The organism is Enterobacter sp. HK169 (genome assembly GCF_001719105.1).
GTDB lineage: Bacteria > Pseudomonadota > Gammaproteobacteria > Enterobacterales > Enterobacteriaceae > Enterobacter > Enterobacter asburiae_B.
The window spans coordinates 3,185,288-3,415,196 of sequence record NZ_CP017087.1 but is presented as its reverse complement, the minus strand read 5'-3'; the positions used below and the strand labels follow the sequence as shown (position 1 = coordinate 3,415,196).

Genomic DNA, 229,909 nt, shown 5'->3' with positions numbered 1-229,909 from the left:
CGGCCGCGTGCTGAGCAGGTCCAGGTAATCCCGGTCGGTACGCGCCCCGCCGCGCAGGATAACGTTCGTGCCGCCAATCAATACCGGCTCACCCGGCGAAACGCGGGCAATAAGGACCTGACGCCCCTTCTTTGGCGGCGGGCGAAGATCGAAATCAATGGTGGGTTCGTAATACCCCAGCGCTTTCAGCCCTTCACGGATGGCGTCATCCACGCGCGCGCGAAAACGCCGGTCCGGCGTCACCTCATCACTCTGGATGGTCGACAACTGCGCACGCACGTTTTTTTCCAGCGCCCCGGATAACCCCTCAACCTGCAAACGGACATTCGCCGCGCTGGCAATCCCGCTTGTCAGCAACACACTGACTAAACATAACTGGCGGATTTTTGTCACGTTTTCTCCTGAATATCCCTGTTTCCACCCTGGAAGCAAATGAAGTACCGCTCCGCGGCAAAATACGGCCTGTTGGCCAAAAACCCAAATCACGGGTTGAAAACGGGTGTAACACCCAAATATTTCTTATGATTAAATCTAGACTCATTCAGCGCATTTATTGTGTTCAATTAAACGCTTCGTGACAACCTTAACCGAAACATCGCACCCCGGGAGGCCCCATCGTGAGTTTATTCGACAAAAAGCATCTGGTTTCACAAACTGATGCATTACCGGGACGCAACACCCCTATGCCTGTGGCGACCTTACACGCCGTCAATAACCATTCCATGACCAACGTGCCGGAGGGAATGGAAATCGCCCTGTTCGCCATGGGCTGCTTCTGGGGCGTTGAGCGCCTCTTCTGGCAGCTGCCCGGCGTTTACAGCACGGCGGCTGGCTACACGGGCGGCTACACGCCGAATCCGACCTATCGCGAAGTCTGCTCCGGCGAAACCGGGCATGCGGAAGCGGTACGCGTGGTCTATGACCCTGCAGTCATCAGCTACGAGCAACTCCTGCAGGTCTTCTGGGAAAACCACGACCCGGCGCAGGGCATGCGTCAGGGCAACGACCACGGCACACAGTACCGTTCGGCCATTTATCCGCTCACGCCCGAGCAAGATGCCGCCGCACGCGCCAGCCTTGAGCGTTTCCAGCAGGCCATGCGTGAAGCGGGCGATACGCGCGAGGTGACGACGGAAATCACCACCGCGAAACCGTTCTACTATGCCGAGGACGATCACCAGCAGTATCTGCATAAAAACCCGTACGGCTACTGCGGTATCGGGGGCATCGGCGTCTGCCTGCCGCCACAGCTGGCCTGATTATCAGCCGTTAAATCGTCGCCCGTACCGGACAGCGCCACGCTGTCCGGTCTTTTTTATGCCAAATTGTGACCTCTGGCAGATTTACATCTCTTTACGCTATACTACCCGCTGAAATAATCGGCTCAACGCTACGAGCTGATTTTCAATGTGTTTTCACACAAATGGTATCAACTCCCCTTCTGAGGATCTGGCGAGAAGCCGGATAAACTATGTTAAACAGTATTTTAGTAATACTTTGTCTGATTGCCGTCAGCGCGTTTTTCTCGATATCTGAGATCTCGCTGGCCGCGTCCCGTAAAATCAAACTGAAGCTGCTTGCCGATGAAGGCAACATCAATGCTACCCGCATCCTGAAAATGCAGGAAAACCCCGGGATGTTCTTCACCGTGGTGCAGATTGGCCTCAACGCGGTCGCCATTCTCGGCGGTATCGTGGGTGATGCGGCGTTTTCCCCGGCGTTTTATAGTCTGTTTGTTAAGTACATGTCCGTTGAACTGGCCGAACAGCTGAGCTTTATCCTCTCCTTCTCGCTGGTAACCGGCCTGTTCATCCTCTTTGCAGACCTGACCCCGAAACGCATCGGTATGATTGCGCCAGAAGCTGTGGCTTTGCGTATCATCAACCCGATGCGCTTCTGTCTGTACGTGTTTCGTCCGCTGGTGTGGTTCTTCAACGGCCTGGCGAACGTCATTTTCCGCATCTTTAAGCTGCCGATGGTGCGTAAAGACGACATCACCTCTGACGACATTTATGCGGTGGTGGAAGCCGGCGCGCTGGCCGGGGTGCTGCGCAAGCAGGAGCACGAGCTGATTGAGAACGTGTTCGAGCTGGAATCCCGTACCGTGCCGTCTTCCATGACGGGCCGTGAAAACATTATCTGGTTCGATTTGCATGAAGATGAGCAGAGCCTGAAGAACAAAGTAGCGCAGCATCCGCACTCTAAGTTCCTGGTCTGTAATGAAGATATCGACCACATCATCGGTTACGTCGACTCCAAAGACCTGCTGAACCGCGTGCTGGCAAACCAGAGCCTGGCGCTCAACAGCGGCGTGCAGATCCGCAATACCCTGATTGTGCCGGACACCCTGACGCTCTCAGAAGCGCTGGAAAGTTTCAAAACCGCCGGGGAAGACTTCGCGGTTATCATGAACGAATACGCGCTGGTGGTGGGTATTATCACCCTGAACGACGTGATGACCACGCTGATGGGCGACCTGGTTGGCCAGGGGCTGGAAGAGCAGATTGTTCAGCGTGACGATAATTCGTGGCTGATTGATGGCGGCACACCGATTGAAGACGTGATGCGCGTGCTGGATATCGACGAGTTCCCGCAGTCCGGCAACTACGAGACCATCGGCGGCTTTATGATGTTTATGCTGCGTAAGATCCCGAAACGTACCGACTCGGTGAAGTTCTCCGGCTACAAGTTTGAAGTGGTGGATATTGATAACTACCGCATCGACCAGCTGCTGGTGACGCGCATCGATAACAAACCGACCGTACTGGTACCGAAGCTGCCGGACGCGGAAGAGAAGGTGTCGGCGTAAAGTACCAGCCTCTACAAACATCAACGGCTCCCATTGGGAGCCGTTTTTTTAACTACTGCATAGCACGTTGGTTAAGCCATCTCAGTCTGCAGACGCATAACCTGACGGTTGACTTCGGACATCACAGACAGGTGCTGTTTGTCCTTCACTTTTGGGACAAGGATCTTGCCCTTATCAAACTCAAAAGCGCCAACATCCTTGATGTACAACCGTCCACGGAACAGGATCTTCACGTACTTCGCCACCTGAAGCGGGTTGTAGCGTTGGAAAATTTTCATTCTTGTATCTCCTGCGAATCATACGCTCTTGCGGTGCCACAATCGGCCCGACTGTCCTGAGCGCAAATTTTAATGCCCAATGACTATAGACCAGAACTACGGTGTTACCCAGTGTGCATAAGTTTATTTACCGTTTGATTACAATTATTCAGAATAATCTTTGCAAAGCGTGACCGGGCGCAGTATAAGCCGTCGTTTTTTCATGGATATGTGCGTTCGCCCGCAAACTGGCATCGGGATTGCGGGAAAACCCCATTGATCGCACTTATGATTAAAAGCGCAAGACCAAGTGGTCGGATCACCTGCAAACAATAAGGAAACGCCATGACCCTACGTAATATCCTTGCAGCAGCCTGCCTGCTGCTGCCCCTGTGGGCTTCCGCTCACAACATTGAAAAAGGACAACGTGTACCGCCAGTCGGCATTGCTGACCGGGGAGAATTGATTCTCGACAATGATAAGTTTAGCTACAAACCCTGGAATAGCGCGCAGCTCGCGGGCAAAGTGAGAGTTGTACAACATATTGCCGGTCGTACATCCGCAAAAGAGAAAAATGCTACCCTGGTGGAAGCAATTAAGGCCGCAAAGTTCCCTCACGACCGCTACCAGACGACCACCATTGTCAACACCGACGACGCCATTCCGGGCTCCGGGATGTTTGTGCGCTCAAGCCTTGAGAGCAATAAAAAGCTCTACCCGTGGTCGCAGTTTATCGTCGACAGCAACGGCGTAACCCGTAAGGCCTGGCAGCTGGAAGAAGAGAGCTCCGCGATTATCGTGCTGGATAAAGAGGGCCGCGTACAGTGGGCGAAAGACGGCGCGTTAACCCAGGAAGAGGTGCAGCAGGTTGTCGACCTGCTGCATAAGCTGCTGGCTCAGTAAATAGAGACGCGGAAGCCGGGGTTGAGGAAGGATTCGCGCGGGGTATAGTCCAGCGGCTTGCCCTGCCAGTCGTGAACGTGCGCCCCGGCGGCCGCGGCAACGGCATGACCTGCCGCGGTATCCCAGACGTTGGTTGGCCCAAAGCGAGGGTAGAGCTGCGCATGGCCTTCCGCCACCAGGCAGAATTTCAGCGATGAGCCAATCGAGGTGGTCTGGTGTTCACCCAGCTGCTGCAGGTACTCCTGCAGCTCGCTGTCGCTGTGCGAGCGGCTAATCACCACCAGCGGTGGACGCGCATCGCGCACCTGGATCTGCTTGCGCACGCCGCACTCTTCCTTCCACGCCTTCCCTTCTGCAGCGCTGTACATCACCTTCATTACCGGCGCGTAGACCACGCCCAGCACCGCTTTGCCCTTCTCAATCAGGGCGATATTGACGGTGAATTCACCGTTGCGCTTGATGAACTCTTTTGTCCCGTCCAGCGGATCGACCAGCCAGTAACGCTGCCAGTGCTGGCGCTCGTCCCAGCTTTGCGGCGCTTCTTCTGACAGAACGGGGATATCCGGCGTTAAAGCCTGTAATCCTTTCAGGATCACCTTATGCGCCGCGATATCCGCCGCCGTGACCGGAGAGTCGTCGGCTTTGCTGACCACCTCCATAGGTTTACTGCCGTCATACACCTGCATAATGGCATCTCCCGCATCCCGTGCGAGCTGACAAATTTTATCTAGCATTTTCCACCTCTTTGTTAACGCAGTGAGGTTAACTCTTTGTTTTAGTTATATCGTAATGTGAACAATTCCGCTATCTGTGAAGCAATTCCGGTTTCAGGTTACTTTTTTCTGTCAGGATTCACATTTCTGTAAGCAACAAGCTATAGATACATACTCTTTTGTGCTCTGCATCGAAAAAAGGACTCCTCTGATGATTAAGTTTAGTGCAACGCTTCTGGCGACGCTGATTGCAGCAAGCGTACAGGCGGCGACGGTAGATCTGCGTATTCTGGAAACGACCGATCTGCACAGCAACATGATGGACTTCGATTACTACAAAGATACCCCGACGGAAAAATTCGGCCTGGTACGCACGGCAAGCCTGATCGATGCGGCGCGTGGCGAAGTGAAAAACAGCGTGCTGGTCGACAATGGCGATCTCATTCAGGGCAGTCCTCTCGGGGATTACATGGCGACCAGGGGGCTGAAAAAAGGCGAGATCCATCCTGTTTATAAAGCGATGAACACCCTGGACTATACCGTCGGCAACCTCGGCAACCACGAATTCAACTACGGTCTAAAATACCTGCATGACGCCCTGGCCGGTGCGAAATTCCCGTACGTTAACGCCAATATCATCGACGTTAAGACGCAAAAGCCGCTCTTTACCCCTTACCTGATTAAAGAGACAAACGTCGTCGACCAGGACGGTAAAAAACAGACGCTGAAAATCGGCTATATCGGTTTTGTGCCGCCGCAGATCATGACGTGGGATAAGGCCAACCTCGACGGCAAAGTGACCGTTAACGACATCACCGAAACCGCGCGGAAATACGTGCCGGAAATGCGCGAAAAAGGCGCCGATCTGGTGGTCGTTGTCGCCCACTCGGGTCTCTCCGCCGATCCGTATCAGGCCATGGCAGAAAACTCCGTTTACTATCTGAGTGAAGTCCCGGGCGTCGACGCGATCCTGTTCGGCCACGCCCACGCGGTCTTCCCGGGCAAAGATTTCGCCAGCATCAAAGGAGCGGACATTGAGAAAGGGACGCTCAACGGCGTGCCTTCGGTGATGCCGGGCATGTGGGGCGACCATCTTGGCGTGGTGGATCTGGTGCTGAATAACGACGGCGGCAGCTGGAAGGTGACGCAGTCAAAAGCCGAAGCGCGCCCGATTTACGACGCTGCGGCTAAAAAATCTCTGGCGGCGGAAGATAAAAAACTGGTCGACGTGCTGAAGCACGATCACGACGCCACGCGCGAATTCGTCAGCAAGCCGATCGGCAAATCCGCCGATAACATGTACAGCTTCCTGGCGCTGGTGCAGGACGACCCGACCGTTCAGGTCGTCAACATGGCGCAGAAAGCCTATGCGGAACACTTTGTGCAGGGCGATCCGGATCTGGCAAAACTGCCGGTTCTGTCAGCGGCTGCGCCATTCAAGGTGGGCGGGCGTAAGAACGACCCGGCAAGCTATGTTGAAGTCGAAAAGGGCCAGCTGACCTTCCGTAACGCCGCCGATCTCTATCTCTACCCGAACACGCTGGTGGTGGTAAAAGCGACGGGCCAGGAGGTGAAAGAGTGGCTGGAGTGCTCTGCCGGACAGTTTAACCAGATTGACCCGCACAGCAGTAAGCCGCAGTCGCTGATTAACTGGGACGGCTTCCGTACCTATAACTTCGACGTGATCGACGGCGTGAACTACCAGATTGACGTCACCCAGCCGGCGAAATATGACGGCGAGTGTCAGGCGATCAACCCGCAGGCGGAGCGCATCAAAAACCTGACCTTCAACGGCAAGGCGATCGACCCGAATGCCACCTTCCTGGTCGTGACCAATAACTACCGCGCCTACGGCGGTAAGTTTGCCGGTACGGGAGATAGCCACATCGCCTTTGCCTCGCCGGATGAGAACCGCTCGGTGCTGGCGGCGTGGATCAGCGCGGAGTCGAAGAAGGCGGGCGAAATTCATCCGGCGGTGGACAACAACTGGCGTCTCGCGCCGATCCACAGCGATACGAAACTGGATATCCGCTTTGAAACGTCGCCATCCGATAAAGCAGCCGCGTTTATCAAGGATAAAGCCCAGTATCCGATGAAGAAGGTCGCAACGGATGATATCGGGTTCGCGATTTATCAGGTGGATTTGAGCAAGTAAAAACAAAACGGCAACATACGTTGCCGTTTTTCGTGTTTGTTCCCTCTCCCTATGGGAGAGGGGTCCTCAGTAATTTTCCAACTCGAAGCGATGAATATTTCTTCAGAAAAATTAATGAATTGCAGCGATGCCCTGGTCCGGTTGTAAATCGCCGAAGCGTTTCCGCAAGGCCGGGGCGAGGCGCAAGGATGCGCCGAGAGGGCGTGGCCTGCAGGGATGCAGGCTCATGCCCGACCCGATAGCCTGAAGGAATAAGCTGAGGACAAAATTGCCGGGAGCAATTTTGGACAGCGCCTGAGCTGGCCCTGAAAGGGTGAGCCCCAGGGATGGGGCGAGCAATCCGCGAAGCGGCGATTTACCGCCGGGAGCCCGGGTCGCCAGGGCGGCGGCGATTGAGCCGCCCTGGCACATTCACAGGCCATGTCGTTACAGAGAAGCAAGGAACATAAAGTGAACGGAATGACCACCAGAGTTATATGTTCCCCCCTCACCCCAGCCCTCTCCCTCAAGGGAGAGGGGGTCGCCCACGCAGGCATTAGGTCAGGGTGAAGACATCAGGCCGCACGATCGTCCCGATTCGCCATCACCTTCGGCGTATTCACCTCAATCCAGTCCGCCAGCGCGGCGACTTTCTCGCTGACCTCAATCCCCATCGGCGTCAGGCTATACTCTACGTGCGGCGGCACCACCGGATACGACACGCGATCGACAAACCCGTCCTGCTCCAGCGCCTGGAGTGACTGGGACAGCATCTTTTCGCTCACCCCGCCCATTTTACGACGCAGATCGCTAAAGCGATGCGTTCCCTGGCGCAGGGCCAGCAGAATCAGGACACCCCAGCGGCTGGTCACGTGTTTGAGCACCTCGCGTGAAGGGCACTGTTCCGCGAAAAGATTGCCATCGCGCATTTGTTCGCTGAGCGTCAGTATCGTTGTTTTCATACTTACCTTTTTGTACGTACTTACTAAAAGTTAGCTATGGTGCTAGTGTGCCACAACACCAGACAAACACGAAGGAGATTCATCATGATCGCGATTACCGGCGCTACCGGCCAGCTTGGCCATCTCGTTATCGAACAGCTGTTGAAAACCGTACCGGCCAGCCAGATTGTGGCCATCGTACGTAACCCGGCGAAAGCGCAGGCCTTAAGCCAGCAGGGAATTGTCGTTCGCCAGGCGGACTACACGGATGAAGCCGCATTCACCGCCGCGCTGAGCGGCGTGGATAAGCTGCTGCTGATCTCTTCCAGCGAAGTCGGCCAGCGCGCAACCCAGCACCAGAACGTGATTAACGCCGCCAAAACGGCAGGCGTGAAATTTATCGCCTACACCAGCCTGCTGCATGCGGACAACTCCCCGCTGGGTCTGCACGTTGAACACGTTGCCACTGAAAAAGCGCTGGCGGCGTCCGGCATCCCTTATGCCCTGCTGCGCAATGGCTGGTATACCGAAAACTACCTGGCGAGCGCGCCGCCTGCGCTGGAACACGGCGTGTTTATTGGTGCGGCAGGCGAAGGCAAAATTGCCTCTGCCACCCGTGCCGACTATGCCGCGGCGGCCGCCAAAGTGATCGCAGAAGAGGGCCACGCGGGCAAGGTCTACGAACTGGCGGGCGACCACGGCTGGACGCTGAGCGAACTGGCGGCTGAACTCAGCAAACAGAGCGGGAAGCCGGTAACCTACCAGAATCTCAGTGAAGCGGATTTTGCCGCCGCGCTGAAAAGCGTCGGTCTGCCTGCCGGGCTGGCAGATATGCTGGCGGACTCCGATGTGGGTGCGTCCAAAGGGGGACTCTTTGACGATAGCCATACGCTGAGCAAGCTGATCGGGCGCGCAACGACCCCGCTGGCGCAGAGCATTAAAGCCATTCTTTAACGGTGTCACCGTTCTTTCCTGCGGCCGGGTGATTTCCCTTACCCGGCCCGCTCATATTTATTAATAATAAAATCAGATATAACGATTAAAAGTCCGGGTATTCTTTATCCGTCGCGTACGTTATCGGTTTTTCAAATCCGGGAATGGTGATGCCATTCATATCAATCTTAATATCTTCCTCATTTATCCCCTGCTGGCCGAAACGATAAATGACATTGAGTTCACCCTGCGAGGCCGCCTCGTCGTAGGCGTTAGCCTGACGTCGCACCTGGCGGTTACGCTGCTGATAATTCGCAAACACCGTTTCCCCATAGCGTTTGCGCAACCATTGATGGGTAAGCTTTGGCGAGTAAACCACCCCCGTGGCATTATTACCGCCAAAGCCTTTTGAATTAATAAAGGCGATTTGTCCCTGGCCTTCCTCTAATTTGCAGTCCTGAAGAGGAATGGTTAAGCGCGCATTGTTCACCTGCGGCGCGATGTGGGACACGCTTTTAATTCCCGGCAAAATACCATAGCGGAAGACGCCGAGGCAGCCGATAAGCTGGTCGCCGCTGGCGGGGCCCAGGGAGTGACCGAGGTACGATTTCACCGCCGTCACCGGCCAGTCGCGAATCGAAAAAGCTTGCGCAACGCGGTCAAAAATATCGGCCTCGGAGACGCAATTCTTCGGCGTGCTTGAGCCGTGCGCCTGAATAAACGATCCCTTCTGCACCGTCTCTATCCCGGCCATCGATACCGCAGAGGCTACGGCTTTCGCCATGGTGATGTAATTCCCCGGCCCCGGTGACGCAATAGAGCGTTTAAAGCCGTCAGCGTTGATGAAGACATTCCCCACCGAACCGTGGATCTCTGCGCCAAGCTGCAGCGCCAGCTCGTCGTCCATTAACACGACATACTGGCTGGATTCTGCGATAACAAAACCGCAGCTGTTGCCAAACGGGCGGCTGCTGTTGCGCCAGTCGGCCGTTTCCGTTTCATCAATGTGCTTAAGCTTGCTCTCCGTTGCCAGGGCGCCCATGGCATCGAATCCTTCAATCACTTCTGAGGTGACCGGCGCTTCGGCGCTGCCAACGACGGCTACGCGAATGCGCCCCGCTTTGATATCCTCAACTGCCGCATTCAGGTTATACAGAAACGTGGCACACGCCCCCAGCGTGGCGCTGGTATGACCGACGCTACCCAGCACATACGCATTGAGGAAATCGGCGCACATGCTGTTCAGGCCCAGCGGGCACTGTTTGGCGCTGACGCGATGGCCTTTCAGGCGCGACTGCAGCATCCCGCCAAAGCCATAATCGTCGAGCTGCCCCATGATATTGCCCGAATAGACGCCGAGCTGATCCGGCGTGATTTTGGCCTGTACCTCTCGCCACGGGATCCCCAGCGCGTTGATGGCGTCTGACGCTCCGACAATCGCCATTTGTAACGCCCGCGGATGGAACTGCGAATTGTAATGGTCGCCCGGACGGAATCCCTGCGGCAACAGCCCTGCAGCCTGAACCTCCGTGCGCAGCAACGCCTCAATTTTGCAGTCCATCTCTCCCTGAACGGTAATACGGACACGCCGATCCGCTAATTCCTCAACGTGCCATCCCGCCGGTAAGGGTTGAGGTAATTGCCTGGCAGATATATTAAAACTGAATCCCTCTTCGCCTGAAGCCATATTCAATTTTGCATGGCCGGCAATAGCATCGACATCAAAGTAGTCGCGCGTAATATTTCTGATAAGGGTTCCCTCAAGCACCTCGTCTTTTATCCTCGCGGCGGCCTGAGCAGGTGTAAATCTTTTACCGGAAATGTCGCAATACCCACCTTCATCATATTTAAGGACGCCCATCAGGTTGGCTAACGATAATAACGTATCCTGCCGTTCCTCTTCCGATAATGACTCAATAATCATTCGACGAAATGCATGATATGAAGAACTACGCCCAGCTGGACCATAGCCGCCAAAAGCCGTTATTACGGGTAATTTCACCATAATTTATTCTCTCGTGGTCGTGGATTTATTTTATTAAGCAAGTGCGATAATTTCAGATATTAGTTTACAAATTACCAACAAAAGCTAATATGAAAATCCAGCCAAAACGCTGACTTTTTTGGCCACGGCAACGATGAGCTACCAAAAATAATAGTCAAAACAGGTATTAATCAAAAATGACAAATACACAAATAGGATTTGTGTTATGTGAACGCATGCTAAGTTCCGGTCTCAGTCTTCCGATTGAAATGTGGAAAGCGGCAGCCAGTAGCTATTTAGCTGAGCAAAAAACAACATCCCACGCAGGCACGCACAAACCGGAGAAGTCACCCTTCAGGCTCTGTCGCCCGGAGAATATTCTGAAGGTGAATACCATTGGCATAAACAGCGAGCCCATCCTGACGCACAGTGGTTTTAGCATTACCGCCGATACCACCCTTGCCGCAGACAGGCATTATGACGTGATCTATCTTCCTGCCCTGTGGCGCAACCCTCGCGCAGTGGTCAGACAACAGCCTGAACTTCTGCAATGGCTGACCGAGCAGGCCGCGCGAGGAACCCGCATCGCCGCCGTCGGAACGGGCTGCTGTTTTTTGGCAGAGTCGGGATTGCTCAACGGAAAGCCCGCCACCACCCACTGGCACTACTTCAAACAATTCTCGCGTGACTACCCCAGCGTAAAATTACAGACAAAGCATTTTCTCACTCAGGCCGATAATATTTTCTGCGCCGCAAGCGTTAAGGCCCTGTCCGATCTGACGATTCATTTTATTGAAACGATATACGGGAAACGTGTAGCCACACATACTCAACGGACATTTTTCCATGAAATTCGTAGCCAGTTTGAACGTCAGTGTTACAGTGAAGAAAACAAACCCCATCCGGATGAAGATATTGTTCAAATTCAAATCTGGATAAAAGCCAACTGCGCCTCGGATATATCCATGCAGAATCTTGCAGATATGGCTGGCATGAGTTTGCGCAACTTTAATCGCCGCTTTAAAAATGCCACCGACATGTCCCCACTGCAGTATTTATTAACCGCCAGAATTGAATCCGCCATGACAATGCTGCAATCCACCAATCTGTGTATTCAGGAGATTGCAAATGCGGTTGGATATCAGGATATTGCGCACTTTAATCGCCAGTTTAAGCATAAAACAACGGTTTCACCGGGGGATTACCGTAAGACCGTCCGGGCAAAGATGTTTAGTGCATAAATTCCGGTCATCTCTGATAATGAAAAGATGACCACGAGGAGGCTCAACGTGCAAGGCGTACCTGAACAGTTTAATGATGAAAGAGACAGCGCGCGCTTTCGCCATCTGGCGCAGTTGCCGGGTCTGGAGCTTTATCACGCGCATATTTCTGACTACGCCTTTGAGCCTCACACTCATGAAGCCTTCGGGATCGGCACGATTGAAACAGGTGCCGAACGCTTTCGCTATCGCGGTACCCAGCATCTCGCGGCGGAAAAATCCGTCGTCACCATGAACCCGGACGAGATCCATACCGGCGAATCCGCCACCGAAGGCGGCTGGCGCTACCGGATGGTCTATATCGAACCCGATCTGCTGGAAGAGGTGACCGGCCTCCGGCACTGGTGGTTTAGCGATGTCACGCGTCATGACCCGCTGCGCTCGCAGCAAATCGGCAGGCTGATTTACGGATTGTGGCATACGGACGAGCCGCTTGCGCAAAAAGGATTACTGCTGGATCTGATTGAGACCTTCCAGCCGCTGGCCCATCACGCGCCGGTGATTCAGGAAGGCGCGCACCGCTTCGAACGCGTGCGCGAGTACCTGCACGACAACTACATGCACTCCCTGACTCTGGACGAGCTGGCCAGCGTCGTTTCGCTCAGCCCGTACCACTTCCAGCGCCAGTTCAAAGCCCATTTTCACGTTACGCCGCACCAGATGCTGATGGCCATTCGCCTCTGGCGCGCTAAAGCGTTCCTCACCCACGGCATGCCCGCCGCCGAAGTGGCAGCCGCGACCGGGCTGACCGACCAGTCCCATTTAACCCGCGCGTTTACCCGCCGCTACGGCATTACGCCCGTGCGCTACCAGAAGCAGGTCACCCGGCGCTAATGCGCAATCTCATACAATACGCGCGCATTTTCCCCTCCTACACTGCATGCAGCGTAAATACCTGTGGATGGAAAAATGATTAGTGGAGTGTTGTATGCCCTGCTGGCCGGGATGATGTGGGGGCTTATTTTTGTCGGCCCGCTGATCGTGCCCGAGTATCCGGCAATACTGCAGTCGACCGGACGCTATCTGGCGCTCGGGCTGATTGCTCTGCCCCTGGCGTGGCTGGGACGCGCGCGCTTGCGTCAGCTCAGCCGTCAGGACTGGGGCACCGCGCTGGCGCTGACCATGATGGGCAATCTTATCTACTACGTTTGCCTTGCGAGTGCCATTCAGCGTACCGGTGCGCCGGTATCTACCATGATTATCGGCACGCTGCCGGTCGTCATCCCCGTCTTTGCTAACCGGCTCTACAGCCACCGCGATGGCAAACTGGCGTGGTCAAAAATGGCGCCGGCGCTGGTATGCACCGCCGTGGGGCTGGTATGCGTCAATATTGCCGAGCTGCGTCACGGGCAGGCGGATGTTGACCTGTGGCGTTACGGCTCTGGCATTGTGCTGGCGTTCATTTCCGTGGCGTGCTGGGCATGGTATGCCCTGCGCAACGCGCGCTGGCTGCGGGAGAACCCGGACAAGCACCCGATGATGTGGGCGACGGCGCAGGCGCTGGTTACGCTGCCCGTCTCGCTGGTGGGCTATGCCGGCGCGTGCATCTGGTTAGGCCATCAACAGCCAGACTTCGCCCAACCCTTCGGGCCAAGACCGTGGGTGTTTATCGGCCTGATGGTTGCGATTGCGGTGCTGTGCTCATGGGTGGGCGCGCTGTGCTGGAATATTGCCAGCCAGAAGCTGCCGACGGTCATTTTAGGGCCGCTGATTGTCTTCGAAACCCTGGCCGGACTGCTTTATACCTTCCTGATGCGCCAGAGCTTGCCGCCGCTATTCACGGCCTGCGGCATCGCGCTGCTGGTGGTAGGAGTGGTGATGGCGGTAAGAGCGAAGCCGGAAAAACCGAGGGTCGTTCCGGCGTCGGAGGTGTGATTTTTGCCGGGTGGCGGCTCCGCCTTACCCGGCCTACAAGAAGCCGTTTCGTAGGCCGGGTAAGCGCCAGCGCCACCCGGCATGATGTTAAAACGTTTCCCAGTTCCCTTCAGACGCCGCCGCTGCGGGCTGCGCTTTAGGTACATAGGTTTTCACCGGCGCCGCTTTGACCGCCTGGTTGCGGGTGATTTTGAACACCGCCACCGCTTCGTTCAGGCGTGCAGCCTGATCTTCCAGCGCCGCCGCCGCGGCCGCAGACTCCTCTACCAGCGAGGCGTTCTGCTGGGTCACGCGGTCCATCTCGGCTACCGCCTGGCCCACCTGGTCAATACCGCGGCTCTGCTCGTCAGAGGCCGAGGCAATTTCACCCATGATGTCGGTGACGCGGGTGACCGCATTAACGATCTCTGCCATCGTCTCCCCGGCTTCGTTGACCAGCTGGGAGCCCGCGTTCACGCGCTCGCCGGAATCATCGATCAGCGCTTTGATCTCTTTCGCCGCCTGGGCGCTGCGCTGGGCGAGAGTACGCACTTCCCCTGCCACCACCGCAAAACCACGGCCCTGCTCGCCCGCGCGCGCCGCTTCAACCGCCGCGTTCAGCGCCAGAATGTTAGTCTGGAAGGCAATACCGTCGATCACGTTAGTAATTTGCGCGATTTTACTGGAACTGGTGGCGATTTCGTCCATTGTACGCACCACGCCTTCCACCACGTTACCGCCCTTCTTCGCCGTTGAGGAGGCGTCCAGCGCCAGACGGGAAGCCTGACGCGCGTTATCGGCGTTCTGCTTCACGGTTGCCGTCAGCTGTTCCATGCTGGCTGCCGTCTCTTCCAGAGACGCGGCCTGCTGCTCGGTACGGGAAGAGAGGTCGTTGCTGCCGGCAGAAATTTCACCGGCACCGGTGTAGATGGTATCCGCACCTTCACGCACCACGCCCACGGTGTTCGCCAGCGAGGCCTGCATCTCCTGAACGTTGCGCGCCAGGATAGCCATTTCGTTCTTACCTTCAGCCTGAATCGGCTGGGTTAAATCCCCCGCCGCAATGGCGCGAATATGGTTAATCACCTCTTCCAGAGGCAGCAGCAGCACGCGGCGCATGGCTACCCAGCTGGAAATAATCACCACAATCACCAGCAGCATAACCGCAGAGAGGATCCACAGGATGCGCTTGTAGTCGCTTTCATTGTCCTGGATGCCTTTATCGGTAAGCGTTGCCTGCGCTTCGCGCCATTCACGGTAAACCGCCTGCATCGCGGTCTGCTTTTGCTCCGCATTCTGCTTGAACATGTCTTCCAGATTGCCCTGGCTCAGCAGGACGTTCATTTGCGTCAGCGTTGCAGAGTAAATGCGGTACTGCTCTTCAAGCCGGTTAGCCAGGTTCTCGTCCAGGCCCGGCGTATTTGGCAGGGCATAGTATTTATCGTAATGGACCTGCGCATCGGCGAGCAGATTTTTCGCCGTGTTGACCAGCTCATTAAGCTGCCCACCGTTAATCTGAGAGGCCATGCTGCTTTGCAGACGCAGCATCCCGCGGTTCAGCGTCACGCGCGCCTGGTTCAGGCTGATCCACGCATCGGTAAACTCCGCCACGTTCTTGCTGGAGAGCTGCGACACGGTGAAGTTGTCTTTATCGTTATTCAGCGCGTTGATAAAGATACCCGCGGAAATCACTTGCATGATGCCGAGCACAAGCAGCACCGAAATCAGAAGGGTAATGACTTTTATACGTTTAAACATGCGTTGCCTTTGTTATATGCAGGTTTGTCTGACGTGGATATATCGGCAGGCGCGGCGGGTTGTTTACTGTTTCTACACCTTTAAAAAGTTTCTAAACCACTTTCCTAAGTCCATTCAGAGAGTTAAACGGGGTATTTTTTTGTGATCTGCATCTCACTTTCCCCCTTCCCTCTAAAGGGTTATAGCGCTGGCTTAAAGATGCATCTAATATGCATCTTATATTATTAATGACGAGGTAACTGCTATGGCCTTTCGCGACCAACCCCTTGGCGAGCTGGCGCTCTCCATTCCTCGCGCTTCTGCGCTGTTCCGTAAATACGATATGGATTACTGCTGCGGCGGTAAGCAAACCCTGGCGCGTGCGGCCTCACGCAAGGAACTGGACGTTGAGGTGATTGAAGCAGAGCTGGCGCAGCTGGCCGGGCAGCCCGTCGACAAAGACTGGCGAACCGCCCCGCTCGCTGAAATCATCGACCATATCATCGTGCGATACCATGACCGTCACCGTGAACAGCTGCCGGAACTGATCCTGCAGGCGACCAAAGTCGAGCGCGTACATGCCGACAAACCTTCCGTACCGCGCGGTCTGGCGAAATACCTGACCCTGCTGCATGAAGAGCTTTCCAGCCACATGATGAAAGAAGAGCAGATCCTCTTCCCGATGATTAAACAGGGAATGGGAAGCCAGGCGATGGGGCCTATCAGCGTGATGGAAAGCGAGCACGATGATGCGGGTGAGCTGCTGGAAGTGATCAAACACACCACCCACAACGTCACGCCGCCGCCAGAAGCGTGCACAACGTGGAAAGCGATGTACAACGGCATTAACGAGATGATTGACGACCTGATGGAACACATCAGTCTTGAGAACAACGTTCTGTTCCCGCGGGCATTAGCTGGGGAATAAAAAAGGCCGCTGCGGCCTAATGCCCTCACCCCGGCCCTCTCCCACGGGGAGAGGGTGCAAAAACTAAAAACGGCAACCGAAGTTGCCGTTTTGCTTTTACCTTACGCCTGCCATACGTTTCTTACCGATAAACACCCAGCCCAGCCCCAGCGCGATAAACCACAGCGGCGTGACGATGAGTGCCTGACGGGTATCATCTTCCAGCGTCAGCAGAACCAGCACGAAGACGAAGAACGCCATGCACACCCAGCACATCAGCTTGCCCAGCGGCATCTTGTAGATCGATTTTTCATGCAGGTGCGGGCGCTGCTTGCGGTACACCAGGTATGAACAGAGGATGATGGTCCAGACGAACATAAACAGGATCGCAGAGACCGTGGTGATCATGGTGAACGCGCCAATCACGCTTGGGTTCACGTAGAGCATCACCACGCCGCCCAGCAGGCACATGCAGGAGAAGGTCAACCCTTTTGCCGGTACCGCGCGCTTCGACAGCTTGGCGAACGCGCTCGGCGCCACGCCTTCCTGCGCCAGACCAAACAGCATACGGCTGGTGGAGAATACGCCGCTGTTGGCAGACGAGGCAGCAGAGGTCAGCACCACGAAGTTAATCAGGCTCGCGGCAGCAGGCAGGCCTACCAGCACGAACAGCTCAACGAACGGGCTCTTGGTTGGCACCACGGAGCTCCACGGCGTCACGGACATAATGACGATCAGCGCGAAGACGTAGAACATGATGATACGCAGCGGAATAGAGTTAATCGCGCGCGGGAGAGACTTCTCGGGATCTTTGGTCTCCGCTGCCGTCGTGCCCACCAGCTCAATGCCCACGAAAGCAAAAACCGCGATCTGGAAGCCGGCAAAGAAGCCGCTAATGCCTTTCGGGAACCAGCCGCCGTCATTCCACAGATGGGTAAACGACGCCTGAACGCCCGTTGGCGACTGGAAGTGGGTGAGCACCATCACCAGACCCACGACGATAAGCCCGACAATCGCCACGATTTTGATCATCGCGAACCAGAACTCCATCTCACCGAACATTTTAACGGTGGCGAGGTTAAGACTCAGCAGCAGAACAATGACCGCCAGCGAGGCGACCCAGTCCGACAGCCCCGGGAACCAGAACTGCGCGTAGGCGGTAATCGCCACGACGTCCGCCATACCGGTAACGACCCAGCAGAACCAGTAGGTCCAGCCGGTGAAATAGCCCGCCCACGGCCCGAGCAGGTCAGAAGCGAAGTCGCTAAAGGATTTGTATTCGAGGTTCGAGAGCAGCAGTTCACCCATTGCACGCATCACGAAGAAGAGCATAAAACCGATGATCATATAAACGAATATGATCGACGGCCCAGCGAGACTGATGGTCTTGCCTGACCCCATAAACAGCCCGGTACCGATGGCACCCCCAATCGCAATGAGCTGAATATGACGGTTAGTGAGATTGCGCCGTAGCGACTGTTCAGACGACGCCTCTTCGTCGGCGACGACTTTGACCTGATCTACCATGTGATATTTTCCTGTTTATGCCTGTCTGTGTTGTTAAGGCTCTTCTGGCCTTTAAATACGTCAAAAGATGACGTTCCCTTGTAAGGGCTAATCGATATTAGGTAAGAATCGGCGGGATGAATACTATGATTTAGATATTATGTTAATAATATGTTGAAAGTGAGTGTCATATCACTCATACAGCGCGAAACAGCTCACAAAAATACACGCAACAGTTTCGTTTGCAAGATAAAATATTGATTACGTCGTAACTATAGGTTTTAACACTATTTCCTCTCCCCAACCGGGAAGAGGAAATAAGAAAAGTCGATTACAGAATTTCCAGCAGCTCGACTTCAAAGACCAGGGTGCTGAATGGCGGAATGGACGCGCCAGCGCCGCGCTCGCCGTAGGCCAGGTTATGCGGGATAGTCAGTTCCCATTTGGAACCGACCGGCATCAGGGTCAGAGCTTCGATCCAGCCTGCGATCACGCCGTTGACCGGGAATTCAGCCGGTTCGCCGCGCGCCACGGAGCTGTCGAAGACGGTACCGTCGATCAGCTTACCGGTGTAATGCACGCGAACGTGGTCGGTACGCGCCGGGATTGCGCCGTCGCCCTGATTGATCACGCGGAACTGCAGACCAGACTCGGTGCTGTTCACGCCTTCACGCTCGCGGTTCTCTTCCAGATATTTCACACCTTCGGCTGCCATCTCTTCGAAGCGCGCGCGACGCACGGCGTCAGCACGTTCGTGGATTTCACGCAGCGCACGGTGCACAACGTCTACCGGAACGGCAGGCTGTTTGCCTTCCAGCGCGTCAGCGATACCCGCCACCAGCGCTTCTGGTAACAGACCTTCCAGGCCGGATTCGCTCAGCTGCTGTCCTACCTGCAAGCCGATACCGTAACTTGCCTGCGCTTCGATAGTGTCAAAAGTCGGGGTGGTCATGGGTTTTCCTTCCATCACATTTAAAGTAGCGGGCAGCATATCAGCCATGCCCTTATGGGTAAAACTTTGTCTGAAGTTAAGGTGACAAACCGCGACGAAACAGAAACAATAGAGATAACCAGGATTAATCCCGAACTGATGTCACGGATGTCGGGTTTACTACGCCGTTCAGGCAGTTAGCAAACTATACTTCGGGACACAGGATAAAAAATACGCGGAGCAGGAGGAGTGCCATGCCCGGGCGATTTGAACTGAAACCTACCCTGGCGAAAATCTGGCAGGCGCCGGACAATTTTCGCATCATGGACCCGCTGCCTCCTCTGCATCGCAGAGGGATCATCATTGGCGCGCTGATGGTGATCGTGGGCTTCCTGCTTCCTTCCGGGGGCGATGATGTCGATACCGCACCCGTCACCCGCAATGCCCAACTGGACATTCAGTCGCAGACGCGGCCTCAGCCTGACGCACAGCCGATGCAGACGCAGCTCGTCACCCCGTCTAACGATCCGGGTCAGGTCGCGCCGGTTGAGCCAGAGCCCATTCAGGATGAACAGCCGCAGGATCAAGCCGCCGCCCCGTCTCAGCCTCAGGCGCAACAGCCTACCGGTATTGAGCAACAGTGGCGTTCCTATCGCGTAGAGCCGGGCAAAACCCTGGCGCAGCTGTTCCGCGACCACAACCTGCCGCCAACCGACGTGTATGCCATGGCGAAGGTGGAAGGTGCGGGTAAACCGCTCAGTAACCTGCAGAATGGTCAGATGGTACAGATTCGCCAGAATGCCAGCGGGGTAGTGACAGGGTTAACGATTGATACGGGAAGTGGACAACAGGTACTGTTTACCCGCCAGCCAGACGGCAGTTTCATCAGGGCGCGTTAAGACCCGGATCTGTAAAAAGCAAAACGCCGGCACAAGGCCGGCGTTTCAACGTGAGCAGAGTAAAAAATTACTCAGCTACAACGTTAACAACCAGTTTAGCGAACACTTCGCTGTGAACCTGGAAGTCAACTTCGTGCTCACCAGTGGTACGCAGAACGCCGTTCGGCAGACGAACTTCGCTCTTAGCCACTTTAACGCCTGCTGCAGAAACTGCATCAGCGATATCGCGGGTACCGATGGAACCGAACAGTTTACCTTCGTCGCCTGATTTAGACGCGATGGTAACGGTGCCCAGTGCGTTGATTGCTTCAGCGCGAGCGTTAGCAGCCGCCAGAACGTCAGCCAGTTTGGCTTCCAGTTCAGCGCGACGTGCTTCGAAAAACTCTACGTTTTTCTTGGTAGCTGGAACAGCTTTACCCTGTGGAACCAGGAAGTTACGTGCGTAACCCGCTTTAACGTTAACCTGATCACCCAGGCTGCCCAGGTTTGCTACTTTATCAAGCAGAATAACTTGCATTACCTTATCCTCTTAAAGTCGTATTAATGGACCGTGCCCGATTACTGATGACGATCAGTGTACGGCAGCAGGGACAGGTAGCGAGCGCGTTTGATAGCGCGAGCCAGCTGACGCTGGTATTTTGCACGAGTACCGGTGATACGGCTTGGGACAATCTTACCGCTTTCGGTGATGTAGTTTTTCAGCGTTGCGATATCTTTATAGTCGATCTCTTGAACGCCTTCCGCGGTGAAACGGCAGAACTTGCGACGACGGAAATAACGTGCCATATGGCTAGTCTCCAGAATCTATCAAATCAATCTGCTCGGCATGCAGAACCATTTTGCTCAGGCCGTTCTTTGCCTTGTGGCAAGAGATGAACCCCTGAACGATTACTGCGCTACCGACCGTTAAACTGTGAGTAATGGCCTGGTTTTCGTGTCCGCTAATAATAACGGGCATTTGGCACCACGCCTGCCGGTGAAACCCGGCTTCCTCTTGCACAGAACGATGCTCAAGCACGAACTGGCAATGCGGAATTCCTGATGGACTGACCTTTCGAAGGGGAGCCCTGCATACGATGCCGGACAACGCCAGACGGTTGGTCATCAGAAATTACTCTTCAGAATCCCCAGCATCAGAATCATCTGCGGTTTCGTTTGCGAAATCATCGCGACGCTCACGGCGCTCGTCTTTCGCTTTAACCATCGGAGATGCTTCGGTAACTGCGTTTTTGGTACGCATAACCATGCTGCGGATAACGGCATCGTTGAAGCGGAAGGTAGTTTCCAGCTCATCGATCACTTCCTGCGGCGCTTCAACGTTCATCAGAACGTAGTGTGCTTTGTGCAGTTTGTTGATCGGGTAAGCCAGCTGACGGCGGCCCCAGTCTTCCAGACGGTGGATCGTACCTTCTGCACCAGTGATGGCAGCAGAGTAACGCTCGATCATACCCGGAACCTGTTCGCTCTGGTCAGGATGGACCATAAAAACGATTTCGTAATGACGCATCGAATTGCTCCTTACGGATTATTCAGCCTCCTGTCTGGGTCAGCCGAGGCCCGGGGAGGCAAGGAACGTGTTAAAGGTCGGCTGAAAAATTGACGCGTCATAATACTTGCGCGCCCCTGGAAACTCAAGCTGATTGCACAAATAATTCGCACAAAGCGCGAAGCGGGTCTAAGTGGGTGATTTAAAATTGGTCACACCCGGAAGCGTTGTTTTTTTGAACAACTGCATCAGAAATGGTCACGCATCCCCGCCGGATGAGTGATTACACTTTAATCAGAGATCGCCTGAATTAAAGAAGGAGCATCCCCCCTCTCGCAGCACGTAGTCGTGGAGCGCATATCATGAAAAAAATCGCATTAGCCATAATGGCTGCGCTTTTGCTCAGTGCAAACGCGATGGCAGCCATCAAGATAGACAGCCGACAGGCCAGAAACATGGATGATGTGCAAAGCTTGGGCGTAATTTACATCAATCATAATTTCGCCACGGAAAGTGAAGCAGATCAGGCACTAAATGAAGAAACCGATGCGCAGGGCGCAACCTATTACCACGTGATGTTAACGCGTGAGCCCGGCAGCAACGGCAACATGCACGCCAGTGCAGATATTTACCGATAACGCTTTAACGCTAGCACCAGGAAAGCCAACAACGAGAACATAGCCATAGTTGACGTTGCCCCCTGCCCGGGGGCTTTTTTTGTGAATGGCTCCGGAATACCACCGGTCAAATAGCCCCTCAAAGATCCTCCACAAGCGGGAAGATAAGGACATCCAAGTCCTGCGCGTTTACAGGTGCTGGCGGAAAAACGCCACCGTGGCGTCCAGCGCCGTTGGCGTAATGCGGTGGCGGACGCCCGGTTCCCACAGGCAGGTCAGATTACCGTCCAGCCCTTCATTCATTAACGCCTGCTGCAGACGGAAGGTTCCCTCGGGCGGGACCACATCATCCGCGTCACCGTGCCACAGCAGCAGCGGGCGATCGGCCACGCGCGGTAATGCCCGGGTCACTTCCCACTCTGCCAGCGTCGCGGTCATTTCCGTTAAATCCTGAGGGGGGAAAAGGGTCTTCGCCAGCGAAGTAAAATAACCCGAGCCCATCAGACAGGCGACAGACTTCACTTCAGGATGATGCGTCATAATCCCCAGCGCCGTCATACCGCCCATCGATGCCCCGGCTACCGCCAGACGATTGTCGGCCACCAGCCCTGCCCCATAAAGCGCATCGCGCAGCCCGGCAAACTCGGTCAGACTCCCGTGCAGAATCTGCCAGAACTGACCCAGCCGCGCCTGTTCATTACCCGTAAAGCGTGCGCCGTGGTCGGGTGCATCTGGCATCACCACGCGAAAACCCGCCTGCGCCAGCGCTACCGCAAAATAACTGTAAACCAGCTTCGATGAGGTAAACCCGTGATAAAAAACGACAACAGGCAGCGGTTTATCACGTTTACCCGCCGGCATCGCGTGTAAAATTTCATGGTCGCCGAGGTGGCGTATTTCAATTTCAATCATTGTCGACCCTGTGCGAATCTATGATTCATAATGTTGAGAACTGGGTTACGCTTTCGCGTCATTTTCATTCGAAATATACGTCCCAGATAACACTTCGGGAACATTCCCCCAAAACTAAATTCACAGCCAACTACACTATGGCTATCAGGAAACGAGATATGGTTATGCGCAGGTTTGCTGCTTTATTGCTGGTGTTTCTGCTGAGTGGCTGTAGCGCGCTGCAGGGAACGCCGCAACCCGCTCCACCGGTCGCCGATCATCCACAGGAGATTCGTCGTAATCAGACGGAAGGATTACAACGAATGGGCACCATCTCCGCGCTGGTTCGCGGCTCTCCGGATGACGCAGAATCGGCAATAAAAGCACAGGCCGTCGCCGCCAAAGCAGATTATTACGTCATCATTATGATCGACGAAACCATCATAACGGGACAGTGGTATTCACAGGCCATTTTGTACCGCAAATAATGGTTTTCCTTTGAACGAGATTTACACTGCTTTGCGTCCATAGACATTTTCCTGTCCACAATAAACTCCACGCCCGCATCAATGGAAGGGAGTTTATTAGCGAAGGATTGCCCGGCGGATACCGGATATATGTGAAATGGAGCTGACGATGAAACGAACTCTTGCTTTGACCTCACTGTTGCTCTCAGCAGGCCTGCTGAGCACCACCGCGCAGTCAGCAGAATTCGCCAGTGCTGATTGTGTGACTGGCCTGAATGAAATTGGCCAGATCTCCGTGAATAATATCTCGGGGAGCCCGCAAGACGTTGAACGTGTCGTGGCATTAAAGGCCGATGAGCAGGGCGCTTCATGGTATCGCATCATCCAGATGCAGGAAGATAACCATATCGATCGCTGGCGGGTACAGGCCATTCTCTACGTGTAAACTCCCTCCTGATAAAAGCCACTTATTTTTAGTGGCTTTTCGTTTTTGCAAATTTTTTATCTTATATAAAACCAATAAAGAACAATTGAATAACATTTTGTTACATTAAAACAGTAAACGTAATCTCCGCTCTGCCGTTGAAGAACCATAACTTTTCAATGATGAGCAATTTATGATCAACTTTTTCCGCCGTGCGGGCCTGGGGTCGAAACTCTCGCTGCTGACTGGCGTCAGTGTCGCCACGCTGTTTCTGTTATTCACTTTTCTGCTCAGCCAAAAAGCCAGCCAGCAGCTTGAAGCCCTTGCGGTCGAAGATCTGCATAATCAGTCCACCGGCATGGTCGACATGGTGCAGATGTTTAATACCAGCCTGAGTGAAGAGGTTGAGAGCTATACCCGTCTGTTTACCACCTTTTTACCGCAGCCCCTGAACATTGATACTTCCCAACCCCAGACGATTAACGGGCTCAGCGTTCCGCTTCTGAAAGGCGGAGAAACCGGGCTGCATGAAAACAACACGCTCTCGGACGAGTTCCTGAACCGTACGGGAGCCATTTCGACGCTGTTTGTACGCAGCGGTAACGACTTTGTTCGCGTAGCCACTTCCCTGCGCAAAGAGAATGGCGATCGGGCAATGGGTACCGTTCTGGATAACGCCAGCCCGGCCTTTGCCGCCGTCAACAAAGGTGAAGTGTACCGCGGCCTGGCGCTGCTGTTCGGCAAACGCTACATCACCCAGTACCAGCCCGTTAAAAACGCCGAAGGGCAGGTCATTGCGATTGTCTTTGTCGGGGTGGACATCACCCACTCCTGGAACGTCATGCGCGAGAAAATCCTCAACCGCCGCCTGGGCGAGAGCGGTCACTTCTTCGTGCTGGATCGCAGCAACGGCAAAACGCGCGGGCAATACCTGTTCCACGCCAGCGAAGAGGGAAAACAGCCGAAGTGGGACGGCGCAACACAGCAACAGCTTCTGGGTGACAAACCCGGCACGCTGGAGCGTACAAGCGACGACGGCCGGACGCTGAAAATGGCCTATACCCCGCTGCCGGGCTGGAACTGGACTATCGTGGGCGAAGTGGATAAATCGGTGCTGCTCTCAAGCGTTACCGCCATGCGCGATCGCTTCCTGCTGGCCGGCGTGGCCTTATCCATCCTTTTTGCTGGCCTGTTCGTGGTCATTATTCGCCGCGTGCTGACCCGACCGCTGCGCAACGTGATCCATCTTGCCCGTCAATATGCCGCAGGGGATCTCCGTTCCACCCTGCCCGTGACGCGTCAGGACGAAGTCGGCCAGCTGATCGATGCCATCAACGGCATCGGCGGCGGCCTGCAAAAAATTGTCCTGCAGGTCCGTGAGGCTGCAGGCGAGATCCATTTGGGCACCAACGCGCTGGCCGCCGACACTGGCGAGATTTCAGAGCAGATCAACAAGCAGGCCAGCAGCGTGGAGGAGACGTCCGCCAGCATGGAGCAGCTGGCCGCCACCGTGCAGCAAAATGCCGCCAACATGGAGCAAACGCAGCAGCTGGTGGGTGAAACATCGCTCGCGGTCCATCAGGGCGGCGAGACGGTCACCCACGCGGTGTCGACCATGGACGACATTCGCGAAGCGTCAAAACGCATCGAAGACATCACGCGCGTGATCGAATCCATCGCTTTCCAGACCAATATTCTGGCGCTGAACGCGGCAGTGGAAGCGGCCCGCGCAGGCGAGCACGGTAAAGGGTTTGCGGTAGTCGCGCAGGAAGTTCGCGCCCTGGCGGGACGCAGCGCTAACGCGGTGAAGGAGATTGAACAGCTGATTGGCGATACGCTCAGAAAAGTGAGTGAGGGTCATGCGCTGTCTGAACGGACGCGCCTGGCGATGGACGACATCATCATTCATATCGATAACATCAGCCAGCTGGTCACCGAGATTAACCATGCCTCACGCGAGCAGTCCGCCGGGATCGGCCAGGTGAACCTCGCCATGACCCATATTGGCGAAGCGTCGCATATCAATGCCGATCGCATCTCACGCAGCGAACAAACGGCTCAAACGCTGCGCGAGAAGGGTTCACACCTGACTCAGCTGGTGAGCCTGTTCCAGCTAAAAGGCTAACCAACTCTGCCCGTCGCACGCAGCAGCAGGTCGCTTTGCACCTGCTCGCTCATCAGCGTGCCGCCACGGGTATCCAGCATCATGCGGCACCACGCCTGCGCCACCGGGGGCGATGCGTGCCGCAGCATCTGGCTTCCGGCACCCAGCAAGAAAAGCTGCTGCGCGATCTCCCGCCCCTGTGCCTCCTGCGGTTTACGCAGTTTTTGCTGAAGCTGTCGCCAGCTGCGGTCGAAGTGTCTGTCCTGCCCTTTCACCTGCGCAAACTCGTCGGCAAGCAGGTCGTGAATACCCGGCTGCTTCGCCAGCACGCGCAGAACGTCCAGGCACATAATATTTCCTGACCCTTCCCAGATGCTGTTCACCGGCATCTCGCGGTACAGGCGGGGAAGTTCGCTCTCTTCGCAATATCCATTCCCACCCAGCACCTCCATCGCCTCAGCGACAAACGGGATGCCCGCTTTACAGACGCTAAATTTCGCCGCCGGGGTAAACAGCCGCGCCCAGGCGGCCTCTTGCGGATCGGCACGCTTGTCCCACGCCCGGGCCAGGCGGAACAGCAGCGCCGTTTGCCCCTCCAGCACCAGCGCCATCCGGCTTAATACCTCGCGCATTAAAGGCTGATCGATGAGGTTTTTGCCGAAGGTCTGACGCTGGTGGGCATGGTACAGCGCCACCGAGAGCGCCCGACGCATCAGTCCGTGGCTGCCCAGCGCGCAGTCAAAGCGCGTCAGACCGCCCATTTTGAGGATCTGCCGTACCCCTTCGCCCTCTTCCCCCAACAGCCAGCCGGAGGCATCGAGAAACTCCGCCTCGCTGCTGGCGTTGGAGCGGTTCCCGAGCTTGTCCTTAAGGCGCTCCAGACGCACGGCGTTGCGCTGTCCGTCAGGCAAAAAGCGCGGCACAAAAAAGCAGGATAGCCCGCCCTTCGCCTGGGCCAGCACCAGGTGCGCATCGCTTTGCGGGACGGAGAAAAACCATTTATGCCCCACCAGCCTGTAGCTGCCGTCGCTGCATTTTTCCGCTTTGGTGGTGTTGCTGAGCACGTCCGAGCCGCCCTGCTTTTCCGTCATCCCCATGCCAATCAGCAGGCCGCGCTTTTGCGCGCCAGGGGCAAGGTGCGGATCATAGCGATCGCTGAGCAGCGGCGTCAGCCAGTCGTGAAATAGTTTGGGGAGCGCCTGCTGCAGCAGCGGCGTGGCGGCGAACGTCATGGTGACCGGGCAAAGCGTGCCTGCCTCTACCTGAGCATGAAGCACAAAGCGTGCGGCCCGAGCGACAAACGACCCTTTCCGCGCCTCCTCTTCCCACGCCAGGTTATGCACGCGGTTGGCGCAAAGCCCCTGCATCAGCAGATGCCATGCCGGATGAAAACGCACGTCGTCCAGCCGCTCTCCGGTGGCGTCATAGCGTAACAGCTCGGGCGGGTTGACGTTTGCCAGACGACCCAGCTCCAGCGACTCCGCGGTGCCTAACTGCTGTCCGATGCTGGCGAGCAGCTCAATATCCCACTCGGCCCCTTCACGCGCGACCGCATCGCGCAGGGCGCAGTCCGAGAGGAAAAGGTTGCTGTTGGAAAGCGGTGCAGGTTGATTGAAAACGGTATGGGTCTGCCAGTGCATGCTGTCTCCCTCCTTCAGTGGCAATGACGATAAGTATGGACAGACCGCGCGCACGCTGCATGGGAGGGGAGTCACACGTTCACGATCCCGCTGATATCATTCGTGAAATAGCTCACAGAACATAAGAATAAACTATTTCATGACTTCGCTTTTGTTGAATAATTTATTCTTACCCTTTTCAGTGAGGATCGTTATGCAACCGGACGCGCACAAGCGAGCATTAATTGCAGGCTCCATTGGTAACTTTATCGAGTGGTATGAGTTTGCGGTCTACGGTTTTCTGGCGACCGTCATTGCGAAAAACTTCTTCCAGCTTGAAGGAGAGGCGGGGCTGACCAGCCTGATCCTCACCTACGCCTCGTTTGCCATCGCCTTCTTCTTCCGCCCGCTGGGTGCGGTGGTGTTTGGCCGCATCGGCGACCGGATTGGCCGTAAACCGACGCTCATCATCGTGCTGGTGCTGATGACGCTCGCTACCGCCGCCATCGGCATTGTGCCGGTCTACGCCAGCATCGGGATTGCCGCGCCGCTGATTATTACGCTGCTGCGCATCCTGCAGGGGCTGTTCGCGGGCGGCGAGTACGGCGGCGCGGTCTCGCTGATGACGGAGTTCGCCCCGCGCGGCAAGCGTGGGCTCTATGGCGCGTGGCAGTCCTTTACCGTGGCGCTGGGGCTGCTGGCGGGCGCAGGCATCGTGGCGCTGCTCTCCACCCTTCTCACGCCTGAAGCCCTGCACGACTGGGGCTGGCGCATTCCGTTCTTCCTGGCGCTGCCCATGGGCGTTGTGGCGCTGTGGCTTCGCGTCAGCATGGAGGAGACGCCCAGCTTTGTGCAACAGCAGGATAAACCGGCTGTCGCTCAGGCGGATACTGCCGCCACGCTCCGGGCCATCGTGATGGGAATCGGGCGCGTCATGGTCTGGTCTGCGGCGGGGTATACCTACCTGGTGATTATGCCGACCTATCTGCAGTCGGCGCTGCACACCGGGTTTAACCAGGCGCTGCTGATAGCGGTGATTTCGAATATTGGTTTTGCGCTGACCATCATTCCGTCGGGGATCCTGAGCGACCGGATCGGCCGCCGTACGGTAATGATTCTCGCCACCGCGCTGCTGCTGATCCTCGCCCTGCCGCTGCTGAAAATCCTGCAGGCGGAGTCGAGTACGCTGGCGGTGAAGGCTGTTGTGGTGCTGATTGCGGGCGGTCTGGTGGGCATGCTGGCGGGTCCGGGCCCGGCGATGCTGTCTGAGATGTTCCCGACGCGCGTGCGCTATACGGGGCTGGGGCTGGCCTACTCGTTGTCGAACGCGATTTTCTCGGGATGCGCAGGGTTAATTATTACCGGGCTGATTAAGCAGACGGGCAACCTGGATATTCCGGCGTATTACGTGATGGCGACGGCGGTAGTGAGTATTTTCGCGCTGATGACGCTGAGGAAGGACGACCATTTGCGGTCGCTAGAGGAGTGAGGTTGTCACCGTCAGGTGCCCTCACCCCGCCCCTCTCCCACAGGGAGACGGAGAATACACAAAAGGCCGTCCTGCGGACGGCCTTGCTGTTTATTCTCCGCGCTGACGCACCGCTTCAAACAGGCAGATGCCCGTCGCAACGGAAACGTTCAGGGACGACACGCTGCCCGCCATCGGGATGCTAATCAGCTCGTCGCAGTGCTCGCGGGTGAGACGACGCATGCCTTCGCCTTCCGCACCCATCACCAGCGCCAGACGGCCGGTCATTTTGCTCTGGTACAGAGTATGATCCGCTTCACCGGCGGTACCGACGATCCAGATATTCTCTTCCTGCAGCAGACGCATAGTGCGCGCCAGGTTAGTCACGCGGATCAGCGGAACGTTTTCCGCCGCGCCGCAGGCCACCTTCTTCGCCGTCGCGTTCAGCTGCGCGGAGCGATCTTTCGGCACGATCACCGCATGCACGCCCGCCGCATCGGCGCTGCGCAGGCACGCGCCGAGGTTGTGCGGATCGGTAACGCCGTCGAGGATCAGGAAGAACGGGTTATCCAGCTCGGCAATCAGATCCGGCAGATCGTTTTCCTGATACTGACGACCCGGCTTCACGCGGGCAATGATCCCCTGGTGGACCGCGCCTTCGCTTTTCTCATCCAGGAACTGGCGATTCGCCAGCTGGATCACCACGCCCTGCGCTTCCAGGGCGTGGATCAGCGGCATCAGACGCTTATCTTCACGCCCTTTCAGAATAAACACTTCCTGAAAACGCTCCGGTGCGCGCTCGAGAAGGGCCTGCACCGCGTGGATGCCGTAAATCATTTCACTCATTGATGGTTCTCGTAATAAGTATTTCCCCTCCCCCGCTGGGGAGAGGGTCAGGTTGAGGGGAGAATTTACTCCGCCTGCTTTTTCTTGGCCGCGCGCTTCGCTTTGGTGGCGGCAGCGATTTTCTGCGTTTTCGCGGAAGGTTTTTTCGCTGAACGGGCCTCTTTCTTCGCCGCCTTCGGCTTCTGTTTCTTCTCGCCGCGGAACGCGCTGTCCGGCTCGAAGTTTACCTTCTTGCCCGCCTGACGACGTTTACCGCCGCCCGGTTTACCGTTACCGGTTTTTTTCGCCCTTTCACGCTCGGTTTTACCGACGTTACGCGGCGCGCGCTCGCTGGAGATCAGGCTGAAGTCGATCTTACGGTCGTCCATATTCACGGCTTCGACCTTCACTTCCACACGGTCGCCCAGACGGTAGGTCTGGCCGCCAGATTCGCCAATCAGGCGCTGGCCGACCTGGTCGAAGCGGTAGTAGTCGTTATCCAGGCTGGATACGTGCACCAGACCGTCGATGAACAGCTCGTCCAGACGAACGAAGAAACCAAAGCCGGTCACGCTGGCAATCACGCCTTTAAAGACGTTACCCACCTGATCGAGCATAAAGTCACACTTCAGCCAGTCCGCCACGTCGCGTGTCGCTTCATCGGCACGACGTTCGGCCATGGAGCAATGCTGACCCAGCTGCAGCATCTCTTCCATCGAATAGTGGTAGCCACCGGTTTCGGTGGTGTTCCCTTTATGGCCCTGCTCCTGCGCCAGCAGATACTTGATCGCACGGTGCAGAGAGAGGTCAGGATAACGACGGATCGGCGACGTAAAGTGGGCGTAAGACTGCAGCGCCAGGCCAAAGTGTCCGCGGTTTTCCGGATCGTAAATCGCCTGCTTCATAGAGCGCAACAGCATCGTCTGCAGCATTTCTGCGTCAGGACGGTCGCCAATGGACTCCAGCAGCTCAGCGTAATCGCGCGGCTCTGGCTTGTTGCCTCCGGGCAGTTCCAGACCCAGTTCAGCCAGCACGGAGCGGAACGACGTAATGGCTTCCGTGGTCGGCTTATCGTGAATACGGAACAGCGCTGGCTCTTTGGCTTTCTCGACGAAACGTGCCGCCGAGATATTCGCCAGGATCATACACTCTTCGATCAGCTTGTGCGCGTCGTTACGCTGGGTCTGCTCGATACGCTCAATGCGGCGTTCGGCGTTGAAAATGAATTTCGCCTCTTCACTCTCAAACGAGATCCCGCCGCGCTCTTCGCGCGCCTGATCCAGCGTTTTGTAGAGGTTATGCAGCTCTTCGATATGTTTGACCAGCGGCGCGTACTGTTCGCGCAGATCCTGGTCGCCCTGCAGCATATGCCAGACCTTGGTATAGGTCAGACGCGCGTGCGAGCTCATCACCGCTTCGTAGAACTTGTAGCCGGTTAAGCGCCCTTTGGTGGAGATGGTCATCTCGCAAACCATACAGAGGCGGTCAACCTGCGGGTTCAGGGAGCACAGGCCGTTAGACAGCACTTCCGGCAGCATCGGCACGACCTGGGACGGGAAGTAGACCGACGTACCGCGGCTGCGGGCTTCGTTATCCAGCGGGGTGTGCGGACGGACGTAATAGCTTACGTCAGCGATAGCGACCCACAGGCGCCAGCCACCGCCGCGTTTTTTCTCACAGTATACGGCGTCATCGAAGTCGCGGGCGTCTTCGCCATCAATAGTGACCAGCGGCAGGGAGCGCAGATCCACGCGGCCCACTTTGGATTCTTCCGGCACTTCTTCGCGCAGGCTTTCGATCTGCTCTTCAACCGCTTTCGGCCAGATGTACGGAATTTCATGGGTGCGCAATGCCATATCAACGGCCATCGTGGTGCCCATGTTGTCGCCAAGCACTTCGACGATTTTACCTACCGCTTTGGTGCGACGGGTTGGGCGCTGGGTGAGTTCCACCACCACCACAAAGCCCATGCGGGCGCCCATCACCTCTTCAGGTGGGATCAGAATGTCGAAGCTCAGACGGCTGTCGTCCGGCACCACGAAGCCTACGCCCGCGTCGGTAAAGTAGCGGCCGACGATCTGGCTGGTTTTTGGCACCAGAACGCGTACCACGCGCGCTTCGCGGCGGCCTTTACGGTCAGCGCCCAGCGGCTGCGCCAGGATCTGGTCGCCGTGGATGCACATTTTCATCTGTTCAGATGAGAGGTACAGATCGTCCTTACGGCCTTCCACGCGCAGGAAGCCGAAGCCATCGCGGTGACCAATGACGGTCCCTTTCAGCAGATCGAGGCGTTCTGGCAGCGCGTAGCACTGGCGGCGGGTAAAGACCAGCTGCCCGTCACGCTCCATCGCGCGCAGGCGGCGGCGAAGGGCTTCAATTTGCTCTTCACCTTCAATGTTTAATTCAACGGCAAGTTCTTCACGATTGGCGGGTTTTTCGCGTTTTGTTAAGTGTTCAATGATGAACTCGCGGCTGGGAATAGGATTCGCGTATTTTTCGGCTTCGCGTTCCTGGAAAGGATCATGTGACATGTCGGTTCCTCCGTTGTCAGCTCCGGTGGAAATTTTCTTCATTCCACCAGCAATAATTTATAAAGCGGTTGATTCTCTTCAACCAAATCGGCCAGCGTGTAGTTATCCAGTTCCATGAGAAAACTTTGCACGGCCTTTGAAAGCGCCTTTTTCAGGCGGCAAGCGGGCGTGATGTGGCAGAACTCGCTGCTGCAGTTCACCAGAGAAAGCGGCTCCAGTTCACGTACCACATCGCCAACACGAATACTCTGTGCCGGTTTACCGAGACGGATCCCACCATTCTTCCCGCGGACGGCAGCAACGTATCCGGCACGACTAAGTTGATTGATTATTTTGACCATATGATTACGGGATACGCCGTAGACCTCTGTGACTTCAGAGATACTGGTCATCTTCCCCTCGGGTAACGACGCCATGTAAATCAGCGCACGTAAGCCGTAATCGGTGAAACTTGTTAACTGCACATCAACCTCAGGAAAAAGGGAAAACGCGGTCAAACCGCAGAGATATTCATTAATGATGATAAACCAGCCAGATAGTGAGCGGCTAATTTATTTGACAGACGGGGCGAAAAAGCGGAGATCCTGGAGCGGTCGCCGGATGGCGCTACGCTTATCCGGCCTACGGGTCTCCCCGCAGGCCAGCAGTCACGAAGATTATGCGTCGAACGGGTCGCGCAGGATCATCGTTTCAGTACGATCCGGGCCGGTAGAAATAATATCGATCGGCACTTCGGTCAGTTCTTCAATACGCTTGATGTAATCCAGCGCCGCCTGCGGCAGGCCACTACGCTCTTTCACACCGAAAGTGGTCTCAGACCAGCCCGGCATGGTTTCGTAGATTGGCTCAATGCCTTCCCAGTCGTCAGCAGCCAGCGGAGTGGTGGTCACTTCGCGGCCATCTGGCATACGGTAGCCTACGCAGATTTTCACTTCTTTCAGGCCGTCCAGTACGTCCAGCTTGGTCAGGCAGAAGCCAGACAGGGAGTTGATCTGCACTGCGCGACGCACTGCAACCGCATCCAGCCAGCCGGTACGACGACGACGACCTGTGGTCGCGCCAAACTCGTTACCCTGCTTGCACAGGAACTCGCCGGTTTCATCAAACAGCTCGGTCGGGAATGGACCCGCACCCACGCGAGTGGAGTACGCTTTGATGATGCCCAGTACGTAATCCACATAACGTGGACCCAGGCCAGAGCCGGTCGCCACGCCACCTGCTGTGGTGTTAGAGGACGTTACGTACGGATAGGTACCGTGGTCGATGTCCAGCAGCGTACCCTGCGCACCTTCGAACATGACGAAATCGCCACGCTTGCGCGCCTGGTCCAGCAGATCGGACACATCAACAACCATACCGGTCAGAATGTCAGCGATCGCCATGACGTCATCCAGCACTTTCTGGTAGTCAACAGCGTCAGCTTTGTAGAAGTTCACCAGCTGGAAGTTGTGATATTCCATCACTTCTTTCAGTTTTTCAGCGAAGGTTGCTTTGTCGAAGAGGTCGCCCACGCGCAGACCGCGACGTGCAACTTTATCTTCGTAAGCCGGACCGATACCACGACCGGTGGTGCCGATCGCTTTCGCGCCGCGCGCTTTCTCACGCGCTACGTCCAGCGCCACGTGATAATCCAGGATCAGCGGGCAGGCTTCGGAGAGCAGCAGACGCTCACGAACAGGGATACCACGGTCTTCCAGACCTTTCATCTCTTTCATCAGCGCAGCAGGAGACAGCACAACGCCGTTACCGATGATGCTGGTGACGTTATCACGAAGAATGCCTGATGGAATAAGATGGAGGACGGTTTTTTCACCGTTGATTACGAGAGTATGGCCTGCGTTGTGACCGCCCTGGTAGCGTACAACATATTTAGCCCGTTCAGTCAGAAGATCAACAATCTTCCCTTTACCTTCGTCACCCCATTGGGTGCCCAGTACGACGACGTTGTTACCCATTTTTTTCAAAATCACCGTTTGCTTAAAAATGGATTCTACCATCGCTTTTTCAGATATACAGCACTTTTTGACCTCAAAATACGCCGATTGCGTCTACTTTTTGATCAGCCAATCGTTTTCCTCAACATGTAGTAGATCACGATGCCCGCAACCACAAGACCGCCGCCAAAACGACGCAAAATATTATCCGGCAGCTGGCTCATCGTGGCGATCATTCGGCGCCAGGCACGCGGATAAAGCATCGGTCCAAGACCTTCCAGCACCAGGACCAAAGCCAGTGCGAGCCAGATCGTTGAATTCATTTTTATTCCTTATAAAAGAAAACCACCGCTCCGTTGGGAGCGGTGGTTTGAATACTCAAACGGACCTGAGTTTATCGCGTTGCGTTAGTCGGCGTCTTCATATAACGGAAGAAATCGCTGTCCGGGCTGAGCACCATCACATCCTGGTTGCTCTGGAAGCTATTCTCGTAAGCGCGCAGGCTACGGATAAAGGCGTAGAAGTCAGGATCCTGGCTGAAGGCATCCGCGAACAGCTTCGCCGCTTCGGCATCGCCTTCACCGCGCAGGATACGGCCCTGGCGCTCAGATTCCGCCAGCGTCTTGGTGACTTCGTAGTCCGCTGCAGCACGCAGCTTCTCAGCCTCTTCCTGGCCCTGTGAACGGTGACGACGGGCTACCGCTTCACGCTCGGCGCGCATACGGTTGTAAATCGCCTCGGACACTTCAACTGGCAGGTTGATCTGCTTGATACGCACGTCAACCACTTCGATACCCAGCGCAGCCATACTGTTCGGGTTGATCACCGGCACTTTACCGTTGGTCTCCGCCTGAACGCGTTCAGCCGCTTTGGCAATCGCATCATCTGCTGCCGGCGTTGAAACTTCATCTTCAGTGCCCGCTGTACCGGAGTTCAGCGCATCGCGAACTTCCAGGGTCAGACGACCACGGGAGTCGGTCACGATGTCTTTCACATCCAGACGACCAATCTCGGAACGCAGACGGTCAGAGAACTTACGTTTCAGCAGCACTTCTGCCTGAGAAACGTCGCCGCCGCCCGTTGCCAGGAAGTAACGGCTGAAATCGCTGATGCGCCATTTGATATAGGAATCAACGATCAGGTCTTTCTTCTCTTTGGTCACGAAACGGTCGGCCTGGTTATCCATGGTCTGGATACGCGCATCAAGCGTTTTCACGGACTGAATAAACGGTACCTTGAAGTGCAGACCCGGCTCGTAAATCACCGGGCGTTTGTCGCCATCACGCACGACGCTGCTGAACTGGAACTTAATCCCACGCTCGCCTTCTTTCACCACAAAGATCGAGGTATAAAGCGCGACCAGTACGATGACGATGATCGCAATAACTGACTTACGCATCCTTATTCCCCCTGACGCTGGTAGTCGTTACGCTGCGCGTTAGCACGGCGTTGGTCCATAATGTCACCATCGTTCGAAGAAGGCGTTGTGTTCGTGCTGGCGCTGCCTGTTGAGGCTGGCGGCAGACGCAGCAGGTTGTTCGCGCCGCTGGTGTCGCCTTTCGCTGCTGGCGCAGAACTGCCTTTCAGCATCTGATCCAGCGGCAGAACCATCAGGTTTCCGCCTTTGTTGTCGTTAACCAACACTTTGCGGGTATGGCTCAGCACTTTTTCCATGGTCTCGATATAGAGACGCTCACGGGTAATTTCCGGTGCCGCTTTATATTCCGGCAGGATCTTCGCAAAGCGGGCCACTTCACCCTGAGCTTCCAGGATGGTCTGCGTTTTATACGCGCGCGCTTCTTCCAGAATACGCTGCGCCTGACCGTTAGCGCGTGGCTGAACTTCGTTGGTGTACGCTTCTGCTTCACGGATGTACTGCTGTTCGTTTTCACGGGCAGCAATCGCATCGTCAAATGCGGCTTTCACCTCTTCCGGAGGACGCGCAGCCTGGAAGTTGACGTCCAGCAGGGTAATACCCATGTTGTACGGACGAATGGTCTCTTCCAGCTCGCGCTGGGTATCGCTACGAATAACGGTACGACCTTCGGTCAGAATACGGTCCATGGTGTATTTACCGATCACACCGCGCAGGGCGCTGTCGGTCGCCTGACGCAGGCTGTCATCGGCGCTGGTCACGCTAAACAGATAACGCTCAGGATCGGTCACGCGGTACTGCACGTTCATCTCAACGCGCACCACGTTTTCGTCAGAGGTCAGCATCACGCCAGAGGCGGCCAGTTCACGGACGGATTCCACGTTTACCGCGGTCACGTCATCAATGAAGGTCGGCTTCCAGTTCAGACCCGGCTCAACCAGATGGCTGAACTTACCGAAACGGGTGACTACGCCGCGTTCTGCTTCTTTAATGGTGTAGAACCCGCTGGCTGCCCAGATGATGACTACCGCAGCGGCCACGATGCCCACTACGCGGCCACCCATTGGCGGGCGCGAGCTCTGAGTGGAATTGCCACCCGAGCCAGAACCTTTTCCTCCGCCAAGGCCACCAAGCTTCTTGCTCAGTTTGCGGAAGATATCATCCAGATCCGGCGGCCCCTGCTCGCGACCACCTTTGTTGCCATTTCCCTCAGAGTTGCCGCCAGGTTTGCTGCTTCCCCACGGGTCGCGGTCTTGTCCGTTATTACCGGGCTGATTCCACGCCATGTATATGCTCCATATTTGTTATGCAAGGGCGAATTATTCAGGCATCCCCTTTCTGATCAGACGATATAGTCGACCAGCGCAGGTTCTTGTTTACAGAGGCGACGCCAGTCAACGATCGGCATACGCACCTGCATCCCCACGCTGCCGTCATCCTCCATCCACTCTTTTTCTATCGCCTGAAGCTGATAAAACCGGCTGCGCAGCCTGCCTTCCTGTGGCGGCAGTCGCAGCGTGTGCTGAGCTACCTCACCGGAAAGACGTTCTGTCAAAGCCTGGAAAAGCAGTGGCACACCAATACCGGTCTGGGCAGAAAGCCAGACCCGAATCGGTTTGTTTTCTTCATCTCTGTCGATACGCGGTTCGAAATCGTCCAGCATATCGATCTTATTCATGACCAACAGCGTTGGGATCTCGTGGGCGTCGATCTCTTCGAGCACCACGTTCACCGCGTCGATGTTCTCCTGCACGCGCACGTCTGCCGCATCAATCACGTGCAGCAGCAGAGTCGCCTGTCGCGTCTCCTGCAGGGTGGCTTTAAACGCCGCCACCAGGTCATGCGGCAGGTGGCGGATAAACCCTACGGTATCCGCCAGCACCGTTTCACCGACGTCTGCAACGTCAATACGGCGCAGCGTAGGGTCCAGGGTCGCAAACAGCTGGTCTGCGGCATACACCTGGGCCTCGGTTATCTGGTTAAACAGGGTGGATTTACCGGCGTTGGTATAGCCCACCAGCGACACCGTCGGGATATCGGCTTTGGTTCGCGCCCGACGCCCCTGTTCGCGCTGTTTCTCTACACGTTCCAGACGTGAAAGGATCTGGGTAATTCGGCCACGCAGCAAACGACGGTCGGTTTCGAGCTGGGTTTCACCCGGGCCGCGCAAACCAATCCCGCCTTTTTGTCTTTCAAGGTGTGTCCAGCCACGCACCAGACGCGTTGCCAGATGGCGCAGCTGCGCCAGCTCAACCTGCAGTTTCCCTTCGTGGGTACGTGCACGCTGAGCAAAAATATCTAAAATCAAACCCGTGCGATCGATAACACGGCATTCGCAAAGGGCTTCCAGGTTGCGCTCCTGGGCTGGAGACAGCGCATGATCAAACAACACGACTGACGCGCCGGTTGCTTTTACGGCATCCGCAATTTCGACTGCTTTACCTTCACCAACAAAATACTTTGGGTGCGGCGCTTTACGGCTACCGGTAATCACCTGCATTGCTTCGACACCGGCGGAAGAGACCAGAGATTCAAACTCCTGGAGGTCTTCCATATCTTTGTCTTGCGAAAAATAGATGTGTACCAGCACCGCCTGCTCACCGGCATCATAACGGTCAAACAAGCGTAAACCTCTCTAAAAAGATCAGCGGGGAACGCAGGATCCCTGGCTCCCCGTGTGGATAACAGTGCGAAACCTTATTCGGTCTCGTCGCTGTCCTGCGCCGGCGTTGAAGAACCCTGCGCGCTGCTGCCATGATGGTAGTTACTACCAGTGCCGCCGCCAGCGTTATTGCTGTGATGAGATACCGGACGGGACGGAACAACAGTAGAAATAGCGTGCTTGTAGACCATCTGACTGACCGTGTTTTTCAACAGAATCACAAACTGATCGAAAGACTCAATCTGACCTTGCAGCTTAATACCATTCACCAAATAAATAGAAACTGGAACACGTTCCCGACGCAATGCGTTCAGGAACGGATCTTGTAAAGATTGCCCCTTAGCCATTCTATCTTTTCCTTATATGCTTGTTTTGTACTTAGAACCTTGCGATTCTGAAAAATTGCGCACGATACGTCTCAATTGTACACATTCAGTGAGCGATATCACCAACAACCTCAATCACTTCGTTTAACGCCTGTTGCGGTTTTTCACTGTCTAACCAGTGAACCCCCTCCCAACCGCGCAACCAGGTGATCTGGCGCTTCGCTAACTGTCTCGTGGCGCAAACACCTCTATAAACCATTTCATCGTATGAAATCTCACCTTCAAGATACGACCACATCTGGCGATATCCCACACAACGAATGGAAGGCATGTCCGTATGCAAATCTCCACGGGCAAATAGCGCCCGCACTTCTGCTTCAAAATCTGAAGCTAACATCTGATGAAAACGCTGCTCAATTCGCTGATGGAGCAGTTCACGGCTCGCCGGGGCGATGGCGAACTGATGCACCTGATACGGCAGAGCGTCTCCTGACGTTTGCGTCAGTTCCGTTAAAGTTTTACCCGAAATGAAAAAAACTTCCAGTGCCCGGGAAAGCCTTTGCGGATCATTTGGATGGATCCGTGCTGCAGCAACCGGGTCAATCTCCGCCAGTTGCTGATGCAAAACGTCCCAACCTTGCTCTGCCGCCTGCTGCTCAATTTTCGCTCTTATTTCCGGATCCGCGGATGGCAGAGGTGACAACCCTTCCAGCAACGCCTTGAAATAGAGCATGGTTCCGCCAACCAACAGCGGTATACGTCCCGCCGCCGTTATCTCGGCCATCTCGGCTAAGGCATCCCGGCGGAAATCCGCTGCGGAGTACGCCTGAGCCGGGTCGAGAATATCCAGCAAACGGTGCGGTGCCGCACGCAACTCTTCTGCGTCAGGCTTCGCCGTGCCGATGTCCATCCCCCGGTAGATGAGGGCGGAGTCGACGCTAATCAACTCTACAGGCAAAACTTTACGCAACTCAATGGCTAGCGCCGTTTTGCCGGAGGCCGTTGGGCCCATTAAAAAAATTGCCTTAGGCAGGCTCGCCTTACTTGCGTCAATCATGTTTCAGGGCGTTCATCGCCGTTTGTAAATCAACAGGTTGTAATAACCCACCCGGCGGCGTTTTCACCAGATGCGGACAGAGGCGTTCCACCTCCGCCAGCACGCTAATGGCCTGCGCCATACTCCACGGCGCGTGTTCGCTTGCCAGATGGCGGGCGATCCACTGCGCGGTGTTGGCGGCATCAAACGACGTTTGCTGCGCCAGGTAGCCTATCAGTTCAGGAATCAAGTTTTGTAAATTTTGTTGGCGTAAGGGTAAAGGCACTGCACGAATTGTCACATGTTGTGGTTCGAGCACGGTTTCAATACCCATTTGCGCCAGCTGCGGCTCTGCGCGCTGCAATACCCTCATTTCATCAGGGGATATTTTCAGGCGAACCGGAATCAACAGCGGCTGCGCGCAGGCTGCATTTTCGCCTGGCGTAAGCTGCATCTGCTTGAGCCAGCGTTCGGCGACTGGCAGGGCCAGAAGCATCAGTTTGCCGTCACGCTCAAGCAGCGCCATATCCGGTGCGATAATCGTCAGCACCCGGCCAAAACTCTGGCTATGGCCGTCCAGAGAAGGCTGAGCGGGCGGAATGTGCTCTTTTCGCTCCACGGCGGGCGTTTCCAGCAGCTTGCGGTACAACGCTCCCTGCTGCTTCTGATAGCCCGGCTGGGCATTCGGGTAGTTCGCGCCCGTTGGACGCGGTGCGCTCCCGGCCTGGGAGAAACGCGGAGCTTCCGGTTCACGCGCGACGGCAGGCTCAGCAAAATGGTTGCGCCCTGCCGCTACACGGTTTTCAGGCAGCGGACGCGGCGCAGGGGCGTCCTTCTCCAGCGGCAGAGTTGGCGCTGCCTGCTGCTGTAACACGGCGGCCACGCCCTGATAAATGAAGTCGTGAACCAGACGCGACTGGTGGAAACGCACCTCATGCTTGGCAGGATGAACGTTTACATCCACCTGATGGGGGTCGATTTCCAGATAAAGGACGAAAGCTGGCTGCTGATCGGCCCCGAGTTTGTCTTCGCAGGCCTGGCGAATCGCGTGATTGATGAGACGATCGCGCATCATGCGCCCGTTCACGTAGCAATACTGAATTTCAGAGAACGCAGCACTGCTCGCGTTTGGATCGGCAACCCAGCCGCGTAAAGCCAGATCGCCGTGCTGCCACTCAATGGCCAGAGCCTGTTCCAGAAACGGCGTCCCGCAGATAGCGCCCAGGCGACGCTCTTTCTGTCCACCTTCCGCCACCGCGCGGTACTGGCGCATCACCTTACCGTTATGGCTAAGGTTGATGGCGACATCGAATCGGGCGAGCGCGATACGGCGAATGATCTCGTCGATATGGCCGAACTCGGTCTTCTCGGTACGCATAAACTTGCGTCGGGCGGGGGTGTTGTAGAACAGATCCAGGACTTCCAGCGTCGTGCCGACAGGGTGCGCCGCGGGTTTGACCGTCACATCCATATCGCGCCCTTCGGCGTAAGCCTGCCAGGCTTCCTGCTGTTCAGCGGTACGGGAGGTCAGCGTTAAGCGCGAAACCGAGCTGATACTGGCCAGCGCTTCGCCGCGAAAACCGAGGCTAATAATCGCTTCCAGATCGTCCAGAGAGGCGATTTTACTGGTGGCGTGACGAGCCAGCGCCAGCGCCAGCTCCTCTTTTTTAATGCCACAGCCGTTGTCGCGAATGCGGATAAGCTTCGCGCCACCGCGTTCGATATCAATATCGATGCGGGTTGCGCCCGCATCGAGGCTGTTTTCCACCAGCTCCTTCACCACCGACGCAGGGCGTTCCACCACCTCACCGGCGGCGATTTGGTTCGCGAGCTGCGGCGGTAGAACCTGAATCGGCATGAATGCTCCTTAGTTGGTCGCGGTCATCTCACCCGGCAGCGCTGCGCTGGCCGTCTGTGCTGAGCCGCTCTGCGGCGCAGACTGCAGAGGATGCGCCTCAAAATATTTACGTAAACCGTTATAAATCGCTTCGGCAATTTGCTGCTGGTAACTGTCGCTTCCTAACAGACGCTCTTCACCGTTGTTACTGATAAAGCCCGTCTCTACAAGGATGGACGGAATATCCGGGGAGCGCAGAACACCGAGGCTGGCATGTTCCGGACGGCGCTTATGCAGCACGCCAACGCTTTGCAGCTGGTTCAATACGTTAGTGGCGACATCATACCCGACGCGCTGCGAATGACCGAACTGTAAATCCAGCACCGCCTGGCTGAGGTACGGATCGGACTGGCTGTTCGCCAGCACGTCGCCCGCGCCGCCTAACAGTTCAGACTGCTTCTCGTGCTCTTCCAGCCAGTTGGCCATTTCGCTGTTAGCGCGACGGTTCGACAGCACCCAAACCGAGGCGCCGGTGGCGCTACGATTCGGTGCGGCGTCCGCATGAATAGAGACCAGGAAGTTCGCGTTTTGCTTACGCGCCACGTCCGAGCGTCCCATTACGGAGATAAAGTAGTCCCCGTCGCGGGTCAACACGCCTTTAAACATGGGGTCGTCATTGAGTAGCGAACGCAGTTTACGCGCGATAGCGATAGTGACGTTTTTCTCTCGCGTGCCGCCAGGGCCAATCGCCCCCGGGTCTTCCCCGCCGTGGCCCGCATCAATGGCGATAATCACTTTGTCACCGCTGACCGTCGCGCGTCGCGCGCTGGCCGCCGGACGCGTCACCGTATTGCTGCTGGTTGCCGCAGTAATGCGATCGTTCTGCGATTTAAACGGATTACGCGCAGGTTCAGAAGGACGCGGCGTATACACAGGTTCTTCCACGCGCTTCGCTACGACCGGCGGCGGTGGAGGCGGTGGCGGCGCGTCGGCATTGATGGTAAACACCACCGTATAGTTCGCCCCGTTTTGCTGCTTCACCGCCTTCGTTTTGCCCTTTTCGGTCAGATCAACCACCAGGCGTAACGACTGGCTATCCTGCGGTGTTCCCGAACGGATACTTTTCACCAGGTTGTTACCGCTGAACCGCAGCGGTAGCCCCTGGATCACGCCTGTTTGTTTGATATCCAGCGCCACGCTGTGGCTGTCTGGCTGTGAGAACGCATATTCAGGGTCGCCCATAAAGCTGAACGTGATCCGGGCCTGGCTTTCGCCGTTTGATACCTGAATATCTGAGAGGTTTGCCGCCCCGGCCTGCGCGCACAGCAGCACGGTGGCAGCCAACAACCAACCTTTAACGCGATTTATCATCCCGTCATCCCTACGCTTAACCGGCCAGTCGCGCCAGTAAGGAACTGCCTGATGAGGAAACAGCACTGATGCGTGCCTCACGCCCTTGTGCCTGGTAATCTAAGTGAATTTCGACATCCGGGTCAGGCAGCACACCCGCACCTTGTTGCGGCCACTCCACCAGGCAAATGGCGTCGTTGGCAAAATAATCACGGATCCCCATAAATTCCAGCTCCTCAGGATCCGCAAGGCGGTATAAATCGAAGTGGTACACCATGAGATTTTCAAGGGTGTACGGTTCAACCAGCGTGTAGGTTGGGCTTTTCACATTCCCGTTATGCCCTAACGCCTGCAAAAAACCCCGGCTGAAGGTGGTTTTACCCGCACCTAAATCACCATACAGATAAATGACGGTTGCCCCCTGACAGGCCTGCGCCACGCGCTTGCCGAGTTCTAAAGTGGCTTGTTCATCAGGTAAAGGAATCGCTCGATTAGTCATTTTCTACGTCAATCACATCCGGGTTAACAACACGCCGCAGCGTGCAAAAAAGATCGGTGGCCAGCATGCCGCGTGTACCGTAACGCGCGGCCAGTTTATCCGCCGCGACACCGTGGGCCACGCAGCCCGCGCAGGCTGCATCATAAAGGGGAAGTTTCTGTCCAAGCAATGCGCCAATGATGCCGGAAAGCACATCGCCCATGCCGCCGCTTGCCATGCCCGCATTTCCGGCATCAATAATGCCCTGCGTCTCGTCACTGGCGACAACGGTTCCTGCCCCTTTCAAAACAGCAACACCTCCGTAACGTTTTACCAGACGCTGAGCAGAAAGTAAGCGATCGCTTTCAATTTCTGCCACGCTGCAGTTAAGCAGGCGCGCGGCTTCGCCGGGGTGTGGCGTCAGAATGCGATTGTGACGCTTATCGGGGTTTATTGCCAGAAGGTTAAGCGCGTCGGCATCCCACAGCATCGGTTTACGAAAATTCTCGACCTTTTGCAGGGCCTGTTTACCCCATGCCTGCTGCCCAAGCCCGGGGCCGATCGCCACCACATCCGCCCATTCCAGGCTTTCTTCAAGCGACTGAGGCGTAAGCTCATGGACCATCAGCTCCGGTCGGGCCGTAACGATCGGCGCAATATTCTCAATGCGAGTGAGTACTCGCACTAATCCGGCACCGCTGCGCAGAGCCGCCTCGCCGGTCATGCGAATTGCACCTGCCGTACCATGATCGCCGCCAATAATCACCAGCCTGCCGTGATCGCCCTTATGGGACGTCTGCCGGCGCGGCGGGAGCCACGCCGCAAGCTGCGAAGCATCAAAACGCGCGAGGTGCGTTTCCTGCCCGGACAGCCAGCTCTCCAGCCCCAGCGCATGGTGGTGCAGCACGCCAACAACGTCTCGTGCTTTACCGGTCAGTAGCCCCGGCTTGAGGGCGATGAAGGTTACCGTATGTGCAGCCTGAATCACCGCTCCCGGCGTCGCGCCGGTTTGTGCGATCAGGCCTGAGGGAATATCCAGGGCAACGACCGGCGCGGAATGTCCGTTAGCGTGTTCAATAAGGGCGGCAATGTTCTCGCGAGGCGCACTGCGTAGCCCGGTACCCAGCAGACCATCAACAATCAGATCCACCTCTTCCGGCCAGACGATATCAGGCGCATGAATCACACCGCCTGCGTTAAGCCACGCCTCCCGGGCCGCGCTGGCCTCTTCCGGCAGCGGTTTATCGCTCTCCAGGGCCAGCAACGTCACGCGGATACCTGCCGCAACCGCCAAACGGGCGACAACGTAGCCGTCGCCGCCGTTATTGCCGTGACCGCACAGAATCAGCCAGTGGGCGGCATGAGGGTACGCGCTGCGGGCAACGTTAAACGCCGCCTCACCCGCGCGCAGCATCAGTTCATAAAGGGTAATCCCGAGGCTGTCTGCGGCCTCTTTTTCGGCGCGCCGGAGGTCATCCGCATGCCAGATGGAATGTGGTATACTTGCGGGGTTTTTCTTCACCGTATGGTCCGTCATGTCACAGCCCCTCGATCTCAATGAATTAGCGCAAAAAATTAAACAGTGGGGTGCTGAGCTTGGCTTCCAGAAGGTGGGCATTACCGATACCGACCTCTCCGCCAGCGAGCCGAAACTGCAGGCCTGGCTGGACAAACAATACCACGGCGAAATGGAGTGGATGGCGCGTCATGGCATGATGCGCGCCCGCCCTCACGAGCTTTTGCCGGGCACATTACGCGTCATCAGCGTGCGCATGAATTATCTGCCCGCCAACGCGGCCTTTGCGCGCACGCTAAAAAATCCCTCTCTGGGTTACGTCAGCCGGTACGCTCTGGGCCGTGATTACCATAAGCTCTTGCGTAACCGTTTAAAAAAACTCGGGGAAACTATTCAGCAGCACTGTGTTTCGCTGAATTTTAGACCCTTTGTCGATTCTGCGCCTATTCTTGAGCGCCCGATCGCCGAAAAAGCCGGGCTTGGCTGGACAGGTAAGCACTCACTTATCCTCAGCCGCGACGCCGGATCGTTTTTCTTCCTGGGTGAACTGCTGATTGATTTACCATTGCCGGTAGACGGCCCGGTAGAGGAAGGCTGCGGACGCTGCGTGGCCTGCATGACCATCTGTCCGACGGGTGCCATCGTCGAGCCTTACACCGTTGATGCGCGCCGCTGCATCTCCTACCTCACTATCGAACTGGAAGGGGCCATTCCAGAGGAATTTCGACCACTTATCGGCAACCGCATCTACGGCTGCGACGACTGCCAGCTGATCTGCCCGTGGAACCGCTATTCGCAGCTCACGGACGAAGAGGATTTCAGCCCGCGTAAGGCGCTGCATGCGCCGCAGCTGGTTGAGTTATTCGCCTGGACCGAAGCCTGGTTCCTGAAAGTGACGGAAGGTTCGGCCATTCGCCGTATCGGTCATCTGCGCTGGCTGCGTAATGTTGCCGTCGCGCTGGGTAATGCCCCGTGGGATGAAGCGAATATTCGGGCGCTTGAAAGCCGTAAAGGTGAGCACCCACTTCTTGATGAACACATAGAATGGGCGATTGCGCAGCAAATAGAGAAGCGTAATGCCTGCACGATCGAGGTGCAGCTACCGAAGAAACAGCGTCTGGTGCGGGTGATTGAAAAAGGGCTTACGCGGGATGCCTGAACTATTCACAGCCTGTGAATAAAATTACAAACTCAAGCGCCATCTGGGCTGGAGAAGAGGTCAAGTGATCTCAATAACATTTTGAAATGAAAATTTATTTACTAAATACAGCGCGTTACAAAGATATTATTCACCCTGCTAAGCTTTAACCCTGTTACGGTTAAGCGTAGTTTCTGTGGATAACTCTGTTCACAAGAGTATTTCAGAGACAATAGAAAACGTCCCCAACGACTCTTTTCGCTGTGGATATTTTAGAGATTAAGAAGAATTTGGAGCGGGAAACGAGACTCGAACTCGCGACCCCGACCTTGGCAAGGTCGTGCTCTACCAACTGAGCTATTCCCGCTTGGGTGGTCCGTGCTTTAGAAGCACTTTCAAATTTTGGAGCGGGAAACGAGACTCGAACTCGCGACCCCGACCTTGGCAAGGTCGTGCTCTACCAACTGAGCTATTCCCGCTTGGGTGGTCCGTGCTTAGGAAGCACTTTTCAAATTTTGGAGCGGGAAACGAGACTCGAACTCGCGACCCCGACCTTGGCAAGGTCGTGCTCTACCAACTGAGCTATTCCCGCAAATCTGCACTGCTTTTGTTGCTGTCGTAACGTGTAATTCTCTGTCGTTACGGGAGGCGCATTATACGAGAAATCCTTTTAGCTGCAACCCCCCTAAAAGCGATTTTTTCGAAATTAAGTTCAAATGCTTAATTAATCGGCAAGCTGAACAATTTAACGACAAAAACCCGGCCACGCAAGGCGCCGGATCGCAAAATCACAGCTTAATAAAGTTTTCGCGGTAGTAGGAAAGCTCCGCCACGGACTCACGGATATCGTCCATCGCCTGGTGAGTCCCCTGCTTTTTGAAGCCGTCGAGGATTTCAGGCTTCCAGCGACGCGCCAGCTCTTTCAGGGTGCTGACATCCAGATAACGGTAGTGGAAATATGACTCCAGCTCCGGCATGTACTTAAACAGGAAACGGCGATCCTGGCCGATACTATTCCCACAGATAGGCGATTTGCCTGCCGGAACCCACTGTTTCAGGAACTCAAGCGTCGCCAGCTCCGCCTCGCGATCGCCGAACGTGCTCGCCTTCACGCGCTCCACCAGGCCACTGCCGGTGTGGGTGCGCACGTTCCATTCATCCATCAAAGCCAGCTGCTCGTCGGACTGATGCACCGCAAACGTTGGCCCTTCAGCCAGGATATTCAGGTTAGCGTCCGTCACCAGCGTTGCAATTTCAATGATGCGATCGCGCTCGGGATCCAGCCCGGTCATTTCGAGATCGATCCAAATCAGGTTGTTTTCATCCGCGCTCATGTTATTTTCCACCCTTCTCGCATAACCGGCAGTAGCAGGTTAACTAGTATTAATTAGAGTGTATCATAGAGGTTTTGCCCCTTACGGGCGACCAGGAGCCAGCGCGATTGAGTAAAAATAAACTCTCCAAAGGGCAGCAGCGCCGCGTAAACGCCAACCACCAGCGCCGTCTTAAAACCACTTCGGAGAAGCCGGATTATGACGACAACCTGTTTGGTGAAGCGACAGAAGGCGTAGTCATCAGCCGTTTCGGTATGCATGCCGATGTCGAATCCGCCGACGGGGATATTCACCGTTGCAATATCCGTCGCACCATCCGTTCACTGGTTACCGGCGATCGCGTGGTCTGGAGACCGGGTAAAGAGGCGGCGGAAGGCGTTACGGTAAAAGGTATCGTTGAAGCGGTTCATGAGCGCACGTCCGTGTTAACCCGTCCCGATTTCTACGACGGGGTCAAACCCATTGCCGCCAACATTAACCAGATTGTTATCGTATCGGCGATTTTGCCCGAACTTTCGCTCAACATTATCGACCGATACCTCGTCGCCTGCGAAACGCTGCAGGTTGAACCGATTATCGTGTTGAACAAAATCGATCTGCTGGATGACGACGGCATGGCCTTCGTGAATGAGCAGATGGATATCTATCGCAAGATTGGTTACCGCGTGCTGATGGTCTCCAGCCACACCAAAGATGGCCTTAAACCGCTGGAAGAGGCGCTGACCGACCGCATCAGCATCTTTGCGGGCCAGTCCGGCGTAGGTAAATCGAGCCTGCTGAACAACCTGCTCGGCCTCCAGCAAGAGATCCTGACCAACGATGTGTCCAACGTCTCTGGCCTGGGCCAGCACACCACTACCGCCTCGCGTCTGTATCATTTCCCGCACGGCGGCGACGTGATCGACTCCCCGGGCGTGCGTGAGTTCGGTTTGTGGCACCTTGAGCCGGAACAAATCTTTAACGGATTTGTCGAATTCCATGATTATTTAGGCGCCTGTAAATACCGCGACTGTAAGCACGATAACGACCCTGGCTGCGCTATCCGTGAAGCAGTTGAGAAAGGCGAGATCGCGGAAACCCGCTTCGAGAATTACCACCGCATTCTTGAGAGCATGGAAGACGTAAAAACGCGTAAAAACTTTTCTGATTCTGATAACTGACAACTAAGCTAAGCATCGCTAAAATCGTCCCCTTTTTTCAGGTTCCGGCGGCTTAACGCCGGATCAGGAACGACAAAACAATGGCCTGGAGGCTACCTTGTTAAACGCATTTAAACTTTCGCTTCAATACATTCTGCCAAAACTGTGGCTCACTCGCCTGGCGGGCTGGGGCGCAAGCAAACGCGCGGGCTGGCTGACCAAACTGGTCATTGACCTTTTCGTAAAATATTACAAGGTCGACATGAAAGAGGCGCAGAAGCCGGATACCGCCAGCTACCGCACCTTCAACGAGTTCTTCGTACGCCCGCTGCGTGACGAAGTGCGCCCGCTGAACACCGACCCTAACGTCCTGGTGATGCCGGCAGACGGCGTGATCAGCCAGTTGGGTGATATCGAAGACGACAAAATCCTGCAGGCGAAGGGCCATAACTACAGTCTGGAAGCGCTGCTGGCGGGTAACTACCTGATGGCGGATCTGTTCCGTAACGGTACCTTTGCCACCACCTATCTTTCACCGCGCGACTACCATCGCGTGCACATGCCGTGTAACGGTATCCTGCGTGAAATGATTTACGTCCCGGGCGACCTGTTCTCCGTAAACCACCTGACCGCGCAGAACGTGCCGAACCTGTTTGCCCGTAACGAGCGCGTCATCTGTCTGTTCGATACTGAATTTGGCCCTATGGCGCAGATTCTGGTGGGTGCGACCATCGTAGGCAGCATCGAAACCGTCTGGGCGGGCACCATCACCCCACCGCGCGAAGGCGTGATCAAACGCTGGACCTGGCCTGCCGGTGAAGCGGAAGGCTCGGTGGCCCTGCTGAAAGGTCAGGAGATGGGTCGCTTCAAGCTGGGCTCTACCGTAATCAACCTGTTTGCGCCGGGCAAAGTGAAGCTGGCTGAACAGCTCGAAAGCCTGTCGGTCACCAAACTGGGCCAGCCGCTGGCGGTCTCTACCGAAACCTTCGTTACGCCGGATGCAGAACCAGCGCCGCTACCGCAGGAAGAGATCAACGCCGAGCACGACGCCAGCCCGCTGGTTGACGACAAAAAAGACGAAGGCTAACAACAGAAGGATCGCTGACGTGCGCCCGATTATCGTTCTACTGATGGCCTGGTGCCTCAGCATGGGGGCGTACGCAGCGACAGCCCCCGACGCCAAACAGATAACCCAGGAACTGGAGCAGGCAAAAGCGGCTAAACCTGCTCAGCCAGAGACCGTCGAGTCGCTCCAGGCTGCCCTGAACGCGCTTGAGGAGCGAAAAGGCTCTCTTGAGCGCGCTCAGCAGTATCAGCAGGTTATCGACAATTTCCCCAAACTCTCGCAGACGCTGCGCGCGCAGCTCAATAATTTGCGTGACGAACCGCGCGATGTGCCAGCAGGCATGACCTCCGACGCCCTGAACCAGGAGATCCTGCAGGTCAGCAGCCAGCTTCTGGAAAAGAGCCGCCTTGCCCAGCAGGAGCAGGAGCGAGCGCGTGAAATTGCCGACTCCCTCAGCCAGCTTCCGCAGCAGCAAACCGATGCCCGCCGCCAGCTTAATGAAGTTGAGCGTCGCGTGGGTACGCAAAGCGGCAATACGCCACAGGCTCAGGCTCAAAATCTGGGCCTGCAGGCAGAATCTGCTCGCCTGAAGGCCCTTGTCGATGAGCTGGAGCTGGCGCAGCTTTCCGCCAATAACCGCCAGGAGCTGTCGCGGATGCGCTCTGAACTCGCTCAGAAGCAGAGCGAGCAGCTGGATGCGTATCTCCAGGCCCTGCGCAATCAGCTTAACAGCCAGCGTCAGCGCGAAGCCGAGCGTGCCCTTGAAAGCACCGAACTGCTGGCGGAAAACAGCGAAAACCTGCCTGCCGGTATCAACGAACAATTCAGGGTCAACCGCGAGCTTTCTGCCGCGCTGAATCAGCAGGCGCAGCGCATGGATCTGGTTGCATCCCAGCAGCGTCAGGCCACCAATCAAACCCTGCAGGTTCGCCAGGCGCTCAACACCCTGCGCGAGCAGTCCCAGTGGCTCGGGTCATCAAACCTGCTGGGCGAAGCGTTGCGCGCCCAGGTCGCGCGCCTGCCTGAAATGCCGAAGCCGCAACAGCTGGATACCGAGATGGCCCAGCTGCGCGTTCAGCGACTGCACTTTGAAGATCTTCTCAATAAACAGCCGCAAATCCGCCAGATCCGTCAGGCTGACGGCCAGCCCCTGACCAGCGAGCAAAACCGCATTCTGGAAGCCCAGCTGCGTACCCAGCGTGAGCTGCTGAACTCCCTGCTCCAGGGCGGGGATACGCTGATTCTGGAGCTGACCAAGCTAAAAGTCTCCAATAGCCAGCTGGAAGATGCGCTGAAAGAGGTGAACGAGGCTACGCACCGTTATCTCTTCTGGACGTCCGACGTGCGTCCGATGACCTTCTCGTGGCCGATTGAGATTGTCCAGGACCTGCGCCGCCTGATTTCGCTGGACACCGTCAGCCAGCTGGGACAGGCCAGCGTGATGATGTTTACCAGCAAAGAGACCATTTTCCCGCTGCTCGGGGCGTTGATTCTGGTGGGCTTCAGCATTTACTCGCGCAGACATTTCACCCGCTTCCTGGAGCGTTCCAGCTCCCGGGTCGGGAAAGTCACCCAGGATCACTTCTGGCTGACGTTGCGCACCGTATTCTGGTCGATTCTTGTCGCCTCTCCGCTGCCGGTGCTGTGGATGACGCTGGGGTATGGCCTGCGGGAAGCCTGGCCCTATCCGCTCGCGGTCGCGATTGGCGATGGCGTCACCGCCACGGTGCCGCTGCTGTGGGTGGTCATGATTTGCGCCACCTTCGCGCGCCCCAATGGCCTGTTTATCACCCACTTTGGCTGGCCGCGTAATCGCGTTGCGCGCGCCATGCGTTACTACCTGATGAGCATCGGGCTGATTGTGCCGCTGATTATGGCGCTGATCATGTTCGATAATCTCAACGACCGGGAATTCTCAGGCTCGCTGGGCCGCCTCTGCTTTATGCTGATATGCGGGGCGCTGGCCATCGTCACGCTCAGCCTGAAACGCGCGGGTATTCCGCTCTATCTCGATAAATCCGGCAGCGGCGAAAACATGTTCAACCGGCTGCTCTGGAACCTGCTGCTTAGCGCGCCGCTGTTTGCGATGCTGGCAGCCGCAGTGGGCTATCTGGCAACCGCGCAGGCGCTGCTGGCGCGACTGGAAACATCGGTGGCCATCTGGTTCCTGCTGCTGGTGGTGTACCACGTGATCCGCCGCTGGATGCTGATCCAGCGCCGCCGTCTGGCCTTCGATCGTGCCAAGCATCGCCGGGCGGAGATCCTCGCCCAGCGCGCGCGGGGTGAAGAAGAGCCAAACCACGTCAACAGTACGGAAGGCACAACGGAAGCGGACGAAGTCGAACTGGATCTGGATGCCATCAGTACCCAGTCCCTGCGCCTGGTTCGTTCCATCCTGATGCTGATTGCCCTCCTGTCGGTGATCTTCCTGTGGTCAGAGATCCACTCCGCATTTGGCTTCCTGGAGAACATCTCGCTCTGGGACGTGACGTCTACGGTGCAGGGCGTGGAAAGCCTGGAGCCGATTACCTTAGGGGCGGTGCTGATTGCCATTCTGGTGCTGATCATCACCACGCAGCTGGTGCGCAACTTCCCGGCGCTGCTGGAGCTGGCGCTGCTGCAGCATCTGGATTTAACGCCGGGGACGGGCTATGCGATTACGACCATTACCAAATATCTGATCATGCTGTTTGGCGGGCTGGTTGGCTTCTCGATGATCGGTATTGAGTGGTCGAAGCTGCAGTGGCTAGTGGCGGCCCTTGGTGTAGGGTTAGGTTTTGGTTTACAGGAGATCTTCGCCAACTTCATCTCTGGCCTGATCATTCTGTTCGAAAAACCGATCCGTATTGGCGATACCGTAACGATTCGCGATCTGACCGGCAGCATCACGAAGATCAACACCCGTGCGACGACGATCAGCGACTGGGATCGGAAAGAGATCATCGTGCCAAACAAGGCGTTTATTACCGAGCAGTTCATCAACTGGTCGCTGTCAGACTCCGTTACCCGCGTGGTGCTGACGGTACCGGCGCCGTCGGACGCCAACAGCGAAGAGGTCACCCAGATCCTCTACACTGCCGCTGAGCGCTGTTCGCTGGTAATCGACAACCCGGCGCCGGAAGTATTCCTTGTGGATTTACAGCAGGGGATCCAGATTTTCGAGCTGCGCATCTACGCCGCCGAAATGGGACACCGTATGCCGCTGCGCCATGAGATCCACCAGCTGATTCTGGCGGGCTTCCGCGAGCACGGTATTGATATGCCGTTCCCACCGTTCCAGATGCGTCTCGAAAGCCTGGACGGGCGTAAAACGGGAAGAACGCTGACGTCAGCGGCGCGTACGCGCCCGGCGGGAAGTTTGTAAGGTAAGCGGGGCAACCCTCTCCCACGGGAGAGGGTAAACTGCCGTCAGGCGCGATCTACGGTAAACGCAATCACATCGCCAAGCTGCTCTGCGCCCAGGGCCAGCATCACCAGACGGTCAACACCCAGCGCCACGCCGGAGCAATCCGGCAGACCTGCTTTTAATGCTTCAAGCAAATTCACATCAATAGGCTGCTGCGGCAGACCGCGCGCGGCGCGCTTGCGGTTATCCTGCTCGAAGCGCTGCTGCTGCTCGCGGGCATCCGTCAGTTCGTGGAAGCCGTTCGCCAGCTCGATGCCTTTGTAATAGACCTCAAAACGCTCTGCGACACGATGATCTTCGGTACTGATCTGCGCCAGCGACGCCTGGCTTGCCGGGAAGTGGTAGACAAAGGTCGGACGATCCTTGCCAATCTGTGGTTCTACGCCGAAGGTGAACAGCAGCTGCAGCAGCGTGTCGCGATCCTCTTCGGTATCCGCCACGTTGCTCAGATCCAGTTTTGCCGCCGCTTCGCGCAGCTGGGTTTTGTCCGCCGACAGCGGATCGATTTCCAGATGGCGCTGGAAAGCCTGCTGATAGGAGAGCGTTTCGGCTTCTGAGCAGTCCAGGACCTGCTGCAGCAGATCGTCCACCTCATTCATCAGGCGGTACATATCATAATGCGGGCGGTACCACTCCAGCATGGTGAATTCCGGGTTGTGGTGACGCCCCATCTCTTCATTACGGAAGCTGCGGCACAGCTGATACACCGGGCCACACCCCGCCGCCAGCAGGCGTTTCATGTGGTATTCCGGGCTGGTCATCAGATACAAATTCATGCCCTGAGAGTGGCCGGGGCCAACAAAACGGGTTTCAAACGGCACCAGATGAATATCCGTTACCGTTGCCTGACTCATGCACGGCGTTTCCACCTCCAGGACTCCGCGGTCGGCAAAGAAACGGCGGATCTCCGCCATAATTGCAGCGCGTTTTAACAGATTAGGGATGGATGCGCTCGGCTGCCAGGTGGCCGTTTCGCTCATGAGTTGTTCTCCGATTTCAGACAAGGGCACGAAGTCTACTCGTTAGCAGGGGCAGAGACAAATTTTGCGCAGTAAAAAAGGGCATTTCATTTAGGTGAACTTTTTCGTGACGTATTTCATCAATCTTCATGATAAATCGCCGTACAGAACAGCAAAAAAATCGAACACGTCAAATTTCCCTGACATCTACACGGTTATACTGTTTTACCCATAAAGGAGCAGTGGAAACGCTTTCGCAATCGTCCTTTTGGACGGGTGAACTACCTTTAGTTTGTCGCGTTGCGAAATAACAAAAATCTGGAGGAATGTCGTGCAAACTTTTCAAGCCGATCTTGCCGTAATAGGCGCTGGCGGGGCTGGATTACGTGCTGCGATTGCTGCAGCACAAGCTAATCCCAACGCTAAAATCGCATTGATTTCAAAAGTCTATCCAATGCGTAGTCACACAGTGGCAGCAGAAGGAGGATCCGCCGCCGTTGCGCAGGATCATGACAGCTTTGAATACCATTTCCACGACACGGTTGCAGGGGGCGACTGGCTTTGCGAGCAGGATGTCGTTGACTACTTTGTGCATCATTGTCCAACGGAAATGACCCAGCTTGAACAGTGGGGATGTCCGTGGAGCCGCCGCCCGGACGGCAGCGTCAACGTTCGCCGCTTTGGCGGAATGAAGATTGAACGCACCTGGTTCGCCGCCGATAAAACCGGCTTCCACATGCTGCACACCCTGTTCCAGACCTCCCTTCAGTTCCCACAAATTCAGCGCTTCGATGAACATTTCGTTCTCGACATTCTGGTTGATGACGGACAGGCGCGTGGCCTGGTGGCGATGAATATGATGGAAGGCACGCTTGTCCAGATCCGCGCCAACGCGGTAGTGATGGCGACGGGCGGTGCGGGTCGCGTTTATCGTTATAACACCAACGGCGGCATCGTCACCGGTGACGGCATGGGCATGGCGCTCGGTCACGGCGTACCGCTGCGCGATATGGAGTTCGTCCAGTATCACCCAACCGGCCTGCCGGGCTCCGGCATTCTGATGACGGAAGGCTGCCGCGGTGAAGGCGGTATTCTGGTCAATAAAAACGGCTACCGCTATCTGCAGGATTACGGCATGGGCCCGGAAACCCCGCTCGGCGAGCCGAAGAACAAATACATGGAACTCGGCCCGCGTGACAAAGTCTCTCAGGCCTTCTGGCACGAGTGGCGCAAAGGCAACACCATCTCCACGCCGCGCGGCGATGTGGTCTATCTCGACCTGCGTCACCTTGGCGAGAAGAAACTGCTGGAACGTCTGCCGTTCATCTGCGAGCTGGCGAAAGCTTACGTCGGCGTCGACCCGGTGAAAGAGCCGATTCCGGTGCGTCCTACCGCGCACTACACCATGGGCGGGATCGAAACCGACCAGCAGTGCGAAACCCGTATTAAAGGCCTGTTCGCCGTCGGCGAGTGTTCCTCCGTGGGTCTGCACGGCGCCAACCGTCTCGGGTCTAACTCGCTGGCAGAGCTGGTCGTCTTTGGCCGCATGGCGGGCGAGCGCGCGATGGAGCGGGCAGCTACCGCAGGTGAAGCCAACGGTGCCGCGCTGGATGCGCAGGTTGCAGACGTTGAAAAACGCCTGAAAGATCTGGTGAACCAGGAGGGGAACGAGAACTGGTCTAAGATCCGCGACGAGATGGGCCTGTCGATGGAAGAAGGCTGCGGTATTTACCGTACGCCAGAGCTGATGCAAAAAACCGTCGATAAGCTGGCGGAACTGCAGGAGCGCTTCAAGCGCGTGCGCATCACCGATACCTCCAGCGTATTTAACACCGACCTGCTCTACACCATCGAGCTGGGCCACGGTCTGAACGTCGCGGAATGTATGGCGCACTCTGCGCTGGCGCGTAAAGAGTCGCGTGGGGCCCACCAGCGTCTGGACGAAGGCTGTACCGAACGTGACGACGTCAATTTCCTGAAACACACTCTCGCCTGGCGCGATGCAGATGGCACCACACGTCTGGACTACAGCGACGTGAAAATCACCACGCTGCCGCCGGCTAAACGCGTGTACGGTGCAGAAGCAGAAGCCGCCGAGAAGAAGGAGAAGGCGAATGGCTGAGATGCAAAAAATGAAGGTTGAAGTGGTGCGCTACAATCCGGAAGTGGACGCCGCACCGCACAGCGCTTTCTATGAAGTACCTTATGACGAGCAAACCTCCCTGCTGGATGCGCTCGGCTATATCAAAGATAACCTGGCGCCAGACCTGAGCTACCGCTGGTCCTGCCGCATGGCAATCTGCGGCTCCTGCGGCATGATGGTCAACAAGGTGCCGAAGCTGGCCTGTAAGACCTTCCTGCGCGAGTACACCAAAGGCATTAAGGTCGAAGCGCTGGGCAACTTCCCGATTGAACGCGATCTGGTGGTCGATATGACCCACTTTATCGAAAGCCTGGAAGCCATTAAGCCGTACATCATCGGTAATCCGCGCACGCCGGATCAGGGGCCAAATACCCAGACGCCGGCTCAGATGGCGAAATACCATCAGTTCTCCGGCTGCATCAACTGCGGCCTGTGCTACGCAGCCTGTCCACAGTTTGGCCTGAACAAGGAGTTCATCGGCCCGGCCGCCATTACCCTGGCACACCGCTATAACGAAGACAGCCGCGACCACGGCAAAAAAGAACGTATGGCGCAGCTTAACAGCCAGAACGGCGTCTGGAGCTGTACCTTTGTGGGTTACTGCTCCGAAGTGTGTCCGAAGCACGTCGACCCGGCCGCCGCAATTCAGCAGGGTAAAGTGGAAAGCTCGAAAGACTTTCTTATCGCTACCCTGAAACCACGCTAAGGAGTGCATGATGACGACTAAACGCAAAGCCTATGTGCGGCCTGTGCCGTCCACCTGGTGGAAAAACCTGCCGTTTTATCGCTTCTACATGCTGCGTGAAGGCACGGCGGTACCGGCGGTCTGGTTCAGCCTTGAGCTGATGTACGGCGTTTTTGCCCTCAAGCATGGCCCGGAAGCCTGGGCCAGCTTTGTCGGTTTTCTGCAAAACCCGATCATTGTTGTTCTGAACCTGATCGTACTCGCGGCCGCGCTGCTTCATACCAAAACCTGGTTTGAGCTGGCGCCAAAAGCGGCGAACATCATCATAAAAGACGAGAAAATGGGGCCAGAGCCGGTGATTAAAGGGCTCTGGGCAGTGACGATTCTGGTCACTGTGGTCATTCTGTTTGTCGCACTGTTCTGGTAAGGAGACACCTGTGATCAATCCAAATCCAAAACGTTCTGACGAGCCGGTCTTCTGGGGCCTGTTTGGCGCAGGCGGCATGTGGAGTGCCATCATCGCCCCCGTCATCATTCTGCTGGTCGGCATTATGCTGCCGCTGGGGCTGTTCCCGGGCGATGCGCTGAGCTACGAGCGCGTGCTGGCGTTTGCGAGCAGCTTTATCGGCCGCGTGTTCATCTTCCTGATGATCGTCCTGCCGCTGTGGTGTGGCCTGCACCGTATTCACCATGCGATGCATGACCTGAAAATCCATGTACCGAGCGGGAAATGGGTGTTCTACGGTCTGGCGACCATCCTGACCGTGGTGACGCTGATTGCCGTGGTCACCATCTGACGCTTCTGGCCCGCCATCCGGCGGGCCTTTTATTTCTGCATCTTCCCCACCAGCCACTGGGCAAACTCGCGCATTGCGGGCGTTTCTGTCCGTGACTGTAGTCTTGTCAGCCAGTAGCTGCCGAGGTCAATCTGCGTTGCAAACGGCTGCACGATGCGTTCGCTGCTGAGTAAATGGGTAAACATGTCGACAGGCGCAATGGCAATCCCTGTGCCTGCCTGCGCGGCTTCCAGCATGGTCACGGACGAATCAAACACCATCACCCGGTGCGTCGGCGAGGGAGGATGTTCACCCGCTGCCTGCATCCACGCAGCCCACTCGTCGCGCCGGTAGGAGCGCAGCAGGGTAAACTTCAGGATATCTGCCGGGCTTTTTAGACAGGAGGCAATGTCGGGTGTACAGAGCGCAGACAGCGGCGCAGGGCAAAGGAATTCAGCATCGGTTCCATGCCACGCGCCGCCACCGTAGCGAATGGCGTAATCAAGCCCTTCGGCCGCCGGGTCGACGCGATTGTTATGGGTGGAAAGCTGAAGATCAATATGCGGATAGCAGCGGCGAAAGTCCGCAAGCAGCGAGAATAAAACTCCCGTGGCAAAAGTCCCTACCACACCTATTTTGAGCTTCTCCTGAGCGCGCTGGCTGGCAAAGCGATCCAGCATTCCGGCGATGCGATCGAACGAGTCATTCAGTACCGGCAGCAAATTCTCGCCTTCGGTGGTCAACATCAGCCCACGCGAAACGCGGACAAACAGCTGGCAATTAAGGTGCTGCTCCAGCGCCTTTACGTGCTGGCTAATCGCGGAATGGGTGACGTTCAGCTCGATAGCGGCATGCGTAAAACTGAGATGCCTGGCGGCTGCTTCAAACGCCCGCAGGGAATTAAGAGGGAGATAGCTGCGCGTCATGGTCTCGTCCGTTAGAAAAATTAACAGCTAATGCTAAATTTAACCGTTTGTCAGCCATAGTCAAATCCAACAGACTACAGCGGTCTGACGGGCCCGGACACTCCCTTGAACTGCTATTACGGAAGATAACTGATGATGACTAAATCCCTTTGCTGCGCCCTGCTGCTCAGCACCTCCTGCTCGGTATTGGCTGCCCCGATGTCAGAAAAACAGCTGGCTGAGGTGGTGGAACGTACCGTTACGCCGCTGATGAAAGCGCAGGCCATTCCGGGTATGGCGGTGGCGGTGATTTATCAGGGTCAGCCGCACTACTTTACCTTCGGTAAAGCCGATGTTGCGGCGAACAAACCTGTCACCCCACAAACCTTATTCGAGCTGGGTTCTATAAGTAAAACCTTCACCGGCGTACTCGGCGGCGATGCCATTGCTCGCGGTGAAATATCGCTGGGCGATCCGGTGACAAAATACTGGCCTGAGCTGACAGGCAAGCAGTGGCAGGGGATCCGAATGCTGGATCTGGCAACCTATACCGCAGGTGGTTTGCCGTTACAGGTACCGGATGAGGTCACGGATAACGCCTCTCTGCTGCGCTTTTATCAAAACTGGCAGCCGCAGTGGAAGCCGGGCACCACGCGTCTTTATGCCAACGCCAGCATCGGTCTTTTTGGCGCGCTGGCGGTCAAACCTTCCGGCATGAGCTATGAGCAGGCCATAACGACGCGGGTCTTTAAGCCGCTCAAGCTGGACCATACATGGATTAACGTTCCGAAAGCGGAAGAGGCGCATTACGCCTGGGGATACCGCGACGGTAAGGCGGTACACGTTTCGCCAGGCATGCTGGACGCTGAAGCCTATGGCGTAAAAACCAACGTGCAGGATATGGCAAGCTGGGTAATGGTCAACATGAAGCCGGACTCGCTTCAGGATAGTTCACTCAGGAAAGGCATTACCCTGGCGCAGTCTCGCTACTGGCGCGTGGGTGCCATGTATCAGGGTTTAGGCTGGGAAATGCTTAACTGGCCGGTCGATGCAAAAACCGTGGTTGAAGGTAGCGACAATAAGGTGGCGCTGGCACCGCTGCCTGCGAGAGAAGTGAATCCACCGGCGCCCCCGGTCAACGCATCCTGGGTCCATAAAACCGGCTCTACCGGCGGGTTTGGCAGCTACGTGGCATTTATTCCTGAAAAGCAGCTCGGCATTGTGATGCTGGCGAATAAAAGCTATCCGAACCCGGCACGCGTTGAGGCGGCATACCGTATCCTCGACGCGCTGCAGTAAAACATTGCCGGGTGGCGCTAACGCTTACCCGGCCTACAAAATCCACGGGGTGACCCCCCGGCGAAACACACCGCACAAAAACCACATTTTCCTTGCCGTCATCTACACTTAACAAAAAACAGTAAGGAAACTCCTATGCGCATTCTGCCTGTTATCGCCGCGGTGACAGCCGCGTTTTTAGTGGTTGCCTGCAGTTCCCCTACCCCACCTCCAGGCGTTACCGTCGTCTCGCCTTTTGATGCACAACGCTTCCTTGGAACATGGTATGAAATCGCGCGCCTCGACCATCGGTTTGAGCAGGGCTTAGAGAAGGTCACTGCGAATTACAGCCCGATGGATGATGGCGGTATTCAGGTGATCAACCGGGGCTATAATCCCGATCGGGAGATGTGGCAGCAGTCGATTGGGAAAGCGTACTTCACGGGCGACCCGCGACGGGCCGCGCTCAAAGTCTCTTTCTTCGGCCCGTTTTATGGCGGCTATAACGTGATCGCGCTCGACAGAGAGTACCGTCACGCGCTGGTGTGCGGGCCGGATCGCGACTATTTGTGGATACTTTCCCGCACGCCAACTATTTCGTCAGAAATGAAACAGCAAATGCTGGACGTCGCGACCCGGCAAGGGTTTGATGTGTCAAAACTCATCTGGGTAAAACAGCCCCATTAATGGGTGCTGAGCTTCAGCCCAACGATGCCGGCCACAATCAAGGCGAGGCTGGCGATACGCGCCAGACTCGCTGACTCTCCCAGCAGCAGAATGCCGGTGATGGCGGCCCCCACCGCACCAATGCCCGTCCAGACGGCATAAGCCGTTCCCACAGGCAGCGAGCGCATCGCCCAGGATAACAGGACAATACTCACGATCATTGCGGTGACGGTTATGACGCTGGGCGTCAGGCGGGTAAATCCGTGGGTGTACTTGAGACCAATTGCCCATACCACTTCGAGCAGGCCAGCAATAAAAAGAATGATCCAGGACATTTCAGGCTCCTTAACTTAATTCAAGTTGGGGCCGTCCCCGGTGAAAGAAACGCTTACGGGTCGTCCCGTAAGGCAGAGATTACGCCCCATATTGTGGTTAGCGTGCTATTTTTTTTCAATCATTTTTTGCTGAACACGTTAAGGCAAGAAATAGCCGCAGTATGGCGCGTAGTTCCGGCATTTAGCACTCATCCGACTTCTCTATGATGATGTGCTTTCTGATGGCAGGAAGCCAAACCACTAGCCGACTGCGAATAAAATATGTTCAAAATTCTTTTGATTGACCGTTGTCACTTCACCCGCACGGGGTTTGAAGCATGGCTCAATCATTCCGGTTTGTTCCCGGGACACTACGTTGTGACCGGGCTAAATAATCTGTTCCTTGCCAGGGAGCACATTCTGCAATGGAAACCCACGCTGGTCATCGCCGACCTGTACGGCTTCAGGCAGGATATTCATCATTTTCAGCAGCTCTCGTCCTTGCTTAACGCCAGTGAACGATTACCGTTTATTATGCTGCAATCGGGAGAGGACCGCGGTATGACCGACTGGCTCGGACAGTTCCCGGTGTGGTCGTCGCTGTTGAAAAACGCCAGTCTCGAAGAAGTGGCAACGACTATCAACGACGCATTAAACTCGCGCGCCAGCGCTGAAAGGCCAACGGCAGCCGCCCCCTTGCTGACCCGGCAGGAAGAGAAAGTGCTGACATTGTGGATGGACGGGGCAAGCAATCAAAAAATTGCCGCTCACCTGAGTATCAATGGAAAAACGGTCTATACCTACAAACGCAATATCCGCATGAAACTGCATATGGATACGCGTTTTTCTCCGTTCTTATCCCTGCAGGAATCAGAAAGCTGACGGTACGAAACCCGCTGGTCTCGTACCGTATGTTAATTACTGCTGAGCTTTAGTTGCCGCACCAGAGATTGCGCTACCACCTTCAGAAATATCCTGACCGACGCCACGCGTGGTATTACAGGCCGTTAACACTGAAGAAAGTACCAGGACTGAAAAGATCGCTGCAATTGTCTTCTTAACCATAATATCTTCCTTTTATAGCCAAAGTTGTTTTGTGTATAGCAACTTAAGAATAGACAAGATCCCGCCGGTTGACGGAAAAGGAAGCATTTTTAGGAAAATTAGACGAACTTAGCTGGCGGCGTGAGAAATGATATGACCGAGATCCTGGATATCTTGTCCCATTCCACGGGTGGTGTTACAGCCGGAAAGCAATGCACTGGAAAGCGCTAACAGAAGCAGAATTTTAACGGTACGTTTCATCATCCCTGCCTGCAAAAATCAGGCGCAGCGGGCGCTGCGCCTTCAATCATGACGTAAATTACTTCACGCGGGATACGTATTCGCCGGAGCGGGTATCCACTTTGATCACTTCGCCAGTCTGTACGAACAGTGGAACTTTAACCACTGCGCCGGTAGACAGTTTGGCTGGTTTACCGCCGGTACCTGCGGTATCACCTTTCAGACCTGGATCGGTTTCAACGATTTCCAGTTCTACGAAGTTTGGTGGGGTCACAGCGATAGGCTGGCCGTTCCACAGGGTCACGATGCACTCAGCCTGATCCAGCAGCCATTTAGCGCTGTCACCTACCGCTTTCTCATCAGCAGACAGCTGTTCGAAAGTGGAGTTGTTCATGAAATGATAGAACTCACCGTCGTTGTACAGATAGGTCAGGTTCATATCAACAACATCAGCGCCTTCAGCGGAGTCAGTAGACTTGAAGGTTTTCTCAACACGGGTACCGGTCAGCAGACGGCGCAGCTTAACGCGTGCGAATGCCTGGCCTTTACCTGGTTTAACGAATTCGCTGGCTTCAACCGCGTACGGTTCGCCGTCCATCATGATTTTAAGACCAGCACGAAAATCGTTGCTATAGTACGTTGCCATAAGGCCCTCTAAATTTGTTAACTGGTAGCTAAGCCACAAAATGGCGCATATTGTAACCCTAAACACCCCGTCCAGAGAAGATTGGTTATCGCAACTTGCCGATGTAATCACCAGTCCTGATGAATTGCTGCGTCTTTTAGACCTCGATCAGCACCCAGAGTTGCTTGCAGGCCGCGAGGCAAAACGCCTTTTCGCCCTGCGCGTTCCCCGTGCATTTGTGGCGCGGATGGAGAAAGGCAACCCCGACGATCCACTTTTAAAACAAACGCTTACTTCGCAGGATGAGTTTGTCACCGCACCGGGATACAGCACCGATCCGCTGGAAGAGCAGAACAGCGTGGTGCCGGGTTTACTGCACAAGTATCTCAACCGCGCCCTGCTGCTGGTAAAAGGCGGTTGCGCGGTAAATTGTCGTTATTGCTTCCGTCGGCACTTCCCGTATGCCGAAAACCAGGGCAATAAACGCAACTGGCAGGTCGCGCTGGACTATATCGCCGCCCATCCGGAGCTGGATGAGATTATTTTTTCCGGCGGTGACCCGCTGATGGCAAAAGATCATGAGCTGGACTGGCTGTTGACTCAGCTTGAAGCCATCCCGCACGTTAAGCGCCTGCGTATTCACAGCCGTTTACCGATTGTCATTCCGGCACGTGTCACTGACGGACTGGTGTCACGCCTGGAGCAGTCAAGATTGCAGGTGCTGCTGGTGAATCATATTAACCATGCGAATGAAATTGACGATGACTTTCGCGCGGCGATGGCGCGTCTGCGTAAAGCGGGCGTGACGCTGCTGAACCAGAGCGTGCTGCTGCGCGGCGTCAATGACAGCGCCCGCGTGCTGGCTGATCTGAGCAATGCCCTGTTTGATGCGGGCGTGATGCCCTATTACCTGCACGTGCTGGATCGCGTTCAGGGCGCGGCCCATTTCATGGTGACGGATGAAGAAGCCCGGCAGATTATGCGCGAACTGTTAACGCTGGTTTCAGGCTATATGGTGCCGAAGCTGGCACGCGAGATTGGCGGAGAGCCGAGCAAGACGCCGCTGGATTTGCAGCTGCGGCAGCACTAGTTTCCCCGCACCCTAACCCTCTCCCACAGGGAGAGGGAAAAAGGCAATCAGTTCGGGCACTTGTAGACCTGGCCGTTCATCTGGCTGGCGGTCGGCACGAAGCTGGACAGCATACTCTGCGTTGGGCTGCTCACGCCGTAAATCACGTTACCGCCCATTGCCGCAGCCTGGTTACGCAGGGCATTCGCCGCACCGCGCATCGAGCCGCCTTCTTCGCCATGCTGCCCTGACATCCAGTTACTTTGCTCACCGGTTGCCGTGCCTAACAGCTGGCATTCACTGCCAGGCTTATCTTCCACAAAGCGAACGCCCTGGCCCGCTGCCGACAGCTCATTGCTGGAGCTACAACCCGCCAGCAGCAATGCTGCCCCTACAATCCCTGCACAGACTTTTACGCGCATGTTATTCCTCGTTTTCAATAAGCTGGACAGTAGTTGTCCGTGTGTAAATCTTATACCTAAAAGATGACCAAAAGAAAAACCCCGAGCATTTCTGCCCGGGGGTTTTTCACATTCTACGACGTAGAGCGCACGATTACATCATGCCGCCCATACCGCCCATGCCGCCCATGCCAGCAGCACCTAAGTCTGGTGCATCGCCTTTAGGCATATCGGTGACCATGCACTCGGTGGTGATCATCAGGCCAGCGACAGATGCCGCGTACTGCAGAGCAGAACGGGTCACTTTCGTTGGATCCAGGATACCGAAGTCGATCATGTTGCCGTATTCTTCAGTTGCTGCGTTATAACCGTAGTTACCTTCGCCCGCTTTCACGTTGTTCGCAACCACAGATGGCTCTTCACCGGCGTTAGAAACGATCTGACGCAGAGGAGCTTCCATTGCGCGCAGCGCAACTTTAATACCCACGTTCTGATCTTCGTTCTGTGCGGTCAGGCCTGCCAGTTTAGCGGCAACACGCACCAGCGCAACACCACCACCAGCAACCACGCCTTCTTCTACCGCAGCACGGGTCGCGTGCAGGGCATCGTCAACGCGTGCTTTTTTCTCTTTCATTTCAACTTCGGTCGCTGCACCGACTTTGATTACCGCAACGCCGCCTGCCAGTTTCGCTACGCGCTCCTGCAGTTTTTCACGGTCGTAATCGGAAGTCGCTTCTTCGATCTGCTTACGGATCTGACCAACGCGGCCCTGAATAGCAGCTTCTTCACCCACGCCATCGATGATGGTGGTGGTGTCTTTGTTGATCACAACGCGTTTCGCCTGGCCCAGGTCTTCCAGGGTCGCTTTTTCCAGTTCCATACCGATCTCTTCAGAGATTACGGTACCGCCGGTCAGGGTAGCGATATCCTGCAGCATCGCTTTACGGCGATCGCCGAAGCCAGGTGCTTTAACCGCAGCCACTTTCACGATGCCGCGCATGGTGTTAACCACCAGGGTCGCCAGCGCTTCGCCTTCAACGTCTTCAGCGATGATCACCAGCGGCTTGCCTGCTTTCGCAACGGCTTCCAGCACTGGCAGCATTTCGCGGATGTTGGAGATTTTCTTGTCAGCCAGCAGGATGAACGGGCTTTCCAGTTCAACAGCGCCAGTCTCTGGCTTGTTGATGAAGTATGGGGACAGGTAACCGCGGTCGAACTGCATACCTTCAACCACGTCCAGTTCGTCTTCCAGACCGGTACCGTCTTCAACGGTGATCACGCCTTCTTTACCGACTTTGTCCATCGCTTCAGCGATCAGTTTACCTACGGTTTCGTCGGAGTTAGCGGAGATAGTACCAACCTGAGCAATGGCTTTAGAGTCAGAGCACGGTACGGACAGCGCTTTCAGCTCTTCAACAGCGGAGGCGACAGCTTTGTCGATACCACGTTTCAGATCCATTGGGTTCATGCCCGCAGCAACGGCTTTCAGACCTTCGGTGATGATTGCCTGCGCCAGTACGGTCGCGGTGGTGGTACCGTCACCAGCAGCGTCGTTCGCTTTAGAGGCAACTTCTTTCACCATCTGCGCACCCATGTTTTCGAACTTGTCTTCCAGCTCAATTTCACGTGCTACAGAAACACCATCTTTAGTGATGGTTGGCGCGCCGAAGGATTTATCCAGCACTACGTTGCGGCCTTTCGGGCCCAGAGTCACTTTAACTGCATCTGCCAGTACGTTTACGCCGCGGAGCATTTTTACACGAGCGTCGTTACCGAATTTTACGTCTTTAGCTGCCATGTTCTTATTTCCTCAAATTCTCGTGCGTAAATTACGCTTCAACAATTGCCAGAATGTCGCTCTCGGACATGATCAACACTTCTTCATTGTCGATCTTCTCGGATTTCACGCCGTAGCCATCGTTGAAAATTACGATGTCACCAACTTTAACGTCCAGTGGCTGCACAGTTCCGTTTTCCAGGATGCGGCCCTTACCGACAGCGATGATTTCGCCACGCGTTGATTTGGCTGCTGCAGAACCGGTCAGAACGATGCCGCCAGCAGACTTGGTTTCAACTTCTTTACGTTTGACGATCACACGATCATGTAACGGACGAATACTCATTGATAGCTCTCCTTTGAGAAAGTCATTATCAGTTATGGATGACGCCGGCCCGCATGCGGTTTTCCGACTAGTGCCCTGAGAGATGGGGATAGCTTTTTCCCCCTTCAAGGGGGAGTCGAAAAAAAAATTTGCGAAAGTGTTACCATCGCCTCTCTTTTGGTACTGGCAGGGCGATGTCAATGAGTGGACTCAAGCAGGAGCTGGGGCTGGCGCAGGGCGTCGGACTGCTCTCAACCTCCTTGTTAGGTACGGGCGTGTTTGCCGTACCCGCACTGGCGGCGCTGGTGGCTGGAAATAACAGCCTATGGGCGTGGCCTGCGCTGATTGTATTAGTTTTCCCGATAGCCATTGTATTCGCCATCCTGGGGCGGCATTTCCCCAGCGCGGGCGGCGTGGCGCACTTTGTCGGACTGGCCTTTGGCCCGCGGCTGCAGCGTGTTACCGGCTGGCTGTTTCTCTCCGTCATTCCGGTTGGCCTTCCTGCGGCGTTGCATATTGCGACCGGCTTTGGTCAGGCGCTGTTTGGCTGGCATAACGAGCAGTTATTGCTGGCCGAGCTGGGTACGCTGGCGATCGTCTGGTGGGTGGGCTCTCGCGGCGCCAGCTCCAGCGCCAACCTGCAGACGCTGGTTGCGGTGCTGATTGTCGCGCTCGTTGTCGCAATCTGGTGGGCGGGCGATATCACAATAAAGGAAATTCCCTTCCCGCCGCTGACCGACGTCGACCATTCCCAGCTTTTCGCCGCGCTCTCCGTCATGTTCTGGTGTTTTGTCGGCCTGGAAGCCTTTGCCCATCTGGCCTCTGAATTTAAGCAGCCTGAACGCGATTTCCCCCGCGCGCTGATGATAGGCCTGCTGCTTGCTGGCACGGTCTATTGGGCGTGTACCGTGCTGGTCTTACACTTCCACGCGTTCGGAGCGGATCTCGCCGCCGCGGCATCGCTGCCGGGTATCGTGGTGGAACTGTTCGGCATGAAGGCGCTATGGATCGCCTGCGTCATCGGCTATCTCGCCTGTTTTGCCAGCCTGAATATTTATATCCAGAGCTTTGCCAGGCTGGTGTGGTCGCAGGCGCTCGACAAACCAGAGAATCGCCTCGCGCGCCTGTCTAAACGCCAGCTTCCGCTGAATGCCCTGAATGCCGTACTGGGCTGCTGCGTGGTGAGCACGCTGTGTATTTACGCACTGAAGATCAATCTGGACGCGCTGATCGTCTACGCCAACGGCATTTTCATCATGATCTACCTGCTGTGCATGCTGGCGGGATGTCGTTTGCTGAAAGGTCGCTATAAAGCTCTGGCGGTCGTCGGGGGTTTGCTTTGCCTGCTGTTGCTGGCGATGGTGGGATGGAAGAGTCTGTACGCGATTGTCATGCTGGCAGGGCTGTGGGCGTTTTTGCCGAAGCGCGGTGCGCTACCGGAAGCCCGGTAGGCGAAACGCCACCGGGCAACAAAATCACCGATCGTCTTTATGGTCTAAACGGTCGTGCTGTTCATCCTTACGCTGATACTCCCCTTCAAAGGTATCGCCCGGCCCTGTGCTGAATCCGCCCCCCGGCATACGGCTAAAGCGCAGATGCGGCAGCAGCTTCATGGTCAGGTGTTTTTGCACCGGCGGCAGAAGCAGCAGAAGGCCAAGGAAGTCAGTGAAGAACCCCGGCAGGATCAGCAGCAGCCCCGCAATAATCAACGACACGCTTTTGATCATCTCTTCCGCCGGACTTTCCCCTGCGGCCATCTTCTGCTGCATTATCAGGAAATTTTTGAAACCCTGATTACGCACCAGCGACATGCCGATGACGGAGGTGAAAATCACCAGAATCAGCGTCAGCAGGACGCCCAGCACATGGGCAACCTGGATGAAAATGGAAATCTCAATGTAAACATAGAGAAAGAAAGCAATAAACGGTATCCAGCGCACTGGCATCTCCTGTGTGGCAGAGGCCATCGGGCCCCTGTCTGAATGTGTTCGCGACGCGCGTTTGTATGAAATGGTGACGGTTAGCGAAAATTCAATCAGTTTGCACGGATATTTTTTTTGGAAATTATAAAGCGGTGACCCATTTCACAGATTAATAATTATCATGGAATCGGCTCGATAATAAGTGATCCAGCTTACGGCAATTCGCTATCATCAGCATATGATCTCGAACATCTGGCTGATTGAGGGAATAATCGTCGGCCAGAAAATATTCAAAACCACATAAATACTGTGTGTTTAGTACAATCCATCGGCAGCTTGAAAAGAAGGTTCACATGTTAAACAACATTCGTATCGAAGAAGACTTGTTGGGTACCAGGGAAGTTCCAGCGGATGCCTACTACGGTGTCCACACTCTGAGAGCGATTGAAAACTTCTACATCAGCAACAGCAAAATCAGCGACATTCCTGAGTTTGTCCGTGGCATGGTGATGGTGAAGAAAGCCGCAGCACTGGCCAACAAAGAGCTGCAAACCATTCCTAAAAGCGCGGCAAATGCGATTATCGCGGCCTGCGATGAAGTGCTGAACAACGGCAAATGCATGGACCAGTTCCCGGTTGACGTCTATCAGGGCGGCGCGGGCACCTCCGTCAACATGAATACTAACGAAGTACTGGCAAACATTGGCCTGGAGCTGATGGGTCACCAGAAAGGTGAATACCAGTACCTGAACCCGAACGACCACGTTAACAAATGCCAGTCCACCAATGACGCCTACCCTACCGGCTTCCGTATCGCGGTGTATGCCTCTGTAGTGAAACTGGTAGATGCGATCAACCAGCTGGGTGATGGCTTCCAGCGTAAAGCGGTTGAGTTCCAGGACATCCTGAAAATGGGTCGTACCCAGCTGCAGGACGCGGTGCCGATGACGCTCGGCCAGGAATTCCACGCGTTTAACGTGCTGCTTAACGAAGAGACCAAAAACCTGCTGCGCACCTCCGAGCTGCTGCTGGAAGTGAACCTGGGCGCAACCGCCATCGGTACGCGTCTGAACACCCCGGACGGCTATCAGCAGCTGGCGGTACAGAAGCTGGCTGAAGTCTCTAACCTGCCGGTTGTGCCTGCAGAAGACCTGATTGAAGCCACCTCCGACTGCGGCGCCTACGTCATGGTACACAGCGCCCTGAAACGTCTGGCGGTAAAACTGTCCAAAATCTGTAACGACCTGCGTCTGCTCTCTTCCGGTCCGCGCGCTGGCCTGAATGAAATTAACCTGCCAGAGCTGCAGGCAGGCTCGTCCATCATGCCAGCCAAGGTGAACCCGGTGGTGCCAGAAGTGGTGAACCAGGTTTGCTTCAAAGTCATCGGTAACGATACGACCGTGACCATGGCCTCTGAAGCGGGTCAGCTGCAGCTGAACGTGATGGAGCCAGTGATTGGCCAGGCGATGTTCGAATCCATCCACATTCTGACGAACGCCTGCTACAACCTGCTGGAAAAATGCATTAACGGCATCACGGCGAATAAAGAAGTCTGTGAAGGTTATGTTTACAACTCCATCGGGATCGTCACCTACCTCAACCCGTTCATCGGTCACCACAACGGTGATATCGTCGGTAAGATTTGCGCCGAAACCGGTAAGAGCGTACGTGAAGTGGTGCTGGAGCGCGGGCTGTTGACCGAAGCCGAGCTGGACGATATCTTCTCGGCCCAGAACCTGATGCACCCGGCATATAAAGCGAAACGATATACCGATGAAAGCGAACAGTAACCGTTCTGGCTAGGCTTCTTAAGGCACGTCACTTGTGACGTGCCTTTTTTCTTTTTAGGCGTTACCTAAATACAACAATTCAATATCAACTTGTTAATAAGCAAGGCAGGTCCTTATGTTTGGAGCAGAACTCGTCATCGTCTTGTTGGCGATTTATTTGGGAGCAAGACTCGGGGGTATCGGCATCGGTTTTGCCGGCGGTCTCGGGGTGCTCGTTCTTACCCTTATCTTTCAGATTAAACCCGGCGCAATCCCGTTCGACGTTATCGAAATCATCATGGCCGTTATTGCCGCTATCGCCGCCATGCAGGTGGCAGGCGGTATGGACTACCTGGTAAGCCTGGCGGAGCGTATGCTGCGCCGCCATCCAAAATACATCACCTTCCTTGCCCCGCTGGTGACCTGGTTTATGACCATTCTCGCCGGTACGGGCCACACCGCCTTCTCTACGCTGCCGGTGATTACCGAAGTGGCGAAAGAGCAGGGTATCCGTCCGTCTCGTCCGCTCTCTATTGCCGTCGTCGCGTCCCAGATTGCGATTACCGCCTCACCGATTTCCGCTGCGGTGGTCTTCTTCGCCGGTATTCTGGAGCCGATGGGCGTGAGCTACCTGACGCTGCTGGCGATCTGTATCCCGGTGACGCTGATCGCGGTGATGATTACTGCCGTGCTGTGTAACTTCCTCGGCGCTGAACTGAAAGACGATCCGGTTTACCAGGAACGCCTCGCCAAGGGTGAAGTGAGACTGCGCGGCAGCCAGGTCTTCGAGCTGAAGCCGCACGCAAAGCGCTCCGTGCTGCTGTTCCTGATCGGTATTGTCGCGGTGATGTTCTACGCGACCGCCATCAGCGACACCGTGGGCCTGATCCAGAACCCTGTCCTGCCGCGTAACGAAGCGATTGTAGTGTTTATGCTGACCATCGCGACGCTGATTAGCATCACCTGTAAAATCGACACCAGCGAAGTGCTGAACGCCAGCACCTTTAAATCCGGTATGAGCGCCTGCGTATGCGTACTGGGCGTGGCGTGGCTCGGTGATACCTTCGTGAAAGCGCACATCAGCGACATTCAGACCATCGCTGGCGACCTGCTGCACAACTACCCGTGGCTGCTGGCGGTGGTGCTGTTCTTTGCCGCTACCCTGCTTTACTCCCAGGCGGCGACCACCAAAGCGCTGATGCCTGCGGCACTGATGCTGGGCGTGACGCCACTGACGGCGATTGCCTCTTTCGCGGCGGTTTCTGCCCTGTTCGTTCTGCCAACCTACCCAACCCTGCTGGCGGCGGTGGAGATGGACGACACCGGCTCAACCCGTATCGGTAAGTATGTGTTTAACCACGCGTTCCTGATCCCGGGCGTGGTCGCCATTTCACTTTGCGTGATCCTCGGCTTTATCATTGGCGGCGTGGTGCTGTAAACGGTGAGTGGTTGTAAAAATAGTTAAAAACGGGCCGCACTGCGGCCCGTTTCATTAATGACCAACCGCCTTGCGTGATATAGTGAAGCCTTTCGTGATGAGGAGGTCGACTTGTGAACACGCCTGATGCTGTTGTCGTACTGTGTACCGCCCCTGATGAAGCCTCTGCCCAGGATCTCGCCGCCAAAGTGCTGGCCGAAAAACTGGCTGCCTGCGTGACGCTCCTCCCTGGTGCCACCTCCCTTTATTACTGGGAAGGCAAGCTGGAGCAAGAGTACGAAGTCCAGATGTTGCTCAAAACCAATCTGGCGAATCAGCAGGCTCTCCTGGATTGCCTCAAATCTCATCATCCTTACCAAACCCCGGAGCTGCTGGTATTGCCAGTGGTTCATGGCGATAACGACTATCTCTCATGGCTCAACGCTTCCTTACGCTGATCCTGCTGCTGTGCAGCACGTCAGCTTTTGCCGGGTTGTTTGACGCGCCCGGCCGTTCGAACTTTATTCCTGCCGACCAGGCGTTTGTTTTCGATTTTCAGCAGAACCAGCACGATCTGACGCTCACCTGGCAGGTGAAAGAGGGCTATTACCTCTATCGCAAGCAGGTGAGTATTACCCCTGCCCAGGCAAACGTGGCCGCATTACAATTGCCCGCTGGCGAGTGGCACGAGGACGAGTTCTACGGCAAGAGTGAAATCTACCGCCAGCGCTTAAGCGTGCCCGTGACGGTGAATCAGGCCGATAAAGGCGCGACGCTGACGGTGACCTATCAGGGATGCGCGGACGCGGGATTCTGCTATCCACCGGAAACGAAAGTCGTGCCGCTTAGCGAAGTGAAAGCGTCTGCTGCTGTAACGCCGGTCCCTGCGGTTGAGAAAACCAACGACCGCGCTGACCTTCCGTTCTCAGCGCTGTGGGCGTTACTGATTGGTATCGGCATTGCCTTTACGCCGTGCGTGTTGCCGATGTATCCGCTCATCTCTGGCATCGTGCTGGGCGGCAAACAGCGTCTTTCTACCGCCCGCGCCCTGCTGCTGGCTTTTATATACGTGCAAGGAATGGCGCTAACCTACACGGCGCTTGGCCTTGTGGTTGCCGCTGCCGGGTTACAGTTCCAGGCGGCACTCCAGCACCCTTATGTTCTCATTGGCCTGTCAGCGGTGTTTATCCTTTTGGCGCTGTCAATGTTTGGCCTGTTCACGCTACAGCTGCCCTCTTCGCTGCAAACGCGCTTAACGCTGATGAGCAACCGTCAGCAGGGCGGCTCCGCAGGCGGCGTGTTTGCGATGGGTGCCATTGCCGGGCTGATTTGCTCTCCCTGCACTACCGCACCGCTGAGCGCTATCCTGCTGTACATCGCCCAGAGCGGTAACATGTGGCTCGGCGGGGGTACGCTGTACCTCTACGCGCTCGGCATGGGCCTGCCGCTGATTCTGGTCACGGTTTTCGGCAATCGACTTCTGCCGAAGAGCGGCCCGTGGATGGAGACGGTGAAAACCGCATTTGGTTTTGTCATCCTCGCGCTGCCGGTGTTCCTTCTTGAGCGTATCATCGGCGACGCCTGGGGTCTGCGCCTGTGGGCGATACTCGGCGTATCATTCTTTGCCTGGGCGTTTATCGTCAGCCTGGGGGCGAAGAAGCCATGGATGCGCCTGGTGCAAATCCTGCTGCTGGCTGCCGCGCTGGTGAGCGTACGCCCTCTCCAGGACTGGGCGTTCGGCACACCGGTGAGTCAGACCCAGGCGCATCTGAACTTTACCCAGATAAAAAACGTGGATGAACTTAACAGCGCACTGGCAGAGGCGAAAGACAAACCGGTGATGCTCGATCTCTATGCCGACTGGTGTGTCGCCTGCAAAGAGTTTGAAAAATATACTTTTAGCGATCCACAGGTGCAAAGCGCCCTGAAAGAGACCGTTTTGCTCCAGGCTAACGTGACCGCCAATAATGCGCAGGATAAGGCTCTGCTGAAGCAGCTTAACGTGCTCGGGCTGCCAACCATTCTGTTCTTCAATCAACAGGGCCAGGAGCAGCCAGAACAGCGTGTAACCGGGTTTATGGATGCTGCGGCATTTAGCGCGCATTTGCGCAATCGCCAACCGTAAACAACACTTTAAGCGGGACAAACCGTTGGGAATAGCGGAGGAGATAACCGTGCAACGTGAAGACGTACTGGGACAAGCCCTGCAACTACTTGAGATTCAAGGGATCGCCAGCACCACGCTTGAGATGGTAGCCGACCGTATCGATTATCCCCTGGATGAACTTAAGCGCTTCTGGCCGGATAAAGAGGCGCTACTCTATGATGCCCTGCGCTATCTCAGCCAGCAGGTTGATGTCTGGCGCAGACAACTGATGCTGAATGAAGAACTGACCGCGGAGCAAAAGCTGCTGGCGCGCTATACCGCGCTGACGGAATGCGTCAGCAACAACCGCTACCCGGGTTGTCTGTTCATCGCCGCCTGCACTTATTTTCCTGACCCTGGCCATCCTATTCATCAGTTGGCGGATCAGCAAAAACGGGCGGCGCATGACTTTACCCACGAGCTGCTGACCACGCTGGAAGTCGATGACCCTGCGATGGTGGCTAAACAGATGGAGCTGGTGCTGGAAGGTTGCCTCAGCCGCATGCTGGTGAACCGTAGCCAGGCCGATGTGGATACGGCGCACCGCCTGGCGGAAGATATTCTACGCTTTGCCCAATGTAGAATGGGTGGAGCGCTGACCTAAGCCAGCATGCCCGCCCAGGCGGAGACGAGCAGACACAGCGCCATCAGACGCTGAAACCGCACCATCGCCACGGTGGTGCGAAAAATTCGGTTCACCGCTTTACCCAACCACGCCCAGCACATCAAACAGGCTATCGAGATCAGCAGAAACCATAGCGCCATTAGCGCATTATCCCGCAATACATGGTCGCCAGCAGGGGCAAACAGGCTGACGACGGCCAGCGCCATCATCCAGATTTTGGGGTTCACGATCTGCAGCAGCGCCGCCGCCCGAGCGGTGAATCGAATACGGTACTCAGCGGAGAGACGGGCAGCCGGGGCGCGAAACAGCTGCCAGCTCATCCCGCTTAGCCACAGCACGCCTGCCCAGCTCATTATCTGACGTATCAGAGGATACTGACGCAGCACTTCCCCCGCGCCCGCGCCTGATACCAGCACAATCGCACTGGCCGCGATACATCCGCCCAGAATAGCAGGTACGGTATTTTTTACGCCAAAGTGCTGGCTGTTCGTCAGCACGAGAATATTGGTCGGCCCCGGCGTAATGGAGGCGACAAATGCGAACAACAGAAAGGGTATCAAACTCACGGGTGGCTCCTTTTTATTAGAGCCATGAATGTGCCGTTATTTTTTGGAAACGTCTGGAAGGTTTGTGCACAACCGTCGGTAGTGTGCAGGAGAGATACGGTAAGCACGCTGAAACCAACGTCCCAGATGGCTTTGATCGGCAAAACCCACTGCGGCAGCCACATCAACGGGCTGGTCCCCACGCGCCAGCAGCTGTCGGGCCTTTGCCAGACGAAGCTGAATAAGCCATGCGTGTGGCGCCAGGTTGAACTCGCGCTTAAAACAGCGCGTCAGGGTAAAGCGATCCGTTCCCGTCTCGCGCGCAAGGTCTGACAGCCCTACGTTCTCGCCGATATGAGCAAAGAGATAGTCGCGCGCACGGTGCGCCACGGCAGCGCTTTGTAACTGCGACGGCAGTTTTTTACGCCAGTGGCAGTGGGCGGTGATCCGGGAGAGCAGATTATCCATTGTGCTCTGCTGAACGATTTTCATCTCGTCATTATGCAGGGTGGAAAATGTCTCACCGATAGCACGCACCAGCTGCGGCTCCCGCGTCAACGTTTGGGCAAAGTGGAGTGAATAACTCCCGGGAGTAGATTCGTAAAGCCCTTGTAGCGCACGGGTAAGCCAGCGCTCATCCAGATAGAAGGTCAAATAGGTAAAGCCGCCCTCTACAGGCGCATCACCGTCGTGGATCTCGCCAGGTTCGAGGAGAAATGCGTCGCCCGGCTGGCTACGATGACGCTCACGGCGGCAGTGAAACTGCTGCGTGCCGGAGAGGGTTATCCCTACCAGATAGCTATCGTGCCAGTGCGGATCAAAGGCATGACCTTCGAAATGCGCTTTAATCGTCTCAATACCCGTATCTGCATGCTGACGCAGTTCAAGCCAGTCATTCGCCATACTGTCCTCCTCTTGCTATCAGCATTGCCGTATTACGCTGGTTGTGTCTGGAAGATTTGTGCATTTTCACGGCGAAAGCGGACAGACTGCCGCAAACTTAAGCAATTGAACAGCTTTTCCCGAAATAATGTTGACGATCGAGCGTGATTGCGGTTTAATGCGCTCCGTTGCCCGGATAGCTCAGTCGGTAGAGCAGGGGATTGAAAATCCCCGTGTCCTTGGTTCGATTCCGAGTCCGGGCACCACTATTTAAAGAACCCAGCCTATGGCTGGGTTTTTGCTTTTCTGCGTTTATACATCCCTTCTTTGTATTCTTATTTCTCTTTGTCGTGGGATCGTGCGGTCTGCGTTGCCGGATGGTGGCTTTGCCTTATCCGGCCTACTAAGCGCCATCGGGCTTTTCTGCGCGCACAAAGCAAAAAACCCCGCACCTTACGGTACGGGGTTCTTCTAATTGATGCCTGGCAGTTCCCTACTCTCACATGGGGAGACCCCACACTACCATCGGCGCTACGGCGTTTCACTTCTGAGTTCGGCATGGGGTCAGGTGGGACCACCGCGCTAAAGCCGCCAGGCAAATTCTGTTAATCTGTATCAGGCTGAAAATCGTGTCTGTCTCTTCGCCGAAACAGCTTCGGCGTTGTAAGGTTAAGCCTCACGGTTCATTAGTATCGGTTAGCTCAACGCATCGCTGCGCTTACACACCCGACCTATCAACGTCGTAGTCTTCAACGTTCCTTCAGGACCCTTAAAGGGTCAGGGAGAACTCATCTCGGGGCAAGTTTCGTGCTTAGATGCTTTCAGCACTTATCTTTTCCGCATTTAGCTACCGGGCAGTGCCATTGGCATGACAACCCGAACACCAGTGATGCGTCCACTCCGGTCCTCTCGTACTAGGAGCAGCCCCCCTCAATTCTCCAGCGCCCACGGCAGATAGGGACCGAACTGTCTCACGACGTTCTAAACCCAGCTCGCGTACCACTTTAAATGGCGAACAGCCATACCCTTGGGACCTACTTCAGCCCCAGGATGTGATGAGCCGACATCGAGGTGCCAAACACCGCCGTCGATATGAACTCTTGGGCGGTATCAGCCTGTTATCCCCGGAGTACCTTTTATCCGTTGAGCGATGGCCCTTCCATTCAGAACCACCGGATCACTATGACCTGCTTTCGCACCTGCTCGAGCCGTCACTCTCGCAGTCAAGCTAGCTTATGCCATTGCACTAACCTCCTGATGTCCGACCAGGATTAGCTAACCTTCGTGCTCCTCCGTTACTCTTTGGGAGGAGACCGCCCCAGTCAAACTACCCACCAGACACTGTCCGCAACCCGGATTACGGGTCTACGTTAGAACACCAGCCATTAAAGGGTGGTATTTCAAGGTCGGCTCCACGCAGACTGGCGTCCACGCTTCAAAGCCTCCCACCTATCCTACACATCAAGGACCAGTGTTCAGTGTCAAGCTATAGTAAAGGTTCACGGGGTCTTTCCGTCTTGCCGCGGGTACACTGCATCTTCACAGCGAGTTCAATTTCACTGAGTCTCGGGTGGAGACAGCCTGGCCATCATTACGCCATTCGTGCAGGTCGGAACTTACCCGACAAGGAATTTCGCTACCTTAGGACCGTTATAGTTACGGCCGCCGTTTACCGGGGCTTCGATCAAGAGCTTCGCGTTGCCGCTAACCCCATCAATTAACCTTCCGGCACCGGGCAGGCGTCACACCGTATACGTCCACTTTCGTGTTTGCACAGTGCTGTGTTTTTAATAAACAGTTGCAGCCAGCTGGTATCTTCGACTGATTTCAGCTCCACCCGCAGGGGCTTCACCTACATATCAGCGTGCCTTCTCCCGAAGTTACGGCACCATTTTGCCTAGTTCCTTCACCCGAGTTCTCTCAAGCGCCTTGGTATTCTCTACCTGACCACCTGTGTCGGTTTGGGGTACGATTTGATGTTACCTGATGCTTAGAGGCTTTTCCTGGAAGCAGGGCATTTGTTACTTCAGCACCGTAGTGCCTCGTCATCACACCTCAGCGTTAATAAGGTACCGGATTTACCTGGAACCTCCGCCTACATGCTTAAACCGGGACAACCGTCGCCCGGCTAACATAGCCTTCTCCGTCCCCCCTTCGCAGTAACACCAAGTACAGGAATATTAACCTGTTTCCCATCGACTACGCCTTTCGGCCTCGCCTTAGGGGTCGACTCACCCTGCCCCGATTAACGTTGGACAGGAACCCTTGGTCTTCCGGCGAGCGGGCTTTTCACCCGCTTTATCGTTACTTATGTCAGCATTCGCACTTCTGATACCTCCAGCATGCCTCACAGCACACCTTCAACGGCTTACAGAACGCTCCCCTACCCAACAACGCATAAGCGTCGCTGCCGCAGCTTCGGTGCATGGTTTAGCCCCGTTACATCTTCCGCGCAGGCCGACTCGACCAGTGAGCTATTACGCTTTCTTTAAATGATGGCTGCTTCTAAGCCAACATCCTGGCTGTCTGTGCCTTCCCACATCGTTTCCCACTTAACCATGACTTTGGGACCTTAGCTGGCGGTCTGGGTTGTTTCCCTCTTCACGACGGACGTTAGCACCCGCCGTGTGTCTCCCGTGATAACATTCTTCGGTATTCGTAGTTTGCATCGGGTTGGTAAGCCGGGATGGCCCCCTAGCCGAAACAGTGCTCTACCCCCGAAGATGAGTTCACGAGGCGCTACCTAAATAGCTTTCGGGGAGAACCAGCTATCTCCCGGTTTGATTGGCCTTTCACCCCCAGCCACAAGTCATCCGCTAATTTTTCAACATTAGTCGGTTCGGTCCTCCAGTTAGTGTTACCCAACCTTCAACCTGCCCATGGCTAGATCACCGGGTTTCGGGTCTATACCCTGCAACTTAACGCCCAGTTAAGACTCGGTTTCCCTTCGGCTCCCCTATACGGTTAACCTTGCTACAGAATATAAGTCGCTGACCCATTATACAAAAGGTACGCAGTCACACCACGAAGGTGCTCCCACTGCTTGTACGTACACGGTTTCAGGTTCTTTTTCACTCCCCTCGCCGGGGTTCTTTTCGCCTTTCCCTCACGGTACTGGTTCACTATCGGTCAGTCAGGAGTATTTAGCCTTGGAGGATGGTCCCCCCATATTCAGACAGGATACCACGTGTCCCGCCCTACTCTTCGAGTTCACAACCTGTGTGCTTTCGTGTACGGGACTGTCACCCTGTACCGTGCGACTTTCCAGACGCTTCCACTAACACACAAGCTGATTCAGACTCTGGGCTGCTCCCCGTTCGCTCGCCGCTACTGGGGGAATCTCGGTTGATTTCTTTTCCTCGGGGTACTTAGATGTTTCAGTTCCCCCGGTTCGCCTCGTTAACCTATGTATTCAGTTAACGATAGTGCAACGAATTGCACTGGGTTTCCCCATTCGGACATCGCCGGGTCAAAGGTTCATATCACCTCGCCGGCGCTTTTCGCAGATTAGCACGTCCTTCATCGCCTCTGACTGCCAGGGCATCCACCGTGTACGCTTAGTCGCTTAACCTCACAACCCGAAGATGTTTCACTTCTGATTGCGAAAATTTGAGAGACTCGAACACACATAACATGTGTGTCGTTTCAATTTTCAGCTTGATCCAGATTTTTAAAGAGCAAAACTTCTTAATGCACTCAAAAGTACATTCAGAAGTTCATCATTCATCAGACAATCTGTGTGAGCACTACAAAGGCAGGTTCTTTAAGGTAAGGAGGTGATCCAACCGCAGGTTCCCCTACGGTTACCTTGTTACGACTTCACCCCAGTCATGAATCACAAAGTGGTAAGCGCCCTCCCGAAGGTTAAGCTACCTACTTCTTTTGCAACCCACTCCCATGGTGTGACGGGCGGTGTGTACAAGGCCCGGGAACGTATTCACCGTAGCATTCTGATCTACGATTACTAGCGATTCCGACTTCATGGAGTCGAGTTGCAGACTCCAATCCGGACTACGACGCACTTTATGAGGTCCGCTTGCTCTCGCGAGGTCGCTTCTCTTTGTATGCGCCATTGTAGCACGTGTGTAGCCCTACTCGTAAGGGCCATGATGACTTGACGTCATCCCCACCTTCCTCCAGTTTATCACTGGCAGTCTCCTTTGAGTTCCCGGCCTAACCGCTGGCAACAAAGGATAAGGGTTGCGCTCGTTGCGGGACTTAACCCAACATTTCACAACACGAGCTGACGACAGCCATGCAGCACCTGTCTCAGAGTTCCCGAAGGCACCAATCCATCTCTGGAAAGTTCTCTGGATGTCAAGAGTAGGTAAGGTTCTTCGCGTTGCATCGAATTAAACCACATGCTCCACCGCTTGTGCGGGCCCCCGTCAATTCATTTGAGTTTTAACCTTGCGGCCGTACTCCCCAGGCGGTCGACTTAACGCGTTAGCTCCGGAAGCCACGCCTCAAGGGCACAACCTCCAAGTCGACATCGTTTACGGCGTGGACTACCAGGGTATCTAATCCTGTTTGCTCCCCACGCTTTCGCACCTGAGCGTCAGTCTTTGTCCAGGGGGCCGCCTTCGCCACCGGTATTCCTCCAGATCTCTACGCATTTCACCGCTACACCTGGAATTCTACCCCCCTCTACAAGACTCTAGCCTGCCAGTTTCGAATGCAGTTCCCAGGTTGAGCCCGGGGATTTCACATCCGACTTGACAGACCGCCTGCGTGCGCTTTACGCCCAGTAATTCCGATTAACGCTTGCACCCTCCGTATTACCGCGGCTGCTGGCACGGAGTTAGCCGGTGCTTCTTCTGCGGGTAACGTCAATCGACAAGGTTATTAACCTTATCGCCTTCCTCCCCGCTGAAAGTACTTTACAACCCGAAGGCCTTCTTCATACACGCGGCATGGCTGCATCAGGCTTGCGCCCATTGTGCAATATTCCCCACTGCTGCCTCCCGTAGGAGTCTGGACCGTGTCTCAGTTCCAGTGTGGCTGGTCATCCTCTCAGACCAGCTAGGGATCGTCGCCTAGGTGAGCCGTTACCCCACCTACTAGCTAATCCCATCTGGGCACATCTGATGGCAAGAGGCCCGAAGGTCCCCCTCTTTGGTCTTGCGACGTTATGCGGTATTAGCTACCGTTTCCAGTAGTTATCCCCCTCCATCAGGCAGTTTCCCAGACATTACTCACCCGTCCGCCGCTCGCCGGCAAAGTAGCAAGCTACTTTCCGCTGCCGCTCGACTTGCATGTGTTAGGCCTGCCGCCAGCGTTCAATCTGAGCCATGATCAAACTCTTCAATTTAAGTTTGATGCTCGTGAATTAAACTTCGTAATGAATTACGTATGTTCACTCAGAGACTTGGTATTCATTTATTGTCCGAAGACATTAAGAATCCATGTCACTTTGAGTGCCCACACAGATTGTCTGATAAATTGTTAAAGAGCAGTGCAACGCGGCTTTCGCTCACCGTTGCGAGGTGGCGTATATTACGCTTTCCTCTTTCAGAGTCAACCCGTTATTTCAGGATTTTTCTCTTCAACCGAACCGCTTGTTGTGTGAAGTGATTCACATCCGCCGTGTCGATGGAGGCGCATTATAGGGAGTTCTCGGCTGGCCGCAACCGCTAAATGACAGAAAAATGACTGACTGCTGCATTCCACAGCAAAACCCCGCCTTATACCCTTTTATGCACAAAGTTATCCACAATCATGAGCGGTTCGCGATGCGATCCTACGAATTGAGCGGGAAGATCAACTATACTAGCGGCAAATAATCTCCCCTGTGCAGGCCCCCCTCATGACCACACAACGCCTCGCCCGCGACTGGCGTCTCCCTACCGCAGGTTTGATGCTGCTGGCAATCCTCTTTGCGGGTTTTACCCTGCATGCGCACTGGAACGCCTTTATCCAGTGGTGTCTCGCCACGCAAATTACGCTGCACCGCTATCTGGTGATGTATCTGCTGCAGCTTAATAACCATCAGTACAGCGGCGGATTATGGCTGTTAACGGGGGCTTTCCTTTATGGTGTTCTCCACGCCATTGGCCCCGGACACGGAAAGTTCATCGTGACGACCTATCTGACCACCAATAAGGAAAGCGAGCTGGCCGCCCGGGTCGTCCCCTTCCTGGGTAGCCTGATGCAGGGCGTCAGCGCCATTCTGTTTGTCTTTATTCTGGCGGTAGGGTTTAACCTCGCCTCAGGGGATATCAGTACCAGCCGCTGGTACGTGGAAAAGATAAGCGCTGTGCTTATTGGCGCATTCGGTGCATTCGTTATTTACCAGGCGCTGAAGAGCCTGCGCCCGCGCAGGATGACTATCTCCGCCATCAAGCCGCTTCATCAGCATGATGAACACTGTGGCTGCGGCCACCACGGCGTGGGGGTAAACCTGACACAAGGCGACTGGAAAACGCGCCTGGGCGTCATTCTGGCGATTGGCGCACGCCCGTGCAGCGGGGCGATCATGATTCTGATGTTTTCGAACGCGCTGGGCATTGTCACTTGGGGAGTGGCTGCGGTCATGACCATGTCTTTGGGCACCGCACTTTCTATTGTGGGGCTTTCCCTGGCTGTACGTTACGCCCGCGAGCGCACGGTGACCTGGTTCGGAGAAAGCGCCTCATTGAGATGGCTGGTACCGGCAGTCAAAATAGCCGGAGGGATAGTCCTGATCCTGTTTGCGACGGTGCTGTTCCTGACGGTGATCCCCGTCAGCGCCAATGGCGACTACATCGCTGCCGGATGTTAATAAAAGAAAACCCGCCGTTGGCGGGTTTCTTTATTACTCGTTGATGCGTGGATGCTGGTCCACCAGTCGGGAGCGTTTTTTCTGCAGCTCTTCAATCTCTGCGTCAATATCCTCAATCTTCTGCTCTACGTTATCGTAGTGCTCGCGCAGGATCTCTTTCGCTTCCTGGATGTCAGACGCCGCAGGCGTTGCGCCTTTCAGAGGGCGATTCGCCGTCTCCTTCATGGTAAGACCGGTAATCAAACCAATCACCGCAATCACCATCAGGTAATAAGCAGGCATCATCAGGTTCTGCGTGCTCTCGACCAGCGAGGCGGCAAGCGTCGGGGTCAGACCGGCAATCAGCACCGAGATGTTAAAGGCCGCGGCCAGCGCGCTGTAGCGAATATGCGTCGGGAACATCGCGGGCAACGTGGAGGCCATCACCCCGATAAAGCAGTTAAGGATCACCGCCAGCATCAGCAGACCAGCAAAAATCAGCCCCAGCACATCACTGTTAATCAGAATGAATGCCGGAATTGCCAGAGCAAACAGCGCAACGCTTCCCAGGATAATGAACGGTCGACGACCAAAACGGTCACTCAACAGGCCCATAATCGGCTGGACAAACAGCATACCCACCATGATGGCGATAATAATCAGCACACCGTGATCTTCCGAGTAGTGCAGGTTATGCGACAGATAGCTCGGCATGTAGGTCAACAGCATGTAGTAGGTCACGTTGGTCGAAATCACCAGACCAATACAGGTCAGCAGGCTGCGCCAGTGCTTAGTGGCAATCTCTTTGAACGACACCTTCGGACCATCCTGCAGCCCTTCGCGGTCACCCTGTTCCAGTTTTTCGACGTGCTGCTGGAAAGCAGGCGTCTCTTCCAGCGCATGACGCAGGTAAAGACCAATAATCCCCAGCGGCAATGCCAGGAAGAACGGGATACGCCAGCCCCAGTCGAGGAAGTTATCTTCACCCACCACGGTTGAAATCAGTACGACTACGCCCGCGCCCATGACAAACCCGGCAATCGAGCCGAAGTCCAGCCAGCTCCCCATAAATCCGCGCTTACGGTCCGGGGAATATTCGGCAACGAAGATCGAGGCACCGGTATATTCACCGCCTACGGAGAAGCCCTGCGCCATCTTACAAATCAGCAGCAGAATCGGTGCCCAAATGCCGATGGTGGCGTAAGACGGTATAAGGCCGATACAGAATGTACTGATCGACATAATGACGATGGTGATGGCCAGGATCTTCTGACGACCATATTTATCGCCGAGCATACCGAAGAACAGACCGCCCAGCGGGCGAATCAGGAAGGGAACGGAGAACGTACCCAGTGCGGCGATCATCTGCAGGCTGGGATCGGCCCCGGGGAAAAACACTTTACCTAACGCATAGGCCACAAAGCCGTAGACACCAAAATCGAACCATTCCATCGCATTACCGAGCGAGGCTGCGGTAATGGCTTTACGCAGCTTTGCGTCATCAATAATGGTGACGTCGCGAAGCGTGATGGGTTTAATCTTTTTCCTTCTCAGCATAGCTATCCTCGTTGACTCGGCCCTGTCTGTTTCACAGTCCAGTTAGCGTTCTGTGAACCATGGGATCCGCTCCATGCGAATCGCCTTATTCAAGCGTAGCAGGTTTACTTACATTGACGTTTTACGTCGATACAACCGAACCTGTTGACGCCTGCCTGGGCAGTTAATGACCTTTTTACCCTACCAGCGTTTATATTTGTGATCAACTTCACACATATTTTCGTGTCTGGTCAACTCAGGCAAATTTTTGTCAAGGAGTGCCAATAAGTACTTCCTTACCCCACCTAAAGAACATCCTCCCGCACGTCATTATTTCTTTCGTAACAGAAAAACAAACCACGTTAATTCACATCAGGTTTACATAAATTTTCATCAGCAGGAACCGGCCTCAAGTTTTACATTGAATATGTGATAAAGATAACTAAAACGATGTTTTATTTTCATTGAATCAATGTTCCAATGATCGCATCATAAATCCGAATTCAGCGTTTTACGTGTTTAAGGAAAAGGTTAATTGAGAGCACGCATTTAATTTTGTTGCAGGGCTTTCGAAAAAACACCACAAGCAATACGAGCAATCAATTGAATTTATTGACTAATTTTTAACACCTATCCCCCGTACTGCGGGATCCGATGTGAGGTTTGTCTATGAAGATTAAAGCCACGATAGAACGTATACCCGGCGGCATGATGCTGGTTCCGCTGGTACTAGGCGCGATCCTGAATACCTTTGCTCCCAATACCGGAGCTTATTTTGGCGGTTTCACAAAAGGCATGATAACAGGCACGGTTCCCATTCTTGCCGTCTGGTTTTTTTGTATCGGCGCATCCATTAATTTACGGGCAACGGGGACAGTATTACGGAAATCCGGCACGCTGGTGATCACCAAAATAGCGGTAGCCTGGGCGGTGGCAATGATATGCGCGATGTTCATTCCGGAGAATGGAATTCAGACCGGGTTCTTTGCGGGTTTATCGGTCCTGGCGATTGTCTCGGCGATGGATATGACCAACGGCGGATTGTACGCCAGCCTGATGAACCAGTACGGAACGAAAGAAGAGTCCGGCGCATTTGTGTTGATGTCTCTGGAGTCCGGCCCATTGATGACGATGCTGATCCTGGGGTCTGCTGGCCTGGCCTCGTTTGAACCGCACCACTTTGTCGGCGCGATCCTGCCCTTCCTGGTCGGTTTCGCCCTTGGCAATCTCGACCGCGATCTGCGTGATTTCTTCAGCAAAGCCACGCCGGTGTTGATCCCGTTCTTCGGTTTCGCACTGGGGAACACCATCAACCTGAAGGTCATTCTCGATACCGGCCTGCTGGGCATTGTGCTGGGTGTCGCCGTGATCGTCATCACCGGTATTCCGCTGATTATTGCCGACCGCATAATCGGAGGAGGAAACGGCACGGCCGGCGTCGCCGCCTCTTCAGCCGCCGGTGCTGCAGTCGCAAACCCGGTGATTATCGCCCAAATTAACCCGGCCTTCGAACCGGTCGCCGCTTCAGCAACGGCGCTGGTTGCCGCGAGCGTGATCGTCACCGCGATTCTGGTCCCCATCATCACGGCGCTGTATGCGAAACGCTACGGGAATATGCAAGAGACTCTGCCTGAACCGAAGCCGATAGAAATGAATCATTAACACACTGCACCGTTCCCTCTCCCAATGGGGAGAGGGGGAGAGATTTAGCCAAAAATCTCTTCCACCATCCCGTCCACCAGCCGTTTTGCCGAACAGAGTCTCGGCATGCCCAGCGCGACGGTCTGCCAGTTTTGCGTCACTGACCAGCTCACCGGATGTTGATCCGCCTGACACCAGTCCCCCAGCCAGCCCAGCATGTCTTTATGATCGATTAAACCCGGAGAGGCCGGCGTTGTCAGCCACTGGTGATAGAAATGGCGGGTCGTGGGTGACGCATTGATGCCCTGTGCCAGATAGTTAGACGCCATGCTGCGCAGGTTATCCTTAAGCATTGCCGCCACATCTTCATTCGCGAGGCGGCATGCGTCACCAAATGCCCCCCAGCGCAGCTCTTCCAGGACGATAAAACAGCGCCCGGCCAGCGACCAGCCATCATAATGCCCGGCCCGCCAGCGGGTAAAAATCTGCTCGCTATGCTCACCCGCCTGCACCGTCAGCCCGCGCTGGGTTAGCGCCTTCTCTTTATAGGCGGCGCGTTGGGTAAAATGAGAAGCGAGTTCAGCGTACTGCTGCATCAGACCGGGGGACTGCTGGGCGCGCGGGTGCGTCTGCTGGCGCAAAGCAATCAGTTTCTCTGCCATCAGCGTCAGCGCGAGATGACCCGGGTCAAGCATGCCGGCCAGTTTTTCCGCCAGCCCCAGGCGCAGCGCCGCATTTTCATTAAGCATACCCGCCATCGCCCAGGGGCGCAGCCGGGTATGCGTCATGATTTCCTGAGTCAAACGCTCACGAAACTGAAGCTGTTGTGGTCCCAGATGAGGATGACGCGCCGCGTCCACTCCCTGAACCAGATCGACCATAAATTTTGGATTAATACACTCCAGCGTTCGCCCGGGGCCGTCCAGTAGTGGTGTTGTCATGGTTGCTCTGCCGCGAATAGAGTTTGAATATCATCGCGTAACAGTCGGGTATCTTCCTGTATCCACGCCGCAGTCGTAATACTTTGCTTCAACAGCTGGCAGAGCGCTCGGGTTGAATGCTCATTCTGTTGACGCACTGCGAGGCTATCACGCAAGCTTTCCTGTAACCCGGTCAGGCACAGCGAGAATTCTGCAAAGAACGTCGCCATTCCTGCCGTAACAGAGACATCGACCTGCGCGGACAAAGCTTTACGTATTTGTTCACAAAACAGCTCAATATGTTGCTTAAATTTGTCATGTAGCTGCGCAATATCGATAACATAGCGCGTGCGCGTTTCCACATACTCATCCCAGCCCCAGCCCGGATTATTGAGCCAGCGAGAGACCGTTTCTCGCATGCTGCTCCCGCCTGATGACGGGCCTGCCTGGCTGTCATCCTGCGCTATCGCATCGTTAAACAGCGCCCGCGTATTGAAGTTGAGCTGGTGAGCCTGAAACGCCGGGAAACTGATTCGCGCCCGAAAACCCGCATGGCTCAGATGCTCTTTAATACGCGTTTCGATGGGGCGCATGGCTTCGTTCAGGGAACGCGCCAGCGTAGATTCAAGCTGGTCGAAGCGTAACGCCAGCTCCCGGCAGATTTTCGTCTGTGCATCCAGCATCACCAATTCGCAGGAGGAGCGAATTTTACTCAGCGCGATCTGCGCCTGCCCTTCATCGTCCAGAACCAGCTGCTTCAGCTCGTCACCGTGAGGGTTCTGCCGATCGATGCCTGCTAAATCAAGAATATGCTGAGCGCTGAACACCTCGCCAATCGCCTGGTTAAGCGCGGTTTTTTGCGCTCCCATAAAGTCCGCGGTGGCGTTCAGCGCCTCCTCAACTTCATGTTTCACCTCATCGCTCACCACGCTCTGACGCGTCTGGAGAAGCGCCATGTCCTCTTCCAGACGTGCGATATTCAGTTCCAGCGCCTCAAAGGCAACCGTCAGCCCCTGATAGCGGAAGTCGAGGTACTCCCGGGCATTTTGTGCGTAGTTGAGCAGCTTATGCGAGGCCGAACGCAGCGCGTAAAGCGAGGCATTGGCATAGGCGGCGTAAATCAGTTTGCGTATCGGTTGTTCGAAAAGCGAATCTTCCCAGAGCAAATCGGCAGCATGACGAATATGGTCGATATCGTCCAGGTCCGCCGTACGCCAGCGTCGCCCAAGCGCCGCTTCGGCAAAGTCCTGCACCCAGGGTTGCTCCTGATGATCCGGCAGTTGTCCGTGGGTACTCATCTCGTAGCGAGCGCGGTTCGCCAGATAGGCCCACATGGACGAAACGGGGTAGATCTGGCCAGGCGAAATATTGCCTTTCATTAAGGTGCCGGAGATCATCGCCCGGATCTGCTCTTCATCGTCGCTATTGCGATCTTTCTGATCGAATTTATTGACCAGCGCATACAGCGGCACGGATTTTCCCGCCGCGGAAATGGCCTGGCGGACTTCTTCATCAGAGATGGATTTAAGCTGGGTATAATCCATCACGGCCAGCACCGCCGACGCGCGGGACAACTGCTCGCTGAGCATTTTTTGCAGGTGCGGCTGTCCGGCCTCATTCGGCCCGGGCGTATCGAGCAGCGTCAGCTGTCCGAGGTGAGCATCCAGACCCGCAAGATGCACGAACTCCACTTCAATCACCGGAATATGTTCGATAGCCGCATACTCAGAGAACGGAAACTCTACCCCTAACGCCTGGGAAAGTCTTACCAGGTCGTTGAGGCTTTTCAGACAATGAAATATCGGCTGCGCGCCCAGGTGATGCTTCTCAAAAGCCTCTCCTTTTTCAATGCGCTCCAGCAGCGTATTCATGTCTTTATCAATTTCCAGATGCTGGGCGAGCTTTCCTCGATCGTAATCGCATAGCTTTTTCTGAAGCAGTTGGATCAATTCATCAATGGGCGAGGCATGTGAGAAATGCAGCACCGGCTCCTTCTGACCCGGCGTGTGGCGAATCAGGGTAGGAAGCGCCGTCATCGGACGATTGCGGTTCGGCAACACTTCGGTCCCCACAATCGCATTAATGGTGGTCGATTTCCCCGCTTTCATAGTGCCAACAATAGCCAGGACCATTTCCAGCCGGGTTATTTTTCGTAATTCATTATTCAGCATCGCCTGCTGCGCTTCGACACCGCGCGCGCTAAAATGCAAAGGTAAAACGTTGTTCTTTTCACCCGTAATAGCAGCCGCGGTGCTCTCCAGCATCGCAGTCGGCATTGATTTCAACGTATCAAGGTTTTGCCGGGCGAGCTGTAGCAAACGCTCAGCTTCCTGGCTTAATTCAAAAATGGTCTGTGTGTGCATGATAAAAGCCTTTCCTTAACGCAAATTTATTACTTTTATTAAGCCACTGGTATTAATTATGTTGTTCAGGCTTATATGATCACGTGTGGAAAACATGTCCGCCGAAATATAACTGATTGATGATAATCAGAAATAATTCGCTATCCTTGCATGGCGTGTATAGCTCCCCTCCTGGCCTGACGGCCAAAGGAAAAAAGCGTAGCCCAATTTTAAGAAACTTCAGGATATATCATCATTATTTACCCACCTAAAAAGAGAGGTAATACGCCCCTGCCAAAAGATATGGATGGCAGCGAAGTCAGGAGATAAATAACAATGTGTCGCTTCACCTTATCCGAAATGAAGGAGCGTAGCAATTTGCTGCAATAAAATATTCGATATATTTAGCGTCATTTCTTCCCAACGTGTTAATGAGGTAAGCATCGCTTAACTGACTGACAGGAAGTGTCACTCCCGATACGCTTTTTGCATTTTTTTAATTCACAATGTCACCGACAAACGTGTGGATTTGCGCTATACTTGCCGCCTTTTTCGGCACGCTGCCGTCATTTAGCTGGCACTTTCCAGCGCGTTTACACTTTTTGAGGATACCGATATGTCACTCCCACACTGCCCAAAATGCAATTCTGAATACACCTATGAAGATAATGGCATGTTCATCTGCCCGGAATGCGCTCACGAATGGAATGATGCCGAACCATCACACGATGCTGATGCACTTGTCGTAAAAGATGCAAACGGCAATTTGCTGGCGGACGGCGACAGCGTAACCGTGATTAAAGATCTGAAAGTGAAAGGCAGTTCTTCCATGCTGAAGATCGGCACCAAAGTGAAGAATATCCGTCTGGTTGAAGGCGATCATAATATCGACTGCAAAATTGACGGCTTCGGTCCGATGAAGCTGAAATCAGAGTTCGTGAAAAAGAACTGATTTACCCGCCCGGTGGCGCTTCGCTTACCGGGTTTTCGGGAACTACACTTAACGGGCTTTTCTTACGTGAGGTAAAGATTATGCCGTTAAGTCCCTACATCTCTTTTGCCGGCAACTGTGCAGAAGCCACTTCTTTCTACCAGCAAGCCGTCGGCGCAGAGCTTCTCTATAAAATCACCTTCGGCGAAATGCCAAAAAGCGATAACAGCGAAGAAGGCTGTCCGTCCGGTATGCAATTTCCGGATTCGGCTATCGCTCACTCCAACGTCCGCATTGCGGGCAGCGATATCATGATGAGCGACGGGATGCCGCCGGGCAGCAACGCGCAGTACGCGGGCTTCACGCTGGTTCTCGACACCCAGGACGTTAATGAAGGCAAACGCTGGTTCGACAACCTCGCCGCGGGCGGGAATATCGACATGGCCTGGCAGGAAACCTTCTGGGCACACGGTTTCGGTAAAGTCACCGATAAATACGGCGTGCCGTGGATGATTAACGTCGTTAAGCAGCAGCAAACGTCTTAGGCCGGATAAGCGCAGCGCAGCCGGCAACAGCGCCCGGTGGCGCTGCGCTGACCGGGCCTACGGTGACTGTCATCGCTTTCACTTCAACTCTTCAAACTCCCGCAACCCAGACTTAACCCAAATGTCACATTGATGCGCCAGCATGAGGCCACATTTATCGTGAGGCCCAGCACATGCAAACCGTCATCCGCGTCGAGAAACTGAGCAAGACCTTCCATCACAATAAGGCTCTGCATGCCGTTGATCTGACCGTCCAGCAGGGCGAAATGGTGGCGCTGCTGGGGCCATCCGGTTCCGGTAAATCCACCCTTCTGCGTCATTTAAGCGGTCTTATCACCTGCGATAAAACGCCGGAAAGCCACGTCGAGCTGCTGGGCAATACCGTGCAGCGCGCGGGGCGTCTCGCCAGCGATATCCGCAAGAGCCGCGCCCAGACGGGCTACATCTTCCAGCAGTTCAACCTGGTGAACCGCCTGACGGTGCTGGAGAACGTGCTGATTGGCGCGCTCGGCAGCACCCCGTTCTGGCGCACCTGTCTGCGCTGGTTCTCTCCTTCACAGAAGCAGGAAGCCTTGCAGGCCCTGACCCGCGTCGGCATGGCGCATTTTGCCCACCAGCGCGTCTCCACCCTGTCCGGTGGGCAACAGCAGCGCGTGGCGATTGCGCGCGCGCTGATGCAGAAAGCGCAAATCATTCTTGCAGACGAACCCATTGCCTCGCTGGACCCGGAGTCCGCCCGCATCGTGATGGAAACCCTGCGCGACATTAACCAGAACGACGGCATCACCGTGGTGGTCACGCTGCATCAGGTGGATTACGCCCTGCGCTACTGCGAACGCATTGTCGCCCTGCGTCAGGGACATGTGTTCTTTGATGGCGCGAGCCATCAGTTTGATAACGAACGTTTTGACCATCTCTACCGCAGCATTAACCGCGTCGAAGAGAACGCGCAGGCTGCTTAATTAAACCCGATCCGAGGAAAGTACATGAGCTACAAAGCCGTTGCCGCGCTGGCCTTTACCAGCATGTTCAGCCTCAGCACCCTGTTAAGCCCGGCGTATGCACAAGAGCAGGAAAAAGCGCTGAACTTCGGCATTATTTCGACGGAATCACAGCAGAACCTGAAGCCTCAGTGGGAACCGTTCCTGAAAGATATGGAAAATAAGCTGGGGATCAAAGTGAACGCCTTCTTCGCCCCGGACTACGCGGGCATCATCCAGGGGATGCGCTTTAATAAAGTGGACATCGCCTGGTACGGCAACCTCTCCGCCATGGAAGCGGTGGACCGCGCGAACGGCCAGGTGTTTGCCCAGACCGTCGCGGCAGATGGCTCCCCGGGCTACTGGAGCGTGCTGATCGTCAACAAAGACAGCCCGATCAACAACCTCAACGACATGCTCGCCAAACGCAAAGAGCTGACCTTCGGCAACGGCGACCCGAACTCGACCTCCGGCTACCTTGTCCCCGGCTACTACGTCTTCGCCAAAAACAACGCCTCCGCCAGCGACTTCAAACGCACGGTGAACGCCAGCCACGAAACCAACGCTCTGGCCGTCGCCAACAAGCAGGTGGACGTTGCTACCAACAACACCGAGAACCTCGACAAGCTGAAAACTTCCGCGCCGGACAAGCTGAAGGAAATCAAAGTCATCTGGAAATCGCCGCTGATCCCGGGCGACCCGATCGTGTGGCGTAAAAACCTGTCCGAGAGCACCAAGGACAAGGTGTACGACTTCTTCATGACCTATGGCAAAACGCCGGAAGAGAAAGCGGTCCTGGCGCGTCTGGGCTGGGCACCGTTCCGCCCGTCAAGCGACCTGCAGCTGGTCCCGATTCGCCAGCTGGCGCTGTTTAAAGAGATGCAGGGCGTGAAGGACAACAAAGGGCTGAAGGACGAGGAGAAGACCAGCAAAGTGGCCGCAATTGAAGCGCAGCTGGAAGACCTCGACCGCCTGACCGCCGCGCTCGGTGCGATGACGAGCGTGAATAAAGCGGTGCAGTAACTCAAGTTCCCTCTCCCTTGAGGGAGAGGGTTAGGGTGAGGGGGAAATGCGCACGCTGATGCCCTCACCCCGGCCCTCTCCCACAGGGAGAGGGAGAACAGATTAAGGAGCCAACATGCAAACCATCACCCTCCCGCCGCCGAAGCGCAGCTGGTTCTCGCTCATAAGCTGGGCCATCCTGCTGGCGGTGCTGGTTATCTCCTGGAAGGGCGCGGAAATGGATCCGCTGCTGCTCTTCAAAGACGCGGGCAACATGGCGACCTTCGCCGCCGACTTCTTCCCGCCGGACTTCAGCCAGTGGCAGGACTATCTCAGCGAAATGGCGGTCACCCTGCAAATCGCCGTCTGGGGCACCGCCCTTGCCGTCGTTCTCTCCATTCCCTTTGGCCTGATGAGCGCCGAAAACATCGTGCCGTGGTGGGTGTATCAGCCGATGCGTCGCCTGATGGACGCCTGTCGCGCCATCAACGAGATGGTCTTTGCGATGCTGTTCGTGGTCGCCGTTGGCCTGGGTCCGTTCGCCGGCGTGATGGCGCTGTTCATCCACACCACCGGCGTGCTCTCCAAGCTGCTCTCCGAAGCGGTCGAAGCCATCGAGCCCGGCCCGGTGGAAGGCATCCGCGCAACGGGCGCCAACAAAATCGAAGAGATCCTGTACGGCGTCCTGCCGCAGGTTATGCCGCTCCTGATCTCCTACTCCCTGTACCGCTTTGAGTCCAACGTCCGCTCCGCGACGGTAGTCGGCATGGTGGGCGCAGGCGGGATTGGCGTCACCCTGTGGGAAGCGATTCGCGGTTTTCAGTTCCAGCAAACCTGCGCCCTGATGGTGCTCATCATCGTCACCGTCAGCCTGCTGGATTTCCTCTCTCAACGTTTGCGTAAGCACTTCATCTGAGAAGCGAGGCTTTGTTTTCTATGCACTTATCCAGACATCCGACCAGTTACCCGACCCGCTGGCAAGAGATTGCCGCAAAGCTCGAAGTGGAGCTGCGCACGCACTACCGCTGCGGGGACTACCTGCCCGCCGAGCAGCAGCTTGCCGACCGCTATGAGGTGAACCGCCACACCCTGCGTCGCGCCATTGACCAGCTGGTCGAACGCGGCTGGGTCCAGCGCCGCCAGGGCGTGGGCGTGCTGGTGCTGATGCGCCCGTTCGACTACCCGCTGAACGCCCAGGCGCGCTTTAGCCAGAACCTGCTGGATCAGGGCAGCCACCCAACCAGCGAAAAGCTGCTCTCGGTATTGCGCCCGGCCTCCAGCCACGTGGCGGACGCGCTGGGTATTCAGGAAGGTGACGACGTCATTCACCTGCGCACCCTGCGTCGCGTTAACGGCGTGGCGGTATGCCAGATAGACCACTACTTTGCGGACCTCGCCCTCTGGCCCGTGCTCCAGCATTTCTCCAGCGGCTCGCTGCATGATTTTCTTCAGGATGCGACCGGCATTGCGCTCAAGCGCACCCAGACCCGCATCAGCGCCCGTCGCGCGCAGGCGAAAGAGAGCAAGGTGCTCGAAATCCCCAATATGGCCCCGCTGCTCTGCGTGCGCACCCTCAACCACCGTGACGGCGAGATCAACGCGACGGAATACTCCGTCAGCCTGACCCGCGCCGACATGATCGAATTCACCATGGAGCATTGAATGCACTTCGATACCGCCACCCGACAGCGCTGGATGCGCGTGCTGGCCCACAGCCAGCCTGCTGCGCTGGCTGCCCGCATGAACGCGCTCAGCCTGACGCCAGACTACGACACCCTTCGCGCACCGGAGATCGGCCTCGTTCAGATCCAGGCGCGCATGGGCGGCACCGGCGAGCGCTTTTTCGCCGGAGATGCCACCCTCACCCGCGCGGCAATCCGCCTGAACAGCGGCACGCTGGGCTACAGCTACGTGCTGGGGCGCGACAAAGCGCACGCCGAGCGCTGCGCGGTGATCGACGCGCTTTTACAGGAACAACCCTATTTCCAGACGTTAATGGAAACCCTTATTGCCCCGCTGGAAGCCGACCGCGCCGCGCGCATTGCCGCACGTCAGGCCGAAGTGAATACCAGCCGGGTCGACTTCTTTACGCTCGTTCGCGGAGACAACGCATGACGCTTCAACCTGCTTTTACCCTGGCCGTCCAGGATGCCCAACACAGTTTTCGTCGCCTGCTGAAAGCGATGAGCGAGCCGGGCGTGATCGTCTCGCTGCACCAGCTCTCCCAGGGCTGGCTGCCGCTGAACCTGGCGACCACCAGCGTGCTGCTGACGCTTGCCGACAACGACACCCCGGTGTGGCTCTCGGGCGCGCTGTCGAACGATATCGCCAGCCAGAACCTGCGTTTTCACACCAGCGCTCCGCTGGTCGATCAGCCCCAGCAGGCGGTTTTTGCCGTGGCCGATGAACAAATCAGCCATGAACAGCTCAACGCCCTGAGCGAAGGCAGCGCCGTCGCCCCGGAGACCAGCGCCACGCTGATCCTGCAGGTCTCCAGCCTGAGCGGCGGCCGCATGCTGCGCCTCACGGGGGCAGGCATCGCCGACGAGCGCATGGTCGCGCCGCAGCTGCCGGAGTGCATCATTCACGAGCTGACCGAGCGCCCGCACCCGTTCCCGCTGGGCATTGACCTGATCCTGACCTGCGGCGAGCGCCTGCTGGCAATCCCGCGGACCACCCACGTGGAGGTGTGCTGATGTACGTTGCCGTCAAAGGGGGCGAGAAGGCCATCGCCGCCGCCCATGCGCTACAGGCGCACAGACGACGGGGCGATGAACGGCTTCCCGAGCTGAGCGTCGCCCAGATTGAACAGCAGCTAAACCTCGCCGTCGACCGCGTGATGACCGAAGGCGGCATCGCCGACCGCGAGCTGGCGGCGCTGGCCCTGAAGCAGGCCAGCGGCGACAGCGTGGAAGCCATCTTCCTGCTGCGCGCCTACCGCACCACGCTCGCGAAACTGGCAGTCAGCGAGCCGGTGAATACGGCGGAGATGCGCCTGGAACGCCGCATTTCTGCCGTTTATAAAGACGTTCCCGGCGGCCAGCTGCTTGGCCCCACCTACGACTACACCCACCGCCTGCTGGATTTCACCCTGCTGGCGAACGGCGAATCGCCGCAGCTCAGCACCTCCGACGCCGAACAGGAACCGTCTCCGCACGTCTTCAGCCTGCTGGCAAAACAGGGCCTGGCGAAGATGGAAGAAGATTCAGGCGCGCAGCCGGATGACATCACCCGCACGCCGCCGGTTTACCCGTGCTCGCGCTCGTCCCGCCTGCAGCAGCTGATGCGCGGCGACGAAGGCTATCTGCTGGCGCTGGCCTACTCCACCCAGCGCGGCTACGGGCGCAACCACCCGTTTGCGGCCGAAATTCGCAGCGGCTACATCGACGTCGAGATCGTACCGGAAGAGCTGGGTTTTGCGGTGAACGTCGGCGAACTGCTGATGACCGAGTGTGAAATGGTGAACGGTTTCGTCGCCCCGGAAGACGAAGACCCGCACTTTACCCGCGGCTACGGGCTGGTATTCGGCCTCGGCGAGCGCAAGGCCATGGCAATGGCGCTGGTCGACCGCGCCCTGCAGGCACCGGACTACGGCGAGCACGTTGCAGGCCCGGCGCAGGACGAAGAGTTCGTGCTGGCCCACGCGGATAACGTTGAGGCCGCTGGCTTCGTCTCGCACCTCAAGCTGCCGCACTACGTCGATTTCCAGGCCGAACTGGAACTGCTGAAACGCCTGCAACGGGAGCGCAAAAATGGCTAACTTAAGCGGCTACAACTTTGCCTATCTGGATGAGCAAACCAAACGCATGATCCGCCGCGCCATCTTAAAAGCGGTGGCCATACCGGGCTATCAGGTGCCGTTCGGCGGCCGCGAAATGCCGATGCCCTACGGCTGGGGCACGGGCGGTATTCAGATCACCGCCAGCGTGATCGGCGAGGCGGACGTGCTGAAGGTCATCGATCAGGGCGCCGACGACACCACCAACGCCGTGTCGATCCGCAGCTTCTTCCAGCGCGTCACCGGCGTCAATACCACCGAAAAAACCGAAGACGCAACGCTGATCCAGACCCGTCACCGCATCCCGGAAACCCCGCTCACTGAAGATCAGATTTTGATTTTCCAGGTGCCGATCCCGGAGCCGCTGCGTTTTATCGAGCCGCGCGAAACGGAAACCCGCACCATGCACGCGCTGGAAGAGTACGGCGTCATGCAGGTCAAGCTCTATGAAGACATCGCCCGCTTTGGCCATATCGCCACCACCTACGCCTATCCGGTGAAGGTGAACGGGCGCTACGTGATGGACCCGTCGCCGATCCCGAAATTCGATAACCCGAAGATGGACATGATGCCCGCCCTGCAGCTGTTCGGCGCCGGGCGCGAAAAGCGCATCTACGCCGTCCCGCCTTACACCCGCGTGGAAAGCCTGGATTTCGACGATCACCCGTTTACGGTGCAGGAGTGGGACGAGCCGTGCGCCATCTGCGGATCCAAACACACCTATCTGGACGAAGTGGTGCTGGACGATACGGGCAAACGGATGTTTGTCTGCTCCGACACCGATTACTGCCGCCAACAGAGCGAGGCGAACGGCCAATGAAACCGCTGCTTTCGGTTAATAACCTGACTCACCTGTATGCGCCGGGCAAAGGCTTTAGCGACGTGTCGTTCGAGCTGTGGCCGGGCGAGGTGCTGGGGATCGTCGGCGAGTCCGGCTCCGGCAAAACCACCCTGCTGAAGTCCATCTCCGCGCGCCTGACGCCGCAGAACGGCGACATTTTGTATGAGGGCGCCTCGCTGTACGGCATGAGCGAGGCCGGGCGCCGCCGCCTGCTGCGCACCGAGTGGGGCGTGGTACATCAGCACCCGATGGACGGCCTGCGCCGTCAGGTCTCTGCCGGGGGCAACATCGGCGAACGCCTGATGGCTACCGGCGCGCGCCACTACGGCAACATCCGCGCTACCGCCCAGCACTGGCTGGAGGAAGTGGAAATCCCCGCCTCGCGCATCGACGACCTGCCGACGACCTTCTCCGGCGGGATGCAGCAGCGCCTGCAGATTGCCCGCAACCTGGTCACCCATCCGAAGCTGGTGTTTATGGATGAACCCACCGGCGGGCTGGACGTCTCCGTGCAGGCGCGCCTGCTCGACCTGCTGCGCGGTCTGGTGGTGGAGCTGAACCTCGCGGTGGTGATTGTCACCCACGATCTGGGCGTTGCGCGCCTGCTTGCAGACCGTCTGCTGGTGATGAAGCAGGGCCAGGTGGTGGAAAGTGGGTTAACCGACCGGGTGCTCGACGATCCACACCATCCGTACACTCAGCTGCTGGTGTCGTCCGTATTGCAGAATTAAGAGGCCAACATGATCCACGTACAAAACGTAAGTAAGACCTTTGTGCTCCACCAGCAAAACGGCGTGCGCCTGCCGGTGCTGCAAAATGCCTCGTTAGAGGTCAGCAGCGGCGAATGCGTGGTGCTGCACGGCCATTCCGGCAGCGGAAAATCCACCCTGCTACGCTCCCTGTACGCCAACTATCTGCCGGATGAAGGCCACATTCACATTCGCCACAACGATGAATGGGTCGATCTGGTGCAGGCCCCCGCGCGCAAAGTGCTGGAAGTGCGCCGCACGACGATCGGCTGGGTGAGCCAGTTTCTGCGGGTGATCCCGCGGATCTCCGCCCTGGACGTAGTGATGCAGCCGCTGCTGGATCTCGGCGTGCCGCGAGAAGCCTGCGCCGCCAAAGCCGCCAGCCTGCTGACGCGCCTCAACGTGCCTGAACGCCTGTGGCACCTTGCCCCGTCGACCTTTTCCGGCGGCGAGCAGCAGCGCGTCAATATCGCCCGCGGGTTTGTCGTCGACTACCCGATTTTACTTCTGGATGAACCCACCGCCTCGCTCGACGGCAAAAACAGCGCCGCCGTGGTGGAACTGATCGAACAGGCCAAAGCGCGCGGCGCGGCGATCGTCGGGATCTTCCACGACGACGCCGTACGCAGCCGCGTGGCGGACAGATTGCACCCGATGGGGACAAACGCATGATTATCAATAACGTCAGGCTGGTGCTGGAAAATGAAGTGGTTAATGGCTCGGTTGAAGTTCATGAAGGCGTTATTCGCGCCTTTGCCGAAACCCAAAGCCGTACCCCTGAAGCGATGGACGGTGAAGGCGGCTGGCTGCTGCCGGGGCTGATTGAGCTGCATACCGATAATCTGGACAAATTTTTCACCCCGCGCCCGAAGGTCGACTGGCCCGCCCATTCGGCGATGAGCAGCCACGACGCGCTGATGGTCGCCAGCGGCATTACCACCGTGCTGGACGCGGTGGCGATTGGCGACGTGCGCGACGGCGGCGATCGACTGGAGAATCTGGAGAAGATGATCAACGCCGTGGAAGAGACGCAAAAGCGCGGCCTCAACCGCGCCGAGCACCGTCTGCACCTGCGCTGCGAGCTGCCGCACCACACCACCCTGCCGCTGTTTGAAAAGCTGGTCGGGCGCGAGCCGGTCTCGCTGGTCTCCCTGATGGACCATTCGCCGGGGCAGCGCCAGTTCGCCAACATTGAAAAGTATCGCGAATACTATCAGGGCAAATATTCTCTCAGCGATGCGGAGATGGCGCGCTACGAGGAAGAGCAGCTGGCGCTTGCCGCCCAGTGGTCGCAGCCAAACCGTCTCAGGATTGCCGCGATGTGTCGTGACCGCAATATCGCGCTGGCCAGCCATGACGACGCCACGCACGATCACGTGCGCGAATCCCATCAGCTTGGCAGCGTGATCGCCGAATTTCCCACCACGTTTGAAGCGGCTGAAGCCTCCCGCAGGCACGGCATGAACGTGCTGATGGGCGCACCGAACATCGTGCGCGGCGGATCGCACTCCGGCAACGTCGCGGCAAGCAGGCTTGCCTCCCTGGGTCTGCTGGATATCCTCTCATCCGACTACTATCCCGCCAGCCTGCTGGATGCGGCGTTCCGGGTGGCCGACGACGAGAGCAACAGCTTTACGCTGCCGCAGGCGATTCGCCTGGTGACGAAAAACCCGGCCTCGGCGCTTAATCTTCAGGATCGCGGGGAAATCGCCGAGGGTAAACGCGCGGATCTGGTGCTGGCCCACCGCAAGGGCGAGCACGTTCACATCGACCACGTCTGGCGTCAGGGAAAAAGGGTGTTCTGATGGGAAGGCTCATCTGGTTAATGGGGCCCTCGGGTTCCGGTAAAGACAGCCTGCTGTCCGCCTTACGGCAGCGGGAACATCCGCAGCTGCTGGTCGCACACCGCTATATTACCCGCGCGGCCAATGCCGGGAGTGAAAACCATATCGCCCTGAGCGAGCAGGAGTTTTTCATCCGTGCCGGGCAAAACCTGCTGGCGCTGAGCTGGCACGCCAACGGTTATTACTATGGCGTGGGCATCGAGACCGATCTGTGGCTGCATGCGGGCTTCGACGTGCTGGTTAACGGCTCGCGTGCGCATCTGCCGCAAGCGCGCGCCCGCTATGAGGCGGCTCTGCTGCCGGTCTGCCTGCAGGTTTCGCCGGACGTCCTGCGCAGCCGGTTGCAGAGTCGGGGGCGTGAATCAGCCCGTGAGATCGATCAGCGGCTTGAGCGTGCGGCCCGCTATGCCCCGTCCGACTGCCACATCCTCAATAACGACGGAAGTTTGCTACAGTCAGTCGAGACCTTTTTATCGCTTATCCGTCAGAAGGAGAAACAGCATGCCTGACTGCCAGCTTCGCCCCGCCACCGCCGACGATGCGCAGAGTGTTTACGCCCTGATCTGCGAGCTCAAGCAGGCAGAGTTCGATCGCCAGGCGTTCCACGCCGGGTTTCTTGCCAATCTGCAGGATCGCAACATGCGCTACCAGCTTGCGGAGAGAGAGGGACAGGTCATCGGCATGATCGGGCTGCACATGCAGTTTCACCTGCACCATGCGCGCTGGATCGGCGAGATCCAGGAGCTGGTGGTGATGCCGCAGGCGCGAGGGTTAAAGGTCGGAAGTCAGCTGCTGGCCTGGGCGGAAGAGGTAGCGCGACAGGGTGGCGCTGAACTGACCGAACTTTCCACCAGCGTGAAGCGCACCGACGCGCACCGTTTTTACGTTCGTGAAGGATACACGCAGAGCCATTTCCGATTCACCAAACCGCTGTAGAGGTGCGCTATGAGTCTGACCATCACGTTGACGGGAACGGGTGGCGCCCAGCTGGTGCCGGTCTTTGGCTGCGACTGCGCGGCGTGTCGCCGGGCGCGCCTGCAGGATAACTATCGCCGTCGCCCGTGCAGCGCGGTGGTGAAATTCAACGATGCCGTCACCCTGCTGGATGCCGGTATTCCGCACCTGATGGACGATTGGCCGGCGGGCAGCTTCCAGCAGTTATTGCTCACCCATTACCATATGGATCACGTTCAGGGGCTGTTCCCCCTGCGCTGGGGCGTGGGGGCGACGATCCCGGTTTACGGTCCGCCGGACGACGCCGGATGCGACGACCTGTTTAAGCACCCCGGCATTCTGGATTTCAGCCACACGGTCGAACCGTTTGTGATGTTTGAGCTTCAGGGTTTACGGGTCACGCCGCTGCCGCTCAACCATTCAAAACTGACCTTCGGGTATTTGCTGGAATCGGCCCACAGCCGCGTGGCCTGGCTCTCCGACACCGCCGGACTGCCGGAGAAAACGGTGAAGTTCCTGCTCAACAACCAGCCGCAGGCAATAATTATCGACTGCAGCCATGAGCCGCGCGAGGAAACGCCGCGAAACCATTGCGACTTAAATACCGTGATTGCGTTAAACGAAGCGATTGGCTGCCCGCAGGTGATCCTGACGCACATCAGCCATCAGTTTGACGTGTGGATGATGGATAACCCGCTGCCGCAGGGCATAGAAGCGGGCTATGACGGGATGATGCTGGTGCTGGATTAGGTTTTCTCCCTCTCCTGTGGGAGAGGGCAACAGGCCGCACTTAGCCTCGATCGTAATCGTCTTCTAACCTGCGCTCATCCTCTTCCAGACGACGTCTGTCGTCATCCAGCTGACGCTGACGTTCATCTAAACGACGGCGTCTGTCTTCAAGCTGCCGACGACGATCGTCGTATTGTCGACTGTCGATTTGACGGCTGCGGTCATAACGATCGTCGTCGTCATTGCTGCGGCTGCTGCTGGGGTTATAGGCATCGTTGATCGCCTGCTGAATGTTGCCAATAGCATCATCAACAATATCGGCATGAGCCAGTTGGCTGGTGAGTGACAGCAGACCGAATAACAGAGCAGTTGAGTAACGTTTCATAAGGCCAGACTCGCAGGTGAACTGGCCTTACGATAATGAACGGCGGGAAGCCGGGGTAGCGGAGGAATCTCAAATTACCATAACCTTGCGCAGCGCCTGCGCCAGCTGCACCCGCGTAAACGGCTTACGCAGTAGCGGGACGTCCGGCAGCTGAGGGTTATGCGCGGGCCGTAGATCCTGGCCGCTGATCAGCAGCACCGGAAGCTGCGGATAATGGCTGCGCACATGGTTAATCACTTCGGCCCCGCTGAGGCTGCCGGGCAGCATCAGGTCGCTGATAAACATGCCAATATCCGGTGACGCCGCCAGCATATTCAGCGCCTGCTCGCCGTTGTCCGCTTCCAGCGTCAGGTAGCCGAGCTGATGCAGCTGTTCGCACAGGGTCTGACGGACATCCGCCTCATCTTCCAGCACCAGAACCAGCCGCTCGCTATCCACGGAGTCGGTGGCTGACAACGCTTCATCATCTGCAGCGGCGGGCAGCACCGAGCGCGGGAGGTGAAGCCGAACGGTCGTTCCCTGCCCCGGCGCGCTTTCAATTTCCACGCGGCCGCCGGACTGACGCACAAAGCCGTAGACCATCGACAGGCCTAATCCGCTCCCGCTTCCGGTCTGCTTGGTGGTGAAGAACGGTTCAAAGACCCGGGATTTCACCTCCTGCGACATGCCGCTGCCGCGGTCAATCACCTCCAGCGCCACCATATCCTGCCTGCGCCCGTCGCTGCGGGTGACGCGCTGATTCCAGGTCCGGATTTTAATCACCCCGCCTTGCCCTTCCATCGCATCGCGCGCGTTCATCACCAGGTTGATGATGGCGTTTTCCAGCTGGCTAACGTCAATCCACGCGGGCCACGCCGGGGTTTGCGCTTCAATCTCCAGGGTCAGGGTAGCAGGCAGGGAGTGGCGCATCAGCTCCCGGAGGTTCTCCAGCAGCGGCAGCATCTCTACCGCATGCGGCGTCAGGGACTGCTTGCGGGAAAACGCCAGCAGGCGCTGCGTCAGTAAGGCACCCCGCTCGGCCGCCTTCAGCGCCCGGGTAATGCGCGGCGCGTCTTTTGATTCGGGGTCGGTGAGCTCAAGGCTGCCGATGATTACCGCCAGCAGGTTGTTAAAATCATGCGCCAGCCCGCCGGTCAGCTGTCCGACCGCCTTCATCTTCTGGCTGTGCAGCAGCGCCTCTTCCAGCCCCTGACGCTCAACGCGGTCGATCTCCATCTGCGTGGTTTTCTCTTTCAGCAGGCGCGTGGTGTGCTCAAGCGAGGCGGTATTGCGGGCAAAAACGTTAAACGCGCGCGCCAGCTCGCCCAGCTCATCGCGCCGCTGGAGGGCGGGAACGGAGACATCCTGTTCGCCGTGAGCAAGGCGCGACATCGCCCGGGAAATCGCCGTCAGGTTAGAGGCCAGATTGCGGTAGATATACCAGCAGGCGCACCCGGTGATGATCAGCGCCAGCACGGCGAAGAAGCTGATAAACACGCTGATGGACTGCAGCTCGTGATGGCTCTGGGCCGTGCGAAGCCGGGAAGCCTGCGCCACCTGCCCGACGTACTGATTAATGTCGCTGTTGAGGATCGCCACCAGCGCCTTGATGTGGAACATATACCAGCTTATCGCCAGATCGCTCTCTTCCAGCTGCTTCGACAGCGGGGCGAGCTTGCCTAACTCGGCATTAAAATCAGGCAGAACCCCCTTCACGACCGGCTGTACGGCACTCCGGGGCAGCGCTGCGGCCACGGCGTCCAGCTGCTGAACGGTCGCGCGCGGCGAAGGGGTGTCGATGGCGGCGGCGATCAGCCGGTCCATCTCCATCAGCTGCTGCGCATCCGGCACGTTGCTGTCGTAACGGCGGTTGATGTCCTGCAGATGACGCAGGTAGCTCTGGCTTTGATACAGCGAGCTCAGCAGAGCGTTACGCTCCAGATGGCGCCGCTGGCCGCGCTCAAGCATCTCCGTCACGCTCTGCTGTAGCTCATTGCTTCGTTGAATAATACGCGCCACCAGCGTCGGCTCCTGCTGCGCCAGCGGCGCTTCCGCAAGCTGTTCCAGCGAGCGGCGCAGCGCCATTTGCGTCTGCTTCAGGCGCTCGGCTTCGCCTTTATATTCCAGCGCCCCGACGACCTGCGAAAGCCGCACCGCCGCCGTCGCCACGTTGGCGGTATCGCGGGCCAGGTTCATGCTGCCGGTCATATCGTCCAGCGTTTGCTGCTGAACCTGCTCCTGGATTTGACTGGCGTGACGAAAGCCGAGCACCGCCACGCCGCTCACCATCAGCGTCACGGCGACCACCAGCAGATTAAAAATCAGCAGGCGGCCTCGGGCGCTGGCGAAAAAGGGCGGGCGGCGTGATGGCATGGGTTTGGGCTCCTGAGCGGTTTGGTGTCCCCTCACCCTAACCCTCTCCCCAAAGGGGCGAGGGAATGATTTGCTCCCTCTCCCTTTCAGGGAGAGGGCCGGGGTGAGGGTAGTTCAATACTGTGATCTACATTAGCTATTCATAACTATGACAAATATGAACAGCTTCTGACATTTTGCATTTACGCACCTGTGATGAAGTGCAGATATCGGCATTCGCAGGAGATCCGCCATGAGCAGAACCCCGGTATTAGAGATGCGCAGCATTGCCAAAACGTTTGGCAGTTTCCACGCGCTCAAGGGTGTGGATTTGACGGTCTTTCCCGGAGAGATCCACGCGCTGATGGGCGAAAACGGCGCGGGAAAAAGCACGCTGATGAAAATCCTCGCGGGAGCCTATACCGCCACCAGCGGTGAGATCCTGATCGACGGTCAGCCGTTTCACATTAAAGGGCCGAAAGATGCGCTGGCCGCAGGCATTACCCTGATTTATCAGGAGATGCAGCTCGCGCCCAACCTGACCGTTGCCGAAAATATTTTTCTTGGCAGCGAGCTGTCGCGCGGCGGGATGGTGCAGCGCAAAGAGATGGCCGCCCAGGCGCAGGCGGTGATTGAGCGCCTCGGCGCACAGTTCAATGCCACCGACCTGGTGATGAAGCTGACCATCGCCGAGCAGCAGCAGGTGGAAATCGCCCGCGCGCTGCACCGCAACAGCCGCATTCTGGTGATGGATGAGCCCACCGCCGCCCTCTCCTCGCGGGAAACGCATCGCCTGTTTGAACTGATTTTGCGCCTGCGCGATGAAGGGATGGCGATCATCTATATCAGCCACCGCATGGCGGAAGTGTATGAACTCTCTGATCGCGTCAGCGTTCTGCGCGACGGGCAGTACGTCGGCAGCCTGACGCGCGACAAGCTAAACGCCTCCGAGCTGGTGCGCATGATGGTGGGCCGCCCGTTAAGCGATCTGTTCAACAAAGAGCGTGATATTCCCCTCGGCAGCCCGCGCCTCAACGTCCACCACCTCACCGACGGTAAAAAGGTACAGCCGTGCAGCCTGCAGGTCCGTTCCGGCGAAATCGTCGGGCTGGCGGGCCTGGTGGGGGCCGGACGCTCCGAGCTGGCGCAGCTGATTTTCGGCGTGCGTAAAGCCACCGGCGGCATGATTGAGGTCGACGGCGAGCCGGTGGTGATCCACTCCCCGCGTGCGGCCATCGAAAACGGCATCGGTTTTCTCACCGAGAACCGCAAGGAGCAGGGGCTGTTTCTGGAGCTGGCGGCGCAGGAGAACATCACCATGGCGACGCTGGAGCGCGACGCGACCTTCGGTATGTTAAACCGCAAAAAAGCGCAGGCCATTTCCGATGACGCCATTGCCCTGCTTAACATCCGCGTGCCCCATTCGCAGGTTCGGGCGGGCGGGCTGTCCGGCGGCAATCAGCAAAAGCTGCTGATCTCCCGCTGGGTGGCCATCGGTCCGCGCATTCTGATTCTGGACGAACCCACGCGCGGCGTGGACGTCGGCGCGAAAAGCGAGATCTACCGCATCATGAACCAGATGGCGCGCAAAGGGGTGGCGATTTTAATGATCTCCAGCGAGCTGCCGGAAGTGGTGGGCATGAGCGACCGGGTGTACGTGATGCGGGAAGGCAGCATTGCGGGTGAACTCCACGGGCGCGACATCTCTCAGGAAAACATTATGACGCTGGCAACCGGCGTGAACGACACTCATCATCAGGCGGTGCAATCATGACAACTCCAACCCATCCGCAGCAGGTGGCGAAATCCGCCTCCGCCAAAAAAATGCTGATGAGCGATCTGATGCAAACGGTCGGCATCCTGCCGATTCTTATCCTGATTGTGGCGGTATTTGGCTTTATCGCCCCGAACTTCTTCACCGAGAGCAACCTGCTCAACATTACCCGTCAGGCGTCGATCAACATCGTGCTGGCGGCGGGAATGACCTTCATCATTTTAACCGGCGGGATTGACCTCTCCGTGGGCTCGATTCTGGGCACCACGGCGGTAGCGGCGATGGTGGTCTCGCTTATCCCTGAATTTGCGATGCTCTCCATTCCGGCAGCGCTGATGCTCGGCATGGTGCTGGGTCTGTTCAACGGCGCGCTGGTGGCCTTTGCCGGGCTGCCGCCCTTCATCGTGACGCTCGGCACCTATACGGCGCTGCGCGGCGCGGCGTATCTGCTGGCGGACGGCACGACGGTCATTAACTCCAACATCAGCTTCGAGTGGATCGGCAATAACTACCTCGGCCCGATCCCGTGGCTGGTTGTCATTGCCCTTGCGGTGATTGCGGTGTGCTGGTTCATCCTGCGCCGCACCACGCTCGGCGTCCACATCTACGCGGTGGGCGGCAACATGCAGGCGGCGCGACTGACCGGCATCAAGGTCTGGCTGGTGCTGCTGTTTGTCTACGGCATGAGCGGCCTGCTCTCCGGGCTCGGCGGCGTGATGAGCGCCTCGCGCCTCTACAGCGCCAACGGCAACCTCGGCACGGGCTACGAGCTGGATGCGATTGCGGCGGTGATCCTCGGCGGCACCAGCTTCGTCGGCGGGATCGGCACGATCACCGGCACGCTGGTCGGCGCATTAATCATCGCCACCCTCAACAACGGCATGACGCTGATGGGCGTCTCCTACTTCTGGCAGCTGGTGATCAAAGGGGCGGTGATCATCATAGCGGTGCTGATCGACAAATACCGTACCCGACACCATCAAAGTGCATAACAACAAAACCCTACAGCTTCGAGGAAAACAACATGCGTTTGAAACCGTTAGTGACCGCGCTCTGTGCTGGCGCGCTGCTTGCCGCAACGCCGTTTGCGCAGGCAAAAGATCTGAAGTCCATCGGCGTGACGGTGGGCGACCTGGCCAACCCGTTCTTTGTGCAGATCACCAAAGGTGCCGAGCTGGAAGCGCGCAAGCTGGCTGGCGATAACGTCAAGGTGACGCTGGTCTCCAGCGGTTACGATCTGGGCCAGCAGGTGGCGCAGATCGATAACTTCATCGCCGCGAAGGTGGACATGATCATCCTCAACGCCGCGGATTCCAAAGGGATCGGACCGGCGGTGAAGCGCGCGAAGGACGCCGGGATCGTGGTCGTTGCGGTTGACGTGGCGGCGGAAGGGGCGGATGCGACCATCACCTCCGATAACACCCAGGCGGGCGAAATGGCCTGTAAGTACATTACCGATCGCCTGAAAGGCAAAGGCAACGTGGTGATCATCAACGGACCGCCGGTCTCTGCGGTGCAAAACCGCGTGGAAGGCTGCCAGACGGAATTCAAAAAACATCCGGATATCAAGGTGCTCTCGGATAACCAAAACGCCAAGGGCAGTCGTGAAGGCGGTCTGGAAGTCATGACCTCCCTGCTGGCGGCCAATCCGAAGATCGACGGCGTGTTTGCGATTAACGATCCGACGGCGATCGGTGCCGATCTGGCCGCGAAGCAGGCTCAGCGCAACGAGTTCTTTATCGTCGGCGTGGATGGCAGCCCGGACGGTGAGGAAGCGCTGAAGCGCGAAAACTCGCTGTTTGTCGCGACCCCGGCGCAGGATCCGCAGGTGATGGCGGCAAAAGCGGTGGAGATCGGCTATGACATTCTACAGGGCAAACCTGCGCCGAAAGCGCCGGTGCTGATCCCGGTGACGATGATCGATAAAAAGAACGTCGGGACCTATAAGGGGTGGACGGTTAAGTAACCTCGTTGCGGCCTGATGCCCTCACCCTAACCCTCTCCCACAGGGAGAGGGAACTTATTTCCCCCTCTCCTTGAGGGAGAGGGCCGGGGTGAGGGGATGGCATAAAATTCAAGGAGTCCCCATGAAACGCTCCGACATCAATGAAATTCTCGGCCACACGCGACAGTTTTTTTCCATGCACGACGTGCACCTCCCGCCTTTTGCCAGCTTTCCGCCAACGAAATGGCAGCAGCTTGACCAGGCCGCATGGCAGGAAGTGTTCGACCTCAAGCTCGGCTGGGACGTGACGGCGTTCGGCGGCAACAGCTTTGCCGCTGAGGGCCTGACGCTGTTTACCCTGCGCAACGGCTCGCCCAACGGCGTGCCTTATGAAAAGTGCTATGCCGAAAAAATTATGCACGTGCGCGACGGCCAGGTGACGCCGATGCATTTTCACTGGCGCAAGCGGGAAGACATCATCAACCGGGGCGGCGGGAATCTGATTATTGAGTTATGGAATGCCGGGGCGCATGAAGAGACGGAAAACACCGACGTGACGGTCACCGTCGACGGCTGCCGTCAGACCCACGCGCCCGGAAGCCAGCTGCGCCTCACGCCAGGGGAAAGCATCTGCCTGACACCCACTCTGTACCACAGCTTCTGGGGCGAACGCGGCTTCGGCGACGTGCTGGTTGGGGAGGTGTCATCGGTAAACGACGACGAGCACGACAACCACTTTTTGCAGCCCGTTGCCCGCTATAACAACATCGAAGAAGACGAACCGGCGCTGCTGGTGCTGTGCAACGAGTACAACCTGTTCCGGATATAAGGAGTAAATGATGCCATTGATCTCTCTTGCCGACGGTCTGGAGCACGCCAGGGCGCATCGCTACGCGCTGGGCGCGTTTAACGTGCTCGACTCCCACTTCCTGCGCGCGCTGTTCGCCGCCGCGAAGCAGGAACGCTCGCCGTTTATCATCAACATCGCCGAAGTGCATTTTAAGTACGTCTCCCTGGATTCGCTTGTCGAAGCGGTTAAGTTCGAAGCCGCCCGTCACGATATTCCCGTGGTGCTCAACCTCGACCACGGCCTGCATTTCGAGGCGGTGGTGCGCGCCCTGCGCTTAGGGTTCAGCTCGGTAATGTTCGATGGCTCTACGCTGAGCTATGAGGAGAACATTCGCCAGACGCGGGAGGTGGTGAAGATGTGCCACGCGGTCGGCGTGTCGGTGGAGGCGGAGCTGGGCGCGGTCGGTGGCGATGAAGGCGGCGCGCTGTACGGTCATGCGGATGAAGCGTTCTTTACCGATCCGCAGCTGGCGCGCGAATTTGTCGATTCAACCGGCATTGACGCGCTGGCGGTTGCCATCGGCAACGCGCACGGCAAATACAAAGGCGAGCCGAAACTCGATTTCCCACGCCTGGACGCCATTCGCCAGCAGACGGGGCTGCCGCTGGTTTTACACGGCGGCTCCGGGATTAGCGATGCCGACTTCCGCCGCGCCATCGAGCTCGGCATTCATAAAATTAACTTCTACACCGGCATGTCGCAGGCCGCACTCGCCGCCGTTGAGCAGCGCATGGCGAACCGCCAGCCGCTGTACGATGAATTTGCCGAGCTGTTGCTGGGGATAGAAGAGGCGATTGCCGATACGGTCGCCGAACAGATGCGCATCTTCGGCAGCGCGGGGCAGGCATAATGGAACGCAAAGGCATCATCGCCGCAGGCAACATGCTGGTGGATCACGTCCACCAGATCGTGCAGTGGCCGGAGCGCGGCTGGCTGGCGGAAATCACCCACAGCGAACGCTCAACCGGCGGCGCGCCGCTCAACGTGCTGCTGACGCTGGCGAAAATGCACGTTGGCCTGCCGCTGCAGGCGGTGGGGCTGATTGGCGAAGATGCCGACGGGGATTACATTCTGGCGATGCTGGACCAGTACCACGTCAACCGCCAGCGCGTCCAGCGCACCACCTTTGCACCAACCTCCATGTCGCAGGTGATGACCGATCCCAGCGGACAGCGCACCTTTTTCCACTCGCCGGGCGCCAACCGCCTGCTGGATCTTCCCGCCTTCGATCGCTTAGACGGATCGATGAAGATCTTCCATCTCGGCTACCTGCTGCTGCTCGACAGCCTGGATATGCCCGATGACGAGTTTGGCACCCGCAGCGCGCGCCTGCTGGCGCAGATGCGCGACCAGGGGTATGAAACGTCGCTCGATCTGGTTTCCCGCAAGGGCGACCCGCGCTATCAGCCGCTGGTGCTCCCAGCCCTGCGCCACCTTGATTATCTGGTGATTAACGAGCTGGAAGCCGGGGAGTTTAGCGGACTGGAGATGCGCGACGCCGACGATGCGCTGAATATCGCCCATATCGCCGATGCCGCGACGCAGCTGCTGGCGGCAGGCGTGCGTCAGCGGGTGGTGATCCACTGTCCGGAAGGCGCATGGGGCGAAGCGCCGGGTGAGCAAGGTCGCTGGATCCCCTCATGGTTACTGGAGCAGAAAGAGATTGTCGGCAGCGTTGGCGCGGGCGATGCGTTTTGCGCGGGGTTTTTATACGGCTGCCATGAATCGCTCCCGCTCACGGAGAGCATTTATCTGGCACACGCCTGCGCGCGGGCCAGCCTGCTGGCCGCCAACGCGATTGACGGCGCGAAAACGCTGGCCGAGCTGCAGCTGTTTATCAAAGAGAATACCTAGGCCGCTTTCTCGCTATGGGAAACGTCGGTGGCAAACACATAGCCCAGCCCACGGATGGTTTTGATGAGCGCAGGCTGATGCGGGTTAGCCTCTATCTTCCGGCGCAGGCGCATGATCAACACGTCAATCGTGCGGTCGAACACGTCCGCGCTTTCGCTGTGGGTCAGCTCAAGCAGCCGGTCACGGCTCAGCACCCGACGGGCATTTTGCGTGAGCGCCAGCAGCAAGCCGTACTCGCCCTGGGTTAAGGGGACAGGGTTACGCTGCGGATCGCTCAGTTCACAGCGGGTGGTATCGAGCGTCCATCCGTTAAAAGCAATGCCCGCGACGGGCGCTGCGGGAACTTCCGCCGCCAGCACGCCGGTACGGCGCAATACCGCTTTTACGCGGGCGACCACCACGCGCGGGTTGAAAGGTTTGCCGATATAATCGTCAGCCCCCATCTCCAGCCCCACCACCACGTCTGACTCACTGCCCAGCCCGGTTAACATGATCACCGGCAGCGCTGGGCGCTGCTTTTGCAGCTGCAGCAAAACCTGTAAGCCGTTGATATCCGGCAGCATCATATCCAGCAGCACCAGCGCGATATTCGGCTCCTGCTGTACCTGCCGCAGTGCATCCTGGCCGTTATGGCAGACAAGCACACTAAAGACGTGCTCGCTCAGCACGTCCTGAAGCAGTTCGCAGACTGCCGTATCGTCATCAACCACCAGGATCGCCGGTTTCATCGTATGCTTCCGTCAGGGGATTATGTTAAGTCTGAACCATTCTGCCGTCGGCTCCAGTCAAATGGTTTTTTCAGTGACGGAAATTCAACCCATGTCACATCCGCTGCCCTGTCGACACGTCAATTTTGACGATTGGCTGCTTTTTGTCAGGGTTTTCACCGCGAAGGGACCGTAAAGTCAGGGTATACCCATACAAAAAACATGGCATAGAAGCTGCATAGTGGGTGCGAATGATTCGATTAACTGGAGCAGACTGATGAAAAAAGTCGTCACGGTTTGCCCTTATTGTGCCTCAGGTTGCAAGATCCACCTGGTGGTCGATAACGGCAAAATCGTCCGGGCGGAGGCCGCACAGGGGAAAACCAACCAGGGCACGCTATGCCTGAAAGGTTACTACGGCTGGGATTTTATTAACGATACCCAAATCCTCACCCCGCGCCTGAAAATCCCTATGATCCGCCGCGAGCGCGGCGGCAAGCTGGAAGCCGTCTCCTGGAGCGAGGCGCTGGATTACGTCGCCACGCGTCTGAGCGCCATCAAGGCCAAGTATGGCCCGGATGCGATTCAGACCACCGGCTCTTCACGCGGGACCGGGAATGAAACCAACTATGTGATGCAAAAATTCGCGCGCGCCGTTATTGGAACCAATAACGTCGACTGCTGCGCTCGCGTTTGACACGGCCCATCGGTTGCAGGTCTGCACCAGTCGGTCGGTAACGGCGCAATGAGTAATGCCATCAACGAGATAGATAACACCGATCTCGTCTTCATCTTTGGTTATAACCCGGCGGATTCTCACCCTATCGTCGCGAACCACGTTATTCGCGCTAAGCAGAACGGGGCGAAAATCATCGTCTGCGATCCGCGCAAAATTGAAACCGCGCGCATTGCGGATATGCACATCGCGTTGAAAAACGGCTCGAACATCGCGCTGTTGAACGCAATGGGGCACGTCATTATTGAGGAGAACCTGTACGACCAGGCGTTTGTCGCGACCCGTACGGAAGGTTTTGAAGAGTATCGGAAAATTGTCGAAGGCTATACGCCAGAGTCGGTGGAAACAATCACCGGCGTCAGCGCGCAGGAGATCCGCCAGGCGGCACGGATGTATGCCGGGGCGAAAACCGCCGCCATCCTGTGGGGAATGGGCGTGACCCAGTTCTATCAGGGCGTGGAAACCGTGCGTTCTCTGACGAGCCTCGCGATGCTGACCGGCAATCTGGGTAAAGCGCACGTCGGCGTCAACCCGGTACGTGGTCAGAATAACGTCCAGGGCGCCTGCGATATGGGCGCGCTGCCGGACACCTACCCGGGCTACCAGTACGTGAAGTTCCCGGAAAACCGCGCTAAGTTCGCGAAGGCCTGGGGCGTGGAAAGCCTGCCGGAACACACCGGGTATCGCATCAGCGAGCTGCCGCACCGCGCGGCGCACGGCGAAGTGCGTGCGGCCTACATCATGGGTGAAGATCCGCTCCAGACCGACGCCGAGCTGTCTGCTGTGCGCAAAGGGTTTGAGGATCTGGAGCTGGTGATTGTCCAGGATATCTTCATGACCAAAACCGCGGCGGCGGCGGATGTGATTCTACCGTCAACCTCCTGGGGCGAGCATGAAGGCGTCTACACGGCGGCGGACCGCGGCTTCCAGCGCTTCTTTAAGGCGGTCGAGCCGAAGTGGGACCTGAAAACGGACTGGCAGATCATCAGCGAAATCGCCACCCGCATGGGCTACCCGATGCACTACAACAACACTCAGGAGATCTGGGACGAGCTGCGCAATCTGTGCCCGGACTTCTACGGGGCAACCTACGAAAAAATGGGTGAGCTGGGATACATCCAGTGGCCGTGTCGCGATGAGTCCGAAGCCGATCAGGGGACGTCATACCTCTTTAAAGAGAAGTTCGACACCCCGAACGGGCTGGCGCAGTTCTTCACCTGCGACTGGGTCGCGCCAATCGATAAGCTCACCGACGAGTATCCGATGGTGCTCTCCACCGTGCGTGAAGTGGGCCACTATTCCTGTCGTTCGATGACCGGCAACTGCGCCGCGCTGGCGGCGCTGGCGGACGAACCGGGCTACGCGCAAATCAACACTGCCGACGCAGAGCGCCTCGGCATTGAGGATGAAGCGCTGGTGTGGGTGAACTCGCGCAAAGGCCGGATCATTACCCGTGCGCAGGTCAGCGATCGTCCGAACAAAGGGGCGGTCTATATGACCTACCAGTGGTGGATTGGCGCCTGTAACGAGCTGGTGACGGAGAACTTAAGTCCGATAACCAAAACGCCGGAGTATAAATACTGCGCCGTACGCGTGGAGCCGATTGCGGATCAGCACGCTGCGGAACAGTATGTCATCGACGAATATAACAAGCTGAAAGCCCGACTGCGCGAAAGCGCAATGGGCTGAAGCCGTTAATTAATCAGTGAATAAAGGGAGTGAGATATTCACTCCCTTTTTATTTCCGATTAACTCATCAAATATATGAATTATTATTCTGGAAAGCGGCTCGCAGAAATAATGTAATTTTCGCGAAAAAGAATTACATCTTTGCATTTTAATTCAGAGGGATAAGATGTGCGGCGGGTGCTTAAGACTTTCTGTCTTGAGCATTGTTGAGGGACAGAAAGTAGAAAGCCCCGGGAAATTTTCATTTACCCGAGGCTACTCTCCCTCAACTCCGACAAGTTGAGAGTAGCCTCTTATTCTTTTTTTGACAAGGAGTAAAAGGCATGACGCCATTAAAAACTGCGTTAGGCATCGTCTTTATTATTTGCCTGACGATAGTGATCTTTACCTTTATTACTCGAGGTAAGTTATGCGAGTTTTCAATAAAGGGTGAACATCAGGAGGTGGCGGCAAAATTAGCCTGTAACGCAGGCTAACCTCTACGGGCGGAACCACTGTTCCGCCCGGCTTGCAGGATGCTGAGGTCTTAATGCACCCATTTTTTTCTTCTGTCGCCGCGATTATACTGCGCGGCGTGTACCCCGATGATAAGAACCCATGAAACATATTTTTCTGTTGTTGTTACTTTTTACATCGCTTGTCCGTGCCGACGAGATTGGCAGTCAGTACAAAGAACAGGCTGAAGCGGGTGACGCCCGTGCCCAGTATTATTTGGCCGATACATACTTTAGCTCCGGTGACAGCAAGCAGGCCGCGCTGTGGGCCGAGAAAGCCGCTAAAGGTGGCGATGTCGACGCCATGGGGCTGCTCTCTCAAATCCTCTTTACCCAGGGAAATTATGCGCAAGCTAAGGCACTGGCGCAGCAGGCAACCATCGCGGGCAGCAAACGCGGCGCGATCATGCTGGCGCGCGTGCTGGTCAACACTCAGGCAGGTAAAACTGACTATCCTCAGGCCATCAAACTGCTGCAAACGGCGGCCGAAGATATCGATAACGACTCTGCGGTAGATGCGCAAATGCTGCTGGGGCTGATTTATGCCAACGGCGTTGAAGTGGTCCAGGACGACGTACAGGCCGCCTCGTGGTTCAAGCGGAGCTCGGCACTTTCACGCACGGGCTACGCCGAGTACTGGGCAGGGATGTTGTTCAGGCAGGGTGAGAAAGGCTTTATCACGCCCAATAAACAGAAAGCGCTGTACTGGTTGAACCTGAGCTGCACTGAAGGGTTTGATACGGGATGCGAAGAGTTTGATGCGCTGAGCGGAGAGTAAAGCATTGCCCGGTGGCGCTGCGCTTATCGGGCCTACGGCTTGTGTAGGCCGGGTAAGGCGAAGCCGCCACCCGGCTTTTAACATTACTGGTCAGCCGTCTTATCAAAACGACCCAGCACCTCGCGTTCATACGCCAGCGCTTTTTTACGATCGAATTTGTGTTCCCACTTGGCGATAACCAGCACCGCCAGGGCATTCCCCACCACGTTCAGCGCGGTACGCGCCATGTCGAGGATACGGTCGACACCGGCGATAAACGCCAGACCTTCCAGCGGAATACCGACGCTGCCAAGCGTCGCCAGCAGCACCACGAAGGAGACGCCCGGAACGCCTGCAATACCTTTGGACGTCACCATCAGCGTCAGCACCAGCACGATCTCCTGCCACAGCGACAGGTCAATGCCGTACAGCTGCGCAATAAAGATAGCGGCGATGCTCTGGTACAGCGTCGAACCGTCCAGGTTAAAGGAATAGCCGGTCGGTACCACGAAGCTGGTAATAGAGGCAGGCGCGCCGTAGGCTTCCATCTTCTCAATGATGCGCGGCAGCACGCTCTCAGAACTTGCCGTGGAGTACGCCAGAATCAGCTCATCTTTCAGGATGCGAATCAGGATCCAGATGCTCAGCCCGCACAGGCGCGCCACGATCCCCAGCACCACCAGCGCGAAGAACAAAATGGCGAAGTGCACCAGGAGCACCAGCTTCGCCAGCGGCCACAGGGAGGCAAAACCGAAGTTCGCCACGGTGACGGCGATAAGCGCAAACACCCCTACCGGCGCGTAACGCATCACCATGTGGGTCACTTTAAACATGGTTTCGGAGATAGAGCGGAACACGGTCACCAGCGGCTCACGGTGCGTCGCCGGCAGGGAAGAGAGCCCCAGACCAAACAGCACCGAGAAGAAGATGATAGGCAGCATCTCGCCCTTCGCCATCGACGCCACGATGTTGGTCGGCACCAGCGACAGGATAGTGCCCATCAGGCCATGCGCATGGCTCTGCACGTCAGCGGTCGTACTTTGGTATTTCGAAATATCCACCGTTGCCAGCTGCGACATATCGATCCCGGACCCCGGCTGGAACACGTTCGCCAGCGTGATACCGAGGATAATCGCAACCGTAGTGATCACTTCGAAATAGATAATGGTTTTCGCACCAATACGGCCTAACTGTTTCGCATCGCCGACGCCCGCAATACCGACCACCAGCGTCGAGATCACAATCGGCACCACAATCATCTTGATCAGATGAATAAAGATATCCCCTGCCGGTGAAAGCAAGTTCGCAATCAGCCATTCGCGGCTGTCGCTATGATAGTGGAGGTAACTGCCCAGCAAGATGCCCAGCACAAGGGCGATTAAGATCTGCCAGGCAAGGCTGACTTTAACGTTTTTCATAGAAACTGACTTCCTCAATGAAGCGCCTTGTTCACTCAAACTGCATGAACAGGGAGACATACTGAAAGGGTATGAATTGTGTTGCGTTGGTTTATGGGATTTTTTAACGCGGCGTATGAGTATCATTTGCGCGACCTGTTGCGCAAGCCTTAAAGAACGACGCGTTTCACTCACAAAAGCGACGATGACGGGAGTTTGTTCTAATTCTGATAAATAACCTTTTGTTATAAAAACGCTTTTTTAAACATAAATGTGAATAATCGTCAGCATCAATTATTTTCCTTCAAAGTTTCATTCGCTCAATTTTCATACTCTTCAAACAATGCGTGATCTGTAGCCCAAATAATAAACAAAGCTTGTAAAGCCCCTACAATTAACGTTTTTGCGACATATTATTAACATCTTACAAGGAGAAAAAAAGCCATGAGCCAAATACATAAACACGACATTCCCGCAAATATTGCGGACCGTTGCCTGATCACCCCGGAGCAGTACCACGAGAATTATCAGCAATCTATCACCGCCCCGGACACCTTCTGGGGTGAGCAGGGCCATATCCTTGACTGGATCAAACCTTATCAGAAGGTGAAGAACACCTCCTTTGCGCCCGGCAATGTCTCCATTAAATGGTATGAAGATGGCACCCTGAACCTGGCGGCGAACTGCCTCGATCGTCACCTCGCCGAGCGCGGGAATGAGACGGCCATCATCTGGGAAGGTGATGACGCTTCGCAAAGCAAACATATTACGTACAAAGAGCTGCACCGCGACGTGTGCCGCTTCGCCAACGTCCTGCTGGAAAAGGGCATTAAAAAAGGCGATGTAGTCGCTATTTATATGCCGATGGTGCCGGAAGCTGCGGTGGCCATGCTGGCCTGCGCGCGTATCGGCGCGATCCACTCGGTCATTTTCGGCGGGTTCTCGCCAGAGGCGGTAGCGGGCCGCATTGTCGATTCCAGTTCAAAACTGGTGATCACCGCCGATGAAGGCGTGCGCGCCGGACGCGGTATCCCACTGAAGAAAAACGTCGACGAAGCGCTGAAAAACCCGAACGTCAAAACGGTCAGTAACGTCATCGTCCTTAAGCGTACCGGCGGCAAAATCGACTGGACCGAGGGGCGCGACCTGTGGTGGAGCGACCTGATTGAGAACGCGAGCGACCAGCAACAGCCGGAAGAGATGAACGCAGAAGATCCGCTGTTCATTCTTTATACCTCCGGCTCCACCGGTAAGCCGAAAGGCGTCCTGCACACCACCGGCGGCTATCTGGTCTATGCGGCCACCACCTTCAAATACGTCTTCGACTACCATCCGGGCGACATCTACTGGTGTACCGCCGACGTGGGCTGGGTTACCGGACACAGCTACCTGCTGTACGGACCGCTGGCCTGTGGCGCAACAACGCTGATGTTTGAGGGCGTACCAAACTGGCCGACCCCGGCGCGTATGTGTCAGGTGGTCGACAAACACCAGGTCAACATTCTCTACACCGCGCCAACGGCGATCCGCGCACTGATGGCGGAAGGCGATAAAGCCATCGAAGGCACTGACCGCTCTTCATTGCGCATCCTCGGTTCCGTGGGTGAGCCAATCAACCCGGAAGCCTGGGAGTGGTACTGGAAGAAAATCGGCAACGAGAAATGCCCGGTGATGGACACCTGGTGGCAGACCGAAACCGGCGGCTTCATGATCACTCCGATGCCGGGCGCCACGCAGCTGAAGGCCGGTTCCGCAACCCGTCCGTTCTTCGGCGTGCAGCCTGCGCTGGTGGATAACGAAGGCAACCCGCTGGAAGGCGCCACCGAAGGCAACCTGGTGATCACAGACTCCTGGCCGGGTCAGGCGCGTACCCTGTTCGGCGATCACGATCGCTTCGAGCAGACCTACTTCTCGACCTTTAAAAACATGTACTTCAGCGGCGACGGCGCGCGTCGTGACGAAGACGGCTATTACTGGATAACCGGGCGCGTGGACGACGTGCTGAACGTCTCCGGCCACCGTCTGGGCACCGCTGAGATTGAATCGGCGCTGGTGTCGCATCCGAAGATTGCCGAAGCGGCGGTTGTGGGCATTCCGCACAACATCAAAGGCCAGGCGATTTACGCCTATGTCACCCTGAACCACGGCGAAGAGCCGTCGCCTGAGCTCTACGCTGAGGTGCGAAACTGGGTGCGTAAAGAGATTGGCCCGCTGGCGACGCCGGACGTGCTGCACTGGACCGACTCTCTGCCGAAAACCCGTTCCGGCAAAATTATGCGTCGTATCTTGCGCAAAATCGCGGCTGGAGACACCAGCAACCTCGGTGATACCTCAACGCTCGCGGATCCTGGCGTGGTGGAAAAACTGCTCGAAGAGAAGCAGGCCATCGCGATGCCTTCCTAGTGTTTTCTCCCTCTCCCTGTGGGAGAGGGCTGGGGTGAGGGCATCAGACCGCACCTTCCTCCCCTCACCCTAACCCTCTCCCCAAAAGGGGGAGGGGACTAAAAACAAACCTACCTTACCTTTGGAGACTCTGTGATGAATAACGATATTTGTCAGCAGATAGAGAATAGTGCGCACTACAGGGAGCTCGTCGATAAGCGGCAACGGTTTGCCTTCATCCTTTCCATCATCATGCTGGTTATCTACGTCGGCTTTATTCTGCTGATCGCCTTTGCCCCGCACTGGCTGGGCACCCCGCTGCACGAGGGAACCAGCGTGACGCGCGGTATTCCGATTGGCATTGGCGTGATTGTGATTTCATTCCTGCTGACCGGCGTCTACGTCTGGCGCGCGAACGGTGAATTCGATCGACTTAATAAAGCGGTACTGCAAGAGGTAAAAGCATCATGAAGAGAGTTCTGACGGCGCTCGCCGCCACGCTTCCCTTTGCCGCCCACGCGGCGGATGCCATTACCGGCGAGGTCCAGCGCCAGCCAACCAACTGGCAGGCCATTGTGATGTTCCTGATTTTCGTCCTGCTGACGCTGTACATCACCTACTGGGCGTCGAAACGCGTGCGCTCCCGTAACGATTACTACACCGCTGGCGGCAACATTACCGGCTTCCAGAACGGGCTGGCGATTGCGGGTGACTTTATGTCCGCCGCCTCTTTCCTCGGGATCTCCGCGCTGGTGTACACCTCCGGCTATGACGGCCTGATTTATTCCCTCGGCTTCCTCGTCGGCTGGCCGATCATCCTGTTCCTGATTGCCGAACGCCTGCGTAACCTGGGCCGCTATACCTTCGCTGACGTGGCCTCCTATCGCCTGAAGCAGGGGCCGATTCGCACCCTCTCCGCCTGCGGTTCGCTGGTGGTGGTGGCGCTGTACCTGATTGCGCAGATGGTCGGCGCGGGTAAATTGATCGAACTGCTGTTCGGCCTGAACTACCACGTCGCGGTGGTGCTGGTTGGCGTGCTGATGGTGATGTACGTGCTGTTCGGCGGCATGCTGGCAACCACCTGGGTGCAGATCATCAAAGCCGTCCTGCTGCTGTTCGGCGCCAGCTTTATGGCCTTTATGGTGATGAAGCACGTCGGGTTCAGCTTCAATAACCTGTTCACCGAAGCGATGGCGGTCCACCCGAAAGGGGAAGCGATCATGAGCCCGGGCGGGCTGGTGAAAGACCCGATATCCGCGCTCTCGCTCGGTCTCGGCCTGATGTTCGGTACCGCGGGCCTGCCGCATATCCTGATGCGCTTCTTCACCGTGAGCGATGCGCGTGAAGCGCGCAAGAGCGTCTTCTACGCCACCGGTTTCATGGGTTACTTCTATATCCTGACCTTTATCATCGGCTTTGGCGCGATCATGCTGGTGGGGGCGAACCCGGCGTTTAAAGACGCGGCGGGCGCGCTGATTGGCGGTAACAACATGGCGGCGGTGCATCTGGCGGACGCGGTGGGCGGTAACCTGTTCCTCGGCTTTATCTCCGCCGTGGCCTTCGCCACCATTCTTGCGGTGGTTGCAGGGCTGACGCTCGCCGGCGCGTCTGCGGTGTCGCATGACCTCTACGCCAACGTTATCCGCAAAGGCGCGAGCGAGCGCGACGAGCTGAAGGTCTCGAAAATCACCGTGCTGGTGCTGGGCGTCGTGGCGATTCTGTTAGGCATTCTGTTCGAGAAGCAGAACATCGCCTTTATGGTGGGGCTGGCCTTCTCGATTGCGGCAAGCTGTAACTTCCCGATCATCCTGCTCTCCATGTACTGGTCGAAGCTGACCACGCGCGGCGCGATGATTGGCGGCTGGCTGGGGCTGCTGACGGCGGTGATCCTGATGATTCTGGGCCCGACCATCTGGGTGCAGATCCTCGGTCACGCAAGCGCTATCTTCCCGTATGAATACCCGGCGCTGTTCTCGATCGCCGTGGCGTTTATCGGCATCTGGTTCTTCTCGGCCACCGACAATTCGCCGGAGGGTAACCTGGAGCGTGAGAAATTCCGCGCCCAGTTTATCCGTTCTCAAACCGGCCTGGGCGTTGAGCAGGGCCGCGCGCACTAAGCCTTTCTCCCCGGTCATTCTGGCCGGGGAGCTTAAAACATCACCCACGCCACCAGCGGCGCAATCAGCACCATCACTACGCCTGAGAGCATCATTACCAGGCTTGCGACAACGCCCTCCTGCTGCCCCAGCTCATACGAACGTGCCGTGCCCGCCCCGTGCGACGCCGCGCCAAACCCCGCGCCTTTCGCCATCCCTTCCCGGATCGACAAGCGCAGGAACAACATATCGCCGACCGCCATACCGAACACACCCGTCACGACAACAAACAGCGCCACCAGATCCGGCTGCCCGCCGAGCGGTTTAGCGGCCGCCAGCGCAAACGGCGTGGTTACCGAACGCACCGCCAGGCTGCGCTGAATTTCATCGGGCAGCGTAAACAGCCGCGCCAGCCAGACGGAGCTGCACACCGCGACCACCGTGGCGGTGATCACGCCCGCGCTGAGCGACATCCAGTGGCGTTTGATAATCGCCAGGTTGTCGTAAACGGGGACGGCAAAAGCGATGGTCGCCGGGCCGAGCAGCCACAGCAGCCAGTGGGATTCGCCAATGTAGTTTTGCCAGGAGATGTGGCCGAAGACCAGCATCAGCACCAGCAGGATCGGCGTGAAGACCAGCGGCATCAGCGGCAGGGCGTGAAAGCGGCGATACAGCCGCTTGTTGGCAAAGTAGATCGCCAGCGTCGCAATCAGGCACAGGACGCTGATCTGAAAATTAGTCATGTTTGTGCCTGCTGATTTCAAAGCGATACACTTTATCCACCACCCAGGCGGTTGCGCCCAGCACCATCAGCGTACTCAGCGCGATAACCGCAAAGATTCGCCAGCCGTCCACCATCAGCAGCTGCGCATAGTTCACCACCGCCACCACCGCCGGAACAAAGAACAGCAGCATCTCCGCCAGCAGCCAGCGCGCCCCGGCGCGCACCCAGTTAAGGGGGATCACGCGGCACAGAATAAGCGTCAGCATCAGCAGCATCCCGACAAGATTGGCGGGCAGCGGCAGATGCAGCCAGCCGACAAGATATTCCGCGAAAACAAACAGTCCCGCGTAGAGCAGTACCTGCACCGGGACCTGGAGTCGTTGCACAACGGCAGGCGTAACACGGCTTAACGCCACGGCCATGGGGGTTTTCCTCAAAAATGAGACGAGGCGCCAGTATAGAGAGCGCACGGTATGGACTGAAATGAATTAAAATCATCAAAGGTATAGTTTCGAGGAATAATCATGGACATAAGAACGCTGCGCTATTTTGTCGAAGTGGTTCGTCAGCAAAGTTTTACCCGCGCAGCGGAGAAGTTGTTTGTTACCCAGCCCACCATCAGCAAGATGCTGAAAAACCTCGAAGATGAACTGAACTGTACCCTGCTGATCCGCGACGGGCGCAAGCTGTTGCTGACCGACACCGGACGCGTGGTATTCGAACGCGGGCTGGCGATTCTGGCGGAGTTTCGCCAGCTGGAAGCAGAGCTGGGCGATATCAATCATCTGAAGAAAGGTGTGCTTCGCCTCGGCATTCCGCCCATGGTGGGGATGATGATGGCCGGGCCGATTAGCCTGTTTCGCCAGCGTTATCCCGGCGTTGAGCTGAAGATTTCGGAGTTTGGTGGGTTAACCGTCCAGCAGGCCGTCACCAACGGCGAGCTCGACGTGGCAATGACCGCCCTCCCCGTTGAGGAAGAGAGCGGTCTGGCGACGCTTCCGCTCTTTAGCCACCCGCTGTGCGTGCTGGTTCCCCGCTCCGGCGACTGGCTGAAGTTGGACTCGGTGAGACCTGAACTGCTCGGCGAGCACCCTCTGCTGATCTACAACGAAGACTTCGCCCTCAGCCGCCAGCTAATGACGCTGTTTAACCAGCATAACGTCAAGCCGCGCATAGCGGTGCGCAGCGGACAGTGGGATTTCCTGGCGGCGATGGTGCAGGCCGGCGTGGGGATTGCCATCCTGCCGCAGCCTATCTGCGAGCGTCTGGATAAAAACACGCTGCGCTGGATCCCGCTGGAGAGCGACCTGCACTGGCAGCTGGGGATGATCTGGCGCGAAGGGGTGTATTTATCGCAGAGCGCGCAGGCGTGGCTGCAGTGTTGTGAGGGGTTTTGGGTGCCCTCACCCTAACCCTCTCCCACAGGGCTGAGGAATCCCCAGTAATTTTTTGCCTGAAGCGATGAACACTTCTTCTGCAAAATTAATGGCTTACAGCGACGCCCTGGTCCGGCTGTAAATCGCCGAAGCGTTTCCGTAAGGCCGGGGCGAGGCGCAGGGATGCGCCGAGAGGGCGTGGCCTGCAGGGATGCAGGCTCATGCCCGACCCGATAGCCTGAAGGAATAAGCTGAGGGCACCGCGAAGCGGCGATTTACCGCCGGGAGCCCGGGTCGCCAGGGTGGTGGCGATTGAGCCACCCTGGCACGTTCACCGGTCATGTCGTTACAGAGTAGCAAGGAACATAAAGTGAACGGAATGACCTCCACAGCCGTATGTTCCCCCTCACCCCAGCCCTCTCCCTCAAGGGAGAGGGGGTCGTCCGTGCAGGCATTATTTTGTGGGAAACCCTCAGCCCACAAGGAGAGGGAACCGATCGAGCACGCAGGCCCGGTAAGCGCAGCGCCACCGGGCAAAAGCGCGCTACTGATTCTCTATCAACAGCGCTTCCAGCAGGTCCAGATCGTGCAGCAGCTTTTGCAGCGTTTCGTTGCTGATCTGGCGCGTGGCGCGCAGATGGTACAGCTCGGCGCGCTCTGAGCGCAGCGCCGCCAGGCGGAACCGACGCTCCAGGTTTTCCTCCTGCAGCGAGCTTTCCACGTCGTTACGCCCGTCCGCGCGGCGGCGCAGGTTACCAATCACGCGGGAACTGACTTCCGTCAGCAGCTGATTGTCGATGTTCTCTTCCGCATCCGCGGCCAGACGCTCTTCCATTTTCTGAATCGCGACAATTGCCACTTCGGCGGTAGCCGCCCGGGCAATACGCTCCTCTTTATGCTGCTGGGTCGAATCACCGGCATCAATATGCTGGAGTAAAATCGGCAGCATAATCACGCCGACAAACAGGGAGAACAGAATCACGCCCGCCGCCAGGAAGACCAGCTCGTAGCGCGCCGGGAAGACGTCGCCCGTGGGCAGCAGCAGCGGAATGGAGAGCACACCGGCAAGGGTGATCGCCCCGCGTACGCCCGCAAAAGAGGCGATCAGCAGCTCACGCGTTGTCCACGAGCCGAACTCCATCGGCTTTTTCTTCAGGAAACGTACGCTGAAGTTTTTCATCGTCCACAGCCAGCCGAAACGCACCAGCATCAGCGCCATGTAGATCAGCACGATGTCGGTAAACAGCATCCAGACCTCAACGTTCGGATCGGCTTCCGCCGCCACCAGCGAGGATTCCATAATGCCCGGCAGCTGCAGGCCCAACAGCAGGAACACCATGCCGTTAAAGACAAATTCCAGCATGGCCCAGGTGCTGTTGGCACGCAGGCGCATGGCCAGCGGCGCGCGACGCATTACGCCGGAACGGGTGATGGTCATCCCTGCCGCAACCGCAGCCAGAATGCCCGACACGCCGATATGTTCGGCAATCAGATAAGAGGCAAACGGCAGCAGGAACAGCAGTACGATCTGCGTTGCGGGTTCATCGCCGCCCCAGCGGCTGAGGAAGCGCAATGAGCGGCCGTACAGCCAGCTCACCACGAAGCCCGCCAGAATACCGCCAATCGCCACCTTGAAGAATTCCAGGGTTGCGCCGCCGATGGTAAAGACCATCGTGCCCATCGCAACGGCCACGGCAAACTTCAGGGCGACCAGGCCGGAGGCGTCGTTCATCAGCGCCTCACCCTGTAAAATCCCCATGATTTTCTTCGGAATACGGCCTTCACCCACAATGCCGGACAACGCCACGGCATCGGTTGGCGACAGCACGGCGGCCAGCGCAAAAGCCGGTATTAATGGAATACCCGGTACCGCCCAGTAGATCAGAAAACCAATCCCGACGACGGTGACCACCACCAGCGCCAGCGCCAGGCCGAAGATCTCGCGCCCGTGCTCAAGGAATTCGCGGGTGGGCGTTTTCCAGCCATCGGCAAACAGCAGCGGCGGAATAAACAGCACGAGGAACAGTTCGGGGTCAAATTCCACGTGTAGGCCAAACGTCGGCCACGCCAGCAGCGCGCCGATGGCAATTTGCATTAATGGCAGGGGGACCTGAAAGGGCAGTACGCGTGTAACCACCCCGGATAGCGAGACCACAAGGGTCATGATGAGTATTGTGAAGAAGATTTCCATGCGTTCCCTGTTTGCTGTGTTGCTTATGTACTCCGGAAGGCGTCGTGCCTTTTATTCTATCTTCTCCAGAGTAACGCAAAAGGCAACAGGATGAGTCCTGAAAATAAAAACGGGCGGCCTGAGCCACCCGTTTTCGCATCAATGGACAACTTAGATTGCCCAGCCGCCCGCGTAGAACGCTACCAGCGCAACGGCGATAATCACGGTGCCGACGTTCAGCTTGCGCCATTCACCGGAGACCAGACGACCAATCACCAGCGACGCGAAGCCGATCATAATGCCGGTCACGATGTTACAGGTCAGGACGATGAAGACCGCGGTAATCAGGCCAGACATCGCGTCAACGAAATCCGCAAAGTCGATTTTCGCCACGTTGCTCAGCATCAGCAGGCCAACGTACATCAGCGCTGGCGCGGTCGCATACGCCGGAACCAGATAGGAGAGCGGAGAGAGGAACAGGATCAGCATGAACAGCACGCCGACGGTGATCGCCGTCAGGCCGGTTTTACCGCCTGCCGCCGTACCCGCTGCGGACTCGATGTAGACCGCCGCAGGCGCCGCGCCCACCAGGCCAGAGAAGACGCTGCTCAGGGAGTCAGTGGTCAGCGCTTTGCCGCCGTCAATAATCTGACCGTCTTTATCCAGCAGGTTCGCCTGACCGGCCACCGCACGAATGGTACCGGTCGCGTCAAACACGGCGGTCATGACCAGCGCCAGCACGCTTGGCAGGATCACCGGGTTCAGCGCGCCAACGATATCCAGGCTGCCAATCAGGGAGTTGCCTTTGTCATCGCTCAGCGACGGCATGGCGAAGATACCGGAGAAGTGTACGGTTGGATCGAAAATCAGGCCGACAATAGAAACGCCGATAATGGTCAGCAGAATGCCGCCAGGCACCTTCAGTTTTTCCAGACCGATAATCACCGCCAGACCGATCAGCGACATGATCACCGGGAAGCTGGCGAAGTGGCCCAGCGCTACAGGCAGACCGTCCAGCGGGTTCTTAATGACCAGACCGACGCCGTTGGCGGCGATCAGCAACAGGAACAGGCCGATACCGATGCCGGTACCGTGCGCCACGCCCTGCGGCAGGTTGCGCAAAATCCAGCTACGGATGCCGGTCGCTGAAATCACGGTAAACAGCACACCCATCAGGAACACGGCACCCAGCGCAACCGGTACGCTGATGTGCTGACCCAGCACCAGGCTAAACGCGGTAAACGCGGTCAAAGAAATGGCGCAACCAATCGCCAGCGGCAGGTTCGCCCACAGACCCATCACGATGGAGCCCACGCCGGCCACAAGACAGGTCGCCACAAAGACAGCCGCTGGCGGGAAGCCTGCTTTGCCCAGCATGCCCGGCACAACGATGACGGAATAAACCATCGCCAGAAACGTTGTCAAACCGGCAACAATTTCCTGGCGCACGGTGCTGCCGCGGGCCGAAATTTTAAACATGGCGTCAAGTGAACCGCCAGTACGCGCAGATGGCGTAGACATAGAAAACATCCCCTGAGAGTTTTTTAGGAAGTCCGTAAGCGAGGTGGAGACGCCACTGCCAGCTGAACGTCAAATCCTTGTGTTGCGTTTGTGACGAAAGGGCGTCACAAAAAAAGCAAACGTTTAGCTCCGCGCTTACAAACGGGTGGTCAAATTAAGGCAAACGATTATCTAGCGTAATCCCCGCCCTTTTCAACTGAACTTTATCGTTTTTCGCTAAAATTCCCTTATGACGCTGAAGAAATAAACAGAGGATGCGCAAACGTTATCGTCTATGCGCAATTTGTTTACATTTCAGTCCTCGCCCGGGATAGATAATGGGCCCCCCTGTTCCAGGGTTCTTTGCCAGCCTGGGGTGTTCTCAACTTTTGTCTTCCACGCCAGAATATGCGGCAGATTAGCGATACCGCCTCGCGCCAGCAGGGCAAAGATCGGGAAGCTCATCTGGATATCGGCCATGCTGAGCGAATCCCCGGCAAACCAGCTGTTTTCGGCAAGATGTGACTCAATAAAGCGCGCATGGGTCTCCAGCTGACGGTTGAGATACGCTTTCTGCACCCCCTGCCCCAGCGCTTTGCCCAGGGTTCTGATACCAAAAGGCACCGGCGGCTTGCCGAGGCTGTTGAAGACCAGCTTCATTAACAGCAGCGGCATCAGCGATCCTTCGGCGTAATGCAGCCAGAAGCGGTATTGCACCTTATGCGCCGGATCTAAAGGCTTAAGGCGTGACTCGGGATCGTACGTTTCCTGCAGGTACTCCAGGATGGCGCCCGACTCCGCAAGGATCAGTCCGTTATCTTCGATAACCGGCGATTTGCCCAACGGATGCACCTTTTTAAGAGCCTCCGGCGCCAGCATATTCTTTTCGCGCTGGTAGTGGACGATCTCATAAGGCAGGCCGAGTTCTTCCAGCGCCCAGATCGCGCGGTGCGAGCGCGACTGGTTAAGGTGGTGTACCGTGAGCATGGTTTTCTCCTGTTATTCATACTTTTTAACTATAGAAAATTGAACAACACCGCGAAAAAAATTCGTCTAAAAAACGGTCGGTGAGGCTGGCGAAAAAACGGGTCTTGCATAGAATTAAAGTGTCAGCACAATCCGGAACCTCCCCAACCAGCTCGACACTGAGGGGTGCTGATGTCGGGGGAAACCCTCCCGTGAACCAGCGGGATAGAGTGAAAGACAAAGACCGGGAAAAACTAAAGCGCCCTTATGTGGCGCTTTAGTTCTTTATTATGCTTTTTGCCGGCCGCACAATCTCAATCCTCTTCCAGCAGCCGCGCCCCCGTCCCCTGCTCGCCCAGCCTGTCGCCGGGGTTACGCAACGGACAATCGCTACGCGACAGGCAGCCGCAGCCGATGCAGCCATCCAGCTCGTCACGCAGCGCGACCAGCGTATGAATACGCCTGTCCAGCTCTTCACGCCACTGGGACGACAGCTCTTTCCACTCTTTCGGGCTAAGCGTATGCCCTTCCGGCAGCACGCCAAACGCCTCGCCGATCGTGGCCAGGGGAATTCCGATTCGTTGCGCAATTTTGATAATCGCCACGTAGCGGAGCACGTCGCGGGTATAGCGACGCTGGTTGCCCCCGTTGCGGATGCTTTTAATTAACCCTTTGCTTTCATAGAAGTGGAGCGCGGATACCGCAACGCCACTTCGCTTCGCCACTTCACCGGGGGTTAACAGCGCTTTAATGCGCGGCAATCTCTTTTCCATAAAACCTCTTTACCTCAAGTTAACTTGAGGAATTATACTCGCCCGCAGAGAAAACGACGAATTAACCGAGATAGTTGTATCTACAGAGGGGCAACCTTATGTCGCATCAGCAGATTATTCAGACGCTTATTGAATGGATTGATGAACATATCGACCAACCGTTGAACATTGATGTGGTCGCTAAAAAGTCGGGCTATTCGAAATGGTATTTACAGAGAATGTTCCGCACGGTCATGCATCAAACGCTGGGCGAGTACATTCGCCAGCGCAGACTGCTGCTGGCGGCGCAGGCGCTACGCTCAACGCAGCGGCCCATTTTTGATATCGCGATGGACCTTGGCTATGTGTCGCAACAAACCTTTTCCCGCGTGTTTCGCCGCGAGTTTGACCGCACGCCGAGCGACTATCGCCACCAGTTGAATTAATCACCCTCAGTGCAAAGGTTGCTGCTGCCAGGTCATAAATTCCTGGGGCGGCATCGCTTTCGCGAAGTGCCATCCCTGACAAAACTGGACGCCGCGCTTCAACAGCCAGCTTACCTGCTCTGCCGTCTCTACCCCTTCCGCAATGGTTTTCAGCCGCAGGCTTTGCGCCATCTCGATAATATGCTCGGCGATCAGGTGGCTGGTACTGTTGGTCGTTAAGGTATCGATAAACGATTTATCGATTTTCAGAATATCCACGTTCAGCGAGTAGAGGTTGTGCAGGTTCGAGTAGCCGGTACCGAAATCATCGATCGCGACTTCATAACCCGCCTGACGGAAAGCCTGAATCACCGGCGTGGTTTTTGGCACATCGATAAAACCGCGTTCCGTCACTTCTATTTTGATTTGCTGCGCACGGACGGCGTAGTGGCGGGCCTTGTCGGAAATCATGGCGATCAGCCGCGAGGAGTGGAAATCCGTGGCCGACAGGTTAATCGAAATATAGAGATGCGGATGCTCGGCCAGGAAATGGCCCAGATCGTTGAACACCTCCTCAACGACATAGTCCGTAATCCGCTCGCTCATTCCCTCATTTTCCGCCAGCGGGATAAACTCAGCCGGGCTCATCACCTGCCCGTTAAAGCCAGGCCAGCGTAACAGCGCCTCCGCGCCCACACACTGATTATTCTTAATATCAATAATCGGCTGATAGTGGACGCAAAGCTGTCGTTTGTTCAGCGCCCGGTGCAGTAAGCGCCCCGGCGAATTAAGCTCACGATGGGTACGCGACCATACCAGCAAAATAATAATGCTGCAGATCATGCCCAGCGGCAGCGTCAACGTCGCCTGGTGATAAAGCGTTTCATAAAAGCGTTTATTCGATGTCGACACAATGGCCGCAATCGGTCTTTTGGGAGATGTTACGATCGTATAAAAGCGGTTATCTTTTTGAAATACCGATTCCTTATCCCGAATCATCGAATTTAATAAAGAAACATTGGCTTTCTGGCTGACGGAAAAGAAAGCATTGGTTACCGTGTCGTACACACCCCAGGAGAGAGAATGATCCGCGGACATGACTTCGCTGTATGAAAGCGGATTGACGACCACCACATAATTTCCGCGCTGCATATATGTCATTTTATAGCCAGTATAAAATGGGGTATCGCGATAATAATAGATAGCGACGTCAGGTTTGCGCGTGTAATTAGCGACAGGAATGGCGTAGGGGTGATCCGGTGTAAAAACGGTCGAACAAAGAAAATTCTGACCTTCAGCGTAAATTAAATCGGCGACAAACAGGCGGCCACGAACAACGTTCAGCATATATTGACGGTGTCCCGGCGTGCAAAGCTCGCCCTGATATTTTACCGCCTCGTCCCTGGCCAGCTCAACCTGTTGAATAACCAGCTCTGTTTTGTCTAAAGCCAGTTCAGCAAATGTGCGTAGCTGGGCGCTTGTTTCAGACACGGCACGCAGTTGGGCAAACCATAGCGCAAGCATCACCGGCAGCATAACTACCATGATGATCCCTACCACCCTGAGCATTTTGCGCCGCGCGCTACGATTCATTTCCCGCCCTATATCCCTGCATGTTGTACGCCTGTAGTACTTAAGGCCGGATGCTTTGTTAAACAGGTGATTACGTTGCATGAATCATGCGAAGTTAGCAACTGACTTTTAGTATTAAAAATCTTAAATTTCGTTATGCCGATAATATTTTCCCGTAAGTTAAACTGTAAGTATTCGTTCCGTTTCAATTAAGGAAAATAATTATCCAGCCCGTCAGGCAGACGGGAAGATAACACAACAGACAATCGTTGATTAAGCCAAACGTCTGACAGCATGAAAAAAGTACAACTTCATCATGACGTTTTATGCTATTTGCTCTGGGGTATTGTGTCCGTTGATTTATAAATAGTCAGCCTTCACCACAATATTTTCAGGATTGGGTGAGAATAACGCCCCTCTTATAAAAACTGAATTTGCGCTATCCCCACTTGCCCGAAGCGCGTTTTCGGCACGCTGTGGCTCCGCCTCCTCGTGCGCCGAAGGCAGGACCAGCCCGCGCAATCGCCTTTTCTGAGGAATAAAATCCTCTTTTTTGATCGTTCAGATGCTGGCGAATAAATCAACAAATGTGATATAGTTCACACATATTTTGTAACGAGAAACACCGTTTCATTCAGTTCGTCTGTTTTATAGAGGATGGGTTTTATGGCAACCATTACTACCAGCATGGTTCTCCTGCGCTGGCCTTTGTTGAGTGCGGTACTGATGTTTTTAGCCAGCACGCTGAACATTCAGTTTCGTAAATCTGACTATGCGGGCCTTGCTGTCATCAGCACCCTGCTGGGGCTGGGTGCGGCCTGCTGGTTTGCAACGGGTCTGCTTGGCATCACCCTGCTGGATATCGCTGCCGTCTGGGAAAACATTAAAGTGGTGATGGTTGAGGCGATGAGCCATACGCCGCCAGACTGGCCGATGGTGATTACCTGATCCCTTCCGGAATAAAAAAACCCAGACGCTAGTCTGGGTTTTTTGTTTTCAGCACGCGGAAATCAGAACGGAATGTCGTCGTCGAAATCCATTGGCGGTTCGTTAGACGGCGCCGGAGCAGACTGCTGCTGCGGACGAGACTGTGCGCCGCCGCTGAACTGGTTGCCGCCCTGCGGCTGCTGAGGCTGACCCCAACCGCCCTGCTGCTGGCTCTGACCGCCACCTGCCGGTGCACCACCGCCCTGACGGCCACCCAGCATCTGCATGGTGCCGCCCACGTTGACCACGACTTCTGTGGTGTACTTCTCAGCGCCGGCCTGATCGGTCCATTTGCGGGTACGCAGCTGGCCTTCGATATAGACCTGAGAACCTTTACGCAGATACTCACCGGCCACTTCGGCCAGTTTGCCAAACAGCACTACGCGGTGCCATTCGGTCTGCTCTTTCATCTCACCGGTCGCTTTATCACGCCAGGATTCGGAAGTAGCCAGCGTAATGTTGGCAACTGCGCCACCACTCGGCATGTAGCGTACTTCCGGGTCCTGGCCCAGATTACCGACGAGAATCACCTTGTTTACGCCTCTGCTGGCCATGTTCGTGTCTCCTGAATACGTTTCTTAATAGTGTAAACGCGCGAGTGTACCATTTCCACGCGGCAATTTGCATAGTTGCGTAGTCGGTTCAGAAATCTCTCGCGGACTCGACATTGTTACACAGCCAATCAGAAAATGCATTCCAATACTGTATATTCAAACAGGTCAAATTGTGTCATAATTAGCCGTTTCTGACAGCCGTTTGTCCTTCAAACAAATCAGGCAATGCGTGTTCCAACCGGGAAAGGTGAATGGATAAGATCGAAGTTCGGGGCGCCCGCACCCACAATCTCAAGAATATCAACCTCATAATCCCTCGCGACAAACTCATTGTCGTGACCGGGCTTTCGGGGTCTGGCAAATCCTCACTGGCTTTCGACACTTTGTATGCCGAAGGACAGCGTCGTTACGTTGAATCGCTCTCTGCGTACGCGCGTCAGTTCCTGTCGCTGATGGAAAAACCGGATGTCGACCACATTGAAGGGTTGTCCCCTGCTATCTCTATCGAGCAGAAGTCCACCTCGCATAACCCGCGTTCAACGGTCGGTACCATTACCGAAATTCATGACTATCTGCGTCTGCTGTATGCTCGCGTGGGCGAGCCGCGCTGCCCGGACCACGACGTCCCGCTGGCGGCCCAGACCGTAAGCCAGATGGTGGATAACGTGCTGTCGCAGCCGGAAGGCAAACGCCTGATGCTGCTGGCGCCGATCATTAAAGAGCGAAAAGGCGAACACACCAAAACGCTGGAAAACCTGGCAAGCCAGGGCTATATCCGCGCCCGTATCGACGGCGAGGTGTGTGACCTGTCCGACCCGCCAAAGCTGGAGCTGCAGAAGAAGCACACCATCGAAGTGGTGATTGACCGCTTTAAGGTGCGCGACGATCTCGCCACGCGTCTGGCGGAATCTTTTGAAACGGCGCTGGAACTCTCTGGCGGCACGGCCGTGGTCTCCGACATGGACGACCCAAAAGCGGAAGAGCTGCTCTTCTCCGCCAACTTCGCCTGCCCGATTTGCGGCTACAGCATGCGCGAGCTCGAGCCGCGCCTGTTCTCATTCAACAACCCGGCGGGCGCGTGCCCGACGTGTGACGGCCTGGGCGTGCAGCAGTATTTCGACCCGGACCGCGTGATCCAGAACCCGGAGCTGTCGCTGGCGGGCGGGGCCATTCGCGGCTGGGACAAGCGTAACTTCTACTACTTCCAGATGCTGAAATCGCTGGCGGAGCACTACAAGTTCGACGTCGAAGCGCCGTGGGCGAGCCTGAGCCCGAACGTACACAAAGTGATCCTGTTCGGTTCCGGCAAAGAGAACATCGAGTTCAAGTATATGAACGATCGCGGCGATACCTCCGTGCGTCGCCACCCGTTCGAAGGGGTGCTGCACAACATGGAGCGCCGATACAAAGAGACCGAATCCAGCGCGGTACGCGAGGAGCTGGCGAAATTCATCAGCAACCGCTCCTGCGCCACCTGTGAAGGCACGCGTCTGCGTCGCGAAGCGCGCCATGTGTTTGTGGAAAACACCGCGCTGCCGACCATCTCAGACATGAGCATCGGCCATGCGATGGACTTCTTCAACAATCTGAAGCTCTCCGGCCAGCGCGCGAAAATCGCCGAAAAAGTGCTGAAAGAGATTGGCGATCGCCTGAAATTCCTGGTGAACGTCGGCCTGAACTACCTGACGCTTTCCCGCTCGGCAGAAACGCTCTCCGGCGGTGAAGCCCAGCGTATCCGTCTGGCGAGCCAGATTGGCGCGGGCTTAGTCGGCGTGATGTATGTGCTGGATGAGCCGTCCATCGGCCTGCACCAGCGCGACAACGAGCGTCTGCTCGGGACGCTGGTTCACCTGCGCAACCTCGGCAACACGGTAATTGTGGTCGAGCACGATGAAGATGCGATCCGCGCGGCCGACCACGTCATCGACATTGGCCCAGGCGCTGGCGTGCACGGCGGCCAGGTGGTCGCGGAGGGAACGCTGAAGGACATCATGGCGGTACCCGAATCGCTGACCGGCCAGTTCATGAGCGGCAAGCGCAAGATTGAAGTGCCAAAACAGCGCGTAGCGGCAGATCCGGAAAAAGTGCTGAAGCTGACCGGCGCGCGCGGCAACAACCTGAAAGACGTCACCCTGACGCTGCCGGTTGGCCTGTTTACCTGCATCACCGGCGTGTCCGGTTCCGGTAAATCGACGCTGATCAACGATACGCTGTTCCCGATTGCGCAGACGGCGCTGAACGGCGCGACGCTGGCCGAGCCTGCGCCGTACCGCGATATCCAGGGTCTGGAGCATTTCGATAAAGTTATCGACATTGACCAGAGCCCGATTGGCCGTACCCCGCGCTCTAACCCGGCAACCTATACCGGCGTCTTCACGCCCGTACGTGAACTCTTTGCCGGTGTGCCGGAAGCGCGCTCCCGCGGCTATACGCCAGGACGTTTCAGCTTTAACGTTCGCGGTGGCCGCTGCGAAGCGTGCCAGGGCGACGGCGTGATCAAGGTTGAGATGCACTTCCTGCCGGATATCTACGTGCCGTGCGACCAGTGCAAAGGGAAACGCTATAACCGCGAAACGCTGGAGATTAAGTACAAGGGCAAGACCATCCACGAAGTGCTGGACATGACCATCGAAGAGGCGCGCGAGTTCTTTGACGCCGTCCCTGCGCTGGCGCGTAAGCTGCAGACTCTGATGGACGTCGGCCTGACCTACATTCGTCTGGGGCAGTCGGCCACCACGCTGTCCGGCGGTGAAGCGCAGCGCGTGAAGCTGGCGCGTGAGCTGTCAAAACGCGGCACCGGTCAGACGCTCTACATTCTGGACGAGCCGACCACCGGCCTGCACTTTGCCGATATCCAGCAGCTGCTCGAGGTTCTGCATCAGCTCAGAGACCAGGGCAACACCATCGTGGTCATCGAACATAACCTGGACGTGATTAAAACCGCGGACTGGATTGTCGATCTCGGCCCGGAAGGCGGCAGCGGCGGCGGTGAAATTCTCGTCTCCGGTACGCCAGAGACCGTTGCAGAGTGCGAAGCCTCGCACACCGCGCGCTTCCTTAAACCGTTGCTGTAATTGTCACACGGAGAGTTGCTGTCGGGTGGTTTCCGGCAGCAGCTCAACCGCCTGCTGATAGGACGCGTCCACCAGGTAGTAAATCTGCGAGCCAGGAATCGATCCATCCAGATAGACGGTGCTCCAGTGCGCCTTATTGAGGTGCTTGCTCGGCCTCACGTCATCATGCTGCTGGCGTAGCAAATCCGCCAGTTCAGGGCTGGTTTTCAGCGACGCCGCCGGGCGGCCTTCCACCTCTTTCACCATCGCAAACAGGACATCTCCCACTTTAATCTGCGTGGCTTTCCAGTCGCTATGAACGCTCTGCTCCGCGCCGGGCTTGCTCATGCAGTACTGAAGTATCTCCGAAATTGTCATCTTTATTCCCCTTGTAGCGTGGCGATAATTTTACGCGAACCACCGTGAATGCGATGCTCTCCCAGCCAGATCCCCTGCCACGTTCCCAACAGCAGCCGCCCGTTGTGAACCGGCAGCATCAACGATACGCCCAGCAGGGAGGATTTAATATGCGAAGGCATATCGTCCGCCCCCTCATAGTCATGCTCGTAAGGCGCGTTGTCCGGGACACTCTTCAGAAAATGGTGCTCCATGTCGGACCGGACGGTGGGATCGCAATTTTCATTAAGCGTGAGAGAGGCGGACGTGTGCTGAAGCAGCAGATGCAGCAAACCCGTTCTGACGCGCGACAGATCGCGGAGTTGCCCGATGACTTCATCCGTCACCAGGTGAAATCCGCGTGGTTTAGCGCTTAAGGTCAGGGTCTGTTGGTACCACATGTGCTGCTCCGTGATGAAAGATGAATCTTTCTAAGTGTGCAGCAAGAAGACGAAAGGTAAAACCCGCAGCAGCGAGATTTGATTAAAAAAGAGTCAAACCCGCTGCCGGATACTTAATACTCCGAGTTGACGATTACCTCTTCGCCAAACTTTCCGGCCATCGGCAGCGGTCGATAGGTCGAGTTAGAGGCGCGCAATACCCTGATCCCTCGGGCCCCCACGTCATGTGCGGCGGTGATGTCGTTATCCGAATCGCCGTAGAATACTTTGATATTTTTCTTTTCCAGCCACTGGGTTTTGGTGTTTTGCCCCTCTTTGTCACCGGCAAAAATGACCGGATTCATGCTGGTCGCCGGGATCTGGAAATCATCTTGCAGCGTTTTAGAGACGGTTTCGGTTTTGGTCTGGCTGCGGCCAGTGACAAAGTAAATGCTGTCACCGCGCTTCACGTGCATAGCAATAAGCGCACGGGCAACTTCTTTCGGGATGCTGAATTCGTCCCAGCCGTTATTCATTTTTTCCCAGAATTCCGGGTTCTTCAGATACGCTTCGCTGTCGGGTGAATACGTTTTCTTCCCGCGCCAGAAGCCGGGGCTTGAGAACAGCACGGTATCGTCAATGTCAAAGCCCACGGCCATTGGCGCGCGGCCGATCAGGCTGTTTTCGATTTGGGCCACGGAAACCCAGTGAATGGGCGCCTGCTCGGCGAGAATGGCGGCGGTGGTGCCGGTGTAAAGCGGCGTCGGGGCAGAAGCTCGCGCGACGACGGCGCTGTTAAGCGAGAACAATAAGCAGGCGGCGCTGAGCGCCAGTGTGATCTTGCGCATATTTTCCCCTGAATATTCAGTTTGTTATCGTTTTAATTTGAGCGGATGGTCAAAAAACTATCCGACCATAACCCCAGCGGGAGGTGAAGGGAAGGAGTTTTTGCTTATGAAGCGGAATAAAAAGAAGACGATCACAAAGCGTGGAAGAGGCGTGTAGGCTCGGTAAGCGAAGCACCACCGGGCAATGATTGGCACCGGCGCAAACAAAAAAAGCCGGGTGGCGGCTGCGCCTTACCCGGCCTACATATAGCATGCAAGTAAGTGAATACTTACATTACAGCAGCAAACGCCTGCGCCACGCGATGAACGTTGCTGGCATTCAGGCCCGCCACGCACATACGGCCGCTGGCGATCAGGTAGACGCCGAACTCTTCCCGCAGGCGATCGACCTGCGCCGCGCTCAGACCGGTATAGCTGAACATCCCGCGCTGCTTGAGCAGATAGTCGAAGTTATGTCCCGGCACGGCCTCTTTCAGCACGTTAACCAGCTCCTGACGCATGGCCAGGATGCGCTTACGCATCGCTTCCACTTCGGCAAGCCAGGACGCTTTCAGCTGTTCGTCACCGAGAACCGTCGCCACCACCTGCGCACCAAAGTTTGGCGGGCTGGAGTAAATGCGGCGCACCGTCGCCTTCAGCTGGCCCAGGACGCGACCCGCCGCTTCGGCGTCTTCACAGACCACGGACAGACCGCCAACGCGTTCACCGTAAAGGGAGAAGATTTTAGAGAAGGAGTTGCTGACCAGAGCAGGCAGCCCGGCGCTGGCCACGGCGCGGATGGCGTAAGCATCTTCTTCCATGCCCGCGCCAAAGCCCTGGTAGGCGATGTCGAGGAACGGAATCAGGTCGCGGGCCTTCAGTACCTCAATCACCGCATCCCATTGGGCGTTGGTGAGATCCGCCCCGGTCGGGTTATGGCAGCATGGGTGCAGCAGCACAATACTGCGCGCCGGCAGGGTGTTCAGTTTTTCCAGCAGCGCTTCAACGCGCACGCCGTTCGTTTCGCTGTCGAACCACGGATAGGTCGCCACGTTGAAACCTGCGCCCTCGAAGATCGCAACGTGGTTTTCCCACGTCGGGTCACTGACCCACACGCCTGAATCCGGGAAGTATTTTTTCAGGAAGTCTGCTCCCACTTTCAGCGCACCCGAGCCGCCCAGCGTCTGGATGGTCGCCACGCGTTTTTGCGCGAGCACCGCGTGATCGGCACCGAATAACAGCGGAGCGATGGTGTTGCGGTAGGCGTTTAACCCTTCCATCGGCAGATAAAGAGAAGCACCGTGTGGAACAGCGTTCAGACGCGCTTCGGCTTCGGCAACGGCTTTTAATTGAGGAATGATGCCATCCTCGTTGTAATACAGACCGATGCTGAGGTTCACTTTGTCGCTGCGAGGATCTTCTTTGAAACGCTCCATTAAGGAGAGGATAGGGTCGCCGGCATAGGCGTCAACTTTCTGAAACACGCGATGGTTCTCCGGAATTCGATGAGGCAGGGATTTCAACAATAAACTGGAATATCACTCAACACCACCCCTTAAGATTATCCTGCGATCGGCATAGGTTTTTTGCGTCCTCTCGCCATGACATTTACCCAATATTTTCCCCTTCTCGCTTTCCGTAATGTGGCTCCTGCGCAACCGCGCATTCACTGATTCAAGGAGTTCACATCATGGATTCACAATTTATTGGTTCAGTTATTAACGCCCTGCCGCTGGAACATATGATCGGCGGTCCGCTGCAGGCGATGATCAAAGCACAGGTCCAGGCGAGCAAGGCCTATACCGACTTCCTGCTCTCCGTCTGTATTAAAGACGGCAAAGCTGTCGCGATCGAGTTCGATTACGACGAAACCGTGGTAGACGAACAGGGGGTCAATAAAGGCAGCGTGACCCGCAAGATGAGTATTCCGCTCCTGGCGGCGGTCACCCACCCCATCATCTGTATCGAGGACGGTACCATCGACTTTGAGCTGGAAGTGAGCCAGAGCGAAGCCAGTTCCAGCAGCACCGAAGCGGAGGCCTCCGTGGAAGCGTCCGTCGGCTGGGGCGTTTTCAAAGCGAAAATGACCGGCAAGGTTTCCCATAAATCGGAGCAGACCCGTTCGACCGATACACGCGCGAAATATTCCATTCATACCCAGATTAAACGCCAGGAGCCACCTGAAGCTCTGCAGCGCGTGATTGATTACCTGACCAACGCCAAAACCAAGCCTGTCGCCGCGCAATAATCTTCCACGCCGCGACATACGTGCGATTCCGTAACGCAGGGGCTACCCGGGTAGCCCTTTTTCCAGGAGCGAAATATGTCTTTTAAAAAATGGCTGCGCGGCGGCAAGGATGAGGAGCCGGAAAACAGGGCGGGCAAAGAGGATGAAGGCACGCCACCGGTACAGGAAAACACGCCTCCAGCGCCTCCAGCCGATATTCCCGGCGTGCCGATCTCGCTTGAAGATATTACGCGCGGGATGCAGTACGCGGCCACTGCGGCCAACGAACTGATTGCTCAGCAGTATATGAAGGCATTGGATCCCTTTTTCGAACCCGCAGAAGACGGTTCGTTAATTCCACGCACGGTACAGCTGGCGCTGGATGAAAAGCATTACTTTGACCTGCCCTTGGTCGCGCTTTCGACACCGCGCGGGCTGATGCTGGAAAAGATGAAGGTCAACCTGACGATCCGCACGGAAGGCATGCAGGCGCCTTCCCGCCAGTCCGGTGAAAACGAATTTGGCCGCTTTCACGTCAGCCTTTCGCCTTCCAGCGATAACAAAGGCGGGCGTGACAGCCGCCACGTCGATGTAGAGATGCAATTTACCGCACTTGAGCCACCGGAAAGCGTCATGCGTTTGATTGACGAATACACCAACAAGGTGATTCCCCGCCCGAAAGCAGAGGAGACTCCGTAATGCAAAAACAACCAGAACGTACAGGTGACAGGGGCATTCAGCTTATTTGCCAGTTTGAAGGGCTGAGGCTGGAGCGTTATCGCGATGCCGTAGGTTTATGGACCATCGGCTACGGCCATTTGATCCTCAAAGAGGAGATGGAAAAGCTCACCAAAATTACCACCGGTGAAGCCAAAGATCTGCTGCGCAAAGATCTGAAACGCACCGAGGACGGCGTGAAAAAACTGCTGAACAACGCTTCGACGCAGAACCAATTCGACGCGCTGGTTTCGTTCGCCTTCAACCTTGGCGTGGGCAATTTAAAGAAATCCACGCTGCTCAAAAAATTCAACGCAGGCGATATCCAGGGCGCCGCACTGCAGTTCAAAAGCTGGAATAAGGCAGGCGGTAAGGTTTTGACCGGGCTTACCCGACGCCGCGAGGCGGAAATGAAGCTATTTCTTAGTTAATTCAACAGGAAAATTACAATGAAACCACTTTACATAGTGAAAATGGCCGTACTGTCTGTTTCGTTATTCAACGTGTTACAGGCAACCGCCGCCATGCCAACCTGCGAAGAGGAAATAAAGGAAGCCAACACCTTTTTATCTTCTCAGGGTATGGTGCCCGTCAATAACGTGACCGATCTGGCGACAACGCTTCGTCATATAAAAAATTTTGGGCGCCTGCCCGACCGCTATATTACCTCGGATGAGGCCAAACGCCTCGGCTGGTCGGGAAGTGAAAGCGAATCGCTTTGGGGTCTTAAACCCACCAATCAAAAATGGATCGGTGGCGATAAATACAGCGATCGCGCTCTTCCTTCCAGTCAGCCCTGGCTTAGCGCGGATGTCGATGTCGTGAAGGGGTATCGCTCTCCCAAGCGTCTGATTTACAGCCTGTCAGGGCAGCAGCGCTTTATTACGACCGATAAGTATCAGCATATTGTTGAGCTGGATCCCTGCCAATAATAAGCGCCCGTTACGATAATAAGTCCCCTTTTCCGAGGGGACTTATCCTTGCAGAGGATGAACATATGTCTGACATCTATCTCCCGACCCTCATCAGTGAAGCCTTGCTGGCTTTTTCAGGTTTATTTGGCGGCGTCAGTATCTCGTTTTTCTGGCAACCGCAGCGATTGCACCAGCACAGCCGATTTATGGCAGGCATTATTTTTGGTGGAATCAGCATGGGCGCGGCCGTCGCATTAGGTGGATTAGCAGCCCGCTGGTTAAAGATAGACCTTAATCAGGCCGATATCACGCTTGGTTTAGGGTATATCCTCGGGGCAATGAGTAATGGCCTGATCGTCTGGCTGGCAAACTTTTTTCGCCGGCATGAGCAGCGCGATATTTTTGATGTTGCAAGCGTCATTAAAAGTAAAGTCAGACATGAGTCACTTTCTCCGCCAGATTTAACCCACAACAAGCCCGATGGAGAATAAATGCTTAACATAATGAATGGCTGGGTGCTTCCCTTTATTATCTTCGTCGACCTGATAACATCGCTGCTGATTTTGTTTGCCGCCTATAGCCGAAGAGTCCATGCCCTGCCGGTAATGTGTAAAATCGGCTTAGCCGCCCTCGCCTTTGGTTTTTTTGGTGAGAGCAGCTTAAACATGAAATTTATTCTTACCGGTGCTGATATACTGAGTGACAGCTTTCCATTCTGGCTATTGCAGGACTTCGGAACGCTGGTGGTGGTGATATATTATTTCAAATCTCAGTACCGTTAAAAAAACAAAGCGCAACAGAGGTCTGTCTGTTGCGCTTTTCTTTTAACGCATTTTGACTGCAGCCTTTCGCTTTGCTGAAAAGCGGCTAATTAGACATATATTTAAAATAGAGCATTGCGGCCTGCGTCCGATTGTTGACCTGTAGTCGGTGAAAGATGGATTCCAGATGCACTTTGACCGTACCTGCGCTGATATTCAATTGCCGGCTGATCTGCTTATTTGTTCCCCCATTCGCCAGCAGCTTAAGAACCTCCTTCTGCCGACGACTCAGGGAGTAGATTGGCAAACCGCCAGTGGGTTGTTCTCGCTGGACCACGGCTTGCTCCGGAAAACAGACCACCCCCGAGGAAACCATGCAAAGTATCTGGCTGATTTTCTCGGCGGGGAGATCCTTGGTAAAAATGCCCTTAATGCTTTGGCGGATGTAGAAGTTGAATATCTTATCCGTCGTTTTTCGTAACATCACCACGATCGGTAGCTCAGGCCAGTTTGTCATCAAATTAGTGATAAAATCACGGCACTTCATTTCACCATCCAGCAAAATAATGCTGACCGGCATAGAGGTTAAAATTGCGTGTGCATCTTCAAAGTTGTTCGCTGCAAAAACAGTGCATTCCGGCATGACGCGTTCCAGCTCTGTTTTCATACCGTGAATGAAGATCGGTAATTCATCGATCATTAATATATTCATCGTAGCATAACCCCGTGTGAAATCTATTTTCTTAGGTTATTCAACCAACTTATTCCGAAATTAAGTATGCGTGCTATTACAAAACTGTAAAAACAGCATTCGGCATAAGGCAAATGTCATATATCCAAAGCAAAAAGTTAAGCAGTACTAAACATTAAACATAGCCATGTTTAATTAAGAACGATCTTATCGTTATTAAAAACAGCCTGGGCTCAATAGCATATTCCCAGAAATATTGCTGGCACTTATTATTTTACTGCACGCGTGCCATCCACCTACATATTAATATTTCAATGAGGTCATTTATGACAATACTAACAGTGTATTTCTGTGGTACTGGATCTAATAAATTTGATGAGTCTCATGCTAATTACTGGAACGGCGAGCTCATCTCTTCTCTGGCAGCCAATAACAAGGGTAAAGAGTTCGCCGAATGGGTCATTCTTGATGGTCCGGGGAGCGGCAATCTACAAAGCGATGAGCTTTGGGTCAAAAGCGGAGAATATTCTCAGCTTCGCGCCCAGCTTCTGGGCAGCGGCTGGAATGAGAATGTTCAGCATGCGATCAATATTATCAAAGGACACGTTGACTGGCAGCGTGAGAAGCTCACAAAAGAAAACTATGAGCAGCTTAAAAAGGCGGGCGTACCGATTCAGGACGTTGAGGTTACCGGCTCATTTTGGTGGCGCAAATATGACTATGGCGATCGTAAAGTGACCCAGCAGGCGCTGCAGCAGCAAATCATCAAAACCTTCCGCCAGGGTCAGATCCTGCCCACTCAGGTGAACCTTGTTGGGTGGAGCCGGGGCGGAATTAGCTGCCATATGCTTGCCAATGCAATGCTTGCCGATCCCCTTTTAACGACGATTCCGGTGAATATTTTTGCGGTCGATCCGGTTCCGGGCATGGGTAATTTCCAGGCGGACAAAGTCACTCTGGGCAGCAACGTGAAGGAGTATGTGGCTTTCTATGCCAGACATGAGCGATCAAAAGGTTTCTCGTGCGTCATTCCGCAGACCGATAGCGCGACAAAAGTCCATATTTATCCCATGTCTGGTCGCCACGCTACGCTGGTAGGGAATGCTTCGGCCAATGGGAATATCGGGGAAAAAGTGGTCCATGAGCCCGGCACGATCGTGCGTCATTTTGCAGAAGTTTGCTTGCAAAGATGGGGCGTCACGCTGGATAAAAAGCTCAATCTGGATGGAGTGCAGCTGCTGGAATTGCATCAGGCCATTCAGCGTAACGCTCCGCTATTCGCCGAGATGCAGAAAACGGTGTACACCATTTCGGAAAACGATGGGGGGGAGCGTTATGTCTCGTTGGGCAGCACCGGAAAACGGTTCTCGTCCATCCAGGGTTCGCGCTTCAGTCCGGAGTCAGGGCTCGCGTCGGATTATTTGACTAATCAGGCGATCTATAACGTGTTGAAATAAGCGTTACGCGTCCAACGGCAGCTAATGCCGTTGGACGACTATCTGCGAGTCTCAGTCGATGTACTTCATCGCCACCCTTGACGTCAGGCGCGTGATAAGTTCGTAAGCACTCACTTTCGTAATTTCAGCAATGCGTTCGACGGGCAAACCTTCGCCCCACATCATGACATCGTCGCCGGGCTTATCCTGGGCTTCAGGCCCCAGATCGACACAAATCATGTCCATCGCCACGCGGCCGACGATCTTCACCTCGCGACCGTTGACCAGAACCGGCGTGCCCGACGGCGCGGCGCGCGGATAGCCGTCACCATAGCCCATCGCCACCACGCCGAGACGGGTATCACGCTCGCTGGTCCAGGTACCGCCGTAGCCCACCGGCTCGCCCGCTTTATGGTCACGCACGGCAATCAGGTTAGAGACCAGCGACATGACCGGCTGGAAACCAAAGTCCGGCCCCCAGGGTTTATTCTCCAGCGGCGACACGCCGTAGAGAATGATGCCCGGTCGCGCCCAGTCGAAATGCGACTGCGGCCACAGCAGAATACCGCCGGATGCCGCAATCGAGCGCATCCCCGGCTTGCCTTCGCAGAAGCTGTTAAAGATATCCAGCTGGCGCTCGGTCGCACCGCACTCGGGCTCATCGGCGCGGGCGAAGTGGCTGACGATATTCACCGGCTGACGCACGTTTTTGCACCGGCATAAACGCAGATAAAACGCTTCCGCGCTTTCCGGACGCACGCCCAGACGGTGCATGCCCGTGTCGAGCTTCATCCAGACGGTCACCGGCTCGCTCAGCTCGGCGGTTTCCAGTGCGGCGAGCTGTTCTTCGTTATGTACCGCCGTGTGCAGATGCTGGTCAGCAATGGTCGGTAAATCTGTGGCTTCGAAAAAGCCTTCGAGGAGCAGTATGGGTTGAGTAATGCCGCCCGCGCGCAGGCGGAGGGCTTCTTCAAGACGGGCGACGCCAAAGGCGTCGGCATCGGGGAGCGTTCGCGCGGTCTCAAGAAGACCGTGTCCGTAAGCGTTCGCTTTCACGACTGCAACGAGCTTGCTGGCAGGCGCCAGTTCACGCAGACGTTGCAGGTTGTGTCGCAGAGCGCGGCGGTTAATAACAACAGTTGCCGCTTGCATTTGAATTCCTTAGAAATTACTCATCATCATATTGAGGACCGGCATAGTTGTCGAAACGCGACCACTGTCCGTTAAAGGTCAGACGCACCGTCCCGATTGGGCCGTTACGTTGTTTACCAATAATAATTTCGGCGATCCCTTTCAGGTCGCTGTTCTCGTGATAAACCTCATCACGGTAGATAAACATGATTAAGTCGGCATCCTGCTCGATGGAGCCGGACTCACGCAGGTCAGAGTTGACCGGGCGCTTGTCGGCGCGTTGTTCCAGAGAGCGGTTCAGCTGCGACAGCGCAACGACCGGTACGTGCAGCTCTTTGGCTAACGCCTTGAGCGAGCGGGAAATCTCCGCAATTTCAAGCGTACGGTTGTCGGAAAGCGACGGGACGCGCATAAGCTGAAGGTAGTCGATCATGATGAGGCCGATGCCGCCGTGTTCACGGGCAATACGGCGCGCGCGGGAGCGCACTTCCGTCGGCGTCAGGCCGGAGGAGTCATCGATATAGATGTTACGTTTTTCCAGCAGAATGCCCATGGTGCCGGAAATGCGCGCCCAGTCTTCATCATCGAGCTGGCCGGTACGAATGCGGGTCTGATCCACGCGCGACAGCGACGCCAGAGAACGCATCATAATCTGCTCGGAGGGCATCTCAAGGCTGAAGATCAGCACCGGCTTATCCTGCAACATCGCCGCGTTTTCGACGAGGTTCATCGCAAAGGTAGTTTTACCCATCGACGGACGCGCGGCGACGATAATCAAATCCGACGGCTGCAGACCGGCGGTTTTCTTGTTCAAATCGTCATAGCCGGTGTTTACCCCGGTCACACCGTCGTGCGGCTGCTGGAACAGCTGTTCGATACGGGCAACGGTGGCGTCGAGGACATCGGCGATGTTTTTTGGACCTTCGTCTTTATTGGCGCGGCTTTCGGCGATTTTAAAGACGCGGGATTCAGCCAGATCGAGCAGGTCTTCGCTGGTGCGCCCCTGCGGATCAAAACCGGCCTCGGCGATCTCATTCGCCACCGAGATCATCTCGCGGACGACGGCACGTTCGCGCACGATATCGGCATACGCGCTGATGTTCGCTGCACTAGGCGTGTTTTTTGACAGTTCCGCCAGATAGGCAAACCCGCCGCAGCTGTCGAGCTGACCAAGGCGCTCCAGCGATTCCGCGAGCGTGATCAGGTCGATTGGGCTGCCCGACTCCTGCAGACGCGCCATTTCGGTAAAGATGTGGCGGTGCGGGCGGGTGTAGAAATCTTCCGCCACAACGCGCTCGGCGACGTCGTCCCAGCGTTCGTTATCCAGCATTAAACCGCCCAACACCGACTGTTCCGCTTCAATCGAGTGCGGCGGGACCTTTAACCCTGCGACCTGGAAATCACGCTCGCGAGGTTCAGTCTGTTTGTTGAAGGGTTTGTTTCCTGCCATAGTGAATGGAGTTACCGAGATAAAGAGTGGGTCGAAAGATTACCATATTTTTCTTACGGAGGGAGCATGGCAACGCGCATTGAATTCCAGAAACACGGTGGGCCAGACGTACTGAAAGCGGTGGAGTTCACCCCTGCCGCGCCTGGCGAAAACGAAGTGCAGGTTGAAAACAAAGCCATAGGCATAAACTACATCGACACCTATATTCGCGGCGGTCTCTACCCGCCGCCGTCAATGCCGAGCGGCCTGGGCACTGAGGCAGCTGGGGTCGTCGTCAAAGTGGGCAGCGCGGTTAAGCATATTAAAGAGGGCGACCGCGTGGTGTACGCGCAGTCTGCGCTGGGCGCTTACAGCTCCGTCCACAACGTTCCGGCGGATAAAGCCGCCCTGCTGCCTAACGCCATCTCCTTTGAGCAGGCGGCGGCCTCGTTCCTGAAAGGTCTGACGGTTTACTACCTGCTGCGCAAAACCTATGAAATTAAGCCCGACGAGCAGTTCCTGTTTCATGCCGCAGCGGGTGGCGTCGGGCTCATCGCCTGTCAGTGGGCAAAAGCACTGGGCGCGAAGCTGATCGGCACCGTCGGAAATGCACAAAAAGCGCAGCGCGCGCTGCAGGCGGGCGCCTGGCAGGTGATTAACTATCGTGAAGAGAGCATTGTTGAGCGGCTGAAGGAGATCACCAGCGGCAAAAAAGTGCGCGTGGTGTATGACTCGGTGGGGAAAGACACGTGGGAAGCGTCGCTGGACTGTCTGCAGCGCCGTGGTCTGATGGTCAGCTTCGGCAATGCGTCTGGCGCGGTCACCGGCGTTAATCTCGGTATTCTGAATCAGAAAGGTTCGCTGTATGTGACTCGCCCTTCCCTGCAGGGATACATCACCAACCGGGAAGAACTTGAGGAAGCCAGCAACGAGCTTTTCTCGCTGATCGCCAGCGGCGTCATCAAAGTGGATGTGGCAGATGCGCAGAAATTCGCGCTGACCGATGCGCAGCGCGCGCATGAGGTGCTGGAGAGCCGGGCGACGCAGGGGTCGAGCTTGTTGATTCCCTGAGCCCCAAAAAGAAATTGGGCTTCCCGTGGGAAGCCCTTTCTTTTTTTAGTTCGGCTGTATGTAGGGTACAGCTCGATGAATTCTTTAACGGCAGTCATAGTGACAGATTCGATAACTAAATCCTATTCTGTTCTAAGCCATGCCGCCGGAAAAGTTACAAGTATGTGACGAACCCCTCAATACCTTAGTAACGGAAGCGGTTATTGCGCTGATAACTGGGCACTTTTGGCGCTTTAATCGCCCGAATCACCCACACGACCGCAATGGCCAGCAGTAGCCACGGCAACAGTTTGATCGTCAGCGCAAACAATCCGCCAATAAACATGACCACCGTCGCCACCACGATAGCCGCCAGAATGCCGAGCAGCGAAACGCCTGTCGCTAACAGCATGACAAAAAAGCCAATCACAAAAAGTAGTTCCAGCATGGTGCTCTCCCACGAGTTCCCGAGTAATGCAGTCAGCACTACAAGAATCATGCCAGTATTAACCTGTTGTTATTAAAGCAAAACGCCCCGCGAACGTTCGCAGGGCGTGGTGAATTTGACGAACTTTTAGCGAAAGTTATCGCTTGTCCGCCACCAGTCGCAGCGCATGTTCCAGCACCTCAATATCGGCTCCGGCTTTATGCGCATTCTCGCTCAGGTAGCGGCGCCACTGACGCGCGCCCGGAATACCCTGGAACAGGCCAAGCATATGGCGAGTGATATGGCCGAGATACGTGCCATTGCTCAACTCATGCTCAATGTAAGGGTACATCGCACGCACGACGGCAACCGGATCGGTGTCCGCGCCTTCGATACCAAAGATTTCGCGATCGACCGTCGCCAGAATGCCCGGGTTCTGATACGCCTCGCGGCCGACCATCACGCCATCCATATGCACCAGATGCGCTTTGGCCTCTTCCAGCGACTTGATGCCGCCGTTGATGGACATCGTCAGGTGCGGAAAGTCACGCTTCAGTTGATACACGCGCGGATAGTCCAGCGGCGGGATCTCGCGGTTCTCTTTCGGGCTGAGGCCGGAGAGCCAGGCTTTTCGCGCGTGGATGATGAACATCTCACACTCGCCTTCCCCGGATACCGTGTTGATGAAGTCGCACAGAAATTCGTAGCTGTCCTGGTCGTCAATGCCGATACGGGTTTTGACCGTGACCGGAATGGAGACCACATCGCGCATCGCCTTGATACAGTCCGCTACCAGCTGTGCATTCCCCATCAGACAGGCGCCAAACATGCCGTTTTGCACGCGGTCGGACGGGCAGCCAACGTTCAGGTTGATCTCGTCGTAGCCGCGTTCTTCCGCCAGCTTCGCGCACTGCGCCAGCGCGGCCGGATCGCTACCGCCCAGCTGCAGGGCAACCGGATGCTCTTCTTCGCTATAGGCCAGATAGTCGCCCTTCCCGTGAATGATTGCGCCCGTGGTCACCATTTCGGTGTACAGCAGCGTATGGCGGGAGAGCTGGCGCAGGAAGTAGCGGCAGTGTCTGTCCGTCCAGTCGAGCATCGGCGCAATGGAGAAACGGTGTGCAGGGAAAGCGGTCTGTAATTCTGACGACATGGCGAAGTTTTAAGCATCTGGTGGAAAAGGGGCGCTACTATAGCACAAAGAAAAGCCGGAGGCGCAGCGCCTCCGGTGGACTTTAGAACGTCATGCTCAGCTGAGCCCCGGCACCCCAGGTTTCGTCCTCACCGTAAAGTCCCATCAGGTCAACATGAACGGTACTGAACGGTGCGAAGCCGACACCGCCGGTAAAGACATTGCTGTCGTTACCCTTCACGTCCGCGCGATAACCCGCACGCACCGCCAGCCAGCTGAGCGGCGTAACCTCGGCACCGACGCCCACGTACTGCGACGTATCTTCGCTCTTGAAGCCTTTGGTCTCCGTCAGATCGCCATCGGCGGTCAGCGTCACCAGGTCGTTATGCCAGGCGGCGCCGGCGGTCACCAGCGGACGGATCTGGTAGGTGTCTTTGTAGCTCACCACTTCTCCCGTCCGGCCGTTGCGGATACGGATATCTTTGGTGTCGATATCGCGCGACATCAGGTTTTGACCGCTCACGCCAACCGTCCAGTGTTCGCCGAAATCAGCCGCGATACCGGCATCGACGTTAAAGCCCGTGTCGTCCGTGCGGTAGCGGCTGTCGTTCCACTTATTACTGTCGTAATCGTAGATTGACGTGGTGTAGTTATAGACCCAGGTTTTTTGCAGCTTTGGCGTCACGCCTACGGAAACCGGGACGCCGCCGAGGTCAAACTGACGGGCAACGGCAACACCATAGTCGGACACAATCGCTGCCCGGCCAGACGCCGTTGAGTTGAGATTTTTAGTGATCTGATCCGTGCCGTTCAGCGCAGCGTCCAGGGCAACACCGGCAGCCACCACCTTGCTTTGTTGAATACCGCGCAGATAATCAATATCTTGCTGATCGATAGACGAACTCACCCGGCCATGGGCGTAGCCTTTCGCCATAAAGGCCACGGAAAGCACATCGTTAGGGATACTCACGGCAAGCCCGGCACCTGCCGTCGCGCGTGCGGTTTTACCCTTGAGATAGTCCAGCTCATCGGCCAGATCTTTGGCCGCGCCCTGGAATTGATTAATGGAACCTAACGGATTGGTGATGATCTCCCTTGGCGTGAGGTCATCAACCACATCCTTATAGTGATTGATTTTGTCGTTGATGGTATCAATCTCGTCCTGAAGATTGTCCTCATCCGTCACCTGTACGCCAACGGACGGCAAAATAACCGTCACATCATCGTCCGGTTTTGCCTTTGCCAGCAACGCGGGGTTGATTAACGCCCCGCTACCATAGCTCCCGGAGGCAACGCCAGTGCCACCCATTGCGTCGCTACGTGATTCTGTCCAGGTATTGGCTGCTCCCGCCTGATTTGCCATAAACAAGGAAACAGCGATACTAACCACCGAAAATTTAAAATTTTTTTTCACAGTATGCCCGTTATAGTCTGTTATGAAATAACCCCTGTCTGTTATCACCCAAACAGGAACGAACTATTGCTGTGAATAAGTAGTAAAAGACCCGCTATTTCTATCCCTAAGTAAAATTCCCTTACGGCCTGTTATATTTTGTGACGGCCCTCAATATTTATAGAAGAGGAAATTATTTTTTCCCAGGTTTTCCATCATGCGGTCCAAAAAACTGGGGCGGGTGGTCTACCCAGCGATCCTCACGCGTGGCGGCATACACGGGGTTAAGCGGATAGTAGATGCGGTTGTGCTTTTTGTTGGCCTCGCCAACGACCAGTAACCGCACCTCTTCGTCCGTGTTGTTGATAAAGGTGTGGCAGATACCGGTTCCGGCAGGAAACCCCACGCTGTCGCCCGGTTCAAGTTTCCATAAATAGCCATTGATCCACGCTTCTGGATGACCTTCGAGCACATAAACGAATTCTTCTTCATCGCTTTCCGCGTGCGGATAGGACGTCCTGCGCCCTGGCGGTAAACGCTCGTGATGGATACCAATGCGCCCGAGCCCAAGCTTGCGAGCCAACGGGGCGCCGATAGAAAAACGCTCATCGCTATCTGGATAGGTCGAATCATCCGCGCCTTCAACGTCGCGCCAGTGCCGAATACAGTCAGGTTTTTTCATTGTTTATTTCCCGGTTTGCAATGGGTCAGGTATAGCACAGACTGGCGGATCTCGGCGTTTTTACCAGAACATGATAAAGTGAGGGTTTTCCGTCCTATAACATCCGGGGTGCTAAATGGATAAGTCCACAAAAGAGCTGTTAGCGCAGGCCGAAAAGCTGTGTGCGCAACGCAATGTGCGCCTGACTCCGCAGCGCCTTGAAGTCTTACGTCTGATGAGCCTGCAGCAGGGTGCCATCAGCGCTTACGATCTGCTGGACCTGCTCCGCGAAAGCGAGCCGCAGGCGAAACCACCAACCGTGTATCGCGCCCTTGATTTCCTGCTGGAACAAGGATTCGTGCATAAAGTTGAGTCCACCAACAGCTACGTGTTGTGCCATCTGTTCGATCAGCCCACCCATACATCGGCGATGTTTATCTGCGACCGCTGCGGCGTGGTGAAAGAAGAGGCTGCGGAAGGCGTGGAAGATATTATGCATACGCTGGCGGCGAAAATGGGTTTTGCCCTGCGTCATAACGTGATTGAAGCGCACGGACTGTGCTCTGCCTGCGTGGAAGTGGAAGCCTGCCGTCATCAGGACGCATGTCAGCACGACCACTCTATTCTTGTGAAGAAAAAACCGCGTTAGCAGTAGTAAAAGCAAAGGCGGCTCATGGCCGCCCTCAGGGTGTACTTCCTTGTACTTGCGGGTATAGCCCGCTTACCAGCGGTAGTCGTTGCGTTTTTCCCAGTCGCCCACTTCTTTTTCCGCCTGGTCTTTCGCGTAGCCGTAACGCTCCTGGATTTTACCGACAAGCTGATCGCGTTTACCTTCAATGACGGTCATATCGTCATCGGTCAGCTTACCCCACTGTTCTTTCGCTTTACCTTTGAACTGCTTCCAGTTGCCGCCGATTTCGTCTTTATTCATCATCGTGTCCTCTTAGTTAAGCGTCGGGTCGTAACGTCCGTTACGTTCTTTTCTGCTGGACGTGATAATTATTGTAGTTAAGGATTCGGCAGTTGATTTGATATTCGGAATCTTTAACCGTCACGATATATCGTGACGTGAAGGGAACCAGGTATTGTTTTGCCAGTGGCGGTGCCAGATAAAAGCCAGCGATATCCCTCTCAGCGAGAGGAAAACGGCCAGGGCCAGCCACAAACCGTGATTACCCAGCCAGGGAAGCGTCAGCAGCGTCAGGCCAAAGCCTGCCGCCGCGACTGCCATACTGTTGCGCATTTCCGCTCCGCGCGTCGCACCAATAAACATGCCGTCCAGCAGATAACACCAGACGCCGACCACCGGTAAGATGACTTGCCAGATGAGATAGTGACTCGCCAGCTCGCGCAGCGCAGGGATAGACGTAAGCAACGCGACGATTTGCTCACCAAGGCAGGCATAAACCAGGCCGAACGCCAGCGCCACCAGCCCAGACTGGCGGCAGGCTGCCCGCCAGACATCCCGCAGCTGCCCGCTTTCGCGCGCCCCGTACGCCTGCCCGGAATGCGCTTCTACCGCATAGGCAAAACCGTCCAGCGCGTAGGCGGTAAAGGTCAGTAGCGTCATCAATACCGCGTTGATCGCGACGATTTCTGGCCCCAGTCGCGCCCCGAAAACCGTCAGTGCGCCGAAGCAGAGCTGAAGCAGCAGCGAGCGCAGCATGATGTCACGATTAAGCGCCAGCAGCCTACGGATATTGCCGCGCCATGCGGTTTTGAGCAGCGCCAGGGAGATGCCGCGCATCGCCAGCACGCGCCAGACCATCCACAGACCAATAATAAAGGTTCCGTATTCGGCAATTGCCGTCGCCAGCGCCGCGCCCCGCACGTTCATATGCAGGCCCATTACCAGCCAGACATCCAGCACAATGTTGAGAAGGTTGCCTACCACCAGCAAAATCACCGGTGCACGGGCGTACTGCACGCCCAGTAGCCACCCCAGCAGAACCAGGTTTGCCAGCGAGGCGGGCGCGCTGAGCCAGCGAATTTCAAGGAAACGGCGCGCCTGAGCCAGTACCGCCTCGCTGCCGCCGACAACATGGAGCGCAAGGTCGATCAGGGGCGTACGTAATAAAACGATTAACACTCCCGCGCCAAGCGCAAGGATCAGCGGCTGGACCAGCGCGCGCGCCAGACGCAGCGGATCTTTTGCACCATAAGCCTGTGCCGTGAGCCCGGTGGTGCTCATGCGCAAAAAGAGCAGCAGCATAAACAGGAAGCTGGTTGCCGTCGCGCCAATCGCCACGCCGCCAAGATAAACAGGCGAATCAAGATGACCAATAACGGCAGTATCGACCAGCCCCAGCAAGGGCACGGTGATATTAGAGAAAATCATCGGCAGAGCGAGACGCCACAATGCCTTATCTGATTCCGTCAGCAGTGACATGAAAAATACCGGGAGTGGAGAATGAAGCAGGCTACAGCGGCGCCATAGCCTGTCAGGAAGAGATTACAGCCATTCACCGTTGCGAATGACCCCAACCGCCAGTCCTTCGATAGAGAAGTTGTGTTCGCGGAGATCGACCACAATCGGGGAGAACTCATTGTTTTCAGGCAGCAGCTGAACGGTGTTACCCTGTTTTTTCAGACGCTTGACGGTAACTTCATCATCAATGCGCGCGACAACTACCTGGCCGTTACGCACATCCTGCGTTTTGTGCACCGCAAGCAGATCGCCATCAAGAATACCGATGTCTTTCATCGACATACCGCTAACGCGCAGCAGGAAATCTGCGCTCGGTTTGAACATGCCAGGATCGACCTGGTAGTGGCCTTCAATATGCTGCTGTGCCAGTAAAGGCTCACCGGCGGCAACACGGCCTATCAGCGGAATGCCCGTCTCTTCTTCCACCAGCAGGCGGATACCGCGTGACGCGCCTGAAACAATCTCAATCACGCCTTTACGCGCCAGCGCTTTCAGGTGTTCTTCGGCAGCATTCGGAGAACGGAAGCCCAGACGCTGCGCGATTTCCGCACGCGTGGGTGGCATACCCGTCTGGCCGATATGATCCCGGATGAGATCAAACACCTCTTGCTGCCTGGTCGTTAACGCTTTCATTCCGCCCCCTGGGTGTATATACAGTTATGCTGTGAGTATATACAGTCAAAGGCGATTTTGGAACCAAAAACTGCACAAAAAACCAGGGACTTAATTATTCCTCGAGGCTCATCGGAAATGTGACCAAAGCAGCGTGACCCAGGTGATAACGGCAGTGATAATCGCCAGCAACACGGCAGCAGAGCCCATGTCTTTTGCGCGGCCAGAAAGCTCGTGGAAATCTGAACCAATGCGATCAACAACGGCTTCAATAGCGCTATTAAGAATTTCCACTATCATCACCAGAAGCACGGAACCGATAAGAAGTACGCGGGTAATAGCATCAACATCAAGGAAACAGGCGATGATCACCGCGATGATAGCGGCGACGCCCTCCTGGCGAAAGGCGGCTTCGTTGATCCACGCGGCACGGAAACCTTTCCATGAATAGCCGGCGGCTTTGATGATACGCGTTAACCCAGTGGTATTATTGGCCATTAAAAGAACCTTTTATGAAAAAAAGCGTCAGTAACAGGAACTGTAGCGCGTTTCGCTACAGCCTGAAGTATGACGGGTAACAACAGAAATTTTGCGCGCTTTCTGTTATCCTTGCGCCGCAATTGCATTATTAACCAGAGGCTTTACATCGTTTATGTCCGGCTGGCCACGAATTTACTACAAATTACTTAATTTACCATTAAGCATCCTGGTAAAAAGCAAGTCTATCCCAGCAGAACCCGCGCTGGAATTGGGGCTCGATACGTCGCGTCCTATTATGTACGTTTTGCCTTATAACTCGAAGGCAGACTTACTGACGCTGCGCGCCCAGTGTCTGGCGCATGACTTACCGGACCCGCTTGAACCGCTTGAAGTTGACGGTACGCTGCTGCCGCGCTACGTGTTCATTCACGGTGGACCGCGCGTGTTTACCTACTACACGCCAAAAGAAGAGTCCATCAAGCTGTTCCACGACTATCTTGACCTGCACCGCAGCAACCCCGATCTGGATGTGCAGATGGTGCCGGTGTCGGTGATGTTTGGTCGTCGTCCGGGCCGTGAAAAAGGTGAAGAGAACCCGCCGCTGCGCATGCTTAACGGCATCCAGAAGTTCTTCGCGGTCTCCTGGCTGGGACGCGACAGCTTTGTGCGTTTCTCCCCTTCCGTTTCGCTGCGTCGTATGGCGGACGAGCACGGTACCGACAAGATCATCGCGCAAAAACTGGCGCGCGTGGCGCGTATGCACTTCGCCCGCCAGCGCCTCGCTGCCGTAGGGCCGCGTCTCCCGGCGCGTCAGGATCTGTTCAACAAGCTTTTGGCCTCCAAAGCGATTGCCCGCGCCGTTGAAGACGAAGCGCGCAGCAAGAAAATATCGCATGAGAAAGCCCAGCAGAACGCCATTGCGCTGATGGAAGAGATTGCAGCGAACTTCTCTTACGAGATGATTCGCCTGTCCGATCGTATTCTCGGCTTTACCTGGAACCGCCTGTATCAGGGCATCAACGTTCATAATGCCGAACGTGTGCGTCAGCTGGCGCACGATGGCCATGAGATTGTCTATGTTCCCTGCCACCGCAGCCACATGGACTACCTGCTTCTTTCCTACGTGCTCTATCACCAGGGGCTGGTACCGCCGCACATTGCTGCCGGTATCAACCTGAATTTCTGGCCAGCAGGTCCGATTTTCCGCCGCCTGGGCGCGTTCTTTATCCGTCGCACCTTCAAGGGCAACAAGCTCTACTCCACCGTGTTCCGCGAGTATCTGGGCGAGCTGTTCAGCCGCGGCTATTCCGTGGAGTACTTCGTGGAAGGCGGTCGTTCCCGTACCGGACGTCTGCTCGATCCGAAGACCGGCACGCTGTCGATGACCATTCAGGCGATGCTGCGCGGAGGAACCCGTCCAATCACGCTGGTGCCAATTTACATTGGCTATGAGCACGTGATGGAAGTGGGCACGTACGCCAAAGAGCTGCGCGGTGCGACCAAAGAGAAAGAGAGCCTGCCGCAGATGCTGCGCGGTTTGAGCAAGCTACGCAATCTCGGTCAGGGCTACGTGAACTTCGGCGAACCCATGCCGCTGATGACGTATCTGAACCATCACGTTCCCGAGTGGCGCGAGTCCATCGATCCTATCGAAGCGATTCGTCCGGCCTGGCTGACGCCAACGGTCAACGGCATCGCGTCCGAGCTGATGGTGCGCATTAACAACGCCGGTGCGGCTAACGCCATGAACCTGTGCTGTACGGCGCTTCTGGCTTCGCGTCAGCGCTCGCTGACCCGCGAACAGCTCACGGAGCAGCTGGATTGCTATCTGGACATGATGCGCAATGTGCCGTATTCCGTTGATTCAACCGTGCCTTCTGCTACCGCCAGTGAGCTTATCGATCACGCGCTGCAGATGAACAAGTTTGAAGTCGAAAAGGACACGATCGGCGACATCATCATTCTGCCGCGCGAGCAGGCAGTGCTGATGACCTACTACCGCAACAACATCACCCATATGCTGATGCTGCCGTCACTCATGGCGGCTATCATCACCCAGCATCGCCGTATTTCGCGTCAGGAGCTATTGCGTCACGTTGAGACGCTCTATCCGATGCTGAAAGCGGAGCTGTTCCTGCGCTGGAGCAAAGACGAGCTGGCGGGCGAACTGGACAAACTGACGGAAGAGCTGCGTCGTCAGGGGCTGATCACCGTCTCAAATGACGAGCTGCACATCAATCCGTCGCGTTCCCGAACCCTGCAACTGCTTGCTGCCGGTGCGCGCGAAACGCTGCAGCGCTACGCCATTACGTTCTGGCTGCTGAGTGCGAACCCGTCTATCAACCGCGGCACGCTGGAGAAAGAGAGCCGGACGCTGGCACAGCGCCTGTCCGTTCTGCACGGCATTAACGCCCCGGAATTCTTCGACAAAGCGGTCTTCAGCTCTCTGGTCCTGACGCTGCGTGACGAAGGCTACATCAGCGATACGGGTGATGCCGAGCCGGAAGAGACGCTGAAGGTGTACCAGATGCTGGCCGAACTCATTACGTCAGATGTGCGTTTGACGATCGAGAGCGCGACGCAGGGCGAGTGATGTGAAAAAGCCAGGTTGGTGGTTTCACCTGACCCGGCCTGGCGTTCTGCATAATATAAAGGCCCGGTAAGCGTTAACGCTACCGGGCCTTATTTTTGAGCCTTGTTAAATCACCGCATTCAGCTCAGCAGTGTGAAAGCAATCATCCCGACAATGGCACCCGTCGTGCCAAGGATGGTTTCCATCAGCGTCCAGGTTTTCAGGGTTTGCGCTTCGGTGGCGCCGGTAAATTTACCGAACAGCCAGAAGCCCGCGTCGTTAACGTGAGAGACCACAATCGAACCGCCCGCGATACAGATAGACAGCGCGGCCATCTGCGCACCGGAGTAGTTCAGCTGTTCAATCACCGGCATCACCAGACCCACGGCGGTTAAGCACGCCACGGTTGCGGAACCCTGGATGATACGCACCGCCGCAGCCAGCACGAAGCAGGTGACCGCAATCGGCAGGCCCATCCCGGTCAGCGCTTCGCCCAGAGCCGGGCCCACGCCGGAATCCACCAGCACCTGCTTGAACACGCCGCCAGCGCCGATCACCAGCAGGATAATGCCCGCCGGCTGCAGCGCGGCACCGCAGATCTCCATCACCCGGTCTTTCGGCATTCCCTGACGCATCGCCAGGCCGTAAATCGCCACCAGACAGGCCACCAGGATCGCCGTGAACGGATGACCGATGAACTCGAACCATTCGTAGGCGCTGGAACCCACCGGCACAAAGCGCGCGGCGATGGTTTTCAGACCCACGAGAACCAGCGGGAGCAGGATCAGCGACAGGCTGAAGCCGAAGGACGGCATTTTGCCCTCGCCGAGGTGCGGCTCGGTGATGTCATCCGGAATGTGTAGCTCAACGTAACGGCTGATGAAGTTGCCCCACAGCGGACCGGCAATAATCATCCCCGGGATTGCCGCGCACAGGCCAATCAGGATCATCCAGCCAAAGTCGGCGTGCATCTGGGACGCCAGCAGCATCGGCGCAGGCCCCGGCAGCAGAAACGCTGCGGCTGCGGCCACGCCCGCAAACAGCGGAATAACCAGCTTCACGAGGTTAGTGCCGGTATGGCGCGCCATGGAGAACGCGACGCTTATCAGCAGCACTACGGCCACTTCGAAGAACAGCGGCAGCGCGCAAATCAGGCCAGCCAGACCAATCGCGTAGTGCGCGCGGCTGTGGCCAAAGGATTTCAGCATCTTGACGGCAATCTGGTCGACCGCGCCCGTCTCGTGCAAAATCTTGCCAAACATCGCGCCAAGGGCGACCACAATCGCCAGGAAGCCCAGCGTGCCGCCCATCCCTTTTTCCATTGTCGCGGCGATCTTGTCGAGCGGCATACCGGAAAAGAGACCTGCACCTATAGAAACCACCATCAAAGCGACAAAAGCGTGCATACGCGCCTTCATCACTAAAAACAGCAGCAGCAACACGGAACCCACTGCTGTCAAAACTAGCGTTAATGTACTCAAAACTTACTGCCTTTTATTAATGACCTCGATGGTGCTGGCAACAACACCTTCCAGTGACTGATCGATATCAACCACTAAGACGTCTTTCTCATCATCACCCGGCTCCTGCAGCGCTTCGAACTGCGTCACCAGCATCTGGGTTTTGAAGAAGTGACCTTTACGCGCCTTCAGGCGGCTTTCAATCACCTCGAAGTCCCCTTTCAGGTAGATGAAAGAGAGGTTCGGGTTACCGTCGCGCAGCAGGTCGCGGTAGGTTTTTTTCAGCGCAGAGCAGACAATCAGGGAGACTTTGTTGGTACGCTGCATGGCGAACGCGGCGTCATTCAGCGCCTGCAACCACGGTTTGCGGTCGTCGTCGTTCAGCGGCTCGCCTGAGGCCATTTTCATGATGTTGCTGCGCGGATGGAGGAAGTCGCCATCAAGGAACGCAGCCTGGAGTTGATGCGCCACTTCGCTGGCTACGGCTGATTTCCCGCTACCGGAAACGCCCATCAGGACGTAGACGTGGTGATCGTGATTAGTCGTGCTCAAAGGGTGTCCCTCAGTCAATTGTTACGGGTAACAGTTATCGGTAACATTGTCCTGCCGGGGCAAAAGAGAAGCAATATCCAAACGTGCGCGAAGTGAATAAGTGTGAGCTACTTCAAATTTGTCAGTTCAAATAGATCCACCCGGTGACAAGGTGAAACCTAAATCTAACATTTTTGGGGTAACCGTCTCGCCACGAATGCGCGCCAGCAGGCGTTCTGCGCCAATGCGGCCCATACGTTCACGCGGGGTCAGGACGCTCGCGAGACGCGGCTCCATCACCTGGCCAATGTCGTGGCCGTGGAAACCGGCAATTGCCATATCATCAGGGATCTTGAGCCCCAGACGCTGGCACTCAAACGCCGCGCCGACCGCAAGGTCATCGTTGGTGCAGAAAATACCGTCCAGTTGCGGATACTCGCGTCGTGCCTGACGCATCAGCTCAATACCCGACGTATAGGAAGAGGACTGCTCCACCATCACGCTGTACGGGGTTAGGTTCGCGTCGAGCATCGCCTGCTCGTATCCCTTCTGTTTGATGATAGTACGTTCATCAAGACGCGCACCCAGATAGGCGATATGACGATGCCCACGGGCGATGATGGCCGCCGTCATCTGGCGCGCCGCTTCGAAGTTATCGAACCCCACGGCGATGTCGAGGCACGGCGACTGGCTGTCCATCAGCTCCACCACCGGGATACCGGCCACTTCAATCATTTTGAGCGTGCGGGCAGTGTGGGTACGTTCCGTTAAAATCAGGCCGTCGATGTTCCAGGAAAGCATCGATTCAAGACGTTCCTCTTCCAGTTCCGGCTTGTACCCGTAGTGGGCGAGCATGGTTTGATAGCCAAAAGCATCGGTGACGCTTTCAATGCCGCGCAAAACTTCGGCGAAAACCTGGTTGGTCAGGGAAGGAAGCAGGACGCCCACCGCACGGCTGGTCGCATTGGAGAGAATATCCGGCGCGCGGTTGGGGATATAACCCAGTTCATCAAGGGCAGCGGCAATCTTGCCACGCAACGCCACGGAAACCTGTTCCGGGTTACGTAAAAAACGGCTGACCGTCATTTTGGTCACACCGACGCGATCGGCGACATCCTGAAGTACGGGGCGTTTCTTTTTCATCGTCCTGAGAAATCTTGAAGTGAGAGATTTGCTCAGTTTATCACGGACAAAGCTCATCCTTCCCCTGTCAAAGGGAAGGATGGGCATTTATTTATGATTTATTACACCGGCGGCAGGTCAAACAGCAGAATTTCACTTTCGCTGTCGGCATGCACGGAAAGCGCCTGCTCATCCCAGACGGCGAGGCCATCGGCGGTTGTCGCTTTGGTGCCGTTGATAGACACTTCACCTTTCACCACCTGGATCCAGACGCGGCGGTTGGCGGCAATCTGGTGCACAGACTGTTCGTCTTTCGCCAGCGCCCAGCGGTACAGCTCCATATCCTGATGCACCTTCAGGGAACCTTCACGCGCATCCGGGGACAGCACCAGCTGTTTGCCCTGTTTCGCGTCGAAGCGGCGTTGTTCGTAGCGTGGCGTGATGCCGGTCTCTTCTGGAATGATCCAGATTTGATACAGGTGCAGTTTTTCCGTTTTGCTCGGGTTGTACTCGGAGTGACGCACCCCGGTACCCGCGCTCATAATCTGGAACTCGCCCGCCGGAACCTGCTCTTTGTTGCCCATGCTGTCCTGGTGTTCCACCGCCCCTTCCAGCACATAGGTCAGGATTTCCATGTCTTTGTGCGGGTGGGTACCGAAGCCCTGGCCTGCATCAATCACGTCGTCGTTAATCACGCGCAGTGCGGAGAAGCCCATGAAGTTCGGGTCGTAGTAGTCGGCAAACGAGAATGAATGCCATGAGTCCAGCCAGCCATGATTCGCGTGACCACGTTCGTTTGCTTTGCGTAAGTAGATCATTGTTTCACCCTCTGTTCGTTTCGATGGAGTAAGTGTGGACGCAAACCGCCTGGGATCATAGAGGGTGAAAATTGACTCCTCTGTTCAAAAATTATGAACAAGCGCAGAGGAGCCGTTTTTGCTTATTTCGCGAGGGTTACCGTGGCAGGAGAAGCCTGCTCGAAGGCCCGTTCGAGGATTTCCAGGTTGGTCAGAACGTCAGATTCCTTGACGTAATTCGGCGAGCCGGTTGTGAGGGTTTCGTATAGCGCATCGTAGACGCGGCCATAGTCGCCAATTTCCGGTTTCAGCTCTTCCCTGACCGTTACGCCCTCATCGTTCACATACTCCAGCACGCCCACGGAATTATCCGCCGCAAAGCCCGGTTCACCCGGCATGATGTTGGCCTTCAGGCTGGTCTCCTGCTGGTCGATGCCGTACTTAATGAACGATCCTTTGGTGCCGTGAACGATAAATTTCGGATAGTCGATTTTCACCAGATGGCTGGTTTTGACGATGGCCTTCAGGTCGCCGTAGAACAGCTGCGCTTCAAAGGTGTCGTCCGGGTTGGCTTTATTACGCAGGCTGCGGATGTCATACGTCACGTGGTCCGGTCGGCCAAACAGGGAGATGATCTGGTCCATCGTATGCACGCCCAGACCATAGAACGAGCCGTCCTGCGGCAGGCCGGGTTGGGTTTCCGCCACCGGACGGTAGTAATCGAAGTGGCTTTCGATTTCCACAATGTCGCCCAGCTTGCCGCTTTCAATCGCCTTTTTCGCCGTCAGGAAGCAGCTGTCAAAGCGACGGTTCTGATACGGCGTAACGGTCAGGCCTTTACTTTTCGCCAGCGCGAACAGCGCTTTTGCTTCGGCGATAGTTGGGGTGAACGGCTTTTCCACCAGCACGTTTTTACCCGCTTCCAGCGCGCGTTTCGCATAGTCAAAATGGCTGTCGGCGTGGGTGCAGACAACAACCAGTTTGACCTGCGGATCGTTAAGTACTTCATCAAGAGCGCTGGTGAAATGGATATGGGAATACTGCGGGGATTGCTCTTCCGGCTTCGCGCGGCGGCGGAAGATGTGCGCGACGTGCCAGCTGTGTTTACGGTTGAGAACATACGGCAGGTGGTAGCGGGTCGTACTTTTACCAAATCCAATAAATGCGCAATGTAGTGTCATGGCTCAGTCCTTTTGGAAGGTTACTGAGTCTAACCATAACAAAAAAAAAGCCAGCTAAAAGCTGGCTAAAGTAATACTGGAAGCAATGTGAGCAATGTCGTGCTTTCAGGTTCCCGTAGCGGTCTTCCTGAATGCAGAGCAATAATAATCATTCTCATTCGCACTTGTCCAATACTTTTTGCAAAAAATAGCGGTTGACTCAAATTTTAAAGTCATTGATGTTGAAAGGGACGTTTAACTGACTGAGGAATAAGGAATGAGTGAGATAGTGATACGCCATGCGGAACCGAAAGATTATGACGCCATTCGTCAGATCCACGCCCAGCCGGAGGTGTACCACAACACACTACAGGTTCCTCATCCCTCTGAGCAAATGTGGCAAGAACGGCTATCCGACCAGCCCGGCATCAAGCAGCTCGTCGCCTGCATAGAAGGTCATGTCGCCGGCCATCTGTGCATCGTCGTCGCGCAACGCCCGCGCCGCAGCCATGTGGCTGATTTTGGGATTTGTGTCGGCGCGCAGTGGCAAAACCGGGGCGTTGCCAGCGCTCTGATGCGCACTATGATTGATATGTGCGATAACTGGCTGCGCGTTGACCGCATTGAGCTGACGGTATTTGTCGATAACGAACCGGCGATTGCGGTGTACAAAAAACACGGGTTCGAAATTGAAGGCACCGGCAAACGCTATGCCCTGCGCAACGGTGAATATGTGGACGCGTATTATATGGCGCGAATGAAGTAGTTTGTTGCCCTCACCCTAACCCTCTCCCACCGGGAGAGGGAATGAAAAACGTAGGCCGGGTAAGGCGAAGCCGCCACCCGGCAAACCATCAATACCCCGCCGACAAATCATCCACCGACCGCGGATCCGACGCGCCAAACAGCGCCCCGTCCGGCCCGACCATAATGCTCTGGGTGCTGCCCATCGCCTCCTTAACCGCCACCTTCTGCCCGCGCTGTTCAAGCAGCTTGATGGTGTCCGGGCTAAAGCCCTTCTCCACGCGCAGCTCGTCCGGCAGCCACTGGTGATGGAAACGCGGTGCGTTGGTCGCTTCGGCGACGTTCATCCCAAAGTCGATGCTGTTCACCACCATCTGCAGCACGGTAGTGATAATACGGCTCCCGCCAGGGCTGCCGGTCACCAGCCAGGTTTTCCCGTCTTTCACGACAATGGTGGGCGACATGGACGACAGCGGGCGCTTCTTCGGCCCTACCGCATTCGCATCGCCGCCCACCAGCCCGTAGACGTTCGGCACGCCCGGTTTGGCAGAGAAGTCATCCATCTCGTTGTTCAGCAGAATACCGCTGTTGCCCGCCACAATCCCGGTGCCGAAGGTGGTGTTGAGCGTGTACGTCACCGCCACCGCGTTACCGTCTTTATCCACCACCGAGAAGTGGGTGGTCTGGTTGCTTTCGTACGGCGCCAGCTTGCCGGGGCGGATCTCGCTCGACGGTTTGGCCTTGTTGATATCAATCTGATCGGCAATGGATTTGGCATACGCCTTGTTGGTCAGCGCCTGCCACGGCACCTTTACAAAGTCCGGATCGCCGAGATATTCCGACCGGTCGGCGTAGGCGCGTTTTTCCGCTTCCGCCATCACCTGCATGGCGTCCGCGCTGCCGAAGCCGAACTTGTGCATATCGAAGTTTTCGAGAATATTGAGGATCTGCACGATGTGGATCCCGCCGGAGGACGGCGGCGGCATGGAGAAGACCTCGTATCCGCGATAGGTACCGCTAATCGGCTCGCGCTCCACCGCCTTGTATTCCGCCAGATCCGCTTTGGTGATGAGCCCGCCGTTCTTCTGCATCTCTTCGGCAATCTGGTCGGCAATTGCCCCTTTGTAGAAGGCGTCCGGACCGTGCTCAGCAATCAGCTCCAGGCTTTTGGCGAGGTTCTTCTGCACCAGCCTGTCGCCCTTCTTCAGGGGCTCACCGTCTTTCCAGAAGATGGCCTTGCTGTTTTCGTGATTCGGAATGACTTCGCTGCCGTAGGTCTTGAGATCGTCCGCCAGCGCATCGTTTACCACAAAGCCGTCGCGCGCCAGCTTGATCGCAGGCTGCACCACCTTGTTTAGCGGCATCGTGCCGTATTTTTCCAGCGCCAGCGAGAAGCCCGCAACGGTGCCCGGCGTGCCGGTAGCGAGGTGCGAAGTCAGGGATTTTTTGCTGTCAGGGTTACCCTGATCGTCGAGGAACATATCGCGGGACGCCTGAGAAGGCGCCATTTCGCGGAAATCGATGGCGGTGGTTTTGCCGTCTTTAGTGCGCAGCATCATAAAGCCGCCGCCGCCCAGGTTCCCCGCCTGCGGATGCGTCACCGCCAGCGCATAGCCGACGGCGACCGCTGCATCCACCGCGTTACCGCCCTGCCTGAGAATATCGACGCCCACTTTTGTTGCCAGCGCATCCACTGACGCCACCATGCCATGGGTTGCCCGCACGGGATGAAAAACATCTTCCTCCACGCCGTAAGAGACCGGAGGCGCCGCTGGCGGGTTGGCCGCCACGCTAAATGTACCGCCTGCCATCAGCGCGGCGATGGCGACCCAGCGCAAAAACGTTGGTTTCATCATTATTGTTCTCCAGGTGAAGGGATCCATATTCCCCGCTTAAGCCTGGTTCACAACTCCTAAAAAATCATCGTCATGGTGAAATCGGGGTAAACTTAAGAGAGACCTCAAAAGGAGGAAATGACAATGAAACGCTTATGGATCCTTACGGCGCTGATCCCGTTTGCCGCGCTCGCACAGCCACTCAACACCCTGAACAACCCGAACCAGCAGGGTTACGTTATCCCGAGCCAGCAGCGTATGCAGACGGAGATGATGAGCCAGCAACAGCAGCAGAAAGGGATGCTTAATCAGCAGCTTAAAACGCAGACCCAGATGCAGCAGCAAAGCCTGCAAAATCAGATGAACGCCAACACCCAGCGCGTGCAGCAGGGGCAGGTGCGCGAGCAGCCGCTGCCGAATAAAAACGGCGGGATGTTAGGGGGAATGACGTCGTCAGGCAGCGGTCAGCAGCACATGCTGCCGCCGCAGTCGAATGGCAGCATGCTTAATCCGCAGAACTAAAGTCCGGGCCGATCAGGTCGATTGCATCGGTACAGATGCTGTCCACGCCCCATCGCAGCAGTTCGGCTGCGCGCTGGGGTTTGTTAACCGTGTAGACCAGAATATGCAGGCCTGCGTCCTTCAGCATCTTCACCCGCGCCTCATCCAGCAGCCTGTGGTTGAGATGGATAGAAACGCACGCTAAGCGTGTCGTCAGCTCGCGCCAGTCCTCGCGCCACTCGTCAAGCAGCAGCCCGCGCGGCAGCTCCGGTACGGCCGCCTGTGCGGCCTCCAGCGCATCGATTTCAAATGATGACAGCAGCGGCGCAGTCATCCCTTCCCACAGTTCGCGCGCGGCCAGGGCAATGACTTTGCCCGTCAGCGGCCCGGTGCCGGTGGTCGGTTTGATTTCGATATTGGCCATCATGCCGTGCTGGCGACAGCGGTCCGCCACGTCCGCCAGCAGCGGCAGCGGTTCGCCTTTGAATTCGCCGCTGTACCAGCTTCCGGCATCCACCTTCAGCAGATCGCGCCACGGCAGCTCGCCCGCCACGCCCCAGCCGTTGCTGGTGCGTTCGAGGTTATCGTCATGCAGCAGGAAAATTTCGCCGTCTTTCGACAGCTTGGCGTCGAACTCGATCATCGTGTGACCGTAGCGCGCGCCAACGTCAATCGCCGCCAGGGTGTTCTCCGGCGCCAGCTTACCGCCGCCACGGTGGGCGACGACGTGGGGATAAGGCCAGTTGCTCATACTCGTTGTCCTGTTTCACCGTCAAACAGGTGCAGATGGTTTTCCGGCAGGTGCAGCCACAGCGTGCTGCCTGCTTTCGGACGCTCCTGATGTGCCAGGCGCACCACCATTTTTTGCTCGCCCCAGCGCCCGTGCGCCAGGTTATCTGCACCCAACATCTCCAGCGTGTCCATCACCAGCGGCACGCCGCCGTCCGCCTGAGAGGTTAAACCAATATGTTCCGGGCGGATACCGAGCGTCATCTTACGCCCGGCGTAGCCACGATAGTACCAGTTGATCGGCAATGCCATCCCGCTTTCCAGCTCAAAATGCGTGCCCGCGCTGCTGATACGCCCTTCCAGCAGGTTCATTGCCGGGCTGCCGATAAAGCTCGCCACAAAGCGGGTGGCCGGTTTCTCGTACACTTCCACCGGCGTGCCAATCTGCTCGGCGATGCCTTTGTTCATCACCATCACGCGTTGGGCGAGGGTCATGGCTTCGACCTGATCGTGGGTCACGTACAGGGAGGTGGTGTTCAGGCGACGGTGCAGCTGCTGCAGCTCAAGACGCATCTGCACGCGCAGCTTGGCGTCGAGGTTAGACAGCGGCTCGTCGAAGAGGAATACCGCCGGATCGCGCACGATGGCGCGCCCCATTGCCACGCGCTGGCGCTGGCCGCCGGAGAGCTCGCGCGGGCGGCGCTTCAGCAGTCCGTCCAGCTCGAGAATGCGTGCCGCTTCTTTCACGCGCTCGTCGATATGGCCTTTGCCCATGCCGCGGATTTTCAGCCCCCAGGCCATGTTCTCTTCCACGCTCATGTGCGGATAGAGGGCGTAGTTCTGGAACACCATCGCGATGCCTCTGTCTTTCGGCTCCATCTCGGTGACGCGCTGACGGTCAATCCAGATATCCCCGGAGGTCACGCGCTCCAGCCCCGCCACCATGCGCAGCAGGGTGGATTTGCCACAGCCGGACGGGCCGACCATCACGATGAATTCTCCGTCCGCCACGTCGAGCGTCAGCGGCTGAATAACCTGGGTTTTGCCATCCCAGCTTTTGGTTACTGCCTGAAGTTTTAAACCTGCCATCTTATTTCTCGCTATCGACCAGGCCGCGGACAAACGCGCGCTGCATGGCTAAAACAATGACTACGGGTGGGATAAGGGTGAGCAGCATCGCCGCCATCACCTGGTTCCAGAGGGTGGTGCCTTCGCCGGTGGCGATCATGCCTTTGATGCCCGCCACGGCGGTACCGAGGTTAACGTCCTGAATAATCAGCAGCGGCCACAGGTACTGGTTCCAGCCGTAGATAAAGGTGATCACAAACAGCGCTGCAAGGTTGGTTTTCGACAGCGGCAGCACGATGTCCCTGAAGAAGCGCATCGGCGACGCGCCGTCGATGCGCGCCGCTTCAATCAGCTCGTCCGGCAGGGTCATAAAGAACTGGCGGAACAGGAAGGTGGCGGTCGCCGAGGCCATCAGCGGCAGGGTTAAGCCCGCGTAGCTGTCGAGCATCTTCAGGTTGGCAATCACTTCTACCGTCGGGAAGATACGCACCTCTACCGGCAGCATCAGGGTGATAAAAATCATCCAGAAGAAGAGGTTACGCAGCGGAAAGCGGAACCAGACGATGGCGAAGGCCGAAAGCATCGACACCGTAATTTTGCCGACCGTAATGCCAAACGCCATGATGAAGCTGTTGAGCATCATCAGCCAGAACGGCGCGCTGTTGGCGCCCACGCCCTGAGTCCAGATGGTCTTCATGTTCTCGAACAGATGCCCGCCGGGGATCAGCGTCATCGGCGTGTCGAACACCGCTTTGGTGTCCAGCGTGGCGGCGACAAACGCCACGTACAGCGGGAAGAGGATGACGATAATCCCAAAAATCAGCATGGTATGGCTGAAAATCGTCAGCCCGCGACGGTTCTCAATCATTGGTAGCGCACCTTACTTTCGACATAGCGGAACTGCACCACCGTGAGGATGATGACGAGGAACATCAGCACGACCGACTGCGCGGCAGAGGCGGAGAGATCCAGACCGGCGAAGCCTTCGCGATAGATCTTATAGATAAGCGTCGTGGTCGCCTGCACCGGGCCGCCTGCGGTCGCCGCGTCGATCACCGGGAAGGTGTCGAAGAAGGCGTACACGAGGTTAACCACCAGCAGGAAGAAACTCACCGGGGCGATCAGCGGCAGCGACAGCCTGAAGAAACGACGAATGGGCCCTGCGCCGTCAATCGCCGCGGCTTCCACCAGCGAGCGCGGAATGGACTGCAGCGCGGCAAAGAAGAACAGGAAGTTGTAGCTGATCTGCTTCCACACCGAGGCGAACACCACTAGGAACATGGCCTGACCGCTGTTCTGAGCGTGGTTCCAGTCGTAGCCGAACTCTGCCAGGAAGTGGGTAATCAATCCGCGACCGGGGTTAAACAGGAAGATCCACAGTACGGCGGCGACGGCGGGAGCCACGGCGTAAGGCAGCAGCATCAGGGTTTGATAAATACGGCTGCCGCGCACCACGTAGTCCACCAGCGCGGCGAAAAACAGCGAGGCAACCAGACCGCTGACGGTCACCAGCGCGCTAAACTTCATCGTCGTCCAGAAGGAGTCCAGATAGTAGCTGTCGTGGAACAGCGCGGTAAAGTTGTCCAGGCCAACAAACTGGCTGGAAAGCCCGAACGGGTCGACGCTTTGTACCGAGTACCACAGCGCTTCGCCCGCAGGCCAGATAAAGAAGATAACGGTGATGACCAGCTGCGGTGCGACCAGAAGATAGGGCAGCCAGCGGGAACGAAACACCGGACGGGATGATGACATAGGTTTGCTCTGTAGGTATTCACCCCTCACCCCGTCCCTCTCCCCATAGGGGCGAGGGAGAAAAGACGGCTCCGCGCAGTCCCCTCTCCCCTATGGGGAGAGGGTTAGGGTGAGGGGCAGGTTTGAATTACGATTTGGTCGACTGCTCAAAGCGGCGCAGCAGCTGATTCCCGCGCTCTACCGCAGAGTCCAGCGCCTGCTGTGGCGTTTTCTTACCGGTCCACACGCTTTCCAGCTCCTCATCCACGATGGTACGGATCTGCGGCATGTTGCCCAGACGCAGGCCCTTGGTGAACGGCAACGGCGGCTTGTTCAGCATCTGACGCGTCGCAATGTCCGCCCCCGGGTTCTTGCTGTAGAAGCCCTGCTCGCGGGTCAGGTCGTACGCGGCTTTGGTGATCGGCAGGTAGCCGGTCTTCTGGTGCCACTCGGCGGCGTTTTCAGGCTTCGCCAGGAAGTCGAGGAATTCGGCTACGCCTTTGTAGGTGCCCTTGTCTTTACCCTGCATCACCCACAGGCTCGCCCCGCCGATGATGGCGTTCTGCGGCGCGCCCTTCACGTCAGCGTCGTACGGCATCATGCCCACGCCGTAGTTGAATTTGGCGTAGTGACGGATATCCGCCAGCGAGCCGGAAGAGGCGGTGGTAATGGCGCAGTCGCCGTTGTAGAACTTCTCGGTGGATTCGTCTTTACGTCCGAAGTAGCTGAAGTCGCCCTTCTTGTTCAGATCGGCAAGCAGCGCGATATGCTTCACCTGCTCAGGCTTGTTGAACTCCAGGACCGCGTCGGTGCCGTCGAAGCCGTTGTTTTTGGTCGCCACCGGCAGGCCGTGCCAGGCGCTGAAGTTTTCAATCTGGATCCAGCCCTGCCAGCCGCTGGCGTAGCCGCACTTCATCCCCGCCGCTTTCAGCTTCGCGGTGTACTCCGCCAGGTCCTGCCAGGTTTTGGGCGGCTGCTCCGGGTCTAAACCGGCTTTTTTGAAGGCGTCTTTGTTGTAGTACAGCACCGGCGTGGAGCTGTTAAACGGCTGGGATAGCAGGTGGCCGGTTTTGGAATCGGTGTAGTAACCCGCTACGGTCGGCACGAACTGCGACTCGTCGAAGTTGAGGCCCGCTTCTTTGAACACTTCATAGACCGGTTTGATGGCTTTGGAGGCCATCATGGTGGCGGTACCCACTTCATAAACCTGCAACAGCGCCGGTGCGTTACCGGTACGGAAGGCGGCGATGCCCGCGCTCAGGCTCTGCTCGTAGTTGCCTTTGTACACCGGCACAATTTTGTAATCCGGATGGGTGTCGTTGAAACGCTGCGCCAGGGAGTCAACTTCTTTACCCAACTCCCCTTCCATGGAATGCCAGAACGGAATGGTCGTGACAGCCATTGCGTTCGTCGCAAAAGCCAGACCCAGTGCCAGACCCAAAGCTGTGTGTCGTAACGATGTCATTGTCATCTCTCTTATTGTGCCGGATGCGCGATATCACGCGTTTTATGCTCGCGAGGTAACATGACATGCTCGAATTACAGAAAAATAACTGTTTGTTTACAGATAAGTGACAGCCAGGCGTCAGGGGGATGATGGTTGTGTGAAAGGGGCTGGGGGGTGGTTTGGGTGTGGTCTGGTGCCCTCACCCCGCCCTCTCCCACGGGGAGAGGGAGAAAACACTAAAAAAGGCAACTTGCGTTGCCTTTTTGCTTTTACCTCGTGCGGTCTGGTGCCCTCACCCCGCCCCTCTCCCACGGGGAGAGGGAGAAAACATTAAAAAAGGCAACTTGCGTTGCCTTTTTGCTTTTACCTATCCGCCCAGATACGCGCTCCGCACCGCTTCGTTCGCCAGCAGCGCGTCGCCGGTATCCTCCAGCACCACGCGGCCGTTCTCCAGCACGTAGCCACGATCGGCGAGCTTCAGCGCCTGGTTGGCGTTCTGCTCGACGAGGAAGATGGTCATCCCCTCTTTGCGCAGCTGCTCGATGGTGTCGAAAATCTGCTGGATGATGATCGGCGCCAGACCGAGCGACGGTTCGTCCAGCAGCAGCAGGCGCGGCTGGCTCATCAGCGCGCGGCCAATCGCCAGCATCTGCTGTTCACCGCCGGACATGGTGCCCGCACGCTGGATGCGGCGCTCCCACAGGCGCGGGAAGAGTTCATATACCCACTTGATGCGGGTCTGGTATTCATCGCGGTGAGCGAAGAACCCGCCCATCGCCAGGTTCTCCTCCACCGTCATGCGGGAGAAGACGCGGCGCCCTTCCGGAACAATCGCCACCGCCTCGCGCATGATTCTGGCGGTCTGCCAGTCGGTAATGTCTTTACCATCGAACACAATCCGCCCGCTGGTGGCGCGCGGGTCGCCGCACAGGGTGCCGAGCAGCGTGGTTTTGCCCGCGCCGTTGGCGCCAATCAGGGTCACGATTTCACCCTGATTGATATGCAGGCTGACGTCGTGCAGCGCCTGGATCTTGCCGTAGTGCGCGTTGACCTTGTCGAACGTTAACATCGCTTTTTCCATCTTATGCCTCACCAAGGTATGCACGGATCACGTCCGGGTTGTTGCGGATCTCTTCCGGCGTGCCGTTTGCCAGCGGCGTGCCCTGGTTTACCACGTAGATACGGTCCGAAATGCCCATCACCAGCTTCATGTCGTGCTCAATCAGCAGGATGGTAGTGTCGTGACTATCGCGCAGCTCGGCAATCAGCTCGTCCAGCTCTTTGGTCTCTTTCGGGTTGAGCCCTGCCGCCGGTTCGTCGAGCATCAGGATTTCCGGCTGCGTCACCATGCAGCGCACAATCTCCAGACGACGCTGGTCACCGTAGGCCAGATTGCTCGCCTGACGGTTGGCGTGCTGCAGCAGGCCAATTCGGTCGAGCCAGGTGGCGGCGCGGTCAAGCGCTTCATCCTGCGCGCGGCGGAAGGCCGGGGTTTTCAGCAGGCCGGAGAACAGCCCGGTTTTCAGCTGCTGATGCTGGGCCACCAGCAGGTTCTCAATCACCGTCATCTCGCGGAACAGACGCACGTGCTGGAAGGTACGCACCACGCCCATACGGGCGATCTGCTGGCCCGGCAGCCCTTCCAGGTGCTGGTCGCGCAGCATGATGGTACCGCCCGTCGGCTTGTAGAAGCCGGTCAGGCAGTTAAAGACCGTGGTTTTCCCTGCGCCGTTCGGACCAATCAGGGAGACAATCTCTTTCTTGTGCAGATCCAGATTCACGTTGTTGACCGCCAGCAGGCCGCCAAAACGCATCATCAGGCCGTTAACGGATAATAATGGCTGACTCATGCCTGCTCTCCTTTCGCTTGCCCGTTCTTCAGCTTCAGCTGTGGACGGGTCATCGGCAGCAGACCCTGCGGACGCCAGATCATCATCAGCACCATCAAACCACCCAGCATCAGCATGCTGTATTCGTTAAAGTCGCGCATCAGCTCGCGCGAGACCACCAGCAGGATGGCCGCGAGGATAACGGCGAACTGCGAGCCCATCCCGCCGAGCACCACAATCGCCAGCACAAAGGCGGATTCGGCGAAGGTGAACGATTCCGGGCTAACGAAGCCCTGACGCGCGGCAAACAGCGTTCCGGCGAAACCGGCAAACGCGGCGCTGATGGTGAACGCGGTCAGCTTGATGCGGGTCGGGTTCAGGCCCAGGGAGCGGCAGGCAATCTCATCTTCACGCAGCGCTTCCCACGCGCGGCCCAGCGGCATGCGCAGCAGGCGGTTGATCACGAACAGGGTAATCACCACCAGCAGCAGCGCCACCAGATAGAGCCAGATCACGCGGTCGGACGGGTCATACTTCACGCCGAAGAAGTTGCTGAAGGTATCCCAGCCGCCTTCGCGGGCGGTACGGCTGAACTCCAGCCCGAAGAAGGTCGGTTTCGGGATCTGGCTGATGCCGTTCGGGCCGCCGGTCACTTCGGTGTTGTTGAGCAGCAGGATACGGACGATTTCACCGAAGCCTAAGGTCACAATCGCCAGGTAGTCACCGCGCAGGCGCAGCACCGGGAAGCCAAGCAGGAAGCCTGCAGCGGCAGAGACCAGCCCCGCCAGCGGCAGGCAGGTCCAGAAGCCGAGACCGTAATAGTGGTTCAGCAATGCGAAGGTATAGGCGCCGATGGCGTAGAAGCCGCCGTAGCCCAGCACCAGCAGGCCCGAGAGCCCCACGACCACGTTCAGACCGAGGCCGAGAATCACGTAGATCATGGTCAGAGTGGCGATATCCACGGTGCCACGCGACACCACGAACGGCCACGCCACGGCGGCCACCAGCAGCGCCACGAGGAACAGCTTCTGCTTAACAGTAGAACCGTCGATTGCCGGCAGGACGAATTTCGGACCGGAGACGTTTTTCAGCGTCTTCTGGAACAGCGGACGCAGCAGCTGGAACAGGAACACTACGGCCGTGCCGATAAATACCCACTGCCAGCGGATGTCAGCTGCGGTATCGACAACCAGTTTGGTGCCATTCAGCTCAAGCTGGACGCCCATAAAGACGCTGGCCAGCACGAAGAACATGGCGGCAGAGAGCAGCGCCATTGCAAAATGCATCGGTTTCATACTTTCTCTACCTCCGGACGGCCCAGAATACCGGTAGGCATCACCAGCAGAACCAGAATCAGCAGGGCAAACGACACCACGTCTTTATACTCCGTGCTCAGGTACGCCGAGGAGAGCGCTTCGGCCACGCCCAGGATCAGGCCGCCGATCATCGCGCCCGGAATACTGCCGATACCGCCCAGGACCGCCGCGGTGAAGGCTTTCATCCCGGCCATGAAGCCGATGTATGGGTTGATCACGCCGTAGAACTGGCCGAGCAGGACGCCCGCCACCGCCGCCATCGCGGCGCCAATCACGAAGGTCAGGGCAATCACGCGGTCGGTGTTGATGCCGAGCAGGCTCGCCATCTTCAGGTCTTCCGCGCAGGCGCGGCAGGCGCGTCCCATACGCGAGTAGCGGATGAACAGCGTCAGGGCGAGCATCGCAATAAAGGTCACGACCCAGATAACCAGCTGCATGGTGGTGATAGAGGCCGCGAAGTTTTCGCTGGCCCCCACAATCCACTGGCCGTTAAACAGGCTTGGCAGCGCCACGTCGCGCGAGCCTTCGGTCAGGCTGACGTAGTTTTGCAGGAAGATCGACATCCCGATCGCGGAAATAAGCGCAATCAGGCGCTTGGAGCTGCGCACCGGCCGGTAGGCCACGCGTTCAATGCTCCAGCCGTAGGCGCTGGCAATCACGATCGCGCCGACAAAACCGGCGGCGACCAGCAGCCAGCTGCTGTCGATGCCCATCATCATCAGGGCGGCGATAATCATAAAGGAGACGTAGCTACCGATCATGTACACCTCGCCGTGGGCGAAGTTGATCATGCCGATAATGCCGTAAACCATCGTATAGCCGATGGCGATCAGCGCGTAGGTGCTTCCCAGCGTAACGCCGTTAAACATCTGCTGCAGGAAATAGAGAAACTGCTCGGACATATGCAAACCTTTTTATACCCGCCCGTCATGCCGGGCGGTGGGATAATTATTTGGCGGCCGAGGATGAACCGTCGGCGTGCCACTTAAAGACACCAAACTCAAATCCCTTCAGATCGCCTTTCTCATCCCAGTTCAGCGGCCCAATCACGGTGTTCGCCCCGTGTGCTTTTAAATCTTTCACCAGATCCAGCGGTTCTTTGCTGCCGGAGCGATCCAGCGCGGTGGCCAGAGACTGTACGGCCGCGTAGGTGATCCAGACGTACGGACCACTCGGATCTTTCTTCTGCGCCTTGAGCGCATCCACGATAGCCTTGTTGGCCGGATCCTGGTCATAGCGTTTTGGCATCGTCACCAGCATGCCTTCGGCAGAATCCCCCGCGATGTTTGACAGAGAGGCATTGCCCACGCCCTCTGGCCCCATAAACTGGGTTTTCAGACCGGTGGCGCGCGCCTGACGCAGCATCTGCCCCATCTCCGGGTAATAGCCGCCGTAGTAAACGAAATCGATATTCTCTTTTTGCACACGGGCAATCAGCGCGGAGAAGTCTTTCTCACCGGCGGTAATGCCGTCGAAGAAGACGATGTTCGCGCCGCCTTTTTTCAGGCCGTCCTGCACGGAGCGCGCCAGGCCTTCGCCGTACTGCTGTTTGTCATGAATAATAGCAATGCGCTGTGGCTTAACGGTCTCGAGGATGTATTTGGCGGCGGTGGGACCCTGCGAGGAGTCCAGACCGGCGGTACGCATAATGTGCTGGTAGCCGCGCTGGGTCAGCTCCGGGTTCGTTGCGCCAGGGGTGATCATCAGAATGCCTTCGTCTTCGTAGATATCAGACGCCGGCTGCGTGGAGGATGAGCACAGGTGGCCGATCACATACTGAATACCGTCGTTGACGATTTTGTTGGCGACCGCGACGGCCTGTTTCGGATCGCAGGCGTCGTCATATTCCACGCCCACCAGCTTGTCGCCTTTGATACCGCCCTTGGCGTTGATGTCTTTGATGGCCTGACGCGCGCCGTTAAACTCCATGTCACCCCACTGGGCAACAGGGCCGGACATCGCCCCCACTACCGCAACTTTAATGTCGTCTGCCATAGCGGCATGCGAGATCGACAGTGCGACCATCCCCGCGATTAACGTCTTCGCGTTCCTTTTCATCTCTGAATCCCCATTCGTGATGTCGTGTTTATATTTTGTTTTATTATGGTTAAAAAGCATTCTGTACTTTTAATGAACAACGCTATTTTTACCAGTGCCTTTAATGGCTTAGCGCAGTTTTTTGTCAAAAACCAGACTAAAATCTCTATTTTTCAGGCGATTAAGCAAAGATAATATTCTGAAATCAGGCAGAGATAAACAAATAAAAGTGCAGTTTGCAGCATAAAATAACGGTACAAAGCGCCGAATAAATCACTACCGTTCAGGTTAAAATTCTGCTTATTTTTCGATCCATGTGTTTTCAAACTGCCCATCGCGTTGCCAAAAAACTAATCACCTGGTTAATGAGAATAAAAAGAGGAAGCCGCTGAGTGAATAAATTGAGTACACTGCCCCTACTCAATCTGATTTGGACAAGTGGCTAATGAAACTGACTATCGTGCGTCTGGTGACCTTTAGCGACCAGGATCATATCGACCTGGGCAAGATCTGGCCGGAATATTCCCCTTCGTCGCTGCGCGTTGATGAGACCCACCGCATTTATGCCGCGCGTTTTAACGAACGCCTGCTGGCAGCGGTTCGCGTAACCCTGAGCGGTACGGAAGGGGCGCTGGACTCGCTGCGCGTGCGTGACGTCACCCGTCGTCGCGGTGTGGGACAGTATTTAATTGAAGAAGTGATCCGCGAAAACCCGAGCGTGACCTCATGGTGGATGGCTGACGTGGGCGTGGAAGACCGCGGCGTGATGGCGGCGTTTATGCAGGCGTTAGGGTTTACGGCGCAGGAGAGCGGTTGGGAGAAGCGCTAAAAGAAAGCCGGGTGGCGGCTGCGCCTTACCCGGCCTACATTATCTGCCGCATTTTCCCAAGCATTTCGTGTTGCAGGAAGGCGGCAAGTTATGAAATCCCCGGGAGCTTACATAAGTAAGTGACCGGGGTTGAATAACGCAGCCAACGCACCTGCGGCGCGAAAGGCGACGGGAAAATTATTTGGCGTCTGTCGCCGTACCGTTAGCATGCCAGTCAAACACGCCGAACTCGAAGCCCTTCAGGTCGCCCTTCGCGTCCCAGGAGAGTGGTCCCATGACGGTCTCGACGGTATTCGCTTTCAGCCAGGTGGCAATCTCAGCCGGATCGGCTGACTGGTTCAGGCCCGCCTGCAGAGACTGCAGCGCCGCGTAGGTGGTCCAGACGAACGCGCCGCTTGGATCCTGTTTCTTCGCCTTGATGGCATCTACGATAGGTTTGTTCGCAGGAACCTGGTCGTAGTTCTTCGGTTTGGTTACCAGCAGGCCTTCGGCTGATTCACCCGCAATGTTAGACAGGGAAACGTTCGCCACGCCTTCCGGGCCCATAAACTGGGTTTTCAGGCCCGCAGCGCGCGCCTGGCGCAGGATCTGGCCCATTTCCGGGTGGTAGCCACCGTAGTAAACGAAATCAATATTCTCTTTCTTCAGACGCGCCACCAGGGTGGAGAAGTCTTTCTCACCGGCGGTGATCCCGTCGAAGAACACCACGTCGGCATTCGCTTTCTTGAGGTTATCCTGCACTGAACGCGCCAGACCTTCACCGTACTGCTGCTTGTCATGAACGATGGCAATGCGCTTCGGCTTCACTTTTTCAACGATGTATTTCGCCGCGGTTGGGCCCTGGTCAGAGTCCAGACCGGTGGTGCGCAGGGTCAGCTTGTAGCCGCGCGCGGTCAGCTCCGGTGCGGTCGCTGCCGGGGTGATCATCAGAATACCTTCGTCTTCGTAGATGTCAGACGCAGGCTGAGTCGAGGAAGAGCACAGGTGACCGATAACGTATTTGATCCCGTCGTTCACCACTTTGTTCGCGACCGCGACCGCTTGTTTCGGGTCACAGGCATCATCATATTTTACGATCTGCAGTTTTTCGCCCTTGATACCGCCCTTAGCATTAATGTCTGCAACCGCCTGTTCAGCGCCGGTAAATTCCTGGTCGCCGTACTGTGCTACCGGACCGGACATTGCGCCAACCACAGCCACCTTGATGTCTGCCTGTGCCATGGTGCTGAATGCCAACGCGATACATCCTGCCAGTAACGCTTTACCCTTCATGTTCATCCTGAGATTCCCCATTATTATGGTTATTACGATTGTTGTGATGTTGTTGTGCAGCGCTTTATGTCAGTTATAGGTGTGCTGTCCGCGCTTTTTCAGCATACTCTGCTAAAACATACCCGATTTTTATGATTTTGGAATAGCTAATTTGAAATGAATATATGATAAGCCCGGCAGGGATTTTCGCCGGGCATGCGGCTTTAACGTGTCAGCGACGCGGAGATAATGTCCAGCGCTTTACGGAACTGCGCTTCAGGGATAGTCAGCGGATACAGGAAACGAATGACGTTGCCGTAGACGCCGCAGCTCAGCAGCAGCAGTCCTTCCTGCAACGCGCGCTCCTGCACCTGTCGAGTAAATTCCGGCGAAGGCTGGCCCGTTTGCGGGTCGTTAAACTCCACCGCCACCATCGATCCCTGCGCGCGAATGTCAGCGATATACGGGCAGTGTTCCTTCGCCTTGTTCAGCACTTCCACCAGGTGATGGCCAAGATGCGCCGAGCGCGTGCAGAGATCCTCTTCATCAATCACGTCGAGCACGGCATGCGCCGCCGCAATCGCCAGCGGGTTCCCGGCGTAGGTACCGCCCAGCCCGCCCGGTGCAGGGGCGTCCATCACCTCCGCACGGCCCGATACCGCTGAGAGCGGCATCCCGCCCGCCAGGCTTTTCGCCATGGTGATCATATCGGGCTTCACGCAGTGGTGTTCCATCGAGAACAGCTTGCCGGTACGGGCAAAGCCGCTTTGCACCTCGTCGGCAATCAGCAAAATACCGTGGGTGTCGCACAGGGCGCGCAGCGCCTGCATAAAATCAGCTGGCGCAATGTTGAAACCGCCCTCTCCCTGAACCGGTTCGAGAATAATGGCCGCGACCTGGTCGGGTGCGATATCCGCTTTAAAGATGCGTTCCAGGCTTTTCAACGCTTCCGCCGTGCTGACGCCGTGCAGTTCATTCGGATACTGCGCGTGATACACCGAACCGGGGAACGGGCCAAAGCCGAGCTTGTACGGCGCAACTTTGCCGGTCAGCGCCATGGTCATAAAGGTGCGGCCGTGGAACGCGCCGCCGAAGGTGATAAGGCCGGGACGTTTGGTGTACGCTCGGGCAATTTTGACCGCGTTTTCGACCGCCTCAGCCCCCGTGGAGAAGAACGCGGTTTTGGCCGGACCGTCAACGGGCACGCGCTGGTTGATGCGCTCGGCAAGTGTCACATAGCCTTCGTACGGCACAATCTGGTACGCCGTATGGGTAAACGCGTGGAGCTGTTTTTCAATCGCGGAAATGACTTTTGGATGGCGATGGCCGGTATTCAGCACCGCGATCCCGGCGGCGAAGTCGATGTACTCGTTACCTTCCACGTCCCACACCGTGGCGTTTTCAGCTTTATCAGCATAGAAGTTACACATCACGCCGATGCCGCGCGGCGTCGCCTGTAAACGCCGGTCGTTCAGTTCGTTATTTTTCACCCTGTCCCCCTGAGAAAGTCGCCTGCTTAGCGCATCAGTAAGTGTTTGCCAGGGGGAGGGAATTCGCCAGAGCGGGCGCTAAAAAAACAAAACCCCCGGACTTTCATCCAGGGGTTCTCGGTGTACTTCGCGGAAATTACGCTTCGATAGCGGCGCGAAGTTTTTTCATGGCGTTCTTTTCAAGCTGACGGACACGTTCCGCAGAAACGCCGTAGCGGTCGGCCAGCTCCTGCAGCGTGGACTTGTTGTCTTCGTCCAGCCAGCGGGCGCGGATAATATCCTGGCTACGCTCGTCGAGGCCTTCCATCGCATGGGTCAGCTTGTTCGCGGCCTGATCTTCCCAGTTATCCTCTTCGATGCCGTCAGCAAAGTTAGAGGTTTTATCCTGCAGATACAGAACCGGCGCCATCGGCTGGCTGTCAGATGCGTCGTCGTCGGAGGACATATCAAAGGTCATGTCCTGCGCGGCCATACGGGATTCCATCTCACGCACGTCTTTGCTGGATACGCCCAGCTCGCGCGCCACCATTTCCACTTCATCCTGATTGAACCAGCCCAGACGCTGCTTGGCTTTACGCAGGTTGAAGAACAGTTTGCGTTGCGCTTTTGTCGTGGCGACTTTCACGATACGCCAGTTGCGCAGCACGTATTCATGAATTTCTGCTTTGATCCAGTGCACAGCGAAGGAGACGAGTCGCACACCCACTTCCGGGTTAAAGCGACGCACAGCCTTCATCAGGCCGATGTTACCTTCCTGAATCAAGTCCGCCTGCGGCAGGCCATAGCCCGCATAGTTACGAGCAATGTGAACAACAAAGCGCAGGTGAGACAGGATCAGCTTTTTCGCTGCTTCCAGATCGCCCTGGTAATGCAGCTTTTCAGCAAGCTCCTTTTCTTCCTCGGCCGTTAACATCGGCCAGGTGTTCGCAGCCCGGATATAAGATTCCAGGTTACCAACAGGGGCTAAAGCTAAAGTTTGCATTTCTTTGGTCATTCATTCCTCTCAATGTTTCTTCTGGTCCTGGTCGTCCCCGTCAGGCAACAACCATGCCAAAGCGTTTGAGCAACGAGATTAGCATTCACTCTTTTATCAGACAGTGATTTTATCCACAAGTTCCAGGTGCAACGGTGAATAAATTACGCACAAATTGTGACATGAAGATGATAACAGGGGAAGCGACAACAGGGACGCTTTCCCTGCAGAGCGAGCATCTCGGTGCAGGGAAAGATTATATCACGCTTTTATTAGTCGGGAGTAAAGTGACGTAAATGTTGAACGGTTGCCAGCCAGGCTGCCACCCACCCAATCATCGAACAAACCAGCAGCAGCAACAGGCACTCATCGAAGCCTAAGCCACTGATATCAAACTTCGTTCCGAAAACCTGCGCCACTTCAGTCACGGCAGAAGAGAGCCGCATCACCAAAATTTCTGACAATATCAGTGAAAGAAATGCACCGGAAAAACCGAGCAATGCGCCACCGTAAAGGAACGGTCGGAGGATGAACCCATCCGTCGCACCAATCAGTTTCTGCACGTTAATGGTATCGCGACGGGCAAAGATGCTCAGGCGCACGCTGTTACCGATGACGAGGAAGACCGCCGCCACCATCAGCACGCCAATCATCGCCGCGACGCGTCCTACCAGCCCGGTCAGGGCAGCAAGGCGCGCAAACCAGCTGTCGTCCATGCGCACTTCATCAATGCCCTTAATGCGCGTGATGCGATCGCGCAGGGTGTTAAGCGAATCGGTCCCCTGGAAATCCAGCTTCGGGATCACCACCGCCACGGCGGGCAGCGGGTTCTCTTCGAGCATATCCAGCGCGCCGCCAAAACCAGACCAGTTACGGAACTCGCCCAGCGCGTCTTCACGGGAGAGATAGTTGACCTTCTCCACGCCCTGCTCGGCCTGGATTTGCCCGACCACCTGTGCCGCGGCGTTATCGTCGAGCGCTTTATCCATATAGACCGTGATCTGCGGAGACGGATAATACTGTGAGGCCGCCTGGTTGACGTTTTTATAGACCATATAGCAGACGCTTGGCAGCGTCAGGGAGATGGCGATCACCATCACCGTCAGGAACGTCGCCAGCGGTTTGCTTTTCAGGTCCTGCAGCGCGCCGTGGAAGGCGTAGCGCACCTGCTCGTTAAACACGTTGGTTTTACGGGAGGCCGGTTTTGGCGCGGCCTTCTGGCGCTTCGGCGCATTACGATTGCCGTCACCACCGCCCTGCGGCTTACGGAAACGGTCAAACCGGTTTCCGAACTGCCGAATCTGGTTTATTGCATCACGCTTATTCACCGTGGCCTCCGTGCAAATGCCCGTCGCTCAGGGTCAGCATGCGGTACGAACGACGGGAAATGAGCCCGATGTCGTGCGTGGCCATCAATACGGTGACTCCTACGCGGTTGAATTCCTCAAACAGACGCAAAATCCCTTCTGACAGGGCATCGTCCAGGTTACCGGTTGGTTCATCCGCCAGCAGTACGGCAGGCTTGTTCACCACCGCGCGGGCGATGCCCACGCGCTGCTGCTCACCGCCGGAGAGCTGGATCGGGAAGTTCTTCGCTTTGTCCAGCAGCCCGACCTTATCCAGCGCCGCAGAAACGCGGCGGCGGATATCGTCATAGCTGGCGCCGGCAATAATCAGCGGAATGGCCACGTTATCGAAAACGGTGCGATCCATCAGCAGGTGGTGATCCTGGAAAATCATGCCGATCTGACGACGCAGGAACGGCACTTCGCGGTTTTTCAGGCGGCTGATCTCATGGCCGCCGAAAAAGATTTTCCCGGCGCTTGGCCGCTCGATCCCACAGATAAGCTTGAGCAGGGTACTTTTCCCCGCGCCGGAATGGCCGGTCAGGAATGCCATCTCGCCCGGCTGCAGGTGGAATGTTACCCCCTGCAGCGCTTGTCTCCCACCGAGATAGGCCTTGCTGACGTGTTCAAAGCGAATCATTGTTAGTCCTCTCGGGCAAATAATGCCTCAATAAAGTCGTCCGCTTTAAACGGACGCAAATCCTCAATACGCTCGCCCACACCGATGTAACGGATAGGAATACCGAACTGATCGGCCACGGAGAAGATCACCCCGCCTTTCGCGGTGCCGTCCAGCTTGGTCAGCGCGATCCCCGTCAGTCCTACCGCTTCATTGAACAGCTTCGCCTGGCTGATGGCGTTCTGTCCGGTGCTGGCATCAATGGTCAGCATAATTTCATGCGGCGCGTCTTCGTCCAGCTTCTTCATGACGCGAACGATTTTCTTCAACTCTTCCATCAGGTGCGATTTGTTCTGCAAACGCCCTGCGGTATCGGCAATCAGCACGTCCACGTTGCGCGCCTTCGCCGCCTGGATGGCATCGAAGATCACGGACGCAGAATCCGCGCCGGTATGCTGGGCAATCACCGGAATGTTGTTGCGCTGGCCCCAAACCTGCAGCTGCTCAACCGCAGCCGCGCGGAAGGTATCGCCCGCCGCCAGCATCACCGATTTGCCCTGCTGCTCGAACTGACGCGCCAGCTTGCCGATGGTGGTGGTTTTACCCACGCCGTTCACGCCAACCATCAGAATAACAAATGGCGTTTTGCCTTCAATATTAAGCGGTTCGTCAACTTTTGCGAGAATTTCACCCATCTCGTCTTTCAGCAGGCCGTACAGCGCTTCGGCGTCGCGCAGCTGTTTGCGGCTCGCCCCTTCGGTCAGATTGGCGATGATCTTACGGGTGGTTTCCACGCCGACGTCCGCAATCAGCAGCTGTTCTTCCAGCTCTTCGAAGAGATCGTCGTCGATCTTCTTGCCGCGGAACAGACTGATAAATCCGGAACCTAAGTTTTCTTTGGTTTTGAGCAGGCTGCGCTTCAGGCGCGCGAAGAAACCTTCTTTGGTCGGTTTTTCCTGCTCCTGGACGCTCTCTTCTTCGGCCTGCTCTTCTACCGGCACGACGATGACCGCTTCTTCCGCGGCTTCTGCCGCCAGCGCCTGGGCTTCCAGCTCTTCATCGGTCAGCTCTGGCTCGAGTGCCGCTTCTTCTTCCACCGCCTCAACGATTTCAACGGTTTCCGCTTCGGCCTGCCACTCCTCGGCAGACACCTCTTCGGCTTTCACCTCTTCCGGCAGCGGCAGCTCTTCGTGTTCGATAACGGCCTGCGGCGCTTCGGCAAGGGCCTCAATGACAACCGGCTCTGGCTTCTCGCTCTCCTGAACCTGTTCCGTAACCTCAACCACTTCTTCAGCAAAGGATTCAATCTCTTCTTTGCTGTGCGCCGTTTCTTCCGCTTCGACAACCGCGGCGGTTTCTACAGGCGTTTCAGGCTGCGACTGCTCTTCAACGGCTTGTTGCTCTTCGGTTTTCTGTTCTGTTTCTTGCTCTTTTTCACCGAAGCCCAGCCAGGAAAAGAAGCCACGTTTTTTTTGTTTTGCCATCTGCGACTACACTCCTCGCGGCGCTATATACATGGAAGCTAAAAAAATGATGAAATAGTCTAACACTTTACTTAATTGACATCACCGCCCGCAATCGCAGGCCAATTGTTAACAGAGCTTTCCTGAGATGAAGAAACCCAACCGCGCCCCGGCCGGTCAAATTCGTATTATCGGCGGTCAGTGGCGAGGCCGGAAATTACCGGTGCCGGACAGCCCCGGTTTACGTCCTACTACCGACCGCGTGCGCGAGACGCTGTTTAACTGGCTGGCCCCGTCAATGGTAGACGCCCACTGCCTGGACTGCTTCGCCGGAAGCGGCGCGCTCGGCCTGGAAGCGCTGTCGCGCTATGCCGCCAGCGCCACGCTGCTGGAGATGGAGCGCGGCGTGGCGCAGACGCTGCAGCAAAATCTGGCGACGCTGAAGGCGAGCAACGCCAAAGTCGTGAACACCAACACGCTGAGTTTTCTTGCGCAGCAAGGCACGCCGCATAACGTGGTGTTTGTCGATCCGCCGTTCCGCAAGGGGCTGCTGGAGGAGACGTTATCCCTGCTGGAGCAAAACGGCTGGCTGGCGGATGACGCGCTAATTTACGTTGAAAGCGAAGTGGAAAACGGTTTACCGCCGGTTCCCGCCCACTGGGATCTGCACCGCGAAAAGGTCGCCGGCCAGGTCGCTTATCGTCTTTATCACCGTCAGGCACAAGGAGGCTCCGATGCCGGTACTGATTAACCTGGGACGTTTGCTGATGCTGGGCGTCTGGGCGTTTTTAATTCTCAACCTGGTACACCCCTTCCCGCGTCCGATGAATATTTTCGTTAACGTCGCGCTGATTTTCACGTCGTTTATGCACGCCCTGCAGATGGTGATGCTGAAAAACGGCCTGCCGAAAGACGGCCCGCAGATGACGGGCTGGCAGCAGCTGCGCGTGTTTATTTTCGGCGTGTTTGAACTGCTGGTGTGGATGAAGAAGTTTAAGGCGCAGGTGAAGAAGTAAGGCGCGGCCTGATGCCCTCACCCTAACCCTCTCCCACAGGGAGAGGGGACCGTTCGTGCATTATTCCGTCCTGAACCCTTCAAACCGCGACCCTTTGTAGCTCAGCGTTCCTTTCTCACCCACCATCAGCTGATGGTACTGCTGCGCCTCCAGGCGAAAGGTCATCTCCAGGCCGCCTGCTTCCGGCCTAAAGCTCGCTTCATAGCGCATTGCTGTGCCCGCAGGCGTCACCTGCTGCTGGCGCGAGCGGCGGTCGTTGAGCGGTTTCTCGCGTTTGTTGGTCACCACCACGCGCTTTTGCATCAGCGGTGCGGCATCGTTATCCGCCTTCTCGCGGCGCTGCTGCACGAAACGGAACGAGGCGGCAATGACGATAATCGCCACCACGATAATGAAAAAAAGCGGCATCTTGCTCATTCGACAATCCTATCAGATTTTGCGGAATTCAGGATACCTTGCCTCCCCCGCCATTGCCAAACGCCCGCCCGCGTCACTACACTGGATCAGAAACTGATTATTCAGACTTAACAGATACAGGGAGTTAATATGCTTTGGTCATTTATCGCTGTCTGTTTTTCCGCATGGCTTTATGTCGATGCGTCGTACCGCGGTCCCACCTGGCAGCGCTGGTTATTTAAACCGGTCACGCTGTTGCTCCTGCTGCTGCTGGCCTGGCAAGCGCCGATGTTTAACGCCGTCAGCTATCTGGTGCTCGCCGGGCTGTGTGCATCCCTGATTGGCGATGCCTTAACCCTGCTGCCGCGCCAGCGCCTGCTGTACGCCGTTGGGGCGTTCTTCCTGTCGCATCTGCTGTATACCATCTACTTTGCCAGCCAGATGACGCTCTCCTTCTTCTGGCCGCTGCCGCTGGTGCTGCTGGTGATTGGCGCCCTGCTGATTGCGGTGATCTGGTCACGACTGGAAGAGATGCGTTTGCCGGTCTGTACGTTTATCGCCATGACGCTGGTGATGGTGTGGCTGGCGGGTGAACTGTGGTTCTTCCGTCCGACCGCTCCGGCGATGTCCGCGTTCTTCGGCGCCGCGCTGCTGCTGATCGGGAATGTCGTCTGGCTGGGCAGCCACTATCGCCGCCGCTTCCGGGCGGATAACGCGATTGCCGCCGCCTGCTACTTTGCCGGGCATTTCCTGATTGTGCGTTCGCTGTATATCTAAATAGCGCTTGACTCTGGAGTCGACTCCAGAGTGTATGCTGCGGTTAATGAGAAAATTATCATTGCCGGAGACTGCCATGTCGACTCCAGAAATACCTAAAAAAGTTCCTCAATTCTCGGCACTTAAGCTCAGCCCGGCTCCGTCGAAAGACGACTGCTGCTGCGAAGGCGCGTGCGAAACGCCAACTCAACCCCTTCCTGAAAGCGGCAACCGCTACAGCTGGGTCGTCAACGGCATGGACTGCGCGGCCTGCGCCCGCAAGGTGGAAAACGCCGTCAAGCAGGTGCCGGGCGTGAGCCACGTTCAGGTGCTGTTTGCCACCGAAAAGCTGCTGGTCAGCGCCGATAACGACGTCAGCAAGCAGGTTGAAGCTGCCGTCAGCCAGGCGGGCTATACCCTGCGCAGCGAAACGGCGCCCGTTGAAAAAGCCTCCTCCCTGAAAGAAAACCTGCCGCTCATTACCCTCATCATCATGATGGCCCTGAGCTGGGGGCTGGAGCAGATTAACCATCCGTTCGGCAATCTGGCGTTTATCGCCACCACGCTGGTCGGCCTGTTCCCGATTGCCCGTCAGGCGCTGCGCCTGATGAAAAGCGGCAGCTGGTTTGCAATCGAAACGCTGATGAGCGTGGCGGCGATCGGCGCGCTGTTCATTGGCGCGACGGCAGAAGCGGCGATGGTGCTGCTGCTGTTCTTAATCGGCGAACGTCTTGAAGGCTGGGCGGCGAGCCGGGCGCGTAAAGGGGTCAGCGCGCTGATGGCGCTGAAGCCGGAAACCGCCACTCGCGTGATAAACGGCACGCGTGAAACGGTCGCCATCAATACGCTGCGCCCGGGCGACGTGATTGAAGTGGCTGCAGGGGGGCGTCTGCCTGCAGACGGCGCGCTGCTTACCGCCACCGCGAGCTTCGACGAGAGCGCCCTGACCGGGGAATCCATTCCGGTAGAGCGTGCCACGGGTGAAAAAGTACCTGCTGGCGCCACCAGCGTCGACCGTCTGGTGCAGCTCACCGTGCTTTCCGAGCCGGGCGACAGCGCCATCGACCGTATCCTTAAGCTGATTGAAGAGGCAGAGGAGCGCCGCGCGCCGGTCGAACGCTTTATCGATCGCTTCAGTCGGATTTATACCCCTGCCATCATGCTGGTTGCCCTGCTGGTCACCGTCGTCCCGCCGCTGTTCTTTGGCGCGCCGTGGGAGGGCTGGATTTATAAAGGGCTGACGCTGCTGCTGATTGGCTGCCCGTGCGCGCTGGTGATCTCCACCCCGGCGGCGATTACCTCAGGTCTGGCGGCGGCGGCGCGTCGCGGCGCGCTGATTAAGGGCGGCGCGGCGCTGGAGCAGCTGAGCCAGGTCCAGCATATCGCCTTCGATAAAACCGGTACGTTAACCGTGGGTAAGCCGCAGGTAACCGGTGTCTATCCGCAGGACATCAGTGAAGATGAGCTGCTTACACTGGCCGCCGCCGTTGAGCAGGGGTCCACTCACCCGCTGGCGCAGGCGATTGTGCGAGAAGCACAGTCGCGCGGGCTGGACATCCCTCCGGCAACCGCCCAGCGAGCGCTGGTCGGGTCAGGGATTGAGGCCACCGTTGAAGGTAAAAAGGTGCTGATTGTCGCGGCGAGCAAGTCTTCCAGTCCAGAGGTTGAGGCGTTAGAACAGACCGGACAAACCGTCGTGACCGTCCTGCAGGACGGTGTCGCGAAAGGGATGCTGGCGCTGCGCGATACTCTGCGCGATGACGCCAAAGAAGCCGTGGCGGCGCTGCACAAGCTGGGCGTGCAGGGCATTATTCTTACCGGCGATAACCCTCGCGCGGCGGCAGCGATTGCCGGTGAGCTGGGGCTGGAGTTTAAAGCCGGACTGTTGCCTGCGGATAAGGTCAGTGCCGTGACGGCGTTGAACGCTCGCGCGCCGCTGGCAATGGTCGGTGACGGGATTAACGATGCCCCGGCGATGAAAGCGTCCACCATCGGTATAGCGATGGGCAGCGGAACCGACGTGGCGCTGGAAACGGCCGACGCGGCATTGACGCACAACCGCCTGACCGGGCTGGCGCAGACGATCGCCCTGGCGCGCGCGACGCGGGCCAACATCCGTCAGAACATCGGCATTGCGCTCGGTCTGAAGGGGATTTTCCTGGTGACGACCCTGCTCGGCATGACCGGACTGTGGCTGGCGGTGCTGGCGGATACCGGGGCAACGGTGCTGGTGACGGCGAACGCGCTTCGGCTGCTGCGTCGCCGATAAAAAAAAGCCCGGTGGCGCTAACGCTTACCGGGCCTAGATGTCCTGCTAACTCGTAGGTCGGGTAAGGCGAAGCCGCCACCCGACTTTTTTATAAGAAATAGCTCATCGCCAGGCCTAAAAACAGCACCAGACCAACGTAGTTGTTGTTCATAAACGCTTTAAAACAGGCGTCACGCTCACGCTTCGCAATCAGCTTTTGCTGGTACGCAAACAGCAGTCCCGCCACCAGCACGGACCAGTAAAACTCCCAGTTCAGCCCGTTCAGGCGACCGATCGCGACCATCAGCGCCAGTACCGCGACCTGCAGGATACCGATAATCAGCTTGTCCTGACGACCAAAGAGGATGGCGGTGGATTTGATGCCAATTTTCAGGTCATCGTCGCGGTCTACCATCGCATATTGCGTGTCATACGCCACGGCCCAGAGAATGTTCGCCAGGAACATCAGCCAGCAGCTGAGCGGTAAGGACTCACTAACCGCCGCAAACGCCATCGGAATCGACCAGCCAAACGCCGCGCCCAGCACCACCTGAGGCAGGTGGGTATAGCGCTTCATAAAGGGATATACCCAGGCCAACGCCAGCGCCGCAACGGAAAGCAGAATGGTCATGGTGTTGAGGGTTAACACCAGCAGGAAAGAGAGCAGCACCAGAACAATGAACAGCACGCGGGCTTCTTTCCCGGTGACCTGCCCGCTGGGTAACGGACGTCCGGCAGTACGCTTAACATGACCGTCGAATTTACGATCGGCATAGTCATTCACCACGCAGCCCGCCGCGCGCATCAGCCAGACGCCGGCAACGAACACGGCCAGGATCCACAGCGGCGGCACACCCGGCGTGGCGAGCCACAGCGCCCACAGGGTCGGCCACAGCAGCAGTAACGCGCCAATGGGTTTATCGGTACGCATTAAGCGGTGATACGCCAACAGCTTATTCTGCGTCAGGCTCCACTCCATTTTTTCTTCCTCTTAGTACAACGGTGATGCCGGTAAAAAAAGCTCCGTCAGAATTAACGGTTTACCGCTCAGGCGAAGGCGGGAACGACGCCCCCAAAGTTCGGCATCACGACCAATCTCAATAAAATCCCGGGTAAGCTCAGACGAGGTGAAAAGGTAGCGCCCCAGCGGCGTTTTCCCCAGACGTTGCAGCGCGAGCTCTGGCCCGGAAAGGGTGGACTCGGGGACCACCGTCCGCCCGGCAAGCCACGGCTCACCATCAGCGCAGAGTAAAATTTCGCGCAGCCAGTAGCGTGGCTCTTGCGGCAGCAGCGGCAGCTCGCTGGCGATCTCATCGCCAGAGACAAACCCTTCCTGAATCAGGGTCACCGTGACCGTTTTACCCTGTTGCTCAAAACGTTTCGTCATGGAATCTTCCAGCAACAGCCAGTCCAGTTGCTGCGGATCAAGCGCAGGTATTTGGTCGAAATAGCGCAGCGCACGCAGTTGCGTTAGCGCAGGGTGTGACATGCCAGACTCTCCGATACATAACGTAATGGCATTGTATCGCAGAAACACGGATTGAGGGGGGCCAAACGTTATTTAACGATCACGATCGCAACATGGGCGCAACAGCCTGGCGGATACGAAAAAAAGTGCGCCCACTCAGGCGCACCAAACTACTAACAAATCAGCACTGTGGGGAAACGGTTACCCCTTGCCTTTTACACTGCTGATAAAGGTGGAACGGGCAGTGGTTGAACCTAAACGTTCGGCTTCATCAAGCAGTTTCAGCGCTTTATCGACATCGCCGCGCTTCACCGCCTGCTTAATGGCGTTGTTGAAGTACTCTTCGGTGTCGTTCAGTACCGGCTCGGCCTTCTTCGTCGGGGCAGGCGCTGCAATAGCCGCAGCGGCCGTTGTCGGGGCCACATTAGCAGGTATAGGTGCAGCAGTGTTGCCAACGGTGACAGCAGCAGGGCCAGAGGATCCGAATAACGGACCGACCAGAATACTTGAGCTGGTGTTTGTTTGAACTTTGAGTTTCAGCGTACCGTTCGTTACGTGGCGTGCGACCGGATCAGGAATATCAGGAATAGCGTTACCCGCCCCCTGAGCATAGGATTTAGCCGGATCAATCATTTTGGTGGTGCGCTGCAGATCTTCGGGTGTAGTAAACGCGAGGATATAAATCTTTTGCTGGCCTAAAGCGGGTGTCAGTTTCATGACGCCCTCAAGGCGGTCAGCCGACATGACGCCAGGTTTCTGATAGGTAAAATAACTGCTTGGGAAAAAAGCTGAAGGCGACATGTTTTGATCAAGCACTAACACGTTTGGTGCAAATACAGATGGTGTTTTGTCGGCTTCACTGACCAGCGTTAACGTTAATTCACCCACATTCGCAGGGACACTCCATGCAGCAACCGGTCCTGAAATTCCCGGTACATTCAGGCTCTGGCCTGTATTACCCAGTTCGATGGTCTGGGTTTGTGCAACATTCACGGGGATCCAGTTCAGACTTTGCAGTGTGGTCGAGGGAATCGCAGGCGCAGCAGTCGTGTTCTGCGGAACGATATTGACATCAGCCAAGCTCACTGCTGGTAATGCAGCAAACATGCCCGCCGTCAGACAGAGTGCTAAGAGACTTTTTTTCATCGTTATGACCTCATTATTCGAAAGCATGGTAGCCAGGCAATAGCGCATACTTTCCGAGAAATGCATTATGAGTTAGAGGGGCCTAAGCCCCTCTTTTAAATACCTTTACGTCTAAAATTACCACCAGATTTCCATCTGAGCACCGAAGGTCCACTCGTCGCTGTCACCACGGCTGGTCGTACCGAACGGGGTTACAGTGCTGTTGCTTGCAGCAGTGGAAGAGAAGTTACCCTCAGAGTCGGTCTTCACGTAGCCCCATTTCTCATCCCACTTGGCGTAGGTTGCGAACACGCGAATCGCCGGACGGGACCAGATGCTGTCACCCGCCTGCCACTGTTGTGCCAGAGTGATTTTATACTGGTCGTTACGATCGCCGGTTTGCTGAGATTTGACGTTGTCGTAGCCCACTTCCAGCAAGGTGCTCATGATTGGCGTCCATTTGTACATTGGACGCACGCCCACGGTGTACCAGGTGGTACCTTGATTGTTGTCACGATCGATATCCTGATACATACCGACGTACATCAGGTCCCATTTATCCGCCAGCGTGATCGCACCGTGGTCGAGGATGCGGATCAGGCTGCCGTCATTATCAACAGAACCCCCACGCGCCTGACCTTTGCCCTGAGAAATCATGGAGTCAGTGGCGTATTGCACCACAAACTTGTTGAAGCCTTTCATCATGCTCTGGGTGTGTTCTGCAGTGAACATCCAGCCATCTTTCGATGCACCAGGCTGCAGGTAGTAATCGTCAGGAATGTTGGTATGACCGTAGTCAACACCCAGTTCCAGCGTACCGCCCGGGTTAATTTCCATACCGGCTAAACGCGCATCAAACACGTCGTTTGGCACTTTGTTGTTATAGGTACGCAGACCGGTATTCGGATCGCGATCGCCGAAAGCTGAGGAGCCACCGGATTCAGAAGAACGGGTTGCTGCGAGAGAGAGTTTACCGATACCGACGTCAACGTTTTCCAGACCAGCACCAGGACCAGAAATATCCCAGTAGTAGAAGTCGATCATGTGAACGTCGTGACGTTGATAGAAACGCTTACCTGCCCAAATATTTGCCCCTGGCAGAGAATCAATCAGGTTTTTACCTACGACGTTAAACTCACGCACTGCTGGCGTGTTACTGTCTTCCCAGTCGTTAAGCTGAGCAGTTTTATAGGCGATGTTGGAGTCGAAATAGAAGCTCTTGTCCGCTTCTTTCCACACTTCCTGGCCTAATTTAACTTCCGCATAGGTTTCACATTCGTTACCAAGACGATATTTAGAATCCGCACCGGTGGTCTGGAAACATTGTTGTTCACCGCCACTCCCGGTCCAGCCAATGCCGGAACGAGCATAACCTTTAAAGTCCACGGCGCCTGCCTGGGCAGACAGGATGCCTGCCGCAACGGCGATTGCCAGAGGGACTTGTTTGCGCAGAGTAATCATCATTCTATCTCCTGAGATCATTGCTTTTCTTTGAACACTTCACCTGTCGGTTTCGTGTCTTCTTTTGGGATTGCTTAAACGCCTGGCTCTTTGTGCAACCGACGACATGCAGTGCCATCCTCACGGAACAGATGGCAACGCTCTGGCGGCAAGCCGATAGCGAATGTGGCACCCTCTTCTACCAACACCACGTCGTTCTGGCGGTAGACCAGGTTCTGACGGATGGCGGGGATCTGGATATGAATCTGTGTTTCGTGACCAAGCTGTTCGACGACCTGAACGTCACCTTCCAGGGTCACATCAGCGATGTGGCTCGGCAGCAGGTGCTCAGGACGAATACCGAGGGACATGTTTGCCCCGACCTGTACGTTGGCGCTGTCGACCGGCAGCCAGACCTGCTGGCGGTTTGGCAGCTCCACCTGTACCTGTTCAATGGCTGTCGCGGTCACTTTGACGGGCAGGAAGTTCATCTTTGGCGAGCCAATAAAGCCCGCAACAAAGCGGTCTGCCGGGTAGTGATACAGCTCCAGCGGTTTACCCACCTGCGCCACGCGGCCGGCATCCAGCACCACGATTTTGTCGGCGAGGGTCATCGCTTCCACCTGATCGTGGGTGACGTAAATCATCGTGCGGCCAAGACGCTTGTGCAGACGGGAGATTTCAATACGCATCTGGACGCGCAGGGCGGCATCCAGGTTAGAAAGAGGTTCATCGAGCAGGAACACGCGCGGTTCGGCCACCAGCGTACGGCCAATCGCCACACGCTGACGCTGACCACCGGAAAGCGCTTTTGGTTTACGCTCCAGCAGGTGGGCCAGCTGTAACACTTCCGCTACCTGCGTCACGCGCTGGTTAATGACCTCTTTCTTCGCGCCGGCCAGCTTCAGGCCGAAGGACATATTTTCGGCAACGGAAAGGTGTGGATAGAGTGCATAAGACTGGAACACCATACCGACGCCACGTTCGGCAGGCGGGATGTCGTTCATTCGGGTATCACCAATCAGCAGGTCGCCGCTGGTAATCGTTTCAAGACCGGCAATCATACGCAGCAGAGTAGATTTACCGCAGCCTGATGGGCCAACAAACACCACGAATTCACCTTCGTTGATGTCCAGATTGATGTCTTTCGACACCACAACGTCACCCCAGGCTTTCGTTACATTACGCAGCTGTACGCTCGCCATGCCCTTCTCCCTTCGTTACAACCTGTCACCGACAGAAACATTCAAGATAAGTTCACTATGGGGTATCCATTACTTTCCCGAATCCTCCACCCCCCGCCTTTTTTATGGGGGAGGAGGCGGGAGGATGAGGGAGCAGGCTCTGCGACCGCCGTGGGCGGGCTGAGGCAAAATTCGTGAAGCCGCCTGCAAAATTCGGTGGGTTTTTATGTGCGCCAGCACTCATAACTTAAATTTATGCAACGGAGATCACACAAACGGGGGGTGGGGCGTAGGGGTTGGGAGGATGGAAAGAGGATGTCAAATAAGGAGACTGAGACACGTTGAACCACTGAAGTCATACCACGAGACATCACCAAAAAGGATGGCAGCTATGAATATCAAGACTGGCGCACGCGTTTTCGCATTGTCCGCCCTCGCAGCAATGATGATTTCCGCACCGGCGCTCGCCAAAATTGAAGAAGGCAAACTGGTTATCTGGATTAACGGCGACAAGGGCTATAACGGCCTGGCCGAAGTGGGCAAAAAATTCGAAAAAGATACCGGCATCAAAGTTACCGTAGAACACCCTGACAAGCTGGAAGAGAAGTTCCCGCAGGTTGCAGCAACCGGCGACGGCCCGGACATTATTTTCTGGGCGCATGACCGTTTCGGGGGTTACGCGCAGTCTGGCCTGCTGGCAGAAGTGACGCCAGATAAAGCCTTCCAGGACAAACTGTTCCCGTTCACCTGGGATGCCGTTCGCTATAACGGCAAGCTGATCGCTTACCCTATCGCGGTTGAAGCCCTGTCTCTGATTTACAACAAAGACCTGGTACCAAACCCGCCGAAAACCTGGGAAGAGATCCCGAAACTGGATAAAGAGCTGAAGGCGAAAGGTAAATCCGCCCTGATGTTCAACCTGCAAGAGCCGTACTTCACCTGGCCGCTGATTGCTGCCGACGGCGGTTACGCGTTCAAGTTTGAAAACGGCAAATATGACGTGAAAGACGTGGGCGTGGACAACGCGGGCGCGAAAGCGGGTCTGACCTTCCTGGTTGATCTGATCAAGAACAAACACATGAACGCGGATACTGACTACTCCATCGCGGAAGCGGCGTTCAACAAAGGCGAAACCGCGATGACCATCAACGGTCCGTGGGCCTGGACCAACATCGACAAGAGCAAAATCAACTATGGCGTGACGCTGCTGCCAACCTTCAAAGGCAAGCCGTCTAAACCGTTCGTTGGCGTGCTGAGCGCGGGCATCAACGCCGCCAGCCCGAACAAAGAACTGGCGAAAGAGTTCCTGGAAAACTACCTGCTGACCGATCAGGGTCTGGATGAAGTGAACAAGGACAAACCGCTGGGCGCCGTCGCGCTGAAATCCTTCCAGGATCAGCTGGCGAAAGACCCACGTATCGCGGCCACCATGGATAACGCCCAGAAAGGCGAAATCATGCCGAACATCCCACAGATGGCTGCGTTCTGGTACGCCACGCGTACCGCGGTCATCAACGCTGCAAGCGGTCGTCAGACTGTTGATGCCGCGCTGAAAGATGCTCAGGGTCGTATTACTAAGTAATGACGTAGTCCCCTCTCCCTTCGGGAGAGGGTTAGGGTGAGGGTTGGCGCTATCCGCACGCCCTCACCCCGGCCCTCTCCTCCAGGAGAGGGAGAAAAGATCAAACGTTGTAGAGGAAAAACCCCATGGATGTCATTAAAAAGAAACGCTGGTGGCAAAGCGACGCGCTGAAGTGGTCAGCGATCGGTCTGCTGTGCCTGCTGGTGGGTTACCTTGTTGTTTTAATGTACGTACAAGGGGAATATCTGTTTGCCATCATGACGCTGATTTTAAGCTCTGCTGGCCTGTATATTTTCGCTAATCGTAAAGCCTATGCCTGGCGCTATGTTTACCCGGGCGTGGCCGGGATGGGGCTGTTTGTCCTGTTCCCGCTGATTTGTACCATCGCCATTGCGTTTACCAACTACAGCAGCACCAACCAGCTTGCGCAGGAACGCGCGCAGCAGGTCCTGCTGGATCGCTCATATCAGGCAGGCAAGACCTTTAACTTCGGCCTGTATCCTGCCGGGAACGATTGGAAGTTAGCGCTTACTGACGAAGCAAGCAGCAAATATTATGTCTCCGACGCGTTCAAATTTGGCGGCGAGCAGAAGCTCACCTTAAAAGAGGCACAGGCCCTGCCGGAAGGTGAACGTGCCAACCTGCGCGTCATTACCCAGAACCGTCAGGCGCTGACCCAGCTCACCGCCGTGCTGCCAGACGAAAGCAAGGTGACCATGAGCTCGCTGCGCCAGTTCTCCGGCACGCAGCCGCTGTATACCCTGGCGGACGACGGTACGCTGACCAACAACCAGAGCGGCGTGAAATATCGTCCGAATAACGACATTGGTTTCTATCAGTCCATTACTGCCGACGGCAAATGGGGTGATGACAAGCTCAGCCCGGGCTATACCGTCACCATCGGCTGGGACAACTTTACCCGCGTGTTTACCGACGAAGGCATTCAGAAACCGTTCTTCGCCATCTTCGTCTGGACGGTGGTCTTCTCGGTGCTGACGGTGATCCTGACCGTGGCCGTGGGCATGGTGCTGGCCTGTCTGGTCCAGTGGGAATCCCTGAAAGGCAAAGCGATTTACCGCGTGCTGCTGATCCTGCCGTATGCCGTACCGTCGTTTATCTCGATTCTGATTTTCAAAGGGCTGTTTAACCAGAGCTTCGGTGAAATCAACATGATGCTGAGCGCCCTGTTCGGCATCAAACCGGCCTGGTTCAGCGACCCGACCACCGCTCGCTCGATGATTATCATCGTGAACACCTGGCTCGGTTATCCGTACATGATGATCCTGTGCATGGGCCTGCTGAAGGCTATCCCGGACGATCTGTACGAAGCCTCGGCGATGGACGGCGCGGGCCCGTTCCAGAACTTCTTTAAAATTACGCTGCCGCTGCTCATTAAGCCGCTGACGCCGCTGATGATTGCCAGCTTCGCCTTTAACTTTAACAACTTCGTGCTGATTCAGCTGTTGACCAACGGCGGCCCGGACCGCCTTGGCACCACGACGCCAGCAGGCTATACCGACCTGCTCGTGAGCTACACCTACCGTATCGCCTTCGAAGGCGGCGGCGGCCAGGACTTCGGTCTGGCGGCAGCGATTGCCACCCTCATCTTCCTGCTGGTAGGCGCTCTGGCGATTGTGAACCTGAAAGCCACACGTATGAAATTTGATTAAGGAGGGCATCAATCATGGCAATGGTACAACCCAAATCTCAGAAGTTGCGCCTCCTGGCGACGCACTTAGGCCTGCTGATTTTCATCGCGGCGATCATGTTCCCGCTGCTGATGGTTATCGCCATCTCCCTGCGTTCGGGTAACTTCGCGACAGGGAGCCTGATCCCGGACGAAATCTCCTGGGAGCACTGGAAGCTCGCGCTGGGCTTCAGCGTGGAACACGCGGATGGCCGCGTCACGCCGCCGCCGTTCCCGGTCCTGCTGTGGCTGTGGAACTCGGTGAAAATCGCAGGCATTACCGCCATTGGTATCGTGGCGCTTTCCACTACCTGTGCTTATGCCTTCGCCCGCATGCGTTTCCCGGGCAAAGCGACGCTGCTGAAAGGGATGCTGATTTTCCAGATGTTCCCCGCCGTGCTGTCGCTGGTGGCGTTGTATGCCCTGTTTGACCGTCTGGGCCAGTACGTACCGTTTATCGGCCTGAACACCCACGGCGGCGTGATCTTCGCCTATCTTGGCGGTATCGCACTGCATGTGTGGACCATTAAAGGCTATTTCGAAACCATCGACGGCTCGCTGGAAGAAGCGGCCGCGCTGGATGGCGCAACCCCGTGGCAGGCGTTCCGCCTGGTGCTGCTACCGCTGTCGGTGCCGATTCTGGCGGTAGTGTTTATCCTGTCGTTTATCGCTGCGATCACCGAAGTACCGGTTGCCTCACTGTTACTGCGTGATGTGAACAGCTACACCCTGGCCGTAGGTATGCAGCAATACCTCAACCCGCAAAACTACCTGTGGGGCGACTTTGCCGCGGCGGCCGTACTTTCCGCCATCCCGATTACCGTGGTGTTCCTGCTGGCGCAGCGCTGGCTGGTCAACGGCCTGACGGCGGGCGGTGTGAAAGGTTAAGTTTCATTTTGTTATGCCACTGCAACCCTCAACTTTAGACGTATTGTATTGACCCAACTTGTGACTGTTGTTAGGCGCTCTTCGGAGCGCCATTTTTTTTATTCGCGTTTCAGCCGCTTCGAGTTGCACAGCCAGAGGGTGATCACCAGCAGCAGGATCGCCGCCGAGTAGATCAGCACGTCGAGCGGGGACTTATGATCGACGATGATCAGCCGCACTATCGCAGTGATCCCAATGTAGACAAAATAACGCAGCGGGAAGTGAAAGCCGGACTGAAAGTACTTCACAATCAGGGCGATAAATTCAAAGTAGAGAAAGTAGACCACCAGGCCTTCCACCAGCGCATATTTGCTGGTTTGTTCAGGGGCGAACAGTACATCCGCAAGATGCACCGTCTCTTTACCCAAAAAGACGACCAGTATCAGGCCAAGGCTCAACAGACCGAGGTTCAGCACGGTCTGGAGGACTGTTGAGATAAACTCAACGCGCGGGCGAGTCAGGGATGTCATACAGCACCTCATTCTCCAGGGCGAGGTTCCTGTATAACGCAAAAATGTGACGGGGATCTATATTTTTTGTTTATGTTTTGTCCGCATGAGCATTCTTGCCGGGCGGCACTGCGTTTGCCCGGCCTACAAAAACACTAACGTAGGCCCGGTAAGCGCAGCGCCACCGGGCAAAGAAGCATCAGCGGAAGTTAATGTTCTTATCGCTCGTCATGTCATACAGCTGGAACTTACGTCCAAGCTGCTGACCCCCGTCACGCGTCAGCGGCGTCCAGCCCACTGCCGCACGGCTGCGGGTTGGGCCTGACGAGAACAGATCCAGCGGGATCGACACGTAGACCCCTTTGGTGAAGTCCCCTTCCCCGTACTCGTCCGGCGAAACGTTGGTGATGGTGGCATAGCCACCCACCACGACGCCGCTGTCGAAGTGTTTAGAGATGTCCAGCGTACCGCCCTTATCGCCCGCCAGGTACTGGCCGACGCTGGCTTTCACCAGCACGTCAGGGGCGAACGACGGCGTCCAGTAGGCGGTCAGATGGCCCGTTTTGACGCTGTAGTCGGTGAATTTCATCATGTCCTGCGCGCTGCGCCAGTCACGCTGTTTGACGTAGTTGGCATCCACCCCGAACGCCCAGTTGCTGTCGACAGGACGATAAAGCACTTCCGCCCCCGCGCCGCCGTACATGGTTTCCAGATACCCGCCGTACACCTGGCCGTAGAAGCCGTTGCCAAAGTACTGGAAGTAGTTGGCCTGCAGGTTATTCACGTAGGCATCGTTTTGTACGTACTCACGCACGCGGGTACGCACGCGCGGCAGCGCCGAGTCTTTTGGCGGGTTGGTGTAGGTGAACTTGTCGTAGTTGTTGGCGATGTTGCCGAACAGGCTGCCGGTGGTCAGCAGGTGGTCGGTGAGCCACAGATCCGCCGTCGCCATGACGCCCAGCTGATACATGTAGAAGTTTTCAGGCCCGCCGACGGACTGGTTCAGCACCGGATCGATATGGAAATCGAAGCGCGATTTGTCGATATACCAGCCCTGCTCGGTGGTTTCCGGCACGATCGGCTCTACGCGTTTTTGCACCAGCTCGGTTTCATGCCCGAGCGGCTCGCCTTCCAGATGGCGCCTGAGGCTGGCAACGTCCGTTTCGGTTGTGACCTGCGGCAGGTTGAGACGGTTCTCCGTCACGCGGATCGTGCGGATCCCCTCCGGCAGATCGTTCATAACGATCCGGTTAGCGCGTTCGATCCCTTCGCGCGAGTCGCGGTATTTCACCTGCTCGCCGGTGACGTACAGCGTGTCGCCTTTCACCTGAATTTTCGGATCCGCCAGACCGGCATTGTATTTCAGCAGCGTCAGCTGGTTTGCCACCACGGAGTGCTGCAGAATCGCATCCTGCGGCTCCGGCTGGTATGCAGGGCGCGCGTTATCATTGTAGTGCGGCCGCATGTCGTTAAAGTTGGTGCGCAGCGTGAAGCCAAACATCACCGTATTGCCGCGCTCGTAGCTGAGGTTAACGTCGGCCCAGTCGGTGACGCGATAAATGGCGCCGACGTTAAACTTGCTCTTCTGCTCAATCTTTCCGGCGAAGTCCTGCGAGTAGTCATTCCCCTCATATTCCAGCTTCAGGCGTAATGGCTGCCAGGGCGTTTGATACTCCACGCCGCCAAACAGCGACGCCGGACCGTGGAACATCTGGTCTCCGTTGATGGAGCCCGCTTTCTTATAGCTGTTATCGCGGTAGCAGTATTTGTCGCTGTAGGAGCAAAACGGGTTTTTCACGTTGCCGCTGGTGCCGAGATAGCCCCATCCCAGGCCGAGCGAGAAGTCGAACGGCCCCCAGGCCTTGCTGGCCACGATGTATTCCGCATCAAACAGACCGGTACCACCGATATCTTTGGCGCCCACGGACACCTGCGGCATCCAGTAGCTCTCTTCCCACAGGCGCAGCTTGACGTCGAAGGCTTTATCTTTGTAGGTCTGATCGCCGGAGAACGCCTCTACGCTGCTGTACTGTTTCGTACGCACGTCGGTATAGCGCAGCGTGGTTTCAAGCCACGGGAACAGCTGCACCGAGGCGGAGTAGTAGCGATACTGGTCGTTATCACGGTAGTTAAGGCTAATTTCCCCTTCGCGCGCCATACGCGCGGTGGGCGTTTGCAGTAAACCGACGCCGCCGAAGTCTGACTGAGACGGGCCAATGGGTGCCGGATACGTTTCTGCATGGCAGGCGGCACTCACGCAGAGCGCCAGCATGCTGTAGAGATAGGTTCTTTTCATTATTCCGGTATCCGCTGAATCAGGGAGTGAAGGATATCGGCGTTAAGCCCGTCATACGCCTTCGTCCAGAAATGGTCGGCAAAACCGACAAAAATGATGCTGCCCGGCATAGGTTCGATATGCCGTTTATTCCAGTAAGCGACGGGGGCTTTTTGTGTGTGCCCGTCAGGGTAAACCACCCAGGCGTAGCTGTTATCGGCACCGCTCAGCAGGCTCTGCTCGTCGAGGTAGCTCGCCACGTCACGACCGGGCGTGAAGGGCTTTTTACCCGGGCTGCTGATAAGCCCCATTACGGTCACCGTCGTCGGCTTCTCCGGCAGCCAGAGCGTATACTCCCCTTCAAGCGTGGGGTTGCCCTTTTCCGTGACGCGCACTTCGTCGGGATCCAGGTTCACGTTCTGACGGCCAGTCACCTTCAGCGCCTGCAGCTGCTGGCGAACGCTGTTAATCGCCGCCGCGTCGTCGCCATCTTCCTGCTCCGCTAATCCCGTCAGCCTGGCAAGAAGCGCCTTGTGCTGTTGTTCCGCTTCAGCGGTCTTCTGCCGTTCAGCGATCACTGCCCCCGACCACCAGCTGTTGGCGAGCCTTGGCTGTCCGACGAGATCGAGCAGATGCTCAGCGTGGGTTAAGGTTTTGGGTTTTTCACTGTCCGGCGTGTAGACCTTCACCGTCCCTGCGGACCATGCCAGCGGCGCGGCAAGGCTGGCGAGAAGCGCAACGTGGATGAGCGTTTTCATGATTTCGCCGCCTTGATCAGGGTGGTTTTCACCGGGAAGAATCCGGCACCGAGATACTGCAGGGACTGGCGGATCTGCCCTTCCTCGTCGATCCAGAAGCGGTTGTGCCAGGTGGCCTGGTCGGTGGTGACTTCTTCATCCAGCACGCGAACCTGCGTTTCGTCGCTGCCGACTTTCACGCTGTCCGTGCCGTCCCAGCGGAAGGTCGAGCGTGCCGTGGCGTAACGCACCTGCTTATGTTCGGTCCAGCCCATCGTGCGCGTCCAGCTTGCGCCGTCGGCGATCTGGTTCGGCTTGATCAGCGGATCGGCAGCGATGTTATTCACCTCCAGCAGGTTGTCGCCGCCCAACAGGGTTTTCACGATACGACCATGCTGCGTCACGATGGTGGCCTGATCCTGCGTCACCCATTTCTGCTGCCCGTTTTCATCGAAAGCGAGCACCACAAACAGCTGCGGGCCATCGTTTAGCTGCATGTACTGACTGGCATAGGGCATGTTTTGAAGTTCGTCATCGGTCAAATGCACGCCCGGTGTGCCGAACATGCTTTCCCACAGTGAGTTTCCCAGCCCTTTGGTGGTGGCCGAGCACGCCTGCAGCAGCAGGCAAATCAGAATGATTGCAGGTCGCTTCACGACTCTTCTCCGAAGGGGCGAAATAACCACACCGAAGTGTGGTTATGATTAAAACACCCGCTATTACTGGGTGCTGGTTGTCGTGGTGGTCGTGGTTCCGGTATTGGAGCCATCACCGCCACCGGTTGCCGCCAGCGCGACACCCACGGCTGAACTTACGGTGCTGGCGCTGGCTGCGGTAGAACTTCCCGCAGACGCAGACGTCGCAGCCGAACCTGCCGCTTCCCCGACCTGAACCGGAGCTGCATAGACAGATGTCGCCGCAAGCGCAGATATGGCAAAAATGCCATACAGTACTTTCTTCATAACAATTTCCCTTCAATGAATGAATGGAGATTTGCCCGAAAAGAATTTCAGGCGGAATCGAGTATACACAACTACTGCCGTGGGTTTGCCGTAAGGAGAAATAGGGATGGAGTTTTCGGACTAATGGTTAAAATGGAAATGAAAGACAAATAACATAAATATATAACTGCTATAAATCAATAACTTATAATATAAGCATATTAATGAACCACTACGTATTTTCTTAAAATAAACCGCAGCAATTAACGGGTTAAGCGTCTTTTTCGGATTAAACTCAGATTCAGAATTTGAGTTAACTAACAGACATCAGGAATTATCCGATAAAAAATGCCGGCATTAAGCCGGCACGTTTTCATGACGTTTTAATTACGCACGCCAGGCTTTATAACGGTTGATCAAACCATTTGTCGAGCTGTCATGGCTGGCAATCGCTTTATCGTCACCCAGCTCTGGCAGAATACGGTTTGCCAGCTGTTTGCCCAGCTCAACGCCCCACTGGTCAAAGGTGAAGATGTTCAGGATGGCGCCCTGCGTGAAGATCTTGTGCTCGTACAGGGCAATCAGCGCGCCCAGGCTGAACGGCGTGATTTCGCGCAGAAGGATGGAGTTGGTTGGGCGGTTGCCTTCGAACACTTTGAACGGCACAACGTGATCCAGGGTTGCCGGATCTTTACCCTGGTCACGGTATTCTTGTTCAACCACTTCGCGGGATTTACCGAACGCCAGCGCTTCGGTCTGCGCAAAGAAGTTGGACAGCAGCTTCGGATGGTGGTCGGACAGCGGATTATGGGTGATAGCCGGGGCGATGAAATCGCACGGTACCATTTTGGTGCCCTGGTGGATCAGCTGGTAGAAAGCATGCTGGCCGTTGGTGCCCGGCTCGCCCCAGATGATTGGGCCAGTCTGGTAATCCACCGCGTTGCCGTTACGGTCAACGTACTTACCGTTGGATTCCATGTTGCCCTGCTGGAAGTAAGCAGCAAAGCGGTGCATGTACTGGTCGTATGGCAGAATCGCTTCGGTTTCAGCGCCGAAGAAGTTGTTGTACCAGATACCGATCAGCGCCAGCAGCACCGGCAGGTTTTTCTCTGGTGCGGTGGTGGAGAAGTGTTTGTCCATCGCGTGCGCGCCGGAGAGCAGCTCGACGAAGTTGTCGAAGCCCACGGACAGGATGATGGACAGACCGATCGCAGACCACAGGGAGTAGCGGCCGCCAACCCAGTCCCAGAACTCGAACATGTTCGCAGTATCAATGCCGAACTCGCTGACCGCTTTACCGTTGGTAGACAGCGCCGCGAAGTGTTTCGCCACGTGCTTGTTGTCGCCTGCGGTTTTCAGGAACCAGTCGCGCGCGCTGTGGGCGTTGGTCATGGTTTCCTGAGTGGTGAAGGTTTTGGACGCAACCAGGAACAGGGTCGTTTCCGGGTTCACGTTCTTCAGCACTTCGGCGATGTGGGTACCATCGACGTTAGACACAAAGTGCATATTGAGGTGGTTTTTGTACGGGCGCAGCGCTTCGGTCACCATGAACGGGCCGAGGTCAGAACCGCCGATACCGATGTTAACCACGTCGGTGATCGCTTTGCCGGTGTAGCCTTTCCAGCTACCGGAGATGATCGCTTCGGAGAAGCTTTTCATCTTTTCCAGCACCGCGTTCACTTCCGGCATGACGTCTTTTCCGTCAACGATGATTGGCGTATTGCTACGGTTACGCAGGGCCACGTGCAGCACTGCACGGTCTTCGGTACGGTTGATCTTCTCGCCGGAGAACATGGATTTGATGGCGTCGGCAAGCTCGGTTTCTTTCGCCAGATCCTGCAGTTTTGCCAGCGTCTCTTCGGTAATGCGGTTTTTGGAGAAATCCACCAGCATCAGGTCGTCGAAGGTCGCGGAGAACTTAGAGAAACGATCGGCATCCTTCGCGAACAGGTCCGCGATGGTGACGTCTTTCATTTCATCAAAATGTTTCTGGAGTGCCTGCCAGGCAGCGGTCTGCGTTGGGTTGATGTTTTTCATTAGCAATACTCTTCTGATTTGAGAATTGTGACTGCGGTCGATTGTAGCGCCTGCAAATAAAAATTGTGATGGTTTTTATGCCATTGCCCTGGCCTGCATCAAACACAGGTGAAAAGACCCGAAAAGTATAGCTGCTGAAGCGCCCTCCCGGGGCGGCGAAATGTCGGTCAAAAAGCCCTAAAACGGAGCATAAAATCTGGCGCTGTTATAAGTCCTGTTTCTCAGGGGTACCCCCCATAAAAAATCCGCATAATCCCAGCATTGACAGGACCTCCCCCGCATTTTATTTATAGGGCCGTATTTTGCGCCTGCACCTGTTTTCATTTCATTCTTGTGCCATGGTCGCTTATTCATTCCCTGACACGAGGTTGTTATGACGAGTTTTGTGGTCGCCAAATTTGGCGGCACCAGTGTGGCCGATTACGATGCCATGAACCGCAGCGCCGATGTGGTGCTGGCCGATCCGAATACCCGCCTGGTGGTGCTGTCTGCCTCCGCCGGCGTGACGAACCTGCTGGTTTCTCTGTCTGAAGGACTGGAAGCGACAGAACGTTTCGTGAAGCTGGATGCACTGCGCAAAATTCAGTTCGACATCCTTGAACGTCTGCAGAACCCGAACGTCATCCGCGAGGAAGTGGAACGTCTGCTGGAAAATATCACCACTCTGGCAGAAGCGGCGTCTCTGGCTACCTCCACCGCCCTGACCGACGAGCTGGTCAGCCACGGCGAGCTGATGTCCACCCTGCTGTTTGTTGAAATCATGCGCGAGCGTAACGTTCAGGCGCAGTGGTTTGACGTGCGTAAAGTGATGCGCACCAGCGATCGCTTTGGCCGCGCCGAGCCGGACGTTGAGGCGCTGGCGGAGCTGACCAATCAGCAGCTGGCACCACGCCTGGCAGACGGTATCGTGATCACCCAGGGCTTTATCGGCAGTGAAGCAAAAGGCCGCACCACCACGCTTGGCCGCGGCGGCAGCGACTACACCGCCGCGCTGCTGGGCGAAGCCCTGCATGCAACGCGCGTGGATATCTGGACTGACGTTCCGGGAATTTACACCACCGACCCGCGCGTCGTTTCTGCGGCTAAACGTATTGATGTGATCGCCTTTGAAGAAGCGGCTGAAATGGCCACCTTCGGTGCGAAAGTGCTGCACCCGGCAACGCTGCTGCCGGCAGTGCGCAGCGATATTCCGGTCTTCGTCGGCTCCAGTAAAGATCCGAAAGCGGGCGGGACGCTGGTCTGCAAAAAAACGGAAAACCCACCGCTGTTCCGCGCCCTGGCCCTGCGCCGTCGCCAGACGCTGGTGACGCTCCACAGCCACAATATGCTGCATTCACGCGGTTTCCTGGCGGAAGTGTTTGGCATTCTGGCGCGCCACAATATCTCGGTGGATCTGATCACCACCTCTGAAGTGAGCATTGCGCTTACGCTGGACACCACAGGCTCTACCTCCACCGGCGACACGCTGCTGACGCAGTCGCTGCTGATTGAGCTGTCTGAGCTGTGCCGCGTGGAAGTAGAAGAAGACCTGGCGCTGGTTGCCATCATCGGCAACAAGCTGTCGCGCGCCTGCGGCGTGGGTAAAGAAGTGTTCGGCGTGCTCGACCCGTTCAGCATCCGCATGATCTGCTACGGCGCATCCAGCTACAACCTCTGCTTCCTGGTGCCTGCCGATCAGGCCGAGCAGGTCGTGCAGAAACTTCATCAGAATTTGTTTGAATAAAATTCGTTAGCAGGATAAACAATACCTATAAGCCGGGCACAGACCCGGCTTTTTCATAACTAAACAACACGACAATACTGCAAGGAATCCACTATGTTATCCGCCGTTACGCGGCTGTTCCCGTTATGGGCGCTGCTGCTCTCCGTACTCGCGTATTACACCCCCGCCACGTTCACGGGCATTGGTCCGTGGGTCGCCACGCTGCTGATGCTGATCATGTTCGGTATGGGCGTGCATCTGAAAATCGACGACTTTAAACGCGTGCTGTCTCGCCCTGCGCCCGTCGCGGCAGGGATCTTCCTGCACTACCTGGTGATGCCGCTTGCGGCGTGGCTGCTGGCGATGGCCTTTAAGATGCCGCCCGATCTCTCCGCCGGGATGGTGCTGGTAGGCAGCGTGGCCAGCGGCACGGCGTCCAACGTCATGATCTACCTGGCGAAAGGCGACGTGGCGCTCTCCGTCACGATCTCGTCCGTTTCGACGCTGGTTGGCGTCGTTGCCACGCCGCTGTTAACCCGTCTGTACGTGGACGCGCATATTCAGGTGGACGTGATGGGCATGCTGCTCAGCATTCTGCAGATTGTGGTGATCCCGATTGCGCTGGGGCTGGTCATTCACCATCTTTTCCCGCGCGTGGTGAAGGCCGTTGAGCCGTACCTGCCCGCGTTTTCGATGGTCTGCATTCTGGCAATCATCAGCGCCGTGGTGGCGGGTTCCGCATCGCACATTGCCTCCGTGGGCTTTGTCGTGATTATCGCCGTGGTGCTGCATAACACGATTGGCCTGCTGGGCGGCTACTGGGGCGGGAAGCTGTTCGGTTTTGACGAATCGACCTGCCGCACGCTGGCAATCGAGGTAGGCATGCAGAACTCCGGCCTGGCGGCGGCGCTCGGTAAAATTTACTTCTCCCCGCTGGCGGCCCTGCCTGGCGCGCTGTTCTCCGTCTGGCATAACCTCTCCGGCTCGCTGCTGGCGGGCTACTGGTCCGGCAAACCGATTGATGAACAAACGAAAAAAGATGCGGTGAAGCAGGGTTAATTTGCGCGGCTTGCTTTACACTGAAGCCTCTCTATCAGGAGGCTTCAGCAATGGCTACACCACGTTTGACCCAGAAAGACATGACGGAAGCCGAGCAGCGCGAACTGAAAACGCTTCTCGACCGTGCCCGTATCGCACATGGCCGCACGCTGACGAACGCCGAAACCAATCAGGTGAAAAAAGAGTACATCGATAAGCTGATGGCGCAGCGTGACGCCGCGGCGAAAAAAGCCCGCAAGCTTAAAAAAGAGCAGGCTTATAAACCCGATGCAGAGGCGACCTTTTCCTGGTCCGCCACAACGTCTACCCGTGGAAGGCGCTAATCAGCGCCCTTTCTTTTTGCGCCCCGGCTGGGTAAAGCGTTTTCCATTACCCGGCTTGCCTCGCCCCTTATCTTCCGCCTGAGGCGCCTTCACCACCGGGCGCTTAATCGCCTGGGTTTTCGGTTTGGCTTTGGCCTTCGGCTTCGCTTCGGACGAGGAGTTCTCGATAAGCTTGAAGAGCTCAATCAGCTCGTCATCCGTTAAATCGCGCCACTCGCCCAGCGGGATACCGGACAGGCTGACGTTCATGATGCGCGTGCGTTCCAGCTTCGTCACTTCATAACCGAAGTGCTCGCACATACGGCGGATCTGGCGGTTTAAGCCCTGCACCAGCGTAATGCGGAACGCGAACGGCGCTTCTTTCTTCACCTTACACTTTTTCGTGACGGTACCGAGGATCGGCACGCCCGCGCCCATGCCACGAATAAATTCGTCCGTAACCGGCTTGTTCACCGTAACGACATACTCTTTCTCGTGGTCATTACCGGCACGCAGAATTTTGTTGACCAGATCGCCGTGGTTGGTGAGAAAAATCAGCCCCTGAGAGTCTTTATCCAGACGGCCAATCGGGAAGATACGGCTGCTGTGGTTCACGAAATCAACGATGTTGTCCCGCTCACCGTCTTCCGTGGTGCTGACAATCCCAACCGGTTTGTTCAACGCGATAAACACCAGGTCTTCAGCATCACGCGGTTCGATGACCTGACCATTCACTTTAACCACATCGCCAGGGACCACCTGGTCGCCGATGGTGGCGCGTTTGCCGTTAAGAAACACGTTACCTTGTTCAATGTAACGATCAGCCTCGCGACGTGAGCAGATCCCGCTCTCGCTAATGTATTTGTTTAATCGGGTTGATTGAGTTGGCAGCATAGTTTCTCCTGTGAAGGGCGAAATATACCTTACCTTGCGGCTGACAAAAAAGTGTTAGTAACCGTTGATCAAAAAATCGAGTGCATCCCGCAATGAAGACCGGTTTTGCGTAAGATCGGCAACACGCTCACCTAACTCTTTTGGCGATATGCCAGCCATCATGTGCATCATAACCACGCAGGGCTTACCCGCTATCTCAACAACAGGGCACACTTTCGCAGGCGGCTGAATGCCTCCCAGGTGGCTAAGCTCAACTGCTGGGGCGACCAGGACATGCTTCATCACATTGGCCACGGGATGCTGCATATTGATTAGCCAGGGATAGGCAGTTTTCCCCTTACCTTCATTCTCATAAGCAAAATATTGCTCCATCAGAACGATCTCTGAGAATCACTAAAGGAGCCGTTTTCATCAACCCACTGGTTAATGGCCTCGATAGAAGCTTTATTTTCTGCTAACCACTCTGCGCGCTGATGCGCTCGAAACTGCTCCTGCAGTGCACTCGTGAGTACAGCAGAGAGATTCAGTTTAAGCCGTCGCGCCTCTTCAAGGATTTCTGGTGCTAACGACACATTGACTGATTTTTTGATGCCATGAGTAGTGCGCATGAGAACCCCCATCGGAATGCGCATGAATTGGCGAAGTGTAGCGTAATAAACGAGCATTTTCTATTCCCTTCAAAATGTAAGGTCTGAAGAGTAAATGGCGCTTTATAAAGTGTCACGCCCCGCAAAACGATTTTGCGAGGCGCTTTCAGAGATTAATACTCATCCCGCTCGTCGTCTTCATCCGGCTGTTCCATCACGCTGTACGCCACCGCGCAGAACAACGAGTTGAGACGCTTCATATCCCCCAGCAGCCCCAGATGCAGGGAGCTGGTCTCGATACTCTGCACGTTCTGCTGGTGCAGACGCTCAACGTGGGCGTGCGAGTAGCGACGGTTCAGAATACGGAAACGATGCTTGTTGCGGCGCAGGCGGCGCGCGCTCGGCACGTCGCTGGAGAAGAAGACCAGCATCGCCAGCTTGAGGTTGCTGACCAGCTGTTCGTGCAGCGCTTCCAGCTCCTTCAGGCCTTCACCTGAAAACGCACGACGCGCGGCAAGGGATTTGTCGGCGATCTCGCTGCCCATACGCTCCACGATATCCGAGGCCTGCTCAAGGTTAAGCGACATCTCGATGATTTCCGCCCAGCGGCGGGACTCCTCTTCCGCCAGCTCGTCCTGCGGCATACGCGCCAGGTAAAGCTTAATGGCGGTATAGAGCACGTTGATATCGTCCGCCAGTCTGCGCAGTTCTTTCTCTTCACGCGGCTCGCCGTGCATCACCTTTTGCAGGCCTTCGAGCATAGTTTCCATTGCGTCGCCCATACGCAGCGTCTCGCGCGCGGCATTCGCCAGCGCCAGCGCCGGAGTATCCAGCGCGGACGTATCCAGGTGCTTCGGCTTCAGGCGCGCATCCAGCTCAGGCTCGTCCTGAATGAGACGCTCGCAGAAGCGGGCCATCGGCCCGGCAAAAGGCACCATCGCCAGGCAGCGCACCAGGTTGTAGAACACGTGGAAGTAGATCACCAGCTCCGCCTTCGGCAGCGGGAGATTGTCCATCAGGTTCGCCAGCGGGTGGATAAAGGGCAGGATAATCAGGCTGCCCACCAGCTTAAACAGCAGGCTGCCCAGCGCCACGCGGCGGGCGGCGGCATTGGCCGCGCTGTTGTTAAGCATCGCCAGCAGGCCGGAGCCGAGGTTGGCCCCGATCACCAGACACAGCGCTACCGGGAAAGAGATCGCCCCTGCGGCGGTAAGCGTGGCCGTCAGCAGGACCGCCGCCAGGCTGGAGTAGCTGACGATAGCAAACACCGCGCCAATGAGCGCGTCCAGCATGATGTCCCCGGTCAGGGAGGCGAAGATGACCTGAACGCCATTGGCCTCGGTGATTGGCGTGACCGCCTGCACAATCATCTCCAGCGCCAGCAGGATCAGCCCGAGGCCAATTCCTACGCGCCCGAGCTGCCCGGCGCGCGTCTGTTTGCGGCCGAGGAAGAAGATGACGCCGAGAAAAATCAGCAGCGGCGACAGCCAGGAGAGATCGAAGGTCAGAACACGCGCCATCAGCGCGGTACCTACATCCGCACCCAGCACAATCACCAGCGCCGGGGCCAGCGCCACCAGATCCTGCGCCACAAAGGAGGTGACAAGCAGGGTCGTGGCGTTACTGCTCTGCACCAGTGCCGTTACGCCAATGCCCGCGCAGAAGGCGAGCGGCTTCTTCTCAACGCTGCTGCTGAGAACGGTACGCAAGCGCGCGCCAAATACGCGCATCACGCCGGTACGGACGATATGGGTGCCCCATACGAGCAGTGCGACTGCAGAGAGCAGGTGTAACAGGGTCAGCACGGAAGGTTTTCCTCCTTATCGTTATTCGTTTTCCATAGGTTCAGTATAAGGGTTTAAACGTAAGAAAGAGACAGGGCGCCCAATGAGCGCCCTGTTTGTTGTAAGGAAAAGTGATTTTAGTCGGCGTCGTAGCCGAGATTAGGCGCCAGCCAGCGCTCCACTTCAGACACGCTCATGCCTTTGCGCAGGGCGTAATCTTCAATCTGATCCCGCTGCAGCTGCGCCACGGCAAAGTACTTGCTGTCCGGATGGCTGAAGTACCAGCCGGAAACGGACGCGCCTGGCCACATGGCGAACGACTCGGTGAGCTTCATGCCGGTATGGGCTTCCACGTCCAGCAGCTTCCAGATGGTGCCTTTTTCGGTGTGTTCCGGACAGGCCGGGTATCCCGGCGCCGGGCGAATCCCCTGGTAGTTTTCGCGGATCAGATCCTCATTGCTGAGGTTTTCATTCGCCGCGTAGCCCCAGTGCACCTTACGCACGCGCTCGTGGAGGTACTCGGCGAAGGCTTCCGCCAGGCGGTCGGCAATCGCTTTCACCATGATTTTATTGTAATCATCGTGCTGCGCTTCGAACGCGTCCGCCAGCGCGTCTTCCTCCAGACCGCCGGTCACCGCAAAGGCGCCGATATAGTCGGCTTTACCACTCAGCTTCGGCGCGACGAAATCGGCCAGGCAGTAGTTGGCAAAGCCCACTTTCTCGGTTTGCTGGCGCAGATGGCGGCTGACCGCCAGCACGTGGGTGCGGGTTTCATCGCGATAGATTTCGATGTCGTCGCCCACGCGGTTCGCCGGGAACAGGCCCACCACGCCGCGCGGGTTGAGGCTTTTCTCTGCGCTCAGCGTGTCGAGCATATCGTTGGCATCTTTAAACAGGCGCTTCGCCTCCTCGCCAACCACCTCGTCTTCCAGGATGCGCGGATATTTGCCCGCCAGCGACCAGGTCATAAAGAACGGCGTCCAGTCGATGTAGTTGCGCAGCGTCTCGATGCTGGCCGTCACGTCCTGCACGCCCAGACGGTGTGCGACCGGCGGCGTGTAGCTGGACCAGTCGAAGGCCAGATCGTTGTCGCGCGCCGCCTGCAGCGAAACAGGCGGGGTGCGCGGCTTCTTACGGCCGTGCTGGATGCGAACGGTTTCGTACTCTTTGCGGGTGCGTGCCACAAAATCGTCGCGCTGGGTGTCGGAGAGCAGCGCGGAGACCACGCCCACCGTACGCGAGGCGTTCTGCACGTAGACCGTCGGGCCGCTGTAGTTCTGCTCGATTTTCACCGCCGTGTGCGCTTTCGAGGTGGTCGCCCCGCCAATCAATAACGGAATGGTGAAGCCCTGTCGCTCCATCTCTTTTGCCACGTTGACCATTTCGTCGAGCGACGGCGTAATCAGCCCGGAGAGGCCAATCAGGTCGGCGTTCACTTCGCGCGCGGTCTTGAGGATTTTGTCCGCCGGGACCATCACGCCGAGGTCGATAATCTCGTAGTTATTACACTGCAGCACTACGCCAACGATGTTCTTGCCGATGTCGTGCACGTCGCCCTTCACGGTGGCGATAACCATCTTGCCGTTGCTGGAGCCTTTCTCTTTGCTGGCTTCGATGTAGGGCTCCAGATAGGCCACTGCCTGCTTCATCACGCGGGCGGATTTCACCACCTGCGGCAGGAACATTTTGCCCTCACCGAACAGATCGCCGACTACGTTCATGCCGTCCATCAGCGGGCCTTCGATCACCTCAATCGGGCGGGCTGCCTGCTGGCGCGCCTCTTCGGTATCGAGCTCGATAAATTCGGTGATGCCTTTGACCAGCGAGTATTCCAGGCGCTTTTTCACGTCCCAGGAACGCCACTCGGCCTGCTGAACGTTTGCCGCCTCATCCGATTTGCTGCCGCGGTATTTCTCCGCCAGGTCCAGCATGCGCTCGGTGGCGTCGTCGCGGCGGTTAAGGATCACGTCCTCGACGGCATCGCGCAGCTCGGCGGGGAGGTCGTCGTAAATCGCCAGCTGGCCGGCGTTAACGATCCCCATGTCCATGCCGTTGCGGATGGCGTAGTAGAGGAACACAGCGTGGATCGCCTCACGCACCGGGTCGTTGCCGCGGAACGAGAACGACACGTTCGATACGCCGCCGGAGATCAGCGCATGCGGCAGCTCGCGCTTGATGTCTTCACATGCGCCGATAAAGTCCTGGGCGTAGTTGTTGTGCTCTTCAATCCCGGTCGCTACGGCGAAGATATTTGGGTCAAAGATAATGTCTTCCGGCGGGAAGCCCACCTCTTCGGTCAAAATCTTGTACGCGCGGCGGCATATCTCAATTTTGCGCTCGCGGGTATCGGCCTGGCCCACTTCGTCAAAGGCCATGACCACCACGGCGGCACCGTAGCGGCGGACCATCTTCGCGTGGTGGATAAAGATATCAACGCCTTCTTTCATCGAGATAGAGTTGACGATGCCTTTACCCTGGATGCACTTCAGCCCTTTTTCGATGACTTCCCACTTGGAGGAGTCGATCATGATCGGCACGCGGGCAATGTCCGGCTCACCGGCAATCAGGTTGAGGAAACGCACCATCGCCGCTTCGGCGTCGAGCATCCCCTCATCCATGTTGATATCGATAATCTGCGCGCCGCTTTCTACCTGCTGGCGGGCAACGTCCAGCGCTTCGCTGTACTTCTCTTCTTTAATCAGGCGTTTGAACTTTGCGGAACCGGTGACGTTAGTACGCTCACCCACGTTCACAAACAGGCTGTCGTCGCCGATGGTCAACGGCTCCAGGCCGGACAGACGACAGGCAACCGGAAGCTCGGGCAGCTTGCGCGGCGGCAGACCGGCCACGGCGTTGCTCATGGCCGCGATATGCTCCGGCGTGGTGCCGCAGCAGCCGCCGACAATGTTCAGGAAGCCAGACTCGGCCCACTCGCGGATTTGCGCCGCCATGGTGTCGGCATCGAGATCGTATTCACCAAACGCGTTTGGCAGACCGGCGTTCGGGTGGGCGGTGACGTAGCATTCCGCGATCCGGGAAAGCTCCTGCACGTACTGACGCAGTTCATCTGGCCCCAGCGCGCAGTTCAGGCCAAAGGAGAGCGCTTCGGCGTGGCGCAGGGAGTTATAAAACGCTTCGGTTGTCTGGCCGGACAGGGTGCGGCCGGAGGCGTCGGTGATGGTGCCGGAAATCATGATCGGCAGGTCAACGCCGAGCGCTTCAAATTCCTCTTTCACCGCGTAAATCGCGGCTTTGGCATTGAGGGTGTCGAATACGGTTTCAATCAGGATCAGATCGGAACCGCCTTCCACCAGCGCTTTGGTCGATTCACGGTAGGCCGCGACCAGCTGATCGAAGGTGATATTACGAAACGCCGGGTCGTTGACGTCCGGTGAAATCGACGCGGTCCGGTTCGTCGGGCCAAGCACCCCGGCAACGTAGCGAGGCTTATCCGGCGTGCGGGCCGTCCACTCGTCGGCGCAGGCGCGCGCCAGCTTCGCGGCTTCCAGGTTGATTTCCGCCGACAGGGATTCCATCTGGTAATCCGCCATGGCGATGGTTGTCGAGTTGAATGTGTTGGTTTCAACGATATCCGCACCCGCTTCGAAGTAGGCGTTGTGGATATCTTTAATCACGGACGGTTTGCTGAGCACCAGCAGGTCGTTGTTCCCTTTCAGGTCGCAGGGCCAGTCGGCAAAGCGTTCGCCGCGGAAATCGTCTTCACTCAGACGATACCCCTGGATCATGGTGCCCATGCCGCCGTCCAGCACCAGAATTCGTTCATTTAACTGCGCACGCAGTTGCTCTACTTTGCTGCTCACACTTGCTCCCGACAACGCTCAACAAGGCCAAAAGGCTGCGTTCCATACTGGCACAATCTCGCAGGGTGGAAAAGCCGCACAGCGGTAACATGAGACATGTTCACCATCACTCCTCCGATCAGTCAGGATAACGGTTGCAAATTCACCAAATAAAACGAAAATGATTTCCACGATACAGAAAAAGGAGATCGTCATGGTCGCGACCGTTCCCGCTAAACGCGGCAGAAAACCTGCTGCCACCACCGCCGCCGCACAACAGGGCGGACAGGTTCAATCGCTCACGCGCGGTTTGAAGCTGCTGGAGTGGATAGCCGAGTCGCACAGCAGCGTGGCCCTGACGGAGCTGGCCCAGCAGGCTGGCCTGCCGAACTCCACGACGCACCGCCTGCTGACCACCATGCAGCAGCTGGGCTTTGTCCGCCAGGTCGGCGAGCTGGGGCACTGGGCGGTGGGCGCGCATGCGTTTATCGTCGGCAGCAGCTTCCTGCAGAGCCGCAACCTGCTGGCGATTGTGCACCCGATTCTGCGCAAGCTGATGGAGGAGTCCGGCGAGACCGTAAACCTGGCGGTGCTGGACCAGAGCGACCACCAGGCGATTATCATCGACCAGGTGCAGTGCACGCAGCTGATGCGCATGTCCGCACCGATTGGCGGCAAGCTGCCGATGCATGCCTCCGGGGCGGGGAAAGCGTTTCTTTCGCAGCTGAGCGAAGAGCAGGTGACGGGACTGCTGCACCGTAAAGGGCTGCACGCCTATACCCACGCCACGCTGGTGTCGCCCGTGCATCTGAAAGAAGATCTGGCCCTGACCCGGAAGCGCGGCTATTCGTTTGATGATGAAGAACATGCTCTGGGCCTGCGCTGCCTCGCGGCCTGTATTTTTGACGAGCACCGCGAGCCGTTTGCCGCCATCTCCATCTCCGGGCCGATTTCGCGGATGACCGATGACCGCGTGACCGAGCTGGGTGCGCTGGTGATTAAGGCGGCGAAAGAGGTGACGCTGGCGTACGGTGGGATTCGTTGAGATTGAGTGCGGCCTGATGCCCTCACCCCGGCCCTCTCCCGCAGGGAGAGGGAGAAAATCTGATGCCCTCACCCTGCTAGAGAGGGTGCAAACCTAATGCAAAACCTCTGCTTGCGGCGGTAAGCGTACACATCTTCGACATGCCCGTTTTTGATCCGCGTTTGCAGCCCGCGCCAGTAGCTGGCGCGGAATAGATCCTCATGCATCTCTTCGAATAGCGGCCCGATGCGCGGGTCGGCGCACAGCCAGTGGCGAAACTCCTCCGGAAACACATCGCCCGGCGAGACGCTGTACCACGGCTCGCCGGAAAGCTCGTCTTCCGGGTAGCGGGGCTGTGGTATATCGCGGAAATTCACTTCGGTCATGTAGCAAATTTCGTCGTAATCGTAGAACACCACGCGCCCGTGACGGGTGACGCCGAAGTTTTTAAACAGCATGTCGCCCGGGAAAATATTGGCGGCGGCAAGCTGGCGAATCGCGTTGCCGTATTCTTCAATGGCATCCCGCAGCGCCTGACCTTCGGACTGCTCAAGCCAGATATTCAGCGGCACCATGCGGCGTTCGATGTAGAGATGGCTAATCACGATTTTATCACCCAGATCGGTGATTTTCGCGGGCGCTTCCTGCATTAACAGCGCCATGAGCGCCGGGTCGATCTGCTGTTTATCCAGCACAAAGTTTTCGAACTCCTGGGTATCCGCCATGCGCCCGACGCGGTCGTGCTCTTTAACCAGTTGATAGCAGGCGCGAACGTGCGCGGCGGTCATCTCTTTCTGCGGCGCGAATCTGTCTTTAATCACCTTAAAGACCCGGTCAAAGCCCGGCAGCGTAAACACCAGCATCACCATACCGCGAATGCCGGGCGCTTCGATAAACTGCTCATCGGCCGCGGTGACATAGCGCAGGTACTCCCGGTAGCTTTCCGTTTTGGCGTGCTTCTGGCAGCCAATCGCCATATACAGTTCAGCGGTGGTTTTGCCCGGCAGGATTTCGCGCAGCCACTCCACCAGCGCGGCAGGCAGCGGGGCGTACACCATGAAATAGGAACGGGCGAAGCCAAACACGATGCTGGCCTCGGCGCTGGTGGTCAGGCAGGTATCGACAAACAGTTCCCCGTCGTCGGTACGGTGAATGGGCAGCAGAAAGGGCACAATGGCGGTCGGCGTAACCAGTTTGCCCACCAGCCAGGCGGCTTTATTGCGGTAGAAAAGCTCGTTGGCCACCTGCAAATGGCTGTGGCTGAGCACCTCAGCGCCGAAGGTTTCGTTGAGATGGGCGTGGACATAGCCGATATCCCGGGTTTTATTCTCCCAGGGCAGGCGCAGCGGCAGATCCGTTAGCACGCGGTGCAGGAGCTTTTCCCATCCGCGATCGGGAAAGAAATCTTTCGCCAGCGGACGGGGAATGGTTCGAAAGCGTCGCTCGGGCTGGGAGCTGAAGATAAATAACCGCTCAGGAGATAGTGAGCGGTGGTCAAATAACCGGCAATAGACGGAGTTGAAAAAGCTCTCCGCAATCTCGAAGCGCGGGTAATCGGGTAACAAATGGGTGTAGTGCTCTTTCACGCGCAGTAAAAATTCCGCGTCCGGGCTTTTACCGTCGGTAATACAGCGCAGCTGCTCCACCACCAGACCTACGTGGTGGTCGTAGAGATGGATACGCTGCTTCATGGCTTGCTGAACCGCATGCCAGTCTGCATGTTCGAAGCGCTGCTGCGCGCCGGATGTCACTTCAAGAAAACGACCATACTGGGCATCGAAGCCCTGCAAAATAGTTTGGGCAATCAGCAATTCCAGGCCACGCGACATATATTCCCCCTCACCCCAACCCTCTCCCCGAGAGGGGAGAGGGGGAAAAGATTAGAACTGTGCTTCTTCCGTTGAACCCGTTAAGGCGGTGACGGAGGAGGTTCCGCCCTGGATAATCGTGGTCACATTGTCAAAGTAGCCGGTCCCCACCTCCTGCTGGTGAGACACGAAGGTGTAACCGTCTTTGCCCGCCGCAAACTCCGGCTGCTGCACCTTCTCAACGTAGTGCTTCATGCCCTCACCCTGCGCATAGGCGTGCGCCAGGTCGAACATGTTGAACCACATGCTGTGGATACCGGCCAGGGTAATGAACTGGTATTTGTAGCCCATGTCGGACAGCTGCTGCTGGAAGCTGGCGATGGTTTTGTCATCCAGCTTTTTCTGCCAGTTGAAGGACGGCGAGCAGTTGTAGGCCAGCAGTTTGCCCGGATACTTCGCGTGGATGGCGTCAGCAAAGCGTTTTGCCAGCGCCAGATCCGGCGTGGAGGTTTCACACCAGACCAGGTCCGCATAAGGCGCGTACGCCAGGCCGCGGCTGATCGCCTGTTCAATGCCGGCATGGGTACGGTAGAAACCTTCGCTGGTACGCTCGCCGGTGATGAACTCGCTGTCGTACGGGTCGCAGTCAGAGGTGATCAGGTCCGCCGCGTCCGCATCGGTACGGGCAATCACCAGCGTCGGCACGCCGAGCACGTCCGCGGCCAGACGCGCGGCAACCAGCTTCTGTACGGCTTCCTGTGTAGGAACCAGCACCTTACCGCCCATGTGTCCGCATTTTTTCACTGACGCCAGCTGGTCTTCGAAGTGAACGGCCGCTGCACCGGCCTCAATCATCGATTTCATCAGCTCGAAGGCGTTCAGCACACCGCCGAAGCCCGCTTCCGCATCCGCGACGATCGGCAGGAAGTAGTCAATAAAGCGCGGATCGCCAGGTTCGATACCGGCAGCCCACTGGATCTGATCCGCACGGCGGAAGGTATTGTTGATCCGATCCACCACCGACGGCACGGAGTTAGCCGGATAGAGCGACTGATCCGGGTACATGCTGGACGCCAGGTTAGCGTCCGCCGCAACCTGCCAGCCGGAGAGATAGATAGCTTCAATACCGGCCTTCGCCTGCTGCAGCGCCTGACCGCCGGTCAGCGCGCCGAGGCTGTTGATGTAGCCCTTTTTAGAGCCACCGTGCAGCAGCTTCCACATTTTCGCCGCACCGTTCTGTGCCAGCGTGCATTCCGGATTGACCGAGCCGCGTAATTTCACCACTTCCTCCGCGCTGTAAGGACGGCGGATGCCTTCCCAGCGAGGCTGTGTCCACTCTTTCTTCAACTCTTCGATTTGTTGGGTACGGGTTTTCATGTGCAGATGCTCCATATTGTTATGTGGTGAGTTACGCCAGGAAGCGGTAGCCCGGCAGGGTCAGGAAGTCGATTAAGTCATCTGATGTGGTGATTTGCTCCATCAGGCGCGCGGCGTCGTCAAAACGTCCGCTGCTGAAGCGGTGCTCGCCCAGCTCGTCCTGGATCACCCGCATCTCTTCGGCCAGCATCTGGCGGAACAGGGTCTTGGTCACCGGTTTGCCGTTGCTGAGCGTTTTTTGATGGTGGATCCACTGCCAGATGGAGGTACGTGAAATCTCCGCCGTCGCGGCATCTTCCATCAGGCCGTAGATAGGTACGCAGCCGTTGCCGGAGATCCACGCTTCGATGTACTGGACCGCGACGCGGATATTGGCACGCATGCCCTCTTCCGTACGCTCGCCCGCGCACGGTGCCAGCAGCTGTTCTTCAGCCGTTGGGGCATCGTCTTCACGCGTGACAAACAGCTGGTTTTTGTTGTCGCCGAGAACGCGGTTAAAGACCTCCATCGCCGTATCGGCCAGGCCGGGATGGGCAATCCACGTGCCGTCGTGACCGTTACGGGCTTCAAGCTCTTTATCAGCCTTCACCTTGTTGAGCACCTGATTGTTCCGCTCTGCGTCTTTGCTCGGGATAAATGCCGCCATGCCGCCCATCGCAAAGGCGCCGCGCTTGTGGCAGGTTTTGATCAGCAGGCGCGAGTAGGCGCTCAGGAACGGTTTATCCATGGTCACGACCTGGCGATCCGGCAGTACGCGGTCGGGATAGTTTTTCAGGGTTTTGATGTAGCTGAAAATATAGTCCCAGCGCCCGCAGTTCAGGCCGACGATGTGATCGCGCAGGGCGTGCAGAATTTCATTCATCTGGAACACGGCAGGCAGCGTTTCAATCAGCAGCGTGGCTTTGATGGTGCCGCGCGGCAGGTTGAAACGATCTTCCGCGTAGCTGAACACTTCGCTCCACCAGGCCGCTTCCTGCCAGGCCTGCGTTTTTGGCAGATAGAAATAAGGGCCGCTGCCTTTTGCCAGCAGGTTCTTGTAGTTGTGGAAGAAATAGAGTGCGAAATCAAACAGGCTGCCCGGAATGGCTTCCCCACGCCAGGTGACATGTTTTTCAGGCAGGTGCAGGCCGCGTACGCGACAGATCAGCACCGCCGGGTTCGGTTTGAGCTGGTAAATTTTGCCGGCTTCGTTGGTATAGCTGATGGTGCCGTTCACGGCGTCGCGCAGGTTGATCTGCCCCTCGATGACCTTACGCCAGTCCGGCGCCAGAGAGTCTTCAAAATCGGCCATGAAGACTTTAACGTTGGCGTTCATGGCGTTGATCACCATTTTGCGCTCTACCGGACCGGTGATCTCAACGCGACGATCCTGTAAATCTTCAGGGATGCCGCGGATTTTCCACTCACCGCGACGAATGGAAGCGGTTTCCGAAATGAATCCAGGCAACTTGCCATCGTCAATTTCCTGCTGCTGATGAATGCGTGCCGCCAGCAGCTTATTACGCTGCGGCGTAAAGCGGGTCACCAGTTCAGTCAGAAATTCTACCGCTTCCGCCGTCAAAACCTGCTGTTCTTGCTCGCCATACGGCTGGGTAAAGGCCAGTTCATCGACCGTCGTTGCCTGTTGAGTCATTACTCTGCTCCTCATCAAAGATCCAAAATCACGCCCCCGATGCGAACGAAAGATCGTTGGGTAGTTTTCGCTCAGCAGAATTAAGACTATCTATATTTTTTCTAAAATCAAAAACAATTTCCATTTTAATTTAATATTGAATTTAATTGTCTGATTTTATTGAAATTAAAGTTTAACTGGAGGGTGGGCGACATTTCGGAAATAAAAAAGGCACCCGAAGGTGCCTGATTTGAATAGCTGAAACGCTTTAGGATCGTTTAGTGCAGAAGATTACTCCAGCGTTGGATTCATGTGACGCAGATCGTATGGCGTTATCTGGTAGACGTAATAGTTGAGCCAGTTTGTGAAAAGCAAATTTCCGTGGCTGCGCCAGGTTGCTCTCGGTTTGTTTTGCGGATCGTCTTTCGGGAAATAGTTGTACGGTACATCCGGATTAAGACCCGCTTCGACATCACGGAAATACTCTGATGCGAGGGTATGCGGATCGTACTCAGGATGTCCGGTCACAAAAGCAATGCGTTTATCCTTGCTGGCAAACAGGTAAGCATCTCCGTCTTCCGTTTCGGCCAGGATCTCCAGATCGGTGTAATCACGAATCAGCTGGGCCGGGAAATCGGCGTAGCGCGAATGCGGGGCCAGGAAAGAGTCATCGAAACCACGCGTCAGCAAAGCGTGCGGGTGAAGAATGTGGTGTTCGTATACGCCAGAGAGCTTTTCAGTGCGGGTTTGCTTGGGGATGCCATAAAGAATATTCAGTGCGGCTTGTACCGCCCAACAGACAAACAATGTGGAGGTAACGTGATCTTTTGCCCACTCCAGAACCTGTTTGATCTGAGGCCAGTAGGCGACATCGTTAAATTCAACCAGGCCGAGCGGCGCGCCGGTCACGATCAGTCCGTCGAAGTTTTCCCCCTGAATGTCATCGAAGTTACAGTAGAAGTTGTTCAGATGCTCAGATGGCGTGTTACGTGATTCACGGGCATCGATTCGCAGCAGCTGGATATCCACCTGCAGCGGAGAGTTCGACAGAAGACGCAGGAACTGGTTTTCTGTTTCGATCTTTTTTGGCATCAGATTGAGAATAAGCACCTTCAGCGGGCGAATTTCCTGACCTGTCGCACGCGAAGCCGTCATGACGAAGACGTTTTCTTCACGCAAGAAATTGACGGCTGGTAGCTCGTCCTGCACCCGAATCGGCATAACTTAATATCCTCACAGCATACGTATAAACGTTTAGACATCCAGATAGCTAACGATACCCAGAAACGGGCATAATGTCGAGTCTGCAAGAAGAAGGTGAGAAAGTTTCAAGAAGGGGGAGAGGGAAAAACAAAAGCAAAAAACCCCGCACCTTACGGTACGGGGTTCTTCTAATTGATGCCTGGCAGTTCCCTACTCTCACATGGGGAGACCCCACACTACCATCGGCGCTACGGCGTTTCACTTCTGAGTTCGGCATGGGGTCAGGTGGGACCACCGCGCTAAAGCCGCCAGGCAAATTCTGTTTAATCTGTATCAGGCTGAAAATCGTGTCTCTCTCTTCGCCGAAACAGCTTCGGCGTTGTAAGGTTAAGCCTCACGGTTCATTAGTATCGGTTAGCTCAACGCATCGCTGCGCTTACACACCCGACCTATCAACGTCGTAGTCTTCAACGTTCCTTCAGGACCCTTAAAGGGTCAGGGAGAACTCATCTCGGGGCAAGTTTCGTGCTTAGATGCTTTCAGCACTTATCTTTTCCGCATTTAGCTACCGGGCAGTGCCATTGGCATGACAACCCGAACACCAGTGATGCGTCCACTCCGGTCCTCTCGTACTAGGAGCAGCCCCCCTCAATTCTCCAGCGCCCACGGCAGATAGGGACCGAACTGTCTCACGACGTTCTAAACCCAGCTCGCGTACCACTTTAAATGGCGAACAGCCATACCCTTGGGACCTACTTCAGCCCCAGGATGTGATGAGCCGACATCGAGGTGCCAAACACCGCCGTCGATATGAACTCTTGGGCGGTATCAGCCTGTTATCCCCGGAGTACCTTTTATCCGTTGAGCGATGGCCCTTCCATTCAGAACCACCGGATCACTATGACCTGCTTTCGCACCTGCTCGAGCCGTCACTCTCGCAGTCAAGCTAGCTTATGCCATTGCACTAACCTCCTGATGTCCGACCAGGATTAGCTAACCTTCGTGCTCCTCCGTTACTCTTTGGGAGGAGACCGCCCCAGTCAAACTACCCACCAGACACTGTCCGCAACCCGGATTACGGGTCTACGTTAGAACACCAGCCATTAAAGGGTGGTATTTCAAGGTCGGCTCCACGCAGACTGGCGTCCACGCTTCAAAGCCTCCCACCTATCCTACACATCAAGGACCAGTGTTCAGTGTCAAGCTATAGTAAAGGTTCACGGGGTCTTTCCGTCTTGCCGCGGGTACACTGCATCTTCACAGCGAGTTCAATTTCACTGAGTCTCGGGTGGAGACAGCCTGGCCATCATTACGCCATTCGTGCAGGTCGGAACTTACCCGACAAGGAATTTCGCTACCTTAGGACCGTTATAGTTACGGCCGCCGTTTACCGGGGCTTCGATCAAGAGCTTCGCGTTGCCGCTAACCCCATCAATTAACCTTCCGGCACCGGGCAGGCGTCACACCGTATACGTCCACTTTCGTGTTTGCACAGTGCTGTGTTTTTAATAAACAGTTGCAGCCAGCTGGTATCTTCGACTGATTTCAGCTCCACCCGCAGGGGCTTCACCTACATATCAGCGTGCCTTCTCCCGAAGTTACGGCACCATTTTGCCTAGTTCCTTCACCCGAGTTCTCTCAAGCGCCTTGGTATTCTCTACCTGACCACCTGTGTCGGTTTGGGGTACGATTTGATGTTACCTGATGCTTAGAGGCTTTTCCTGGAAGCAGGGCATTTGTTACTTCAGCACCGTAGTGCCTCGTCATCACACCTCAGCGTTAATAAGGTACCGGATTTACCTGGAACCTCCGCCTACATGCTTAAACCGGGACAACCGTCGCCCGGCTAACATAGCCTTCTCCGTCCCCCCTTCGCAGTAACACCAAGTACAGGAATATTAACCTGTTTCCCATCGACTACGCCTTTCGGCCTCGCCTTAGGGGTCGACTCACCCTGCCCCGATTAACGTTGGACAGGAACCCTTGGTCTTCCGGCGAGCGGGCTTTTCACCCGCTTTATCGTTACTTATGTCAGCATTCGCACTTCTGATACCTCCAGCATGCCTCACAGCACACCTTCAACGGCTTACAGAACGCTCCCCTACCCAACAACGCATAAGCGTCGCTGCCGCAGCTTCGGTGCATGGTTTAGCCCCGTTACATCTTCCGCGCAGGCCGACTCGACCAGTGAGCTATTACGCTTTCTTTAAATGATGGCTGCTTCTAAGCCAACATCCTGGCTGTCTGTGCCTTCCCACATCGTTTCCCACTTAACCATGACTTTGGGACCTTAGCTGGCGGTCTGGGTTGTTTCCCTCTTCACGACGGACGTTAGCACCCGCCGTGTGTCTCCCGTGATAACATTCTTCGGTATTCGTAGTTTGCATCGGGTTGGTAAGCCGGGATGGCCCCCTAGCCGAAACAGTGCTCTACCCCCGAAGATGAGTTCACGAGGCGCTACCTAAATAGCTTTCGGGGAGAACCAGCTATCTCCCGGTTTGATTGGCCTTTCACCCCCAGCCACAAGTCATCCGCTAATTTTTCAACATTAGTCGGTTCGGTCCTCCAGTTAGTGTTACCCAACCTTCAACCTGCCCATGGCTAGATCACCGGGTTTCGGGTCTATACCCTGCAACTTAACGCCCAGTTAAGACTCGGTTTCCCTTCGGCTCCCCTATACGGTTAACCTTGCTACAGAATATAAGTCGCTGACCCATTATACAAAAGGTACGCAGTCACACCACGAAGGTGCTCCCACTGCTTGTACGTACACGGTTTCAGGTTCTTTTTCACTCCCCTCGCCGGGGTTCTTTTCGCCTTTCCCTCACGGTACTGGTTCACTATCGGTCAGTCAGGAGTATTTAGCCTTGGAGGATGGTCCCCCCATATTCAGACAGGATACCACGTGTCCCGCCCTACTCTTCGAGTTCACAACCTGTGTGCTTTCGTGTACGGGACTGTCACCCTGTACCGTGCGACTTTCCAGACGCTTCCACTAACACACAAGCTGATTCAGACTCTGGGCTGCTCCCCGTTCGCTCGCCGCTACTGGGGGAATCTCGGTTGATTTCTTTTCCTCGGGGTACTTAGATGTTTCAGTTCCCCCGGTTCGCCTCGTTAACCTATGTATTCAGTTAACGATAGTGCAACGAATTGCACTGGGTTTCCCCATTCGGACATCGCCGGGTCAAAGGTTCATATCACCTCGCCGGCGCTTTTCGCAGATTAGCACGTCCTTCATCGCCTCTGACTGCCAGGGCATCCACCGTGTACGCTTAGTCGCTTAACCTCACAACCCGAAGATGTTTCACTTCATGATTGCGAAAATTTGAGAGACTCGAACACACCAATTAAGATGTGTCGTTTCAATTTTCAGCTTGATCCAGATTTTTAAAGAGCAAATATCTCAAACGTCACCCGAAGATGAGTTTTGAGATATGACGGCAGGTGACTTTCACTCACGAACCAGCAAGTGGCGTCCCCTAGGGGATTCGAACCCCTGTTACCGCCGTGAAAGGGCGGTGTCCTGGGCCTCTAGACGAAGGGGACGTGTAAGTCTCAATCGCAAGACGCCTTGCTATTTACTTTTCATCAGACAATCTGTGTGGACACTACAAAGGCAGGTTCTTTAAGGTAAGGAGGTGATCCAACCGCAGGTTCCCCTACGGTTACCTTGTTACGACTTCACCCCAGTCATGAATCACAAAGTGGTAAGCGCCCTCCCGAAGGTTAAGCTACCTACTTCTTTTGCAACCCACTCCCATGGTGTGACGGGCGGTGTGTACAAGGCCCGGGAACGTATTCACCGTAGCATTCTGATCTACGATTACTAGCGATTCCGACTTCATGGAGTCGAGTTGCAGACTCCAATCCGGACTACGACGCACTTTATGAGGTCCGCTTGCTCTCGCGAGGTCGCTTCTCTTTGTATGCGCCATTGTAGCACGTGTGTAGCCCTACTCGTAAGGGCCATGATGACTTGACGTCATCCCCACCTTCCTCCAGTTTATCACTGGCAGTCTCCTTTGAGTTCCCGGCCTAACCGCTGGCAACAAAGGATAAGGGTTGCGCTCGTTGCGGGACTTAACCCAACATTTCACAACACGAGCTGACGACAGCCATGCAGCACCTGTCTCAGAGTTCCCGAAGGCACCAATCCATCTCTGGAAAGTTCTCTGGATGTCAAGAGTAGGTAAGGTTCTTCGCGTTGCATCGAATTAAACCACATGCTCCACCGCTTGTGCGGGCCCCCGTCAATTCATTTGAGTTTTAACCTTGCGGCCGTACTCCCCAGGCGGTCGACTTAACGCGTTAGCTCCGGAAGCCACGCCTCAAGGGCACAACCTCCAAGTCGACATCGTTTACGGCGTGGACTACCAGGGTATCTAATCCTGTTTGCTCCCCACGCTTTCGCACCTGAGCGTCAGTCTTTGTCCAGGGGGCCGCCTTCGCCACCGGTATTCCTCCAGATCTCTACGCATTTCACCGCTACACCTGGAATTCTACCCCCCTCTACAAGACTCTAGCCTGCCAGTTTCGAATGCAGTTCCCAGGTTGAGCCCGGGGATTTCACATCCGACTTGACAGACCGCCTGCGTGCGCTTTACGCCCAGTAATTCCGATTAACGCTTGCACCCTCCGTATTACCGCGGCTGCTGGCACGGAGTTAGCCGGTGCTTCTTCTGCGGGTAACGTCAATTGCTGAGGTTATTAACCTCAACACCTTCCTCCCCGCTGAAAGTACTTTACAACCCGAAGGCCTTCTTCATACACGCGGCATGGCTGCATCAGGCTTGCGCCCATTGTGCAATATTCCCCACTGCTGCCTCCCGTAGGAGTCTGGACCGTGTCTCAGTTCCAGTGTGGCTGGTCATCCTCTCAGACCAGCTAGGGATCGTCGCCTAGGTGAGCCGTTACCCCACCTACTAGCTAATCCCATCTGGGCACATCTGATGGCAAGAGGCCCGAAGGTCCCCCTCTTTGGTCTTGCGACGTTATGCGGTATTAGCTACCGTTTCCAGTAGTTATCCCCCTCCATCAGGCAGTTTCCCAGACATTACTCACCCGTCCGCCGCTCGCCGGCAAAGTAGCAAGCTACTTTCCGCTGCCGCTCGACTTGCATGTGTTAGGCCTGCCGCCAGCGTTCAATCTGAGCCATGATCAAACTCTTCAATTTAAGTTTGATGCTCGTGAATTAAACTTCGTAATGAATTACGTATGTTCACTCAGAGACTTGGTATTCATTTATTGTCCGAAGACATTAAGAATCCATGTCACTTTGAGTGCCCACACAGATTGTCTGATAAATTGTTAAAGAGCAGTTGCAACGCGGCTTTCGCTCACCGTTGCGAGGTGGCGTATATTACGCTTTCCTCTTTCAGAGTCAACCCGTTATTTCAGAATTTTTCTCTTCAACCGAACCGCTTGTTGTGTGAAGTGATTCACATCCGCCGTGTCGATGGAGGCGCATTATAGGGAGTTCTCGGCTGGCCGCAACCGCTAAATGTCAGAAAAATGACTGACTGCTGCATTCCACAGCAAAACCCCGCCTTATACCTTTTTACACACAGACTTATCCACAATGATACGAAAAAGTGAAAATGTGCGAGCGTTGCGCAAACGTTTTCGTTAAAATGCTCGCGCTTAATAAGGATGCCCCGTCAGGTGTGTTAGATGAGTTTTTCGCAGGAAAATTCATCTAACGCTCTCTGTAATCGTGAAATCCAGGGGATTTACCATGCAACAACGTCGTCCAGTCCGCCGCGCTCTGCTCAGTGTTTCTGATAAAGCCGGTATCGTCGAATTCGCTCAGGCACTTTCCGCACGCGGTGTGGAGCTGCTTTCTACAGGCGGTACCGCTCGCCTGTTAGCAGATAAAGGTCTGCCGGTAACCGAAGTGTCCGATTACACCGGTTTCCCGGAAATGATGGATGGACGCGTCAAAACCCTGCATCCGAAAGTGCACGGCGGTATTCTTGGCCGTCGCGGTCAGGACGACGCCATTATGGAACAGCATGACATCGCGCCAATCGACATGGTTGTCGTTAACCTCTACCCGTTTGCCCAGACCGTTGCTCGCGAAGGCTGTTCTCTGGAAGATGCCGTAGAGAATATTGATATCGGCGGCCCAACCATGGTGCGCTCCGCGGCCAAGAACCATAAAGATGTGGCCATCGTCGTAAAGAGCAGCGATTACGAAACCATTATTAACGAGATGGACGCCAACGAAGGGTCACTGACTCTGGAAACGCGTTTCGACCTCGCCATCAAAGCCTTCGAGCACACCGCGGCGTACGACAGCATGATCGCCAACTACTTCGGTAGCCTGGTGCCTGCTTACCACGGTGAAAGTAAAGATCCTTCTGGCCGCTTCCCGCGCACCCTGAACCTGAACTTCATTAAGAAGCAGGATATGCGTTACGGCGAGAACAGCCACCAGCAGGCAGCCTTCTATATAGAAGAAGAGGTTAAAGAAGCCTCTGTTGCGACCGCTCAGCAGGTTCAGGGCAAAGCGCTATCCTATAACAACATTGCTGACACCGACGCCGCGCTGGAATGCGTGAAAGAGTTCAGCGAGCCGGCCTGCGTTATCGTTAAGCACGCGAACCCATGCGGCGTTGCCGTGAGCACCTCTATTCTGGATGCCTACGATCGCGCGTACAAAACCGACCCGACCTCCGCGTTCGGCGGCATTATCGCCTTCAACCGCGAGCTGGATGCTGAAACCGCGCAGGCCATCATCTCCCGCCAGTTTGTTGAAGTGATCATCGCGCCATCGGCCTCCGAAGAAGCGCTGAAAATCACCGCGGCAAAACAGAACGTGCGCGTGCTGGTTTGCGGCCAGTGGGCAGAACGCGTGCCGGGCCTGGACTTCAAGCGCGTGAACGGCGGCCTGCTGGTTCAGGACCGCGATCTGGGTATGGTGACAGAAGCCGACATGCGCGTGGTAACGAAACGCCAGCCTACCGAACAGGAACTGCGTGACGCGCTGTTCTGCTGGAAGGTCGCGAAGTTCGTCAAATCCAACGCCATCGTCTACGCCAAAGAAAACATGACTATCGGGATAGGCGCAGGCCAGATGAGCCGCGTTTACTCCGCGAAAATCGCGGGCATTAAAGCAGGCGATGAAGGTCTGGAAGTAAAAGGCTCCGCCATGGCTTCTGACGCCTTCTTCCCGTTCCGTGACGGTATCGACGCGGCGGCTGCAGTGGGCATCACCTGTGTGATCCAGCCTGGCGGCTCAATTCGCGACGACGAAGTGATTGCCGCTGCCGACGAACATGGCATTGCAATGATCTTCACCGACATGCGCCACTTCCGCCATTAATTCCCGGAGCAGAAAATGAAAGTATTAGTGATTGGTAACGGCGGACGCGAGCACGCTCTGGCGTGGAAAGCGGCGCAGTCTCCGCTGGTGAAAACAGTTTTCGTAGCACCGGGCAACGCCGGTACCGCGCTGGAACCCGCGCTGCAAAACGTGGCTATCGGCGTGACCGATATCCCGGCGCTGCTGAGCTTTGCCCAGAGCGAGAAAATCGATCTGACCATCGTCGGCCCGGAAGCGCCGCTGGTGATTGGCGTCGTCGATGCCTTCCGCGCGGCGGGCCTGACAATCTTCGGGCCTACGGAAGGCGCCGCGCAGCTGGAAGGCTCCAAAGCCTTCACCAAAGATTTCCTCGCGCGTCATAACATCCCGACGGCGGAATATCAGAACTTCACCGAAGTGGAGCCAGCCCTGGCCTACCTGCGTGAAAAAGGTGCGCCGATTGTTATCAAGGCCGACGGTCTGGCCGCTGGTAAAGGCGTTATCGTCGCGATGACCCTCGAAGAAGCCGAAGCCGCGGTTCAGGATATGCTGGCGGGCAACGCCTTTGGCGATGCGGGCCACCGCATCGTGATCGAAGAGTTCCTCGACGGTGAAGAGGCCAGCTTTATCGTGATGGTCGACGGCGAGCACGTTCTGCCGATGGCCACCAGCCAGGATCACAAGCGCGTGGGCAATGGCGATACCGGCCCGAATACTGGCGGAATGGGCGCTTACTCCCCCGCTCCGGTAGTGACTGACGAAGTCCACCAGCGCACCATGGATCGCGTCATCTGGCCAACCGTGAAAGGGATGGCGGCGGAAGGCAACACCTACACCGGTTTCCTCTATGCGGGTCTGATGATCGACAAGCAGGGTAACCCTAAGGTCATCGAATTCAACTGCCGCTTTGGCGATCCGGAAACGCAGCCCATCATGCTGCGCATGAAATCCGATCTGGTGGAACTGTGTCTGGCAGCCTGCGAAGGCAAGCTCGACGAGAAAACCTCAGAGTGGGACGAGCGTGCGTCTCTGGGCGTGGTGATTGCTGCAGGCGGTTATCCGGGCAACTACAACACCGGGGATGAAATCCACGGCCTGCCGCTGGAAGAGATTGACGGTGCGAAGGTGTTCCATGCGGGTACGAAGCTGGCTGACGACGATCGCGTCCTCACCAACGGCGGACGCGTGCTGTGTGCAACCGCGCTGGGCCATACCGTGGCAGAAGCGCAGAAACGCGCCTATGCGCTGATGGCGGATATTCACTGGAACGGCAGCTTTAGCCGTCAGGATATCGGTTATCGTGCAATTGCGCGCGAGCAGGGCGAGTAATTTCACACCCTCACCCTAACCCTCTCCCTCAAGGGAGAGGGGATTTAAATCAAAAACTTTTTTCCGTCGGCTGCCAGGTGCAGAAGTCTTCGTTCGCCACCAGCAACAGCTGAGAGCCTTCCGGCGCTTCCAGCCACGCCACACTCACCTCCATTGATGAATGACGCTGACGGCGCTGAATGTGTTCTGTTGCCCAGGATTCGAGCTCAGGCTTGACCGTCTGTCCTTCGCAGGTTGTCACCGTCCCATCGGCATGCCAGCGCCCCTGGCGCAGCACAACGCGTCCCAGACGAAGCGCATCGCTGGTCTGGCGGATTTGTTCGGCACGATAACGGTAGAGAGCGATTTGATCGCTGGAAAGCTGCTGTTTTTGGCCGCTGACTTCGCGCTGCATAAAGCTCAGCTCGCCATGGTCGTCAAAACGCACTTTCACGTGTTCGGGGGTCTTGCTGTAGACGTTCAGTTCAATCAGCGACAGGTCATCTCCCTGCCAGCGATATTCCGCAGTCGACGTATTGCCGTTATGCCACGGGCTGAAGGCAGAAAGCAGATGCACTTCGCCGCCGGAATCTTTGCGCCAGATCCTGACCGCACCCTGGTTGTCCGCGTAGCCGCTGGCGGTAAACGGCGGCAGGGAGGTGTCGTGGCTGCAGGCTGACAGCAGCAGCATGCCTGCCAGCGCGAGCGTTCCACGCCAGAAAGACAAAAGGGGCGTTGCCGCCCCTTCGCTAAAACTGTTCACTGCCACGCGTCTTACTTAACAGCGTCTTTCAGTGCTTTACCAGAAACAAATGCCGGCACGTTAGCTGCGGCGATTTTGATTTCTTTACCGGTCTGCGGGTTGCGGCCAGTACGCTCAGCGCGGTGGTTCACTTTGAAGGTACCGAAACCAACCAGTTGCACAGCATCGCCTTCTTTCAGAGACTCAGTAATAGCAGCCAGGGTAGATTCCAGAGCAGCTTTAGCCTGCACTTTAGACAGATCAGCCTTGTCCGCAATTACATCAATCAGTTGAGTCTTGTTCATAAGTTATCCTTTCAATGTGTTTATCGCTTGCTAAGCATCGAGTGCGACGAAAATGCCAAAAAAGCACTCTCCTGCATACACGCACCGATAGCCACTTTTTTTCGCCCCCCAAATGTAGACCAGACAAGGGGCGAAAGGGAAGAGTCGAGGAGCGACAAAACGGGCGTTATCTCAAGATTTATTGTCTCATTGGTTAAAAATTATACCAATATTGCTCTCAGCAGCCTCTCGTAAGTCCGCGCGCAGCCCTTTTATCAGCTCAATATCGCGTTCTTCGCACTCTGCCAGCAGGCGGAAAATTTCCCACTGAATGTCCCATTCTTGCTCAACCGCCGGGTTCGCACGCAGCTCTTCGTCGGTCATCTCGCGACCTTCCTGGGTCATTTCCAGCATCGCGACGGTCGTAATCGATGCCTTACTGACTTCAACTGCGTGCTCCAGCGTTTCACCGCTCAGACGGGAGTGGAGCAGTTCGCTTAACGCCACGCAGGCATCAATCGCCGGGTAGACACCGTACAGGTCAAAATCATCCGCAGCCGGAATCGCCTC

210 protein-coding genes, 5 tRNA genes and 6 rRNA genes (2 of these 221 cut by a window edge) are annotated in these 229,909 nt (G+C 56.4%); 94 read left to right on the top strand and 127 right to left on the bottom strand.

The features are described from left to right. Window positions 1-393 carry the beginning of an autotransporter assembly complex protein TamA gene (tamA, locus tag EnteroDNA1_RS16230; RefSeq protein ID WP_033144487.1) on the bottom strand. 1,341 nt of this gene lie to the left of the window's left edge, so only the first 393 of its 1,734 coding nucleotides appear in the window; it begins with the start codon at window positions 391-393; its stop codon lies off the left edge, out of view. Between the two features lie 224 nt (window positions 394-617). On the opposite strand from tamA, the gene msrA reads away from it, so the two are divergent. Next, the gene (gene msrA / locus EnteroDNA1_RS16225) at window positions 618-1,259 is read left to right on the top strand and encodes a peptide-methionine (S)-S-oxide reductase MsrA (RefSeq protein ID WP_029741954.1); all 642 of its coding nucleotides are present in this window, start codon (window positions 618-620) and stop codon (window positions 1,257-1,259) included. A gap of 212 nt (window positions 1,260-1,471) precedes the next feature. Beyond that, window positions 1,472-2,809 carry a hemolysin family protein gene (locus tag EnteroDNA1_RS16220; protein ID WP_032662457.1) on the top strand — a complete coding sequence of 446 codons (1,338 nt, stop codon included), beginning with the start codon at window positions 1,472-1,474 and terminating at the stop codon, window positions 2,807-2,809. Window positions 2,810-2,880: 71 nt separating this feature from the next. On the opposite strand, the gene EnteroDNA1_RS16215 is transcribed toward EnteroDNA1_RS16220, so the two are convergent. Further along, window positions 2,881-3,087, bottom strand: coding sequence for a DUF1107 domain-containing protein (locus tag EnteroDNA1_RS16215; protein ID WP_008501430.1), 207 nt, complete (start codon window positions 3,085-3,087; stop codon window positions 2,881-2,883). 324 nt (window positions 3,088-3,411) lie between these two features. On the opposite strand from EnteroDNA1_RS16215, the gene EnteroDNA1_RS16210 reads away from it, so the two are divergent. Next, window positions 3,412-3,969, top strand: a complete 558-nt coding sequence (locus tag EnteroDNA1_RS16210; protein ID WP_033144484.1) for a YtfJ family protein — start codon at window positions 3,412-3,414, stop codon at window positions 3,967-3,969. Here EnteroDNA1_RS16210 and cysQ read toward each other — a convergent pair. Beyond that, window positions 3,963-4,703 carry a 3'(2'),5'-bisphosphate nucleotidase CysQ gene (gene cysQ, locus EnteroDNA1_RS16205; protein WP_023310160.1) on the bottom strand — a complete coding sequence of 247 codons (741 nt, stop codon included), beginning with the start codon at window positions 4,701-4,703 and terminating at the stop codon, window positions 3,963-3,965. The two genes, EnteroDNA1_RS16210 and cysQ, sit on opposite strands and share 7 nt — an antisense overlap. 190 nt (window positions 4,704-4,893) lie before the next feature. On the opposite strand from cysQ, the gene EnteroDNA1_RS16200 reads away from it, so the two are divergent. Next, the gene (locus tag EnteroDNA1_RS16200; protein ID WP_064673132.1) at window positions 4,894-6,837 is read left to right on the top strand and encodes a bifunctional 2',3'-cyclic-nucleotide 2'-phosphodiesterase/3'-nucleotidase; all 1,944 of its coding nucleotides are present in this window, start codon (window positions 4,894-4,896) and stop codon (window positions 6,835-6,837) included. A gap of 554 nt (window positions 6,838-7,391) precedes the next feature. Here the strand turns inward: EnteroDNA1_RS16200 and EnteroDNA1_RS16190 are convergent. Further along, a complete protein-coding gene (locus EnteroDNA1_RS16190; protein ID WP_069303560.1) occupies window positions 7,392-7,778 on the bottom strand; it encodes a winged helix-turn-helix transcriptional regulator in 387 nt (128 codons plus the stop codon). Between the two features lie 84 nt (window positions 7,779-7,862). Between EnteroDNA1_RS16190 and EnteroDNA1_RS16185 the strand changes: the two genes are divergently transcribed. Next, window positions 7,863-8,711, top strand: a complete 849-nt coding sequence (locus tag EnteroDNA1_RS16185) for an SDR family oxidoreductase (protein ID WP_033144480.1) — start codon at window positions 7,863-7,865, stop codon at window positions 8,709-8,711. An 85-nt stretch (window positions 8,712-8,796) separates the two neighbouring features. Here the strand turns inward: EnteroDNA1_RS16185 and EnteroDNA1_RS16180 are convergent, their stop codons facing one another. After that, the gene (locus tag EnteroDNA1_RS16180) at window positions 8,797-10,251 is read right to left on the bottom strand and encodes a beta-ketoacyl synthase (RefSeq protein ID WP_231926977.1); all 1,455 of its coding nucleotides are present in this window, start codon (window positions 10,249-10,251) and stop codon (window positions 8,797-8,799) included. A 620-nt stretch (window positions 10,252-10,871) separates the two neighbouring features. Between EnteroDNA1_RS16180 and EnteroDNA1_RS16175 the strand changes: the two genes are divergently transcribed. The 3 genes from EnteroDNA1_RS16175 to EnteroDNA1_RS16165 all read left to right on the top strand — a co-directional run bounded on the left by EnteroDNA1_RS16175 (window position 10,872) and on the right by EnteroDNA1_RS16165 (window position 13,829). Beyond that, entirely contained in the window at window positions 10,872-11,915 is a 1,044-nt protein-coding gene (locus EnteroDNA1_RS16175) for a GlxA family transcriptional regulator (protein WP_231926976.1), read from the top strand. A gap of 48 nt (window positions 11,916-11,963) precedes the next feature. Next, window positions 11,964-12,788: an AraC family transcriptional regulator gene (locus EnteroDNA1_RS16170; protein ID WP_064673129.1), complete on the top strand. Its 825-nt coding sequence runs from the start codon at window positions 11,964-11,966 to the stop codon at window positions 12,786-12,788. Between the two features lie 75 nt (window positions 12,789-12,863). Continuing rightward, entirely contained in the window at window positions 12,864-13,829 is a 966-nt protein-coding gene (locus EnteroDNA1_RS16165; protein WP_069303558.1) for a DMT family transporter, read from the top strand. A gap of 87 nt (window positions 13,830-13,916) precedes the next feature. Here EnteroDNA1_RS16165 and EnteroDNA1_RS16160 read toward each other — a convergent pair whose 3' ends face one another. Continuing rightward, window positions 13,917-15,566, bottom strand: coding sequence for a methyl-accepting chemotaxis protein (locus tag EnteroDNA1_RS16160; protein ID WP_033144475.1), 1,650 nt, complete (start codon window positions 15,564-15,566; stop codon window positions 13,917-13,919). Window positions 15,567-15,810: 244 nt separating this feature from the next. Here EnteroDNA1_RS16160 and ytfE point away from each other — a divergent pair, with 244 nt between their 5' ends. Next, window positions 15,811-16,473 carry an iron-sulfur cluster repair protein YtfE gene (gene ytfE, locus EnteroDNA1_RS16155; RefSeq protein WP_033144474.1) on the top strand — a complete coding sequence of 221 codons (663 nt, stop codon included), beginning with the start codon at window positions 15,811-15,813 and terminating at the stop codon, window positions 16,471-16,473. A 96-nt stretch (window positions 16,474-16,569) separates the two neighbouring features. Here the strand turns inward: ytfE and cycA are convergent, their stop codons facing one another. Both cycA and fklB read right to left on the bottom strand, forming a co-directional pair. Next, the gene (gene cycA / locus EnteroDNA1_RS16150; RefSeq protein ID WP_048977313.1) at window positions 16,570-17,979 is read right to left on the bottom strand and encodes a D-serine/D-alanine/glycine transporter; all 1,410 of its coding nucleotides are present in this window, start codon (window positions 17,977-17,979) and stop codon (window positions 16,570-16,572) included. Between the two features lie 310 nt (window positions 17,980-18,289). Beyond that, complete coding sequence (gene fklB, locus EnteroDNA1_RS16145; RefSeq protein ID WP_008502892.1) at window positions 18,290-18,910, bottom strand: FKBP-type peptidyl-prolyl cis-trans isomerase; 621 nt, start codon at window positions 18,908-18,910, stop codon at window positions 18,290-18,292. Window positions 18,911-19,143: 233 nt separating this feature from the next. On the opposite strand from fklB, the gene EnteroDNA1_RS16140 reads away from it, so the two are divergent. Then, window positions 19,144-19,788, top strand: a complete 645-nt coding sequence (locus tag EnteroDNA1_RS16140; RefSeq protein ID WP_047646484.1) for an OapA family protein — start codon at window positions 19,144-19,146, stop codon at window positions 19,786-19,788. A gap of 67 nt (window positions 19,789-19,855) precedes the next feature. On the opposite strand, the gene rplI is transcribed toward EnteroDNA1_RS16140, so the two are convergent. The 4 genes from rplI to rpsF are packed head-to-tail and all read right to left on the bottom strand — an operon-like array spanning window position 19,856 to window position 21,295. After that, on the bottom strand, window positions 19,856-20,305 hold the full coding sequence (gene rplI / locus EnteroDNA1_RS16135) for a 50S ribosomal protein L9 (RefSeq protein WP_023310148.1): 450 nt from the start codon (window positions 20,303-20,305) through the stop codon (window positions 19,856-19,858). A 41-nt stretch (window positions 20,306-20,346) separates the two neighbouring features. Then, the gene (gene rpsR / locus EnteroDNA1_RS16130) at window positions 20,347-20,574 is read right to left on the bottom strand and encodes a 30S ribosomal protein S18 (RefSeq protein WP_000135199.1); all 228 of its coding nucleotides are present in this window, start codon (window positions 20,572-20,574) and stop codon (window positions 20,347-20,349) included. A gap of 4 nt (window positions 20,575-20,578) precedes the next feature. Next, window positions 20,579-20,893, bottom strand: coding sequence for a primosomal replication protein N (gene priB / locus EnteroDNA1_RS16125; protein ID WP_008502895.1), 315 nt, complete (start codon window positions 20,891-20,893; stop codon window positions 20,579-20,581). A gap of 6 nt (window positions 20,894-20,899) precedes the next feature. Beyond that, window positions 20,900-21,295 (bottom strand): 30S ribosomal protein S6, encoded by a 396-nt coding sequence (gene rpsF / locus EnteroDNA1_RS16120; protein WP_014068637.1) that lies wholly within the window; start codon window positions 21,293-21,295, stop codon window positions 20,900-20,902. A 341-nt stretch (window positions 21,296-21,636) separates the two neighbouring features. On the opposite strand from rpsF, the gene yjfY reads away from it, so the two are divergent. Then, the gene (gene yjfY / locus EnteroDNA1_RS16115; protein ID WP_010427445.1) at window positions 21,637-21,912 is read left to right on the top strand and encodes a DUF1471 family protein YjfY; all 276 of its coding nucleotides are present in this window, start codon (window positions 21,637-21,639) and stop codon (window positions 21,910-21,912) included. A gap of 168 nt (window positions 21,913-22,080) precedes the next feature. Here yjfY and yjfP read toward each other — a convergent pair whose 3' ends face one another. Then, entirely contained in the window at window positions 22,081-22,803 is a 723-nt protein-coding gene (yjfP, locus tag EnteroDNA1_RS16110; RefSeq protein ID WP_069303557.1) for an esterase, read from the bottom strand. A 137-nt stretch (window positions 22,804-22,940) separates the two neighbouring features. Here yjfP and bsmA point away from each other — a divergent pair, with 137 nt between their 5' ends. The 3 genes from bsmA (at window position 22,941) to EnteroDNA1_RS16095 (ending at window position 25,798) form a co-directional block, all read left to right on the top strand. Beyond that, entirely contained in the window at window positions 22,941-23,270 is a 330-nt protein-coding gene (gene bsmA, locus EnteroDNA1_RS16105; protein WP_029740376.1) for a biofilm peroxide resistance protein BsmA, read from the top strand. A gap of 136 nt (window positions 23,271-23,406) precedes the next feature. After that, on the top strand, window positions 23,407-23,694 hold the full coding sequence (yjfN, locus tag EnteroDNA1_RS16100) for a DUF1471 family protease activator YjfN (protein ID WP_032665074.1): 288 nt from the start codon (window positions 23,407-23,409) through the stop codon (window positions 23,692-23,694). Between the two features lie 172 nt (window positions 23,695-23,866). Continuing rightward, window positions 23,867-25,798 carry a methyl-accepting chemotaxis protein gene (locus EnteroDNA1_RS16095; RefSeq protein WP_069303556.1) on the top strand — a complete coding sequence of 644 codons (1,932 nt, stop codon included), beginning with the start codon at window positions 23,867-23,869 and terminating at the stop codon, window positions 25,796-25,798. On the opposite strand, the gene EnteroDNA1_RS16090 is transcribed toward EnteroDNA1_RS16095, so the two are convergent. Beyond that, window positions 25,795-27,417, bottom strand: a complete 1,623-nt coding sequence (locus EnteroDNA1_RS16090; protein WP_069303555.1) for an isovaleryl-CoA dehydrogenase — start codon at window positions 27,415-27,417, stop codon at window positions 25,795-25,797. The genes EnteroDNA1_RS16095 and EnteroDNA1_RS16090 overlap by 4 nt on opposite strands. 193 nt (window positions 27,418-27,610) lie before the next feature. Between EnteroDNA1_RS16090 and EnteroDNA1_RS16085 the strand changes: the two genes are divergently transcribed. Next, window positions 27,611-28,885 (top strand): MFS transporter, encoded by a 1,275-nt coding sequence (locus tag EnteroDNA1_RS16085; protein WP_039261029.1) that lies wholly within the window; start codon window positions 27,611-27,613, stop codon window positions 28,883-28,885. A 90-nt stretch (window positions 28,886-28,975) separates the two neighbouring features. Here the strand turns inward: EnteroDNA1_RS16085 and rlmB are convergent, their stop codons facing one another. The 14 genes from rlmB to nnr form a co-directional block, all read right to left on the bottom strand. After that, on the bottom strand, window positions 28,976-29,710 hold the full coding sequence (gene rlmB, locus EnteroDNA1_RS16080; RefSeq protein WP_010427468.1) for a 23S rRNA (guanosine(2251)-2'-O)-methyltransferase RlmB: 735 nt from the start codon (window positions 29,708-29,710) through the stop codon (window positions 28,976-28,978). Window positions 29,711-29,775: 65 nt separating this feature from the next. Continuing rightward, on the bottom strand, window positions 29,776-32,220 hold the full coding sequence (gene rnr / locus EnteroDNA1_RS16075) for a ribonuclease R (RefSeq protein ID WP_039261027.1): 2,445 nt from the start codon (window positions 32,218-32,220) through the stop codon (window positions 29,776-29,778). A gap of 38 nt (window positions 32,221-32,258) precedes the next feature. Continuing rightward, on the bottom strand, window positions 32,259-32,684 hold the full coding sequence (gene nsrR, locus EnteroDNA1_RS16070) for a nitric oxide-sensing transcriptional repressor NsrR (RefSeq protein ID WP_023334253.1): 426 nt from the start codon (window positions 32,682-32,684) through the stop codon (window positions 32,259-32,261). Between the two features lie 192 nt (window positions 32,685-32,876). After that, window positions 32,877-34,175 (bottom strand): adenylosuccinate synthase, encoded by a 1,299-nt coding sequence (locus EnteroDNA1_RS16065; protein ID WP_024907332.1) that lies wholly within the window; start codon window positions 34,173-34,175, stop codon window positions 32,877-32,879. A 104-nt stretch (window positions 34,176-34,279) separates the two neighbouring features. Continuing rightward, window positions 34,280-34,477 (bottom strand): DUF2065 domain-containing protein, encoded by a 198-nt coding sequence (locus EnteroDNA1_RS16060; RefSeq protein ID WP_003855996.1) that lies wholly within the window; start codon window positions 34,475-34,477, stop codon window positions 34,280-34,282. 71 nt (window positions 34,478-34,548) lie between these two features. Then, the gene (gene hflC, locus EnteroDNA1_RS16055) at window positions 34,549-35,553 is read right to left on the bottom strand and encodes a protease modulator HflC (RefSeq protein ID WP_023334250.1); all 1,005 of its coding nucleotides are present in this window, start codon (window positions 35,551-35,553) and stop codon (window positions 34,549-34,551) included. Window positions 35,554-35,555: 2 nt separating this feature from the next. Next, window positions 35,556-36,815: an FtsH protease activity modulator HflK gene (gene hflK / locus EnteroDNA1_RS16050; RefSeq protein ID WP_024907334.1), complete on the bottom strand. Its 1,260-nt coding sequence runs from the start codon at window positions 36,813-36,815 to the stop codon at window positions 35,556-35,558. Between the two features lie 56 nt (window positions 36,816-36,871). Beyond that, window positions 36,872-38,152: a ribosome rescue GTPase HflX gene (hflX, locus tag EnteroDNA1_RS16045; RefSeq protein WP_023310136.1), complete on the bottom strand. Its 1,281-nt coding sequence runs from the start codon at window positions 38,150-38,152 to the stop codon at window positions 36,872-36,874. A gap of 74 nt (window positions 38,153-38,226) precedes the next feature. Beyond that, on the bottom strand, window positions 38,227-38,538 hold the full coding sequence (gene hfq, locus EnteroDNA1_RS16040; protein WP_023334248.1) for an RNA chaperone Hfq: 312 nt from the start codon (window positions 38,536-38,538) through the stop codon (window positions 38,227-38,229). Between the two features lie 85 nt (window positions 38,539-38,623). Further along, entirely contained in the window at window positions 38,624-39,574 is a 951-nt protein-coding gene (gene miaA, locus EnteroDNA1_RS16035) for a tRNA (adenosine(37)-N6)-dimethylallyltransferase MiaA (RefSeq protein ID WP_023310135.1), read from the bottom strand. Then, the gene (mutL, locus tag EnteroDNA1_RS16030) at window positions 39,567-41,411 is read right to left on the bottom strand and encodes a DNA mismatch repair endonuclease MutL (RefSeq protein ID WP_069303554.1); all 1,845 of its coding nucleotides are present in this window, start codon (window positions 41,409-41,411) and stop codon (window positions 39,567-39,569) included. The genes miaA and mutL overlap by 8 nt, the downstream gene beginning before the upstream one ends. A gap of 9 nt (window positions 41,412-41,420) precedes the next feature. Further along, window positions 41,421-42,761 carry an N-acetylmuramoyl-L-alanine amidase AmiB gene (gene amiB / locus EnteroDNA1_RS16025; RefSeq protein WP_033144462.1) on the bottom strand — a complete coding sequence of 447 codons (1,341 nt, stop codon included), beginning with the start codon at window positions 42,759-42,761 and terminating at the stop codon, window positions 41,421-41,423. A gap of 16 nt (window positions 42,762-42,777) precedes the next feature. Beyond that, window positions 42,778-43,239, bottom strand: a complete 462-nt coding sequence (tsaE, locus tag EnteroDNA1_RS16020; RefSeq protein WP_013095283.1) for a tRNA (adenosine(37)-N6)-threonylcarbamoyltransferase complex ATPase subunit type 1 TsaE — start codon at window positions 43,237-43,239, stop codon at window positions 42,778-42,780. After that, entirely contained in the window at window positions 43,232-44,755 is a 1,524-nt protein-coding gene (nnr, locus tag EnteroDNA1_RS16015) for a bifunctional ADP-dependent NAD(P)H-hydrate dehydratase/NAD(P)H-hydrate epimerase (protein WP_069303553.1), read from the bottom strand. The genes tsaE and nnr overlap by 8 nt, the downstream gene beginning before the upstream one ends. Between nnr and queG the strand changes: the two genes are divergently transcribed. After that, window positions 44,754-45,893: a tRNA epoxyqueuosine(34) reductase QueG gene (queG, locus tag EnteroDNA1_RS16010; protein WP_064673121.1), complete on the top strand. Its 1,140-nt coding sequence runs from the start codon at window positions 44,754-44,756 to the stop codon at window positions 45,891-45,893. The genes nnr and queG overlap by 2 nt on opposite strands. Window positions 45,894-46,163: 270 nt before the next feature. Here the strand turns inward: queG and EnteroDNA1_RS16005 are convergent. The 4 genes from EnteroDNA1_RS16005 to orn form a co-directional block, all read right to left on the bottom strand. Next, window positions 46,164-46,239 (bottom strand) — tRNA-Gly (locus EnteroDNA1_RS16005). Between the two features lie 36 nt (window positions 46,240-46,275). Then, a tRNA-Gly gene (locus EnteroDNA1_RS16000) sits at window positions 46,276-46,351 on the bottom strand. 37 nt (window positions 46,352-46,388) lie between these two features. Continuing rightward, window positions 46,389-46,464, bottom strand: a tRNA-Gly gene (locus EnteroDNA1_RS15995). Between the two features lie 196 nt (window positions 46,465-46,660). Next, complete coding sequence (gene orn / locus EnteroDNA1_RS15990; protein ID WP_069303552.1) at window positions 46,661-47,206, bottom strand: oligoribonuclease; 546 nt, start codon at window positions 47,204-47,206, stop codon at window positions 46,661-46,663. Between the two features lie 107 nt (window positions 47,207-47,313). Here orn and rsgA point away from each other — a divergent pair, with 107 nt between their 5' ends. The 3 genes from rsgA to mscM all read left to right on the top strand — a co-directional run bounded on the left by rsgA (window position 47,314) and on the right by mscM (window position 52,775). Then, window positions 47,314-48,366, top strand: coding sequence for a small ribosomal subunit biogenesis GTPase RsgA (gene rsgA / locus EnteroDNA1_RS15985; protein WP_023334242.1), 1,053 nt, complete (start codon window positions 47,314-47,316; stop codon window positions 48,364-48,366). A gap of 97 nt (window positions 48,367-48,463) precedes the next feature. Beyond that, window positions 48,464-49,432 (top strand): archaetidylserine decarboxylase, encoded by a 969-nt coding sequence (asd, locus tag EnteroDNA1_RS15980; RefSeq protein WP_069303551.1) that lies wholly within the window; start codon window positions 48,464-48,466, stop codon window positions 49,430-49,432. A 19-nt stretch (window positions 49,433-49,451) separates the two neighbouring features. Beyond that, complete coding sequence (mscM, locus tag EnteroDNA1_RS15975) at window positions 49,452-52,775, top strand: miniconductance mechanosensitive channel MscM (RefSeq protein WP_039261016.1); 3,324 nt, start codon at window positions 49,452-49,454, stop codon at window positions 52,773-52,775. Between the two features lie 44 nt (window positions 52,776-52,819). On the opposite strand, the gene epmA is transcribed toward mscM, so the two are convergent. After that, on the bottom strand, window positions 52,820-53,797 hold the full coding sequence (epmA, locus tag EnteroDNA1_RS15970) for an elongation factor P--(R)-beta-lysine ligase (RefSeq protein WP_069303550.1): 978 nt from the start codon (window positions 53,795-53,797) through the stop codon (window positions 52,820-52,822). A gap of 310 nt (window positions 53,798-54,107) precedes the next feature. On the opposite strand from epmA, the gene frdA reads away from it, so the two are divergent. Genes frdA through frdD form a run of 4 tightly spaced genes read left to right on the top strand, consistent with a single transcriptional unit; the run spans window position 54,108 to window position 57,401 of the window. Continuing rightward, complete coding sequence (frdA, locus tag EnteroDNA1_RS15965) at window positions 54,108-55,898, top strand: fumarate reductase (quinol) flavoprotein subunit (RefSeq protein WP_023310125.1); 1,791 nt, start codon at window positions 54,108-54,110, stop codon at window positions 55,896-55,898. Then, the gene (locus EnteroDNA1_RS15960) at window positions 55,891-56,625 is read left to right on the top strand and encodes a succinate dehydrogenase/fumarate reductase iron-sulfur subunit (protein WP_023310124.1); all 735 of its coding nucleotides are present in this window, start codon (window positions 55,891-55,893) and stop codon (window positions 56,623-56,625) included. Before frdA ends, EnteroDNA1_RS15960 begins: the two co-directional genes overlap by 8 nt. A gap of 10 nt (window positions 56,626-56,635) precedes the next feature. After that, entirely contained in the window at window positions 56,636-57,031 is a 396-nt protein-coding gene (gene frdC / locus EnteroDNA1_RS15955) for a fumarate reductase subunit FrdC (protein WP_032662400.1), read from the top strand. Window positions 57,032-57,041: 10 nt separating this feature from the next. After that, window positions 57,042-57,401, top strand: a complete 360-nt coding sequence (frdD, locus tag EnteroDNA1_RS15950; RefSeq protein WP_000609653.1) for a fumarate reductase subunit FrdD — start codon at window positions 57,042-57,044, stop codon at window positions 57,399-57,401. 29 nt (window positions 57,402-57,430) lie between these two features. Here the strand turns inward: frdD and ampR are convergent, their stop codons facing one another. After that, the gene (ampR, locus tag EnteroDNA1_RS15945) at window positions 57,431-58,306 is read right to left on the bottom strand and encodes a LysR family transcriptional regulator AmpR (RefSeq protein WP_048980833.1); all 876 of its coding nucleotides are present in this window, start codon (window positions 58,304-58,306) and stop codon (window positions 57,431-57,433) included. 132 nt (window positions 58,307-58,438) lie between these two features. On the opposite strand from ampR, the gene EnteroDNA1_RS15940 reads away from it, so the two are divergent. Then, window positions 58,439-59,584, top strand: a complete 1,146-nt coding sequence (locus EnteroDNA1_RS15940) for a cephalosporin-hydrolyzing class C beta-lactamase ACT-116 (RefSeq protein ID WP_073000989.1) — start codon at window positions 58,439-58,441, stop codon at window positions 59,582-59,584. A gap of 135 nt (window positions 59,585-59,719) precedes the next feature. After that, entirely contained in the window at window positions 59,720-60,250 is a 531-nt protein-coding gene (locus tag EnteroDNA1_RS15935; protein WP_023310119.1) for a lipocalin family protein, read from the top strand. Here EnteroDNA1_RS15935 and sugE read toward each other — a convergent pair. Then, on the bottom strand, window positions 60,247-60,564 hold the full coding sequence (gene sugE / locus EnteroDNA1_RS15930; RefSeq protein WP_008502938.1) for a quaternary ammonium compound efflux SMR transporter SugE: 318 nt from the start codon (window positions 60,562-60,564) through the stop codon (window positions 60,247-60,249). The two genes, EnteroDNA1_RS15935 and sugE, sit on opposite strands and share 4 nt — an antisense overlap. Window positions 60,565-60,825: 261 nt before the next feature. Here sugE and EnteroDNA1_RS15925 point away from each other — a divergent pair, with 261 nt between their 5' ends. Then, window positions 60,826-61,425, top strand: coding sequence for a helix-turn-helix transcriptional regulator (locus EnteroDNA1_RS15925; RefSeq protein WP_033144453.1), 600 nt, complete (start codon window positions 60,826-60,828; stop codon window positions 61,423-61,425). 36 nt (window positions 61,426-61,461) lie between these two features. Here the strand turns inward: EnteroDNA1_RS15925 and ecnB are convergent, their stop codons facing one another. The 3 genes from ecnB to efp all read right to left on the bottom strand — a co-directional run bounded on the left by ecnB (window position 61,462) and on the right by efp (window position 62,473). After that, window positions 61,462-61,608 carry a lipoprotein toxin entericidin B gene (gene ecnB / locus EnteroDNA1_RS15920; protein ID WP_003025482.1) on the bottom strand — a complete coding sequence of 49 codons (147 nt, stop codon included), beginning with the start codon at window positions 61,606-61,608 and terminating at the stop codon, window positions 61,462-61,464. Window positions 61,609-61,716: 108 nt separating this feature from the next. Further along, the gene (locus EnteroDNA1_RS15915) at window positions 61,717-61,848 is read right to left on the bottom strand and encodes an entericidin A/B family lipoprotein (RefSeq protein WP_024907352.1); all 132 of its coding nucleotides are present in this window, start codon (window positions 61,846-61,848) and stop codon (window positions 61,717-61,719) included. Window positions 61,849-61,906: 58 nt separating this feature from the next. Then, complete coding sequence (gene efp, locus EnteroDNA1_RS15910) at window positions 61,907-62,473, bottom strand: elongation factor P (RefSeq protein ID WP_010427766.1); 567 nt, start codon at window positions 62,471-62,473, stop codon at window positions 61,907-61,909. A gap of 40 nt (window positions 62,474-62,513) precedes the next feature. Here efp and epmB point away from each other — a divergent pair, with 40 nt between their 5' ends. Next, a complete protein-coding gene (epmB, locus tag EnteroDNA1_RS15905; protein ID WP_069303549.1) occupies window positions 62,514-63,542 on the top strand; it encodes an EF-P beta-lysylation protein EpmB in 1,029 nt (342 codons plus the stop codon). Window positions 63,543-63,589: 47 nt separating this feature from the next. Here the strand turns inward: epmB and EnteroDNA1_RS15900 are convergent, their stop codons facing one another. The 3 genes from EnteroDNA1_RS15900 to EnteroDNA1_RS15890 all read right to left on the bottom strand — a co-directional run bounded on the left by EnteroDNA1_RS15900 (window position 63,590) and on the right by EnteroDNA1_RS15890 (window position 66,045). Further along, entirely contained in the window at window positions 63,590-63,943 is a 354-nt protein-coding gene (locus EnteroDNA1_RS15900; protein ID WP_023310115.1) for a DUF4156 domain-containing protein, read from the bottom strand. Window positions 63,944-64,076: 133 nt separating this feature from the next. After that, on the bottom strand, window positions 64,077-65,720 hold the full coding sequence (gene groL, locus EnteroDNA1_RS15895) for a chaperonin GroEL (RefSeq protein WP_014882201.1): 1,644 nt from the start codon (window positions 65,718-65,720) through the stop codon (window positions 64,077-64,079). A gap of 31 nt (window positions 65,721-65,751) precedes the next feature. Next, a complete protein-coding gene (locus EnteroDNA1_RS15890; protein ID WP_003855929.1) occupies window positions 65,752-66,045 on the bottom strand; it encodes a co-chaperone GroES in 294 nt (97 codons plus the stop codon). 179 nt (window positions 66,046-66,224) lie between these two features. Here EnteroDNA1_RS15890 and yjeH point away from each other — a divergent pair, with 179 nt between their 5' ends. Then, on the top strand, window positions 66,225-67,475 hold the full coding sequence (gene yjeH, locus EnteroDNA1_RS15885; RefSeq protein WP_069303548.1) for an L-methionine/branched-chain amino acid transporter: 1,251 nt from the start codon (window positions 66,225-66,227) through the stop codon (window positions 67,473-67,475). Window positions 67,476-67,499: 24 nt separating this feature from the next. On the opposite strand, the gene EnteroDNA1_RS15880 is transcribed toward yjeH, so the two are convergent. Next, entirely contained in the window at window positions 67,500-67,964 is a 465-nt protein-coding gene (locus EnteroDNA1_RS15880; RefSeq protein WP_023616652.1) for an FxsA family protein, read from the bottom strand. Between the two features lie 335 nt (window positions 67,965-68,299). Here EnteroDNA1_RS15880 and aspA point away from each other — a divergent pair, with 335 nt between their 5' ends. From aspA to EnteroDNA1_RS15855, 5 genes are all read left to right on the top strand, one after another. Next, window positions 68,300-69,736: an aspartate ammonia-lyase gene (gene aspA / locus EnteroDNA1_RS15875; RefSeq protein ID WP_003855923.1), complete on the top strand. Its 1,437-nt coding sequence runs from the start codon at window positions 68,300-68,302 to the stop codon at window positions 69,734-69,736. A 115-nt stretch (window positions 69,737-69,851) separates the two neighbouring features. Further along, window positions 69,852-71,153 carry an anaerobic C4-dicarboxylate transporter gene (locus tag EnteroDNA1_RS15870; RefSeq protein WP_039260997.1) on the top strand — a complete coding sequence of 434 codons (1,302 nt, stop codon included), beginning with the start codon at window positions 69,852-69,854 and terminating at the stop codon, window positions 71,151-71,153. Window positions 71,154-71,266: 113 nt separating this feature from the next. Continuing rightward, on the top strand, window positions 71,267-71,590 hold the full coding sequence (gene cutA / locus EnteroDNA1_RS15865) for a divalent cation tolerance protein CutA (protein ID WP_014168278.1): 324 nt from the start codon (window positions 71,267-71,269) through the stop codon (window positions 71,588-71,590). After that, window positions 71,566-73,257 (top strand): protein-disulfide reductase DsbD, encoded by a 1,692-nt coding sequence (locus EnteroDNA1_RS15860; RefSeq protein ID WP_069303547.1) that lies wholly within the window; start codon window positions 71,566-71,568, stop codon window positions 73,255-73,257. The genes cutA and EnteroDNA1_RS15860 overlap by 25 nt, the downstream gene beginning before the upstream one ends. A 49-nt stretch (window positions 73,258-73,306) precedes the next feature. Next, window positions 73,307-73,882, top strand: a complete 576-nt coding sequence (locus tag EnteroDNA1_RS15855; protein ID WP_032641387.1) for a transcriptional regulator — start codon at window positions 73,307-73,309, stop codon at window positions 73,880-73,882. Here the strand turns inward: EnteroDNA1_RS15855 and EnteroDNA1_RS15850 are convergent. Further along, window positions 73,879-74,469, bottom strand: a complete 591-nt coding sequence (locus EnteroDNA1_RS15850; protein WP_069303546.1) for a LysE family translocator — start codon at window positions 74,467-74,469, stop codon at window positions 73,879-73,881. The genes EnteroDNA1_RS15855 and EnteroDNA1_RS15850 overlap by 4 nt on opposite strands. A 36-nt stretch (window positions 74,470-74,505) precedes the next feature. Next, complete coding sequence (locus EnteroDNA1_RS15845) at window positions 74,506-75,351, bottom strand: AraC family transcriptional regulator (protein WP_048975178.1); 846 nt, start codon at window positions 75,349-75,351, stop codon at window positions 74,506-74,508. 169 nt (window positions 75,352-75,520) lie between these two features. Between EnteroDNA1_RS15845 and EnteroDNA1_RS15840 the strand changes: the two genes are divergently transcribed. After that, window positions 75,521-75,596 (top strand) — tRNA-Phe (locus tag EnteroDNA1_RS15840). Between the two features lie 214 nt (window positions 75,597-75,810). Here EnteroDNA1_RS15840 and rrf (EnteroDNA1_RS15835) read toward each other — a convergent pair. The 3 genes from rrf (EnteroDNA1_RS15835) to EnteroDNA1_RS15825 all read right to left on the bottom strand — a co-directional run bounded on the left by rrf (EnteroDNA1_RS15835) (window position 75,811) and on the right by EnteroDNA1_RS15825 (window position 80,641). Then, window positions 75,811-75,926, bottom strand: a 5S ribosomal RNA gene (gene rrf / locus EnteroDNA1_RS15835). Between the two features lie 69 nt (window positions 75,927-75,995). Then, window positions 75,996-78,901: ribosomal RNA gene (locus EnteroDNA1_RS15830) — 23S ribosomal RNA — on the bottom strand. A gap of 198 nt (window positions 78,902-79,099) precedes the next feature. Continuing rightward, window positions 79,100-80,641 (bottom strand): 16S ribosomal RNA (locus tag EnteroDNA1_RS15825). The 16S, 23S and 5S rRNA genes sit together here, the layout of an rRNA operon. A gap of 495 nt (window positions 80,642-81,136) precedes the next feature. On the opposite strand from EnteroDNA1_RS15825, the gene EnteroDNA1_RS15820 reads away from it, so the two are divergent. Beyond that, a complete protein-coding gene (locus tag EnteroDNA1_RS15820; protein ID WP_069303545.1) occupies window positions 81,137-82,090 on the top strand; it encodes a nickel/cobalt transporter in 954 nt (317 codons plus the stop codon). A 33-nt stretch (window positions 82,091-82,123) separates the two neighbouring features. Here the strand turns inward: EnteroDNA1_RS15820 and proP are convergent, their stop codons facing one another. Next, on the bottom strand, window positions 82,124-83,626 hold the full coding sequence (proP, locus tag EnteroDNA1_RS15815) for a glycine betaine/L-proline transporter ProP (RefSeq protein WP_029740241.1): 1,503 nt from the start codon (window positions 83,624-83,626) through the stop codon (window positions 82,124-82,126). Between the two features lie 648 nt (window positions 83,627-84,274). On the opposite strand from proP, the gene kdgT reads away from it, so the two are divergent. Beyond that, window positions 84,275-85,267 (top strand): 2-keto-3-deoxygluconate transporter, encoded by a 993-nt coding sequence (kdgT, locus tag EnteroDNA1_RS15810; RefSeq protein WP_069303544.1) that lies wholly within the window; start codon window positions 84,275-84,277, stop codon window positions 85,265-85,267. Between the two features lie 44 nt (window positions 85,268-85,311). Here the strand turns inward: kdgT and EnteroDNA1_RS15805 are convergent, their stop codons facing one another. Continuing rightward, window positions 85,312-86,187 (bottom strand): diguanylate cyclase regulator RdcB family protein, encoded by an 876-nt coding sequence (locus EnteroDNA1_RS15805; RefSeq protein WP_069303543.1) that lies wholly within the window; start codon window positions 86,185-86,187, stop codon window positions 85,312-85,314. Then, the gene (gene crfC / locus EnteroDNA1_RS15800; RefSeq protein ID WP_033144441.1) at window positions 86,184-88,529 is read right to left on the bottom strand and encodes a clamp-binding protein CrfC; all 2,346 of its coding nucleotides are present in this window, start codon (window positions 88,527-88,529) and stop codon (window positions 86,184-86,186) included. Before crfC ends, EnteroDNA1_RS15805 begins: the two co-directional genes overlap by 4 nt. A gap of 595 nt (window positions 88,530-89,124) precedes the next feature. Between crfC and EnteroDNA1_RS15795 the strand changes: the two genes are divergently transcribed. The 16 genes from EnteroDNA1_RS15795 (at window position 89,125) to phnP (ending at window position 100,882) form a co-directional block, all read left to right on the top strand. Next, a complete protein-coding gene (locus EnteroDNA1_RS15795) occupies window positions 89,125-89,460 on the top strand; it encodes a zinc ribbon domain-containing protein YjdM (RefSeq protein ID WP_023310096.1) in 336 nt (111 codons plus the stop codon). Window positions 89,461-89,540: 80 nt separating this feature from the next. Continuing rightward, window positions 89,541-89,984, top strand: coding sequence for a VOC family metalloprotein YjdN (yjdN, locus tag EnteroDNA1_RS15790; protein WP_045889388.1), 444 nt, complete (start codon window positions 89,541-89,543; stop codon window positions 89,982-89,984). A gap of 173 nt (window positions 89,985-90,157) precedes the next feature. After that, window positions 90,158-90,946, top strand: a complete 789-nt coding sequence (gene phnC, locus EnteroDNA1_RS15785) for a phosphonate ABC transporter ATP-binding protein (protein ID WP_033144439.1) — start codon at window positions 90,158-90,160, stop codon at window positions 90,944-90,946. A 24-nt stretch (window positions 90,947-90,970) separates the two neighbouring features. Then, the gene (phnD, locus tag EnteroDNA1_RS15780; protein ID WP_039262375.1) at window positions 90,971-91,987 is read left to right on the top strand and encodes a phosphonate ABC transporter substrate-binding protein; all 1,017 of its coding nucleotides are present in this window, start codon (window positions 90,971-90,973) and stop codon (window positions 91,985-91,987) included. Between the two features lie 115 nt (window positions 91,988-92,102). Then, window positions 92,103-92,882 carry a phosphonate ABC transporter, permease protein PhnE gene (phnE, locus tag EnteroDNA1_RS15775; protein ID WP_023334213.1) on the top strand — a complete coding sequence of 260 codons (780 nt, stop codon included), beginning with the start codon at window positions 92,103-92,105 and terminating at the stop codon, window positions 92,880-92,882. A gap of 20 nt (window positions 92,883-92,902) precedes the next feature. Continuing rightward, on the top strand, window positions 92,903-93,628 hold the full coding sequence (gene phnF, locus EnteroDNA1_RS15770; RefSeq protein WP_023310091.1) for a phosphonate metabolism transcriptional regulator PhnF: 726 nt from the start codon (window positions 92,903-92,905) through the stop codon (window positions 93,626-93,628). Next, window positions 93,629-94,081 carry a phosphonate C-P lyase system protein PhnG gene (gene phnG, locus EnteroDNA1_RS15765; protein ID WP_033144437.1) on the top strand — a complete coding sequence of 151 codons (453 nt, stop codon included), beginning with the start codon at window positions 93,629-93,631 and terminating at the stop codon, window positions 94,079-94,081. It begins immediately after the preceding gene. After that, entirely contained in the window at window positions 94,078-94,662 is a 585-nt protein-coding gene (gene phnH, locus EnteroDNA1_RS15760) for a phosphonate C-P lyase system protein PhnH (protein ID WP_032662532.1), read from the top strand. Before phnG ends, phnH begins: the two co-directional genes overlap by 4 nt. Next, on the top strand, window positions 94,662-95,726 hold the full coding sequence (locus tag EnteroDNA1_RS15755; RefSeq protein ID WP_069303542.1) for a carbon-phosphorus lyase complex subunit PhnI: 1,065 nt from the start codon (window positions 94,662-94,664) through the stop codon (window positions 95,724-95,726). The genes phnH and EnteroDNA1_RS15755 overlap by 1 nt, the downstream gene beginning before the upstream one ends. After that, complete coding sequence (gene phnJ, locus EnteroDNA1_RS15750) at window positions 95,719-96,564, top strand: alpha-D-ribose 1-methylphosphonate 5-phosphate C-P-lyase PhnJ (RefSeq protein WP_069303541.1); 846 nt, start codon at window positions 95,719-95,721, stop codon at window positions 96,562-96,564. The genes EnteroDNA1_RS15755 and phnJ overlap by 8 nt, the downstream gene beginning before the upstream one ends. Further along, complete coding sequence (gene phnK, locus EnteroDNA1_RS15745) at window positions 96,561-97,316, top strand: phosphonate C-P lyase system protein PhnK (RefSeq protein WP_033144434.1); 756 nt, start codon at window positions 96,561-96,563, stop codon at window positions 97,314-97,316. Before phnJ ends, phnK begins: the two co-directional genes overlap by 4 nt. A 9-nt stretch (window positions 97,317-97,325) precedes the next feature. Beyond that, window positions 97,326-98,006, top strand: coding sequence for a phosphonate C-P lyase system protein PhnL (gene phnL, locus EnteroDNA1_RS15740; protein ID WP_069303540.1), 681 nt, complete (start codon window positions 97,326-97,328; stop codon window positions 98,004-98,006). Next, window positions 98,003-99,139, top strand: coding sequence for an alpha-D-ribose 1-methylphosphonate 5-triphosphate diphosphatase (gene phnM / locus EnteroDNA1_RS15735; RefSeq protein ID WP_069303539.1), 1,137 nt, complete (start codon window positions 98,003-98,005; stop codon window positions 99,137-99,139). Before phnL ends, phnM begins: the two co-directional genes overlap by 4 nt. Then, a complete protein-coding gene (gene phnN, locus EnteroDNA1_RS15730) occupies window positions 99,136-99,687 on the top strand; it encodes a ribose 1,5-bisphosphokinase (RefSeq protein WP_134211171.1) in 552 nt (183 codons plus the stop codon). Before phnM ends, phnN begins: the two co-directional genes overlap by 4 nt. Then, window positions 99,680-100,114, top strand: a complete 435-nt coding sequence (gene phnO / locus EnteroDNA1_RS15725; RefSeq protein WP_069303537.1) for an aminoalkylphosphonate N-acetyltransferase — start codon at window positions 99,680-99,682, stop codon at window positions 100,112-100,114. Before phnN ends, phnO begins: the two co-directional genes overlap by 8 nt. 9 nt (window positions 100,115-100,123) lie before the next feature. Next, window positions 100,124-100,882 carry a phosphonate metabolism protein PhnP gene (gene phnP, locus EnteroDNA1_RS15720; RefSeq protein ID WP_069303536.1) on the top strand — a complete coding sequence of 253 codons (759 nt, stop codon included), beginning with the start codon at window positions 100,124-100,126 and terminating at the stop codon, window positions 100,880-100,882. 40 nt (window positions 100,883-100,922) lie between these two features. On the opposite strand, the gene yjdP is transcribed toward phnP, so the two are convergent. Further along, window positions 100,923-101,246: a DDRRRQL repeat protein YjdP gene (yjdP, locus tag EnteroDNA1_RS15715; protein WP_033144428.1), complete on the bottom strand. Its 324-nt coding sequence runs from the start codon at window positions 101,244-101,246 to the stop codon at window positions 100,923-100,925. Between the two features lie 69 nt (window positions 101,247-101,315). After that, window positions 101,316-103,598, bottom strand: coding sequence for an ATP-binding protein (locus EnteroDNA1_RS15710; RefSeq protein ID WP_069303535.1), 2,283 nt, complete (start codon window positions 103,596-103,598; stop codon window positions 101,316-101,318). Between the two features lie 232 nt (window positions 103,599-103,830). Between EnteroDNA1_RS15710 and EnteroDNA1_RS15705 the strand changes: the two genes are divergently transcribed. The 6 genes from EnteroDNA1_RS15705 to EnteroDNA1_RS15680 all read left to right on the top strand — a co-directional run bounded on the left by EnteroDNA1_RS15705 (window position 103,831) and on the right by EnteroDNA1_RS15680 (window position 110,000). Continuing rightward, window positions 103,831-105,351 (top strand): sugar ABC transporter ATP-binding protein, encoded by a 1,521-nt coding sequence (locus EnteroDNA1_RS15705; protein ID WP_039262390.1) that lies wholly within the window; start codon window positions 103,831-103,833, stop codon window positions 105,349-105,351. Further along, window positions 105,348-106,343, top strand: a complete 996-nt coding sequence (locus EnteroDNA1_RS15700) for an ABC transporter permease subunit (RefSeq protein ID WP_023310077.1) — start codon at window positions 105,348-105,350, stop codon at window positions 106,341-106,343. Before EnteroDNA1_RS15705 ends, EnteroDNA1_RS15700 begins: the two co-directional genes overlap by 4 nt. A gap of 32 nt (window positions 106,344-106,375) precedes the next feature. Next, complete coding sequence (locus EnteroDNA1_RS15695) at window positions 106,376-107,317, top strand: ABC transporter substrate-binding protein (RefSeq protein ID WP_021242935.1); 942 nt, start codon at window positions 106,376-106,378, stop codon at window positions 107,315-107,317. A 121-nt stretch (window positions 107,318-107,438) separates the two neighbouring features. Next, on the top strand, window positions 107,439-108,125 hold the full coding sequence (locus EnteroDNA1_RS15690; protein ID WP_047059282.1) for a D-lyxose/D-mannose isomerase: 687 nt from the start codon (window positions 107,439-107,441) through the stop codon (window positions 108,123-108,125). Window positions 108,126-108,135: 10 nt separating this feature from the next. Further along, window positions 108,136-108,996, top strand: a complete 861-nt coding sequence (locus EnteroDNA1_RS15685) for a ketose 1,6-bisphosphate aldolase (RefSeq protein WP_033144425.1) — start codon at window positions 108,136-108,138, stop codon at window positions 108,994-108,996. Then, a complete protein-coding gene (locus tag EnteroDNA1_RS15680) occupies window positions 108,996-110,000 on the top strand; it encodes a carbohydrate kinase family protein (protein ID WP_039262394.1) in 1,005 nt (334 codons plus the stop codon). The genes EnteroDNA1_RS15685 and EnteroDNA1_RS15680 overlap by 1 nt, the downstream gene beginning before the upstream one ends. Here the strand turns inward: EnteroDNA1_RS15680 and EnteroDNA1_RS15675 are convergent. Then, window positions 109,997-110,728, bottom strand: coding sequence for a response regulator (locus tag EnteroDNA1_RS15675; protein WP_029740750.1), 732 nt, complete (start codon window positions 110,726-110,728; stop codon window positions 109,997-109,999). The two genes, EnteroDNA1_RS15680 and EnteroDNA1_RS15675, sit on opposite strands and share 4 nt — an antisense overlap. Before the next feature lie 256 nt (window positions 110,729-110,984). On the opposite strand from EnteroDNA1_RS15675, the gene fdhF reads away from it, so the two are divergent. The 3 genes from fdhF (at window position 110,985) to EnteroDNA1_RS15655 (ending at window position 114,404) form a co-directional block, all read left to right on the top strand. Beyond that, window positions 110,985-113,132 carry a formate dehydrogenase subunit alpha gene (gene fdhF, locus EnteroDNA1_RS15665; RefSeq protein WP_083239556.1) on the top strand — a complete coding sequence of 716 codons (2,148 nt, stop codon included), beginning with the start codon at window positions 110,985-110,987 and terminating at the stop codon, window positions 113,130-113,132. A gap of 323 nt (window positions 113,133-113,455) precedes the next feature. Continuing rightward, on the top strand, window positions 113,456-113,608 hold the full coding sequence (locus tag EnteroDNA1_RS15660; RefSeq protein ID WP_032644722.1) for a Hok/Gef family protein: 153 nt from the start codon (window positions 113,456-113,458) through the stop codon (window positions 113,606-113,608). A 121-nt stretch (window positions 113,609-113,729) separates the two neighbouring features. Next, the gene (locus EnteroDNA1_RS15655; protein WP_069303533.1) at window positions 113,730-114,404 is read left to right on the top strand and encodes a tetratricopeptide repeat protein; all 675 of its coding nucleotides are present in this window, start codon (window positions 113,730-113,732) and stop codon (window positions 114,402-114,404) included. Between the two features lie 83 nt (window positions 114,405-114,487). On the opposite strand, the gene gltP is transcribed toward EnteroDNA1_RS15655, so the two are convergent. Beyond that, window positions 114,488-115,801, bottom strand: a complete 1,314-nt coding sequence (gene gltP, locus EnteroDNA1_RS15650; RefSeq protein ID WP_023310067.1) for a glutamate/aspartate:proton symporter GltP — start codon at window positions 115,799-115,801, stop codon at window positions 114,488-114,490. 423 nt (window positions 115,802-116,224) lie between these two features. On the opposite strand from gltP, the gene acs reads away from it, so the two are divergent. The 3 genes from acs to actP all read left to right on the top strand — a co-directional run bounded on the left by acs (window position 116,225) and on the right by actP (window position 120,279). Then, window positions 116,225-118,183 (top strand): acetate--CoA ligase, encoded by a 1,959-nt coding sequence (gene acs, locus EnteroDNA1_RS15645; protein WP_069303532.1) that lies wholly within the window; start codon window positions 116,225-116,227, stop codon window positions 118,181-118,183. Window positions 118,184-118,318: 135 nt separating this feature from the next. Further along, window positions 118,319-118,633 (top strand): DUF485 domain-containing protein, encoded by a 315-nt coding sequence (locus EnteroDNA1_RS15640; protein ID WP_023310065.1) that lies wholly within the window; start codon window positions 118,319-118,321, stop codon window positions 118,631-118,633. Then, entirely contained in the window at window positions 118,630-120,279 is a 1,650-nt protein-coding gene (gene actP, locus EnteroDNA1_RS15635) for a cation/acetate symporter ActP (protein ID WP_033144419.1), read from the top strand. Before EnteroDNA1_RS15640 ends, actP begins: the two co-directional genes overlap by 4 nt. 32 nt (window positions 120,280-120,311) lie before the next feature. Here the strand turns inward: actP and EnteroDNA1_RS15630 are convergent, their stop codons facing one another. Together EnteroDNA1_RS15630 and EnteroDNA1_RS15625 are read right to left on the bottom strand one after the other, a co-directional pair. After that, window positions 120,312-121,001, bottom strand: a complete 690-nt coding sequence (locus EnteroDNA1_RS15630) for an LrgB family protein (protein ID WP_023310063.1) — start codon at window positions 120,999-121,001, stop codon at window positions 120,312-120,314. Continuing rightward, window positions 120,994-121,404: a CidA/LrgA family protein gene (locus tag EnteroDNA1_RS15625; RefSeq protein ID WP_021242769.1), complete on the bottom strand. Its 411-nt coding sequence runs from the start codon at window positions 121,402-121,404 to the stop codon at window positions 120,994-120,996. The genes EnteroDNA1_RS15630 and EnteroDNA1_RS15625 overlap by 8 nt, the downstream gene beginning before the upstream one ends. 102 nt (window positions 121,405-121,506) lie before the next feature. On the opposite strand from EnteroDNA1_RS15625, the gene EnteroDNA1_RS15620 reads away from it, so the two are divergent. Then, a complete protein-coding gene (locus EnteroDNA1_RS15620) occupies window positions 121,507-122,394 on the top strand; it encodes a LysR family transcriptional regulator (RefSeq protein WP_023310061.1) in 888 nt (295 codons plus the stop codon). Window positions 122,395-122,902: 508 nt separating this feature from the next. On the opposite strand, the gene EnteroDNA1_RS15615 is transcribed toward EnteroDNA1_RS15620, so the two are convergent. The 4 genes from EnteroDNA1_RS15615 to soxR form a co-directional block, all read right to left on the bottom strand. Continuing rightward, window positions 122,903-124,549, bottom strand: coding sequence for a Na+/H+ antiporter (locus EnteroDNA1_RS15615; RefSeq protein WP_033144417.1), 1,647 nt, complete (start codon window positions 124,547-124,549; stop codon window positions 122,903-122,905). A 150-nt stretch (window positions 124,550-124,699) separates the two neighbouring features. Beyond that, window positions 124,700-126,049, bottom strand: coding sequence for a guanine/hypoxanthine transporter GhxP (gene ghxP / locus EnteroDNA1_RS15610; protein ID WP_023310059.1), 1,350 nt, complete (start codon window positions 126,047-126,049; stop codon window positions 124,700-124,702). A 294-nt stretch (window positions 126,050-126,343) separates the two neighbouring features. After that, on the bottom strand, window positions 126,344-127,015 hold the full coding sequence (locus EnteroDNA1_RS15605) for a glutathione S-transferase family protein (RefSeq protein WP_069303531.1): 672 nt from the start codon (window positions 127,013-127,015) through the stop codon (window positions 126,344-126,346). A gap of 293 nt (window positions 127,016-127,308) precedes the next feature. Further along, window positions 127,309-127,767, bottom strand: a complete 459-nt coding sequence (gene soxR, locus EnteroDNA1_RS15600) for a redox-sensitive transcriptional activator SoxR (RefSeq protein WP_023331806.1) — start codon at window positions 127,765-127,767, stop codon at window positions 127,309-127,311. A gap of 98 nt (window positions 127,768-127,865) precedes the next feature. Between soxR and soxS the strand changes: the two genes are divergently transcribed. Beyond that, the gene (gene soxS, locus EnteroDNA1_RS15595; protein WP_013095071.1) at window positions 127,866-128,192 is read left to right on the top strand and encodes a superoxide response transcriptional regulator SoxS; all 327 of its coding nucleotides are present in this window, start codon (window positions 127,866-127,868) and stop codon (window positions 128,190-128,192) included. 6 nt (window positions 128,193-128,198) lie between these two features. On the opposite strand, the gene EnteroDNA1_RS15590 is transcribed toward soxS, so the two are convergent. Next, window positions 128,199-129,764, bottom strand: coding sequence for an EAL domain-containing protein (locus tag EnteroDNA1_RS15590; RefSeq protein ID WP_029740210.1), 1,566 nt, complete (start codon window positions 129,762-129,764; stop codon window positions 128,199-128,201). Between the two features lie 645 nt (window positions 129,765-130,409). On the opposite strand from EnteroDNA1_RS15590, the gene EnteroDNA1_RS15585 reads away from it, so the two are divergent. After that, window positions 130,410-130,691 (top strand): YjcB family protein, encoded by a 282-nt coding sequence (locus EnteroDNA1_RS15585; RefSeq protein WP_008503385.1) that lies wholly within the window; start codon window positions 130,410-130,412, stop codon window positions 130,689-130,691. A 62-nt stretch (window positions 130,692-130,753) separates the two neighbouring features. On the opposite strand, the gene ssb1 is transcribed toward EnteroDNA1_RS15585, so the two are convergent. Next, entirely contained in the window at window positions 130,754-131,284 is a 531-nt protein-coding gene (gene ssb1 / locus EnteroDNA1_RS15580; RefSeq protein WP_029740211.1) for a single-stranded DNA-binding protein SSB1, read from the bottom strand. Window positions 131,285-131,535: 251 nt separating this feature from the next. On the opposite strand from ssb1, the gene uvrA reads away from it, so the two are divergent. Continuing rightward, window positions 131,536-134,358 (top strand): excinuclease ABC subunit UvrA, encoded by a 2,823-nt coding sequence (gene uvrA, locus EnteroDNA1_RS15575; RefSeq protein WP_029740212.1) that lies wholly within the window; start codon window positions 131,536-131,538, stop codon window positions 134,356-134,358. 3 nt (window positions 134,359-134,361) lie between these two features. Here the strand turns inward: uvrA and EnteroDNA1_RS15570 are convergent, their stop codons facing one another. From EnteroDNA1_RS15570 to tyrB, 4 genes are all read right to left on the bottom strand, one after another. After that, on the bottom strand, window positions 134,362-134,715 hold the full coding sequence (locus EnteroDNA1_RS15570; RefSeq protein ID WP_023310053.1) for an MmcQ/YjbR family DNA-binding protein: 354 nt from the start codon (window positions 134,713-134,715) through the stop codon (window positions 134,362-134,364). A 2-nt stretch (window positions 134,716-134,717) separates the two neighbouring features. Further along, window positions 134,718-135,134, bottom strand: coding sequence for a secondary thiamine-phosphate synthase enzyme YjbQ (locus EnteroDNA1_RS15565; RefSeq protein ID WP_024906721.1), 417 nt, complete (start codon window positions 135,132-135,134; stop codon window positions 134,718-134,720). A 113-nt stretch (window positions 135,135-135,247) separates the two neighbouring features. Further along, a complete protein-coding gene (gene aphA / locus EnteroDNA1_RS15560) occupies window positions 135,248-135,961 on the bottom strand; it encodes an acid phosphatase AphA (RefSeq protein WP_032662578.1) in 714 nt (237 codons plus the stop codon). Between the two features lie 269 nt (window positions 135,962-136,230). Beyond that, window positions 136,231-137,424 carry an aromatic amino acid transaminase gene (tyrB, locus tag EnteroDNA1_RS15555; RefSeq protein ID WP_069303530.1) on the bottom strand — a complete coding sequence of 398 codons (1,194 nt, stop codon included), beginning with the start codon at window positions 137,422-137,424 and terminating at the stop codon, window positions 136,231-136,233. Window positions 137,425-137,630: 206 nt separating this feature from the next. Here tyrB and EnteroDNA1_RS15550 point away from each other — a divergent pair, with 206 nt between their 5' ends. The 6 genes from EnteroDNA1_RS15550 to EnteroDNA1_RS15525 all read left to right on the top strand — a co-directional run bounded on the left by EnteroDNA1_RS15550 (window position 137,631) and on the right by EnteroDNA1_RS15525 (window position 140,580). Further along, complete coding sequence (locus tag EnteroDNA1_RS15550) at window positions 137,631-138,188, top strand: DUF2589 domain-containing protein (RefSeq protein ID WP_023334176.1); 558 nt, start codon at window positions 137,631-137,633, stop codon at window positions 138,186-138,188. A gap of 75 nt (window positions 138,189-138,263) precedes the next feature. Beyond that, window positions 138,264-138,866 carry a DUF2589 domain-containing protein gene (locus EnteroDNA1_RS15545; protein ID WP_033144414.1) on the top strand — a complete coding sequence of 201 codons (603 nt, stop codon included), beginning with the start codon at window positions 138,264-138,266 and terminating at the stop codon, window positions 138,864-138,866. After that, entirely contained in the window at window positions 138,866-139,315 is a 450-nt protein-coding gene (locus EnteroDNA1_RS15540; protein WP_048976345.1) for a lysozyme, read from the top strand. The genes EnteroDNA1_RS15545 and EnteroDNA1_RS15540 overlap by 1 nt, the downstream gene beginning before the upstream one ends. 18 nt (window positions 139,316-139,333) lie before the next feature. Next, on the top strand, window positions 139,334-139,816 hold the full coding sequence (locus EnteroDNA1_RS15535; protein WP_083239555.1) for a ribonuclease domain-containing protein: 483 nt from the start codon (window positions 139,334-139,336) through the stop codon (window positions 139,814-139,816). 65 nt (window positions 139,817-139,881) lie between these two features. Further along, window positions 139,882-140,289 carry a hypothetical protein gene (locus EnteroDNA1_RS15530; RefSeq protein ID WP_033144411.1) on the top strand — a complete coding sequence of 136 codons (408 nt, stop codon included), beginning with the start codon at window positions 139,882-139,884 and terminating at the stop codon, window positions 140,287-140,289. Continuing rightward, a complete protein-coding gene (locus tag EnteroDNA1_RS15525) occupies window positions 140,290-140,580 on the top strand; it encodes a hypothetical protein (protein WP_032662594.1) in 291 nt (96 codons plus the stop codon). 85 nt (window positions 140,581-140,665) lie between these two features. Here the strand turns inward: EnteroDNA1_RS15525 and EnteroDNA1_RS15520 are convergent, their stop codons facing one another. Beyond that, window positions 140,666-141,259 (bottom strand): response regulator transcription factor, encoded by a 594-nt coding sequence (locus EnteroDNA1_RS15520; RefSeq protein ID WP_223862650.1) that lies wholly within the window; start codon window positions 141,257-141,259, stop codon window positions 140,666-140,668. Between the two features lie 317 nt (window positions 141,260-141,576). Here EnteroDNA1_RS15520 and EnteroDNA1_RS15515 point away from each other — a divergent pair, with 317 nt between their 5' ends. Beyond that, window positions 141,577-142,707, top strand: coding sequence for a hypothetical protein (locus EnteroDNA1_RS15515; protein WP_069303529.1), 1,131 nt, complete (start codon window positions 141,577-141,579; stop codon window positions 142,705-142,707). Window positions 142,708-142,758: 51 nt separating this feature from the next. Here EnteroDNA1_RS15515 and alr read toward each other — a convergent pair whose 3' ends face one another. Beyond that, the gene (alr, locus tag EnteroDNA1_RS15510; protein ID WP_069303528.1) at window positions 142,759-143,838 is read right to left on the bottom strand and encodes an alanine racemase; all 1,080 of its coding nucleotides are present in this window, start codon (window positions 143,836-143,838) and stop codon (window positions 142,759-142,761) included. Between the two features lie 16 nt (window positions 143,839-143,854). Beyond that, window positions 143,855-145,267, bottom strand: coding sequence for a replicative DNA helicase (dnaB, locus tag EnteroDNA1_RS15505; protein WP_023310046.1), 1,413 nt, complete (start codon window positions 145,265-145,267; stop codon window positions 143,855-143,857). A 66-nt stretch (window positions 145,268-145,333) separates the two neighbouring features. Here dnaB and EnteroDNA1_RS15500 point away from each other — a divergent pair, with 66 nt between their 5' ends. Then, window positions 145,334-146,317 (top strand): quinone oxidoreductase, encoded by a 984-nt coding sequence (locus EnteroDNA1_RS15500; RefSeq protein WP_039264131.1) that lies wholly within the window; start codon window positions 145,334-145,336, stop codon window positions 146,315-146,317. A 184-nt stretch (window positions 146,318-146,501) separates the two neighbouring features. On the opposite strand, the gene pspG is transcribed toward EnteroDNA1_RS15500, so the two are convergent. The 4 genes from pspG to EnteroDNA1_RS15480 form a co-directional block, all read right to left on the bottom strand. After that, window positions 146,502-146,744: an envelope stress response protein PspG gene (gene pspG / locus EnteroDNA1_RS15495; RefSeq protein WP_023310044.1), complete on the bottom strand. Its 243-nt coding sequence runs from the start codon at window positions 146,742-146,744 to the stop codon at window positions 146,502-146,504. Between the two features lie 136 nt (window positions 146,745-146,880). Next, window positions 146,881-147,876, bottom strand: coding sequence for a tRNA dihydrouridine(20/20a) synthase DusA (dusA, locus tag EnteroDNA1_RS15490; protein WP_069303527.1), 996 nt, complete (start codon window positions 147,874-147,876; stop codon window positions 146,881-146,883). An 82-nt stretch (window positions 147,877-147,958) separates the two neighbouring features. Next, window positions 147,959-149,269 (bottom strand): conjugal transfer protein TraF, encoded by a 1,311-nt coding sequence (locus tag EnteroDNA1_RS15485; RefSeq protein ID WP_033144404.1) that lies wholly within the window; start codon window positions 149,267-149,269, stop codon window positions 147,959-147,961. A gap of 172 nt (window positions 149,270-149,441) precedes the next feature. Further along, on the bottom strand, window positions 149,442-149,930 hold the full coding sequence (locus EnteroDNA1_RS15480; protein ID WP_023310041.1) for a cupin domain-containing protein: 489 nt from the start codon (window positions 149,928-149,930) through the stop codon (window positions 149,442-149,444). 115 nt (window positions 149,931-150,045) lie between these two features. Between EnteroDNA1_RS15480 and zur the strand changes: the two genes are divergently transcribed. Continuing rightward, complete coding sequence (gene zur, locus EnteroDNA1_RS15475; RefSeq protein ID WP_008503369.1) at window positions 150,046-150,558, top strand: zinc uptake transcriptional repressor Zur; 513 nt, start codon at window positions 150,046-150,048, stop codon at window positions 150,556-150,558. A 72-nt stretch (window positions 150,559-150,630) separates the two neighbouring features. On the opposite strand, the gene EnteroDNA1_RS15470 is transcribed toward zur, so the two are convergent. From EnteroDNA1_RS15470 to EnteroDNA1_RS15455, 4 genes are all read right to left on the bottom strand, one after another. After that, complete coding sequence (locus EnteroDNA1_RS15470; RefSeq protein ID WP_014830284.1) at window positions 150,631-150,840, bottom strand: CsbD family protein; 210 nt, start codon at window positions 150,838-150,840, stop codon at window positions 150,631-150,633. A 120-nt stretch (window positions 150,841-150,960) separates the two neighbouring features. After that, entirely contained in the window at window positions 150,961-152,298 is a 1,338-nt protein-coding gene (gene dinF / locus EnteroDNA1_RS15465; protein WP_069303526.1) for an MATE family efflux transporter DinF, read from the bottom strand. A 63-nt stretch (window positions 152,299-152,361) separates the two neighbouring features. Beyond that, window positions 152,362-152,970, bottom strand: a complete 609-nt coding sequence (lexA, locus tag EnteroDNA1_RS15460; RefSeq protein ID WP_023310039.1) for a transcriptional repressor LexA — start codon at window positions 152,968-152,970, stop codon at window positions 152,362-152,364. A 108-nt stretch (window positions 152,971-153,078) separates the two neighbouring features. Then, a complete protein-coding gene (locus tag EnteroDNA1_RS15455) occupies window positions 153,079-153,447 on the bottom strand; it encodes a diacylglycerol kinase (RefSeq protein ID WP_023334158.1) in 369 nt (122 codons plus the stop codon). Between the two features lie 154 nt (window positions 153,448-153,601). On the opposite strand from EnteroDNA1_RS15455, the gene plsB reads away from it, so the two are divergent. Further along, window positions 153,602-156,022, top strand: a complete 2,421-nt coding sequence (gene plsB / locus EnteroDNA1_RS15450; protein ID WP_033144402.1) for a glycerol-3-phosphate 1-O-acyltransferase PlsB — start codon at window positions 153,602-153,604, stop codon at window positions 156,020-156,022. Between the two features lie 119 nt (window positions 156,023-156,141). On the opposite strand, the gene gntU is transcribed toward plsB, so the two are convergent. The 5 genes from gntU to EnteroDNA1_RS15425 form a co-directional block, all read right to left on the bottom strand. Next, a complete protein-coding gene (gene gntU / locus EnteroDNA1_RS15445; RefSeq protein ID WP_010436459.1) occupies window positions 156,142-157,482 on the bottom strand; it encodes a gluconate transporter in 1,341 nt (446 codons plus the stop codon). A 3-nt stretch (window positions 157,483-157,485) separates the two neighbouring features. Continuing rightward, entirely contained in the window at window positions 157,486-158,013 is a 528-nt protein-coding gene (gene gntK, locus EnteroDNA1_RS15440; RefSeq protein WP_058842052.1) for a gluconokinase, read from the bottom strand. Window positions 158,014-158,139: 126 nt separating this feature from the next. Beyond that, complete coding sequence (gene gntR, locus EnteroDNA1_RS15435; RefSeq protein WP_021242747.1) at window positions 158,140-159,135, bottom strand: gluconate operon transcriptional repressor GntR; 996 nt, start codon at window positions 159,133-159,135, stop codon at window positions 158,140-158,142. A gap of 101 nt (window positions 159,136-159,236) precedes the next feature. Next, window positions 159,237-159,932, bottom strand: a complete 696-nt coding sequence (locus EnteroDNA1_RS15430; RefSeq protein WP_003861565.1) for a pirin family protein — start codon at window positions 159,930-159,932, stop codon at window positions 159,237-159,239. A 122-nt stretch (window positions 159,933-160,054) separates the two neighbouring features. Continuing rightward, window positions 160,055-161,092 (bottom strand): oxidoreductase, encoded by a 1,038-nt coding sequence (locus tag EnteroDNA1_RS15425; protein ID WP_069303525.1) that lies wholly within the window; start codon window positions 161,090-161,092, stop codon window positions 160,055-160,057. Window positions 161,093-161,348: 256 nt separating this feature from the next. Between EnteroDNA1_RS15425 and yhhY the strand changes: the two genes are divergently transcribed. Further along, window positions 161,349-161,837: an N-acetyltransferase gene (gene yhhY / locus EnteroDNA1_RS15420; RefSeq protein ID WP_033144400.1), complete on the top strand. Its 489-nt coding sequence runs from the start codon at window positions 161,349-161,351 to the stop codon at window positions 161,835-161,837. Window positions 161,838-161,925: 88 nt separating this feature from the next. Here yhhY and ggt read toward each other — a convergent pair whose 3' ends face one another. Then, on the bottom strand, window positions 161,926-163,671 hold the full coding sequence (gene ggt, locus EnteroDNA1_RS15415; protein ID WP_073001667.1) for a gamma-glutamyltransferase: 1,746 nt from the start codon (window positions 163,669-163,671) through the stop codon (window positions 161,926-161,928). Window positions 163,672-163,794: 123 nt separating this feature from the next. Here ggt and EnteroDNA1_RS15410 point away from each other — a divergent pair, with 123 nt between their 5' ends. After that, window positions 163,795-164,172: a DUF2756 family protein gene (locus tag EnteroDNA1_RS15410; RefSeq protein WP_045888353.1), complete on the top strand. Its 378-nt coding sequence runs from the start codon at window positions 163,795-163,797 to the stop codon at window positions 164,170-164,172. On the opposite strand, the gene ugpQ is transcribed toward EnteroDNA1_RS15410, so the two are convergent. The 10 genes from ugpQ to livK form a co-directional block, all read right to left on the bottom strand. Continuing rightward, window positions 164,156-164,902: a glycerophosphodiester phosphodiesterase gene (ugpQ, locus tag EnteroDNA1_RS15405; protein ID WP_069303524.1), complete on the bottom strand. Its 747-nt coding sequence runs from the start codon at window positions 164,900-164,902 to the stop codon at window positions 164,156-164,158. The two genes, EnteroDNA1_RS15410 and ugpQ, sit on opposite strands and share 17 nt — an antisense overlap. Further along, window positions 164,899-165,969: a sn-glycerol-3-phosphate import ATP-binding protein UgpC gene (locus EnteroDNA1_RS15400; RefSeq protein WP_064672996.1), complete on the bottom strand. Its 1,071-nt coding sequence runs from the start codon at window positions 165,967-165,969 to the stop codon at window positions 164,899-164,901. The genes ugpQ and EnteroDNA1_RS15400 overlap by 4 nt, the downstream gene beginning before the upstream one ends. A 1-nt stretch (window position 165,970) precedes the next feature. After that, window positions 165,971-166,816 (bottom strand): sn-glycerol-3-phosphate ABC transporter permease UgpE, encoded by an 846-nt coding sequence (ugpE, locus tag EnteroDNA1_RS15395; protein WP_069303523.1) that lies wholly within the window; start codon window positions 166,814-166,816, stop codon window positions 165,971-165,973. Further along, window positions 166,813-167,700, bottom strand: coding sequence for a sn-glycerol-3-phosphate ABC transporter permease UgpA (gene ugpA / locus EnteroDNA1_RS15390; RefSeq protein ID WP_033144396.1), 888 nt, complete (start codon window positions 167,698-167,700; stop codon window positions 166,813-166,815). The genes ugpE and ugpA overlap by 4 nt, the downstream gene beginning before the upstream one ends. Window positions 167,701-167,827: 127 nt before the next feature. Further along, on the bottom strand, window positions 167,828-169,144 hold the full coding sequence (ugpB, locus tag EnteroDNA1_RS15385; protein ID WP_069303522.1) for a sn-glycerol-3-phosphate ABC transporter substrate-binding protein UgpB: 1,317 nt from the start codon (window positions 169,142-169,144) through the stop codon (window positions 167,828-167,830). Window positions 169,145-169,493: 349 nt separating this feature from the next. After that, on the bottom strand, window positions 169,494-170,207 hold the full coding sequence (livF, locus tag EnteroDNA1_RS15380) for a high-affinity branched-chain amino acid ABC transporter ATP-binding protein LivF (protein ID WP_008500102.1): 714 nt from the start codon (window positions 170,205-170,207) through the stop codon (window positions 169,494-169,496). A gap of 1 nt (window position 170,208) precedes the next feature. Continuing rightward, complete coding sequence (livG, locus tag EnteroDNA1_RS15375; protein ID WP_023310024.1) at window positions 170,209-170,976, bottom strand: high-affinity branched-chain amino acid ABC transporter ATP-binding protein LivG; 768 nt, start codon at window positions 170,974-170,976, stop codon at window positions 170,209-170,211. Next, window positions 170,973-172,250, bottom strand: coding sequence for a branched chain amino acid ABC transporter permease LivM (gene livM / locus EnteroDNA1_RS15370; protein ID WP_023310023.1), 1,278 nt, complete (start codon window positions 172,248-172,250; stop codon window positions 170,973-170,975). Before livM ends, livG begins: the two co-directional genes overlap by 4 nt. Beyond that, window positions 172,247-173,173, bottom strand: coding sequence for a high-affinity branched-chain amino acid ABC transporter permease LivH (gene livH / locus EnteroDNA1_RS15365; RefSeq protein WP_008500099.1), 927 nt, complete (start codon window positions 173,171-173,173; stop codon window positions 172,247-172,249). The genes livM and livH overlap by 4 nt, the downstream gene beginning before the upstream one ends. A 46-nt stretch (window positions 173,174-173,219) precedes the next feature. Then, entirely contained in the window at window positions 173,220-174,329 is a 1,110-nt protein-coding gene (gene livK, locus EnteroDNA1_RS15360) for a high-affinity branched-chain amino acid ABC transporter substrate-binding protein LivK (protein ID WP_069303521.1), read from the bottom strand. Window positions 174,330-174,753: 424 nt separating this feature from the next. Here livK and panM point away from each other — a divergent pair, with 424 nt between their 5' ends. Continuing rightward, window positions 174,754-175,137: an aspartate 1-decarboxylase autocleavage activator PanM gene (gene panM / locus EnteroDNA1_RS15345; RefSeq protein ID WP_023334145.1), complete on the top strand. Its 384-nt coding sequence runs from the start codon at window positions 174,754-174,756 to the stop codon at window positions 175,135-175,137. Between the two features lie 177 nt (window positions 175,138-175,314). Here the strand turns inward: panM and livJ are convergent, their stop codons facing one another. The 6 genes from livJ to ftsY form a co-directional block, all read right to left on the bottom strand. Next, window positions 175,315-176,415, bottom strand: a complete 1,101-nt coding sequence (gene livJ, locus EnteroDNA1_RS15340; RefSeq protein ID WP_072163886.1) for a branched chain amino acid ABC transporter substrate-binding protein LivJ — start codon at window positions 176,413-176,415, stop codon at window positions 175,315-175,317. 197 nt (window positions 176,416-176,612) lie between these two features. Next, entirely contained in the window at window positions 176,613-177,878 is a 1,266-nt protein-coding gene (locus EnteroDNA1_RS15335; protein WP_069303520.1) for a 4-aminobutyrate--2-oxoglutarate transaminase, read from the bottom strand. A 136-nt stretch (window positions 177,879-178,014) separates the two neighbouring features. Next, the gene (rpoH, locus tag EnteroDNA1_RS15330; RefSeq protein ID WP_033144392.1) at window positions 178,015-178,872 is read right to left on the bottom strand and encodes an RNA polymerase sigma factor RpoH; all 858 of its coding nucleotides are present in this window, start codon (window positions 178,870-178,872) and stop codon (window positions 178,015-178,017) included. Between the two features lie 251 nt (window positions 178,873-179,123). Beyond that, on the bottom strand, window positions 179,124-180,179 hold the full coding sequence (gene ftsX / locus EnteroDNA1_RS15320) for a permease-like cell division protein FtsX (RefSeq protein ID WP_032662628.1): 1,056 nt from the start codon (window positions 180,177-180,179) through the stop codon (window positions 179,124-179,126). Continuing rightward, the gene (ftsE, locus tag EnteroDNA1_RS15315) at window positions 180,172-180,837 is read right to left on the bottom strand and encodes a cell division ATP-binding protein FtsE (RefSeq protein ID WP_025758973.1); all 666 of its coding nucleotides are present in this window, start codon (window positions 180,835-180,837) and stop codon (window positions 180,172-180,174) included. Before ftsE ends, ftsX begins: the two co-directional genes overlap by 8 nt. Before the next feature lie 2 nt (window positions 180,838-180,839). Further along, window positions 180,840-182,300 carry a signal recognition particle-docking protein FtsY gene (gene ftsY, locus EnteroDNA1_RS15310; RefSeq protein WP_047059433.1) on the bottom strand — a complete coding sequence of 487 codons (1,461 nt, stop codon included), beginning with the start codon at window positions 182,298-182,300 and terminating at the stop codon, window positions 180,840-180,842. A 127-nt stretch (window positions 182,301-182,427) separates the two neighbouring features. Between ftsY and rsmD the strand changes: the two genes are divergently transcribed. Both rsmD and EnteroDNA1_RS15300 read left to right on the top strand, forming a co-directional pair. Then, window positions 182,428-183,030, top strand: a complete 603-nt coding sequence (rsmD, locus tag EnteroDNA1_RS15305) for a 16S rRNA (guanine(966)-N(2))-methyltransferase (protein WP_069303519.1) — start codon at window positions 182,428-182,430, stop codon at window positions 183,028-183,030. Further along, complete coding sequence (locus EnteroDNA1_RS15300) at window positions 183,014-183,295, top strand: DUF1145 family protein (RefSeq protein ID WP_010436509.1); 282 nt, start codon at window positions 183,014-183,016, stop codon at window positions 183,293-183,295. Before rsmD ends, EnteroDNA1_RS15300 begins: the two co-directional genes overlap by 17 nt. Before the next feature lie 60 nt (window positions 183,296-183,355). Here EnteroDNA1_RS15300 and EnteroDNA1_RS15295 read toward each other — a convergent pair whose 3' ends face one another. Continuing rightward, entirely contained in the window at window positions 183,356-183,712 is a 357-nt protein-coding gene (locus EnteroDNA1_RS15295) for a DUF2500 domain-containing protein (protein ID WP_069303518.1), read from the bottom strand. A gap of 129 nt (window positions 183,713-183,841) precedes the next feature. Between EnteroDNA1_RS15295 and EnteroDNA1_RS15290 the strand changes: the two genes are divergently transcribed. Further along, a complete protein-coding gene (locus EnteroDNA1_RS15290; RefSeq protein ID WP_024906687.1) occupies window positions 183,842-184,468 on the top strand; it encodes a lysoplasmalogenase in 627 nt (208 codons plus the stop codon). Between the two features lie 76 nt (window positions 184,469-184,544). Next, window positions 184,545-186,716, top strand: a complete 2,172-nt coding sequence (zntA, locus tag EnteroDNA1_RS15285) for a Zn(II)/Cd(II)/Pb(II) translocating P-type ATPase ZntA (RefSeq protein ID WP_069303517.1) — start codon at window positions 184,545-184,547, stop codon at window positions 186,714-186,716. Between the two features lie 88 nt (window positions 186,717-186,804). Here zntA and ubiA read toward each other — a convergent pair whose 3' ends face one another. The 5 genes from ubiA to malK all read right to left on the bottom strand — a co-directional run bounded on the left by ubiA (window position 186,805) and on the right by malK (window position 191,933). Then, complete coding sequence (ubiA, locus tag EnteroDNA1_RS15280) at window positions 186,805-187,674, bottom strand: 4-hydroxybenzoate octaprenyltransferase (protein WP_032662636.1); 870 nt, start codon at window positions 187,672-187,674, stop codon at window positions 186,805-186,807. A 12-nt stretch (window positions 187,675-187,686) separates the two neighbouring features. Further along, window positions 187,687-188,184, bottom strand: a complete 498-nt coding sequence (ubiC, locus tag EnteroDNA1_RS15275) for a chorismate lyase (RefSeq protein WP_023334136.1) — start codon at window positions 188,182-188,184, stop codon at window positions 187,687-187,689. A gap of 180 nt (window positions 188,185-188,364) precedes the next feature. Then, entirely contained in the window at window positions 188,365-189,315 is a 951-nt protein-coding gene (gene malM / locus EnteroDNA1_RS15270; protein ID WP_069303931.1) for a maltose operon protein MalM, read from the bottom strand. Between the two features lie 111 nt (window positions 189,316-189,426). Further along, complete coding sequence (locus EnteroDNA1_RS15265; RefSeq protein ID WP_069303516.1) at window positions 189,427-190,752, bottom strand: maltoporin; 1,326 nt, start codon at window positions 190,750-190,752, stop codon at window positions 189,427-189,429. A gap of 71 nt (window positions 190,753-190,823) precedes the next feature. After that, window positions 190,824-191,933: a maltose/maltodextrin ABC transporter ATP-binding protein MalK gene (gene malK / locus EnteroDNA1_RS15260; protein WP_023310005.1), complete on the bottom strand. Its 1,110-nt coding sequence runs from the start codon at window positions 191,931-191,933 to the stop codon at window positions 190,824-190,826. Window positions 191,934-192,303: 370 nt separating this feature from the next. On the opposite strand from malK, the gene malE reads away from it, so the two are divergent. From malE to malG, 3 genes are all read left to right on the top strand, one after another. After that, window positions 192,304-193,494 (top strand): maltose/maltodextrin ABC transporter substrate-binding protein MalE, encoded by a 1,191-nt coding sequence (malE, locus tag EnteroDNA1_RS15255; protein WP_048990584.1) that lies wholly within the window; start codon window positions 192,304-192,306, stop codon window positions 193,492-193,494. Window positions 193,495-193,619: 125 nt separating this feature from the next. Beyond that, complete coding sequence (gene malF / locus EnteroDNA1_RS15250) at window positions 193,620-195,164, top strand: maltose ABC transporter permease MalF (RefSeq protein WP_048979403.1); 1,545 nt, start codon at window positions 193,620-193,622, stop codon at window positions 195,162-195,164. Between the two features lie 14 nt (window positions 195,165-195,178). After that, window positions 195,179-196,069 carry a maltose ABC transporter permease MalG gene (malG, locus tag EnteroDNA1_RS15245; RefSeq protein WP_023310002.1) on the top strand — a complete coding sequence of 297 codons (891 nt, stop codon included), beginning with the start codon at window positions 195,179-195,181 and terminating at the stop codon, window positions 196,067-196,069. 98 nt (window positions 196,070-196,167) lie between these two features. Here the strand turns inward: malG and psiE are convergent, their stop codons facing one another. The 6 genes from psiE to pgi all read right to left on the bottom strand — a co-directional run bounded on the left by psiE (window position 196,168) and on the right by pgi (window position 202,547). Further along, the gene (gene psiE / locus EnteroDNA1_RS15240; RefSeq protein ID WP_021242727.1) at window positions 196,168-196,578 is read right to left on the bottom strand and encodes a phosphate-starvation-inducible protein PsiE; all 411 of its coding nucleotides are present in this window, start codon (window positions 196,576-196,578) and stop codon (window positions 196,168-196,170) included. Between the two features lie 178 nt (window positions 196,579-196,756). Then, the gene (locus EnteroDNA1_RS15235) at window positions 196,757-198,853 is read right to left on the bottom strand and encodes a YjbH domain-containing protein (RefSeq protein WP_069303515.1); all 2,097 of its coding nucleotides are present in this window, start codon (window positions 198,851-198,853) and stop codon (window positions 196,757-196,759) included. Further along, window positions 198,853-199,590 (bottom strand): capsule biosynthesis GfcC family protein, encoded by a 738-nt coding sequence (locus tag EnteroDNA1_RS15230; RefSeq protein WP_069303514.1) that lies wholly within the window; start codon window positions 199,588-199,590, stop codon window positions 198,853-198,855. Before EnteroDNA1_RS15230 ends, EnteroDNA1_RS15235 begins: the two co-directional genes overlap by 1 nt. Further along, a complete protein-coding gene (locus EnteroDNA1_RS15225) occupies window positions 199,587-200,225 on the bottom strand; it encodes a YjbF family lipoprotein (protein ID WP_047059420.1) in 639 nt (212 codons plus the stop codon). The genes EnteroDNA1_RS15230 and EnteroDNA1_RS15225 overlap by 4 nt, the downstream gene beginning before the upstream one ends. A 63-nt stretch (window positions 200,226-200,288) precedes the next feature. Further along, window positions 200,289-200,531 (bottom strand): exopolysaccharide production protein YjbE, encoded by a 243-nt coding sequence (gene yjbE / locus EnteroDNA1_RS15220; protein WP_008503423.1) that lies wholly within the window; start codon window positions 200,529-200,531, stop codon window positions 200,289-200,291. Window positions 200,532-200,897: 366 nt separating this feature from the next. Beyond that, complete coding sequence (gene pgi, locus EnteroDNA1_RS15215; protein WP_047650900.1) at window positions 200,898-202,547, bottom strand: glucose-6-phosphate isomerase; 1,650 nt, start codon at window positions 202,545-202,547, stop codon at window positions 200,898-200,900. A gap of 373 nt (window positions 202,548-202,920) precedes the next feature. On the opposite strand from pgi, the gene lysC reads away from it, so the two are divergent. The 3 genes from lysC to EnteroDNA1_RS15200 all read left to right on the top strand — a co-directional run bounded on the left by lysC (window position 202,921) and on the right by EnteroDNA1_RS15200 (window position 205,631). After that, on the top strand, window positions 202,921-204,270 hold the full coding sequence (lysC, locus tag EnteroDNA1_RS15210) for a lysine-sensitive aspartokinase 3 (protein WP_023309996.1): 1,350 nt from the start codon (window positions 202,921-202,923) through the stop codon (window positions 204,268-204,270). Window positions 204,271-204,363: 93 nt separating this feature from the next. After that, window positions 204,364-205,308 (top strand): ketopantoate/pantoate/pantothenate transporter PanS, encoded by a 945-nt coding sequence (panS, locus tag EnteroDNA1_RS15205; protein WP_029740629.1) that lies wholly within the window; start codon window positions 204,364-204,366, stop codon window positions 205,306-205,308. Window positions 205,309-205,358: 50 nt separating this feature from the next. Then, window positions 205,359-205,631, top strand: coding sequence for a DUF3811 domain-containing protein (locus EnteroDNA1_RS15200; protein WP_023309994.1), 273 nt, complete (start codon window positions 205,359-205,361; stop codon window positions 205,629-205,631). Here the strand turns inward: EnteroDNA1_RS15200 and rluF are convergent, their stop codons facing one another. The 5 genes from rluF to metH all read right to left on the bottom strand — a co-directional run bounded on the left by rluF (window position 205,632) and on the right by metH (window position 212,696). Continuing rightward, the gene (gene rluF, locus EnteroDNA1_RS15195) at window positions 205,632-206,504 is read right to left on the bottom strand and encodes a 23S rRNA pseudouridine(2604) synthase RluF (RefSeq protein WP_033144377.1); all 873 of its coding nucleotides are present in this window, start codon (window positions 206,502-206,504) and stop codon (window positions 205,632-205,634) included. Between the two features lie 54 nt (window positions 206,505-206,558). Then, on the bottom strand, window positions 206,559-206,876 hold the full coding sequence (locus tag EnteroDNA1_RS15190) for a CcdB family protein (RefSeq protein ID WP_048977782.1): 318 nt from the start codon (window positions 206,874-206,876) through the stop codon (window positions 206,559-206,561). Further along, a complete protein-coding gene (locus tag EnteroDNA1_RS15185; RefSeq protein WP_064673009.1) occupies window positions 206,876-207,169 on the bottom strand; it encodes a type II toxin-antitoxin system CcdA family antitoxin in 294 nt (97 codons plus the stop codon). The genes EnteroDNA1_RS15190 and EnteroDNA1_RS15185 overlap by 1 nt, the downstream gene beginning before the upstream one ends. Before the next feature lie 95 nt (window positions 207,170-207,264). After that, a complete protein-coding gene (locus tag EnteroDNA1_RS15180) occupies window positions 207,265-208,896 on the bottom strand; it encodes a Na/Pi cotransporter family protein (RefSeq protein ID WP_069303513.1) in 1,632 nt (543 codons plus the stop codon). A gap of 116 nt (window positions 208,897-209,012) precedes the next feature. After that, window positions 209,013-212,696: a methionine synthase gene (metH, locus tag EnteroDNA1_RS15175; protein WP_033144373.1), complete on the bottom strand. Its 3,684-nt coding sequence runs from the start codon at window positions 212,694-212,696 to the stop codon at window positions 209,013-209,015. A gap of 193 nt (window positions 212,697-212,889) precedes the next feature. On the opposite strand from metH, the gene iclR reads away from it, so the two are divergent. Further along, complete coding sequence (iclR, locus tag EnteroDNA1_RS15170; protein WP_045888359.1) at window positions 212,890-213,720, top strand: glyoxylate bypass operon transcriptional repressor IclR; 831 nt, start codon at window positions 212,890-212,892, stop codon at window positions 213,718-213,720. 68 nt (window positions 213,721-213,788) lie between these two features. On the opposite strand, the gene aceK is transcribed toward iclR, so the two are convergent. From aceK to EnteroDNA1_RS15130, 8 genes are all read right to left on the bottom strand, one after another. After that, window positions 213,789-215,528 (bottom strand): bifunctional isocitrate dehydrogenase kinase/phosphatase, encoded by a 1,740-nt coding sequence (gene aceK / locus EnteroDNA1_RS15165; RefSeq protein WP_069303512.1) that lies wholly within the window; start codon window positions 215,526-215,528, stop codon window positions 213,789-213,791. Window positions 215,529-215,579: 51 nt separating this feature from the next. Next, window positions 215,580-216,884: an isocitrate lyase gene (gene aceA / locus EnteroDNA1_RS15160; protein WP_024906665.1), complete on the bottom strand. Its 1,305-nt coding sequence runs from the start codon at window positions 216,882-216,884 to the stop codon at window positions 215,580-215,582. A 31-nt stretch (window positions 216,885-216,915) separates the two neighbouring features. Further along, window positions 216,916-218,517 (bottom strand): malate synthase A, encoded by a 1,602-nt coding sequence (gene aceB, locus EnteroDNA1_RS15155; RefSeq protein WP_039264171.1) that lies wholly within the window; start codon window positions 218,515-218,517, stop codon window positions 216,916-216,918. A gap of 270 nt (window positions 218,518-218,787) precedes the next feature. Continuing rightward, window positions 218,788-219,717, bottom strand: a complete 930-nt coding sequence (metA, locus tag EnteroDNA1_RS15150; protein ID WP_024906663.1) for a homoserine O-acetyltransferase MetA — start codon at window positions 219,715-219,717, stop codon at window positions 218,788-218,790. Window positions 219,718-219,896: 179 nt separating this feature from the next. After that, window positions 219,897-220,012, bottom strand: a 5S ribosomal RNA gene (gene rrf, locus EnteroDNA1_RS15145). A gap of 70 nt (window positions 220,013-220,082) precedes the next feature. Next, window positions 220,083-222,988: ribosomal RNA gene (locus EnteroDNA1_RS15140) — 23S ribosomal RNA — on the bottom strand. 184 nt (window positions 222,989-223,172) lie between these two features. Further along, window positions 223,173-223,248 (bottom strand) — tRNA-Glu (locus EnteroDNA1_RS15135). 85 nt (window positions 223,249-223,333) lie between these two features. Beyond that, window positions 223,334-224,875: ribosomal RNA gene (locus EnteroDNA1_RS15130) — 16S ribosomal RNA — on the bottom strand. 561 nt (window positions 224,876-225,436) lie between these two features. Here EnteroDNA1_RS15130 and purH point away from each other — a divergent pair. Both purH and purD read left to right on the top strand, forming a co-directional pair. Continuing rightward, window positions 225,437-227,026: a bifunctional phosphoribosylaminoimidazolecarboxamide formyltransferase/IMP cyclohydrolase gene (purH, locus tag EnteroDNA1_RS15120; RefSeq protein WP_064673100.1), complete on the top strand. Its 1,590-nt coding sequence runs from the start codon at window positions 225,437-225,439 to the stop codon at window positions 227,024-227,026. 15 nt (window positions 227,027-227,041) lie between these two features. Next, window positions 227,042-228,334, top strand: a complete 1,293-nt coding sequence (purD, locus tag EnteroDNA1_RS15115; RefSeq protein ID WP_045357745.1) for a phosphoribosylamine--glycine ligase — start codon at window positions 227,042-227,044, stop codon at window positions 228,332-228,334. A gap of 49 nt (window positions 228,335-228,383) precedes the next feature. Here the strand turns inward: purD and EnteroDNA1_RS15110 are convergent, their stop codons facing one another. From EnteroDNA1_RS15110 to EnteroDNA1_RS15100, 3 genes are all read right to left on the bottom strand, one after another. Beyond that, window positions 228,384-229,076 carry a DUF1481 domain-containing protein gene (locus EnteroDNA1_RS15110; RefSeq protein WP_033146981.1) on the bottom strand — a complete coding sequence of 231 codons (693 nt, stop codon included), beginning with the start codon at window positions 229,074-229,076 and terminating at the stop codon, window positions 228,384-228,386. 11 nt (window positions 229,077-229,087) lie between these two features. Beyond that, entirely contained in the window at window positions 229,088-229,360 is a 273-nt protein-coding gene (gene hupA, locus EnteroDNA1_RS15105; RefSeq protein ID WP_002445246.1) for a nucleoid-associated protein HU-alpha, read from the bottom strand. 186 nt (window positions 229,361-229,546) lie between these two features. Beyond that, window positions 229,547-229,909: the 3' portion of a YjaG family protein gene (locus EnteroDNA1_RS15100; RefSeq protein WP_069303510.1), read on the bottom strand. Its footprint extends 228 nt past the window's final position; 363 of the gene's 591 nt are visible here — the last part of the coding sequence; the start codon falls outside the window, past its right edge — the gene reads right to left on this strand; its stop codon occupies window positions 229,547-229,549.

Coding starts and splice junctions, on each gene's coding strand:
- EnteroDNA1_RS16220 (WP_032662457.1), top strand. CDS start 1,472: ATGTTAAACAGTATTTTAGTAATACTTTGTCTGATTGCCGTCAGCGCG.
- EnteroDNA1_RS16215 (WP_008501430.1), bottom strand. CDS start 3,087: ATGAAAATTTTCCAACGCTACAACCCGCTTCAGGTGGCGAAGTACGTG.
- EnteroDNA1_RS16210 (WP_033144484.1), top strand. CDS start 3,412: ATGACCCTACGTAATATCCTTGCAGCAGCCTGCCTGCTGCTGCCCCTG.
- cysQ (WP_023310160.1), bottom strand. CDS start 4,703: ATGCTAGATAAAATTTGTCAGCTCGCACGGGATGCGGGAGATGCCATT.
- EnteroDNA1_RS16200 (WP_064673132.1), top strand. CDS start 4,894: ATGATTAAGTTTAGTGCAACGCTTCTGGCGACGCTGATTGCAGCAAGC.
- EnteroDNA1_RS16190 (WP_069303560.1), bottom strand. CDS start 7,778: ATGAAAACAACGATACTGACGCTCAGCGAACAAATGCGCGATGGCAAT.
- EnteroDNA1_RS16185 (WP_033144480.1), top strand. CDS start 7,863: ATGATCGCGATTACCGGCGCTACCGGCCAGCTTGGCCATCTCGTTATC.
- EnteroDNA1_RS16180 (WP_231926977.1), bottom strand. CDS start 10,251: ATGGACTGCAAAATTGAGGCGTTGCTGCGCACGGAGGTTCAGGCTGCA.
- EnteroDNA1_RS16175 (WP_231926976.1), top strand. CDS start 10,872: ATGACAAATACACAAATAGGATTTGTGTTATGTGAACGCATGCTAAGT.
- EnteroDNA1_RS16165 (WP_069303558.1), top strand. CDS start 12,864: ATGATTAGTGGAGTGTTGTATGCCCTGCTGGCCGGGATGATGTGGGGG.
- EnteroDNA1_RS16160 (WP_033144475.1), bottom strand. CDS start 15,566: ATGTTTAAACGTATAAAAGTCATTACCCTTCTGATTTCGGTGCTGCTT.
- ytfE (WP_033144474.1), top strand. CDS start 15,811: ATGGCCTTTCGCGACCAACCCCTTGGCGAGCTGGCGCTCTCCATTCCT.
- cycA (WP_048977313.1), bottom strand. CDS start 17,979: ATGGTAGATCAGGTCAAAGTCGTCGCCGACGAAGAGGCGTCGTCTGAA.
- fklB (WP_008502892.1), bottom strand. CDS start 18,910: ATGACCACCCCGACTTTTGACACTATCGAAGCGCAGGCAAGTTACGGT.
- EnteroDNA1_RS16140 (WP_047646484.1), top strand. CDS start 19,144: ATGCCCGGGCGATTTGAACTGAAACCTACCCTGGCGAAAATCTGGCAG.
- rplI (WP_023310148.1), bottom strand. CDS start 20,305: ATGCAAGTTATTCTGCTTGATAAAGTAGCAAACCTGGGCAGCCTGGGT.
- rpsR (WP_000135199.1), bottom strand. CDS start 20,574: ATGGCACGTTATTTCCGTCGTCGCAAGTTCTGCCGTTTCACCGCGGAA.
- priB (WP_008502895.1), bottom strand. CDS start 20,893: ATGACCAACCGTCTGGCGTTGTCCGGCATCGTATGCAGGGCTCCCCTT.
- rpsF (WP_014068637.1), bottom strand. CDS start 21,295: ATGCGTCATTACGAAATCGTTTTTATGGTCCATCCTGACCAGAGCGAA.
- yjfY (WP_010427445.1), top strand. CDS start 21,637: ATGAAAAAAATCGCATTAGCCATAATGGCTGCGCTTTTGCTCAGTGCA.
- yjfP (WP_069303557.1), bottom strand. CDS start 22,803: ATGATTGAAATTGAAATACGCCACCTCGGCGACCATGAAATTTTACAC.
- bsmA (WP_029740376.1), top strand. CDS start 22,941: ATGGCTATCAGGAAACGAGATATGGTTATGCGCAGGTTTGCTGCTTTA.
- yjfN (WP_032665074.1), top strand. CDS start 23,407: ATGGAGCTGACGATGAAACGAACTCTTGCTTTGACCTCACTGTTGCTC.
- EnteroDNA1_RS16095 (WP_069303556.1), top strand. CDS start 23,867: ATGATCAACTTTTTCCGCCGTGCGGGCCTGGGGTCGAAACTCTCGCTG.
- EnteroDNA1_RS16090 (WP_069303555.1), bottom strand. CDS start 27,417: ATGCACTGGCAGACCCATACCGTTTTCAATCAACCTGCACCGCTTTCC.
- EnteroDNA1_RS16085 (WP_039261029.1), top strand. CDS start 27,611: ATGCAACCGGACGCGCACAAGCGAGCATTAATTGCAGGCTCCATTGGT.
- rlmB (WP_010427468.1), bottom strand. CDS start 29,710: ATGAGTGAAATGATTTACGGCATCCACGCGGTGCAGGCCCTTCTCGAG.
- rnr (WP_039261027.1), bottom strand. CDS start 32,220: ATGTCACATGATCCTTTCCAGGAACGCGAAGCCGAAAAATACGCGAAT.
- EnteroDNA1_RS16065 (WP_024907332.1), bottom strand. CDS start 34,175: ATGGGTAACAACGTCGTCGTACTGGGCACCCAATGGGGTGACGAAGGT.
- EnteroDNA1_RS16060 (WP_003855996.1), bottom strand. CDS start 34,477: ATGAATTCAACGATCTGGCTCGCACTGGCTTTGGTCCTGGTGCTGGAA.
- hflC (WP_023334250.1), bottom strand. CDS start 35,553: ATGCGTAAGTCAGTTATTGCGATCATCGTCATCGTACTGGTCGCGCTT.
- hflK (WP_024907334.1), bottom strand. CDS start 36,815: ATGGCGTGGAATCAGCCCGGTAATAACGGACAAGACCGCGACCCGTGG.
- hfq (WP_023334248.1), bottom strand. CDS start 38,538: ATGGCTAAGGGGCAATCTTTACAAGATCCGTTCCTGAACGCATTGCGT.
- miaA (WP_023310135.1), bottom strand. CDS start 39,574: ATGATTGACGCAAGTAAGGCGAGCCTGCCTAAGGCAATTTTTTTAATG.
- mutL (WP_069303554.1), bottom strand. CDS start 41,411: ATGCCGATTCAGGTTCTACCGCCGCAGCTCGCGAACCAAATCGCCGCC.
- amiB (WP_033144462.1), bottom strand. CDS start 42,761: ATGATAAATCGCGTTAAAGGTTGGTTGTTGGCTGCCACCGTGCTGCTG.
- tsaE (WP_013095283.1), bottom strand. CDS start 43,239: ATGACTAATCGAGCGATTCCTTTACCTGATGAACAAGCCACTTTAGAA.
- queG (WP_064673121.1), top strand. CDS start 44,754: ATGTCACAGCCCCTCGATCTCAATGAATTAGCGCAAAAAATTAAACAG.
- nnr (WP_069303553.1), bottom strand. CDS start 44,755: ATGACGGACCATACGGTGAAGAAAAACCCCGCAAGTATACCACATTCC.
- orn (WP_069303552.1), bottom strand. CDS start 47,206: ATGAGCGCGGATGAAAACAACCTGATTTGGATCGATCTCGAAATGACC.
- epmA (WP_069303550.1), bottom strand. CDS start 53,797: ATGAGCGAAACGGCCACCTGGCAGCCGAGCGCATCCATCCCTAATCTG.
- EnteroDNA1_RS15960 (WP_023310124.1), top strand. CDS start 55,891: ATGGCTGAGATGCAAAAAATGAAGGTTGAAGTGGTGCGCTACAATCCG.
- frdC (WP_032662400.1), top strand. CDS start 56,636: ATGACGACTAAACGCAAAGCCTATGTGCGGCCTGTGCCGTCCACCTGG.
- ampR (WP_048980833.1), bottom strand. CDS start 58,306: ATGACGCGCAGCTATCTCCCTCTTAATTCCCTGCGGGCGTTTGAAGCA.
- EnteroDNA1_RS15940 (WP_073000989.1), top strand. CDS start 58,439: ATGATGACTAAATCCCTTTGCTGCGCCCTGCTGCTCAGCACCTCCTGC.
- EnteroDNA1_RS15935 (WP_023310119.1), top strand. CDS start 59,720: ATGCGCATTCTGCCTGTTATCGCCGCGGTGACAGCCGCGTTTTTAGTG.
- sugE (WP_008502938.1), bottom strand. CDS start 60,564: ATGTCCTGGATCATTCTTTTTATTGCTGGCCTGCTCGAAGTGGTATGG.
- EnteroDNA1_RS15925 (WP_033144453.1), top strand. CDS start 60,826: ATGTTCAAAATTCTTTTGATTGACCGTTGTCACTTCACCCGCACGGGG.
- ecnB (WP_003025482.1), bottom strand. CDS start 61,608: ATGGTTAAGAAGACAATTGCAGCGATCTTTTCAGTCCTGGTACTTTCT.
- EnteroDNA1_RS15915 (WP_024907352.1), bottom strand. CDS start 61,848: ATGAAACGTACCGTTAAAATTCTGCTTCTGTTAGCGCTTTCCAGTGCA.
- efp (WP_010427766.1), bottom strand. CDS start 62,473: ATGGCAACGTACTATAGCAACGATTTTCGTGCTGGTCTTAAAATCATG.
- epmB (WP_069303549.1), top strand. CDS start 62,514: ATGGCGCATATTGTAACCCTAAACACCCCGTCCAGAGAAGATTGGTTA.
- EnteroDNA1_RS15900 (WP_023310115.1), bottom strand. CDS start 63,943: ATGCGCGTAAAAGTCTGTGCAGGGATTGTAGGGGCAGCATTGCTGCTG.
- groL (WP_014882201.1), bottom strand. CDS start 65,720: ATGGCAGCTAAAGACGTAAAATTCGGTAACGACGCTCGTGTAAAAATG.
- EnteroDNA1_RS15890 (WP_003855929.1), bottom strand. CDS start 66,045: ATGAGTATTCGTCCGTTACATGATCGTGTGATCGTCAAACGTAAAGAA.
- yjeH (WP_069303548.1), top strand. CDS start 66,225: ATGAGTGGACTCAAGCAGGAGCTGGGGCTGGCGCAGGGCGTCGGACTG.
- aspA (WP_003855923.1), top strand. CDS start 68,300: ATGTTAAACAACATTCGTATCGAAGAAGACTTGTTGGGTACCAGGGAA.
- EnteroDNA1_RS15870 (WP_039260997.1), top strand. CDS start 69,852: ATGTTTGGAGCAGAACTCGTCATCGTCTTGTTGGCGATTTATTTGGGA.
- EnteroDNA1_RS15860 (WP_069303547.1), top strand. CDS start 71,566: ATGGCTCAACGCTTCCTTACGCTGATCCTGCTGCTGTGCAGCACGTCA.
- EnteroDNA1_RS15845 (WP_048975178.1), bottom strand. CDS start 75,351: ATGGCGAATGACTGGCTTGAACTGCGTCAGCATGCAGATACGGGTATT.
- EnteroDNA1_RS15820 (WP_069303545.1), top strand. CDS start 81,137: ATGACCACACAACGCCTCGCCCGCGACTGGCGTCTCCCTACCGCAGGT.
- proP (WP_029740241.1), bottom strand. CDS start 83,626: ATGCTGAGAAGGAAAAAGATTAAACCCATCACGCTTCGCGACGTCACC.
- kdgT (WP_069303544.1), top strand. CDS start 84,275: ATGAAGATTAAAGCCACGATAGAACGTATACCCGGCGGCATGATGCTG.
- EnteroDNA1_RS15805 (WP_069303543.1), bottom strand. CDS start 86,187: ATGACAACACCACTACTGGACGGCCCCGGGCGAACGCTGGAGTGTATT.
- crfC (WP_033144441.1), bottom strand. CDS start 88,529: ATGCACACACAGACCATTTTTGAATTAAGCCAGGAAGCTGAGCGTTTG.
- EnteroDNA1_RS15795 (WP_023310096.1), top strand. CDS start 89,125: ATGTCACTCCCACACTGCCCAAAATGCAATTCTGAATACACCTATGAA.
- yjdN (WP_045889388.1), top strand. CDS start 89,541: ATGCCGTTAAGTCCCTACATCTCTTTTGCCGGCAACTGTGCAGAAGCC.
- phnC (WP_033144439.1), top strand. CDS start 90,158: ATGCAAACCGTCATCCGCGTCGAGAAACTGAGCAAGACCTTCCATCAC.
- phnD (WP_039262375.1), top strand. CDS start 90,971: ATGAGCTACAAAGCCGTTGCCGCGCTGGCCTTTACCAGCATGTTCAGC.
- phnE (WP_023334213.1), top strand. CDS start 92,103: ATGCAAACCATCACCCTCCCGCCGCCGAAGCGCAGCTGGTTCTCGCTC.
- phnF (WP_023310091.1), top strand. CDS start 92,903: ATGCACTTATCCAGACATCCGACCAGTTACCCGACCCGCTGGCAAGAG.
- phnG (WP_033144437.1), top strand. CDS start 93,629: ATGCACTTCGATACCGCCACCCGACAGCGCTGGATGCGCGTGCTGGCC.
- phnH (WP_032662532.1), top strand. CDS start 94,078: ATGACGCTTCAACCTGCTTTTACCCTGGCCGTCCAGGATGCCCAACAC.
- EnteroDNA1_RS15755 (WP_069303542.1), top strand. CDS start 94,662: ATGTACGTTGCCGTCAAAGGGGGCGAGAAGGCCATCGCCGCCGCCCAT.
- phnJ (WP_069303541.1), top strand. CDS start 95,719: ATGGCTAACTTAAGCGGCTACAACTTTGCCTATCTGGATGAGCAAACC.
- phnK (WP_033144434.1), top strand. CDS start 96,561: ATGAAACCGCTGCTTTCGGTTAATAACCTGACTCACCTGTATGCGCCG.
- phnL (WP_069303540.1), top strand. CDS start 97,326: ATGATCCACGTACAAAACGTAAGTAAGACCTTTGTGCTCCACCAGCAA.
- phnM (WP_069303539.1), top strand. CDS start 98,003: ATGATTATCAATAACGTCAGGCTGGTGCTGGAAAATGAAGTGGTTAAT.
- phnO (WP_069303537.1), top strand. CDS start 99,680: ATGCCTGACTGCCAGCTTCGCCCCGCCACCGCCGACGATGCGCAGAGT.
- phnP (WP_069303536.1), top strand. CDS start 100,124: ATGAGTCTGACCATCACGTTGACGGGAACGGGTGGCGCCCAGCTGGTG.
- yjdP (WP_033144428.1), bottom strand. CDS start 101,246: ATGAAACGTTACTCAACTGCTCTGTTATTCGGTCTGCTGTCACTCACC.
- EnteroDNA1_RS15710 (WP_069303535.1), bottom strand. CDS start 103,598: ATGCCATCACGCCGCCCGCCCTTTTTCGCCAGCGCCCGAGGCCGCCTG.
- EnteroDNA1_RS15705 (WP_039262390.1), top strand. CDS start 103,831: ATGAGCAGAACCCCGGTATTAGAGATGCGCAGCATTGCCAAAACGTTT.
- EnteroDNA1_RS15700 (WP_023310077.1), top strand. CDS start 105,348: ATGACAACTCCAACCCATCCGCAGCAGGTGGCGAAATCCGCCTCCGCC.
- EnteroDNA1_RS15695 (WP_021242935.1), top strand. CDS start 106,376: ATGCGTTTGAAACCGTTAGTGACCGCGCTCTGTGCTGGCGCGCTGCTT.
- EnteroDNA1_RS15690 (WP_047059282.1), top strand. CDS start 107,439: ATGAAACGCTCCGACATCAATGAAATTCTCGGCCACACGCGACAGTTT.
- EnteroDNA1_RS15685 (WP_033144425.1), top strand. CDS start 108,136: ATGCCATTGATCTCTCTTGCCGACGGTCTGGAGCACGCCAGGGCGCAT.
- EnteroDNA1_RS15680 (WP_039262394.1), top strand. CDS start 108,996: ATGGAACGCAAAGGCATCATCGCCGCAGGCAACATGCTGGTGGATCAC.
- EnteroDNA1_RS15675 (WP_029740750.1), bottom strand. CDS start 110,728: ATGAAACCGGCGATCCTGGTGGTTGATGACGATACGGCAGTCTGCGAA.
- EnteroDNA1_RS15660 (WP_032644722.1), top strand. CDS start 113,456: ATGACGCCATTAAAAACTGCGTTAGGCATCGTCTTTATTATTTGCCTG.
- EnteroDNA1_RS15655 (WP_069303533.1), top strand. CDS start 113,730: ATGAAACATATTTTTCTGTTGTTGTTACTTTTTACATCGCTTGTCCGT.
- gltP (WP_023310067.1), bottom strand. CDS start 115,801: ATGAAAAACGTTAAAGTCAGCCTTGCCTGGCAGATCTTAATCGCCCTT.
- acs (WP_069303532.1), top strand. CDS start 116,225: ATGAGCCAAATACATAAACACGACATTCCCGCAAATATTGCGGACCGT.
- EnteroDNA1_RS15640 (WP_023310065.1), top strand. CDS start 118,319: ATGAATAACGATATTTGTCAGCAGATAGAGAATAGTGCGCACTACAGG.
- actP (WP_033144419.1), top strand. CDS start 118,630: ATGAAGAGAGTTCTGACGGCGCTCGCCGCCACGCTTCCCTTTGCCGCC.
- EnteroDNA1_RS15630 (WP_023310063.1), bottom strand. CDS start 121,001: ATGACTAATTTTCAGATCAGCGTCCTGTGCCTGATTGCGACGCTGGCG.
- EnteroDNA1_RS15625 (WP_021242769.1), bottom strand. CDS start 121,404: ATGGCCGTGGCGTTAAGCCGTGTTACGCCTGCCGTTGTGCAACGACTC.
- EnteroDNA1_RS15620 (WP_023310061.1), top strand. CDS start 121,507: ATGGACATAAGAACGCTGCGCTATTTTGTCGAAGTGGTTCGTCAGCAA.
- EnteroDNA1_RS15615 (WP_033144417.1), bottom strand. CDS start 124,549: ATGGAAATCTTCTTCACAATACTCATCATGACCCTTGTGGTCTCGCTA.
- ghxP (WP_023310059.1), bottom strand. CDS start 126,049: ATGTCTACGCCATCTGCGCGTACTGGCGGTTCACTTGACGCCATGTTT.
- EnteroDNA1_RS15605 (WP_069303531.1), bottom strand. CDS start 127,015: ATGCTCACGGTACACCACCTTAACCAGTCGCGCTCGCACCGCGCGATC.
- soxR (WP_023331806.1), bottom strand. CDS start 127,767: ATGGAAAAGAGATTGCCGCGCATTAAAGCGCTGTTAACCCCCGGTGAA.
- soxS (WP_013095071.1), top strand. CDS start 127,866: ATGTCGCATCAGCAGATTATTCAGACGCTTATTGAATGGATTGATGAA.
- EnteroDNA1_RS15590 (WP_029740210.1), bottom strand. CDS start 129,764: ATGAATCGTAGCGCGCGGCGCAAAATGCTCAGGGTGGTAGGGATCATC.
- EnteroDNA1_RS15585 (WP_008503385.1), top strand. CDS start 130,410: ATGGCAACCATTACTACCAGCATGGTTCTCCTGCGCTGGCCTTTGTTG.
- ssb1 (WP_029740211.1), bottom strand. CDS start 131,284: ATGGCCAGCAGAGGCGTAAACAAGGTGATTCTCGTCGGTAATCTGGGC.
- uvrA (WP_029740212.1), top strand. CDS start 131,536: ATGGATAAGATCGAAGTTCGGGGCGCCCGCACCCACAATCTCAAGAAT.
- EnteroDNA1_RS15570 (WP_023310053.1), bottom strand. CDS start 134,715: ATGACAATTTCGGAGATACTTCAGTACTGCATGAGCAAGCCCGGCGCG.
- EnteroDNA1_RS15565 (WP_024906721.1), bottom strand. CDS start 135,134: ATGTGGTACCAACAGACCCTGACCTTAAGCGCTAAACCACGCGGATTT.
- aphA (WP_032662578.1), bottom strand. CDS start 135,961: ATGCGCAAGATCACACTGGCGCTCAGCGCCGCCTGCTTATTGTTCTCG.
- EnteroDNA1_RS15550 (WP_023334176.1), top strand. CDS start 137,631: ATGGATTCACAATTTATTGGTTCAGTTATTAACGCCCTGCCGCTGGAA.
- EnteroDNA1_RS15545 (WP_033144414.1), top strand. CDS start 138,264: ATGTCTTTTAAAAAATGGCTGCGCGGCGGCAAGGATGAGGAGCCGGAA.
- EnteroDNA1_RS15540 (WP_048976345.1), top strand. CDS start 138,866: ATGCAAAAACAACCAGAACGTACAGGTGACAGGGGCATTCAGCTTATT.
- EnteroDNA1_RS15535 (WP_083239555.1), top strand. CDS start 139,334: ATGAAACCACTTTACATAGTGAAAATGGCCGTACTGTCTGTTTCGTTA.
- EnteroDNA1_RS15530 (WP_033144411.1), top strand. CDS start 139,882: ATGTCTGACATCTATCTCCCGACCCTCATCAGTGAAGCCTTGCTGGCT.
- EnteroDNA1_RS15525 (WP_032662594.1), top strand. CDS start 140,290: ATGCTTAACATAATGAATGGCTGGGTGCTTCCCTTTATTATCTTCGTC.
- EnteroDNA1_RS15520 (WP_223862650.1), bottom strand. CDS start 141,259: ATGATCGATGAATTACCGATCTTCATTCACGGTATGAAAACAGAGCTG.
- EnteroDNA1_RS15515 (WP_069303529.1), top strand. CDS start 141,577: ATGACAATACTAACAGTGTATTTCTGTGGTACTGGATCTAATAAATTT.
- alr (WP_069303528.1), bottom strand. CDS start 143,838: ATGCAAGCGGCAACTGTTGTTATTAACCGCCGCGCTCTGCGACACAAC.
- dnaB (WP_023310046.1), bottom strand. CDS start 145,267: ATGGCAGGAAACAAACCCTTCAACAAACAGACTGAACCTCGCGAGCGT.
- EnteroDNA1_RS15500 (WP_039264131.1), top strand. CDS start 145,334: ATGGCAACGCGCATTGAATTCCAGAAACACGGTGGGCCAGACGTACTG.
- pspG (WP_023310044.1), bottom strand. CDS start 146,744: ATGCTGGAACTACTTTTTGTGATTGGCTTTTTTGTCATGCTGTTAGCG.
- dusA (WP_069303527.1), bottom strand. CDS start 147,876: ATGTCGTCAGAATTACAGACCGCTTTCCCTGCACACCGTTTCTCCATT.
- EnteroDNA1_RS15480 (WP_023310041.1), bottom strand. CDS start 149,930: ATGAAAAAACCTGACTGTATTCGGCACTGGCGCGACGTTGAAGGCGCG.
- zur (WP_008503369.1), top strand. CDS start 150,046: ATGGATAAGTCCACAAAAGAGCTGTTAGCGCAGGCCGAAAAGCTGTGT.
- EnteroDNA1_RS15470 (WP_014830284.1), bottom strand. CDS start 150,840: ATGAATAAAGACGAAATCGGCGGCAACTGGAAGCAGTTCAAAGGTAAA.
- dinF (WP_069303526.1), bottom strand. CDS start 152,298: ATGTCACTGCTGACGGAATCAGATAAGGCATTGTGGCGTCTCGCTCTG.
- lexA (WP_023310039.1), bottom strand. CDS start 152,970: ATGAAAGCGTTAACGACCAGGCAGCAAGAGGTGTTTGATCTCATCCGG.
- EnteroDNA1_RS15455 (WP_023334158.1), bottom strand. CDS start 153,447: ATGGCCAATAATACCACTGGGTTAACGCGTATCATCAAAGCCGCCGGC.
- plsB (WP_033144402.1), top strand. CDS start 153,602: ATGTCCGGCTGGCCACGAATTTACTACAAATTACTTAATTTACCATTA.
- gntR (WP_021242747.1), bottom strand. CDS start 159,135: ATGAAAAAGAAACGCCCCGTACTTCAGGATGTCGCCGATCGCGTCGGT.
- EnteroDNA1_RS15430 (WP_003861565.1), bottom strand. CDS start 159,932: ATGATCTACTTACGCAAAGCAAACGAACGTGGTCACGCGAATCATGGC.
- EnteroDNA1_RS15425 (WP_069303525.1), bottom strand. CDS start 161,092: ATGACACTACATTGCGCATTTATTGGATTTGGTAAAAGTACGACCCGC.
- yhhY (WP_033144400.1), top strand. CDS start 161,349: ATGAGTGAGATAGTGATACGCCATGCGGAACCGAAAGATTATGACGCC.
- ggt (WP_073001667.1), bottom strand. CDS start 163,671: ATGATGAAACCAACGTTTTTGCGCTGGGTCGCCATCGCCGCGCTGATG.
- EnteroDNA1_RS15410 (WP_045888353.1), top strand. CDS start 163,795: ATGAAACGCTTATGGATCCTTACGGCGCTGATCCCGTTTGCCGCGCTC.
- ugpQ (WP_069303524.1), bottom strand. CDS start 164,902: ATGAGCAACTGGCCTTATCCCCACGTCGTCGCCCACCGTGGCGGCGGT.
- EnteroDNA1_RS15400 (WP_064672996.1), bottom strand. CDS start 165,969: ATGGCAGGTTTAAAACTTCAGGCAGTAACCAAAAGCTGGGATGGCAAA.
- ugpE (WP_069303523.1), bottom strand. CDS start 166,816: ATGATTGAGAACCGTCGCGGGCTGACGATTTTCAGCCATACCATGCTG.
- ugpA (WP_033144396.1), bottom strand. CDS start 167,700: ATGTCATCATCCCGTCCGGTGTTTCGTTCCCGCTGGCTGCCCTATCTT.
- ugpB (WP_069303522.1), bottom strand. CDS start 169,144: ATGACATCGTTACGACACACAGCTTTGGGTCTGGCACTGGGTCTGGCT.
- livF (WP_008500102.1), bottom strand. CDS start 170,207: ATGGAAAAAGCGATGTTAACGTTCGACAAGGTCAACGCGCACTACGGC.
- livG (WP_023310024.1), bottom strand. CDS start 170,976: ATGAGTCAGCCATTATTATCCGTTAACGGCCTGATGATGCGTTTTGGC.
- livM (WP_023310023.1), bottom strand. CDS start 172,250: ATGAAACCGATGCATTTTGCAATGGCGCTGCTCTCTGCCGCCATGTTC.
- livH (WP_008500099.1), bottom strand. CDS start 173,173: ATGTCCGAGCAGTTTCTCTATTTCCTGCAGCAGATGTTTAACGGCGTT.
- livK (WP_069303521.1), bottom strand. CDS start 174,329: ATGAAAAGGAACGCGAAGACGTTAATCGCGGGGATGGTCGCACTGTCG.
- panM (WP_023334145.1), top strand. CDS start 174,754: ATGAAACTGACTATCGTGCGTCTGGTGACCTTTAGCGACCAGGATCAT.
- livJ (WP_072163886.1), bottom strand. CDS start 176,415: ATGAACATGAAGGGTAAAGCGTTACTGGCAGGATGTATCGCGTTGGCA.
- rpoH (WP_033144392.1), bottom strand. CDS start 178,872: ATGACCAAAGAAATGCAAACTTTAGCTTTAGCCCCTGTTGGTAACCTG.
- ftsE (WP_025758973.1), bottom strand. CDS start 180,837: ATGATTCGCTTTGAACACGTCAGCAAGGCCTATCTCGGTGGGAGACAA.
- ftsY (WP_047059433.1), bottom strand. CDS start 182,300: ATGGCAAAACAAAAAAAACGTGGCTTCTTTTCCTGGCTGGGCTTCGGT.
- rsmD (WP_069303519.1), top strand. CDS start 182,428: ATGAAGAAACCCAACCGCGCCCCGGCCGGTCAAATTCGTATTATCGGC.
- EnteroDNA1_RS15300 (WP_010436509.1), top strand. CDS start 183,014: ATGCCGGTACTGATTAACCTGGGACGTTTGCTGATGCTGGGCGTCTGG.
- EnteroDNA1_RS15295 (WP_069303518.1), bottom strand. CDS start 183,712: ATGAGCAAGATGCCGCTTTTTTTCATTATCGTGGTGGCGATTATCGTC.
- EnteroDNA1_RS15290 (WP_024906687.1), top strand. CDS start 183,842: ATGCTTTGGTCATTTATCGCTGTCTGTTTTTCCGCATGGCTTTATGTC.
- zntA (WP_069303517.1), top strand. CDS start 184,545: ATGTCGACTCCAGAAATACCTAAAAAAGTTCCTCAATTCTCGGCACTT.
- ubiA (WP_032662636.1), bottom strand. CDS start 187,674: ATGGAGTGGAGCCTGACGCAGAATAAGCTGTTGGCGTATCACCGCTTA.
- ubiC (WP_023334136.1), bottom strand. CDS start 188,184: ATGTCACACCCTGCGCTAACGCAACTGCGTGCGCTGCGCTATTTCGAC.
- EnteroDNA1_RS15265 (WP_069303516.1), bottom strand. CDS start 190,752: ATGATGATTACTCTGCGCAAACAAGTCCCTCTGGCAATCGCCGTTGCG.
- malK (WP_023310005.1), bottom strand. CDS start 191,933: ATGGCGAGCGTACAGCTGCGTAATGTAACGAAAGCCTGGGGTGACGTT.
- malE (WP_048990584.1), top strand. CDS start 192,304: ATGAATATCAAGACTGGCGCACGCGTTTTCGCATTGTCCGCCCTCGCA.
- malF (WP_048979403.1), top strand. CDS start 193,620: ATGGATGTCATTAAAAAGAAACGCTGGTGGCAAAGCGACGCGCTGAAG.
- malG (WP_023310002.1), top strand. CDS start 195,179: ATGGCAATGGTACAACCCAAATCTCAGAAGTTGCGCCTCCTGGCGACG.
- psiE (WP_021242727.1), bottom strand. CDS start 196,578: ATGACATCCCTGACTCGCCCGCGCGTTGAGTTTATCTCAACAGTCCTC.
- EnteroDNA1_RS15235 (WP_069303515.1), bottom strand. CDS start 198,853: ATGAAAAGAACCTATCTCTACAGCATGCTGGCGCTCTGCGTGAGTGCC.
- EnteroDNA1_RS15230 (WP_069303514.1), bottom strand. CDS start 199,590: ATGAAAACGCTCATCCACGTTGCGCTTCTCGCCAGCCTTGCCGCGCCG.
- yjbE (WP_008503423.1), bottom strand. CDS start 200,531: ATGAAGAAAGTACTGTATGGCATTTTTGCCATATCTGCGCTTGCGGCG.
- pgi (WP_047650900.1), bottom strand. CDS start 202,547: ATGAAAAACATCAACCCAACGCAGACCGCTGCCTGGCAGGCACTCCAG.
- lysC (WP_023309996.1), top strand. CDS start 202,921: ATGACGAGTTTTGTGGTCGCCAAATTTGGCGGCACCAGTGTGGCCGAT.
- panS (WP_029740629.1), top strand. CDS start 204,364: ATGTTATCCGCCGTTACGCGGCTGTTCCCGTTATGGGCGCTGCTGCTC.
- EnteroDNA1_RS15200 (WP_023309994.1), top strand. CDS start 205,359: ATGGCTACACCACGTTTGACCCAGAAAGACATGACGGAAGCCGAGCAG.
- rluF (WP_033144377.1), bottom strand. CDS start 206,504: ATGCTGCCAACTCAATCAACCCGATTAAACAAATACATTAGCGAGAGC.
- EnteroDNA1_RS15190 (WP_048977782.1), bottom strand. CDS start 206,876: ATGGAGCAATATTTTGCTTATGAGAATGAAGGTAAGGGGAAAACTGCC.
- EnteroDNA1_RS15185 (WP_064673009.1), bottom strand. CDS start 207,169: ATGCTCGTTTATTACGCTACACTTCGCCAATTCATGCGCATTCCGATG.
- iclR (WP_045888359.1), top strand. CDS start 212,890: ATGGTCGCGACCGTTCCCGCTAAACGCGGCAGAAAACCTGCTGCCACC.
- aceK (WP_069303512.1), bottom strand. CDS start 215,528: ATGTCGCGTGGCCTGGAATTGCTGATTGCCCAAACTATTTTGCAGGGC.
- aceA (WP_024906665.1), bottom strand. CDS start 216,884: ATGAAAACCCGTACCCAACAAATCGAAGAGTTGAAGAAAGAGTGGACA.
- aceB (WP_039264171.1), bottom strand. CDS start 218,517: ATGACTCAACAGGCAACGACGGTCGATGAACTGGCCTTTACCCAGCCG.
- metA (WP_024906663.1), bottom strand. CDS start 219,717: ATGCCGATTCGGGTGCAGGACGAGCTACCAGCCGTCAATTTCTTGCGT.
- purH (WP_064673100.1), top strand. CDS start 225,437: ATGCAACAACGTCGTCCAGTCCGCCGCGCTCTGCTCAGTGTTTCTGAT.
- purD (WP_045357745.1), top strand. CDS start 227,042: ATGAAAGTATTAGTGATTGGTAACGGCGGACGCGAGCACGCTCTGGCG.
- hupA (WP_002445246.1), bottom strand. CDS start 229,360: ATGAACAAGACTCAACTGATTGATGTAATTGCGGACAAGGCTGATCTG.